The organism is Faecalispora anaeroviscerum, assembly GCF_947568225.1.
Classification (GTDB): Bacteria; Bacillota; Clostridia; order Oscillospirales; family Acutalibacteraceae; genus Faecalispora; species Faecalispora anaeroviscerum.
The window spans coordinates 344,823-575,508 of record NZ_CANOOQ010000001.1 but is presented as its reverse complement, the minus strand read 5'-3'; the positions used below and the strand labels follow the sequence as shown (position 1 = coordinate 575,508).

Below are 230,686 nucleotides of genomic sequence, written 5' to 3'. Positions count from 1 at the left end.
GCTGGCAGAGCGTGCTTTGTACAAAACCTGCCGCCACAGCATTCATTTTTCAGTACACGCATCGGTTGTTATGTTGTCTTATATCTTTTATATGCAGATTGAGCTGATGGACATCATTAACATTGTAGAGGGAATCCGCTATCATCTCCCGCCGGAGGAAATAAAGAAGCTGTTAGCTTTTTCTGATTTTTAACGAAAGGAGTGGTGCTATTTGGCTGTACAAAAAATAAAAATGGCCAGTATTATCGGCCGAATGAATGAACTAGATGAGGTGACCCTTCGCTGCGGCCAATCCGAAGTATTTCATCCTGACAACGTACTTTCGTTCTATGCCGACACAACGCCCTTTGTTCCTATTGGGGAGGATAACCCCTACACAATCCCTTTGCAAAAGCTTTCGGACACTTGCAAAAAGATTCAGCATCCCCTCGTCTTTGAGGGAGCCCCCGACTGCAAGTCGGAAGAAGAAGACCGCGTTTTGCTGGAATATGTAGATCATTTTTCTTCTTACGTCGAAGATTGCCTCAAACAGAAAAATGACGCCGAACAGAAAATTCAGGAGTTGAATGCCGCACTTCAGGACTTGTCCCACTTTACAGGCATGGACCTGAATCTGGAAAAAATTCTGGAATGCAAGTTTGTTCAGGTCCGTTTTGGTGCTTTGTCCAAAGAAAACTACGATAAGCTTTCTCTTTACAATGATAACCCCTATTTGATGTTTTTCCCCAATTCCAGTGATGCAACCCATTATTGGGGTGCTTATTTTGCCCCGGTGGAGCAGATCGATGAAATAGACCGGATTTTCTCCAGCCTGTTTTTCAAGCCGGTCAACCTGACCGGTTACCGCGGAACACCGGAGGAAATGATCAAATCTATTCAGCCTCAGCATGCTGAGGCCGAAGCTTTGGTCAAGGAAATGGATGAAAAGCTGGGGGCCTACTGGCAGCAGGAGCAGAAAAAGTGCCAATTGATCTTCAATCATCTGAGAGAAAAAAGTATTTATTTCGGCATCCGCCACTACGGCGCCCGTTACCATGAGAGTTTCGTCCTCACCGGGTGGATCCCCGCGAAAGACGAGAAAGTATTCAAAGAATCCCTTGAACCGTTGAAGTCGGTTGAGTATTCCTTCGAGAACGCCGAAACACAGCTGGAGCATTCTCCTCCCGTTAAGCTGAGGAACCCCAAGCTGTTCCGTCCGTTTGAATTCTTTATCGAAATGTTCGGCCTCCCCGCCTACAATGAGGTTGACCCCACCATCTTCATCGGAATTACCTATATTATTATGTTCGGCATCATGTTCGCCGATCTCGGGCAGGGCCTGTGCGTTTCTCTGGTTGGCCTTTATATGTGGAAAAAACTCCGCATGCGGCTCGGCAAAATTCTGATGCCCTGTGGCCTTTCCTCTGCGGTATTCGGCTTTATTTTCGGCTCGGTATTTGGCTTTGAGCATGCGCTTGACCCCGTTTACCACGCGCTCTTTGGTTTGACTGACAAGCCCGTGGAGGTGATGCACCCTGCCACAACCAACATTATTATTTACTCAGCTGTTGGCATCGGCTTATCTCTGGTGTTGATCGCTATGCTGATCAACATTTACTCCAGCGTCAAGAAAAAGAAGTACGGCAACGCTTTGTTCGGCCCGAACGGACTGGCTGGGCTGTTGTTTTACGGCTCAATTGTATTTGGTTTCGGCGGACAGATCGTGATGGGCTGGCAGATTGTCACTACGCCGTATGTTCTTTGCTTCATGATCTTCCCCCTGATTTTGATGTTCTTCCAGGAGCTTCTGAGCGACATTTTGGAGGGCCACAAGAACTGGCAGCCGGCAAACTGGGGTGAGTACATCACTCAGAATTTCTTTGAGGTGTTTGAATACCTGCTCAGCTACATGAGCAATACCATGTCTTTCCTTCGTGTCGGCGCGTTTGTTCTGGTTCACGCAGGCATGATGATGGTTGTGTTCACTCTGGCGGAAATGTCCTCCGGAATCGGATATGTTCTGATTGTCATTCTGGGCAATATCTTCATTATGGCGCTGGAAGGCCTGCTCGCGGGCATCCAGGTATTGAGGCTGGAATTCTATGAAATGTTCAGCCGCTTCTTCGACGGCAACGGCCGTCCCTTCCATCCCGTATCCGCTCGCCAGGAGCAGAATCAGGCATAAGTCTGATTCTGCTCTCAGCGGTAAAAATTAAAAATACTTTATATTTTGGAGGCAAATCTTATGAATTACGTATTGTTTATTGTTCCGGTCGCGGCACTGATTGTCACTGTTTTCCTGTCTGTTAAAGCAGTGCGAAACGGTAAAAAAGCCAAATCCGCCCTGATTGCTCAGCTGGCCGCCTTTATGATCGTATGCGCTGTTACCATTGCCGTTCCTATGGTTGCAAGTGCTGCCAGCGACGATTCTGCAAACGCTGCTACTACCACCTCCGCTTCTAACGACGGCGCTAACGCCGGCAAGGAAGGCATGGGCTTCTTGGCTGCTGCGCTTGTAACCGGCCTGGCCGGTATCGGCGGCGGTATTGCTGTTGCGGCTGCTTCCCCTGCTGCAATCGGCGCTACTGCGGAAGACCCGAAATCCTTCGGTAAATCCCTGATCTTCGTTGCGCTTGGCGAAGGTATTGCGCTGTATGGCCTGCTGATTTCCATCCTGATCCTGAACAAGATTTAAGCCGCTCGAAGGATCTTAACAAAGGAAAGCAGGTGCTGACATGCGATTTTACTTAATCAGCGACAATACAGACACGCTGGTAGGAATGCGCCTGGCCGGTATCCCGGGAATTTTGGCGCACGATGTCGGTGAGGTTCGCAAGGCTTTAAACGACGCTATTGAAATGAAGGACGTTGCGGTGATTCTGATGACCGAACGCCTGATTTCTATGTGCCCCGAGCTGGTTTACGATTTAAAGTTGAACCTGAAACGCCCTTTAATCGTTGAAATACCCGACCGTCACGGCAATGGCCGTACCAAGGATTCTATTACCCGCTATGTCCGCGAGGCAATCGGAGTAAAAATTTAAACCGCCAAGGCGGCGGAACGGGGGGTTACTATGGCTTCTAATGATGAAAAATTAAGTAAATTTAGTACTGCAATCAATCATTACGCACACGAACAGCGGGAAAAAATCGAACAGGAAATTGCCGAATATAAGCAAACTCAGCTGGAAGACGCGGAACGGCAGGTACTGCATGAAGCATACCAGCTCATTCAGGGCGAAATGACTTCGATGAGGGACGAAATTGTGCGCGAAATTGCGCACCGTGAAATGGATGCCCGCAAACAGCTTTTGGAGAAGAGAGCGAAGATTGAAAAAGAAGTATTTGAAAAGGCAAAAGATCGCCTTTTGGATTACACAAAGTCTGCTCAATACCCTTCTCTGCTGCAAAAGTATACCAGCAGCCTTTCGGAGCTGTTCCCGGACTCCGGCGCTGTTCTCTGCGTGAAAAAGGATGATCTGCAATATGAGGATCTGCTCCGGCAGGCGTTTGCAAAGGATTGCACCGTTCAGGCGGATCAGGATATTCTGATTGGCGGTGTTCGCGCCTATCATGCCGAAAAGGGCATTATGGCTGACGAAACACTGGACACGATGCTGGAATCACAGCAGGAATGGTTTGAAGAAACCTCTGGAATGTCTGTGGTCTGAGCCGTAATACCAACGATAACGGAGATGATTGAAGATGGAGAACCAAGATGTAATTTATGGTATTAACGGGCCAGTCGTAACAGTTAAAAATTCGCGCAGCTTTTCCATGATGGAAATGGTATTCGTCGGCAACGAACGTCTGGTGGGTGAAATCATCGGCATTACCGATAAGGTGACCACCATTCAGGTCTATGAAGAAACCACCGGACTGCGTCCGGGCGAGCCGGTATTCGGTACCGGCAGCCCCATGAATGTTACGTTAGGCCCAGGGATTCTGGATAATATTTTCGACGGAATTGAGCGCCCTCTGAAAAAAATCGCGGACGATTCCGGTTCCGTATTTATTTCGCGCGGTAGCAACGTTCCCGCGCTAGATCCCGACCAGCTCTGGGAGGTCACCGTCACCGTTCAGGTGGGTGACGAGCTGAAGGGCGGCGATATTTACGCCGAATGCCCGGAAACAAAAATCATACGGCACAAGTGCCTGGTATCACCTTCTCTGAGCGGCACCGTGACAAAGGTGGCTTCTAACGGAAAATACCGTGTAAACGATACCGTTGTTGAACTCACCGACGCAAAGGGAAACAAACATGAGCTTACCCTTTGCCAGAGATGGCCCATCCGTACACCGCGTCCAGTTGCGGAGCGCATGCAGCCCAGAATTCCGCTGGTTACCGGTCAGCGTGTCATCGACACCCTGTTCCCTGTAGCCAAGGGCGGCACCGCGGCCATCCCGGGCGGATTCGGAAGCGGCAAGACCATGACGCAGCATCAGCTGGCTAAGTGGTGCGACGCTGACATTATTATCTATGTCGGCTGCGGCGAGCGCGGAAACGAAATGGCTCAGGTTCTGCAGGAATTCACAGAGCTGATTGACCCGAAATCCGGCCGCCCGATGACTGACCGAACCACCCTGATCGCGAACACCTCTAACATGCCTGTTGCAGCGCGTGAAGCGTCCATCTACACCGGCATCACTCTGGCGGAGTATTACCGCGACATGGGCTACCATGTAGCCATGATGGCCGACTCTACCTCCCGCTGGGCGGAAGCTCTGCGTGAAATTTCCGGCCGTTTGGAAGAGATGCCCGCAGAAGAAGGCTTCCCGGCGTATCTGCCCTCTCGTCTGGCGGAATTCTACGAGCGTGCCAGCTATACGAAAAACCTGAATGGCACCGATGGCTCCATTACGGTTATCGGTGCGGTATCCCCGGCAGGCGCGGATTTCTCCGAGCCTGTTACTCAAAACACCAAGCGTTTTACCCGCTGCTTCTGGGCCTTGGATAAAAACCTTGCCTACGCAAGACATTACCCTGCCATCAACTGGATGACCAGCTACAGTGAATATTCCGGCGACCTGCAGGATTGGTTCAAAGAGAATGTGGGCGAGGATTTCCTCGAGTACCGCAGACAGATCAACAATCTTCTTCAGGAAGAAAGCAAGCTGATGGAAATTGTAAAGCTGATCGGTTCGGACGTTCTGCCCGACGACCAGAAGCTCGTGATCGAAATTGCGCGCCTGATTCGCGTTGGTTTCCTGCAACAGAACGCGTTCCACGCGGAGGATACCTTTGTGCCGCTGGAGAAGCAGAAGCTGATGATGAAAGTCATTTTGCACCTGTACCAGAAATCCAAGCAGCTCACCGCAGCGTCCGTTCCCATTTCCAGCATTATGCAGTCCGGTCTGTTTGACAAGCTGGTGAAGATTAAGTACGATGTACCGAATGACAAGCTGGACTTGTTCGATGACTATATTGCAGAAATTGATAACACCGTGGCGGACATCATCAATAATTGATTGAGCCCCACGGAAAGAAGGCGGTTTTTTTATGATTCTTGATTATATTGGCGTCAAAGAAATAAACGGGTCGCTGATCGTGCTGGACGATGTGGAAAATGCCTCTTTCGAAGAAATCGTTGACATCCGTCTGGATAACGGCACCATGCGCCAGGGCCGAATTGTTCAGATGGACGGCAAACGCGTGGTCATTCAGGTTTTCGACGGAACCCGCGGCATTTCTTTGAATAATACCCGCACTCGTCTGCGCGGCCGCCCTATGGAGATGCCCCTTTCCCCCGAAATTCTGGGCCGTGTGTTTGACGGTTCCGGCCGGCCGATTGACGGCCTGGGCAACATCTTCCCGCAGAAGCGCATGAATATTAACGGCACCCCGATCAACCCGGTGTCGCGCGTATACCCGGTCAACTACATCAATACCGGTATTTCCAGCATCGACACCCTGATGACTTTGATTCGCGGACAAAAGCTGCCGATCTTCTCCGGCTCCGGTATGTCCCACAATGAGCTGGCCGTACAGATCGCGCGCCAGGCGAAGATTACCGGCGCAGATGGCGACAACTTTGCCATCGTGTTTGCCGCCATGGGTGTTAAGAACGACGTTGCGGAATACTTCCGCCGTTCGTTCGATGAATCCGGCGTACTGCAGAAGGTTGTTATGTTCATCAATCTGGCCAACGACCCGATTATCGAGCGTACCCTCACTCCCCGCTGCGCGCTGACCACTGCGGAATACTTGGCATTTGAGCTGAACATGCACATACTGGTCATCATGACCGACATGACCTCCTATGCGGAAGCGCTGCGTGAATTCAGCTCCTCCAAGGGTGAAATCCCCGGCAGAAAGGGCTTCCCCGGATATTTGTATTCGGACTTTGCTTCTCTATATGAGCGCGCCGGTATGGTTGAGGGCAAAACAGGTTCTGTCACGCAGATCCCAATTCTGACCATGCCCAACGATGACGTAACCCACCCCGTGCCTGACCTGACCGGCTACATTACCGAAGGCCAGATCGTTCTGGACCGTACGCTCGACAGCATGGGGACCTACCCGCCCGTCGGCGTTCTGCCCTCCTTGTCCCGTTTGATGAAGGACGGCATCGGCGAAGGCTTTACCCGTGCGGATCACTCCGCGCTTTCGAACCAGCTGTTCGCCTCTTACGCAAAGGTAATGGATGCCCGTTCTTTGGCCTCTGTTATCGGCGAGGAAGAGCTCGCCCCTGTGGACAAACAGTACCTGCACTTTGGCAAGCTGTTTGAGCAGCAGTTCCTGACCCAGCGGCACAACGAAAACAGATCCATCGAACAGAGTCTGGATTTGGGCTGGAGGCTGCTCTCCACCCTGCCCCGTTCCGAGCTGGATCGTGTGGACGACGCAGTGCTCAACCAGTTCTATAAGCCGGAAACTGCAGCGAAGGGCCCGGACGAACTGGGTGAGGAAACAGACGAAACCACCAATAACTAAGGCGAGGTGAGCGGCATTGGCGATTCAAATCGTACCAACCAAGGGCAATCTTCTTGCCACCAAAAAATCGCTTAGTCTGGCCCGCACCGGCTTTGAGCTGATGGACCGTAAGCGCAATATTCTCATCCGCGAAATGATGGCCTTAATCGAACGTGCCAACGAGATTCAGGATAAAATCGACAGTACGTATGAGGAAGCCTACGCGGCTTTGCAGATGGCCAACGTTACGCTGGGTATCTGCGATAAAATCGCGGAGACCGTTCCCTACGACGACAACCTGAATGTGGCGTACCGCAGCGTCATGGGTGTGGAGATCCCCATGGTGTCTCTGGAACGTACGCCCGCTACGCTCAGCTATGGCCTGATGGACACCAACTCCATGATGGATGACGCCTACCTGAAATTCCGGGAGGTAAAGTATCTTACCGCAGAGCTGGCCGAGGTGGAAAACAGCGTTTACCGCTTGGCTGACAACGTGAAAAAGACACAGAAGCGCGCGAACGCGCTGAAGAACATCATGATCCCGCGTTTTGAGGAAACTGTAAAGTTCATTTCTGACGCATTGGAAGAAAAGGACCGAGAGGAATTCTCCCGCCTGAAGGTAATCAAGCGGCAGAAAAACGCAGGCTGATCGAAAACTTTTCCGGATGGATCATTTCCCATAAGGATATCTTCCATATAAGAAAAAGAGCCGTAGGATTTTGAAATCCTACGGCTCTTTTTTACATTTTAATTGCCTTATTTTTTTATGATCGAATTACTTATAAAATCATTTGTATATTCCAGATGCTTTCGCATTGCTGCAGCGGCTTTTGAAGAATCATGGGCTTCAATTGCGCTGACAAGCGCTTCATGCTGCTCCTTAACGATACTTCTGTTCGCCGGACTTTTGAACATATTGGTTATCACATCTTCAATGAACCTGTCTACCAGATTAGAAACCGCATACATCACATTGGTTACAAGATCATTTCCCGATGCCTGTACAATTTTATAATGGATTCTTTTATCGATCTCAGCGATCTTTTCAGAATCATTTTCATTATTAAGTGAGCTCATCAATTCCTTTATTTCCTGAAGCTTGGCATCGCTGATATTCTTTGCCGCTAAGGCAGCTGTTTCAGGTTCGATTATTTTTCTTAATTCTAAAATTTCATTTGTTTTACTTCCATGCAGCATAAATGTGATTGAAATCGGTTCCAACAGACTGTCCTCAAAGGATTCTTTGATAAAATTTCCTTCCCCTTGTCTGCATTCAATGATCCCCAGCATCTCCAAAGACCTCAACGCTTCTCTTATGGATGTTCTGCTGACATTAAGCTGTTCGCATAAATCTCTTTCCGATGGTAATTGATCGCCGCATCTCAATTGCCCATTTTGAATGATTTCTTTTATCTGTTCCATCACCTGTTCAAAAACCTTTGTAGTTTTAATTTCACTAAACATTTTAAAATCCTCTCAGAAATCAGTTTAATTGAGTTCTCTCATTATTTGATGATTTCAATCAGTTTCTCTATGCGGTTTAATTAAAAAGCACAACAAAGATATTCCATATGATTGGAGCTAAAAATACAGTGATAATTCCTGAAATCGCCATCGTCAGACTGCTCATTGCTCCCTCAATTTCTCCAAATTCCATTGCCTTTGCAGTACCGATTGCATGCGAAGACGCTCCTATTGCAATCCCAAACGCAACTCTATCATTTATTTTGAAAAATTTATATAAAATTGGGCCTAAGATCGAACCTATGATACCGGTAAATATAATTGCTGCAACAGTGACTGACTGGATTCCGTCCAGTTGTTTGGAAATAGCAATTCCAATCGGTGTCGTAATGGATTTTGGAATAAGTGACCTGGTCAACACGTCCGACATTCCAAAAAATTTTGAACCTAAGATTACAAAAGCCATTCCGCTGATATGACCGCATAGAACGCTTGTAAGGATTAGCAGAGCATTTTCTTGAAATAAAGAAAATCTTTTATACATCGGTAAGGCCAAAGAAACTGTCGCCGGATATAAAAAGAATGAGATAAATTGGCCTCCCGCATTAAAACTTTCATATTTTATATTCAGCTTCGTGAGTAAAATAATCACGATAGCTATGGCGATCAGCAAAGGATTAAAAATGGAAAACTTCATTTTTTTATTGATGTAAATTCCTATTTCATAAGCAATTAACGAAAGTAACACACCGAATACCGGGGAGTGAGTAATTTCATTCATGGGAGTTTCCCTTTCTGAATAACTTAATAACAGATGCTGTTATGATCCAAACCACTGCTGTTGAAGTAATTAAGATGATGATAAAGGCAATCCAATTCCCTTTTAATGCGGCAAATGAGGTGATCAAGCCCACTCCGGCTGGAATAAAGAAAAAAGACATATTCGACAGCAAAAATTCGCATACATCCTCAATCATTTCTACTTTGATGATTCCTTTACGGAGCGCTAGAAAAAGCAGGATCAAACCGATAACAGAACCCGGAACCGGCAAATGAAACAGAATCTGTAACACTTGTCCTGCAAAATATGTAACTAAGATGATCATCAATTGTTTTAAATACTTCATTTGAATTTGCGCTCCTCTTTGGATAGAATAGATTGGTATTATGGTCATACCAGTAATTTACTATATCATTTTTTACTAAATATTTCAATTGACATAGATAGACAATGTCCACAGAAAATCACCCTGTTTTTTGGAGATTCCAACGCCTTTCTGAATCATTCCCTTATTTCAGTACGGAAGCGCTTCCGCTGAGGAATATGACCGGACTCAATGAGAAATATCCACCCTTTTATTGAAAAACAGCCGCCGACTTAGCAGTCGACGGCTGTTTTGTAAATTGGCTGATATAAAAAGCTTTTTTCCTGTTGATACGAAATTGCTGTGTTTACTTCGCGTTTGCGATCGCCGCATTGGCGTCGCGCGTCATTCTTTCAAAATCCGCTTGCTCCAGAACGAGCTCGCCCGCCTTGGAGTTTTCCTCCACCTGCTCTGTTGTTCTCGCGCCGCCCAACACATTCAGGTATTTGCTGCGGGCTACCATCCAGGCAATCACAAGGTTTCCCAGCGTACAGCCGTATTTTTCCGTCAGATCGGCCCATCCGCTCAACATTTGCAGCGCAAAGCGGCGATGCTCCGGCATCCACCAAAATTTGTTCTCATGTACAGAGCCTGCCGAAATCTCATACTCCATTGTGATTTTACCAGTTAAAAGACCCTGCTCCAGCGGCGAATACGCCTGGAGGGTGATTTTATGCTCCTCGCAATAAGGCAACAGCGAAGCCTCCACGCGGCGGTCGAGCAGGCTGAATTTTTCCTGAATCACATCGACCTTGCCGTATTTGAGGTATTCGTCCAGATGCGCCGTTGTCACGTTCGAAGCTCCGATCACGCGGATTTTTCCCTCCTGCTTCATTTTCAGCAGCTCCGCCATCGTTTCGGCAATCGGCGCGCCGCCTTCCGGTGCCTGCCAATGAGTGTAATAGATATCGATGTAATCCGTCTGCAGGCGGCGCAGGCTGTCCTCCAAGTCCTGCCGGACGGAACGTGCGGAAAGATTCCGGTACACCTCATGGCCATCCCGTTCAAAGCGGTCAGTACCGTTGGCATCGCGCCACTGCAAGCCGCATTTGGTAGAAAGAACCGCGCTTTCTCTGCGGCCCTTCAGCGCACGGCCCACAACCTCTTCGCTATGCCCAAAGCCATACACCGGTGCGGTGTCGATCCAGTTTAGGCCCTGATCCAGCGCGCAGTGAATTGCACGCACGGAAATGGAATCATCATTTTCTCCCCACCAGCTGCCACCGCCAATGGCCCACGCACCCAAAGACAATACCCCGGTAATCAGGCCGGATTCTCCTATTTCTCTAGTTCTCATATATTTTCCTCCGCCGTGTTTTTCTAATTTTATTTTTCTATTGTACAATAAAAGGAAGACGTTATTCAACCTTTTATGGCACACTTTTGCAAATCGAATGTTTTTCTTTTTGGGGATTACACAAATTTACTTAAAACAATACTTCTCCCCCGCCTTTGGCGGAGGAGAAGTATTCCATTTCATATTTTTGCACAATAAAAGGCAGTGATTCCTCTTCTTACTTCGGCGCACTTCTGCAAATCGCATATTTTATTCTTTTTGGATTACACTAAAACAGACAAAAAATTTTAATGAAAGGCGGAAATACAATGCTGGACATGATCGCTCTCATTCTTCTGATTATCGGTGGAATCAACTGGGGCTCAATCGGTATCTTTCAATTTGACATCGTTGCCTGGGTGTTTCAGGGGCAAACAGAGATTATCAGCCGGATTATTTATACACTGGTTGGTCTGGCGGGAGTGTGGTGCATTTCTCTTCTGTTCCGCGACAATGAAATTACAGGAAAAAAATAAATAATGAAAAGCGGCGGAGAAAAAATTCTCCGCCGCAGAACATTTAAAGCAATTTTACAGCTTGCTGATAATCTCTTTGGTATCGCGCGCAATCACCAGCTCTTCGTTGGTGGGGATCACAAAAACCTGCACCTTCGAATCAGGAGTGGAGATTTTGCCGCCCTTGCCGCGGATCATCTGCTCGTTGAGCTCTCTCGACACCTTCACACCCAGATAGGTTAGACCGTCGCAGACATTCTGGCGGTGATCAACCTGATTTTCGCCGAGACCGGCAGTAAATACGATAGCATCGCAGCCATTCATGGCCGCAGCATAGCTGCCGACGAATTTCTTGATCTGGTATACCAGCATCTTGTGAGCCAGAACCGCTCTCGGCACACCCTCTTCCGCAGCCTTGGTAACATCGCGGTCATCGCTGGAAATACCGGAAATTCCCAGCAGACCGGACTTCTTATTCAGAATGTCGCTCATCTGCTCCGCAGTCAGGTTTTCCTTCTCCTCGATGAATGTGACAACGGAGGGATCTAAAGAACCGCAGCGAGTGCCCATCATAAAGCCGTCCAGAGGAGTTAGACCCATGCTGGTATCGATTACCTTACCCTGATCCACAGCTGCGATAGAAGAACCGTTGCCCAGGTGGCAGGTAATAATCTTCAGCTCGGACATCGGCTTGCCCACCAGCTCTGCGCAGCGCTCGCTGACAAAACGATGAGAGGTGCCGTGAAAACCATAGCGGCGAATCTGATATTTCTCAAAATACTCGTAAGGAATCGGGTAAATATAAGCTTCAGGCGGCATGGTGGAATGGAACGCAGTATCGAACACCGCAACCTGCGGAACTTTTTCACCAAAAACCTCCTGGCAGGCACGAATGCCCTGCAGGTTTACGCCGTTGTGCAGCGGAGCAAGCGGGATCAGCTCTTCTACCGTTGCCATCACCTGCTCATCGATCAGAACGGAGTTCATGAATTTCATGCCGCCCTGCACCACGCGGTGGCCTACCGCGGTAACCTCAGACAAATCTTTGATCACGCCAACCTCGGCGTCTACCAAAGCATTCTTCACCTGCATAAATGCCGCAATATGATCGGGCATGTCCACTGTCAGCTTCTTTTCTCTGCCGTCAGCTGTCTTGTGGCCAAAAATACCGTCCCCAAGCCCAATTCTCTCGCAGTTTCCTTTTGCGAGCACTTCTTCATTAGCCATATCAATTAACTGATATTTTAGGGAAGAGCTCCCCGCGTTAATGACCAGAATCTTCATCGGATTCCCTCCTAAACTTTCTAAATATTGTAAAAACAGCTTGAAAGTGCCTTTACAATACTGTACTATAGAACCGTACACTATCATAGTACATTTTCACAATAAATTCAAGGAGTTTTTTACCCAATGACAGAGAAACCCTTGATTTCTGGCATAGTTGCCGAATTCAATCCCCTGCATTTGGGGCATCGTTACTTGATGGAGCAGGCAAAGCGATCTTCCCCCGGTGGAGTGGCCGTTGTAATGAGCGGAAACTTTGTTCAGCGGGGCGAGCCCTCCGCCTTTTACAAATGGCCCCGCGCTCTTGCGGCACTGCGTTGCGGTGCCGATTTAGTGCTGGAGCTGCCGGTCAGCTTTTCTGTTGCCGGTGCCGAACGGTTCGCTTTTGGAGCCGTTTCTGTACTGAATGCTCTGGGCTGTGTCGATCGTCTTGTCTTTGGCAGCGAAAGCGGCGATGTAGAAACCCTTTCTCTGATTGCCGAAGCCCTACTAAGCCGCAGATTTGAAGGTGAGGTGAAAAGCCGCCTAACCTTTGGCGTACCATTCGCCGCAGCGCGGCAGGCTGCGGCGGCGGAGCTTTTGGGCGCACCGGCCACTTTACTGAAAGAACCCAACAATGTTTTAGGAATAGAATACTGCAAGGCACTGCTTCGCACTGGTTCTTCCATGCGCCCACGAACGGTGCAGCGAATCGGCTCCCCTCACGACGCACCGTCTTTTGCTCCGGAAACCCGGATTGCCTCCGCTTCGCAGATTCGGCAGCGTCTGCTGCAAAACGAATCCTTTTCGCCCTATGTGCCGGAAGAGGTTGTTCCCATTTTTCAGCGAGAGCTGGAAGCCGGGCGCGCCCCCGCGTCTCTTCTGCCGGTGGAAACCGCCATTCTGGCGCGGCTTCGTTCCATGAGCCGGGAGGAGCTTTCCCAACTACCAGATATCAGCGAGGGGCTGGAAAATCGAATTTACAGCAGCATCCGCACTTCAATTTCGCTGGAACAGTTGATCTTTTCCATTAAATCAAAGCGATATTCCCATGCAAGAATCCGCAGAATATTGTTATCCGCTTTTTTAGGCCTGAATCAACGAGAGCTTCCAAAAACTCCTGCATACCTTAGAATACTGGCTTTTAATGAAACCGGGCGGGAAATGCTGCGTACAATAAAGCACACGGCTTCTTTGCCCATTGTGACAAATGCGGGCGATTTTGCCCTGCTTGGCAATGACGCCAAGGCAATGTTTGAAACGGAATGCAGAGCCACGGACCTTTATTCCCTCTGCACCCCGGAAAAGGGGCCCAGCGGATTGGAAATGACCTGCGCTTATTGGGAAAGGAAGGATTTTTTTGGCAATTCAAATTAAGGAAACAGAATATTTAAACTATGGCCGGTGCGTACATATCAGCAACGGCATCATCGAAGTAATGGTGACGATTGATGTGGGCCCCCGGCTGATTCACTTTGGGCTTGTCAACGGAGAAAACATGCTCTTTACCGACCAGGACCGCAAGTACCGCGCGTTTGGAGAGGAATTTGACCAAATGTACGGAGAAGGCTCCGTCTTTTACAACTACGGCGGCCACCGGCTCTGGCTTAGCCCCGAAAGCACTCCCGACACCTATTACCCGGACAACGAGCCTGTGGTGTACGGCATTCTCTCCGAGGGTGTCAGCTTTCTGCCGGTCCGGCAGAAGCACAGCGACATGCAGCTGGGCTTTGAAGTGATGATGAACGAAAGCACCTCAGACATCATGGTGGTGCACAGCGCCAAGAACTGCTCAAAAGACCCCAAAACTCTTGCGTTGTGGTCCATTACGATGATGGCCCCCGGCGGATTTGAGATTATCCCCCAGAACCAGGGAGAAGACCCGCTGCAGCCGGATCGTTCGATGATTTTGTGGCCGTATGCCGATCTGCGTGATCCCCGTGTATTCTGGGGCAATCGATTTGCCACTCTGCGGCAAGACCCCGCTGTTGCTTCCGCCTTTAAAATGGGCACGAATAACCGAACCGGCTGGGCCGCATATGTGCGCAAAAATGTTGCCCTAATTAAACGGTATGTTCACAATATTCATGCCGCATATCCCGATCTGGGCGCATCCTACGAAACGTATACAAACGGCGATTTTCTGGAGATGGAATCGCTGAGCCCTCTTTATCACATTGAACCGGGCAATACGGTACGCCATGTGGAGAATCTGACTCTGCAGCGAATTGACCAGCCACCGGAACCAGACGATGAAGCGGCGTTGGACGCATTTGCCGCCGAGTTGGGATAAAAATAAAACCAGAACAGCCCCTTTCCCATCCGGAGCAGTCCGAAGGGCAGGGGGCTTTCCATTGGGAAAAAAGTGCGCTTATTCTGCCGCCGCCTCTGCCTCATCGTCTTCGCTGTCGTTGGTCAGGTGCAGGCGATCAAGAGTGTAGAAAATCAGGCCCATGGCCATACCGACCACACAGGCCAGCACCATTCCCTTGAGCTCAACGCTACCCAGATGCAGAGATACACCGGACAAACCCGTGACAAAAATGACGGAGGTCATGATGATGTTGCGGTTTTTAGCAAAATCTACACGGGAATCCACAAGGATGCGCAGGCCGGAAGCACCGATCATGCCGTAAAGCAAAAACGAAATACCGCCGATTACCGGGCCGGGGATCGTGGCGATCAGCTCAGAAAATTTGCCGATAAAGGAGCTGATAATCGAAAGTACCGCCGCGCCGCCGATCACCCACACGCTGTATACACGGGTCATGGCCATTACGCCGATATTCTCGCCGTAGGTAGTGGTGGGAACCGCACCCAGCATGCCGGAAGCCATGGTGGAAAAGCCGTCGCCCATCAGGGAACGGTGCAGGCCGGGGTCTTTCAGCAGATCCTTGCCGATCACCTTGCCAGTAACGATCTGGTGGCCGATATGTTCAGAGATCAGAACCAGCGCAACCGGCAGCATGGTAATGATCGCATCCAAACGGAACTGCGCCAACTGAAAATGAGGCAGAGAAAACAGGCTCGCCTGCTCCACCGGCGCAAAATTCACCACACCTAAAATGGCCGCCGTAAGATAGCCGCCAATAATGGCAATCAGAATCGGAATGACGGAAAGGAAGTTGCGAAACAGAATCGAACCGAACACCGCAATTCCCAGCGTAACCAGAAAAACGATCGCGTTTTTGGGGTCTACCGTCGTGACAACCTGCTGGAACAACCCTTCAGAGCCTTTGACGGCCACATAATTTGTCTGCGTCAGGATTCCGGCAGTGGAAGCCGCCGTGCCGGAAAGCTCCAGGCCGATCAGCGCGACCACCGGGCCCATTGCGGCCGGCGGGAGGAGCTTGTCGATCCAGTCGGAGCCGAACCGCTTGATCACCAGCGCCAAAACCACCACTGTGAAGCCAACCGCGACAAAACCGCCCTGTGCGTACGAAAATCCGCCGCCGGGCGCGTCTTTATACCGGTTGATAACAATGAGAGCCGGCCCGATAAATGCAAAGCTGGAACCGAGGTACGCCGGGCATTTCCCCTGGGTCATCCAAAAGAAAAACAGAGTGCCGACGCCGTTCATCAAAAGCACGACTGCGGGGTTAATTCCAAACAGGGTTGGAACCAGAACAGACGCGCCGAACATCGCAAACATGTGCTGTATGCTCAGCGGTATTGCGCGCTTCAGCGGCGGCTTCTCATGAGTTTGAATGATGTGTTTTGACATAGCTTGAATCATCCTTTTCTTTTATATGAATATAGTAATTCCACTACCAAAAGAGCCACCGTATTCTTCCCCCTTCAAAGGCTGGAGAAGAAACCCTGTTTTCACTTTTCCATTACAAAATAGAATCATTTTTCAAAAACGGCCCCAAAAAAGTAGGCTTTTGAATGCAGTGATGTCAAAAGCCTACCAAAGCAGCCGTAAACGGCGGTGAATGATGAAAACAAGGCAAAAGAAAAGCCCACCCGGTATGCAAGGCATATCAGATTGAGCTTATCTTGTTTTCTATTTTCGAATAAATGCAGATTTTGGTGCCGCACAAATGGGGCAAAGCCAATCTTCCGGCAACTCTTCGAACGGAACATCGGGATCATTGTAAATATAGCCGCAAACCTTACAAATAAACTTTCCGCCGTCTGAACCGGTATTGCTTTCGGTAACGTGACGGTACGTCGGCGCATTTTTGGGGGCCGAACCCTTGAGTACCTGATGGTAATACGTGTAGCTCATCGGCGTACCGGTCACCTTTTCGCTGCCGGCAATCACCTCGGCCAAAAACACTGTATGGGTGGAGGTTTCAACCCGATTGACCACTTTGCACAAAAACCAACAGCAAACATTCTCTTTAATGACAGGAACACCCTCAACCAAAACACGGTGACGGATATTTTTTAATTTGTTGGAATTTCTTCCGGAATTAAAGCCCAAGGCACCGATCACAGTACCGGGGGTATCCTCCGATAAAACGGAAACAGAAAAAATTCCGGTTTCCCGGATACATTCGTGACTGTAATTATCATGATGCATACTGACAGCGATAACGGGAGGATTCGTATTCGTAACCTGAATCACCGTATTCACAATACACGCCGACGGTTCGTTCTCGCCTTTCACACCAATGGCATACATTCCGTATGACAAGCTCGCTAAAATAGCACTATCCAATCAGTATCCCTCCCCACGGATCAAACCTGAGTCCAAAATTATATATATCATAGCACTGCACAGACAAACATACAAGAGATTATTTTTATTTTTTCTCCATGATTTTCTTCCAATACTGGAGAAACGCCTGCTCGTTTTTGTTCAAACCCGCAGTATAATACTCCGTCCCGCGCAAAACATCGGGCAAATACTGCTGCGCCACCCAATGATCCGGATAATCGTGGGGGTACAGATAAAACTGCCCTTTCTTTGCCTGATCGGCCCCATCAAAGTGCTTGTTCTGCAGCTGACGCGGAATCGGCCCGGATTTTCCCGCGCGAATATCCGCCAGCGCAGCGTTGACTGCCGAATAAGCAGAGTTGGATTTTGGCGCCATACAGACCAGAATCACCGCGTTCGCCAGCGGGATTCTCGCCTCCGGAAGGCCTACCTGCAGCGCGGTATCGACCGCGGCCTTTGTAATGGGAATGATCTGCGGCCAGGCCAGGCCGACGTCCTCATTGGCGCAGACAAGCAGCCGACGGCACACAGACGGCAGATCACCGGCCTCAAGAAGCCTCGCCAGATAGTGTACCGCGGCATTGGAGTCAGAGCCGCGCATGGATTTTTGGAACGCCGAGAGCAGATCGTAATGCTCGTCGCCGTCTTTATCATAGCGCACGGCACTTCTCTGGGTCAGCTCGCGCGCGGCCTCCAGCTCTATCACAAGGCCGTCGGCTTCGCGTCTGGCGGAAAGCGTACACAGCTCCACCGCGTTCATCGCCTTGCGCACATCTCCCCCGCACGACTGAGCAATATGCAGGTCTACCCCATTCGCACGCGTAATCGTCTCCCCTCGCTCCTGCTCGAGCGCAGAAAACGCGCGTTCAACCGCATTCAGAATTTCTTCTGTGTCTACCGCTTTAAACTCAAACACGGTACAGCGGCTTAAAATCGCGTTATAAACATAAAAATACGGGTTCTCCGTTGTGGAGGCAATCAGCGTGATCTGCCCGTTCTCAATGAATTCCAGCAGCGTCTGCTGCTGCTTTTTATTGAAATACTGAATTTCATCCAGATACAGCAGCACTCCGTTCAGCGTTTCCAGTGTGCCGAGCGATTCTACCACAGCACGGATGTCTGCTGTGGACGCAGTGGTGCCGTTCATCTTCACCAGCTTTCGCTGCGTCTTACGGGCAATGATCGAAGCGACGGTGGTCTTTCCAACGCCGGACGGCCCATAGAAGATCATATTCGGGATTTCGCCGGAATCGATGATGCGGCGCAGGGCTTTGTCCGGGTTCAGCAGATGGCGCTGCCCTACCACCTCATCAAGCGACTGCGGTCGAAGGCGTTCCGCTAAAGGCACTGACAATGGAAACCATCCTTTCAAAAAGCGGCGCAGCATTTGGCTGCGCCGCATATGACTTAACTTGGCGGATGAATCAGCGGTACAACGGGTAACGGCTGCAAATGCTCCCCACCTTCGCGCGGATCGCATCCTGATTGCCTTCAAAGCTCTGTGCCGCCATCGCAATGCACTCGGCCACCTCGTCCATATCCTGCGTGTTCAGGCCGCGAGTGGTAACTGCGGGCGTGCCAAGGCGCAGGCCGCTGGTAACAAAGGGGCTTCTCTGCTCATTCGGAACCGTATTTTTGTTCGCGGTAATATACACTTCGTCGAGGCGATGCTCCAGCTCTTTGCCGGTCAGCTCCTCGCCGCTCAGGTCCACCAGCATCAGGTGGTTATCTGTTCCGCCGGAGACCAGCTTAATCCCGCGTTTCGTCAGGCCGTTCGCCAAAGCCTGCGCGTTGTCGATAATCTGCTGCTGGTAGGCTTTGAATTCGGGCTGGAGCGCTTCCCCAAAGCAAACGGCCTTCGCCGCGATAATGTGCATCAGAGGGCCGCCCTGGGTTCCCGGGAAAATTGCCTTGTCGATTGCCTTGGCATATTTCTCCTTGCACAGGATCATACCGCCGCGCGGGCCGCGCAGCGTTTTATGTGTGGTGGTGGTGACAACGTCGGCCCACTCGATGGGGCTTGCATGCAGCCCGGCGGCAACCAGACCGGCAATATGCGCCATATCAACCATCAGGTAAGCGCCACATGCGTCGCAAATCTCACGAAAGCGCTTGAAATCGAGCGCGCGGGGATACGCCGAAGCACCCGCCACGATCATTTTCGGCTTGATCTGCATGGCCTGCTCGTACAGCTTGTCGTAATCGATACGATGGGTCTGAGCGTCCACACCGTAAGCAACAAAATGATAATAGCTGCCGGACATATTCACGGGAGAGCCGTGAGTCAAATGCCCGCCCTCGGCCAGATTCATGCCCATAACGGTATCGCCGGGCTGAAGCAGAGCAAAATACACTGCCAGGTTCGCCTGTGCGCCAGAATGGGGCTGCACATTTGCATGCTCCGCGCCAAACAGACGGCACGCACGATCCCGCGCGATGTCTTCTACTACGTCCACATACTGGCATCCACCGTAGTACCGCTTGCCCGGGTAACCCTCGGCGTACTTATTGGTCAGGATGCTCCCCATTGCGGCCAGAACCGCCGGAGAAACCATGTTTTCAGAAGCAATCAGTTCCAGATTTCTTTGTTGGCGTCCCAGCTCCTGCTCCATAGCAGCTCCAACCTCGCTGTCGAAGCGGGAAACAAACCCTATGGTATCCATCATTTCACTGAACATTGGCAACCCTCTCTCGTGTTTTCTTAAAGATTATTATACACGCGATTTCGGCAAAAGGCAATCCGGTCATTTCCATAAAATGACCTTTCCTTTTGTCGGGTTTTGTATTAGAATGAAGAAAACTGCCACAAAAGGATGAGTTGAAAATGACAAAAAAGCAGCTGGCCAATCTGGCCGTGGAAGCGCTGAAAAAAGAATATCCGGAAGCCATCTGTTCGCTGGAATACAGTGAACCCCTCCAGCTTTTGATTGCAACCCGCCTTTCAGCTCAATGTACCGACGCGCGTGTCAATCAGGTAACCCCGGCCCTTTTTGCCCGCTTCCCCACATTGGAAGCTTTTACGAAGGCCAAGGTAGAGGAAATTGAGGAGCTGATTCATTCCTGCGGGCTTTATAAAACCAAGGCGCGCGATATTCTGGCTCTGTGCCAAAAGCTAGCGGAAGAATACGGCGGTGTGATTCCCGATACCGTTGAAGAGCTGACCAAACTGCCGGGCGTGGGGCGAAAAACCGCAAACCTGGTCGTTGGGGATGTATATCACAAGCCCGCCGTTGTAACCGACACGCACTGCATTCGGATTGCCGGGCGCCTGGGCCTGACGAAAAGCAAGGTTCCCCTGCAGGTGGAGAAGGATTTGCGCGCGGTGCTGCCGCCGGAGGAATCGAACGACTTCTGCCACCGGCTGGTGCTGCATGGCAGAGCTGTGTGTCAGGCGAGAACCGCTCACTGTGAGGTTTGCAATATGAATCACTTTTGTAAAACGGGGATCGCGGAGCAGAAGGCGAAAAACAATTGACATTTTTTGAAAAAACTTCTTGAAAAAATGGAAACCCCATGATATAATAAACAGCGTTGAAATTCTTCGGCAGTTTTCGCCGTGATATTACAACGCATGGGGTTCGTAGTTCTACTGGGAAAGCGTCGTGTTCATTTAATATATTCGATGAACAACAACGTTTCAATTCATTTGTTCGGGGAATTAGCTCAGCTGGGAGAGCGCGTGGTTCGCAATCACGAGGTCAGGGGTTCGATCCCCCTATTCTCCACCAAACAAAAACAGACCGGAGTCATTATGATTCCGGTCTGTTTCTGTATTTCCACAACTCTTTCACAGGAAGAGATTTTATAAATTGACTATTGCCCTCGAGCAGCTCTCCAAATTACTGGAGAGCTGCTGTTTTGCTCTGTTGAGGGCTTTTGCTTGTGCTAAAAAAAGGGCGATTCCCACTGTGGGGTAAGCGCACTCAATTGTGGGAGTCCTTCCCCCAAAAATGCTACCAAGGAGCTCAGAAGCAGCAAACAATTTTTATCGGCGGTTACCAGCCAGCACCGATGCCGCCCGCTCCAGCGCGATGTCGATATTGGGGCAAAAATTATCCGATCCAATGGCGTCGTGGAAACCGGCTTTTTGCATCATCTCCATTGGCTGTGGTTGAACATGGGATAAAATGAGAGTGATGTTGTTCTTTACACATCGGTCTCGCACTTTTTGCAGCGATTCCAATGCCGTAATATCCATAGCGGGAACGCTGCGCATGCGCAAAATAATGGTGCTGAGCTTCGGTTCGGTAGAGATGGTCATAAATTGTTCAGCGGCGGCAAAGAACAAAGGCCCGTTGATCTCATAAACCGTCGTATGCTTTGGAACTGCCTTCAAAGCAATGGCATCCTCGTCGTTTTCGGTTTCTTCGTGTTCCTCGTCGGCGTATTTCCAGCCTTCAATGCGGGTCTCATCCGCCATGCGCTTCATGAACAGCAGTGCGGCCATAACCACGCCAACCTCAATGGCGATAACCAGATTAAAGATCACCGTCAAACTGAACGTAACAAGCAGGACGCTGATGTCGCTCTTAGGCGCGGTTTTAACCATGTGAACAACCTCCCGCCACTCGCTCATATTGTACGCCACGACGAACAGAATGGCCGCAATGGCGGGCATGGGGATGAGGGCGGCGTAAGGCATTAGTACCACCAAAACCAAAAGCAGAACCAACGAATGAACCATGCCTGCAATAGGAGTGCGTCCGCCGTTTTTTACGTTGGCAGCCGTGCGGGCGATGGCACCTGTGGCAGGAATACCGCCGAACAGCGCCGAAGCAACGTTACCCGCGCCCTGCGCCACCAGTTCCATGTTGGAGCGGTGACGGCTGCCGATCATCCCATCGGACACCACACAGGACAGAAGGGATTCCACCCCTGCCAGTATGGCGATGGTAATGGCATCGGGCAAAAGAGAGCCGATGGAGGACAGAGAGAGTGCGGGCAAAGAGAATGTGGGCAGCTGGCTGGAAATATCATAGAGAGAGCCAATGGTGTTGACCTCCATGTCAAAGACCTGTATCATCACACCGCTCGCCAGAACGGCGATGAGAGAACCAGGAATTTTATTCGAAACCTTGGGCCAAAGGATTAAAATTGCCAGACAGATGAAGCCCACCAGCGCCGCCCGCCAATTGAGCGACCCAGCGCTCTCCACACACGCACGGAGCTTCTCCGTGGTCTGCACCGGTGTGGAGTGGAAGGTCAACCCCAAAAAGTCCTTGAACTGACCAATGGCAATGGTAACGGCGATGCCGGCAGTGAAACCGGTGGTAATGGTGCGAGGTATGTAGCGAAGGAGACTTCCAAACTGCAAAAGCCCCATAATCACTAAGATGATTCCTGCCATCAACGTGGCGATTGCCAGCCCTTCCATGCCATTACGGGCAACAATGCCCGCTACGATGGTTGCGAAGGCGGCGGTGGGTCCTGCAATCTGAACCCGACTTCCTCCTAAAAATGAGACGACGAAACCAGCCACTATGGCTGTATAGATGCCGCGCTCTGGGCCAACCCCTGATGCAATCGCCAACGCAATGGACAGAGGCAACGCAATGATTGCCACAATAATCCCTGCGATCACATCTTTAAAAAATTGCTCTTTTGTGTACTGCTTCATTACTGAAAATAGCTTTGGTTCTAGTTTCTTCACGAGGGACTCCTTCTTTATACCTCTTTAATACGGAGATACTGACACTTACATGTTACGATCGTCTTGATGGCCGCTAAACATACGATTATGTACAGTCAAATAGTCAACTGAGAGAAATGTCCACAAGAAAACACATATCGTTTGACCTCCGCCGTTCTTTATCTTACAACATCAGAAGCGAAAAGTGAAGGCTTGATTGGATCGATCCCCACACTTACAGTGGGTTTACGAAGCAGATGAATCCAAATCGCAAAAGGGGTTTTGCTCCCAAATTGCGTTTACTGAGGCGGATTTTCTCTGTTCCCCGCGCTCTGCCACGCTTCTTTCAGCAAGGCCACCGCAGCCGGGATTTCTTCGATTTTCAGGCAGGCAAATCCAAGCAGGAGCATGCTTTCACACGCGTCTTGCGGCGGGACAAAATAGTACTGAGATACCCCGTACACTTTTACTCCCTGCCGCAAAGCTGCCTGAATCAACGCTTGCTCGTCCCAGCCGTTGTTGACGCGCAGAAGAAAATGCAGCCCGGCGGAATCCCCGCGGATTTCAGCCTCCGGCAGCAGCCGGTGCACCGCGGAAACAATTGTTTCTCTCTTCTGCTTATACAGGTTGCGCATTCGGTTCAGGTGGCGTTCAAAATGCCCCTCGTCAATAAAACGGCACAGGGTTTTCTGGTCGATCTTCGGCACCGGGCAAATATAAAAGCTGAGGGTTTTCTGGTATGCGTCCAGCAGGTGACGCGGCAGCACCATGTAACTGACTCGCAGTGCCGGCGACAGCGATTTGGAGAAGGCTCCCATATAGATCACCCGGCTTGTTTCGTCCATCCCCTGCAAAGAAGGAATCGGCTTGCCGGAATAGCGGAATTCGCTGTCGTAATCATCCTCGATCAGGTAACGCCTCGGCTTTTCGTTGGCCCAGTTCAGTAGTTGAATCCGTCGGCTGACCGGCATAATCGTGCCAGTGGGAAATTGATGCGACGGTGTAACACAGGCCACGTTCGCCAGGCTTTCGCGCAGCGCATCCGGCCGCATGCCGCTTTCATCGAGCGGAATCGGGCGGCAGAGCGCACGACTGCTTTTAAAGATCATATTCAGCTTTTCATAGCCCGGATTTTCGATGGCATAAACAAAGTCCGCGTCGAACAACTGCACCAAGAGCTGAAGCAGGAACTCCGTCCCTGAGCTGATGACGATTTGATCCGGACAACAATTCACGCCGCGTGAATAATGCAGATAGTGGGCGATGCTTTCTCGCAGGCCGGGGTCGCCCTTAGGATCGCCCGCTTTTAAGAGATCGCGGTCATATTCGTCGATCACTTCTTTGGTCAGCCTGCGCCAAATGGAAAAGGGAAAGCTGTCGTGGTCAACCCCCTGATGAGAAAAATCGTACCGGAAGCTGACACTCTCCTGTGGCGGGGCAATCTCTTTTTTCGGCTCCTGATTCATGCGCAGGATCCCCCCAAAATCTGCAACATAATACCCGCTTTTCTCCCGCGAAACCAGGTATCCCTCTGCCACCAGCTGATGATAAGCCGCCTGAATCGTGTTCTGACTGCAGTGCAAATAGGCGGAAAGCTGCCGTTTTGACGGCATTTTTTCATTTTTGCTATAATTGCCGCTGATGATTTCATTCTTAAAAAAATCATATAGCTGCTGAAAAAGCGGGGCATCCTCCCTTTTTTCCAGCCGCAGAGAAATTTCATTCAAACCGCTCGCCCCCATCTGGTACCATCAAATTTTCCATATCTGGCACTTTTTATATGATCAATTTCCTTCTATAATAAAGCAAACCTAAAAAACATGCAAGTATAGTCAATGCCCTTCAAACCTAGTTGTTTGATTAAAATTGCATTCTGACATTACTGTAATCAACTGGGAGGCTGATCAAATGAACAACAGATATGACCTGAACAAAAACCTGGCCCAAATGCTCAAGGGCGGCGTCATCATGGACGTAACTACTCCGGAGCAGGCAAAAATCGCCGAAGAGGCCGGGGCCTGCGCCGTTATGGCACTGGAACGAATCCCTGCGGATATTCGCGCAGCTGGAGGCGTTTCCAGAATGAGCGACCCTAAGATGGTTAAGGGCATCCAGCAGGCCGTCAGCATTCCGGTTATGGCCAAGGTGAGAATCGGGCATTTTGCGGAAGCGCAGATTCTGCAGGCCATTGAAATCGACTACATTGATGAAAGCGAAGTGCTGTCCCCTGCAGATGACCTCTACCATATTGACAAAACCAAATTCGATGTGCCATTCGTATGCGGCGCCAAGAATCTGGGAGAGGCCCTGCGCAGAATTGCCGAAGGCGCTTCGATGATTCGCACAAAGGGTGAACCCGGCACCGGAGACGTTGTGCAGGCAGTGCGCCACATGCGGCTGATCAACCGGCAAATCCGCGAGATTCAGAACACACGGGAGGATGAACTGTTCCACACCGCAAAGGAGTTGCAGGTACCCTATGAGCTGGTACGCGGCGTCTTTGAAACCGGTCGGCTTCCGGTAGTCAACTTTGCGGCCGGCGGCGTCGCGACGCCCGCAGACGCAGCCCTAATGATGCAGCTCGGCGCCGAGGGCGTATTTGTGGGCTCCGGTATTTTCAAATCGGGCAACCCGGCCAAAAGAGCTCGGGCGATTGTGCAGGCGGTTACGAACTACAACGACCCTGCTCTTCTGGCAGCACTTTCGGAGGATTTGGGAGAAGCGATGGTTGGAATCAACGAGCAGGAAATCGAACTGCTCATGGCGGAGCGCGGCATATGAAAATCGGAGTTTTGGCGTTACAGGGAGGTTTTGCGGAACATATTGCCGCACTGAATAAGCTGGGAATTCCCTGTGCGGAAATCCGGAAGAAAGCAGATTTTGATGATTCGCTGGACGCGCTGATTCTTCCGGGCGGGGAAAGCACCGTAATGGGCAAGCTGCTGCACGAAACAGAGCTGTTTGAACCGATCCAAAAGCGGATTCAACAGGGAATGCCCGTGTGGGGAACGTGCGCCGGTCTAATTCTTCTGGCCAGCACAATTGTAAACGAACCGAACTTGTATTTAAAGGGCATTGATCTGACTGTGACAAGAAATGCCTATGGGCGACAGCTCGGCAGCTTTCAGACGACAGAGGAATTTCGCGGAATCGGAAAAATCCCGATGACCTTTATCCGTGCGCCTCTGATCGAATCCGTTGGCAGCGGCGTAACCCCTCTTTCTTTCTATAAAGGAAAAATGGTTGCAGCAGAAAATGATACAATTCTGGTAACAACCTTCCATCCTGAGCTGACGGATGACACTCGAGTTCTCGAGTATTTTCTCCGTAAGGTGAAAAAGCAGGCACTTCTTCCATCCGCATAATACGGCCTGCACGCGTCTGGCAGTTCCATTTTAGAAAGAATGAGTGATACCGATTGAATCATGAAAATGAGCCTTGCCGCCACCGTTATTATGTGGGGTACAGCTTTCGGATGCCCAACACATTTTTTCGCAGCGTCCCCTGCGATTTCTGCCATCGCCGCATCAGTCTGACTCTGCCTTGGCGAATCATTTACGTTATGGTGAATCTGGTGGGATTCTTCCTTTCCTTTTCTTTGTCACAATCGGTTTCAGTCCCGGTTTTTGGGACTACTCTCCCGGTTACGCTTCTTGTTTTTTTGTTTCTCATGTGGATGATTCAGCTGATTTGCCGGTTGATCCTGAGATTTGCAAAATGGAAAGAAACCGACCAGGCAGGCCATAACACGCAGCCGAAGTAATCGATTGAATAAAAGCATTTTACCAAAATAATCTGCATCACGCAGAAAGGCTCCGCCCTTTTTTTCAGGGTGGAGCCTTATTTTTATAGGATAAAGCGAAATAAAATCAGAAAGAAACCACAATACCGCCGTCGTCGGCATATACCGTACTCAAACCACTGGCCTGAAATATGACAATCTCTCGGAAGGAGAATATGCCTTTGATTTTCTCACACAGTTCTTCCGCTTTCGCCCGGGCATTCACATGCGTGATCGCAAGAACCGATTCTGTCATATTTACGGCATCGCGTTTGATGATATTCAGAAGCTTCTCCATTGCCTGCGTTTCTCCGCGGGCTTTCTCTTTGAGCTCCAGAACACCGTCTCCGTTTGAGCCGAGAATCGGAATGATATGAAGCACCTTGCTGATAATCACCTGAATCCCGCTGATTCTGCCGTTCTTTTCAAGATTATTCACGGAAACCGGCACAAACAGCGTCTGTAAATTGGCAACATACTGGCTGAGTTTTAGCAGAATCATACTGTTTTCCATCTGCTGCTCCAGCATCCTTTTGAGCTGCAACACAACAAGCGTCTGCCCCGCCGCGGCGGATTTGCTGTCGATCACATACACCTTACTGGTACTGCCGGATTCCTCCAGCATTTGCTTTGCCGCCATGGCACTTTGAAAGGAGCCGCTCAACCGGGAAGAAATCGTAACCACATAATTTACTGCACAGGACTTATATGCCTCCAGATAATTATGCAGAGATGGACACGCCGTAGTGATTTTATGCTTGCTGGCTTTCATTTTCCGAATCAGCTCATCGGAATCCAGGCCTTCATCCGTCAAGGCCTCGTCGTCGATTAACAGCTGAAACGGAATCCGTTTGATCTCATTGGGATCGCCAAACACTTCTTCATTAAAATCCACACAGCTGTCTACGATGATTTGATACTCCACTGGGCTTTCCTCCCTTTCATTGCCTGCGGCATTGGGCATGATCTATTCAATGTAAATCAGTTTACCACTTTTATCCAGAAACCGCAAGATGTAATCTTCAAAATTAAATGATAGAATAACGAACACTAAGTATGTGTTTCAATCATTTTGGCGATAGCCAACCGAATAAATTATTTTCTACTTTTCCCCGTTAAATGATTCGTTGTAATTTTGACCACTTTTACCCTACTGTCCGCATTTTTAATGTAATCGAGCCCTTTTTGCAGGAAATCGGGAGAATATTTGTGAACCAGCAGCTCCAGAGCTCGCTGCTTTTCCTCTGCAAAAACCTCCTGGGCATTCCCAAACAAAACCACACTTTCATAATTTGTGGTAAAGTCCCCCGGCAAAACCTGTGTTTGACCGACAACACAGAAAGAAACCTTCGAATTTCTGACGATATTCTCCAGTTTACTGCCGACTATCGCACAGTGAATATAGACCGCGCCGCTCTCATACACGTAGCTGACCGGGACACCGTACGGATATTCCTCTCCCATAGTGGACAACACGCCATATTCGCCCTTTTGGAGCAGCAGTTCTGTGCTTTCGGGCGAAAGGATACGGTCCTTCCTTCTCATCTCCTGAAACATCTTTCCACATCCTGTCCTTTTAATCTTTTTATTCGGTATGCCAAAGGCACTTTGCAAGATCCACCGTACCGTTTTCACGAAAAGGAACGCCTTCGCTCTCCAGCAAAAGGCGCTGTTCCGGCCACCCCGGCGCTGTACGGCCCAAACGGTTTACCACCCGGTGGCAGGGCAGCGACAAAAAGAACGGGGTATGACTCAAAGCATACCCAACCAGCCTTGCGCTGCGCGGCGTTCCAATAAAGAAGGCGATTTGCCCGTAGGTGGCTACCTTTCCACGCGGAATTCTTGCAACAACCTGATATACCTGATCCGTGAAATTCCCTTGCACCATGGCATTTTTCTTTCTGTATAATATTACTTTTGATTATATCGGAAGCATTTACAGAATACAAGAATTATATTTCTAACTGCTTACTTCTCTGTCAGAAATCATGTTGCATTCTAACGATCGGTCCAAGAATTCTAATAGCATCTTGTGAGAAAAGGTCGGTCGCTCCTCCGCCTTCGGAAAGGAAGTGACCAACCTCATTATTAAGTAGTATTACAAAGTATTTGAGAAGATTCCGAACTGAAAAACGTTCCGTATAACAAACGCGGAACGGTTTTTCAATTACCCCGCCAACGAAGTGACGCGGTAAACAGCCCTGCAAAGAGCATACAGATTTTTTTCCGGCAGATTCTGGTCCGCTACACAGCCCGGTCCGATAATCAGACCCTTGTCTCCAGCAAATTCAATGGCTTCCTGCACATGCCGTTCTACCTCCGCCACAGAACCGGATACCAGAATACTTTCCCGAATTTTTTCTCCTTTTTCATTATAATATGGAGCCTCTTGAATGCCGCCCAGCAAACATTTATCCGTGATTTTCCGGGCTTCTGCAAGAGTAGGACTGCTCCACCGGTCGTGCCAGTTGATGCAGTTCACCGGATAATCCGCAATCAGCCGGAACATTCCGTGATCCCCGTGCAAGTGTGCCACATTGAAAAAGGTTTCATCCTGATACGCGGCAATTACCTGCCGGTCGTAAAATTCTCCAAACTCCCGGTATTGTTCCTCGGTCAGAAAATCATAATTAGCACATTGCGTGGCGAAGAAAAAGCCATCCACGCCCGCTTCTATGTTGGCCTTTACAAAATTAACGGTTGTTTCCGTCAACGCTTGCAACGCCTGCTTGAATCTGCGGGAATCTTCTTTCATATCCAGCAAAATCCTGTCCCCAGCCAGCTTTCTTGCCGTAGTCAGGGGACTAAAAATCGTTTGGATTACCGGGAACTGTTTTTTTGCAAGATGAATTGTATGCCGAGCTGCCTGAAGCTGCTTGCCATAAGAACCATAAATAGCCGGCAAAGGCTCAATCCGATCCCAGTCGCTAATCTGATGGATCCCATAGTCATCCACGATAGGAGGAAAGTTGACCCGGTTAAAAATTTTTACCTTTACACCGTAATCCTGAACGCCATACAGTCCAAAAGGCATCAGCTTGATAAAATCAAAGTCATACTTCTGCGCAAATGCGACCTGAGTTTCCGCCAGGCTTCTGGGGTCCTGATCCACAGCAGAAAAATGCATCCACACATTCAGCGGAATTTTATCCACCTCCTGTCCTTTCAGCGCTGCCTGGATTCGCTCAAACTTATTCATAATACACCTACCATTTCTTAAATACTCGCTCAACTCGGCCAAATACCACATCCAGCAACCCGCACAACGCCCAATAAATCAGCGCTGCAGCGATATACGCTTCCAGGTAATGCGCGTTTTGAGCCGAGGCCAGCTTTGCCTGAGACAGAATATCCGCCACACCAATGGTAAAAGCAAGAGAAAGGCCTTTGGTAATTCCCAAGAAAGTATTAAAAAACACCGGCACCGCCACTGTGACGCCCTGCGGGATTACAATTTTGAACAGTGCCTGAAATCCGTTCATACCACAGGCATAGGCGGCGTCCCACTGCCCGGGATCGATAGAGGAAAACGCACCGCGAATATTCTCCGACTGCCCCACCGAAATATACAGGGAATAAGCCACCACCAGCACTGCCAGGGGCGAAGTCTTGGCCGCTTGCTCCATTCCAAGGATGCGGCAAACCTCTTCTACCGCCATTGGCAGAATAAAATATGCCAAATACAAATGAATCACCAAGGGAATTCCTCTGGTATAATCCATAAACACCCGGGCCAGCTGCTTTGCTACCGGAACCTGACGAATTCGAACTATGGCTACCGCAAAGCCCAACAGAATTCCAAAGCTCAAAACGATCAGTGCGGTCCCCAACGTAAAGGGAACAACGGTGAGGATAAACTGCATATCTTCCAGAATCACTGTTCCGCTCAGCATTACCCCACCCACTTTTCCGTTCGATTGGTAATAATGACTCTCTTTTCAAACAACTGACAGAGCTTGCCGACCGCAAACGTGATGCACCAGTAAATGGCCGCTGCAGCCAGATATACCTCTAGCTTTCTCACGCCGTAATCATTGGAAATCATTTTCTTGGCCATTCCCATGATGTCCGTCAGGCCGATCACGAACAGAACAGAGGTATCCTTGACCAATTCCACAAATGCGTTCTCCAGATTAGGCCACACGATCGGCAGCATCTGGGGCAAAATAATCCTCCGAAACTTGGTAAATCCGTTCATTCCGATGCTGTCTGCCGCATCGTGCTGCCCCTGCTCCACCGCCAAATAAGCTGGGCGCAGGTATTCGGACATATAAGCTCCGTTAAACAGGATCAGCGCCAGAGAAGCGTAGAGAGTCTTGCTCCAGCCGTCCGCATCGATGCCGAATTCCCGCAGGATCAAAGGCAAACCGTAATAGACCAGAAAAATGTGGATCAGGCAGGGCGTGCTGCGAAAAAAAGATACATAAATATCAGCCAGAGGTGAAAGGATTTTCCACTTTTTAATACGAACCGCAGCGACACCCGCCGCCAGCGAAATCCCAAGACTGCCCGAAATCACAATAACCAACAAGGTATACGGGATTGCCGAGCTGATTCGATCCATGGTCTTTAAGATATAAGAAAAAGAAATTTCCATGGCGGCAAATGTCACTCCTTTCCAGTTGTAATTTTGTTATTCAGTAAAGTATTTGATCGTATCTTCTCCATACCAGGTTTCAGACAGCTTTGACAGAGTGCCGTTTTCACGCAAGGTCTTCAGAGCCTGTTCCACCTTTGCGGAAAGATCGGTCTGATCCTTGGAGAGGGCGAAATAAGTGCCGTTGATCTTTACGGGGGGATTGATAGCCTTGACCTTCAGACCCAGCTCCTTCTTGATCTCCGCAAAGCCCAGGTTGTTGGGGAGTACCAGAGCGTCATATTCCTTATCGCTAACAGACTTGAAACGGTCTGCAACTGAAATACCCTCGCCAGTGGTGATGGTGATCGGCTTGTCGGCATGCTCTTTGTTATAGGCAGTCAGCAGATTAAAGATACCGCCGTTGGGGGTAGAAGGCACGAGCTTTTTTCCCACCAGGTCATCGAGACTCTTAATAGAATTGTTGTCTTCATTGACGTAAATGTTAATCAGGCTGACTCCGTTGATCGCGTTGGGGATCAAATATTTCTGCTCCCGTTCAGGAGTCTTATACAGACCGCCGCCGATCAGCGCATATTTGCCGGTTTCCAGGCCAATCTGAGTAGCGTCACTCTCTACCAATTCAATATTGAAATCATAGTCGGTGATCAGCTCATCCACTGCTTTGAGTACATCTACCTCATAGCCAACCTTTTCGCCCTTATCATTTTCAAAGCTTAAGGGCTTTGAACCGGATTCCAGTGCAACATTTACGGTTTTTACCTGAGCTGCGGAAGATTCCCCGATGCTTTGGGCAGCAGACGCATTAGCGCCTGTACTCTGATTGGATGCGCAGCCCGACAGAGCCCCTGCAAACAGCGCCGCCGCCAATACGGAACTTAACAATTTTGTTTTCATAAAATTCTCCTCCTGATTAGTGTGAGTATCACCTGTTTATCTCGTTCTTTTAAAGAACAGGTGATTATATTTGATAAACAAAAGGCTGATAGATGCAATCTAAAAACCGTTTTGTTGCCGCTTCCCTGGGAGAAAGAAAAACCTCTCTGGGCGACCCCTGCTCCACGATGCTTCCGCCGTCCATAAAAATGACTTTATTGGCAATCGTCTGTGCAAAGCTCATTTCATGAGTTACCACTACCATTGTGATTCCCCGGCTTGCTACCTGCTTCATAACCGAAAGAACCTCGCCCACCAGTTCGGGGTCCAGCGACGACGTGGGCTCATCAAACAGAATCACAGAGGGATTGATGGCTAAGGCTCTTGCAATGCCAACTCGCTGCTGCTGACCGCCGGACAGCTGGTGGGGGTAAGAATCTTCCTTTCCTTCCAAACCAACGCTTTTCAGCTGCTGCTTTGCCGTTAAAATCGCATCCGCTTTCGGAATTTTCTGAACGGTAATCAGACCCTCTGTGATGTTTTCAAGAGCTGTTTTGTTTTTAAACAGGTTATAGTGCTGAAACACCATGGCTGTTTTCCTGCGCAGCGCCAGGAGCTGTTTCTTTGAGGACTTTTTATAATCATATTGAACGTGATCAATGGTAATATTTCCTTCATCGGCCTTCTCAAGGCCATTCATACAGCGCAGCAGCGTGGTCTTTCCTGTTCCGCTGGGTCCAATAATCACCGCTACATCCCCCTGCTCCACCGTCAGGTTGATGCCCTTTAAAATTTCCTTAGCAGCAAAGGACTTACGGATATTTTCTATGACAATCATGGCTGCTCCTCCTTCCGTAACTCCAACTCTTCACTTTAGCATCAAGTTAAAACATATTATTCTTATATGTAAAAGGTGTTTTTCGTTTAGTAAAGAATACGTTGCACATGGCAATAAGTCAACACTTTTTACTGAAAAAAATTATTTTTATTCACATTATAAATAAAACATGTATGTTTAATAAAATTTTTCAGCAATAATAACAAGCCTATTTAAAGAAAAAAAGAACAGCATCCCATATTCAAGGATGCTGTTCTTTTGTAACGACGCCACCGGAGTCAGTCTTCACGACCGAGCAGCCAGTCTACAGAAACGTTCAGAATATTCGATAAAGCCACCAGTTCATAATCCGTTACATAACGGATCTGTCCCTCTAATTTAGAAAGACCCGAAGCATTCATATCAATTCCGTTCACCTGCAGCTGAGCCAAAAGCTCTTTTTGCTTCATGCCCAGGTTCTTCCGGGCCAGTTCCACATGGGCACCCACCAAATTACGATTACCCAGGGCTTGCTTGCGTAATCTCATTCTTTCATCTCCCCGTTGCTCAGGCCGTATTTCACCGGCCAGACAAAAATAAAAAGTTTTCCCCTCTTCAACAAAAAAGGTACAAAATTGCTGTCGCTTTTTTGAAAGCAAAGTATCATTATAAGAAATAAAAATACCACTATCCGGAATACATTCCATTATAGTAGATAATATCGAAAAGCGCAACAAAAATCATACAAAAATTTCAGAATCAATCCGTTTAATTTGCTGGTTTCCCGTGGAATGGCTCCTGCTTTGTCGAATACCAAAAAAACATTGTTATTTAATGGGATTCTTGTTATAATATTATTCAACAAAGTGCCCGGCGTATTTTTGGGGCTTGCCCCGATTTCGGGCAAAAACCCGATTCTCGCGCAGTGATTCTTCTTTGCTTTCTGATTTATAATATGCACAAACACCGCAAAGAGATTATGCTGCAATATTTGCTTTATAATGAGGTGTATGGACTTGGAGGAGACAGCACAAACTCCATTCGGTAAGAACCTGACAATGCTCACTGATTTTTATGAAATAACCATGGCTAACGGCTATTTCTCCAACGGATTTCAGAACAAAATCGTTTATTTTGATATGTTTTTCAGAAAAATTCCGGATGGCGGCGGTTTTGCGATTATGGCTGGCGTACAGCAGCTGGTGGAGTATTTGCAAAACCTTTCTTTTACCCCGCAGGATCTGGAATATTTGCGTTCCACCGGAAAATTTAATCAGGACTTCGTCGATTACCTGGCTGATTTCCATTTTGAGTGCGATGTGTGGGCGGTTCCGGAAGGAACCCCCATCTTCCCCGGCGAGCCCATCGTAACTGTACGCGGCCCTGTGATTCAGGCGCAATTTATCGAAACCATGGTGCTTTTATGCATCAATCACCAGACCTTGATCGCGACGAAAGCAAACCGGATCGTGCGCGCTGCGAGCGGCCGCTCGGTCATGGAATTCGGCTCTCGCCGCGCGCAGGGCTTTGACGGCGCGGTATACGGTGCCAGAGCCGCATACATCGGCGGCTGTGCCGGCACGGCCTGCACCATCTGCGAGCGCGATTTCGGCATTCCCGCAATGGGTACTATGGCGCACAGCTGGGTGCAGTTGTTCGACACTGAGCTGGACGCGTTTCGTGCTTATGCCCGCGAATACCCCAACCAGTGCGTTTTGCTGGTAGATACTTATAATGTTTTGCAGTCGGGAATTCCGAATGCCATCCGTATCTTTAATGAAGAGCTGGTTCCAAAGGGCTTTCGCCCTGCGGGAATCCGCATTGACAGCGGCGACATCACCTATCTTTCCCGCAAGGCTCGCGAGATGCTGGACGCTGCCGGCTTTGAGGATTGCGGCATCTGCGCCTCCAACTCTCTGGATGAATACATCATTCGCGACATGCTGATGCAGGGTGCGCAGGTGGACAGCTTCGGTGTCGGCGAGCGCATGATTACCTCGGCATCAGAGCCGGTGTTCGGCGGCGTGTACAAGCTTGTTGGCGCGGAACGCGACGACGGCAGCATCGTGCCCAAAATCAAAATCAGCGAGAATGTTACGAAAATTACCACTCCGGGCTTTAAGCGCCTGTGGCGTTTGTTCGACCGGTACAGCGGCAAGGCGATTGCCGATGTTATCACGCTGCACGATGAGCTGATCGACGACGAAATGCCTTATGTGATCTTTGACCCCGAATATATTTGGAAGCGCAAGCGCGTGGAAAATTTTCGTGCGGTTCCGCTGATGACTCAGATTTTTAAGAACGGGCAGTGCATGATACAGCCGCGTGACCTGCACGAAATCCGTGAATACTGCACCGCGCAGGTAGACACGCTGTGGGAAGAGGTCACTCGCTTTGAAAACCCCCACCGCTATTATGTCGATTTGTCACAGCGGCTGTGGCAAATTAAGGACAGCCTGGTCACGAACCACATCTTTGACAAGTCTGCTGACCGTGCAATGCGAGCCACCGATTCATTTGATGAACGCTTTGAATGAAAGTTCGGTATATTAACTTGACAATAAAATAAAAATTCGTTAAAATAAGCGATGCGAGCAGGCTGAGCAGCTGCGGGTAACGCCCGAAAGGGCCTATCCGAGGAAAGTCCGAGCTCCACAGGGCAAGAATAACGGCTAACGGCCGCCGGGGGTGACCCCAGGGAAAGTGCAACAGAGAGATACCGCCCGTGCCTTTGGCGCGGGTAAGGCTGGAAAGGCGGGGTAAGAGCCCACCAGCGCGCGGGAGACCGCGCGGCTATGTAAACCCTATTCGGAGCAACACCGGAATGGGACAAATGCGTCGGCCCGGCGCGTCCCGAACAGGTGGCATTGAGCCGCGGCGGTAACGTCCGGCCAAGATAGATGGCTGTTCACGACAGAACTCGGCTTACAGGCCTGGTCGCACCAACAAAGGAAATCTTCCTTGAAAACACGCGGACTTTTGTTCCGCGTGTTTTTCTTTGAAAATGGCCCTTCTTTTCCCCTGTCCTACATCCGTCGCCGGACAGCGCGAGAAAGCCTCTGCTCAGCAGGGGGATTTTCTAGAAAAAACGGTACACCCACTATTCTTCGACCGCATATTCCGGAATCCTTGCTTGACAAGAAAATCTTATCAAACTATAATGGGCTCAAATGCAAAATATGTGCATTTAAAACGGATGCTGAAATTTTGATTAAAGGAACCGGAAATAATGAGAAAGCAAAAAAGAAAACCAAAAAAGTGGGTTGCATTGCTACTGGCTGCGGCCGCTTTTCTGACTGCGGGATATGCGCTGCAAAATGGCGATAAAATGCAAGCACAGCAGCCGAATTCAAGTACCGTCGTCCCGGCCCCCTCCCCATCTTCCCAGTCATCCTCAGTGAAGGATTCTTCAAATTCCCCCGAAAAACCAGCGTATCAGGGACAAGCTATGGACAGCTTAAACATTCGGCTTTCTGCCGGACAGGATAAAGCTGTTGTGTTTTCTGTTTCGAAAGGAACCGCGCTCAGCATTCTTGGGGAATCCGACGGGGATTGGGTGAAGGTGAAAGCCCAAGACGGCCGAACCGGCTGGTGTAATAAAAATTATCTGACGATCATGCCTGCGGAGACCGCCGATGTTTCGAATGTAACAGAAGAACAGGCCGCCTTTCCCGCCTTTGCGCAGGTTTCCTTCGCAAAAGCCTCCCAGCCGCTTACCGTGTATGTTTCTTTAAAAGATCAGAACGTAACCGTTGTGGATGCAAAAAATCTTGTAGTTCAGGTTTTTCCCTGTTCCACCGGAATGGAAGGCTATGAAACGCCCTCCGGAACCTATGCGATTACAAATCGCGGGGAGTCATTCTATAATAAAAGCTTAAAGGAAGGCGCATATTACTGGACACAGTTTTATGGAAATTATCTGTTCCACAGCCTCCCTTTCGATGAAAACAGGCAAATGGTCAAGGGGGAAGCCGAAAAATTAGGGCAACCGGCCTCCCATGGATGTGTGCGCCTCTCTATGGAAAACGCAAAATGGTTCTACGACAATATAAAAGAAGATACGAAGGTCGTTATTCAGTAACAGCGCAGATAACCTGTATCAAGTGTTCCCATGAAACCCGAAAGAGAAATTACGAGCAGCACCTCATTAGTAAAACAAAAAAAGCCTTCGGCCGCACAATGGAAACGCAGCCGAAGGCATTTTTATGCAGTAAAAATCCGGCCCGGCAAAAGACCGGACCGGAGCGCGAAAAAGGAGCAGCCTCTGACGGAGTACACCCGGGAATCTACTGTTCGGGCAAAGCATTTGATTCAAAATACTGGGTGAACCGGCTTTCCTTTTTCCAGTCTACAAGGGAACAAACAATCGGGAGGTTACGGATACAAAGAAAAGTTCGATTCATATTGGTATCTGGTATTCCCAATTATGTATTTCGGGGCAAAATCACCTGCAACGGATGAGTTTGCCCCGATCTGAACAATTCTTAGAAAATCATTGCACCCACGATGCCGAAGATCAGCGCGCTCAAAACAAGGGTTATAATCTGCGGTATGCAGCTGTCCTTGATATGGTCGTGCTGCCCGTCGGCGTTAAGGCCAGCTGTTGGCCCCAAAGTGGAGTCGGAAGCAGGAGAACCGCACTCGCCCATCGTTGCCGCACCGACGATCAGAATGACGGTTGCGCCGACGCTGAAGCCGATGGCCTGCGCGAACGGAACATACAGAGCCGCCAGAATCGGCACGGTGCCGAACGAGGAACCAGTACCGATGGTAAGTACAAGACCTACGAGAATCAGCACGATCGCGATAATGAGCTTGTTGGTACCAACCACAGCAATGGTGGATTGAATCAGAGAGTCGATTTGTCCGCTACTGCTCAGCACGTTGCTGAAGCCTGCGGCGGTCAGCATCACAAATGCCATAAAGCCCATGATGCCAATGCCCTGATCAACCACATCGCCCATGTCTTTCATCTTTACCACGCCCAGCAGCAGGAACAGCAGCAGGCCGGTCAAAGCGCCCAGAATCATGGAGTCGAAAGCAAGCTGAACCACAACGATCATAATCACGCTGATCATCGTTGCCCACTGCGTTTTCATAAGGGATTTGCCACCCGCTGTGTCACTATCCTCTGCAGCGATTTCTTCCTGTACAAAGCCGGTGCCTTCCATCGCATACTCTCTGGGCTTTCCATAGAGAAAATATGCAACAATAAAGCCAACAAGCGTGCTCAAACCAAGGAACCAGGTATAGTGCCAAACATCCATTACTGCAATGGGCATGCCGAACTTTGTCATGTTCTGGGATACGATGGTATGGAAAATCAAACCGAATCCGATCGGGAACGTTACCCAGGTTCCCTTCAGACCAAACGCCAGCGCACACGAGGCAAGGCGTCTGTCGAGCTTCATCTGGTTCATGAGTACCAGCATAGCGGGAATAATCATCGGCATAAACGCGATGTGGATCGGAATAAAGGTCTGTGAGAGGAAAGACATGAAAATCAAAATCAGGAGCAGCTTAATTTTGCTGCCTTTGATAATGCCGCCCAACTTCCCGGACAACTTGGTCGTGAGGCCGCACCGTTCAATTGTCACGGCGACAGCACCCAGCAGCACATAGCTGAGCGCCGCTTCACCATTTCCCGCCATGCCCTCCGTAAACAGACTCATTGTATCGGAAACGCTCATTCCGGACAGGAGCCCGCCGACAAGTGAAGAAATAACGAGTGCAAAGACAACGTTGACTTTGACAAAACACAGGACCAACATGACGATAACCGCTATCATAATCGGGTTTGTCAATAATGCGAACATATAAGTACCCTCCTTTTTTCTTTGCTATTTCTCTGGTTTTCTGCCAGTGAGTTTTCTCCCCGGCTGACTTCATCCACGCACCACACTGAATCGCCGGGAAAATGCCGCGATTCCATTTTTAAACGCCTTTTATAACCCCTTCCCCTGCCCTTCGGTTGATGACATCAACCCGAGCAATATCCCCTCCTCTTATCACACTGTCGAATCCAGATTTGACCATATCCGTCATCACGCGTTTCAAGGTCACAGTTTCATTCTTTTATCAAACATCGAGCGAATTAATTAACCAGATCATTCGGCGTTTCGCCGCGCAGCATCTGAATCGCATTCCACGCAGCCCGGTTGCGCAGCTCTTCGAAAGACTCCTGAGAAATGTAAGAAACGTGTGGTGTAACGATACAATTCGGAGCGTTGAAGATTGGCTCCTGCTCTCTTGGCGGCTCATGGGCAATCACATCAACTGCGGCCCCGGCAATCACGTTGTTTTCGAGAGCCTTAATCAGCTCCTCCTCTTTCACAATTGCTCCGCGGGCAGTGTTAATGAAATAAGCAGTAGGCTTCATGAGCGAAAATTCCCGTTCTCCGATCAAGCCGGTTGTGTTTTCATCCAGCTTTACATTGAGGCTGACGTAATCCGCCTGCCGAAGACCTTCTTCCATGGTAACCAGCTCAATATTCTGCTTTCGCAGCTCTTCAGCACTTCGGCTCGGATCATAGGCGAGCACTTTCATACCAAGGCTTTGGCAGCGTTTTGCCACCGTACTGCCAATTCTTCCGCACCCAATTACAAACAATGTAGAATGAGAAATCCGACGGGGAGTCCGTGCCACGGCCTGCGCACCCCATTCCCCATTCTTCAAATTGTTATGGTAAAAGCTCAGACTTTTATAAAAATGGAAAATTGCCGCGAGTACATAGTCTGCCAAATCCTCCGCGCAGTAACCCTGCACATTGGTAACACCGATTCCCTTTGCGCGGGCTGCCTCTGTGTCAATGCGGTCATAGCCACCGCCAAGCACGGCAATTCCTTTGCAGTTTTCCAGCCGCTGTATTACAGATGCGGGAATCTGTGCATATACCTGCGCAATGATTGCATCTGCACGGTAGCCGAATTCCGCTAAATCCTTTTCATAATCATAACTGGAAAACTTCAGTTCACAATTAGGGTACTGCTCCTGCAAAACGGCAGTTTCTATTTCATACTCTTTCCATTCCTCGTCGATAAACCAAAACAATGGACGATCCATTCTATTTCCTCCTTATGCAGTAACGGGAACTCCGCGCCTGTACTTATCTCGACAAAATCTCTACGATTGAGTGGTCTGCGTCAACCCGGACAATATCTCCGTCCTTGACCACATCATAAAACTCAGGGTCCACCTTATCGACCATTGGAACCTCCATAATGATCGCGCTGGATACCAGAACCGTTTCCGGATGCTGGATAATCATCGCCTTCGGCGCATTTCCTTTTGAATTGAGCTGGTAAATACCGTCGGCCTGCACAACCGAGCTGCCCTTGCCGCTTGGGAAAATCAGAATCTTTTTGGCGATGCTCTTCCCTTCCAAATCGTGGCCGGGCTCAATCATGGTTCCCGTTTTAGGATCAATCAGGTAAAACATGATATCATCCTTCGATACCACCGCTTCCCCTTCCACAACACCTTCTGAAATCTTATGGCACTGAAATACTTTTTTCTCCATTTTATTTCACCTCACCTGTTAATGCCGCCTGGATACACGTGTCCAGATCTCTGATGACGAAATGAATTCCTCTGCGCTGAGGATAGTACGCGCATTTCGGGGATTCCGTAATGCCGACCTTGCCGTTCAAATGCCCCCAGCAGGGCTGATCGGGGCAGGTATCGGGAACGATAAATCCGCCGGCCTGTGTGATGATCTCGTCCAACCCCATGCGTACCGCCATCTCTTTTACGTGGCTGGAAGTCAAAATCCACATTTCCTTTTCGAGACGCTTCCCCTCAATCTGTTCCGCGATGTGCTTTACTTCTTCCAGCGTAAAGTGCGGGCACCCGAACATAGCGAAATCGATCTTGCGGTTGCCCTCAAGAGAAATCTTCTCAAGCTCTTCCTGCAAGTCCTCATTGGTGATGACAACTTTTCTCTCCGGTTCTTTGCCGCTGAACGCCGCTTCCAGCGTGGGAGCCTCGGGAGTAAACCCGACAATATGATACATGGCGTATGCGCCGGAAGTATTCAGCTCTGCGCCCAGGTTTCTCAGGGCTTCTTTGCTGATGTGCTTCGGCAGACCTGTGAACACCGGAATTCCATTTCCGATTTTCTTGCCCATCATGCCCAGCATATGGTAATCATAGTCGTTCTTCATGTCGGCCTGTACCTCTACCAGAATGTTGCCTTTTCTGTTTTCATCCAGCAGAAGCCCATACTCCGGAACAAAACCGGTAACTGCGGCACACAGTGCGCTGTTTGCGCCTTCCCGGTTCGTCCTTGCGCCCCACACGGAATTAACATAGGGAGTTGCGCTGGACTCTGAGAATGCGATGACCTCCTGATAATTTGGAACATTCGTATCAATGTAAGGCGTACAATTATAGCTAAGTACCGCGCCCAGACCCTTATAGGCATTGTGGGTTCTCTGCATCAAATCTGCGTACTCTGGGGAAACCATGCTGCGGCTTTTGAAAAACGAAAGACAGAACCCGGGGTTAACCGTTGGGGCCACTCTGCATTTTGCTCCTGCATTCAGCAGCTTTTCAGCAAACCATAGGTCTGCCTCCTGATTGCTCAGCGCTACGTGTGCCCTCGTGATGGGAACCATCCGTTCTGCGCCAAAGGATTCGCCGATTGCAACTTGTATTTTCATTGCATATGCGGTCCCTTTGCCGTATTTACCGTCCAGCATATCCTGCTGTTCTTGTGTCAGCTTCATATTTCTTTCTCCTTTTATCATTCTCAGTCTCCAAATGACTGGATTGGAAGCACACTGTTACTACATGCGGCCAAACACATTTGCATGCGAAAGCAGGCTTTGGTTGGGCCTTTCTAAAAACGGCCGCCTGATCCGGGTGCTGCTTTGTGCTGGATTCGCCGGCAAAGCATCTCTCCTTTTCATTGGTAATAGATAGCGGCACCTTGGCACCGAATGAAATGAAAAGTTAAGATATCAAATTAGCGTGCTAAATCAAAAGATCAGAGTTGACTTCCTGATATCTTTAAGTGGGACATCTTATAAAGACTCTTCTTTTGACTGTTCTTTATTATACACAGCATTTGTCAAATAAACGTCTAAGAAAGAGAGAAAAACGCCCCAAAAAGAATGAATACTTCATGGATTTTTATTGATCCAAATAAGAATTAATACAAAATAATTTTCAAAAAGTCAAATTCTATGGCATTTTCTACCATATAAAATGTATGTTTATTCATAGCTTTATTCAAGTTATTAGATTCAAGAACGGATCGTAATAAAAGAATATTGATTAACTGAACCTTTCTAAAATACATACTTGATTGCGACTTTCTATGCGTTCATATAGTAAGTATTTGACTGTTAATTGTGAGTATAACATTCGATTTAATTGAAATAAAGAAGTGTTTCTTGACTATAACACTGAAAATTTAATCTATTATGCTACTAGAATATTGTATTATCTTAATACAGAAATAAAGTGATTAGCTTCAGCTTTTGATGAACTTTTTCTTGACACTTTATTTAGAAATAATCTTTTCTTTTTCTGTTTTCTAGGTGATAGGATAAACTAACATACGCTGAATCTGCCTTTTATAGTTACAAAATCACTGAATATATTTGACAAAATTAAAATATTCTAAACTTGCTATACAAAAGCCAGATTTACTAATTAAAAAATCCCAAGATTTTTTTTAAAAATCTCAGTGTTAATCAGCTCCTAACAATATTTTCGACCCCTCTTGCAATCATATTTAGTCTATTTTATTCTCTATTCTTTATTATCGTCATTTTTTCACAGTCAAAAAGCTCTTTTGATCGTATGATCTCTCTTAAATTTATGTAGGAACGAGAGAAATCTGCTGAATGGTATGGTCCTTTTCTGATACGGAAAAGCAAAGGCCCCCAAACGCACGATCTTTAATGCGCTTGGGGGCCGCTCTGTCATGTTGTGGGATGAGGTTTATATCAGCTGTTCTGATTCATATTCTGGAACTTCTGCTTTGCCTGGTCTATTTTCTGCTGCTCCGCAGCCGGGGTCGGATACCAGCCGCGCTTATGCATCTCGTCAAAAATCTGCGCCTGGAGCTGGTGCTCTTCATTGAGAATGCTCATAAATTCATTTCGCACTGTGGGGGTTGCGCACTCATTGGTAAAATTGTTGTAGGTGCCGGTAATCGCCTTCTGTGAGGACAGCACGTCAAGCAGAACCTCCTGATTCTGCATGCTCATCTGCGTCTGACTCTGATTCTGATCCATGATTTTCCACTCCTTTTAATTCAAAAATCCGAGAAGCTTGTTGTAATGCTGCTGATGCTTGCAGGCCAAATCTTCATACTGCTGCTTCAGCTGCGTGTCTGTGCAGCCCTGAGAATACGCCTTCAGTTTTGTAATTAAAAGTTTTTCTCCGCTGAGCTGATCCTCAATTGCAGAAAGCTCCTTACTGGTTAATGATGCCATTTTGCATTACCTCCTTTGATTTTGACTTGACTATCCTTATTCTTTGCGGATCAGGAAAGATTATTCTCCATGCTAATAATTCAGGCCTTTCTATGTAGCCTGCCTGACCTCTGCTTCAGGTTCCAAGCCAAAGCTGATAGATAACGCCTGATCAATCAGCGACATCGACCCCTGGTCAAGGCGCCCCATGCGTTCCTTTAATCTGTGTTTATCTATGGTGCGGATCTGTTCCAGAAGAACAATGGAATCTCTGGCCAATCCTGTGGTTTCTGCATCCAGCATAATGTGCGTCGGCAATTTTGCTTTTGCTCTTTGACTTGTGATAGCCGCCGCGATCACGGTGGGGCTGAAACGGTTGCCGACATCGTTTTGAACAATCAGCACCGGCCTTACCCCGCCCTGCTCTGACCCGATTACGGGACTGAGATCGGCATAATAAATATCGCCTCTTCTGACATTCACGTTTTTCACGCTCCGAATAGTTTAATGATTGGGCCCAATCCTATTTTTGCCTCTTCAAAAAACTTTCATACAATTATTTCGATTTTTTCTTTTTTTATTTATCCTATAGGGTCTTGCGCCTCTCTACATAATATTAGCTTACCCGCGGATTGACAGTGGGATTCTGAAAACAGCGGCAGAAAACAAAAATACCTCTAAAAACTCATCGGTTAATTTATAAAACCCGGCTTGTCAAATTCGACAAAAGGTTTATAATGAAAAATATTATTAGTGAAAGGAAGTTATGATATGATAGGAAGAGTCAAAAAAACTCTTGCTTTTTTAGTATCCTGTACAATGCTTACAACGTCCACAGCCGTTTATGCGGCAGATACAGACGCCGTTGTAGGCAAACTGAGTATGGATACCAGCAGCTACACCATGGCTCCCGGAGGCATCTACGATTTTAAGGCCTCTGTCAGCAGCTCCGTTTTAAAGCAGGAGGATGTAAAGGTCTGGTCCTCGCGCGATGGAATCGCCAAGGTTGCCCGCGTGGCGGGAACGGGGAAATACCGCATTACGGGCCTGAAGGCCGGCATAACATACATTACCTCTGAAATTAAGGGCGTTCATGCGTCGATCAAGGTTACCGTGGAAAGCGGTGCAAAGCCGCATGGCGTGACCAGCTGGACCACCTCATTGATTCACCAGTCAGACCTTTCGTCGACCGTTAACGTCACTTTCCCGGAAGGGACAAACCTGATGGGGATTGCAGCGCTTTTGGAGAAAAACCATGTATGCAGCGCCAGTGATGTGCTTGCGGCAGCGAAAAGTACCCAGTTTGACAGTTACAGCTTTATTGCCTCTCTTTCGAACGCTTCTTCCCGCTATTATAAACTCGAGGGCTATCTCTTCCCCGATACCTATAATTTTTATAAGGGTGACAGCGCCGCCAATGCACTGAAACGCATGCTGAACAACATGCAGAATAAGCTGACCAGCATTCAGACGCAGGCTGCGGCACAGGGAATGACGGTGGATCAGGTGCTGACAATGGCTTCCCTGATTCAGGCAGAAGCCTCAAGCACCAGCGATATGTACCTGGTATCCTCCGTTTTGCACAATCGCCTGACAAACGGCGCGGCTCACGACACGCCGAAGCTGCAGTTCGATTCTACCGTGTACTATCCGTACCGAGTGAAATCGGAAGCACCTGCTGGCTTTACCAGCACTTACGACACCTATAATTTCTCCGGCCTGCCAGCCGGGCCGATCTGCAGCCCCGGGGCCAGCGCCATTGACGCCGCGCTTCACCCAACCAGCACAGACTACTACTACTTCTGCCACTCTGCATCCGGCACGGCGTATTACGCCGCAACACTTGACGAGCATAACCAGAATCTGATCATTGCCGGCCTGCGGTAAACAGCTGCAAACAATTATCTTAACAAAGCAGCGAGGTTTTCTTTTCTGAAAACCTCGCTGCTTTTTATTGTTTTGTAATATCATCCCAGCAGTTCTCCAACCGGCTGGCCGTTCCGGCTTCATAGCATTCAGAAACTCCTTTTGCGCCATTGGAAGCAGATACCTTTCTCCCTCAGCCGAAAAAACCGCTTTGCAGAGCAGCTTTCCCGTGATAAAATAATTTTACAAATTGTATGTGCGAATCTCATCCCCGCAACAAGAGGGAGGAAATCACTTGAAAAGCAACCGGGAGCAGCTACGAAACAGAGGATATGCCACTCAGGAGGAAATCTGCCAATTTGAGGAGAAAAACCAGGACGAACTGCTGGAGCTTCTGAACCACGAGGACGCCGTGCCGCGTACCGCGGCCGCCAGCCTGCTGCGCATGACGCCGGATAACGAAAGCCGGATTTCCTCCGCGCTTTTAAAGCGGCTTTCGGTAGAGAAATGCCTGTATACCCGGCTGGCCATCTGTGAAGCTCTGGAAAAAGGCGGTAAAGAAACCGCTCTGCAAATGATTCCTTTTCTCGGAAGGATTGGAAGCAATCAGCATAAAAGTCTGCCTGACCGGGTTTCGCAAAAGAAGTCGTATCCACTGCCGCGGGATATCATTGCCCGCTCACTTGCAAAAATGCCGCCGGAGGTATTTCCCGTTCTGCTGCAGATTTTACAGGGGGAGGATGCGGAAAAAATCTGCGAAATTCTGGACGCTGTCGGATTTATGGCATTTTATCACCCAGAGCTGTCAACGCCGGAGCATGCCGAAGTAGTGTTTGCTGTGATGGAGCGGTATCCAAGCCATGAGCTGCTTCTCTGGAAGGCAATCCAGTGCCTGTGCGCCTTCCCTTCGCAAAAGGCGGAACGGCTCCTTCAGGAGTTTGCCGCACAGAATAATCTTTTGGGGGAAGAGGCCAAAAGCTCCCTCAAGCGGCTGCATTCTAAGCACTAAAGCACATAAAAAAGGCCCTGGAGCAAATTGCTCCGGGGCCTTTCTTATGTGTTATCCGCTAAATGGTACGTTTCTATATTTTCAAAATCCAAAGTAACAATGGCTGTATCAAAGGTCACTTCAAAAAGAATCAAATATTCTCCGGCCTGTTCCAGTGTGTCTTTGTAATCGGGAATATTATTGATGAAGTGCTCCGCCACATCAAAAACAGTTCGGCTGCTTTTTCGCACCAAGCCTTTCGCTTTGACATGTTCATTTCCCTGATGCGGAATGGTTGTAAAAGCCACCCTGTTATTTCTAGCAAACTCTTTGACCTTTTCATTATCCGCAAAGGTAGAAAAGAGCACCGCCTTCGTGTCTTCATCAAAATAAAAATTAACAATCCTTACATTCGGCTGATCATCCGTACAAGTTGCCAGAGCCAATTCCGTTTGTGTATTCATCAGCCGCACAAACTCCTGTTTTGTATTCATATTTCATTTCCCCTGTCTTTCTTACTTTATTTGTAGTATAATATAGAATGGTATCAGTTAACGAAACCATTCTACGGAAAGGGAACATAAGATGAAAAAATCTGAACGTCTGAATGATATGCTGATCTATCTGAATGATAAAAAATCCTTTCATTTAAAAAGCATCATGGAGCGTTATTCCATATCAAAAAGCACCGCACTTCGGGATATTCAGTCATTGGAAGAAATCGGCATGCCGATTTACTCAAGGCCCGGACGCAACGGATATTATGGAATCCTTCCCAATCGTTTATTGTCCCCTATTGTTTTTACAATTGACGAGGTTTATGCCCTGTACTTTTCCATGCAAACACTCTCCGCCTATCAATCGACCCCCTTTCACTTGAGTATCGAAAAACTAAAGCAAAAATTTGAAGCGTGTATATCAGAAGAACGGATCAAAGCCCTACGGAAAATGGAGCTCATTTTCAACTTAGGGAGTTACCAGAGCAAGAATGAATGCAATTGCTTAAAAGACATTCTGCAAATGGCTGTTGAGGAAAGCGTATGCAGCATCCGCTACCGAAAGGGAGATTCGGAGAAACAATATGATGTTCAGTTTTTTCGTGTTGCTTCTGCCTATGGGCAATGGTACGCAACCGCATATCATTTCGAAACAGAAAGGCCAAAAGTATTCCGATGTGACAGAATCCGGTCCGTGCAGCGCTGTGAAAAATACGCACCCAAACCGATCTCTGAATTTCTCGTCCCTTCAAAAGAGCTGTTTCGCGATAAGGATGCTGTGGATTTTGAGGTTGGCGTTTCCATTCAGGGAGCGGATCTGTTTCATAAAGAACACTATCCTTCCATGAAGCTGCACCGGGAAAACGGGAAATACTACGTAAGGGGATTTTACAATCAAGGGGAAGAAAATTTTATTGCCAATTATTTTAACCGCTATGGGGAAACGATTTTTTCGATTCAGCCTGCCGCTTTGAAAAATTTGATGCTTGAACAATGGAACACGGTGAAAGACCACCTGAATTCCATATCGTAACGGCCAAAACAAAAAAGAGAACGCACGCTGCGTTCTCTTTTTTGCTTATGGAATCTTCTTTCTGTTCGGCTGCTATTTGCTATTTTTTTTTACTTAGATTCTTCGGAGGAATCTGTAATCGGTTCAAAAAGCACCAGCATATCTTCCTCCGGAACAGCCAACTGCTTGATCTGCCCGCTGCGGCGATCCGCAGTCAGGGTGAAATTATGTCCGTCTCCACTGCCGAAAAACAGCCCGTCGCCAGAGGTAGTCAGCGCCCCTTCCACAGAGGCCGCGTCCAGCGACGCCAGAAGCAGGGGAATCATTCCGGTTTGCGGCAGCACGATATTATCCTGCGAAACCGTAAGACCCTCATAGCTGACCGAGAGAATTTTTTGATCCCACACCCACGTCATATCTTGCAGCTCCTGCGGCTCCAGCAGCGTCAGCTGCGCGCCCTGCCCGGCCGAATACTGCAACCGGCACACATACCGGCTTTTCCCCATTGAAACATCGGCCTTGGCCTGAAATGTCAGAACGGGGTTTACCACCGGCCGTGTCAGCGAGTGTGAACACCCCGCGCAAACAGCCATACAAACAAGACAAAGCAGGATTACAAGGAAACGGGTCGGCTTGCGCATGAAATCACCCTTATTGTTCAAATTCTGAAAACAGTAAGGGCAGCTCCTCAATCAAATCGGATGGCAGCATCCCGCGCTGAGAGAGCCTTTTTGCACAGCGGTCACCCGTGAGCCCGTGCAAAAACACACCGAAGACCGCCGCCCAGTAGGGCGTAATCCCCTGCGCCGCGAGAGAGGCGATCATCCCGGCCAGCACATCTCCGCTGCCGCCTTTCGCCATCCCCGGGTTCCCTGTGGTGTTTACAAACACGCGTCCATCCGGAGCAGCCACAATGGTTCCTGAGCCCTTCAGCACCAGGGTCACCCCATGCTCCCGTGCAAAGTACTTGGCATAATCCAGCCGCCGCGCCTGTACCTGCTCGGTTGTGGTATGAAGAAGGCGCGCCATTTCTCCCGGATGGGGGGTAAGCACCACCGGCACTCGAACTGTTTTCAATATATCTATATTCTCAGCCAGGAGATTTATTCCATCCGCGTCGATGACAAGGGGAACGGAGCTACAGGCCGCCACACGCCGAAGCAGAGAACGGGCAAACGCCGAGGTACCGAGGCCGCAGCCGAGCAAGACGGCTGACGCACTCAGCATCTTCTGATTGAGCAGGGTAGCACTGCCCTCACTGAGAGTTTCGCCGTACTGAGAAGGCTCCAGGAGCGTATATACGGGCTCCGGCAAAGTGCCTGCCACCACCGGATACAGCTCTTTTGGCAGTGCCATATTCACAAGGCCCACCCCGGTGCGCAAAGACGCGCGGGCCGCAAGCATTGCCGCACCTGCCATTCCCGTGCTGCCGCAGACAGAAAGCAGCGTACCGTAGCTTCCTTTATTCGAGTTCTGCTCCCGCTCCTGAAACAGCAGGGAAAGATCTTTTTCTTCGATACCAAACAACGGAGTTTCCGCTTCTTCCATCAGCGATTCCGAAATACCGACTGGAACGACCGTTACCTTACCACAAAAGCCACGGCCCGGCTGAATGAGATGCGCGGGTTTAAGTGCCGTAAAGCTGACCGTTTCGGCCGCGCGCACGCAGCGCCCGGGCACCTCCCCCGTATCACACGAAACGCCGCTCGGCAAATCCAGCGCCAGAAGAAATGCTCCGGAGGTTTCCGCGGCGTCCAGCAGAGGGATCAGCGTATCGGGCAAGCTGCCGCGAAACCCGATACCGTACATTGCGTCCAACACAAAATCCGCACTGTATACCTGTGCTTTTACCGTTTCGGGTTCTTTGGCCCAATCCAGAACCTGAATCTTTTGCAAATCCATCTGCCGGAACATCTGCCCCGCCAGCTCTGTTTCCGGCTCACCCTGAACAAGGATAACACAGACCTTTGCTTCCCAGGCCGCCAGATGCCGCGCAGCGACAAAGCCATCGCCGCCGTTATTGCCCTTTCCGCACAGAATGACAATATGCGCACCGGGAGCCTTTTCCCGCAGCAGCTGCGCCGCGGCCTCCCCCGCGCTCTCCATCAGAACGGAATACGCGGTTCCCGCCTGCACGGCTCTTTCTTCCAGCGCCCGCATGGCGCCGCTTTCGAATAGTTTCATTGGAAGGATGCTCCTTTCTCAACGAGGCAATCATCGTAACACTAGAAAGCAGTTTGCGCTGCATCTCTGCACCGAGCATATCCGCGGGGTCTGTCAAGATGGCGGCGTTTCCCCCGTGCGCACTCTTGCCACACCGCTTTTGAACTGTAATTTTGGAACAGCTCTTCTCCCCGATCACCGTGACGGAAGCGTAACATGCGGTATGCGTAGCGCCGACCGAAAATGCCAAACCGGCTTGCCTTGCAGCCTCCAGAGCCGCTCCCTCCAGATGCAGATAAGGCTTCCCTAATTCATCGCGCAGAAGCTGCACCTCCTTCAGAAGAAAGCCGCGCACCCCTGTGCCAAGCGCCTTGGAAAACGCCTCCTTGGCGCAAAAGCTGACCGCCACGCTGGCTGCCGGAAACCCGCGCTGAGCAAGCTGGTCATACTCCTTGTCCCCTAGAATCCGCCGGCAAAAACGCGGATTCTTCATCGCGCGTTCTATCCGGGGAATCTCTAGGAGATCAACGCCCACGGAAAGCATTCACAGATACCTGCCGCGGTAAAAACGGTTTGATCGCCGCCAGCATTCTTTCGTCGGGATTAAACACGAGCAGTGTGTTTCCCGAATCCTTTAAATGTACGATCAGATACCACGCATCGGTGCCTGCGTCGTCCGCGCCAACCATGAGCTGCCTTGCGAAGGTTCTGTTTTGAAACGCCGAGGCATTGTACTGGCCCATTTCTTCCACCGATTTTAAATCGAAATTGCAAATCCGTTTACGACTGCGGCGATTCGTGATCTGATCCACGGTGAAATCTCCATTGGTCGTACTGTATTCATATTCCAGATTTCTGGACGCGCTTACATAATAAATACCAACGAACACACCTGCAACAACGATCAGCTGAAAAGGCCCCAAAAACGCAATCAGCGTGGTGATCGCCAGAATCACAATGCCGAGTATGCCCGCCCCGGCTACAATCGCGTAATCCTTACGCCCCTTTTTCTTTTGGATCAGCTGCTCAACAAAAACATCCATTCCATCATCTCCCATTTCCAATAGACAGCATCATATTTCTTTTTATGATACCATAATTTACCCCTCATTACAATTCCCTTGCTTTGGGATTGAACCTGCGAGCAATGATTTTGCTGATTTGGTCAAATTATGATAAAATGAAGTTAAACCAAGTATTACAGAAAGGAATCTGTCGAAATGATGATCACCACACTTCAGCGAAGAGGCTCTACTATGGAAGGGAACCCTAATTCTTTTGCGCACGGGCTGAACCGATACAAACTTTTCTGGATATTTCTTTCTGCAAGCGTGATCGGCTTTGTCGTAGAAACCCTTTGGTGCTATGTTCGCCTTGGGTATTTTGAAAACCGGCAGGGCCTGCTTTACGGACCGTTTACGCCGGTATACGGGCTCGGCGCAGTGCTGTTTACCGTTGCTCTTTACCGTTTTCGCCACCGCAACAGCATGATCATTTTCTTTTCGAGCATGATTTTGGGCGGCACACTGGAATATATCTGCTCGTTTCTACAAGAAAAGCTTCTCGGCACGGTGTCGTGGGAATACAGCAATTCCGCTTTAAACCTGCACGGACGAACCAACCTGACGTATTCCGTATTCTGGGGTGTTCTGGGGCTCATTTTCATCAAGCATTCCCTGCCCTCACTGACCCGGTGGATCGAGCAGATTCCAAACCGGTTCGGGGTTATCCTGACTCGTGTGCTTCTGGTATTCATGGCAGCGAACATCGCTCTTTCCGGTATGGCAGTGAAGCGCCAAAGCCTGCGGCAGGAAGGAATCCCCGCAGCAGACCCGGTCAGCCAGTGGCTCGACAAGCACTACACAGACGCGTACTTAAAGCAGGTATACCCCAATATGCAGCATGCACAATCTTTACGGAGAAATCAACCAGAATCTTAGCGGGCGAATCCGGGCCACTCAGAAAGTTTACCCTTGCAATTTTGGCATGCAATGCGTATAATAAACTTTAAGCTGATTCAAAGGGGAAAGGCGCTCAGTTATGAAACTGTGCGCTTTTTTCATAGATTATTTTCATTTTTACCTTTTCAATTTAACTTTGATAGTGTATAATTGTATAATATAACCAAGGTTCCCCCTTTCTATCATCAAACCGCTCCCGGGTTTTCAGGGAAACATGGCAGAAGAAATTGAAGATTGGAGTAATACTTATGATCAGAGAGTTCCATAAAGACGAATTAGATGCCGTGATGCAGCTGTGGATGAACGCCATTACGAAAGCACATCCGTTCATTCCGAGAGAGCATTGGCTGAACCAATATAGAATCGTTCGCAACGAACACCTCTCTATGGCCAGCACCTTTGTTTACGGTGAGCATGGCCGTTTGAAGGGCTTTGTCAGCATTCTGGAGGGCAGCTTTATCGCTGCTCTGTTTGTGGACGCAGAAAACTGGAACCAAGGCATCGGTACAAAGCTGCTCCATTGGTGCCAGGAGAAGTATTCTCATTTGGAAGTCAATGTTTACAAAAAGAGTGAGAATACCGTTCACTTCTACACCAAGCATGGCTTTACGGTTGAGCGCGAGCAGGTCAATCGGGAGACTGGCGAACAGGAGCTGTTCATGACTTGGAAAAAGGCTTGATCGTGCGTTAAACCAGATTCCATCAAACTGAAAGAGAGGCCAAATCCCATTTATGGGATTTGGCCTCTCTTTTTAGCTGTGTATACTCATAACAACTCTCTATTTATATTGTTGACGAAAAACAGGATGCGCTCCCTCCGGCCAACGTAGAGGAAGCGCATATGTTACTTTTCTACGTACGACTGGTGATCTAAAAACTTGCGCACACGAAAGGTTGCTCCCGTTTCACGGCACAGCTTTTCGCAGGCGGAAATTTCTTCGCGCGGCATGTTATCCACGACCGTCATGTAAACCTTCGGTACATACATCCCCACGGTTTTCGTAAACTTTAAAATTGCAGGAAGCGCCTCCAAGCCAAACTTGGAATGACAGATCTCCTGATATTTTTCTGGGGTGGAGGCATTCAGGCTGATGGAAACGCTATCCAGAAGGCCATCCAGCTCCGGCGCGGTGGAGCGCCCGTTGATCAGATCGGAAAGGCCGTTTGTATTCAGCCGGATATTCACACAGCTGATTTGCCGCACCTGCTGACACAGCCAGACCAGATCGTCAAAGCGGCAGGTTGGCTCGCCGTAACCGCAGAATACCAATTCTCGGTAGCTGTCTAAATCCTTGCTTTTGAGATGCTCGAGGATTTCTTCACGCGTAGGCTCGCGATCCAGCCAAAGATCGGCTTCCCCCTCTTTTCGTTCATTCAGTGACCTCACGCAAAAACCGCAGGCATTGGGACAGCGGTTTGTCATGTTTACGTATAAGTGATCTTCTTCTACAACATAGGTGATTGTCAAATTATATTACCCCTCAGCGATGATATTAAAAAGCGATTCTGCATTGCGCCGCCCGGCCGCAAGCACTTCGTCAGCGGTAATTTCGCGAATTTCCGCGATGCGCTGCGCGACATAACGGATCATGGAAGAATCGCACCGCTTGCCGCGAAATGGCTCTGGCGCCAGATAGGGCGCGTCGGTCTCCGTTAGAAGGCGGTCGAGCGGAAGCTCGCGGGCTACCTCTACGGCGACCCGGGCATTTTTAAAGGTAACAACGCCGCCAAGACCGATATACATGCCAAGGCGCACCACTTCACGCATCATTTCCACACTGCCGGAAAAGCAGTGAACCACTCCTCTTGGTCGGTGCCGGTGCAGAATCTCCATTGTGTCGCCGTGCGCTTCGCGGTCATGAACCACAATCGGCAGGTTTCGGCGCTTTGCAAGCAGAATCTGATCTTCGAATACCTTTCGCTGTACCTCACGGGGGGCCATATCCTCATAATGGTAATCCAGGCCAATCTCCCCGATTGCCACCACCTTGGGAGCGTTTGCCCACTCCTCAATCTGGCTGAGATAATTCTCGGGAAGACCTACCACATTTTCCGGGTGGATTCCCACTGCCGCGTAAATATAGGAATACCGGGAAGCAAGCTCAAGCGCTCCCCTGCATCCGTCGTAATCGGCCCCCATGCTCACCACATTGCACACGCCCTGCTCTGGCAGGCGCTGCAGCAGTTCCTCTCTGTCCGGGGCAAACGATTCGTCATCGTAATGAGCATGGGAATCAAATATCAATCGTTTCACTATTAAACCGCCCTTTAATGAATCCTGGAACCTGCCGGGATGCCGTCCATCAGCAGAACGCGAACCGTGTCCTCGCCGCAGTCCGCAGAAAGGATCATTCCCTGGCTTTCCACGCCGCACAGCACTACAGGCTTCAGATTTTTGACCAGCACGATGCTATGACCGATCAGATCCTCCGGCTGATACCATTTGGCAATGCCGGACACGACCGTGCGCTCACCAGTTCCATCATCCAGAGTGAATTTGAGCAGCTTCTTCGCGCGCTTGATATGCTCACAGTTCAGCACCTTTGCGACCACCAGCTCAACCTTCATAAAGTCGTCGATGGTGATCTGCGCGATTCCCTCGGGAGCCTGCGCCGGTGTCTCCTCGGTCTTTTTCTCTTCCTGCGCCGGGATCGTGGAGGGAATAAGCTTATTCAGCTCTTCAATCTCCTTTTCCACGTCGATACGCGGGAACAGCGTTTCGCCCTTTGTAATGACGGCATCTGCAGGCAGAAGACCCCATGTGGCCGCGTTCTCATAACCCAGAACCTCCGGCCCGACGCCAAGCTGCTCCTGAATTTTTGGGGCGGTATTCGGCACAAATGGAGTAACCAGGATGGAGATGACGCGCAGGGCCTCACACAGATGATACATCACACAAGCGAGCCTTGCTTTTTTGTTCTCATCCTTATCCAGCACCCAGGGAGTTGTTTCATCGATATATTTATTGGTGCGTGCGATGACCTTCCAGATTTCCGTCAGCGCATTCGAGAACTGATAAGAATCGATCGCCTTATCGCATTTCTCACGCAAAGAGGTAACCGCCTGCTCCAGCTCGTCGTCGATGGGGGCCTTCTCCTGCTCGGCGGGAATCACACCGCCGAAATATTTGCCTACCATGGCGGTGGTGCGGGAAACAAGGTTGCCCAAATCGTTGGCCAGATCGGAATTGATACGGCCGATCAAGGCTTCGTTGGTAAAGTTGCCGTCAGCGCCGAACGGGATTTCGCGCAGCAGGAAGTAGCGTATGGCATCTACGCCGTAGCGGTCGCACAGAACCACAGGATCAACAACGTTGCCCTTGCTCTTGCTCATCTTGCTGCCATCGCCGAACAGCAGCCAGCCGTGACCATACACCTGCTTCGGCAAGGGGAGATCCAGCGCCATCAGAATAGCGGGCCAGATGATGGTATGAAAACGCACAATCTCTTTTCCTACAAAATGAACATCTGCGGGCCAGTACTTGCGATAATCCGATTCGTCGTCGGAACCGTAACCCATGGCAGTAATATAGTTGGTCAGTGCGTCCAGCCACACATACACGACATGCTTGGGGTCAAAATCCACAGGGATACCCCAGGAAAAGCTGGTGCGGGAAACGCACAGATCATTCAAGCCATTCTTAATGAACTGAATCATCTCGTTTTTTCGGCTTTCAGGCTGAATAAAGTCCGGCTGGTCCTCGTACAGCTTGAGGAGCCTGTCCGCATAGTTCGACAGACGGAAGAAATAGGCTTCTTCTTCCTCCCACTTAACCTCGCGACCGCAGTCGGGGCATTTGCCGTCCTTCAGCTGTGTTTCGGTCCAGAAAGCTTCACAGGGAGTACAGTACCAGCCCTCGTATTTTCCCTTGTAAATCTCGCCCTTATCATAAAGCGCGCGGAAAATCTTCTGCACCGCTTTCTCGTGGTAATCGTCTGTGGTACGAATAAAACGGTCATTGCTGATGTCCAGAAGCTTCCAGAGATTCTGGAAGCCCGCCACCACCTTATCCACATATTTCTTGGGGGTAACGCCCTCTTTTTTCGCGTTGTTCTCAATCTTCTGGCCATGCTCGTCCGTGCCGGTCAGGAACATCACATCATAGCCCTGCAAACGCTTATAGCGGGCAATCGCGTCGCTGGCCACGGTGCAGTAGCTATGCCCAATATGCGGCTGCCCGGAGGGGTAATAAATCGGAGTTGTGATATAAAATGTCTTTTTTTCCATAGAATCCATCCCTTTAACAAATTCAGTACGCTTTTCAGAGAACTCTCCGATCAGCCCTGCCGCCCATGCCGCAGGCGGTTTTGAACATCAGTATGCAGTATCTTTTTCCTATTATACCATTTTACGGGTAGATTTCAAGCAAAGCGGGCGATTCACCCCGTACAGGCCAAGAAAAACCACAGGCCGCCCATTTCGGCAGCCTGTGTTAAAAGTTTTTTATTCTTTTCAGTGTGACACCGGACTGGACGCAGACTGACCAGACGCGGCCGCAGAAGCGGCGGAGGCATCTGCCGAAGCTTTTGAGGTATTTGCCGGCAAAATCGGTGGGTTTTTCAGAATCGTAATTTCAACGCGCCGGTTCTTTGCCCGGCCTTCTTCATTGTTATTGTTTGCGACCGGAGAATAATGAGCATAACCCTCAATCGAAACCTTATCCTGCTCCATCCCGTAACCGATCATCTTCGTCAGAACCGTAACGGCACGTTCCGTAGAAAGGCGCCAAGAGGTCTGATCACCGGAGAGCGTATGCGGCCCAACGTCTGCCGTATGCCCGCTGAAAGTAATATGATCCACCCGGTCGTACACCTTCGAGATGGCGTAGGCAACCTCTTTCAGCACAGGCTCACTTTCCGGCAGCATTCGCGAGCTGTCAGGCACGAACATCATTTTATCCTTCAGGTGAATTTTAACGTAAGTATTGGTATTGACCAGACCGATCTGATCCTCGAGATGATTCTTTTCCACATAAGACTGAAGAATGGAATACACCTCATCCAGGGCATCCATCGTATTCGTCAGATTGCTGGCATTTGTGGTTGTGCTTCCGCTTCCTGTACCGGCACTACCGGTACCACCGCCTGCCGTTGCATTGACACTGCTAACAGCGCCCATCTGCTGACCGGCCTGCTCCGCCATCTTCGCGAATTTTTTCGCGTCAATGGTACTCATGGAATACAGAATCATAAACAAAGCCAAAAGCAGCGTGATCATATCCGAATAGGTTAGAAGCCATCTTTCATTATTTTCCGGGGCTTCTGCTTCGCCCTTCTTTTTTCTTCTTGCCATAGTAATTTAATCTCCAAGCAATTAGTTATTGATTCCCGCTTTATACTTCTTCTGGCCGTTTTTGAATACATGATAATAAAGAGACAGCTGGTTCTCTACGTCGCGTGCCGATTTACCGCTTGCAATCAAACACATGCCTTCAATCATCATTTCGCGGTACACCTTCTGACGTTTCAGGTCTGTTTTCATTCGGTTGGCCATAGGAAAATACAAGAGGTTAGCGAACAGAATACCATACAGGGTAGCCAGAAAGGCTACTGCAATCGAAGCCATCAGCGCCGCCGCGTCTGTCATGTTGGAAAGCACCTGTACCAGACCCATAACGGTACCGATAATACCTAGCGTAGGTGAAAAGCCGCCTGCTGCCTGAAAAACCTCAATTTCCATATTCTTTTTTACTAGATACGTCTCCAGATCCGCCAACATGGTAGATTCGATTTCTTCAGCCGGCTTCATGTCCAGGGTCAGGATCATGCCTTCTTTCAGCGGCAGAAAGCTGTCGTCGCTGATGTCGGAATCATCCAGCATGGTCTGCAGCTTCAAAAGACCTTCCTTTCGGCAGGCGTCCGCCATCTCCCCCATTTTCTGAATCAGCTTTTCAGGGTTCGGCGAATGCTTGGTAAACACGGTATTGAGAAAGAACTTGAACGCAGCTCCGATTTCCCCTAATCCAAAGGAAAGAATAATCGCCCCCCACGTACCCCCAACCACGATAATAAAGGGAGATGGCATGGCCAAAGAACTCAACACGCCGTGCTCTAACAAATAGCCCCCGATAATAGAGCCAAATGCGACAACTACTCCAATGATTGTTGAAATATCCACTCTGTATCCTCCTTGAGTTTGACGATTGCTGAAGAATCAGAAACTCTTATTTATGTATATCGGCAGAAATCTGCAATATCTTGATAAAAAAGTTTAAATTTATAAAATTTTCTTTTTTTCTGCATATTTTTTAAAAATCTAACCAGAAAAGTAAAAAAAGATTTGTTTTAGGGGTTGATTTCCGATAAAAAATAAGATATAATAACCAAGCATTGAAAAAGCACTTAAAGTAAATGGACGATTAGCTCAGCTGGCTAGAGCATTCGCTTGACGTGCGAAGGGTCACAGGTTCAAGTCCTGTATCGTCCACCACAAGAAACACATCCTGTTTTACAGGATGTGTTTCTTTGCGTCCATACGCTTTCTCTCTGGCTTAAATATGTATTTACAGCTGTAATGAGATCCGAATCAAAGCAACCTATGCATACTTTTTCTATACACTGACAGTGGAGAAACAGCTTGTTTTAAACTGCTGTCGAGCAAAAATTGTATCCCCCAAAAAAGAAATACGGTTACCACAAAGGAGATGTTCAGCCACACTTTACCTATCAATACAGGAATCATCCGATAAAAAACATCCTGTAAAATGCTCAAAAAAACGTCCGGTCTTCTAAAGACCGGACATTTTTTTAATGAATTTTATTGCAGATAAATGTAACACAGCTCAGGACACGGTAACCGTCGCAACCAAAACCGGAGCACGGTTGCCTACCTGCGCATAAATAGGTGTGGTTCCGCTGCTGGCAGCGGTAATGGGATAATACCAGCCGCCTGTAGTAGACTGAACTGTTCCGCCAGTTAAAACAGACGGGTTACCAACGAGGAACTTAATGCTGCCGGTAAGCACCGTGGGCATCACACGCAGAGAACGGGTCTGACCCTTCTGAAGGGTAAAGGCAGAACCCAGATCTGTAAAATACACAACCTTCGGCAAGGCATTTCCCGTTACCGTGAAGGATGTGGAGGTGCCTGTTACCGCAGAGGTAGTAGTAATGGTTGCATGGCCCTCACCTTTATGGATTACATGGAAAATGTATCCGTCAGACGACTGCTGAGAGAAGCGCACCTCCGCAACGTTCGGATCAGAGGAAACCGCTGTGGGCGCTACGGCATCTGCCGTAGTGATGCGGTAGAAGTAATCCGAACTCAGATCGGTAAACGTGTACGTACTCGGCGCACTGCTGGCGAAGAAGCTCGGGTCTGTGGGTTTAGTTGGCTGCTGAGAGGCCGTTCCGGCGTAATCATAGTAGCTGTAATTCATGTCGCAAAGGCCATTGACACCGGGAACACTCTGCGCAGCATACTGCCACATGGTGTACGGACGGCTGAAATTCGGCTGGCTGACGCCCCAGTGGGCGATCCAGGTATCATACTGCGTCACGAGCGGGCTGGTCAGACGCGCGTTGTAGAAGTTCACATAGCTGTAAACCGCCGTCTTATAGCCGGCCTGCTTAATCCTGCTGCAAAACGCGTTCACAATTTGACCCATCTGATCCGCGGAAAGAGAATTATGTGCTTTATCCTCCACATCGAATACAACGGGATACTGAAGCGTACGGCCATTGAGGATACTCAGGCACATTTCCGCTTCCTGCGCCGCCATGGTTGCGTTCGTCGCGTAGCTGTAATGATAAGCGCCTACTGCGATGCCGTTTGCAGTTGCGCCCTTGTAATTTGCTTCAAACTGAGTATCCTTCTGCTGGGCCCAGTTTTCGTTACCGTAACCGGTGCGAATCATGGCAAACTGAATGCCGGCAGCTTTCACCTTCTGCCAGTCAATAGCCCCACGATGCTGGGAAACGTCAATTCCGGGAATACCGACATTTACTAAGCAACTGACGGAGCAGCTTACAGTAGCTCCTGAGGCCGAGGTTGCCGTAACGGTCGCCTGGCCGATGGTAAGCGCAGTCACCGTTCCCGTGCTGTCTACCTGAACAACAGTGGGATTACTGGAAGCCCAGGTCACCTGCGTCGCTTCTGAAGTTCCGCTGTACACCCTAAGTTGTATGGTATCTCCCTTTTTCATCTGGGCAAAGGTGGAGCTGATCATAAAATCGGTTGTGTATGTATCTGCATACGCCGGCAAAAACAGCGTCGTCAACATCGCCAAAACCAGAAAAAATGACCCCAATCTTCTTCTCAATCCGATTCCTCCCACAAAATAATTTTTGCCGGCAATTTCCATCCTATAACGACACAGAAAACACAGCAATTTAGTTTATTATATTTCTCTTACCAGATTATGTCAAGTAATAACCCGGTGTTTTCATCAAAATACAATAATTACCAATAAAGAAGGGATGCGATAACGCATCCCTTCTTTTACCTTAACGAACGACTTATACGTCAATTCAACAAGGATTATCCAGTTTTTTCCGTAACGCTCACATTCGCCTTATATTCCCCATATGCCCAAACACTGGTCTGACTTTTTGCCACCAGTGTTACGGGAAATTCGGAATGCCCGGTAAAGCTGTCTTTTCCTGTCATATCAATCTGTGCATAAGCGTCAGCAGACGTAATCGCGTCAATTTGCTTGGCCGGGCCGATCAGCGTCATTTCCAGATTCTTTGTAAACACCTGCGCCGATTTGCTTGCCGCAAGATTTTTGACCTGGAAATTTGTTACATTAATCTTTTTACTTTTAAAGCCGCTAAAATTCAGCGTCACAGAGGCCGTATAAACATTGCTCAGATTCTTGCATCCCGGCGGGAGCGTAATATCTACCTGAAGATTCTGATTGTTGATGGAAAGCTTTGAAAAATCAATTGCCTCCAGGCTCAGCTCATTTACATTGGCCAGAACATCCTCCGGGCCGGCCACCTCAACGGTTTCAGGATTCACCTTCTGCTCCGCGGAGGAAAGGGCAAGTCCCACAGGCTTGCCGGTGAAGGTCGGACTCAGCTTCATAACCTTTCTGGCCAGCACCGTAATATTCACATCCACAGATTTGATACTCATGGTCAGCTTATCGGTAGAAATCTTTTCATTATATGCGTTATACAGTACCAAATCGGTAGTAAAGTTTTTACTTTGCGTCAGGGTTTCCTTCACATTGTATTCTGCCGAAACCTTTTTGATCTTCGCAATCTCGGTTTCCGGGCCGGAGATCATGACCGTATCCGCAGAAAAGGACGGAGCGCTGACAAAATAGTTCGGGTCGGCTTTATAGGTGATGTTGTCCTGAATTGGGAAAGTGACTTCCTTGTAGACATCCACATTGGCAATAATGGAGCTTGGTTCAATAGACACAATCTCGTAATCAGCCAGTGAGCCCACCTTCTGCGCCGTTAAGGGCAGCGTATAATTATTCGGCTGGGTAATCGACGACGCCAGCTGCGCCACCACCTGAATATTTTCGGGCTTGATGCGGTTAACAACGATGCTGTTGCCTCGAATGGACACCTTTGCCGTTTTTACGCTTTGCTCAAACACCTTGAGGCCCTGCTCCTGGCTTGCCTCAGAAAGCTTGATGGTAACCGGCACATCATAAATAATGCGCGGCCTCTCCTGCGTATTAACTGTTGCCATGATAAACCATAAAACAATCGCCGCTAACACGGAGAACGCCATGACAAAGCGGTCGTTATAAAACAGCACAGAAAGATCCAGTTTTTTATTCTTCATCTTTTTTTGCCCTCCTGATGGAAGGAATCTTGCGGGACCGCTTTTCACTGGATTCCTGCTCCGGGATAATCAGACTTTCCAATTCACTTCTCAGAGTTTCTCTCGTATAGTTGCGGGTTAAAACACCATTTACAGCAATAGAAACCTGGGCGGTTTCTTCCGACACCACCACGACAACCGCATCAGAGTTTTCGCTGATACCGATTGCGGCACGGTGGCGCGTTCCCAAATCCAGACTGACTTTATCACTTTTGGTCAGCGGGAGAATACAGCCCGCCGCATACACCATGCCGTCGCGAATAATCATCGCGCCATCGTGCAGAGGAGCCTTATTAAAAAACACGTTGCCGATCAGCTGAGCCGAAGGGTCTGCGTTGATCACGGTGCCGGTGTCTGCGATGTCACCCAGCTTTGTCTGGCGCTCAAACACAATCAGAGCGCCCATTTTCTGCTTTTGCAACACCACCACGGCTTCTACCGCCGCGTTGATTCCACGGGTGAGCTTCTGGCGCAGGTCGGCGTCTTCCTTAACGCCGGTAAACAGCCAGCCCTTCGCATTGCTGCCAAGCCCGCTTCGGCCAATCTGCTCCAAAGCGCGACGCATTTCGGGCTGAAACACTACCAGCAACGCAAACACACTGAACTGGAAAAAATAGTTCAGCAGAGCGCCGACCATGTGCAGGTTCAAGTAATAGGACACACCCCAGACAAGCAGCAGAATCAATAAGCCCTTGACCAGCTGCTCGGCCCGTGTTTCCCGAACCAGCTTGATCCCGTTATATATGATGAAGGATATGACCATGACATCCAGGCCATCTGTCAGCTGAAATGATTTAATTAAGCCGACAATATTACCCCAACCGTTCACGAGAAGCTCCATGTTTTTCCTCTCCGTAGCAGACCCGCAGCAAACCTGACCGCAACTCTTGCCTCTTTTTATTTATTTTACCATATAAACAGCGATATGCAACATTTTATTCAAGAATCCGCGTTGATTTTACGGATTATCATGAAAAATCGCTCTATTTCATTTCTATTATTGAAAGCAGACGGTGATACCCGAACCGCGCCCTGCTCCAAAGTTCCCATAAACTGATGCGCGGCCGGCGCACAGTGCAAGCCGGGGCGCACGGCGATTCCGGCGGCATCCAGCCGCCCGGCTACCTGCTCGCTTGACATTCCCTCTATATTAAAGGAAAGGACGGGAGCAAAATACATTTCCTCCGGCCGCTGTGTGTAAAGCCGCACACCTCGAATCTGAGTTAGCCCGTCGTAAAGCTGCTGTACCAGGCGCATTTCATGAGAAAAAATGGTTTGTTCCGTCTTTGTGCGTACAAATTCCATCCCGGCACGCAGGCCGGCGATTCCGGGCAGATTCGGCGTTCCGCTTTCCGCCTGCTCTGGCATCTGATCCGGCTGCAGGAACGAAAAAGAAGAGGTACCGGTTCCGCCTTCCAAAATTGTTTTGGGAAGTGAAGCGCTTTTGGCAATCAGCATTCCCGTCCCCATCGGGCCGTAAAGCCCTTTATGCCCAGCCATACAAAGGTAGTCGATGCCGTTGTCTTCCAAATTAATCGGCAGCACTCCCGCGCTTTGCGCACAGTCTACTGCGGTCGGGATCTGATATTCGCGGCCGAGCGCGGCGATACGCTCCACCGGCAAACGAATTCCCCACACATTGGAGGCATGCATACATACGATCAGCGCCGTATTGGGGCGCAGGGCCTGGCGAAAGTGATCCACCGTCGCGTTATTGTTGCCGGGAACCACCTGCGCCTGCGTAAACGTAATATCCTGATCTGCCAGAGCCTGGAGCGGACGCATGACTGCGTTATGCTCCAGGTTCGACGTCACCACATGATCACCGGGCTTTAATACTCCCTTGATAACCATATTCAGTGCCATGGTGCAGTTCAGAGTAAATGCGACACACTCCGGCCCGGGGGCAGAAAACAGCTCTGCCGCCGTCTGCCGGCAATTATAAACCTCCTGCGCGGCAAGGAGGGACAGCTTATGCCCGCTGCGCCCCGGGTTCGCGCCCTTCGTCCGCTGGGCCTCCGCCATGACGGAGATCACTCTGGGCGGCTTCGGGTACGTGGTGGCCGCATTGTCAAAATAAATCATACAGCACCCGCTCTCTCGGATCTTCCCAACACACGGATGCCAGCGTGTTTCAAAATATCTTCTGCTTGATCGGTACGATCCGGTACGTAAATTCCATATCCGCACCCGAGCCGATCCTTCGTGCGCGGTGTTCTCTCCACATACGATTTAATTCCGTAACGGAACAGAACGTCCCGGCTTTTCATCGCATAAGTGATGGAACCAAGCAAAATTACAGGCTTGCCCACAAACATCACCTCTCTGTTTTTATTAACAGAATATGCGGTGGGAAGACGGGTTGATCACCTGTTTTTCTACTTTAGCAGACAAACTGCGTGAACGGCAATTCCTTGTCCCGCTCCGGTAAAGCCAAGATGCTCTTCTGTTGTGGCCTTTACACTTACGGCATCTGTTTCAATACCGCAGGCACAGGCAAGGCATTCTCTCATTTGAGCAATATAGGGGCGAAGTTTCGGGGCCTGTGCCACCACTGTGGCATCAATATTCTCAATCTGATACCCACGCTCCCCCACCAGCTCACAAACACGGTGCAATAGCTTGAGGCTGTCCGCACCGGCCCACTCGGGGTCAGTATCGGGGAACCAGGCGCCCAAATCACCCAAAGCGGCGGCCCCCAGCAAGGCATCCGCCACTGCGTGGGACAGCACATCGGCATCGGAATGACCCAAAAGGCCGAGTTCATACGGAATGTGGATCCCACCAATAATCAGAGGACGATCCGGTACCAGACGATGCACATCATACCCGTGCCCAATTCTCATTTGAAATCACCCTCTCTGCTGCGAAGCACCGCCTCAGCAAACAATATGTCCTCGGGAGTGGTCAGCTTGATGTTGTCTGGCGAGCCCTCGCACAAATGAACTTGGCCGCCTGCCCGCTCGATCAACTGGCAATCGTCAGTGTATTCGCCCTGCACGGCTTTCATGGCCGATTCGTACAGCTCCCTTCGGAACACTTGTGGCGTTTGCACGCTCCAAAGCTGCTCGCGTGGCGGGGTTTCCACTACAAAGCCATCGGGGTCTGCCCTTTTAATGGTATCGTGTACCGGAATCGCCAGCGCGGCCGAACCGTGCCTCTGACCATCCAACACCACACGGTCGATCAACTCCGGCTGAATCAGAGGCCGGGCGCCATCGTGAATGACGAAGTACCCGCAATCTTTCGGCACGGCGGCCACACCGCACGCCACGGATTCCTGGCGGGTATTGGCCCCCGCCACCACCCGATACCGCTTGTTCAGCGAGTATTCCGTTTTCAGCCGTTCCATCGCCTCTCTGTCGCATGCACGGCAGACAATCACCACATCGTCCACGGTTTGAGCCTGTTCAAAAGCAAAAAGCGTTCGGACAATCGCCGGAACGCCTGAAAGCGGAATCCATATTTTCGAATCAGCACATTTCATTCGGCTGGAATGACCAGCCGCAACCACAATGGCGCAGCAGTGGTTGCTTTCTCTCAATCGCTTCACCGTCTTTCATCACAAAACAAAGGGACCGCGCGGCTCCCTTTTGTTTTATTATAGTATGGATTCTGCGGCATGGCAATTACAAAGCTGTTACTTCGATTAGAATTTAGAGTAAATTCATATTTTACACCAAGTTTGTTTACAAAGATTTTGATTGCAATTTTAGTCGAAATAGGGTAAGATGAAATCGTCAAAACAGACAAAAAAAGGAGTGAAGTTCTGTGAATGAATTAACACCAAAGCGAGTAGCCGACTCCCGTGTGGAACAGATTCAGGTCGTACTAAACAGCCATATTAACGGAGCAGGACGACTGTTCGGCGGACAACTGATGGAATGGATCGACATCGTGGCCGGAGTCGTCGCCCGCAGACACTCCAATCGCATCCCCACAACTGCCTCCATAGATAATCTGCAGTTTAAAGAGCCCGTATATGTAAACAATACGATTGTTCTGTTCGGCAAGGTCACTTATGTGGGCAGAACCTCAATGGAAGTACAGGTTGACACTTTTGTGGAACACCTGGACGGCGAGCGCAAGCTGGTAAACACCGCCTATCTTGTAATGGTGGCGCTCGATGAAAACGACCACCCCACTCCGGTGCCTTCGCTGATTCTGGAATCGGACGAGGAAGAAGCTGACTGGAATGCCGGCGAACGCCGTGACAATCTGCGTCGTCAGCGCCGTATTGAGAAATATTGATTGGTGCATACTCGTAAATTTTGTGGCATAACGGTTCAGATTTTCACCGTTAAATTACTTCCCCCGCCAAAGGCGAGGGAAGTAATTTTTATGTTTAGGAGTACAATCTTTGCTTTTGATTTTTTATAAAATCAGGTATACTGTTCTGGGTGAAAAAAATGAACGCAAAAGAACTGCTACGCCTGATTCCGAAAAAACATTCCGACCTGCAAATAGAAGCCAGCCTGATCCGGGTATTTCTGGAGCAGTACGGCCTTTCTTCCGCCGCTCCTACCATGCTGAATGAACTTCAGGAAAAAGCTGTGCCGGAGGTTTGCCGGCTTCTGCATAAAGAAGTTTCTCTGACGCTCCCCTTGATGAAATCTGTTCTGGAAGAGATGGTAGACTTACAGGAACGAGGGAAAAACGGCGTTGTTTTTACACCGCACTATATCGCAGATTACATACTGAAGCATGCCACTCCATTCCCTTTTCCCGAACACTGCCGGGTGATTGACCCGGCGTGCGGCAGCGGCTCTTTTCTACTGCCGGCGGCGGAAGTTCTGCACCGTATCAGCGGCAAGCCGATGCGAGAAATCATTTCGGAACACCTGTACGGAATCGACATCAGTGAAGATCAGACCCGGCGCAGCAGGGTTCTCTTGACCCTGCTGGCCCTGCTAACCGACGGTACCGCAGATGGGCTGTCCTTTCACATCGCGACCGCAGACTCCCTTTCCTGCGACTGGACGGATTTGTTCGGCTGCGCGGATTTTGATGCGATTGTAGGCAACCCACCTTACCTAAACACACATACCATTCCCCAAAAGGATGCCGAACGGCTGAAAAAGAGTTTTCTCACCACACGCAAGGGAACCTTTAACCTGTTTTACGCTTTTATTGAGCAGAGCCTTCGCTTTCTTTCAAAACGAGGTACGCTCGGTTTTATTGTTCCAAATAACTATCTCTCCATTTCTTCCGCTGAAGAACTGAGGCGTCTGCTAGGGGAAAATCGTGCCGTATCCAGAGTGATCGATTTCGGCGAAAACCTGGTATTCGAGCCGATTCACACTTACAGCTCTCTGCTGTTTTTAAACCGGCGTGAAAACCACACCGTCGCTTATGCCGCGCTGGAAAAAAGCGAGAATCTTCCGGAAGCATTGAGCCGGGCCATCCTCCGCCAGACAGATTGGGATGGCCTGAACCCCGCCGGGTGGAAGTTTTTATCTGAAACAGAGCGGCAGAATATCGAACGGATCGAACAGGCCGGTCAACCCATCCGCAATCAAATCAAAATCGGTATTGCTACGCTGCGCGACAGCATTTATTTTTTGGACGGCTTCGATGCGAATACCGGTCTTTTCTATCAGGAGCGAGGCGGAGTGCGCTATTGGATCGAGCCGGGCGCGGTGCGGGCCATTGATAAAATATCCGAACTCTCGAACGAAGCGGCTATGCCAGGCGAGCGGAAGCATATTCTTTTCCCGTATACCGGCACTCCAGACGACGGAACACCATACCGGATACTGGAAGAAGAACAGCTGGCGGCTCATTTTCCATTGTGCTACCAATATCTGCTCGACTGCCGCCCTGTGCTGGCCGCGCGGGATAAGGGAAAGCCGAACCCGGTCGCCTGGTATGCATATGGCAGAAGCCAGGGACTCAATTGCCGCGGCCCGAAGCTGCTGTTCCCCATGTTCAGCCGAAAACCGAAATTTTTGCCGGAACCGGACGGAGAAATTCTGTTCTGCAACGGCTATGCCATTACACAGGGAGGCCGGTACCCTTTGGAGGTGCTGGCGAAAATTCTCAACTCCGATGTGATGGAATACTATATCTCCCGTGTCAGCTACTGCCTGAAGGGTGACTACAAATGCTACCAGAAAAAATATCTGCGCAACTTTTCGATTCCGGAGTTCAGCGAAGCAGAAATTCGATTTCTGTTGTCGGAGTCTTCCCCCGAAGAGATTGATTCCTATTTATTTGAAAAATATCGGCTTCTCACGGAATAAATTTATTACTGCAAAAACCGGCTGCCCGCACCTTACGGGCAGCCGGTTTTTGCGATGAATCTCCAGTGAACAGAAGCCGCTTCCTACTGAAAAAAAAACAATTTCTTCCCCCGCCGAAAGCGGAGGAAGAAATCAAGGTCCTATTCCAAAGCTTTTTTGATTCAAATTATTTCGCGGCAATCCAGCCTTTGATCAGATCCGGATGCTCCTTAGCCCATGCTCTCGCAACATCCAAAGGCTCGCCACCCTTTTCTTCAATCGCTCCCATCAGATCACCCAGCTCCTGCTCACTCATTTTAAAATTACTGAGGAACTTCGCTACCTCCGGCATATCCTTGGACAAATCCTTGCGCGCAACAATATGGATGTTTTCCGCAGTTCCATAAATACCCTTGGGGTCCTCCAGAACCTTTAAATCCCAGCGGGCAAACATCCAGTGAGGCTTCCACGCCGTTACCACGATCGGCTTTTTTGCGTCGATCGCCTTTTTCAGCGCCGCAGTCATGGTGGGGCCGCTGCCGGGCAGAAGCGTATAATTTAGGCCATAATCTTTGATCGCCTGATCCGTAGCTTTCATAAGACCCGCGCCGGAATCGATGCCAATGATCTCGCCGCCAAACTGATCTTTATTGGCGTTCAGCTCTTCAATGCTATTGATCGAAACGTAGCTGGGAACCGCAAGGCCAATCAGTGCATTTTCATAGCTGACACCCAAATCCTCCAGCTTATCGCCGTATTTGTTCATGTAATCCTCATGAGTTTTCGGGAGCCAAACATCCATAAAAGCGTCTGTATTCCCACTTGCTACTGAGGTAAAAACCGGAGCAACATCCGCCATAGTCAGCTCTACCTGATAGCCCATTTCATCCTCCAGCACTGCTGCGGCAAGATTGGTCATCGCGATTCCCTCAGACCAGTTGACATACCCTAACTTTACCGTCTTTTTTTCCGATGTGCCCGAGCTGCTGCCCGACGAGCCGCAGCCCGCCATCGCACCCAGAAGCATTACGACGCTCATTCCGATTGCTACTGCTTTTTTCATTGTCATCCTCCTTTGTTCCTTTTCTAAATAATATTGCCACTCTAAAAGAGTCTGCTAATTTTTTCCCTGCCTGAGGCCGGGGAAAAATTGCTGTACCTGTACCCTATTTATTTTGAAAGGCGTGTCAGCTTTTCTTCTTTGTTTTGCCGAGGCTCTGGGTGATCCGGTCGATTACCATAGCCAGAATCACAACCGCAAGACCGCCCTCAAAGCCCTGGCCCATCTTCATCTGTGTAATGCCCTGAAGTACCACATTACCCAATCCGCCGGCACCGATCATCGCCGAAATAACGACCATGGAAAGCGAAAGCAGAATCGTCTGGTTTAAACCAGCCAGAATGGTCGGCATCGCCATGGGAATCTGCACCTTCCACAGCAGCTGGCCAGAGGTGGCGCCAAACGCCTTCGAGGCTTCTACTACATCCGTTGGCACCTGACGAATGCCAAGACTGGTTAGGCGAACCACCGGGGGCATTGCAAAAATAACGGTTGCCACCGCGCCGGGCACCTCCCCCAAATCAAAGAAATACACAGCGGGGATTAAGTACACAAACGCAGGCATGGTCTGCATAAAATCCAGAATTGGGCGAATTGCATTGTTTGCTTTATCACTGCGGGACATCCAAATGCCAAGCGGAAGCCCAAGCACCAGCGCAATCAAAGTTGCGGTAACAACCAGCGCCAGCGTTTCCATCGTCTGCTTCCACAGATTCATCGAAACAATCAGCAATAGGCCCACCACCGTAAAAACTCCTGTTCCGCGCCCGGCCAGCCGCCAGGCAATCACTGCAAAAATCGCGATCATAACAAAAAATGGAATCCCGTTGAAGATAAAATCAAAGCCGTTGATCACACCGGAAAGCCCGTCTTTGATTCCGGTAAAAAACGGAGCCAGATTGACCGTAAGCCAATCAATTATTTTCTCTACGGTATCTCCGATCGGTAATCTAATCATTCCCATTTACCTCCCCTACGATTCCAGCCAGGGCCGAAACCTTAAAAATCAGACCCAGCAGCCGATTTTCGTCGTCAACTACCGCTACCGGATACCTTGTCTTCAAAAACAAGGGCAGAATATCTTCCACAAGAACGTCCGGTCCAACGGTGCAGAACTCTTTTTCTAAAATACCGGAAAGGTCTTCTTTCCCTTCCCGGATTAAGCGGGTAACGTCGTCAATTGTGACGAGGCCGAGCAGCCGTCCCAATCGATCGGTAACATAAACGCTTGAGATTTCCGCCTCGCGCATTTGGTGCAGCGCCACACGGGCGCCGCCGGTCACCGTCGTCACCGTATCTGCCTCGCTCATAATTGACGACGCGGTCAGAACCTTAGAGCGGTTGACCCCCTGCACAAACTCGCGCACGTAAGCATCTGCCGGATGGCTTAGGATTTCTTCCGGAATACCGATCTGTACGATCACGCCGTCTTTCATGATGGCAATTCGGTCGCCCAGCTTCAGAGCCTCATCCAGATCATGCGTGATAAAGATGATCGTTTTTTTCAGCCGACGCTGCAGACTTAGCAGCTCGTTCTGCATTCCCTTGCGAATCAGAGGGTCCAGCGCACTGAACGCTTCGTCCATCAGCAGAATATCCGGCGAGGTAGCCAGCGCACGGGCCAGTCCCACTCTCTGCTGCATTCCGCCAGAAAGCTGAGACGGATAGGAGTTTTCATAGCCCTTCAGCCCGACGACCTCTAACATTTCCACAGCCTTTTGACGGCGAACCGCTTCGTCCTCTTTCTGAATTTCAAGGCCAAATGCCACGTTTTCCGCCACAGTACGGTGCGGCAAAAGCGCAAAATTCTGAAAAACCATCGCGATCTTTTTTCTGCGAACCTCTCGCAGATGCTCTGCATCAAATTCCACTATATTCTGACCATCGATCATTACCTGACCGGAGGTGGGTTCGATCAGTCGGTTCAGGCACCGGATCAATGTTGATTTTCCGCTGCCGGAAAGGCCCATAACCACAAAAATTTCTCCCTCTTCCACTGCAAAAGAAGCATTGTTCACACCAACACTGTGCTTTAACTTCTTTAAAACCGATTCCTTGGTTTCTCCCTCCTGCAGGAGTGGGATCATTTTCTTCGGGGTGGCGCCGAATATTTTGTACAAATTTTTAATTTCAACCTTTGTCATTTCTGCTCATCCCCCAATTCGTATTTCATCAAGCTTTTATTCTGCTGATCTAAAACAGCTGCATAGTAACAACCTTAATCAAAGTGATAAGTTGTTAGTATAATTATATTCAACCATGAAATTCTTGTCAAATTAAAATTCTGTCATTTTATTTCTCTTTTATTTAATTTATCCAATTTAGGCTGAAAAAATAAGGGGAAAAAGAGGCAAAGATTCACTTTTTTATAGACTGTTTACAAACATCATATTCTAATTTTATTATTTATGCAGAAATTCAAACCCTTCTAATATCATTCTTATTTTTCTTTTTTGCATCATCTATCCAGAGATTATTCATTTCTAAGAAAGCCTGCAAAAAAGAGTCCGAATGCAATCTGAACTGAACCAGTAAAACGGACATTGCAAGAAAAAAACCTCCTATCGTAGAATAAAAATACGATAGGAGGTCTTACTTTCTATGCCAAGAAATTATGTTCACGTAAAATTAATAGAAAAAGAAATCCACGAAAAGGCAGCTTACTGCTATTCTACCGGTTCGATTCACAAGCAAAAGCTTTGCTTGCAGAAATTTTCAGAAAAGCCTATAGAAAAAGCAGTTCTCACTAAGCCAGCTTGCATAATCAAGCCGTTCAAAAATCATCAATTTAATCCGGCCTCTTTATAAAAGCGCTCCGCGCCAGGATGAAGCGGAACCGGAAGATCTTTGGTAACAAAATCAGTGTTTTTCATGCTTTCCATGGAATAATGGAGCTCATCCAAATCTTCCACAGACTGACGCAAGCTTTTGGTAATCTCATAGACCAGTTCTTCATCCATATCCTCATTGACGCACAGTACGCATTTAACGCCAAATGTGGGTACATCTTCCTTCTGCCCGGAATAGGTACCGGCCGGGATCACTGCTCGTCGATACTGATCATTGTCATTCAGAATCTCAGTCAGTTCCTCATCCGTGTAGCGCAGCAGACGGCAGGGAACGCTGTTGGCTAGATCCTGCATCGCTTTAACGGGAACTCCGGCCATCCCATGCACGGCATCGAGCTTTCCTTCCCCCAGCGCTTGGCTGCCGGAGCCAAGGCCGTAGTTTTCCAGCTTTGTGTTGCCCGAATTGATCCCGACAACCTGCAGAGCAATTCTCGCGGAAAGATCAGTGGTAGAGTTCTCCGGTCCTATAGCCACCCGTTTTCCCAGCAGATCATGCACATAAACTGCGTTGAGCGAATCCTTTGCAATCCAGTTGGAGTAGCTGAAATACACCGCACCAATCGCGCGCAGATTCTTCATCGGCTTTCCTGAAAACTCTTCTTCACCCCAGTAAGCGCAATACGCCACATCTGCGCTGACCAGGCCAAGATCAATCTGCCCGCCCCGCAGACCCTCCACATTGGAAAAAGAACCGTTTGACGCGCCAATGTTAATCTTCATTTGGGGTATGTTCTCGTTAACAACCTGCGCAATGGCTCGGCCCACTGGGTACATGGTACCGCCGCTGTCTGCGGTGCCGATCGTTAATACCTGAATGGGCTGTTCCTTCTGTGTGCCGGTAGCCGACGAGCCGCTGTCTATTGCCTGACACCCCGAAGCCATGAAACCAAGAAGACACAATACTGCAGCCAATTTTTTATAATAGCTGCCTGCAATCATCGAAATCGCCCTCCCCTGTTATAAAATAGCCTGAAACAAACGCCGCAAGTTTGTTTCCATTTATTATACATGAATTTTTCTGTATTTCCAAGTAAATTTCTGACGGGAAAAAAAGGGCATTCTGCTGAATCCCCGTTGCTCGTGTATTAATCAAATAAAAATGTAGAAGGCAGGTTCCCAAAGAACCTGCCTTCTACAAACCAAATACTATTGTTTGATTGCGGACTCAGTAAAGAATCGAATCAAATGGTAATGAACCCGTAGTTAAATGAGGAGGAAGCGGTTACTCACAGAGTTGCAACCCAAGGTGCAATCATGCTGCAGAAAAGCGGATTGACAATATCCAGCACAATCAGCGCAAAGGGAGTAAACACAACCCAAGCAACGTTCGCGGGGCCGTATTCCGAAATAACAGAACGCATATTCGCCATGGCGTTCGGGCCGGAACCCAGACCGATCCCAACATGGGCAGCCGCCATAACAGAAGCCTCGTAATCTTTGCCGCACAGCATGAAGGTGACAAGCCATACCCACAAGAACATCAACACGATCTGGCAGGCCAGAATGATGAGGAACGGGCCGGCAACATCGGCCAGCTTGGTTACATCAATGGTCATCATCGTCATCGCGATAAACAGGTCGAGGGTAACGGAATTGATAACATCAACCTCAGCCTCGTTGACTTCGTAGCTGGTGTTATCCAGAATATTGCGGATAATAACACCGCCGAGCATGCAACCTACAAAGTAAGGGAACTCGATGCCGGGGACATTGCCCGCAGCAATAGCGATGTAAGAACCGATACCAGCAGAGATAATTACCAGGCAGGTGCTGCCCATCAGGCTCTTAGCGCTCAGCGGAACGACTTCATTATCGCTCTGCTTACTGGCATCAACTGCGCTCTTGTTCGCACTGAGCTTATAGCGCTTAATCAGGAAACGGGAAGCGGGGCCGCCAATCAGGCTGGCAAAAATCATGCCGAAGGTAGCGCCCATAACGCTGATAACAGTCGCGTTGGCAGCGCCGAGCTGCTCATACAGAGGAGCGATCGCACCGGAGGTACCTACGCCGCCCATCAGGGACAGCGAACCGAGACCGAGGCCGAGCAGCGGGTGCAGTCCCAAGGGCTTTGTCAGAAGAACGCCCAGAACATTCTGAGCAAGGATAGAACCAATTGTTGTAATTGTGATACCGATCAGAAGCTTACCGCCCGCGTTTTTAATAAGCCTAGCAGAAGCAGTCAGACCGATGGCTGTAAAGAAGATGTCCATGAAGAATTCTTTGAGAACCTTCACATCGAAATTGACAGTCAGTACGCCGCCATTCTTCAGTAAGGACAGCACGATGCTGACGATCAGTCCACAAACGATAACACCCGGAATACAATAGGTGCGTAAAAACTTGACTCGTTTGACGAGTCCGCGACCAAGCAGTACAACCAAGGCCGCAATTGCACAGCTTTGCATTACGTCGAAAGAAATTGCCACAATATCCTCTCCCTTATGTAGATACTCTTAAACTTGAACAGGACCGCCGTCCCATTCTCTAACAGTGTGTGTGGGTTTTTAATAACCGGGATCTTTGTTAAAAAAGCTCACCCGCCTTTCTTTTTTTCTTGGGGGCTTCCCCGGCCACCTTTGAGTACACTTTGAGTATAAAGAGAAGAAAGAATAATTTCAATTTAAGTAACTAACGTAATTCTTTTGTAGCTAAAGTAGTTGTGCGACTTGAACACAATGCAACAATATCATACGTATTTTTATTTATTTTGACTGTAAGAATACTTGATTGCCGGTCTTCCCCCCGTTTGATAATCGATTGTGCTCGTGATTTCATTCGTCTCTACCATGAAGCTCATATAGCGGCGCACGGTAATTCGGGAGAGGTGTACCCTCTCGGCAATTTCTTCACTGGTAAACATGGAAGAGCTGTTTTCCATTAAAAAATGACGAATCATATTCATGGTGCTGTCATTCAAGCCTTTGGCCAGAATTTGTGCAGTCGCCGTTTTTCCCGTATTGGGAGAAAGCATTTGATCGATTTCTTCCTGCCGGAGGGTACCGTCAACGGTGTTCCAGCGCTCATGAGACTGGCGGAACCGATCCAAAGCCTCACGAAAGCGCTGGTATTCAAACGGCTTAACCAGATAATCCACAATACCACGCGAAACCATTTGGCAAACAATCTGCGCATCGCTGGCCGATGTAACCATAATAATTTCGGGAGCCTTTCCCATTCCGTGCAGACGATCCACAAATTCCATTCCATTCATTACGGGCGTATAATAATCCAGAATAATCAAAGGCACATCGTGTCCTTTCAAATATTCCAACGCCTGCGCGCCGTTCTGGAACACCGCCTGCACCGCAAAACCGGGAGTGTTTTCAATATATCTGGAGTTAATATCCGCCACCATGGAATCATCCTCAATAATGATTACCTGATACATCCTTTTGCTCCTCTCTGGTAAAAGTAATGGTAAAGACGGTGCCTTCTCCCCCTTCCGTCTCTATGTCGATCCGACCGCCGTATTGCCGAACGATACGGCGCACCAGATACAGACCGGTTCCCCGATACTGCCCCTTGGTGGAAAAGCCTTTTTCAAACATATGCTCCATGACCTCATGGGAAATGCCGCGGCCAGTATCCTCGCACACAAGAATATTGCAGTCCGGCCGGCAAAACAGGCCGAACTTGATCTCCTGCAGCTCAGATTTATGGATGTTCAGATCTTCGATCGCATTTTCCAGCAGATTTCCGACGATGGTCGTCATATCGTCCACCGGGATCAGAAGATCCTGCTCAATGCAGCAGCTGTCCCCCATCAATTTGAGCTGGATTCCCTGCTCAGCCGCATGCATTATTTTGCCCACAACGAGCGCGCACAGCTCAGAAACGCGGATTTGATCTGCCGTTTGGCAAATAACCTGACCGGAGATTAGGTTGCTGTTTACAATAAACCCAATCGCCTTTTCATACTGCCTGGTTTCAAGATACCCCAAAATGACATGGAGGCGATTCGAAAACTCATGATTATAAGAACGCAGTGCATCAATCATGCTGCGGGCGCCGAACAGTTCGTCCGACATATGCAGCATTTCGGTACGGTCGTACAGAACAGTCAGAACACCCTCTGCCGGAGATTTGCTGTCCTTTAAAATAGGCACCTCATTGGCGAGCACCGAATGCCCCCCGACAATCCAGGAGCGGCGCTCCTCCGGCTGGCCGGTGCGCAAAACCACCTCCTGCCGGGTATCAGGCAGCAGCTCTATAATGGGCCGCCCCTCCAGCACCTGATCTTCCCCGATCAGACTGCGCGCCGCCGAATTGACGAACAGCACCGTCCCCGCTGTATCGGAGGCCACAAGTCCTTCCGCTACTGCGCTGAGGACAACATCCTGCCGCAGATAGCGGCGCAGCAGCTCTTCTGGTTGAAAGCCCATCAGAGTTTTTCGCATAAAGCGAAGAATGGCATGGCTCAGGAAAAAGCTGATGATCAACATCACACCCAGAATCATCAGGTGCACCAGCATGATGCTTTGCACGCGGGCGGAAATGACCCCAATAAACACCGAAACCATGACAAAACCAATGATTTCACCTTTGGCATTTCGAACGGCATGAAACGCACGCCGCTGAGCGCCCTTCGTGTTGTACCCGATGGTGATATACGGCTTGCTGCCTTGAAGAATGGGGATTTCTTCCCCGTCTACATATGATTCACCCGTACTCTGCCGGTCGGTATGGTAAAACCGTACCCCGTCCTTGTTGCATACCTCCGCAATGCTGACGTTAGGAATTGTCGCGTACAGCGCATCCAAAGACTGTTTAACATAAGGCGAGGGATAGCCGCTTTCCAGCATCTTTACGACATCTGTTCCCTCCGAAATATAAGCTGCGATACCACTGATCATGGTATCTACCTCTTTTCGCTGACGGAGGATGTCAAAATACAGTGTTCCGCCCAGGGAAAGCAGAATCACCAAAGTGGAAATCAGCATAAATCCCCGGTATAGCTTGCGTTCCAATTCACTTTTTTTCTTTTTATGATACATAGTCTCTCCCAATTACCGGCGGATTCTTTTTGCCTAAGCAGGAAAAAACGCCCCTTCATCCACAAGCTTGAACCTTGTGTTTCTTCATTACGCTATTATCCCACAGGCCACAGCCGCCGTCAAGCAGGTCTGTTGTGCCTCAAGTTACGGTTGTTAACAGGAGATTCTCTTTCACTGCCTGAAATAAATTATTTCCGAAGAGAATTTTAAATAAACTAGGAGAATTTCATGATTTCATCCCTACAATACACAAGGAAGAAGCACCGCCGTACGGCAAATGCTTCTTCCTTGTGTATTGTCAGCTTAAGGAGCGGCTCCGCCGCTTCTTCATTAAGCTATCTGTGATTTTTGCCTCGTTACACCGTTGCAGCCGGTACCGTTTCTCCCACGTGCTCCAAAAGGCCCCGGACGATCTCGTCTGTTTTCATGCCACGGGAGCCCTTTACAACCACAACATCTCCCGGGCGCAGATATTCCAGCAGCTTATGCAGCGCCTGCTCATTCGAGAGATAAGAAAACACGGGCAGCTGGCACTCTGCCGAAATAGCGCCCCATCGAATCTCCTGCGCCTGCTCACCGATCACAAACAGCGCGTCTATCCCACGGGTCGCGGCATAAACGCCAGCATCAAAATGCGCCTGACGGGAATAATCGCCGAGCTCGAGCATATCGGCAAACACGCCGATGGCTCGGCCGGAGCCTTTTAAATCCATCAGAATGTTGACACTGCTGCGCATGGAGTCGGGACTTGCGTTATAGGAATCATCAATAATTGTAATGCCGCCAACCTTGTGAAGCTGCTGGCGCATGGCCGGGGGGGAGTAGGTTTGCAGCCGCTCCGCCGCACGCTGCGGGGAAACACCCAAATACTGCGACACTGCCAGAGCGGCCAGTGCATTTAATACGTTATGCCCACCGGGAACCGGCAAGGTCACCGGAATCCGGAACTCATCCGACACAGCTATAAACTTGGTTGTACCGCCGAAAGAAACAGTCTGCTCGGCGTGTACCTCACACCACGGCTGCATACCGAAAGTAATAATCCGGAAGGGCAGCGTTCCGCGCAGCTGCGCGAGCAGCGGGTCATCTCCATTGAGGAACAGAACCGAATCCGTGGTAAATGCATCTGTAATATGTAGCTTTTCCGCACGGATATTCTCCTGTGTATTCAGGTTTTCAATATGAGAAATTCCAATATTTGTCATAACCGCGCAGGTCGGCTTTACCACCTGCGCCAGGCGGGCCATTTCGCCGAACTGACTCATTCCCATCTCGATCACCGCGGCCTCGTGCTCCGGCAGCAAGCGGAACACCGTGAGCGGCACACCAAGCTGGCTGTTGAAATTCCCCTCGGTTTTCATCACGTTCCGTTCTGCTGAAAGCGCAAGCGCAAGCATTTCTTTTGTTGTGGTCTTCCCCACACTGCCGGTAACACCAACCACCGGAATCGAAAAGCGAGCACGGTACGCCCCCGCAATCTGCTGCAATGCGGTTCGGGTATCTTCCACAGCAATCCATGCACAGATGCCTTCGGGACACCCGGCCTCCGGCTGCTGAGTTAGAACAGCCGCCGCTCCGTCCTTTACCGCGCCTGGAAGAAAGCGGTGCGCGTCCACCCGCTCGCCAACAATTGGCACGAACAGGGCACCCGGCCCAACCGCTCGGCTGTCTGTCGTTACAAAGGTCACTTCCCGCTCCGGGTCGCCCCGGAGGATTCTGCCGCCGCACGCCTGAGCGATCTCTCTGGCCAGCATTTTCATGATTCCACTCACGCTTTCTCTATTTCTTTCAGCAGCTCCGCAACTACAACTCGTTCATCGAACGGGTGCTTGACGCCGCGGATTTCCTGATAATCTTCATGTCCTTTGCCCGCCAGCACAATCACATCTCCCTTTTGTGCGTTCGTGAGGCAATAACGGATCGCCTCGCGCCGATCGGGAATCACCACATACTTTCCGTCGGTTTTGGCCATGCCGATTTTAATATCGGCAATGATGTCCATCACATCCTCAAACCGGGAATTATCCGCAGTGATGACGGAAAGATCGGCCAAACGGCCGCAAACCTCACCCATCTCGTACCGTCTGGATTTTGCGCGGTTTCCTCCCGCGCCGAACAGGCACACCAAACGCTGCGGCTGGTATTCGCGCAGGGTTTCGAGAATGTTCTCCATACTGACGGCATTATGCGCGTAATCGATCAAGAGTGTATATTCGCCGGGTACCGTCACCGGCTCTACGCGGCCTTTTACCTTCACAGTGCTCAGGCCCCGCTGAATCTGCTCCTCGGTTACATTAAAATGACGGCACACCGCAATCGCGGCCAGAGCGTTATAGGCACTGAATTTTCCGGGAATATCCACCGATACGGGGAAATTCATTAAACCGCGCAGATCGAACCGCGCACCCAAATAGCCGGGGCGGGACACAAGGCCCTCGTTTTCTGCCCGGAGCTGCGCTTCGGGAGAAAAGCCGTAGGTTTCCAGTTCGCAGGTGCGGCCTTTCAGCACACCCTGCCAGTTTTCGTCATCCATATTTGCGATCCCAACACGGCACTGGCGGAAGAGCATGCTTTTGCACTCCATGTACTCCTCCAAAGAAGCGTGCTCATCACCGCCGATATGGTCGGGAGAAAAGTTCGTGAACAGGCCAATATCAAAGGTAAAACCTGCGGTACGGTTGGCCTTCAGGCCGATGGAGGAGGCCTCCATCACAACGCACTGGCAACCTTCGTCCGCCATTTGCTTGAGAAAGGACTGAATCTCATAGGATTCCGGAGTCGTGTTGTCTGTGGGGATCACCCGGTCACCGATCACCGCACCAATGGTGCCGATCAGCCCCGCCTTGATACCCGCCTGCTCCAGAATTGCACGAATCATATAGGTGGTTGTGGTTTTTCCCTTGGTGCCGGTCACCCCAACGGTTTTCATCCGCTCTGCGGGGTGACCGAAGAGCGCCGCCGACATTACTGCCAGGGCCAGACGTGTATCCGGCACAACAACGACCGGAACCTCTGCCGTAAGCTCCAGCGCATGATCTGCAATAATTGCGCAGGCGCCGCTGTTAGCGGCTTGCTCCGCATACTGATGGCCGTCTGCGTGAGCGCCCCGCAGGCACACAAACGCGCAGCCCGATTTGATCTTTCTGGAATCATAAATTAAATCTTCCACCGAAACCTGTAGGTTACCGGCAGCGGAATACTGCATACCCTGCAGCAAATCAATTAAACGCATGATACAACCCCCTGATTTTACCTTTTCAAAAGCACCGACGCTCCGGACGCACTTCATCAAAAACAGCGCACTTGCCCTGTTGTATTAGTATTGATTCCCTTGTGCTAATATTACGCGGACAACCAAATTATTTGCCGCTTTCCAAAATTCGGAACATGTATCCATCATAGGCGATTCTGCCCCTGCTGTCAACAAAAAAAGCCCTTCGCCGTCCTCAGAAAAACACCTGTAAATCCCGCAAAAATCGCACAAAAAAAGGTACGGCTGGTTTCAGCCGTACCCAGGTGGTTTACGTCAGGCTTCCTGTGCGATAAAATCTGTCAGAGAATCTAGAATTGCCTTGTCGTCGGAGTGAATCCGAAGCTCTACGGGTGCGGATAGATCAATGCTGAAAATACCCATAATGGATTTTGCGTCGATAATATAAATGCCTTCTACAATTTCACATTCCACATTCTGTTTAGAAACAATGGATGAAAATTGTTTCACCTTTTCCACACTATTAATCAGGATTTTTGTTGTAAGCATCATTTGTTCCCCCTGCGTGCTTATTTTTGAAGCAAATTTTGATCATTGACTCGATCAATCACCGACTGTTTGAAATTGATCACCTTATGCTGATAATCCTGATTCATATATTCGGAACGAATCAAAAAATCGGCGGTGGCGCGATTGTTTGCAATCGGGATATCGTAGACCTGTGCGATTCGCAGCAGGGCCTTTACATCTGGGTCGTGGGGCTGCGCTTCCAGCGGATCAGAAAAAAAGACAACAAAATTGACGCTGCCTTCTACAATCTTAGCGCCGATCTGCTGATCGCCACCCAGCGGGCCGCTGTTATACCCTTTTACCGGCAGACCTGTCTTTTCGGCAACCAGCTTTGCTGTGGTTCCGGTTCCGCATAAAAAATGGCCTTTCAGGATTTCCTGATTTTCGGCGCACCAGTCGATCATCTCCCGTTTTTTGCCGTCGTGGGCAATCAGCGCGATGGTTTTCTGCTTACCGATGGTAAAAGTAATAAATTCTTCATTCACACTCTTCACCTGTCTTTCTGTTTCGGTGGATGCTTTTGACCGGACCGTGAAAGAGAAACGTATCTCAGTGTGTGTATGTGTGCCTGTTAAAGCATGGCGAAACTAAGTTTTATTATACCAAAGTTTGAAAAAAATTCAAGATGTCCTTTTTTAAGACAAAGTTCTTCTTTCCGCTGATCTGCAATACATGCCAACCCCGGATGACTACTGCACAGAAAGCAAAAATCCGGGCTTTTCTACTCTTCAGCCATTGTTTTCAAACGGGTTCTTTTCACCACTGTAACATAAACCAACGTCTGGTAGGCTGTAACTACCATCCAGCCGATCCCGGTGGCATAGGCTACCGCCGACAAACCCAGCTTCTGCACGAATAAATAAGAAAGCACCACGCGCAGGGAAATATGGAGGGTTGTGCCGATCACAGGGACATAGATCATCCCTACACCACGGTAATACCCGACAAAGGTATTCCCGATATAGCAAAGCGTATAGAAAACAGAAATAACCTGCATATACTGCACTGCGTACTCAAACGCCTTGCCTTCCGCGCTCCCAAGCATCCAACCAACGGTAGTGCCGGCTGTCCCGGCCATCAGAAGCGACAGCACAACGCCAAGAATGACCATCATAAACAGCGAAACGCGCGCTCCCTCCTGCACTCTCTTTTCCTCCCCCGCACCTTTGTTTTGAGCGATCAATATGGAAATGGCCGCCGCACCGCTGTCCCCAAACGAGTTGATGAAGCCTTCGATTCTGGTGGTCGCCGTATAGGCCGAAATCATATCAATTCCCATCGAATTGACCGCGCCCTGTACCAGCAGCTTGCCAATATAAAGGCTGGACTGATGAAATGCGGACGCCGAACCAAAATTGACTGTTTTTTTCATGAGCTGCTCATCATACTTCATGTCGGCGCGCCGGAACATGAGATCGGGAAGCTCAAAGCGAATATAGAGAAAGCTGAGAACGACAGAAATCAACTGCGAAATCACAGTGGCCAGCGCTGCTCCGACCACGCCGGTATGCAGTTGGCCCACAAACAGCAAGGCCAAAGCCAAATTGACCACAATAGAAACTGCGAGAATGACAAGGGCCGCTCTGGTATTTCCCACCGATCTCAGAACGGCCGAACACAGATTATATAAATAGCTTGCAAACAGACCCGCAAAAATAACCACCAGGTATTGATAGCTGTACTCGGCAACTTTGGAAGGAGTTTGAATGAGAAGCAGCAGGGGCTTTGCAAACACGATGCCGCATATGCTGATCAGCACGGTAAAACCCACGCCAAAAACAGCAGAAAGAAAAAATTCGGTGCGAAAGGTTTTCATATCTTCTTTCCCAAACAGCTGACCCAAAATAACTGAAATCCCTGCGCAAAAGCCGCTTAGTACAAAAATAAACAGGTTCATAACAGTTCCGGCTACCCCGATTGCCGCGAAGGCGATGTTACCCACATACCGGCCGATCACAATTGCATCAATCGTATTATAAAACTGCTGCAATATATTGCCCACAATCAGCGGGATCGTGATCGCAACCAATTCTTTTTTGATGTCTCCCCTAGTTAAGTCCATGCTGTGTGTCATTATGACCCCTCCGCAAATTTCAAAATGCCTTTACGGTAAGGGTATCACAGGTAAACACATTTGAAAAATGCTTGTTTTACTGCTAAAATATAACTTAATAGTTATATTTTAGGGGCGATTAAATGACAGAATTAGAAATCCAGGCATTTCTCATGGTAGTCAAAGCAGGGAGCATTACCGCTGCTGCCCAGCAGCTCTATGTAACACAGCCGGCACTCAGCAGGCGTATTCATGCTTTGGAGGCGGAACTGGGGTACAGTCTGATGGAACGAAAAAAGGGAATGCGATCCGTTGAGCTGACCCTGCGCGGCAAGGCGTTTGTTACGGTTGCCGAAAAGATGCTGGCCGTATGGTCCGAGGCAAAAGAGCTGGCGCAGTTTGACAGCAGTAAAATATTTCACATCTCTTCGGTAGGCAGTGTCAGCACGTATATTCTTCCTCCCGTTTTTCTTCGCTTTATGAAAAACAACCCCGACTGCCGTCTGGTATTCCACAATCATCACTCCAGAGAAGCGTATGAATATATTGAAAACAGGCAGACCGATATGGCCTTTATTTCAGATACTCAATTTTCACGAGCGGTGGAAACCGTTCCGGCTTTCCGCGAAAAGATGCTGCTCATATCCAACGAAGTCCCCGGTTTATGGAGTGAGGTTCATCCGTCCACCTTAAACGTAAATCAGGAAATTCGCCTGCCTTGGAACCCGGAGTATGATTTATGGCACGATTACTGGTTCGGCGCAAACGCAGTCTCCAAAGTAATTCTGGATCAAATGTCTTTACTGGAAGACTTATTAAACGAAAAAAACACATGGGCAGTGGTGCCTGCAAGCGTAGCCGACAAGCTGACGCAGAACGAACAAATAACCCTGCATCAATTGCTCGATGCCCCCTCCGACAGAATTATTTATTATGTGGTGCCAAAAAACCAGAAAAACGAATACGTGCAAAAATTGTTAAGCGACTTAGACTCCGCCCTGCAAAAAAACACAACGGTAGAATCATTTTTATAAAAACAAATTTTTTGCAGAGAACGCCTTTGATGGAAGAGAACGGGTAACGCATTGTAGCGAGAAAACACAAAAAGGGTCAAATATAAAATTTGACCCTTTTTGTTATGTGTTTTTAAAGTTGCTTACTTTCATGCAACCGGAAAACTTCTCTTTTCAGCGTTAAATCAGCACCATGTAAATCGGGATGACGATCATGCTCGCAATGGTAGTGACAACCGTCCCGATCGTGGCAAACTCGTAATCCGCGCCATACTGCTTGGCGATTACTCCCGTACTGGTAACTGCGGGCATCGCGGCCTGAATGACGAACACCTTGGCCATCAGGGACGGAATCGGTATGAACAGCTCCAGCACGATCACGACGACCGGGCAAAGCAGGAAACGCGCCAGCAGCAAAACCACCAGATCGCGGTCAAACCTCAGCTTTTTCAGCGGCGTGGAGTGAAGCACGATTCCGATAAAGAACATCGCGAGAGGAGTTGTCAGTTCACCGATATATTTGCAGCTGTCCATGATAAAGCTTGGTAGCTGAATGTTCAGAAGAATCAGGATAATGGCAATCACAAACCCCGCCATGGCCGGGTTAAAAATTCGTTTCAGCGTACTGAAGGAAAAGCGTTTTGTTTCTCCCCCCACATCGCCGTCCTTACTGATTTCATAGTTGCCCAGAGTCCAGAAAAAGCAGGTGTTCGCAATATAATAAATCAGAACATACGGGGTGCTTTCCGCACCAAATAAGGACAAATTGACGGGCAGCCCGATAAAAATCGTGTTGGAGGTAAAAAAGATGCAGCGAAAAACGCCTCTGCGCTTGGGGTCCACCTTCAGCAGATTACTGACAAGAACGCTGAGAAAATACGACAGCAAAATGGACGCGATGGGGATCACCAGTCCACCCGAAAGCTCCTGCAGCTTGGCCTTATCGAAGTTGGACATCAGATTCCACAGCATATAGCAGGGAAACGAAACATTCACTATGATTTTCGAAAAGACAATGCTGGTTTTTTCATCCAACCAACCAACGTGGGTCAGAATCCAGCCCGTCATGAACATAATGATGATCGTCAGAATACTTTCGATTGCGTGTAAAAATGTCAATATCATGTTGCACAAACTTCCCGTATCGCAAATTTCAGATGACCGCCCTGCTATGCACCATTTTTTCCAGCATTTGATGGTTACCCGTAACCAAATTACAACACTGATTTTGATAAGTGCAAGTATTTGCCAACCGCTGACCGCCCTCAGAACCTCCATTCTCAGTCCTTAAAACGGGCATAACGGCAGGCAAATTGTGTGTTGCGTTACAGTAGAATGATTTTTTCGTTTGCTTGCATTCCCAAAGAGACTCTATCCCCTTTTTCTGGCTTTTTGGAGCATCTGCATTTTTCCAGTTAGAAGAATGAGCCTATTTAATGGAAAAAATTCCCTTTAGTAACTATTGTAATTGGATTTCTGTTTCGATAGGCCGAAATTACTATTAGATAATTTTCTTCGAAGAAAAGAACACTCAGAAAAAGCAGAAAAAATTCAGGTAAAGGAAGTTTGGAATGCGAAAACTAGCAATGACACGCAAAATTAAATCTCTTAAAGTAAAACTGATCTTAAATACAGTCCCCGTTGTTGTTCTGACAGCCCTTTTAAGCCTTGGCGTAGGTGTTTATTCCAGTTACCAGGGATTAACCCAAAATGTAAACAGTGATTTGACCTCTATGGGGAACGTATTGACGGAATCCATTACCCATGGCATGAACAACATGAAAACTTCATTCCAATCTGCCGCATCTTCAAACACCCTTGGAGCCACCGGACTGACAGAGCCTCTAATGGTAAGCCTGTTGGATCAGCAGAAGAGCTCTTATGGCTACCAATCGCTGAGCCTTGTTTCGAAAGACGGAAAAATCGCGAGCAAGGACGCTGACTTAAACGGCAAAAGCGTTGCGGATCAGGACTATTTTAAACAGGCTCTGGCCGGAGAAACCTATTTTTCTGAACCAATGAAAGATATCAACGGGAACTTTTGCGTGATTGCCTGTACTCCGATTTCTAACAGCAATTTCAAAGGCGTACTGATGGCAACAATGGACGCTCATGTTTACAGTCCCTTCATTCAGAACGTTGTCGTCGGAAAAACAGGAAGTGCGTTTATAATCAACAAAGACGGCGTTTTGATCGGCAACATTGCGCCGGAAAAGATTGACCAGCGAAAAACCGCTGAAGTTTATAAATACGCTGATCTAACAAAAAGCGGAATTACCATTTATTCTTACAGCACGGGAGATCGCATCTGCTACCATGCCCCTTTGCCCGGAACAAACGGCTGGTCTTTCGGCATCGTGGCCCCGATTAAGGAGATGACCTCATCCATTAATTTTACGATTATGGGTCTGCTTATTTCGTCAATTGTCTGTATTCTGCTGGGTGTCCTGTTCGCCCGGTCGACGGCAAAATCCATCGCGAACCCACTCTCTCTTGTCTGCCGCAGACTGGAGCAATTGGCCGAAGGCGACCTGCATTCGGATACGGTAGAAGTGAACGCACAGGACGAAACCGGTATTCTGGCCGACTCGCTGAAGAAAACGGTTTTGACTCTGCGCAGCTATATTACAGAGATCACGCATGTTCTGCACGAAGTATCGGCGGGTAATATGCTGGTGAAAACCGAACTGGAATACAGCGGCGACTTTGTGCCTATTCAGGAATCGCTGGAGAATATCACCCGTTCGCTGCACGAGTCGCTAACCTCCATCAATCACGCCTCCGACCAGATTGCCAGCGGCTCCGAACAGCTTGCCATCGGCGCACAGTCTCTGGCGTTGGGGTCTACGGAACAGGCCAGTTCCATTGAGGAGCTTTCTACCGCAATCTCAGAAATTGCGGAACATGTGAAAGTCAATGCACAGCACGCGGGTGACGCAAGCGAAAGAGTAACGGATGTCCGTTCGAAAATCGAAGTCAGCAACCAGTATATGAAGGATATGGTTGCTGCGATGTCAAAGATCAACGATTCTTCCAACCAAATAGAAAAAATCGTGAAAACCATTGAAGATATTTCGTTCCAGACCAATATTCTTGCACTGAACGCCTCTGTGGAAGCGGCTCGGGCTGGCACGGCCGGAAAGGGTTTTTCGGTGGTCGCAGACGAGGTAAGAAACCTTGCAACCAAGAGCGCTGACGCGGTAAAGGACACGGCGCTTTTGATCAACCATTCCAGAGAGCAAGTTGAAAAGGGAACTGTAATTGCCGACAGTACCAAACAGGCACTGGTTGAGGTTGTGCAGAGCATTCAGGTAGTTGCCGATAATGTGGAGCAGATCTCCCAGGCTTCTTCACATCAATCGGAAAGGGTTGATCAGGTAACGCAAAGTGTGAACCAGATCTCCGGCGTAATACAGACAAACTCGGCTACTGCGGAAGAAAGCGCCGCGGCCAGCGAAGAGCTATCCGGACAGTCTCAGCTCCTAAAGGAACTGGTAGACAAGTTTCAGTTATAATTCATTTCATTTAAAAAGACGGATGGCTTTGCCATCCGTCTTTTTAAATTAGAAGCCTAGCAAAACTTTGACCTCTTGAGGCTATTTGTAACACGCGTTCATTTCATCAAAAACGCGAAGTATTTCCGCTTCATGATCCAGAAACAGGTCCACCAGCGCAGGATCAAATTGCCGTCCGGCTCCGCTTTCCAGTTCACCGCACGCATAATCGTGGGAGTATGCAGGCCGGTAGGCCCGGTCACTTACCATTGCATCATAGGAATCGCAAATTGCGGTCGCCCTTGCAATAAAGGGAATATTCTGATCCCTTAATCCAAACGGATAGCCTTTTCCGTTCCACCATTCATGATGGTAGACCGCAGCGTCATAGATTAAGGGAATCAGCGTCTTCGGTATCCCTCTCGTTTTCCTTTTGCGGGCAAGATCAAATAACTCCCGCGCAAATATGGTGTGCTGCTGAATCATACAGTATTCCTCTGGGGTAAGCACTCCCGGTTTTATAAGAAGATCCGGGGGAACGCACACTTTGCCAATATCGTGGTAATGGGCAGCCAGACCAAAATACGGATACCATTCACAATCGGCATAGATTGGGGATACCGACAGCCATTTCGAGAATTGCTCCATGAGCTTTCCCACATTTTCGCTGTGCCGGATTTGTTCTTCGGGGAGCATATGCAAAATTTCATCTGCGGTTAAATTCTCATTTATTTTTTTCAGCGGTACCCCCTCCTCAAAAGCATTTGCAGCGCCATATAACTGATGCTTATCCTGCGCTTACTGACCCATAAGATTGATTCCGTTTGGGCTTTTATCCTTGAGCCGCCTAAGCCGGTACTGGAAATCCATTTTCACCAAGAATTTTCGCCGCGTGAATCAGAAGAACGATTCTGTCCTTTTGAGCACTGCCCGTCAACTGGGCAATCCCGGTGAGGTAAGTATTCACTTGATCCGTATTCACCTTTGGAGGAAGCGCTATCTTCTCCGGTGAAATGTCTGTTACCTCATCCACTTCATCAACGATCAGTCCAAAAATATTGTCCCGCACGTTAATAATGATGATACAGGTGCGGTCGTTGTATGGAACCTCGGGTTTTCCAAAGCGAAGGCGTACGTCGATGATGGGGATAATTTGCCCCCGCAGGCTGATGACGCCCTTGGCATAACTGGGGTAATCTGGAAGCTCTGTAATCTCCTGCATCCCGACAATCTGAACAATGTCCGTAATGGGAACTCCAAATAGTTGGCTGTCTGTCCAGAAGGTCAGATATCGATCCTTCTCCTCATCTTCCTGCTTTGTATCCCATCCAACTTGTTGTCTCATCTGTGAAGCCTCCTTTTTTCCTCTCATACTCCTCCACTGGATACATCAATATTTATCTGCCCCATTCTGGAGAGCAAGCCAGGATTCCGTATCGATCGCCTCAGAGCGGCGGCGTTTCTGGGGATCGGAAGAAGGATAGCCCTGTAGGCCCGCCAGCTTGAATTTCGACACCTCTCCCTGCAGAGTCTGTGCTTGAGCCGCGAGTTCCTCACTGGAGGCGGAGCTTTCTTCCGCGGTAGCAGCATTGTTCTGCACCACGGCGGACACCTGCGACAGGCCCTGATTAATCTGTTCAATTGCAGCAGCCTGCTCTGTGGAAGCGGACTCTATCTCAATGATGGCTTGATTGACCATCTGTGATTTTTCAGATACTTCGCTCAGGGCGCTCAAGGTTTCAGTGGCCAGCCGTTTTCCTTCTGATACAGTTACTACCGATTTTGCAATCAGGTCAGCCGTCTGCTTGGCTGCCTCTGCGGATTTTGCGGCAAGATTACGCACTTCATCCGCAACCACAGCAAATCCCTTTCCGGCGTTGCCGGCACGGGCAGCCTCTACAGCAGCATTCAACGCAAGGATATTCGTCTGGAAAGCGATATCCTCAACCAATTTTGTGATTTTAGAAATTTCCTGCGAGGATTCTCCGATTTCGTGCATGGCTGCATCCAGGCGCTGCATGTATTCGTTGCTGTCTGATAAGCCCTTGCCCGCCTGTTCCACATAATTGGTGGCATCACTCACACTAGTGGCATTACGCGTAGCCTGCTGAGCGACACTCACAATCGAGGCATTCAGCTCTTCCACAGAGGCCGCCTGCTCCGTAGCACCGGAAGACAGCGCCTGCGCCGCAGAGGATACCTGCTCTGAACCGGTATTGACCTGATCCGCCGCCATGCTGATGAGCTGCAACGTATCGTTAAGATCTGTTTTAATCTTTTCCAGTGCAAGACCCAGAGCATCCTCGTTGGAACGAAGCGGAACCGCTTGTGTAAAGTCACCTCTGCTGATTACTTCAGCGGCAAGCACCTGCTTTTGAATTCCCTCCAGCATTTTCGTAAACGCTGCGGCAAGCTCACCGGTTTCATCTTTTGAATTCACATCGCTCAAATCAACATCCATACGGCCCAGCGCAATTTGACCGGCCGCGTCCACAACTCGTCCAATCGGCTTTGTAATGATACGTGAAATACGCATTCCCAGGAGCATTGCCGAGAAAGCGCCTAAAACGATAAAAACGCAAAGAACAATGATCAACATCACTGCCGTATCATTATTGGAATCACTCGAACTTTTTGCAGAGCTCATCCGATTGTCAACCATTTGTCCCATTTTTTCAAAAAGAAGATTTGTGCTATCTGAAATCGCGTTAATGGTTGAAGCGGCCTCTTGTGGTTTATTTTGCCCCGCCACCTTAAATGTCTGCTCAACGGCCGGCACGTAAGTCTCATTATATATTTTTTTCACTTCATCCAATAGAGCAAGCGTAGAGGCGTTGTTGATAGAAGGACGATAGAGCTCTATATTCTTTAAAAAAGTCTCCGAACCTTTCTGGTAGCTGTTTTTATGCTCCTCGACCTTTGCAGGGTCATTAGAGTAAATAATTGCATCTCGCACATCTACACGAACCTGATATAATGCTTCATATGCCCCGATTAAGTTACTAATGGGAGCGGTCTGTTTTTCGTACAGATAGGTATCCATACTGTTGATACGAATCATCCCGAAGGTTCCCACGCCGCCTACCACAACCATAAGCACAATCATGGCCAGAAAGCCAGTGTACAATTTGCGGGATATGCTGAAATCCCTGAATTTTTTCATAAATAACGCCTTCCTTATTTTGATTTGAATGCTTTTTCAAAATTAACCCCTTATTTTTTAGCCGCACTTGTCCTTCACTCAGAATAATCTTATCTTTGTAAAGGATATAATAAAATTAACTGACTGTTATGTAGTGTCGCAGTTTATCTAAGACAGTACGCCACTTACTAATTTATTGGCTTATACTGCGGGTATCGCAGATATGACGGCAGAATTGACGGCGAATGCAGCCACCTCCATATGTGTGACGTGCATTTCGTTTAATTTCTCAATTGCCTTTTTCTTTTGCTCCATGAGGGAATGCGCATAGACATTCAGCGTTATGCTGACATTGGAATGGCCAAGAATCTCACTGAGAGTTTTGATGTCAACTCCCAGCTCCAGTGCCCTCGTCGCAAAGGTATGACGAATTGCATGAAATTTGCGTGCTCTGATTCCCGCCTTTTTCAGCAGCTTTTTATAGAGCCTTTGATATACGCGGGGATCAAAGGGGTCTGTTTTTCCAGAAAGCACATAGCAGTTCTCCATCATGGGGCCAAGATAGTTATTCTCGGCCAGCTTTAACAAGAATGCCGGAAGAGGTATTTTTCTGCAGGAGCTTCTGCTTTTCGGAGTACCTACATAGAGCATTGTTTTACTGCCGCCCGATTCAAAATTCCGGATGCGTGATACGGACCGGCAGATGGACATCGTGCCGGCTTCAAAATCAATATCACCCCACTTTAAGGCACAAAGCTCGCCAAGACGGATACCGGTGTAAAAACAGAGAATAATCCCCAGTACCCTTTTATCTTCTGAGGACTGAACCGCATATTCAATGAGCCGCTGTTCTTTCATAGAAAAAACCGATACTTCTGTACCAGGTTTTCCTCTGGGAAGCGTAACCGCTTCCATAAAAGACCCATACTCTGGCGACTTTTTGGAGATTTCGCGTAAGGCTGTTTTAAAAATAGATAAGATTTTTTTTTGATACAATTCTGAGATGGACTCATTCATATGAATCGTCTTTACAAACCTGGCGATGGATTGTTCCGACAATTGGGCATTTTCTGGCAGTTTAAAATGAGGAATGACATAGCCCGAAATACAGTAGTAATAGCTTTCATAGGTGGACGGTTTCAAATGACTAATCCGATCCCCTGTAAGCCATGACCCAAACAAATCTGCGGCGTTTGCTTGCCCGCGTGCCTTCTTTTCATTGACAGTTTTGTTTTGCTGTTGAATATCCTTCATCTTTGCGCGGACATCCCGGTAGGTTTTGGCGTAAAAGTATTGATACTTTCCCTGCGAATTGATTACTCTCCCTTCCCATCGTCCGTCTTTCCGTTTGTATATATTTTCTCCCTTTCGTGCCATGTTGTGACAGCTCCTTTCAGATGTGACGCTTGTTCTGACGGCGGATTATTTCGGACAAACGAAAAAATCCGTATTTTTCACCAAAATTAATTTGAATATTGTCCTCAATTCTTTGTTTCTTAACCAAGATTGACAAACAAAATCAGATAATATATAATGAAATTGTCGTAGTATGTCGAGCTGAGGGGTCTCGGTTTTAGATAAACTGCGACTTTTTTGGTTCGATTTGTGTGTTTTTTGGGGCAACCGGGAGTTAAAAAGCTGCGTCTGCGACGCTATCCGCAACAAAAATACAGATCATGAAACGCACCCTTTCCAATCTACTAAATGGAAGGGTGCATTTCATGATCTGTATTTCTACCGTCAGAAAGCTTTTCCACTGATACGTTTCAGAAATGATATCTTTTTGATCTGCCGACCCTGCCCGTTTGAAAGAAAAAGCAGCTCTGCACTCCGAGCGAAGCACCTTTGCTTCATTCTTTCAATCCTGATAGTAATCATCATTCTTCGAGATTGATTTACCTTATATATCTATATAAATTTACTTTTTCTACCATAGCTATAATATTAATATTATGTTTTTTATACAACTGACCGTTCGCTTAAAAACGTATCGCTGTTTTGAACATTTTGCTGCTTTTCTGTATCTTTCAAATATCTAATAAAAAAAGTCAGACCCGCAGGGTTACCTGCGGGTCTGACTTTTTTTGAGATTGCTTATTCTGTTTTGTCGTGCTGTTTCCACCTATTTCATAGTCGTCGATCTGAACAATCAGAGTTCCAGCACCTTTTTCCCTTTGATGTCATCCGCGCTCCATGAAATCACTGCAAAGCTGCCATTGGTATGGTTCTCCACTTGATTGATCCACGGAATTTCATGGCTTGCTTTTGCCGCCAGCAGCGGATTAGTGGTATTGGTTTGAAGCATAGAAGCGTTGATCACCCACCACTTGGTTGTGATACCAGCGCGTTTTAAATCTTCCTCTAAACGCATCGCCTCATAGACCGGGGTGGTTTCCGCCAGGGTTACAAGGATAACCGCCGTTTCCTCCGCATTGCGCAAACGCGGAAGCAGCTTCTTCACCGATTCCGGAACAGCCCCCTGCGTTCGCTTAACCTCGCGGTGATAGCTTTGTGTTGCATCTAAAAGAAGCAGCGTGTGTCCGGTTGGCGCGGTGTCAATCACCACTGTACTTTCCTCCGCCTGATCCACAATTTCGGCAAAAGCACGGAAAACCGCGATTTCCTGCGTACAAGGGGAACGCAAATCTTCTTCAATATAGGCAATGTCCTCACCGGACATGGTTTCTCTCGCTTTAGAAAGAATTTCTTGCTGATACCGCCGAAGTTCCGCTTGTTCATCAATATGGCTCATAGCAATACCGCTGTGTTCCTCTAAGACGAATTTTAGGTGTGCCGCAGGATCGGTGGTCGCAAGATGAACCTTCTGCCCTTTGGCCGCCAGGCCTAAGGCAATCGCCGCGGCGACAGTCGTTTTACCCACACCACCTTTGCCCATGGTAAAGATGACTTTTTTACCAGTGCGGTGTAAGTCCTCAATGACATCCTGCAGCCGGAGCAGCGATTCGGCATGAAGTTTTTCCTTGCTGAGCACCACATGATCCTTCGTGAGCAGATCCCGCACACCCGAAAGGCCTGTGATATTGTAAGCTCGTAAAGGAATGAAATAGGCGGCCATCGCCCGCAGGTGTTCCGGCATTCCTTCCAACGCTCTTTGCTGCTTGCGGTACAGCCCCGCAGAAACACTGTCATCATAGGAAGGCAGTATTCCATTGATCACCAGCATTTGGTTTTGGATACCAAGCTCGAAAAGCTCCTTTGACGACCGCTCGGCTTCCTTTATGGGGGTTTCCTCCGGACGGGTGACAAGGATCAGGGTCGTGCGCGTTCCATCAGATAAGGTGGACATAGCATTTTTATAAATCTCTTTTTTACTTTCCAAGCCGGAAAGCTGCCCCAAACAAGAAGCCCCATGGGTGCTTTGACTGATAAAATTGCTCCACGCAGAGGGAAGCTGAAGCATACGAAGCGTATGCCCCGTTGGGGCGGTATCGAAGATAATGGTATCAAATTCTTCTTCTACCGTTTGGTCGGTGATATAGCCAGAAAACTCATTGAACGCCGCTATCTCAACCGTGCAGGAGCCGGAAAGCTGCTCTTCCATACTGGCGATTACGGCATCCGGCAGCTTGCCCCGATAGGGCGCAATCACACTTTCGCGATAATCGGCCGCGGCCTGAACCGGATCCAGATTGGCCACCACAAGATTTGGGACACCCTCAATCGGTACCCGTCCGTTTGTCAGATTGACCTCAAATACATCCTGCAAATTGGACGCAGGGTCAGTGCTGACAAGCAGAACCTTTTTCCCGCTGTCTGCAAGCGTTACAGCAGTGGCACAGGCAGAGGACGTTTTACCAACCCCTCCCTTTCCAGTAAAAAACAGGTATTTGGTCAACGGGATTGAGAAAGGATGAAAAAGCTCCATTAACAGCAGCCCCCCTTACAATCGCAGCCACCGGATTTTTTTCGAACCACCTTTACTTTTGCCGACTTAGACTGTTCTTCCAGTATGCCATTGGGCAGGCCAAGCAGCTGTGTGAATTCTTCATTAGTGGGATACCTGCCTGTGACAGCCATCTCATCGTTCACAGTTACAACAGGAAGGCCCTCTGGGCCGTGAGCATTGATAAACGCATTCACTGCTTTGTTGTTCACAAACTCCATCGGCGCGCTGGTAAGATTGTAACGTTCAACGGCAATTCCGCTGTTTTTCAATGTATTAAGCACCGTAGAAATGCGGAGCAGCTCGGGATCGACTCCCACCCCGCAAAGTCCGGTAGAGCAGCACATGGCCGGTTCAAATATCTTCATTTTCTTCATAACAGACAACTCCATTCTATATTCATTTTTTTAGATTTTGGTTTGTGGAGCCACTGGTGGCCTGGTTTATACAACCCATCAGCAAAAGCATAACGACGCTTTTTCTTTACTCACTTTCATTACAGCCTTTGCAGCAGTTCGCATTATCTTTGCAGATACAGTTTTCCTTATCCGAAGTGATGGCACAGAAAAACCGCTTTGTCTTGCTGATGGTATCTGCATCCAGTGAATAATATATCCATTTCCCTTCATTTCTACCCTTGACAAGCCCACACTCACACAGGAGCTTCATGTGGTGGGACAGCGTAGATTGGGACATTTCAAATTTCTCTAAAATCATGCAGGCACAAAGCTCTCCACAAGAAAGCATATCTACAATCATCGCTCTTTTTGGGTCGCCCAACGCCTTAAACACTTTTGTGTTATCCAAATAATTTTCCATATGATTACCTCACATCGATAAGCTTCGATATGATCATTATATGCTTCAAATCGAATAACGTCAATATAAAATCTATTTTTATTTTTAAAAGCACCCGCTCCATGCGGCATGTAACAAATTTTCCCATTAATTAGTCCCTACCGGCTGCATTGCATTATGATTCACACAGCATTCCATTGGATATTACACGCTAATTATGATATAATTTAATTATCTGTAGCTAAGTTCACAAGTAATGTGTATGAAGCGAATTGCCCGCACGCTTTTAAAACTGGCAACGATTCAGCGTATTTCCGTAACGGAAGTACGCTGCGGAAAGATCGCACTGCATCATGGTGCCTCTCTTTCATAAAGAAAAGGAGATGTGGGATACTTGGCTATTAACAAGGTAATGCGCGCGGCACTCAAAGCAATTACCTCTTTAGAACCGGATGTAAAAAAATCATATAAAATGGAACGGCAGATTCAAATACTTACCTCACGCTTGCGGGGAAAACCGAAGGACTATCAAATGTGGGATCATGTAATTCTCTACGGTAAACATGTCATTCCCGTACGCCTGTTTGCACCCGAAGGAAAGGGGCCTTTTCCTTTCCTCCTCTTTTTTCACGGCGGAGGTTGGGTAACCGGTGGAATAGAAAACTACACGGGCGTCTGTGCTGATCTTGCTAAAGCGACGCGCTGTACCATAGCATCTGTGGATTACCGGCTGGCGCCGGAGCACAAGTTCCCCGCCGCCGTGGAAGATTGCTATGCCGTTACGCGGGAGTTCTTTCTGGGTCAAATACCGGGGATTAACCCGGACAACATCACCCTGATTGGCGATAGTGCCGGAGGAAATCTGGCTGCTGCAGTTTCGCTGATGGCCCGGGATCGGGGGGAGTTTCTGCCCAAGCGGCAGATTCTTCTGTATCCATCCACATATAACGACCACAGCGAGCAATCCCCATTTCCGTCAATCCGGGAGAATGGAACGGACTATCTTCTCACCTCCAGGCGAATTCAAAGCTTCCTCGAGCTTTATCGAAGCTCCGACAGCGACCTGAGCAATCCTTATTTTGCTCCGCTTCTGGCATCGGATTTTTCACAGCAACCCAAAACCCTGCTGATTACTGCGGAATATTGCCCGCTCCGGGACGAAGGAGAAACCTATGGGGAAAAATTGCGCGCTGCGGGGAACGAAGTGGAAATCGTTCGTCTGCCGGACGCACTTCACGCTTATCTGATGCTTCCGCCGCAGTTTGAACACGTGCAGCAGACCTACCAGATGATTAACGCTTTTTTACAAAGGGGTAATCTCCATGACAGAACGTAAACAATGGAGTCGGCTCGACAACGCCGCAAAGATATTTCCGCCTACCAGTACAAATCGAGATACCAAGGTGTTCCGATTCGTGTGTGAGTTAACCGAGCCGGTAAACAGCGGCATTCTGCAAGAGGCCTTGGAGGAGACCATTCAGGAGTTTCCTTTGTACCGTTCCATCCTGAAAAAGGGACTGTTTTGGTACTACCTGGAAGAAAGCAACATACGTCCTCAAGTTGCCGAGGAAGCCCTTCCCGTTTGCAGTCCCATTTATAACGAGGACAAGCCCGACTTGCTGTTTCGAGTCTTATATTATAAAAACAGAATCAATTTGGAAGTATTTCACGTTTTGGCAGACGGTACCGGTGCGATGCAGTTTTTGCGCATCCTGGTCTTTTCTTATTTAATGAAGAAGGATGCGATTTCAGGACAAATGCCCGATTATGACGCTTCCCGTGACCAAAAAAATCAGGATGCCTTTTACAAATATTATGATAAAAGCGAAGTCATCCCTAAAACGAAGCGTTTTCATGCCTACCGGATTCGCGGCGAACGACTGCCTGACAATCGGGCCGGGATCACGGAAGGTTTTTTATCCACCAAAGCGGTTCTCCAAAAAGCCCATGAGAATGATGCCACACTGAGTGAGTTTCTGGTAACACTGCTGATCCGCTCCATTTACGACGGAATGGCGGTACGGGAAAGGAACCGTCCCGTGGTCATAACCGTCCCGGTGGATCTTCGCCGCTTTTTTCCGGCACAGACCGCCCGAAACTTTTTTGGTGTCATTCAGGTTTCGCACCGCTTTCAAAAAGGCGGACAGGAATTTGCGCAGATTCTGGCAAATGTGCGCGAGTCCTTTCGCCGGCAGTTGACCCATGAAAACCTGTATGGAATCATCAGCCGGTATTCGGCGCTCGAAAATAATCCGTTAATTAAAGCAATTCCCCTGCCGCTCAAAATCCCTATTCTGCAGATCAATGGGCATTGGGCAGACAGTGAAGATACCGCTGCCTTTTCCAATATTGGTCAGATCGTGATGCCGGCCGAGGCAACGAGATACATTCGATTGTTTGATGTGTTCGTCAGCACAAAGAGGCCGCAGCTCTGCGTTTGTTCCTTTGGTGATACCCTGGCCATCAGCGTATCCTCCCCATTTGCGGATACGGGGATTCAGCGGTGTTTTTTTCGTCAGCTTACGGAGATGGGGATTTCCGTACAGGTGATTTCCAATCTGGAACAGTGTGATGGAGAGGAGAAGTCCTATGCTGCGGTGTGAACATTGTAAAGTAGATTTGCCCGGAGAGCAAAAGCGTTGTCCTCTCTGCCAGAACAAGCCACTCGGAACTCCTGACAAATCCGGCAGTCGGTTCCCGAAGCTGCCGAAATCCCGGCAGACCATCAGCCGAATTTTAACGGCATGGATTGCGTTTGGCAGCGTATGCGCGGCGGCACTTTGCGTGATTGTAAATGTGATTATGCCTGCGGGCGGATGGTGGTCTCTGTTTGTAATTGCCGGGATTACAAGCTTATGGATTGATTATGCCATTATGATGAAAAAAAGAAAAAACCTGCCTAAAAGCATCCTTTGGCAGGTAATCAGTGTTTCGCTGATTGCTTTGTTTTGGGACCTTTTCACAGGGTTCAGCGGCTGGTCTGTCGACTACGTGTTTCCCATCCTTTGTTCCTGCGCGATGATAACAATGTCCATTGTGGCAAAAGTCCGCAGGCTGGATACGCAAAACTACATTTTGTACCTGATGATAGACTGTATTCTGGGAATCGTCTGTTTTATCCTTCTTCTGACAGGCGCAGTTCAGGTCGTCATTCCATCAGCCGTCAGCTTTGGGGCATCCATTGTTTTTTTGGCATTCTTACTGTTTTTTGAAGGAAAAGCGCTTTGGGCCGAAATCCAACGCAGACTCCATATATAAAATGAAAAAGACCCGCAACACCAGCGAGCATTCGCGGTGATGCGGGTCTTTCTATACTTGGAACAGAGACTCAGGCTTTCATTGATTGCCGATAGGAAGGCCGTCTGCTCTTCCAGGGCTTCTTGTCCGATCTTTGTTTGTCCGGATTCTCTTTTTTATGCTGCTGGTGAAGAATCGGAAAATCAGGGAAGGTTGCTTTTGCATCCAGCACCATGGGCGTAATCGACGCTTTGGTAGCTCGAATAATCCCCTGCAGTTTGCCCCGCTCCCTGGGATAGATCAGCGTATATGCAACACCGCTTTGGTTTGCACGGCCGGTTCTCCCGATACGATGGACATAGCTGTCCGGATCACCGGGAATATCGTAATTCACAACAGCGTCAATTCCCCCAACGTCAATGCCTCGGGCAGCGACATCGGTTGCCACCAGAATCTTCACCTTGCCTTCACGATAACGCCGCATCACTTGATCGCGCTGCCTTTGGCGCAGGTCGCCATGAATGGCGTCTGCCGGGTGGCCGGCTTCCGTCAGCTGAGCAGCCAGGGTGTCCGCCATCACCTTTGTTGCAACAAAAATCAAAGAGAGTTCAAATTGCTTGTTTTGCAGCAGCTGCACAACAGAAGGGAATTTCGCGTTGCCGCGAACTTCGCAATAGAATTGCTCTACTTTTTCTACGTTGGTGGTAGTCGGCTTAATGCAAATTTGCTGGGGATTGCTTTGATACTGCTCCGCAATTTTTTTAATCTCGCTGGAAAGCGTGGCAGAAAACAGCACCGTTTGCCTTTCAGTAGGAACATGCTGCAAAATGGCATGAATATCCTCTCGAAATCCCATATCCAGCATCTGATCCGCCTCATCCAGCACGATGCAGTTGACACCGTTCAGCCGAGTAGTTCTCCTGCGAATATGGTCCATCAACCGACCGGGAGTGGCTACCACGATTTGCGGGCCACGTTTCAGTGCCATAATCTGATGCTGAATGGGTTCGCCTCCATACAGCGCAAGGGTTCGAACCCCTTGTTTGTATGCGGCCATCTTCTTCAGAACATCCGTTGTTTGCAGCGCCAATTCTCGTGTGGGGCAAAGAACGACCGTTTGAATCTGACGGTTGGCAGGATCCACATTTTCTAAAACCGGCAGGCCAAACGCAGCTGTTTTTCCGGTTCCGGTAGGTGCCTGTACCAATAAATCCTTTTTATCCAGCATGGGTTCTATGGCAGCCTCCTGTACAGGTGACGGATCCTGGAACCCCATTTTTACAATTCCACGCAATAGTTCGGGCGAAAAGCCAAATTTTTCAAAGTTAGTAATAATCATATTCTCCATTCATCTCATATTTCATCCTGTTAAGAAAAGCCGCCAACCCCGATTGGAATTGGTGGCTTTTCCCATCCATTTGTTTTATGCGAGTTTAACGTTCACCGCACGCATTTTTTTGCTGTTCTTGGGGTCCTGTTCCGTATCAAAAGTAACCTTGTCACCTTCGTTGAGGCTCTTGTAGCCTTCCGAAACAATGGAAGAGAAGTGAACAAACACATCGTCGCCGCCATTGTCGTTGCTGATAAAACCAAAGCCCTTTTCGGAATTAAACCATTTTACTGTACCATTATTCATATAACTGGTACCTCCATTCATATATTTGCACCCATAGCTGCACAAAAAATCACATACTTTTATAACTCATTAAACGAATCCAATGACTTACAAAAATATGTGAGACAATGTAACATTTGTAGAATACTTTTTTAGTTTAACACGCATTCCGTAAAAAGTCAACCTCTAAAATAAAAAAACTTTACCGGCTGCGGATTTTCTGAACGACTCCTGAACTAATCATAAAATGGGGTTCCGCCAAAGGAAGCCGAAACCCCATTTTTATGAACCTTTATTACAGCAAGCCCATTACATTAAACGAAAGGATTAAACCAGAGAACACGATGGAAACCGTGGAGCACAGCTTAATCAGAATATTTAAGGAAGGTCCGGATGTATCCTTAAAAGGATCTCCCACCGTGTCGCCTACAACGGCGGCCTTATGGCAATCAGATCCCTTTCCGCCATGGTGCCCGGCTTCAATGTACTTTTTGGCGTTATCCCATGCGCCGCCGGCATTCGACATAAACACAGCCATTGCAAAGCCGGTAACGGACACACCGCCCAACAGACCCACAACGCCTTCCGCGCCTAAAATCAACCCGGTGGCAATCGGAACGATGATAGCCAGAAGCGCGGGAGCAACCATTTCGTGCAACGCACCCTTCGTACAAAGGCTGACACAGGCAGCATAGTCGGGCTCTGTCTCGCCTTCCATAATACCGGCGATTTCTTTAAACTGACGGCGAACCTCCATAACAATGGATTCAGCCGCAACCTGGACCGCGCTCATGGTAAAGGCAGAGAATACAAAGGTCAACATAGCTCCTAGAAACAATCCCACAAGAACCGTTGGATTGGTCAGAGAGAGATTCATTGTGAATCCTTTTTCAGTTACAATGTTAACATAGGATACCAGCAAAGCCAGCGCTGTGAGCGAAGCGGAACCAATCGCAAAGCCTTTGCCGGTAGCGGCGGTGGTATTGCCTAAGGAATCCAGAGCATCAGTCCGTTCACGAACTTCCTCAGGGAGACCGGCCATCTCGGCAATTCCGCCCGCGTTGTCGGCTACAGGGCCATAAGCGTCGGTCGCCAGTGTAATACCCAGAGTAGAGAGCATTCCCACGGCAGCAATGCCAATGCCATACAAGCCCATATTATAATTACCTGCGCCTCCAGCAGCAAAGAAGCTGATGATAACAGCGGCAACTACGATAAGAATAGAGGCAGCGGTTGACCTCATTCCCAGAGACAAGCCACCGATGATAACCGTCGCAGAACCGGTCTCAGAGGAAGCAGCCAGCTCTTGAGTGGGCTTATATGTATCAGAAGTATAGTATTCTGTGAAATAACCAATGGCACAGCCGCCGATCAGTCCGCACAGAATCGCAACATATACGCCCCAATTTCCAACGGTATAATAAGTGAGCGGAGCCGCCGCAACAGCGGACAAACCTGCAGCCAGATAAGTACCGGTACGCAGTGAGGTTAACAGAGACTTTTGCGTGGCATCCTCTTTTGTTTTTACAAAGAAAGAGCCAATAATGGAGCATACAATACCGCATACCGCCAGCAGCATGGGTAAGAGCATCCCCTCAAAGCCATAGCCGGCTGCGGCAGCCAGTGCAAAGGTCGCCAAAATAGATCCCACATAAGATTCGTATAGATCAGCTCCCATTCCGGCTACGTCACCAACATTATCACCCACGTTATCGGCAATCGTAGCAGGATTGCGAGGGTCATCTTCCGGAATACCTGCTTCTACCTTCCCCACCAGATCAGCGCCCACATCGGCAGCCTTGGTATAGATACCGCCTCCTACACGAGCAAACAGCGCCATAAAGGAAGCGCCCATACCATTCATTACCATAATGTTGCCTAATTGGGTCGCATCCGTGATGCCGAACCCATAATGCAGCAAATGGAACCAAACAGAAACATCCAGAATGCCCAATCCAACAACAGTAAAGCCCATGACCGACCCGGAGGAAAATGCAACACGCAGACCCTTGTTCAGGCTTTCAGATGCAGCCTGAGCGGTACGGGCATTTGCGTTGGTAGCTATTTTCATTCCGATAAACCCTGCCAGCATCGACCAAATACCGCCCGTTAAAAAAGCGAAGGGGGTAAATTTTGAAAGCATTTGCCCATTCGTGCCAAAAGCCATCGCCATTAACACGAGAAACACTACAACAAACACCTTTGCAACAGTAGAATACTGCTGCTTTAGATAGGCATTCGCGCCAGCCCGAATAGAGGCAGCGATTTTTTGCATTTTTTCAGTTCCCTCTGAATAACTCATAACCTGTTTTTTCTGAGAGTAAGCAAAAAAAATGGCTAAAACAAACCCGACAAAACCGACCCAAAACATATTTTGCATTGGGATTCACTCCTTTTCATTTTTCATTCCTAATGATCAATATTCAGAACAGATTCATCCCCAGCCCAACAATGAAGTAAAAACCAGGTAGTAATGGAGCCTCCTTTCTTGTTGATCCGGAGATACCCGTTCACGACAAAAAAAGATGGAAGCTTCTTGCGAAGCCTCCACCCTAAGCTACAAATCTTGAAAACAGATATCAACAAACGATACGAATATCTGCCCAACCGGAAAGTATCATATTTATTTGTGCTAATTTTACAGCTTTAAACTGGATTTGTCAACACTTATCAACAAAACCGCAAAGATAATTTTCGCGTTTCATCTGAAATAAAATCGCAGCAAGTAATTGAACTAAGCCTTTATCGCCCATCTCAATTTTGCGGAGCGGGCGCGACTATTCCTATTGCATTCTTCTATTGAGGGCCGAATGACCTCGGTTGAAATCTCACTGTAAACCCCTTCCCGCAACAAAGCCTTAAAAGACTTTTTGACCAATCTATCTTCACCTGAATGGAAAGACAGTATGGCAACGCGACCGCCTTTTGCAAGGGCATTCGGAAGTTTTTCTAAAAATTCGTATAATACCTCAAATTCACTATTCACATCGATACGCAACGCCTGGAAGGTTCTTTGACAGGACTTTCGAACCGCTTCTTTGCGCTGATCTGCCGGAATAAACTGAAGAGCATCTTCAATAATTTGTCGGAGCTGCGTAGTCGTAGAAATATCAACACCTTTTTTCATTTTAGAAACAATTGCACTAGAGATCCGTGCGGCATATGGTTCATCCGCATTTTCAATCAGCATTCCTTCCAACTCTTCTTGCGTCATATTGCGCAAACGCTCAGCGCCGGAGATTCCTTTTTCCGGATTCAATCGTAAATCCAACGGCCCCTCTTTTTTATAGGAAAACCCTCGGTCAGGATTATCTATCTGCATGGAAGACAGGCCTAAATCTGCTAACACAAAATTAAACGGGCCTGCCTCAGCGGCAACTTGATCGATATTGGCAAAGTTCAGCTCCCTTGTAGTGAACACATCCGAACCATACCCTAAATGCTGTAAGCGCTCTCTGGTTTTCGATAATTCAATGGGATCTACATCAAGGGCATACAAATGGCCCTTGGATTCTAAACATTTTAGCATTTCTAATGTATGACCGCCGTATCCCAGGGTTGCATCCAAACCAGTTTGTCCTGGTTTAATCTGCAAAAATTCTAATATTTCTTTGACACATATCGAGATATGCATACCGGCAGGCGTATTGCCCTTTTGAATGATCTTCGCTACCGTATCCGCATATTTTTCCGGTTGAAGTTCCTTGTATTTTTCTCGAAAGTTCCTTGGGTGTGTCCCCTTGTATCGAACACGCCGTTGGTGTTTCTGCTCTGTATTATCCATTGGATACCCATCTCCCTTTTCTTATGTAATCATAAATTAGGATTATCTGCAAAGCCGATCGCCGCGTAATTTTCGGTTATTGCTAAACTGCGAAGTTGAATTAGTTTGATTATATCTTTTTAACCCCAATAATACAACTAAATATCCTGTATGAAGCTCTGAGGTTTAGAAGATAAAAAGAGAAAATAAAATGAAATAGACCTTTCGATACTTCAAGTCAAAAGAATAGAATAGTTGATGATATTTTGGTTTCTCTTTATTAGTTTAGCAAAAAAAGGAGGCAGAAAATCCGCCTTCTTTTTTTGCTGCTTTTAATTTGAGAAACTATAATATAATATGCTGCCGATAATCAAAACCCAACTGTTTGAATTCGGAACATAAAAAATCCATGCGAGTGGGGATAATTTTAATCAGATAGAGTGTGGATGGTAATTTTTTTAGCTTTTCAGAAGAAATTTTTTTGTATGTCAGCCAGTTCATATATTCTGCCGACCATGGTTCTATCACTTCTGCTGTACCGGTAACTTGTAATCCTCCCAAATGATTAAAACCAGTAAAGCTGTCAAAAATGGCAAGACTTACATTTTGATTCCCCTTTAGAGCATGAAATTTAAGTCCACCCTCAGACAAAATCCAAAAGTTTTTGTCTTTATAGCAATATTCAATTGGTGTGCAGCGGACAAAAGCTCCGCAACCAGTAGCCAAGGCACAGGTATTATGCTCAACGATGAATTTTTCTATTGCTTCCAGTAGTTCAGTTGGTTCCATTCGTATGGTTTCTGTTTCTCTTTCATCCCAATAGGCAGCCGCTTCATCATAATTCATATAATCCCCCCAGCTGAATTATTTTACGTTTGATCCAATATAGAATACACTTAAAAACTTCTAAATATAACGCCTTACTTTTTTCATATAACTTATGTACTCTTCCCCAAACTCTTTTTTACACCATCTTTCTTCCGACAGGATAATCCAATGTGCTGATAATTGAAAGACGATTAGTAACGCAAGCAATATCAACGACCGTGTAAGTAATACACAACCTAAAAAATAAATAAAGTATGCCACATACATCGGATTGCGGGAAACCCGGTAGAGCCCTTTAACATTAATACCATTCTCAGCGGGCCTTGCAAAATTCGATACGGACCCAAGACACAACAACACTCCTAAGCCATATATCACCAAGCCTGTATAAAGCCAGTTCGGATCAGTTGTAATCTTGAGGAAGCACAGGTATACAAAAAACAGAACGTTTGAAATTTGATAAAACCAGTACGCCGCTTTTTCTTTTCCAATCAGCGGAGCAAAGAAGGCAGCACGTGTTAACGCTTCTTTATTTAACATGCTTAAAAGCCCGAACCTAATAAGTATGAGCGGTATTACGGTTAGAAATCCATTCATTGTATCCACACTTTCTGAAACGATCAACAAATATAAATCATCAGATTATACTCCCATTGAATGTCATAATCATTAAGCGAAGTTCACAAGCTCTTAGTGGTCTAATGCAATTTTGCCTTTTAAACCAAAAAAACATTCCCTCTTGTAACAAATGAGCTTCCATATTACATTCACACTAGTAAAGAGGTACCGCTCAATGGAAGATTGTCAAGAAACCCCTTCATCACATTCGACAAAGGATATGAGTAAAAAACGAAAAAGCCCAACTATTGCTGGACTTTTTCGACAGGTTAAAGGTTTTGGCTGCTCCAGCCTCCAGAGTATTTAATATTACTTTTTCCCCTTGCCGTTATTATCATTCTTCGGTTTCTGCTGTGCCTGCGCAGATTTACCGTTCTGCTGAGAAGAAACATCGCTAGATTCTGATGCGGAACTTTCGGGAGCAGAGGAAGAGATTACGGAAGAAGTTGAGGTTTTTGCCTGACCATTATTTTTTGATGCTGCTTTCGCTTGTGCCTTGGCTGCCTTTGCTGAGCTTTCCGAAGAAGCTTTACTGGAGGTAACAGAGGGTGCGGAAGATTCGCTGCTTTGCGAAGAAGCTTCTCCGGAGGTAACAGAAGGTGTGGAAGATTCGCTGCTTTGCGAAGAAGCTTCACTGGAAGAAGAACTGTCGGAAGGTTCAGAGGACACGTTACCCGCGTCTTTTCGATTTTGCTTAATCGCTTTCATAATTTCTTTTACAGGCCTGTTCAGCCATTCCTGCACATCAATGCTGTCTGGCGTTGAGGAACTGGCCTGAAGCTTTTCTACCAGATTCAGCTTACCGGGCGTTGTACCTAATGTGCGGGCCTGCTGTACACGGGCCGCCCCAACGCTGACTGCCTCCACTTCAACGGGAACAGCTGCATCTTTTGTCTCTGTTTCCGCTGTAGTTTTCAACTCATCCGCCATTTGCTGAGCATCCTGTTCATTATCACTGGAGGTTGAAATCATAATTGCACCGGGGTCTGTCCCCTCAAAGTAACCATTTTTTGAAATTTCATCTACGGTTTCTTTTACCGCTGTATCAATCGGCTGATTGGTAAGTTCTAAATCCTTCAAAATATTTTCAGCGTCCGTATTCACCGCTGTTGCACTTAATACGCGATCAAAACGGTTGACGGTATATTCAATAGAAGGATTCACATCAAGGCTTACATAAGTATAAGGAGTATAATAAGCCCACGCGCCTGTACCAAATACTCCAACAGCAGCGGCTGCCGTTGCCGCCCATATTACGAAGCGGGTAGAAATTCTTTTTTTGTTTTCCAACTCGATCACCTGTCCAATCACATATTTTTTGTTTTTCACTTTCAATATGCAACCATCATCGGACAGAGCTGCAGCTTCATTTCCTTTTATTTCTAAAATAACCGCTTTCACCGCTCCAGCTCCTTTCTGATGTAAAGCATATAGTCCGCTAAACAGGGGTAATCACCGGTAATTATCTCTGCGGCGGCTATTATATATTTTCGGTGACGTTCGAGTATTTTTCGGGGTACCCCGCTTTCGTTGCTAACTTGCTTAATCGGTAATAATTTGCTTTCGCGCATATTGTTCAGCAGAATCGGATTTTTCACAAGATATGCTACTGCTTTAGCACAGGCCGTTTTTGTCTTGTCCGCTTTTGGTGAATTCCCAGTAAGATCAAAAAAGGAAAAACCATATTCGGTAAGAGTTTTGGAAACAGCGTCAATTTCGAGACGAATAGAATCATCGGTTATGACCGCAATTTTTTGAGAAACTTCCGTACGCAGTACAACATCATCTTCTTCCTCTTCCGGTGGGGAATCAAAAACAGTTGGGCTAACAGATATTTCCTCATGATATTTGGATTGAGTCCGCAGGTAATCAATCATCTTGCGCCGAATAACCATTTCACAAAATGAGAGAAAACGTCCCCTTTCCGGCGTATAATCTTTGACAGCCAGTGAAAAAGCATGCAGTGCAATTGCCCATTCATCGTCACTTTTTGTAATATAGCGATGTACAGAGGAGGAAGCGCACTTTAAAATGAAAAATTCGTTTCGTTTCACCAGCAGCTCCAGATAAGCCACATCAGCCGCCGCTTTTACGGCAAGTTGATCAGTTTCATTCATAGCCTTACTCCTTTCATCATAAGAGAAATCATCTTCTCGCAAATACGCTCTCAATGGGAAGCAATTTATCTGTGACGATATGCGAGACGCAGAGTCTCTTTCGGGGCACCGGCTGCCACAAAAGAACACGTGAATTCATATCCAGAGCTTGCAGCAGATTTCTGCTAACATTCCTTCAAGAGTATAGTATAAATGATATATGAAAAAAGGCAAGTATATCCTAAAACACACAGCAGATCACCGGCCGGTAGTGGCCAAGCAATGTCTCGATCATTTGCCCTGCTGATTTCAGTAACTGCGTGGGGCGTTTTGTAATCAGATCCCCGCTTTGCAAAGATTTTGTCATACGATACATTGACGCTTACTCCCTTTCCAATCCGCAAGAACTATGGTACAATTAAAAAAATACAGCCGCGCCCGATGGACGTATATTTTCAGTTCATCCGCGCGTTTTCATCCTTCCTTAGGGTAAGAGAAAGGTGGGTCACTCCATGCATGACAAACTGATTCGCCAGGTAAACCTCGAGATTACCGAGGCCCTAGCCTCTCTTCGGCTGGCCGTCCTTCCTAACCGAAAAACCACTCTGGATCAATTTAAAAATCCGGTCTGGATCGAGGGGCTGGCCGCTCTGTTTCCCCTTCGGGAACGGCTCCGTTGCACCCAGGTGCTGGATTTATGTGCGCCGGTGCTCAATCAGTTGTGCCCAGACGCACCGGAGGAAGGATGGCTCCGGTTTTGTTATCAATATATCTGTAGTCTGATGTTCCCTGAAAACGGGTTTGCGCCAAGGGCCGGCCAATATGCTCAAGGGGCCCGTATCTACCTGACCATTCTTCAAATTCTTCTGAATTATGAGCGTGCCGCACTCCCCTTCAACTCAATGCTGGATTTTCAGTTTCTCTCTGAAGAGGAGTACAGCCGCTGCAACAATGCCAAAGAATACCGCCGCCTGATGAATGCCTGGCGGGAAGAATATCTTTACGAGCTGATGCGCCTCGGGATGGAGGTCACGCCCTATCAAACCTTAAGCCATATCTCCGGCGTCCACTACATCGCTATGATCGCCGCCCGTGGACTGAAGGATGCGGGAGTGGAGGTGGACTTGTCCTTGATTTCCGGAGCTGCCGCAGCCCACGACTTTGGAAAATTCGGCTGCCGCCCCGGCGAGCGGGTTCCCTATCTGCACTACTACTACACCGACCAGTGGCTTCTTGCCCGAAAGATGGATGGAATCAGTCACATCGCCTCCAACCACTCCACCTGGGATCTGGAGCTGGAGTCCCTGTCTGTGGAATCCTTGCTTTTAATCTATGCTGATTTCCGCTCCAAGCAAACCTTGGACGCGAACGGTAATGAACTCATTGTTCTTTACCCGCTGGACAAGTCGTTTCAGGTGATATTATCTAAATTGGACAATGTGGACCAGAAAAAACGCAGGCGGTATGAATTCGTCTATGGAAAGCTCCGCGACTTTGAGGACTATATGCGCAGCCTTGGAGTGGATGTGGATCTGACAGGAAATCCGCAGCCTCCCGTTCCTCACAAAGACCCTGCCCTGATGAGCCCGGAGGAGACACTGAACAGCCTGATTCTTTTGTCGGTGGACCACAACCTGCAGCTAATGCATATGCTATCCGACGAGCAAAAGTTCGGCAATATCATCGAGGAAGCCCGTTCTGCCAAAAGCTGGCAGCAGCTGCGGGCTTACCTCAATGTTTTTGAGGAATATTTCACCTATCTGTCCGTGCGGCAGAAGACTCAGGCGCTGTCCTTTCTGTATGAACTGCTGGTTCACCGCGAGGGCGATATCCGACGCCAGGCCGGCAGCCTGATCGGTCAGCTGATCGCCCGGTTTTATCTGGTCTACCGCAAAGAGATTCCCGCCGACGCTCAGAATGACCCCGCAGAAGAAGTCCCTTTCACTCTGTGGGCTCAATATTTGGACAGGATTATTTTTCCGGACCATAAGACCACTCCACAGGAGCGTTCCCATATCAGCTACGCCCTGAAGCTGGTGGTTGGTGCCATGCTGGATTACGCCCGGCCCGGAGATGTGCCCCGCTTTTTAGGCGCTCTGCTGAACTACTATGATAAGCCGGAGGAAATCGTCCCCGATACCGCCTTCACTCTGCTGGACGCCATCCGGTCTTTGCCCCCCCAATATTATGGGGAGGAAACGCGGGGCAAGCTGATTGATTTTGCCTCTTATTTTGCCGCTTCCGAAGAATTGCGGCTAATCATCGCCGCTCTGGAGTTTCTGCGGGAAGTCGAACGTTCCCTTCCCCGCAGCCATCCACAGATGGCTCGTATTGTTCAGGTCACCCGAAATTTGGAATCGAACCAGCTGACTACCGTCTTCCTTCAGTGCAAGATTCTCCGCCGTGCCGGAGAGGATGTTACCGCCCTTGAGCACACCTTGTACCAAACGGATATTACCAGCGAGGTCTTTTTGGACAACTTGAAAATCGCCACCCCCTGGGTAGTCAAGGTGGCCGGTGTTGAGCTTTTGCGGGACCAGGTGGAACACGGTCTGAAAACGCATACCCTTCACATTGCCACCCACTTCTCTAATCTGGTAAAGGTATCTGAACGGGTGGGAGTTCGTCACGCCGCCGGCTCCGCCCTTGTGCGTACTCTGCCAATGCTGCGCCGGGATCAACGCAACGAGGTGGTTGTAGAGCTGGGCAAGGGACTGGAAATGGGTCAGTATGAAATTTCCAAATATATTCCTGAATATTTGGGAAAGACTGCCCTATACCTTCACCCGGACGAACTGGATGAGCAGGTGCTATGGCTGAAGGGGCTGCTTGGTTCCCCCAGCAACTCCGCCGTTTCCGGTGCGCTGAACACCATCGGGGTGCTGCTTCAGTACTATCCCGCCTATCGGGAACGGTTCCCCGAGTCGGAATCTGCCTATGAGGCCCGGCGGCAGGAGTTGCTTGGCCTGTTGCTTCAAGGGCTGGCCCATTATCGGGAGGAGGTGCATCAGGAAGCGTTGCTGGTCATTGGTAAGCTACTGTTCGAATCTCCCGTGTTGGACATGGAAGAAAAAGGGTGGCTGTTTTCCCTGTGTTACCGCAAACTGCTCTTCCTCATTCAGGAGGCACCGGGCCACAATAGCCTGACTTTCTTCTACCGGGCTGCCGCCCTCGCCCATATCAACCGCTTTATTGCTGTGCGGCGGCTGGACCATGGTCCCTTCTCCTTTGACACGCCCCGGAATATTGCTTTTTTCCCCGGTACCTTCGATCCTTTTACCCTGTCTCATAAGGGCATCGTTCACGCGATCCGCGATATGGGGTTTGAAGTCTATCTGGCGGTGGACGAGTTCTCCTGGTCTAAAAAGGCCCAGCCGCATCTGATCCGCCGGCAGATTGTCAACCTGTCAGTGGCGGGGGATTTTCATGTTCACCTGTTCCCGGACGACATTCCGGTCAACATTGCCAACCCTGCCAACCTGCAGCGATTGGTGGAGCTGTTTCCAAAGCAGCAGGTTTATGTAGTAGTGGGAAGCGACGTAGTGCTCAACGCCTCCTCCTACCGGGCTCAGCCGGTTCCTTATTCCATCCACCAGATGAACCATATTATTTTCCGCAGAGCGGGGGAAGACGAGCTGCCCCGCAGTTTGCCTATTACCGGCAAGGTTATCCAGCTTCAGCTGCCTCCTCATCTGGAGGACATCAGCTCAACCCGCATCCGGGAAAACGTGGATCTAAACCGGGATATCTCTACCTTCACTGACCCGGTCATTCAGGACTTTATCTATCAAAACGGCCTATATCTCCGAGACTTTCAGGACAAGCCCCTCCTTTATGCGGGGGATCTGGAATTCCAGTGGATCGATACCCCCTCCCCGGCCCTTCTGTGCAGCCTGACCGCCGGCTATCCAAACGGAGAAGAGGTTTGTGCCGCAATCCTCCGCCGGCAGGACCGCATTCTGCTGCTGCGCCGCACCGGACACCAGCGTCATCTGGGCTTTGTCAGTTATCGCCTGCTGACGACCTCTCAGCTGTTCGCCGCACTGGAGGACCACGAGCTGGCTAACCGGATTCGTCTTCGTTCAGCCGGCAACGTGCTTTTCATCACCGCCCTGAGCGCCGACACCTCTGAACGGCACAAGGATTATGGTCAGCTTCTTCTCAGCGAGCTACTTGCCCGGGCGCTGGAGGAAGAGTGTGTCTACGCTGTTTTTCGTCCCCATGACGGCCACATGCCTCTCACTTTGGAAGACACGCTGTCCCGACAGGGCTTTGTCTCCCGAGAGGAAGACGCCCCGATCCGGGAGGTAGATATGCATGCCCCTACGGTGCTCATTCAAAACCTGGAAACCACGATTCAGGAGCCGTTGTGCCGCAATTCCCGGGTGCTGTCCTCCATTCGCCGGGGTCACGAGCAGCTTCAACGCGCCCTGACCGGGCTGTATCCGGGGTCTTTGGTTCTAACGCTGTCTGCCGACATCATTCACCACCGGCTGCTGGAGAAGATTACCGCCTACAACAACGTGCCTTCCACGTCCACCCATCCGCGAACACTTGGCGAAAATATGTGTGTTCCTTTCGGCAAGCTGCTCCGGGGCAAAAGCGTTCCGAATACAGTGACCAAAACCGTCCACACCGACAGGGTCTTTTCCCCGGACCTGACCGAAACCACCATCGAGGCTTTCCCTTATTACGCCTCCATACCCTGCCAGATTCGCACCATCAAATCCTTTAACCGTCCGGTGATTCTGGTGGACGACCTGATGCACCCCGGCCTCCGTATGGGGGCGCTGGATCCCATTCTTCGAGAGGAGGAGGTTCCCATCCGCATGGTGCTGGTGGGGGTACTGTCGGGCTATGGCAAGGATCTAATGCATTCCTGGGATCGGCCGATAGACAGCGTATACTTCCTGCCCCGGCTGCGGCAGTGGTTTGTGGAATCCACTTTGTATCCCTTCATCGGCGGCAACACCGTCCGGAGGTCCGGCTTCCCGGTTCCCGGCCTGCTGCCCGGTATCAACCACATTCTGCCCTACGCATTCCCCTCCTACCTGTCCGAATGCGGTCGAGATGCGGTGTTCCGTCTGTCCCATACCTGTCTGGAGGCCGCCCACGACGTCATCTCCACCTTAGAGCAGGAATACCGTATTCTCTATGGCCGAAATTTGACTCTGTCCCGACTACCCGAAGCGGTCATCTTACCCCTGTGCCCCGACAAGGGCACTTGCCTGAGCTACGACCCCAACCTGTCCGCCTCCGTGTACTTGGAAAACGATCTGGAGCAGCTGCTGCGTGAATCCCAGTAAATTACGCGGCATGCAGGGGGGTGGCTCTTCCTCTTCTCTGTGTTTGCTTGTCCACAATTTATTATTATGGAAGGTGATGCTATGTATTACTATAGTTACAAAGGCGCTAATCTGGTGTCTCTCACCCCTCTGGAGGGCTTCGGCCCACCCACCGCTCCGGTGACGGAGGGAATGCTCTTTGCTCCGGTTCCCGGGGATGCGGTTTTGGGCCGAGGGTCTTTTCGTGTAGGCCACCCGGGGCAGTTGCTGGCCCCCCATGGGCTGGAGGTACTGGACGCTTCCCGTCTGGCCGGGGCAGAAGTGGATGACCTCACCCAGGCCGCCATCTCCGAAGGCCGGCTCACCGCTGTCAACACGGGCCACCCCGGATGGGAAGAATTGCTCACCGCCTCCCCTAAGCCCGGTAAAAAGCGGGTCAATCTGCTGGCTATCGGGGACGTTGGCTCCACTCTGCTCACCGGGTTAAAGCTGCTTGGCGGGGACGTCATCTCCTCCATCGGCATCTGCGATCTGTCGGATCAGATCACTGCCCGCTGGGAATTTGAGATGGGTCAGGTCGCATTACCCTGGGATTACGATGCCCTGCCCGAGGTGGAGATCGTCTCCCCTGACCACATCTTCGACTGTGATGTGTTTGTCTTTGTGGCTTCGAAAGGCATTCCTCCGGTGGGTTCTCAGGTCAAAGATGTACGCATGGCACAATTTGAGATGAACGCTTCCATCGTGAAGCATTATGCCAAGATGGCCCGGAACGCCCATTTTCAGGGCTTGTGGTGCGCCGTGTCCGACCCGGTGGACCCCCTTGCCAAAACCGCCTATTTGGAGAGCAACCGGGACGAGTCTGGCGTTTGGGACGGAAAGGGCCTTCGCCCCGAACAGATTCAGGGCTTTGGTCTTGGAGTGATGAACGCCCGAGCCGCCTATTATGCCAAGCGGGACACACGGTTCTCCTCCTTTCTGTCTGAGGGACGTTCCTTCGGCCCTCACGGCACTGGCCTTTTCATTGCCAACTCCATTCCAAACTATGACGAAGCGCTGTCTAAGGAGCTGACTCATCTCACCGTTACGGCTAATTTAAAAATGCGTGAGCTGGGCTTTAAACCCTATGTGGCCCCCGCCCTGTCTTCCGGCGCTCTGTCCCTGCTTCTTACCCTGCGGGGGGAGTGGCATTGCGGCTCTGTTTTTCTGGATGGCATTTATATGGGTGTGAAGAACCGCTATACCCCCGCCGGCATTGAAACCGAATTGCTGCCCCATATTCCGGATGCCCTGTTCGGCCATATCCGTGAGGCGGCGCAGCATCTGAAAGAGATTTTATAACTGTTTGAGAAGAAGGTGACCGGAATGTCCCTGATAGTAATCTATCCCCATCCAGACGTCCAGGGGGCAGACATGCGTCTGGACGGAATTTTGCGCCACGCTCTGGAGGGGCGGCAGACCCGTACTGTGCGCCGGGCGGAGGAGTTAACCGATCTAGCCGGTCGGCGTCTCCTCTTTGCCCTTCCCCTTGGGGATACCGGCACAAATACAGAGTCTGTTAAACTGCTGGCTCGCCTGCGCCGAGAGCCCGGACTGCTGGAGGGCTGCACGGCCGGACTGATCGTAGACGGGACCTCCCCTTTATATACCAAGTCGGCGGCGACAGAACTGACTCTGACGGCCAATCTGGCTGGCTGTGCGTTTTTGGGCCGCCCGTTGGTAGAGGGCACCGGTTCCCTTGTTAACTTTAAGGTTCAGGCCAAGCAGCTGAATACCGATTTTCTGGGAGCCTACCGCGCAGCCGCCCGGGAACTGGCCGACCGGTTGGAGCGGGAAACCATCCCCAAGGCAGAGAAACCGGAGCTTTTGGTGCTCCATGCCTCCAGCCACCACACCTCCAACACTCTGGCGCTGTGGGAGGAGGTCAAGTCCCGCCTTGGCAACGCGTTCACTGTGAACGAAATTGGGCTGCGCAACGGCACCCTGTCTGACTGCTCGGGCTGTCCCTATACCATGTGCCTCCACTTTGGCGAGCGGGGAGGCTGCTTCTACGGCGGTGTGATGCAGGATGAGGTCTACCCCGCCGTTCGCCGGTGTGCCGGGGTGGTGATGCTCTGTCCCAATTACAATGACGCGCTGTCCGCTAACCTGACCGCCTTCATCAACCGTCTTACCGCCTTGTTTCGCCAGACACGCTTTTATGACAAGGCGCTTTTCTCTATTGTGGTGTCTGGTTACTCTGGGGGCGATATCGTAGCCCGGCAGTTAATTGCCGGACTGAATATGAATAAGTCGTTCTTTCTCCCCGGCCGGTTTTCCGTGCTGGAGACGGCCAACGATCCCGGCGAGGCTTTGGCCCTACCGGGAATTGGAGAGCGGCTGGACGAATTTGCATCTCAGATTCGTAGCACCCTGCTAAATTAATTCATTACAAAGGGAACAGGGAACCTCCGTTTTTTACAGAGGTTCCCTGTTCCCTTTTCGATTAGGGCAGATATTCCATAGATCATCCACTCATCGTTAAACCATTATGCAAATGGCGGTGTCACTCGTCCGAATCAACTACGCCAAAAGAATTAGAGCTCTGTTTCGAAACATCTCCAGCCACTTCTGATTTTTGTAGCTTTTTGAAACAATACATTTGTTGATCGGCCTCCTTAAGAATCTTCTGAAAATTTAGACTACCTCCCCGGAAAATGCTATACCCATAAGCGATCGTTGGTAAATCGCTGTTGTTTTCGCGTTCTTCTTCAAGAACATTTGTCATACTCCTTAGTTGATTTTCAATCCGTTCCTGTTTTGCATCCTTGCAGATAATATAAAACTCATCTCCGCCGACACGATAGCAGGTATAATGGTTATCTAAAGATTTTCGTATAATTGCCGCCATTGCCTTTAGCACAATATCTCCGTAATCATGCCCGTAAGTATCATTAATGCTTTTAAAATCATTGACATCAAGGACAATAACGGAAAATGCCTTTCGGCCCGTCATCTGTTTTGCCGCTTTCTCAAAAGCCGCTCGATTATAAAGCCCAGTCAGTGTGTCAAAGCTGCTGTCAAATTCAGACAACAAGAGAAAATACAGAAGAAGAGCTAATGTTACACAATGCCATGAGGAATAAACCGCAGGAAACACAAGTTGAATACTTGTGCCGGCAACAGCAAAAAGCGATAAAGCAATCATTTGCCCTTTGATTGGATAATTATGAATTTTACCTGTATGGAGAGTCCTGATAACAAGGAATATTAAATTGATAATATAAACCACAACAAAAATAAAAAAAGAATTACCCCGTTCGTAATGATTGTTTATGTCAACATAAAAAATCAATTTGAAAAAGGGTGATAATACGGTGGCAACAATATTGATCAATGTCGGAAGCAATAAAAGTTTGTGTGCTTGAAGAATCGTAATGTCAGAAATAGCGATTAAAGCAAAAGGAATGATAGGAGTAAGGGCGAAACCAACCACATTGCAGCAAATATTTAAGTAGCGCAGTCCAGCGTTTTCATTCCCAGCCAGTATCGTCCCGGTTTCAGACAGAATAATAATTACAGTAAGCACGATTCCGAATAAAAATGGCTTTTTACGATAGTTATTCAGCATATTGCTTCTATGTATTAATACACAGAGAAAAAAGAGAGCAATGATGTCTATGCAACATGTAGCAATATAAACTTTTATCATATTTATCATCAAAATTTCCTATTTCACAACTAACTAATTGATAAAATACATGTTGTTCGTTTCGAACTCAAATATAGTATTAAATATCCGTTGGTTTTGAGCTTCGCATTATATGTATCCTCATATGAAATCATAACAGAAAAGTAGAAAACAGTGGCCATAAATTGAAGTCCTAAAACTTTAATTTGCGAGTTTTCAATAAATTCATTTACGTCTTTTTCTAATCTTTTTTCATTCATTGCTTGCTAAATTTTAACTTTCATTTTTTACACTCCTTCGTCAAATATAAATAATCAGATCGTGGTCTCAATGTAAGTCATAAACAAACTGCTAAGCTCTCTGGTTTAGCAGAATATCACCGTGTTGCTCATAATTAGCACTTCAGCTACATTCTTGCGAGGTACTACTTATGGTATCTGATCAGGTTTCAACTTGTTTACATCAGTAAATTCTCTTAAGTAATAGTCATTGTTGAATGCTACTGGCTCGGTGTAACATGTTTTGAAGACAAGCGTCTGCTCATCATATGAGTTACTATTTATTTTTATTATATCTTTGTTGAAGTCACAATTCAAACAAATTATATCTTTTTCAAAATATAAAAAATAGTCGGACATAATAACCGACTAAACCATAAACTCTATCAAGCAGTTCAATTTTATAGGTTATAATAAATGTTGGGGTGAAACAATAGAGCTTTGAAGAAAAGGCAAAAAAGCAGTGCAAATTCATTTGCTGTGGCAACACATAAAAAAGAGCAGCTTGACGCTACTCCTTCTTCTTTCCATTTCGGGTTTCCCCAACTATTAACATAGAGCCAGAAAAAAACCAGCATCCGCATGGATACTGGTTTTGTTTGGTTGCGGAGGCCAGATTTGAACTGACGACCTTCGGGTTATGAGCTTTTATGTTTTAAAAATAAGTATAAAAATAAAAGCAAAGCTTCTTTGCATAAAAAATATTATATCATAACAAAATCAATATTCCAATTAGGGCAGCACATTTCGATGTGCTGTTTTTTATACCCCATTTACTCGGACATTTTGTCCGACTTATGAAAGGAGTAATTCAATGACCAAAAAGAGTTCTTTTCTTGTGACAATTCATCGTCCGCATTGCAATTCACATTAGTAAAGGAGTATAAGCTATGGAAAAAACGTATTACTTAATTCATATCTACTTTGGCAAGAAAAGCGAAGGTGAGGAAAATCACTTTACTGTATATTCGTATCAAAAAAGCAGAAGGTTTACAGCTAGACAAGCTTGTATTATATCTTGCATGAGCAAAATAAAAATTTGTTTGCCACAAGTAAACTTCCGGTGAATGCAACCATAGATAATTACTGGAACATTATTGAAAGCCTTGGCCTTAACACAAAGGTATGTGATCGATATTGCACGCTGGGGTTTATCTCATGATTAAAATAAGAATAACCGGTTTGCCGGGTGAAGTGGAAAGCTTTCTGAAGAAACTCAGAAAGCTGTTTTTAATTTCAGATGAATCTAAGCCCTATAAAAATTCCAACAGCAGATATGTACGTCGATACATTGATATTGAGGAAAGAGGTAGTGAAAATGAGTAATATTATTGCGATCGCTATTGAAAAAGGCGGCTCTGGAAAGACAACTACCGCATTTAATATCGGAGCTGGTTTACGGCAAGTCGGACAAAACGTCTTACTTATTGATCTGGATCAGCAGAGCCATTTATCCAGATGCTTAGATTTTCAGCCGGATGGCAAACCTACGATCAGTGAACTGATCTACCAAGAAGTATCTCATATTTATTCCAATAATTATGTCGATTTTATCAGGCACAATGTAAAAGAAAATCTGGATTATATTCCGGCAAACAAGATGCTGGGCGGTATTTATGCTATTCTCGGAGCCGACGGCGAAAGCAACACCGTCTTTTCCCGGATATTCCGCAACGACTTTTTCCAGTTCTATGATTATATTATCTTTGACTGCCCGCCAGCTATTGATAATTTGCTAGTATCCAATGCCTTGCAGGCGAGTAACAAGCTCCTTCTTCCAGTTCAGGCAGAAGTGCCAGCCTATGAAAGTGTACCGGCAATGTTGCAGCGTATGATGGCTATAAAACAGGATTCAAACATTGAAAAATATATTCAAGGAATCTTGGTGACAATGTTTGATGGCCGCACTACAATCAGCAATGAAGTATACCAATCTCTTTCTGAAAGCTATGGAAATATGCTGATAAAAGAGCCTATACCCATGCTTCAGGAGGCAAAAAAAATATTTAAAACTAGAGCAAGTTTGGTCGGTAAATTGAGCAGCAGGACGGGTCAGGCGTACATGGCTGCTGTGCATGAGATTATCCGGAGGAATGCGTAATGCTGCCTAAACAAAATATACCAACCTTGGCGCAAGCGTTAAGCGGTACGCTTTTTGGAAGTGCCGGTGTAGCTCCAAAAGATTCCAAGGAAGTTGTAAAGATCGATCCTGAAGTATTAATTGAAATTGAGGATCAGCCGTTTCGACTCTATTCACCGGAAAAATTACAGGAGTTGGCCGATGACATCAGACTTAACGGCCAAATAAGCCCTTGTGTTGTGAGAAAAACAGATGATCAGTATGTCGTGCTGGCAGGAAGAAACCGTAAAAGGGCTTGTGCGCTTGCGGGCCTAAAGGTCGATTGTATTATCATTGAATGTGACGATGCATCAGCAAACTTGATAGTTGTAAATAGTAATATGCTTCAGCGTTTGGAACTGCTACCAAGCGAAAAAGCCTTTGGCTACAAGTTGCAGAAACAGAGCTATGAGGCTAAAGGCCAAAGAAAAAGCACAGCTGCGGTAGCAGAACAAAATTCCGAAAACATCAAAATGGTTCAAAGATATATTAAGCTGACAGACCTTAACAAAGAATTACTTGATATGGTCGATGAAGGGCGGCTTCCGGTTACAGTTGGTTATGAGCTATCTTATCTCTCTCCTGCTAACATGGACACTCTTTCTTCTTATTTGTTAACCATCCCCGATAAAAAAATATCTGTTGAACAGGCACAAATATTACACGACAGAAATGCAACGTATAATTTTACTGTAGATTGGCTTGATTCTTTTTTCCGGCATCCAGAAATGCTTCGGCGGGAGCAAAAACAAACAGATAAAGTTTCACCGGTGGAGCCGCAGCCAGTAGTGCCGCAGCCAGTAGTGCCGCAGCCAGTAGTGCCGCAGCCAGTGGAGTCGCAGCCAGTGGAGCCGCTGCCGGTGGAGCCGCAACCAATGGAGCCGCTGCCGGTGGAGCCGCTGCCGGTGGAGCCGCTATTAAATGGGAATCAACAGATCACTAAAGAAAAGATACTATCCATTACAAACAATTTAAAGCGTGATGAATTTCTTGACGGCTGGACTGAGTGGCCTATTTTAGTAGAAGTGCCTAAACTGAAACTTACCGTGAGACAGGTAATACTTCCGGACAAAAAAAGAATCGTGAGTTTGGAATATGGAAGACACTTCAACACGTCATATCGAAACTGTTATTTTCAGCTGCTTGGCGAAAATGTGGGAATTAGTCCTTTCAATGATGTTAGTCGAGCAAATATTATTGATCATTTAAAATCTCTTCGAATGAAACTAAATCAACAGTAGTTATAAGGTAATAACAAGTCGGACATTTTGTCCGACTTACTGCTTTATTTATTAAAAAGAAGGAAGGCGCTTTATGAAAGCAACAGGCGTGGTACGACGTGTGGATGATCTTGGCCGGATAGTAATACCTAAAGAGCTTCGCCGGTCTTTAGGTATACAGGATGGCGATCCGCTTGAAATCTTTACTGACGATGAAGGCGGTGTGATTTTTCGCAAATATGATTATACGGAAAGCGTTGAGGATTCCGTTCAGAGATTGCGAGAAGCCGTGCTGAAAAATCAAGACTTAAAAAATTCACAGGCTCTGATCGAGAAAATCACAGAAATGAAAAGCTTGTTGAATGCTGAAAAGAAGGCTGTTTATGAACCGTAGAATTCTAAACGCCTGGGGCAAATTCAGATACAAGCAAGTGGAGATGGAGCCATACAGAAACTTATTCCTTATCACAACACTTATCTTCTTTATATTTGTTCATTTGATAGACAATTTTATTATATTTGTGCTTAGTGTCGGTATATATATCATCACGCTTGAAGTGATAGCTCAATTGCACCAAATGAACACAGTTCGAATAAACGATTTCCTAAGAATCCAGAAGCATCCGACAAGAAAAAAAGATTACTACATTTACCAAAAGGTTGACTACAGTCAGCTGTTCAAGTATAGCTGTCACAATTTGCGAGAGCTATATTTTTCGGAAATGCCCCAGGTCTTGAGTTTATTAAGGCCAGGTACATACAGGATGGTCACGCAACCTTTATTCACGAAAGAACTATTCAGAGCAAAAAACGTAGAGGTTGTTTATAAGAAAAAGGCATATAAGAAAAAAATGGATAAGTTGCAACAGGAAGTCTTCTTAAATCGATGCAAGTCGTGTTCAAATACTGATTGCCCATATCGAACGAGCAAAACCAAGAAGCAATTCTACTATGTAGAATTTAAAGTTCTGGAAAGATGTGAAACTTTAGAAGTTAAATTGTTTGACAAAGGACTTATATAAACCGGCCAAAAAAATTTTGTAATCGACCAGGATACCTTGAAACCGGAATATCCACATGATATACTTTAACAACACAGGGAGGTATTAAAATGTTAGATCAAAATGACCTTCAAGCGATTGCGGGATTAATTACGGAGTCGTTAAAGCCGATTCACACCAGACTGGATTCCGTGGACAATCGGCTGGATCAACTACAAGGGGATGTTACTACCCTAAAAAATGATGTATCCACCCTAAAAGAAGATGTCACTACCTTAAAGGACGATGTTTCCACCCTAAAAGAAGACATCACTGTATTAAAGGCTGATACTACCGCATTGAAAGAAGATTCGGTCATTCTTAGAGAGGATACCTCTATTACCCGCCATTCCGTAAACCAGCTCCTTGATTGGGCCGACGATGCGAGTATTCAGGTAATTCCCCTTTTCAAAAAAGTAAAATAAGTATATGAGTGCATTCAGTGAAATTCACTGAATGCACTTTTAAGTTTTATGGTCAAGAAACGATGGTTAATTTCCATTTTTCTTGGCCTTTCTCTTTTAATTTATGAGAATCGTGTTAGAATGGAGGTAAGATATGGAAATAGATTGGGGTTATTATATGGACTTGGCTCAAATAATTACTTTGATACTTGGTGTGCTGGCTATTTTGGCAGCAATCATAAAAGATTACTATGCTTCAAAAGGTGACACAAAGCTTCTGCTAAAGGATCATGGAACTATCATTGACAAAGCAAACAGCATTTCATCAGATGTGAAATCACAGACTTCTGAGTTGCGCAATACTGTTATACGTTCAACAGATCAGATTACTCACAAAACAGACAATATTCAGAATTCTATTAACGCTATTGATAAACATGTGGCTGTAGAAGCTGTACGCCGAGATAATATGGAGAAAAATTTGACGAAAGAACAGCTTGACGCTACACATCAGATTCAGGCAATAAATTATATAAATGAACAGATGCTGCTGCTGCAAGCCAGAGTTATACAACTTACGAATGAAAATCAGGTGCTGAAGGAAGAAAATCAGCATCTTCAGGAGCAGATCAGTAATCTGCAACATGAACAAAAACGCGAGCACAGGCATTCCCATGATTATGATATGGAAATGTGAGTAAGGGAGAGTATATGAGAAGAGAAAGCCTTGAACACATCATACTTAACAGAAAACGCCGATGCAGCAAGTGTAAAAAAACTATGCAGCTTGGGGAACTATGTATTAAATACACGATTGATGTAAAAGGTGTTATCCCTCGTTATGATACCAAATACTTTTGTATAACCTGTGGTGGAGAAAATTAGAAACGAATGGAGGAAACGAACATGAAAAAGAAATATATGATCGCGATTGCGGCAGTCGTTGTTTTTGCGGGTGTCGCCACAGCCTTTGCCGTGCAGGCCGGAGGGAAAGATGATCCTCTTACTCCGGTAGAGAGCATAACATCATCCAGCGTTTCCCTGACAATCGGGGAAATCAATTCTGCTGGCGTGGCAGGTGGAACTGCCGGTTCCACCACAGGCAGCGGATCGGACGCAACCGCAGCCGGTGCAGGAGACAAGAACACAACAGAACTAACCAGCATTGCGCCTAAATCAGCCTCTATGCCCCCTGCCCCGGTCATTGACGGAGCTGGGAGTGAAACAAGTAGTGGAGGGTACGTCAAAGCCACAAACCCCGCCTTGACTGATCCGGATAAGCAGCCCTCTTACAAGGAAACGCCGGTGATTGATAACGGCAAAAAGACTTCGAGTAGCAGTTCAAGCAGTAAAAGCAATTCGAGTAGTTCCAGCAAATCAAGCTCCAGTTCCAGTAAGTCTTCTTCGAGCAAACCAGCTAATGGTACTAAAAAAGATGGGATGATTTGGGTCGATGGCTTCGGTTGGACAAAAGATGAAGGCGGCGGGGGCGAACAGACAAACCCTAATGAATCCAGTTGGGAACTTTCCGGAGAAAAAGTGGGAATTATGGAATAGAACTTAATATAGACAATTAAAAGAGCGTGGCGGATGCCATGCTCTTTTGTTTTGCAAGAGGAGGAAGTATGAAACGGATTATAGCAGTTCTACTTTGCTTATTCATTCTCTTCTCTGCGTTTTCCTCTGTCGTCTTTGCAGACGACGACGGTGGAAACATTGATAACGGCGGAGGCGGAATGGGCGAAGGCGAAGCTGGCCAAAATTTTTGGAATCCCGGACAAGACGGTGTACGGGTTACCGTTGTTCGTGTCAGCGATAATAAGCCAGTGACAACACCGATAGACCTTACAAATAAAAACGAAAGTAATATATATTTTCATTTCAATAAAAAGAGTAAGCTTCATTACAAGAACGGGGCAACACTTGCTGTCAGTACATCAAAATACAATTACACAGTTCCAAAAAAGGGGTTGCCAAAAATTATTGAGGACAATGGTATCGCAGACATTGACGCTATTCGGTCCTATTTTACAGATAAAGCTGCAATTGAACATATTGCCGAGTATGTAGGTGCATCGTATGAAACGCTGACTAACGGCAACTACAAGCTTCTTGTTGAACCAATCGCCTACATCACCTTCGGTGGTCAGCGCTACGCCATGACGGCCACCGAAGCAGCCTTATATGACCAAAAGTTAAGCGGAGGGTTACGGGCAAAAATGAAAGACCTTTCCCACAAGAACCTACCGCTGGCGATGTTTCTCAGAAAAGCCGATCTTGGGTATCCGGCATACACCGGGAGCCGAACATCTGCTCAATCCAATAGCACGATTATTTCTTCCCTTGGGCTTGGTGTTATAAAGTTTCGCGAAGATGAAGGAGAAGAGCCGGACGATCCAGTCATCACGGCCAACTATACTTACCGTGTGGATACGGATGTTGTTACGTCGGTGGAGCTGAGTACCAGTTCAGAGATCGATCCGGATGATCCAGCAAAGGTAACCTTTCGGATCGGCGGCAGCACGTATAATGTGACCAACATTGTAATACCGGAAGATGAAAGTCAACTGGTATGGGTAAAATGGCATACCCCCTCTACCCCACAGACGGTCAATATCTCCGTCAGCACCAACGACGGAAGTTTAAGCGCGTCCAATATAGCGGCCAAGGTTGAGAACCTTGATACCCACGAACCACCAAATCCTACCGCCAGAGATCGGCTTGATGGTTTTTTGGCTGCTACATTGCCGGACAAACCAGAGTATCTTTCCCGGTCATGGGGCATTTGGAGCGCTCGTTGGCATGAATACCTTGTATGGCATGAGCATTGGGTACAGCGCCATCACGCAGACGGCAGCGTCGACTGGGTGGATAAGGGCAAATGGGTTGATGAGGGATGGTGGGATTGGACGTTTAACCGTTATGTTGCTTCCCTGACCGCCAACATGAGTCTGCTTCCGGATGAAAAAGCCCCGACAGCCAGCGGCAAAACCATGCGTTCTGGATATGGTGTAAAAGTATCTGTCACCGGCGACGTAGACGGCTCTGCTCCCAATTCCCACATTACCGGACTTCAAACCGCCGTGGCTTACTTTCCTGAGTGGCATTATAAGAGCTATTGGCGGCTGCTTGACCTGACGCGATCCGGCAACCCATCGACGCTGCAATTCAAGACCAATAAATACTCCACCTACAACCGTAGGGTTCATTTCACTCCGCTATGGTATCCTGATGGAAAATATGAAGTATCAGTTTACGCTTTTGATGCCTGGACTCCTGCCGGAATGCTGGTGGCCAATCTGAGCGACTATGTAACCATCAAGGGCAATGTTTATGATGATTGGCACGTTGGCCCGCAGCTGGTGGAGTAAAATAAAGAAGTGGCAGGTTATTAATCAACCTGCCACTTAAGTTTTTTGTGACTTCAAAGAAAGGTAAATATCCATGAATTATTTTTTGAAAATAGAGAAGCAACATGAATGGGAAGCAATTCGAAAAATCCCCTTACAATACTTTCATGAGACTATTGCTTTGTATTTAGACAATGATTTAGATAGGTTTCTTATTGATTATGAATTCATCAGAAGTATTGCTCAATCCACCAAACATCACGGTTTCTGCGATCTGCATATCAAGGATGTTAATCGCGGGATGAATGATTTAAATTTTCTAAAGGATATACCTGTAGCCCAAATATACATTGATTCACCTGATGTATCACTTGTCGGTGCTGAACACATTAAAGAGTTTTCATCATTTGTCTTTCTTTCAAAACAAGGCTTAGATTTATCTTATCTAAAACCACATCAGGATCGATCAATGTTCAGTTTGGCTATTAGTGGGAAATCCCTCATTAATATTGAATCTTTAAGTTGTTTTCCTGATTTTGAATATTTGTGTTTGGTCGGGTCAATCAGTGATTGTAATGTTTTTAAGCAGTTTTCTTCTTTCAAAAACAAATGCCGCACAGAACTATGTCTCGATGATAACCTTATAGAGAATTTGGGCTGCTTTGAGGAAATCTTTTTATCTGGACTAAGCTTAAATCAGAATAAAGTCAAAGATATTTCAAACCTCCCTACAATAATTAAGCACAACCTGAAAAAATGCGATCACTTTTCCCTATCATTACAAAACAATCCTATCGGAGCTAAAGAGCGTCTTGAGTTGATGGAACGGGATAATATTCAGCGATTAATAAAAGATTGTTCTCTCATTTTAAGGATTTAAGGAATAAAATACAGTCGCTTTTTTGGCACGAAACCTGTATACAGTGTTTTGTAAGCTTTACCCTGTGCGTATTCATATTTTTCTTCTTTGGATTCCAGTTTGCACATAACACAAAGTTCTTGATTTGTAACGTTGGTATTTTCTATCCTCACGCAAATATCATCATATATATCTTTACAGATATTATCAGTAAATTTTATTTTAAATCGAAGGTGATATGCCCTTTCACCTTTCGTGCAGACATGAAGAATAATGTAATCACCATTAAATTTTACCGTTTTTATTTTTCCGATGATTAAATGCCAGCCTTTGATTTTATCAGGGTTATTTTCGTAATAGTATGCGGTTCGAGGCGATATACAAAAATCCAACACGCTTTGAGTATTCTCTTCATCGAGATATTCATCCAGTTCTTTTGACCTCTGATAAACATACATTGCTCTTGCTGTATGTGACAGTTTCCCTACTGCTTTATGAACACCTGCTGAAGAATTTATTTTATCCTGTTGATGCTCTTTGGGTAAATCCGGTTTAGTTAACACCTCTTCTAACCAATCCAAAAAACTTTTAGGAGGTTTTAAATCAGCTTTTGAATAGCTTGCAAAAGGGCAATTTTTTCTGTGGTGCGTATGACGCGAACTATAAAAATTAGGTGTAATACCCCTCCGAACATACATTATTGCCTGGCACTCTTCATCTGCACAAACGTAACTAAAGTTGCTTCCGTTTGCTTTCCCAGCGAGAGCCTGAGTTATTGACTCTTCCTGCTGAAGAGTCATGTTATAGGCTCGATCGGCCATTTCATCACCCTTTCCTATTATTATTTTATCTTTAATATCGGTCTACAAAACCAGTATTTAACTCAAATCTCAATATGTTTATATAAAATTCATACAACCGGTCATTTTTTTGAGAAAGAGAGGCCAATATGTTATCCGACAAAATACGTACCAAGTATATTTGTGGAGGGAGGTATCTGTACATTGCTATTTTATATTTCTTTGGCTTGCTTTGCTTTTTATGCTATATGGAACAAGTTTTTTGATAAAGATCAAGAAAATCCAAGTTTTATATCAATAATCGCACCTTTATCTTTGTTGGGCGGTATGATCGGGGTATTGATCTCTGGACTTTCTACAATTGTGCTTATGACGAGCAATGAGCCTAAGGATTGGCTTGATTCGAAGTCTTCAGTCATTTCAACTGAACAAGTATATTCTGTTGAAGGATCTGGAACTGGTTATGGCTACTGGATGCTGAGAGAAGGAGAAAACGAAGAATATCATGGTTTCTATATTTCTCCAAGTGAGATTACAGTGATAAGAAAGAAAAATATAACCCCACATCTTGAAACAATTAAATATACCGGAATAGTTAAAAGCCCGATTTTAACACCTTATCAAAAAAATATGGAGAGCTTAAAATATCGACTTTATTATCCCGTTGAAAAAGATATTCCATAAAAAATATAAAAAAGAGGAGATCCTTTTACATGTGTTTTGGAGAAGCAGGTGGAGTTGTTTATAAAATCTCGATGAAAAAATTCCTTGAGGAAAATGACATTGATCCCCAAAACGTCTCAATTATAGATGGGACAAAGGAATTCGATGTCATTGCAAAAATGCAGAATACCGAAAGGAAAGTTAATATGATATCCGACAAAATACGTGAGGTAAGGCAAAAGAAAGGTCTGTCACAATCCGAGCTGGCCCGACGCTCCGGCCATGCGGTTTCGACCATCCACGGAATTGAAAACGGGGATAACCGCAGTCCTAGCTTTCGGCTGGTTTGTGACATTGCAAAGGTACTGAGCATCCCGTTGGATGAGCTGTACCAAGATATTTTGAACGAAAGATAGCACTCCTAAATTTACAACTCAGAAGTGCTATTATTTTACGATGAGCGGCCACGTTGGCCCGCAACTGGTGGAGTAATTTCTTCGCAAAAAATGACCGGTCATGTAAGAGGTTAATGACCGGTCATACCTAATTTATAAGTGGTACGATAATGAAACATTCACTAGTTCGAGACATTTTTTTATTTATTGTTTTCATTACTATATTGGCGTTTATGATTAAAGTTTTGATTGGTTACATGCAAATTCCAATATCCGCTTTTATTTCGGCAGCCATAGTAATGTTAGTGTTGTTAGCTTTCTTTCTTTTTTTGACGCTTTTTATTAAATAAGAATTTTACAAGCATAAGATTATGATGATTGTTAGCCCACGCTGGTAGGTGATTAAAGGAATTGTCTATGAAGAAAAAGTTATTAATTGCATTAATTATTTTAGCTATAAGTGGCATGTTTTTATTTCTAATGGGATACCTGATCGACTCTATTTATTTTAAGAATATCTAAGTGTAATTTCAGTAAATCAATAATGAAGTCGGACAAAATGTCCGACTTAAAATTAAATAGCCAATCAAAACTCTTTGATACTCTCACGGAGTTTTTTTATTTTTAATTATAGGAGGAAAATTAAATGAAAAAATCAGTAAAGAAGTATTTTGAAAGAGCCGCAAAGAAGGTAAATGAAACGGCCTGCTTTGTCTGCACGGAAGCAAATGCTCTGAAAGAGGATATGCGAGGTGAATCCCAAAACACGTCTATGGCAGGTGGCGTAATCGGAGCATTGCTCATTGCCGCAATTGTAATTGGTTGGTCAACCGGATGGATTCCTAATACTTTTATTCCAAAAGTTGAAGAATCCTTTAACAACTTATGGAACTAAAACAAAACCAGCTCTCAGATTACAGCCGCATTATAGTTGCTGCCCTTTGGCTTATCTGCACTTTGATTTTGTTTTTTACAGCTCAAAGTACAGCTTTATTTTTGAAAGGCAGCCTATTTTCCCTAGTTCTTGCCGGTATTGGGGTTTACGATGCGACAACGCATATAATCCCCAATCGCTATTTGTGGCCCGTTATGCTGATCGGATTGATCGATTTCAAACCGATTCCAGCCATAACGGGATTTTTTGTTGCATCGTTTATCTTCTATCTTAATAACAAGATCACAAAGGAAGAAGTAATCGGCTGCGGTGATATAAAATTTATTGCCGCCGCTGGCTTTGTCCTTGGCACACCAGCTGTAATCTATGCAGCGCTTATGGGAATCATTTTTTTACAAATTGCGTCCAGGCTGTTTTTTCAGGGACAGCGCAAGAAGTACTACTACGCAATGGCTCCCTGGTTAGGGATTGGTTGTTTTCTGGCATTCATCATTTTTAATTAAGGAGAAGAACATGAAAAAGCTTTTGAAAAACAGATATTTTTTGAGTGGGCTGTCAATTTTGGCAGCCCTTCTGATTTGCCTGGTAATTACTCCGGCCTTCAACACCGCAGCAGGAAAGCAGGTTGAGATTGTCCGGGTAAGCAAAACAGTACCGGAGGGAACAAAGATCACGTCAGATATGATACAGAACGTCAAAGTAGGCGGTTACAACCTTCCGGACAACGTAATGAAAAATTCTGAAGATATTGTCGGACAATATGCCCTTGCTAAATTTCAGCCCGGCGATTATATTCTGTCGACCAAAGTATCGACACAATCACCGGATGCTTACTTATCTAATCTGGACGGTAAAAAACAAGCCGTATCAATCACTATAAAAAACTTTGCAAATGGCCTGTCTGGAAAGCTGAAATCCGGTGACATTATTTCGCTCTATGTTTCGGAATATGGTGATATGAAGCAAACCATGTATCCCGGTGAGCTGCAATATGTACAACTTCTTGCAGCAACTACTTCTGAAGGATATGACAGTACCGGTGAGCAGACCGAAGCTGATAAAAAATCGAAAAGTAATACAGATAACATTCCAAGCACCTTAACAGTTCTTGCAACACCTGAACAGGTGTTGAAGATTGTGGATTATGAGGCCAATGGCTCTATACATGCCGCATTAAGCTATCGTGGTAGCAGCGAAACGGCAAAGAAATTTCTTGAACTTGAAGATAAATTTCTAAAGGAGAATGCACAATGACAAATCAAGTGATTGCTTTTTGGGGCAGCCCAAACAGCGGCAAGACCACTCTGGCAATTAAGACCGCAAAAATACTAGCGGCTAGAAAGCAAAACACCATTGTTGTCGGCTGTGATTCTGAAACACCTTTCCTTCCGTTGGTTTTTCCTTCAGGCAAGGATTTTGAATCTCTCGGCAATTTACTGGCCCTGCCGAAGATGACTGAAACCACAATATTGCAACATTGTACACCATTCAAATCTAAGTATTTATCTCTTATGGGATATCGAAAAAAGGATAACCCACTAACATATGCAGGTTACAATTCCTTTCAGGCGCGGGAGTTAATCTCCCTGCTCCGAAAAGTGGCTGACTATATCATCATCGACTGCACGCCACATGTGGTAGGAGATAAATTGACATCAGCGGCCTTGGAAGCCGCCGATCTCACATTTAAAGTAGTGACACCGAATCCCCGCAGTCTTATCTACATCGAATCACAAAAGGGGCTTCTTCAGCAAAAGACGCAGTACCAGTATGGTGAACAAATCAACATCATTAATAATGCATTGCCTGGTCAAGATGTGGATTTGATGTCTGAGCTGATTGGCGGCGCTCATTATGTTTTCCCTAACGTTCCGGAGCTGCCGATCCAATACGATCAAGGGGAAATTTTTGACACGGTATTTGGAAAAGGTGCTAAAGAATTTGAAATGGGACTGGAAGTCATGGTAAGGGAGGTTGTCCAGACTAATGAAGTCAATTGAGTTTCCACGTTTGCTGGAAGATGTACAGGGCTATATGGCAGAAAAATATTCGGCACTTTTGAAAACCCCAAAAAACAACAGACAGCAATTGTTATCTTACATTAAGCAATACATTCAGGAAAAAGACCTTTCGACAGAAGAGACAGAGATTGATAGTTTGGCTTCCAAACTATATCAGGAAATGGCCGAGTATTCTTTTTTGACACCCTATCTCAACGGAACAAATGATGATTGGGAAGAAATCAATATCAACCGTTGGGATGACACTAAAATCACTTTTTCAGACGGAAGTATAAAGGTATCGCCACAGCAGTTTTTCTCCCCCGCTCACGCCAACGACATAATTACAAAGCTGCTGCGGGAATCCGGAACAATCCTAAATCCTTCAAAACCATTAGTGAGAGGGCATTTAAACAATAAGATTAGAATTACCGTCATTGGAACCGGTGTGATTGACAAGGATGCCGGTATCAGCGTTTCAATACGTTATATTAATCCTAAAAAGCTTGGGAAGCAGGATTTCATATCTGGCGGCATGGCTACAGAAGAAATGTTAGACTTTCTGAGCGCTCTCTATCAATATGGTATTTCAATGAGCCTTGCTGGGGCCACGGGAACCGGCAAAACAACGGTCATGAGCTGGCTGCTCTCAACAATGCCCTATGATTCTCGTATTTTTACAATTGAGAATACGACCCGCGAATTTGATCTTGTTGTTCGGGATGAAAAGACCGATATTGTACTTAACAATGTAATTCACACAGTAACAAAGGACAGCGACGATCCCAGTCAGAGGATTACAGAACAGATGCTTTTAGAGCAAGCTCTTACTTTTGACCCAGATCACATTTGCCTCGCTGAGATGAAAGGCTCAGAGGCATATGAAACGCAGGAGGCAGCCAGAACCGGGCATTCTGTCATTTGCACTGTCCATGCCAAAAGTTGTGCGAAAATTTATGATCGCATTCTTGATCTGTGCAGCTTAAAGGGGAATTTGAGTGCCTCCATCCTTTCTGCATTTATTGTGGACGCTTTTCCTATCTGCTTTTACATCCGTAAAGGCAAGGATCATGTGCGTCGCATTACAGAAATCTGCGAATGTGAACTTACCGGAGATGGAAAAAGAAATCTCAGAACTCTGTATCGCTGGCACACGGTAAAGAACCGCATAGATAAAGAGAGCGGTAAAACTATTGTAGAGGGCTTTTTTGAAAAAGTATCAACTTTGTCGGAAACATTGCAGCAAGAATTAAGGGATAACGGTATGCCGGAAGATTTATTACAGAGATTTTTGAAGAGAGAGGTTGAGGTTGCCGCATGATCTTATATATCATAGCTTTCTTTGTTATGGCTTGGGGCCTTTTGGCCATCTTTGGCATCACGGTTAAGAATAAAGATGATGTTCTTCAGGCTTATAGTGATATTTCTCAATTGCTGCCAAGAAAGAAAGAATCATTATCCGAAAAGATAAAACACTGCAAAAATCCTGTTCAGCCGCGCGGTATGCGAAAAATGATTTTGGATGCAAAAAGCACTCTGATAGAGATGAATAGGAGTGGTCACTTTCCTACTATCTGCATCACATCTGGATTCTTTGCTGTCATCGGCGTACTGGTTGCAGGATCACTGAACAATGCATTCTTAGTACCTGTTCTGGCAATTGGGCTAGCTATGCTCCCTTTTATCTTTGTTCTGCTAAGTTCCTTCAGCTACAAGAAGCGTTTGATTGTAGAGCTGGGAACAAGTTTATCAATCGTAACGGCTGAGTATACGCGATCCGGGGACATTATACAGGCGGTGAAAGAAAACGTAGAATATTTTGAATCGCCGGTTAAAGAGGTATTTGAACGCTTTGTGGTGCAGGTGACGATGGTAAATCCGAATGTTCCTCTTGCCTTGCGAAATATGAAAAAAGCATTGAATCAAGAGGTTTTTCATGAGTGGATCGATGCTGTTATTTTAAGCGAAGAAGATCCTTCTCAGCGTACGACTTTGGGGCCAATCATACGGAAGTTTTCGGAAATTAGGATTGTAGACGGAGAAGTGAATTACAATTTGTACGAACCTTTAAGAGATCACACTATTATAAGCCCATTGTTACTTATCGAACCCTTCCTCATTTGGATGATGAATCCGGAATGGATCGAAATCGCAATGAGCTTTGTGGTTGGACAGATTATGTATGCAGGTAGCTTGGTTATCTTTTTCTATACGCTGTTTCGAGTGATTCAAATGACCCGGCCAGCGGAATTCAGAAGATAGGAGGAAAAAAATTGAATACAACAATTTTCATATATATCTTTTTGACTGTAGGCTTCTATCTGCTTTTATGTGCAGCTGCAAAGTTGCCGCTTATGGCTTATCGAAAAACGATGCTGCAAGTGGTCAGCGACAATCAGAGTAAAGGGAATCTACTCAAGATCACGGAAATGAATCTGGCTTTGCGTTTGTCAAAACTGATTAAGTTGAGCGAATATAGAAAGAAAACTATGTCCGACTCACTTCGGTCCGCAGGAATTCCCTTCACACCGGAATTGCATTTGGCTCAAATCATTGCCAGATTTTTAATGCGAAGTTTGCTTGCTCTCCCAGCGGCATCTATTAACCCTATCGTTTCCATCATGGTAATTGTTTGGGCGGTATATACCATGTTTGGAGAATTTAAAAGCACCGATAAAATTATAAGACAAAAGCGAGATCGGATTGAAAGCGATTTACCCCGTTTGACAGCGATGATTTCCCAAAAGATTAAAGCATCTAAAGATGTGATTGGTATTTTGGATTCTTTTTTACCGAGTGCCGGTGTCGAACTACGGGAGCAACTGCAAATTACCCTTGCGGAAATGCGTACAGGCTCCCCGGACAGAGCGCTCTCAAAACTGGAATTGCGTGTAGGAAGTACAATGATGCGAGAGGTCGTGCTTGGGCTGCAATCTGTGCTTCACGGCGATGACATTAACGCCTATTTTGAGAGATTAGAACATGATCTCAGTCAAGCGGAAATTCAAAAATTGAAACTGAACAATATGCAGCGGCCAGGAAAAGTGAGGTTGTATACCACACTTGCTCTTGGCTGGTTTATTTTGACCGCCTTTGGTATTTTAGGCATCTACGCCTATGTCAAAGCCAAGGCATTGATATAACGGGGTGAGTTACATGAAAAAAATATTGCGATCTGAGCGTGGTGAATTTGTAATTGACTCCACCGTGAAGCTGTTTATAGGCCTTTTAGTCATCGCCATATTTGCACATCTTGCGCCGGTTATTGTGGCTGCACAACAACTCAATACGTACTCTACCGAGCTGGTTAGGACAGCTGCCATTTCAGGCCGGGTAGGCGAGGAAACGGAACAAAGGGAAGAAGTTTTAAACAGAACGATTGGCTTAAAACCTGAGGTTACCTGGTCTTCAACAGGTAAGATACAGTTGAATGATGAAATCACGGTAACATGCTCTGTAACAAAAAAATTGGGTGGCTGGGGCGGTTATGCCGATTTTCCGATTCATTTATCCAAAAAAGCTACTTCCAGATCAGAGGTGTATTGGAAATGAAACTATTGAAAAACGATCGTGGAAGCGTAGCAATACCAGCAATAACTTTGGCAGTTACAATTCTAGTTTTGTCTGCGGGAATCTTTGAGGTGTTCCGAATTAATACGGCCATTCAGACGGTGCGCGATACCCTTCAAACCGCAGTAGTTGATACCTGCCAAGAAAACTACGCGGATATTTACAATGGCCTTCGGGAGGGCTACAGCGGGGGCTATCAGCTGTCTGGTAATGAATGGGTCGAAGAAATCTCCGCAGGTGATATCTATGACAAAATGGATAAAGCTTTGGGAATGCAAAACCATGTGAGATACGCTGGAAATTCCGTTGATTACAAGATATCCAATTTATCGGCCCGAATAACAAATTCTCCGTTTGCTCCCGACGATCCGGATCGGGAAGATAAACTCACATGCTTAGCCGAGATCAATCTTGAAATTCCCTTGGTATTTGATTGGGGTGGTATAGCCCCTATGAATTTCACCTTAGAGGTAAAGGCGGGCTACAGGCCAATATTTTAATAACCTCATGGGAACCTGTGAGCTGAAGCCTACAGGTCTTTTTAATTAAGGAGGGACAAAATGAAAAAGGATAAAAAAACTACCGTTATACTGACAGCAATTCTTCTCTTTATGTTTGCTGCCTTTGGCGGTGGAACCATTCTTAATGCATTGGGGATTCAATTGCCATTCTTATCATCCTCCGGAACTGCTTCAAGCAGTTCCGGAAATACGTCGAGCCAGGTAATAACAACATCAGACAGCGTTTTCCCTTCTGATATACAAATTGGTCAGATAGCAGAAGAATCAAAACCCGATTCTTCTGATTTGAATGAAGCGGAGGAACAAAGTAGTCAGGCACCCTCAACAGATAGAGATAAATCGTATGTTGTGGAGCTGACCGACAGTCCCGGCGCTGCCGTGAATTCTCAGGGTAGTACATCTTATGCACCTGTACCCGGACAGAACGAAGGCCCTTCGAGCAGCTCGGTTCCAGCTCCGTCTGATCCCGGCACAAGCAGCGGAAGTGCTTCCGAAAATTCCAGTTCAAGTTCTGGCGGAACGGCCATTCCCAGCACCCGCCCCAAACCCTCCGAAGGGGGCGGCTCTCTTTCAGTATCTGTTCAATCTGTTGCTCTTGATCAGAGTGATGTAACGATAAATAGGCAAAACACGTTGCAACTAACGGCAACTGTAGCACCGCAAAATGCTACAAAGAAGTCTGTGACTTGGACATCCAGTAACCCGGATGTAGCCACGATAGACGACACCGGCAAAGTAACCGCTATTGGAGCTGGAGCCGTCACGATTACGGCCACAGCTGATCAAAAGTTAGCTACATGCAAAGTTACCGTAGTTGTGCTGATGGATGGAATCACGCTCAACCATACGGATTTGTCCCTTGACAAGGGAAATATAGAGCAGCTGACAGCTAAGATCATCCCGGAGGACACAACAGAGGATAAAACAATCACCTGGACATCTTCTGACCCTGATATCGTCAGCGTAGACGGCGATGGAAAGGTAACTGCCCATAAGGTCGGCAAAGTGACCGTGAAAGCCTCCGCGGTCGGAGCATCGGCCAGCTGTGAAGTCACGGTTTTATCACCCATGACCGGCATCGAGCTGGATAAATCCACTCTCACCCTTAACCGCAACACCAAAGAACAACTCACCGTCAGTTTCCTGCCGGTAGATACCACAGACGGGCGTACAGTGACATGGAGCAGCAGTGCTCCGGAAATTGCTGATGTTGACCAGCAGGGCAATGTTATTGCCTATTGCATCGGGATGGCGACAATCACGGCCCGCTGCGGTGAGTATACGGCCACATGCGATGTAACTGTGATCGCACTGATCGAGGGTATTTTTCTTGATCAGACGGAAATAACGCTGGATCGCGGCACAGAAGGCCAGCTCACAGCTTCAATCATTCCTTTGGACACAACCGAAGATAAAACGATTACTTGGGTTTCGAGCAATCCCGACATTGCCACGGTGGATGTTACCGGCAAGGTGAACGGCGTAAAGACCGGTACGACCACCATCACAGCCAAGGTCAGGGAGCATACCGCATCATGCAATATTAATGTTGTTGCGCTGATTCATGGCATCACATTAGACAAATCTGAGCTTATTACCCTTGACCGCAGTACCACCGGGCAGCTTGCGGTATCTTATGATCCACCGGATACCACCGAGGATAAGACAGTTACCTGGTCTTCCAGTGATCCGGCTGTTGCCACAGTTGATGAAGCAGGTAATGTGACTGCCGTTCAAATTGGTACAGCTACCATTACCGCCCAAGTGGGAACACATACCGCGACTTGCAACATTACGGTTGTGGCACTAATTCACGGCATCACGCTCGCTAAATCGGAGCTTACCCTTGACCGCAGTACCACCGGGCAGCTTGCAGTATCTTATGATCCACCGGATACCACTGAGGATAAGATAGCTACCTGGTCTTCCAACAACCCGACCGTTGCCACGGTTGATGTGTCCGGTAATGTGACTGCTGTTCAAATCGGCGTTACAACAATTACGGCCAAAGTCGGAGAGCATACCGCATCTTGCACAGTCAATGTTGTGGCTTTGATTCACAGTATCACTCTAGATCAGACATCATTTAAGATCAATAAAGGTGATGGGCATCAGTTTACAGTGATTATTGATCCTCCGGACACCACCGACGACAAAACGGTAGTCTGGTCGTCAAGTAATCCTGCTGTAGCAACAATAGGCAATGATGGTAAACTTCTGGCCCTGACACCCGGCAATACAACCATTACTGCAAAAACAGGTCTACACACAGCTACCTGCGATGTCAGAGTACGCGATTCATATGCCATTACGACAGCCGCTATTGGTAACGGATCGGTATCACCTGTGGCGACAGTAATAGAGGATAATTCTATTACTTTGACCGCTACGTCGGCAGTTGGCCATCATTTTGTCAGCTGGACAAGCAGCGATGGTACTGTGATTGATTCCGCCACATTTACTTATGTGCCGGATAAGAATATCACTTGGACAGCGCTGTTTAAAATCGATACTTACGATAATACACAGGTAACGATTCCTACCGACACTACAGGCGGATCAGCAACTGTTTCTCCCGCTGCTCCGTACACCTATGGTCAAACCGTAACCTATTCAGCCACACCGGCCAAAGGATACCATTTTGTGAACTGGACGAGTGACAAAGGGAACGTTGAAACTCGTCAGACGTTTGAATGGACATTGACCGGCCCGATCATCTGGACGCCTCATTTTGAGGGTAATATCTATACTGTGCAGGCTACCAGTAAATCACCAGAAAAAGACGCTGGTGGAACAATTACAGGTACCGGAACATATCATTATGGCGATACGGTTACGCTTAATGCCGTGCCAGATTCTCAGTTCAAATTTGTTAAATGGACAAACAGTGCTGGCGATGAAGTCGAAACGTCTACTCTTAGTTTTAAGCTTGATGATAAGTATGTCGATTCTTCAACTATTACTTGGACTGCCAATTTTATACTGAATGCTTTTGTTCGGGCTGACTATACAGCAACCAATGAATTTGATTCATTGGCTTGGCGCTCCGGCAGAGCTGGCCTTTATATTGATTTTTACGGAGACAGTTATGAATCAAGCAAAGGCAGCCTAACCCTAACATTAGACAATCCTATATCAGTTAATACTGGAGAACAATTATTATTAATAACCTATGAGGGACGTTATTACGGCTATACAAAAAATCGGAGTACCTCTTATTCGGTTTATGATGAAAATAATCAAGTGATTACATCAGGGTCTTTCAGCCTTTACAAAGATACTGAGAAAGAGCGGGATTCATCAACACTAAAACTAACCGCCGGCAAAACTTCTAAAGTTGCAAAAATAGTATTTAGTATGTCAGGTTCAGGAAAATATCACGAAACCAGTAAAGATGATCAGCCCAGCATGATGTGGCTTGATTTCGATGACATTACTATTGCTGGGCAGTATGTATATGCAATCAAAGGTTATAATCGTCCAAAATAATGATCGTGCGGCCACCTGGTTTTCCGGATGGCCGCACAACTATAAGGAGGTAAATAGAGAGTGCTTTCAGATTATCAACGCAAAGGCATTCCTGAGGACTATATTCAAATTCTTCAACAGTTAAAAGAAAAGCAAGGTAAGATTTTTTGGCAGACAGAAAGAAAAGAAGCTAAGATTACGGCCATCAAACAATATCTGCAAGACGAGAATTTGAGTTTTTCGAGCTGGTCATTAGATGAAATATCAGAAAAACTTTATAATGATATTTTTGAAAAATCCATTCTTACCGCGCCGCTGGATGATATTTGGGTCAAAAGGATTTTAATAACCTCTTGGAATAAGGTAACTGTAGTATTCATCAATGATCAAAAAATCGAGATCGACGAATTTTATTCTTCAGAACATGCAAGAGAAACACTTCTATCCCTTAATCACAATATTTCTCCCCCCTGCTTTTCGGGAAATCTCGGCGGTAATCTGAGGATTACCGCCTTTTTCCCGCCTTTTGTCAGTGAAAAGCTAGGTGTTGTCTGCTCAATTGACAAATTAGGGCAGCGTAATTTCACTATGAAAATGTATCAATCATCGGAATTTGCCACAAGGGAAGAATTAGAGTTTCTTTCTCTGGCTTTGCGGTACGGTATTTCAGTCTTAATTGTAGGAAAATGGTTAAGCGGAAAATCATCTTTGATGAATTATTTACTTTCCACTCTACAAGAGCTAACGACAGTAACTTTTGAGCAATATCGGGAAATGCTCAATACTATTTCACTACTAGACAGCAGAATGGAGTCCGCAGAAGCTGCTTTAAAACTTGATCCCGATGTAATAGCGTTAAACCTTGATGATGCTATCCCACAGGAAATTAGCCTAAGAGGGTACACAACTCTGGCTTCTGTGATTGCACAAGGCCCCATTGAGGGACTTTATCAATTAACGGAACAATGGAGGCGGCAAATGGTAAACCCTCTGGACTATCAAAGTGCGTTTCGCCTAACCTGTACGGCAATGCCGATTGTCGTTACCGTTAAGGCGATTGAGAGCAAATACAGGATTGTTAATATTTCTGAGTGTGATCAATCCAATATATCCACCCTATGGGAGTGTACAGGTAATCGTCATGATCATGTTTCAGATCCCTCAGAAAAAACATTCCGGACGATGCAGCAAAACGGCTGCTCCATCGAGCAGCTCAATCAAATAAGAAAGAAGGTAAAAGAAGTATGCTGAAAGGTAGAGGAATTGGAAGACTCGTTGCTGATCCTAAACAGCGTGTTATTAGAAAAAATGATACTGATTACGCAGTCTGTGAATTTACATTGGCTTGCCAACAAGGGAAAGGCAAGGCTGACTTCATTAAAATCAAGGCTTGGCGAGGATTGGGAAATTTTCTTTATAACAACGTGAAAAAAGGTCAAAAAATCTACATTGAAGGAACCTTAAAAATTCCTCCTTATGATAAAGAAAGAGGAAGTGCTTACGAACCGTATATAGTAGCCTATGATTTCGAGTTCTGCGGCAGCGGAATAAAAGAAGTGAAAGAACAACCGGTTCCGGATGCTGGATCGCCCAGCGATGATGAACTTTATGAAACTCTGACTGATGATGATTTGATTGGGCCGTAAATGGCGCCATTAAAATTTAAAAGAGAAGGGATTAAGACCATGATTAAAGAAAACTTTGAAATTTATGCGGATGGAAAGGCAACTGACGAAAAGGAAGTTGCAACGGTTGTCGCCTATTGTAAGGGCTTGGTAATTTTTCAGGATGACGAAGATCGTATTTTCTTCTTATCTGCGGAACCTGAAGCTTTTGAAATTGGCACTGTAAGTCCCATTGGATTTCTTACCCCGCTTACAGAGTCACATCCTTTATATGAAAAAGTACATGAGGCTATTAAAGGGGGAAAATAAAATGGCACAGGCCGGTGTTCAGACTTCAAAATCAAAAGAGATTAAAAACACATTGGATGGGCTGATCGATAATTATCGCGAGAATCCGGAGAATATAGCTGAGCTGCTTGCGTTCAAGAGTAGATTCTATCAATATTCGATGAACAATGCGGCTCTGATTCTAAATCAAAACCCATATGCCACCTTTGTAGCGAACTACGCCTTTTGGGAAAAAGAAGGATATAAAGTAAAGCCACCTGGAATTAAGGTCATATTCCCAATTCGTACAGAAATTTTTGAAGTCGGTGAAAAGGATGGAAAAAAGCAATACCGCCGGGTTTCAAATGCCACGTCGGAAGAAAAAGAAATGATTGAGAAGGGTCTAATAAAGCCTTTCACAACAACGCGGTTCGGTGTGGGTAATGTATTCGATATATCACAAACTGATTGCCCTCCTGAAGATTACCCTAAATTCTATCACATGGGGTATTCTTCCGACCGGCACGCGCAACTTTATGACATTGTAAAGCAACACGCTATTCAAAAAGGAATCTACGTCGAAGAAGCTGATTTGCAATCCATCGCACTTCGGGGCCAGTTCTCCCCTATGGAAAACAGTATCCGGATCAGCGATAAGCTGAACGACACTGAAAAGCTATCAACGCTAACCCATGAGCTAGGTCACGCATTGCTGCATGGTGATCCTGCATCTCGAAACAAAAACAGCTCCATCAAAGAGTTGGAAGCAGACTGCATTTCTATCATGCTTCAGCAGGAGTTTGGTATCGAGCTGACTGATGGCAGAAAAAAACACTTTGTCCAGCACTATAATATTTGCAAGAATTTTGATGGATTCAAACTGGAAGATGTTCTGAAGAATGTCAACTAAGCTTATTTCAATCTGCGCAATGAGCTTGATCCGATCATCGAAGCGGCGTTTACAGATTTGCCAAAGAATACCGAGAAAGAGCATCAAAGGCCCAGCCAGTCACCGGAAAGATACACCGTTGTTGTAAATGGTTTTGGAGGCCCCGGAGCAGGTAAAACAACATCTTGCTTCGATATTGTGAGTGAATTCAAGAAGCGCGGTTTTGTTGCGGAATATGTACCGGAGTTTGCTACAGAATTGGTTTGGGACAATAATCTTCAGATGCTTGATGGTACAGAAAAAAATCAAACTTTTCTTTTTGAAGAGCAAAAGCGCAGAATTGATCGCCTTATTGGTAAGGTAGATTTCGTAGTGACGGACTCTCCCCTTCTCCTGAACAATATCTATATCAAGGAACTTACTCCTGATTTTGAAAACAAGGTTAAAGAGGCGTATGCTGAGTACAATAACTTCAACTTTGTGATCGAGCGTGATGAAAGCCAGTTTACATCAAAAGGGCGTATTCACAATCTGCAAGAAAGCAAAGAAAAAGATCAGGAAATTTTAAATATGCTTTCCAACTACGGCCTGTATCATGGCGTATATAATCACAAAACGGTCGGAAAGATTATTGATAATGCAGTGACGACTTACAAAAGGGTCAACCAAAACAGAGAAACCAAGAACTCCAAATATGGAGAGATTGACATTACGCAATTGCAATTCAGCTTCGATGTCACAAACTACCTAACTTGGGAAAAAGCTCTATATTTGCTTCATATGGGGGTTCCTGTAGGATCAATCTCGCAATTTGATAGCCAAGGAAACCGAGTTGAAAAATATGACGAGCCAGCCGGTGAAGTGCATACTGTATACTTACCTCTCAAAACAGAAGAAGACCTTTTGAAGCACAACACTGAGCATTTTGAGGCCATGACTATTCATCCGGATTTTATGAGTCCTGAACAGATGCAGCGTTACATGTACGTGATGCAAATGCTGACGGATAAACGCCTGTTCACACTCGAACAAATCAATTCTTTTGAAATAACTTTTCTTGATGATAAACCTTTTGAATATCAAAAAATGATGGACATGCGGGATAAATTTATTACCGAAGAGAAAATTCAACAATGGATCAATCTCGGCGGTGGTGGCTCGGAATTGAGTAAACTAGTACATGGTTTTATTGGTTTTGACCAGCCAGCGGATAAAAAAGAAAAGGAAGAAAAACAGCCGATTACTGCTGAGCCTTCTGAGAGTGAAAAGGTATTGCAAACTTTCAAAGAAACCTATCCCGGCGCAAAAAGTCATGACGGGTATGTCATTTTGGATGAAGTACACGGGGCCGCTCTTGGATTCAACCCAACGGAACAGAATCCCTTTGTTTTATGGGAGGTTGAAAACGGAGCTTACCTCAACGGGGAATACAGACGCACTCTGGAGGGCTATAATCCCCGTGATCTGATTGATTTGGGCCTGCGTATGGAAGATATTCCAGAAATGCTGAATGAGTGTGGATACGAGATAGACCGAGAAACCTCCCACCATCTTGAAATTTCCACTCGGATAAAAGAACAGGATGTTCACTTTCAGTCTTATGTTGGGCATGTTCTTCACAATCCGGCGGCAGATTTAGAATTTCATTCATATAATTCTGAAAATGGAACTTTTACAGTCCGGCATTGGGGCGGGCCAGAGAGCTATATCGAAGAAATTTTCACACCTGAAAAGCTGGCCGACAGCTACAATTTCTCGGATGATTTACGCAATCAGTTTTTTGATATCAGCTATATATGGTCAACTTCGGCAAACGAAAAAGAAGAATATCAGCCGCAGGATCAAAGCCTCTTTGAAAAACCAGGATCAGCAGAAAACCCATTTCAAGAGTTCTACAAAACTTTTTACGACGAGAAAGCAGCAAACAGTTTTCAAAAAGAAACAGGCTGGACAATGGTATGGGGATCAGATAACGATGGGCTGAATGGTGATACCTGGCTTGTATATCGTAATATTTCTGATTTACCGAAACCATTACAAAACATAGCGAAGACACTTGAAGTACAGCAGCTGTCGCCGGTACCAAATACAGAAAGGAGTACACCGGAAATGGCAGAAAACAAAAATAAAAATATACTGCAAAAACTCTATGAAACGCATCCCGATAGAGATCACGACGGTACAATTTTTGTTTTAGATAAAGCAAACGGTTTCGAACTTGGCTTTAATGCTTGGAGGGAAGAAACACCCTTTTATCTGGAGGAAAAAGAGATTATCGGCTATGATCCCGTAACAGACCAATTTGAGACGAATATAAAATCGGTACGGTGGGCAAAAGCGTTGGAAGACTTTGACCGCAAGGAACTGATCGATAGGGGCCTACAGATAGATGAAGTTCTACGCATGATGAAGGAATGCGGGTATGAGGAAGATCGTGAGATGTTCCAAGAGCTTTCTTCTTCCCCCGAACCTGTACCGAATAAGGCCTCCGTAGCCAAACAAAACCATCAAAAACAGTCGCAGCGCGATTATAAAGAACAGGATGCCGCCGTACTTGATTACATCAAGCGCGGCGTTTCTATTTTGCAAGTCGCGGAGGATATGGGCTTCACCCCCCAGCGAATCGGCGGCTACTACACCTTAAAAGAGCATGATAGCGTTCGTTTCTATACTGACACAAATAGCTTTCATCGTTTCTCGGTAGGAGTGGGCGGCAGCACAATTGATTTTGCGATGCACTTCGGCGGTATGAATGAAAAAGAAGCTATCAGATCGCTGAAAGAAAAATATGTAGGTGATAGACTGGACAGCCTTCCACAGTACACCCCTCCCGAACCAAAACCGGCCGAACCGAAAAAGTTCGAGCTGCCCTCAAAAGCGGAAGGTAAGTTCGCGCGGGTATATGCCTACCTCACAAAAACCCGCTGCCTGGATTCAGAAGTCGTACAGAGCTGCATGAAGGACGGTCTAATATACGAAGACAATAAGCATAACGTCGTTTTCGTGGGCAAAGATGCAGAAGGCCAAGTGGCGTATGCTGCAATGCATACAACACTAACAAATTCACATTGGAAAGGCGATGTTGCAGGTAGCCGTCAGGGAATTGGTTTTATGGTAGATCATAATGCGTCCCGACTTTATGTTTCGGAAGCTCCTATTGATGCTTTGTCTATTATCTGCCTTAGAAAGCAGCAAGGTCATAACATAAAAGATTCTAACTACATGGCTACATGTAGCACCAACAAATACGAAGCTCTGTACTATCGGCTGAGAACAAACCCTCATATCAAAGATGTAATATTAGCCTACGATAATGACGAGGCTGGTCAAAAAGCAAGCCGAAAAATATTCCAAACTCTGAAAAAAGAGTTTCCAGAAATAAAAATCAGCTGCCTGAAGATCAATGGAAAAGATCCAAATGAGCATCTTTGCCAAAAAAACTGCCCCAAAAACCCTAAGAAAAAAATCGCCCAGGAGGTGGAGAGATAATGGCAGATAAAAAGACAAAAGAAATTAAGAGTCTGGTTGAAGCTATCCTAAAGAAAAAGGGTATCAACTATGATGAATGGCTTTACCAGCGACATCTTGAATGCCTGGCTGAAAATTCTGAAACCGTTTTGGCGGCGCTGGCAGAAAAAGCCTGACATAATCCAAAATTGAAGGAGAGTAACATATGATGATTCCAATGGTTTTAGCAGTAAACCTGCCCGCTGGATTATCCGAAACCATCAGCAACTTTACAACTGCTGGGCAGGTTATCGGTGGATTACTGGCAGGAATTTTTCTTTTAATCGCTGCTGTCCAGTTTATGACTGGAGGGCGGCAAGCGGTAGAAATGAGTAAAAATAGAGTGGTGTGCGTTATCGTGGGTATGGTTTTGGTTGCCGGTTGTACAGTTATTAAAACCTTTATCGATGGACTCATTGCATTCTAAATACAGTACAGGAGAAAAAGGGAAGTCGGACAAAATGTCCGACTTCCCTTTTATAGGTGGTGAAAATATGAATCAATCTGAAAACTTGCGTCTGAAGATACAGCGTATTTTATCCAATCCTAAAGTCGTCGTATGCGTTTCTATATTTGCCTCTTGTTTTCTGATGGTAACAATCAATTTTCTTGCAGGCACAATAACAGACTACTGGCATTTTATTATTTCAGCATTAAAGTCTGGAAAGATGAATGGAAGCAGCCCCTTCCTCTTCCCCAATCCTTTTTCATTCCGATCAGAAATGATTTGGGTTTATCTCGTAGGAGGTATATTCTCTGTCGCTTTTTCCGTCAGACTTGGGTATTTGATGTTAGTCAATTTTTCTCCCTTGTCTGAAGATAACCAAAAGGGAAGCCGAAGATTTACAACCGTCTACGAGTTGAAACAGGAATATCGAAGTGTGCCGGAAAGCAAGATTGAATATGAAGGGAAAGGTGGCTTCCCTATCTCACGATATAAAAATAAAATTTTCATTGATGACTCCCCGGTTAATAACCTGATTATTGGTACAACTCGAAGCGGTAAAGGTGAGCTTTTTGTTGTTCCGGCCATTGATATTTATAGCCGGGCGAAACTTATGAAAGACAAAGCCAGCTTAATAGTAGCTGACCCAAAGGGAGAACTTGCAGCTGCATCTAAAGAAGAGTTGGAAAAACGAGGATATAATGTCCTTATTTTCGATTTGCTCCATTTTATGGGCCTGTCATATAATCCCCTTCAGTTGATCAAAGAGGCTTATCTTCGCGGCGATAAAGCAGAAGCGCAGCTGTTAGCTAATACCCTATCTAACATTATGTTTAATGATCCAACCGCGAAAGACAAAACTTGGAATAACTGGAGCATGGCATTAACTAACGCGCTTATTTTGGCAGTAACCATAGACTGTTGCGAAACAGCAGAGCAATACACAGATAAAAAAGAAAAAGAAGCATGGTACGACAAAATCAACTTGTACTCTGTCACACGCCTTCTGGTTGATTTGGGCGAACCGGGTGAAGGTGAAGAAGGAGAGGATCAGAAAAGCCAACTGGACAGATTTTTTTCTGCACGCGACTTGAATGATATTGCTCGGATACAGTATGCTTCCGTAGCGTCCGCAACAGGAAAAACAAAAGGAAATATTTACGCCAATACCCTTGCAATCCTGATTAAATTCACGATGGATAACATCGCCAAGATGACAGCAAAAAACACTGTTAATCTGATTGATGTGGGTTTCAATCAAGATTATCCTACTGCCGTGTTTCTGGTAATGCCGGATTACGATACCTCAAACCACTTTCTTGTTACCATGTTTATCAGCCAACTATATTACATTTTATCTAAAACAAGTTCCCTGTCTGATGGTGGGAAATGCTTTAGAGAGGTCATTTTTCTTTTAGATGAATTCGGTAACATCACGCCAATACCAGATATGTCCCATATTGTTACTGTTTGTCTTGGCCGTAACATTCGATTTGATCTAATCGTTCAGGCTTATTCCCAAATTTATAAGCTTTACGGAGAGCAGGACGGTAAAACGATTATCGGAAATTGTGGTAATCAGATTTACCTTCTTACCATTGAACAGGATACCGCAGAGCGCTATTCCCGATTGGTAGGTAATAAAACCATTACGGTAACTTCACGAAGTGGTTCTGCCAACACCAGCCTATCTTTAGATAAGAATATGACTGAGCATATAGATTCTCAGCCGCTGCTGAATTCTAATGAACTGATGGAGTTTATCCCGGGTGAAAATGTTGTGGTGCGTGTTACAAAACGTGAGGATTTAAAGCACAACAAAATTCGGCCTAACCCCATTTTCAACCACAACGAAACGATCATGAAATATCGCTATGAATATCTGGCCAATGTATTTGATACGCAGAAGTCATTTGAAACATTAAATCTGTCAGACAGTTGCATCCATAAAGACCTTCTTTTGACAGAAATAATGTATTCTCCTTCCCTACCATCTGCTCAGGAGTTAGAGGAAAGTCCGGTGGATCAGCCGCTATATGCAATCCTATCTGATATGCAAAGGGCCATCATTTTGAATTTCTTGTCCAACTGTGATATTGATGTTGATATGGGCATGACCCTTTCTTCGTTCGACTTGTATCTTCAGGAGCTATTGGATACAGAACAAATTAATCAGCAGACCTACGACGATATTTACAACGTTCTTTCCCCTGAGCCATCTTACGGAAGGAGTGAAAAAATTGAATATGAAACATAAAAGGGTAATGGTTACTGGACTAACCACTATCCTTTTTACTTTTTTCAGTATCAAAGTTTTTGCAGGTACAAAAGCCACAATAGCTATCCTGAATCAATTTCACTTTGATATTAACGATCCTGTATCAAACACAATGAGGAAAATTGCTTGGGGTATGGTCAAAGGCCTACACTGGCTGGTGAAAGGACTGGAAGACGTTGTATACAACATCAATAATGCTTTAGGAGGATTCTTCACCAGCGAACAAATTCAAGCTTTACAAAGTAAGATCATATTGATTGCTCTGGCGCTTATTGTTCTACTCATTCTTTTTATAGGCATCATGAACATGATAAAGCCACAGCAAGTGACAACGATTATTTCCAATTTGATTATAGGGGTTGTAGTAGCTATCGCAATTCCCACGTTACTTTCTGAAGCTTATAATTTTTCGACACAGGCAATTGCGTACATCAATAGTGATGCAAATGGATCTCTCCAAAAAATGTCAGATCGGATTTTAATCGATAATATCACAGATGTGACCCGATATGAAACGGAAGGATTTAAAAGTACCACTTTGAAATACAAAAACAATTTTCTCTTATCTGGTAATCCAGACAAGATTTCTGAGATTGACGCTACGGAGCTTGTCGATCCCGAAAATATGAAAAAGCCTGAAGTGTGGAGCAACAAAATCGTTGAAAAGAATGGGAAACAAGAGCTGAAGGAATTGAGTTCCGGAAAAATCGGATTTGTTGATGCTCCTATTCTATCTGGTTATTATTATCGCTGGAAATTCGATTGGTTAAATATTTTTTCTACTCTTTTAGTGACCGGCACCGCATTGATACTGAGTAGTATCAAAATAGCTCGTCTTTTATATGAGTTGGCCATTCATCAAGTTATGACGCAAATTGTCGCGCTGCTGGATGTAATGACGGCGCAACGATTAAAAAAATGTATTCAAATGCTTGTCGCAACTTTTGTAACATTAATCGCGGTATTTTTTATGCTACAGGTCTTCATCATTGGCATGACTTATATTTCAAACGTCACAAATCCGATACTGCGCTTAATCCTCATGGTTGCACTTGCCTGGTCAGTTATTGATGGGCCGAATCTCTTTGAGCAGATTCTTGGTGTCGATGCAGGTATTAATGGCGCGCTGAAAACTGTCTATGGTTTAAAAGCTGCTGGCGGTATCATGACCGGGGCAATGGCCGTGATGGGCGGCAGGGGCGCTCTGGAAGCAATTAAAGCACAAGGCATTATTGGTTCTGCTAAATCGGTTGTGAGCAAAACTGGAGGCGTTATGGGTACATTAGGTGGCGTTGCAGCTGGCGCGGTAGCAGGAGCAAGGGAAAACTCGCAACGAGTGAGTGATATAAAGTCCGGATTTGCTGGCCAGACCGCTGAAAAAGCAAGCACCATAAAATCGACACCAGACATATCATCAGTCGCAAACACAGAAATGAATGTAAAGACAAGCTCTTCCCCCTCTTCCCCTCTCACTTCTGGTTTGGCATCTTTTATGGATAAGTCAGAATCACCGATTACCACCACAGCGCATGTAGAGGATATAAATCCCGAAAAATCCATTCCTATTGCAAAAACACCCTCTGGTATATCGCAAAATTCTTTTGTGCCTCCTGAAGCCTCCGGTGTCAACGAGACCCCCGCAGCACCAGAGCCTACAATTGTCTCGGCTGTTGCTGCACCACCTCATGTCACAACAAATAAGAAAAAAGATGAACTACCAGGGACAATAGGCGCTTACATCGGATCGGCAATTAGTGCCAGAGTAAAGCAAAGTCCCCCTGTCACTTCTGCGCGCCGGGCATACGCTTTGACAAAAGGCAGCACTCAGCAGCGCGGTAATAAAATTGTCGCCACAGAAGAAAAGGCGCAAAGGATCATGAGTGAAGGAGAGGGTATTCCCCACCGCGAGGCTATAAAGCAGGCAAAAAGAGAAATGCGAGAGGAAAAGAAAGATGCTGGCGAAGGCATACCTTGGGTGCAGCAAGAACAAGACGCAGAGCGGAGCCAGCAGTTGCATAAGGAGAGTGAGAATAAAAAATGATATACGATATTCCAAAGAAATTAAAAGAAGAATATAAAATTTTTCATAAGCCCGACATCTATTTGAAAGATGTCGAGGCCGGTTGTGTTTTTCTTGGAATGTTTTATTTTTTCAAAGGATGGGTGCATTCCTGGTTGTTGCTGCCGTATTGGATCATAGCTGCAGCAATGATCTTTTTTTTGATTCAGCCATCCAGAAGTAATCCTGGGAAAAGAAATTGGGAAGCCATTCTTCTGTTCCTTGGCAGGGATCAAACAACCTATCGTTCGATCAATCACGACCAGGAAGGAGCTGAGCCGGATGATGAACAAAGATGATCGGAAGTCTTTGAAAGAGCAAGAAAAAATTTATAAGCAGAAGGCCAGAGAACGACATGAAGAATTGAAACAGTTAAATGCTGAGCAAAAAAAGGCAGCCAAACAAAGGCGAAAGGAAAAAAAGCTTGAAAAGAAACCGGCGAAACCAAAGAGTATTAAAATCAAAAGGATGCTACTCGATGTTTTTCCAATTAGAGATAGTCAATATGATTATTTCTTATCCGAGAACTATCAAATCATAGATATATTTCAGATTCGTGGCAAGTCGTATTACAACGCATCTGTTGCTGAAATAGAGGCAATGGTAGATCGCCTGGCATATTTTTTTCGCCGGTATAAAAATGATTTAAAGCTCATTGGAATGAACTATCCGACCAACACGCAAAATCAACAGGCCTTTCTTACTTATAAGCTTCAGCAGCCGGAGCTTCAAAAATATGAAGCAATGCTCAATGAAAAAATCGCGATATTACAATATTTGGAGAAAAACACTACTGACAGGGAGGCCTTCATAATGATTTTTGCAAAGAATGAGAACCACTATAATGAGCTATGCGATCTGCTGGCTCGCTCGGAATTATACGTTGATCAAATTTCGCAAGAGAAAAAGGAAAATATTATTTTCCAGCTCAACAACATGAACAAGAAAGTTAAAATATAGGAGGAATCAGTTTGAAGCTGTTTCAAAAAAATGTAAAGGCTGTGGAAAAGGCTCCGCGGCCTTTTAATTCGAAATTGATTGCCAAGCTACAGCCGCAAGGAAATTTAAAACTGAATGATGAAAGATATATCAAAACAGGCGACGGGTACTGCTCCTGTATTACAATCTATGAATACCCTTCAGAAGCATATGATTTTTGGCTGTCTCGACTCATGAATATTGATGGCGTTTACACAGTTCTCGACGTTGCAACAGAGGAAAAAGAAGATGCCCAGGACGCAATTATTGCATCGTTAAATGAACTCGATGTACGCTATTCTCACGCAAAAGACGAAGGGACAAGTATTGAGGCCGAGCAAAACTATCAACTGCTGAAGGATATGTTGAAAAAAGTCAAGACCCAGGGTGAAGTAATCAAATTGATCCAGTGCCGTCTGTATGTAAGTGGTCGGACAAAAGAAGAAGTTGACCGGCGTGCAGCAGATGTAATTAAAGACCTGGAAGGAGAGGCTTTCCGGGCCGCAATCTTCCTTGACGAAACAGAATTCAGTTATAAAGCATTGTGGCAGCCATATCATGAACAGATTAAGGAAAGAAATAAGCGCGTTGGCAATCCTTTACCGGCTCGTTCGTTGGCCGGAGGCTATCCATGGAATTATGAGCAGATGGATGACCCATACGGGATTGCAATCGGCAGTTCGGCCACACGGGGTAATATCATATTTGATCAATTTAGAAAGACAAGAACACGCCTTTCCTTCGATGCTGTTATTGCTGGTAAAAAAGGTAGCGGTAAATCAACGCTGCTGAAATTGCTGACAGAAAACAATGCGATCATCGGAAATTATATTCGTCTTATTGATCAAACCGGTGAGTTTACCGATCTGATTAAATCCCTTGGCGGTAAGATTATTACGCTCAATGGCAGCGATGGAATTATTAATTATCTTGAAGTTTTCCGTACAGATGAAGATGAAGCCATCAGTTTTGCAAACCATCTTTCTAAGTTGAATACTTTCTATAAATTTATAGCGCCATCTGCCGGAGAGGATGATCGAAACGAATTCGAAGAATATGTCAGAAGACTTTACGAAGAAAAGGGCTTATGGCTCAGTAGCACCACCGCTCCACAAAAAATCACAGGTCTTCCCCCACAGGTCTATCCCACATTTTCCGATCTGTTGGCGCTGATCCGTAGCGACTTATATGAAGACATTGAAGCTCGCCACATCAACTCCAATCTATCCCCCAGCAAGTGGCATAGATTGGAAAGTATCGAATTGACCCTAAGTAATATAGTGCATAGCTATGGCAAAATGTTTGACGGTCATACATCGATTCCTAATCTGACTACAGAACAAATTGTCGCGTACAATGTACAAGGTATAAGTAATTTCAAATCTGAGATTTTCAATGCATTGCTGTTTAATATTTTAGCTTTGATGCAAGATGATATGATCCGGATTGGTGTGCCAAGCAAACTAAAATATGAAAATGGAAATCCGATTTATCAAATTCCAAAACTGCTTTTGCTAGTCGATGAATCCCACAAATTCATCAACACCCGGAACCCCCTTGTACTGGATTATGTGATTAATATTGAGCGTGAGAGTAGAAAGTATTTCACCGCTCTTGTTTTAGCAAGCCAATCAATACGCGACTTTGCGCCGCAAAGCAATGACAGCGAAGCAGTGGAAAAACTGAAGCTACTCTTTGAGTTAACTCAGTATAAATTCATTATGCAGCAAGAAGCTAATTGCCTTCCTGTTATGCGTACAGTATTTGAAGATCAGTTGACCGAAAGCCAGCTCAAGCAGATTCCTAAATTTGGACAAGGGGAATGCTTCCTGATGACCGGTGAGGACAGTTTGCACACCTTTATTCAGATTACAGAGCAGGAAGAAAAACTTTTCAAAGGTGGTGCGTGATATGAGTATCGAACGATATTTCAGGTCTCTTCAGATCAGAATGAAAGAAAGCAGTACTATGAAATATAAAGTTTTTCTATGTGCAGCTTTTGTTTTTTTATTCGTGTTCGGTACAAGCAAACTTTGGTTGCCAAGTGATGCAAAAGTGATGAACACACCTATAGGTACTCAGCTTAGTACCTCCACCAATACATCTCTGAAGTTGCGGAGCTGGGAATACAGTAAATTAAATCAGTACATGGAAATCACATTTGATGTTCAGAACAATGAAGATATTCAAAATCTGAATTTCGTCCCGACAGCACATACCAACATCGAAAAAAATAAAGACATGTATGCCAGTACAGCTCTTAGCGTCGACGGTACACTGATTGTTCAGATCAAAGACGTTCCTCCGAAATGGGATGCCATTTCCTTGTTTCTTCAAGATAATCTATCCCCTTCTGATAATATGCAACTCTCCAATGGTGCGAAGTTTTACTGTGACATACGAAAAGTTACGATAAACAATTCGCTGAAACCTAAAACTGAGTTGGCATATCAGATCGAATCCGTAGAGAATGATATTTCAGATACAGAATATGATATTGAAAATTTTGAAAAACAGATTCAGCAGGAAAACGCAGATATTGATCAATTGAATTTTGACATTACGGCCCTCAAAGAAAATCAGAAATACCAGACCGATGTTGAAATTAGTAAATCCAATTCGGTAATTGCCAGCAAGCTTTCAGAAATCGATAACCACAAAAATACAATTCTTGAATTGCAAAAGGAAATTGAGGAATCCAAGATCAAGCTGCAAAAGTTAAATCAAAAGTTGGCAGACACCAAGAGCGGGAAACTCTCCGTTTCGGAAGCTCCCTCCCCCACGGCCAGCACGACGAGCCAAACAAACGGCTCGCAGGAAGAGTCAGTAGACTGACGCTTTTTTCTTAGATGCCCGTCCGGCTAGGACGAAAAGTTTAACCTGAAAAGGATCAGCGTGGAACGCGACTTTTTAGGTTAAGAGCATAAGGGGATTCTGTCCCCACAGTATGTGGGGAGTTAGGCAAAGCCTAACGAATCAGTGGGTACAGTGCAATATTGAAATCCGTATGTTTTTACACACGGAATCCGGGTGGATTCCGTATTTTCTAAAACGATTGGAGTTGATAAAGAATGGAAATCAAAGTGCGTGGTGTTGATCCTGCCGCTGTCAAAAAAATTGATGAACTTGCGACGAAGCAAGATGTTTCTCGAAATACTTTTCTCGTAAACATGATTCAAAATTTTACCGCACTGGAAGAGTTTAAAAGCTTTGAAGATCGGTATCAGTCTATGGTTGATAAATGCTTGCGGGTAATCTATCACAATACAGATGCGCTTCAAAAAATTATGGAAGTGGTGGATGATGAAGAATGAAAAAGCGAAAAGAATTTTTGCTGGATGAATCCACTTTAGAATACTTGCAGCGGTATAGAGACGAAAAGCACCTACCTTCTTTAGCAGCTGCTTTGGCCGGAGTGGTGGACGATCACAAACACAAAAACGATGTTCCCGCTACCAGAGTATTAGTGGAATCTCTGGCGAAGCAAGTAGCCGAAGAACTGAAAGACCCTTTAACCAGAATTCGTCTTGGTTCGAATAACGCAGATCGAAACAGTGAGGTAATTTTGTTGCTGCTCAATTCTCTTCTTTCTTATTCGGGATTCAAAACGCTGATTGATAAGGAGACTCCGCAGCTGACACAGGCTCGACAAACTGTGAAAGACCGAATTGCTAACTTCCGTCAGAAGAAATTGGATAAGGCGGTAGAAAAAAACAGAGTACAGGTTGAACCAAGTCTGGAAGCGGCGACTCTTTCAGAAGACGAATTTTTGTTGTGAGGGAAAAACATGAATGTTATCATTAGCGTAAATCCCCCTTATTCTAAGATGATTTTTACGAAGTATAAACCATTTGATTTCAGAAAAAAAGTTTTAAAAGGCATGGACACAGGATACCCATTAGAAGATATTCTGGCTTATATTTATGAAACAAAAAATAAAGGTGGTTCCGGTAAAGTGATTGGGGAAGTTACCGTGTCTGGGGCTTATTGTCTTCACTATTGGAATAAAATGTATCCCGATTCTGCACTTATTAAACAACGGTTTTTCTTTATGAAAGAAACATATTTGCATTGGTGCAGCTTAAAAGGGATCACCCCAAATTTGAACGAAGGATGGTTCAAGTCAAAAAAATTTAATGCTTACTTAAAAGAGATTGGCTTTTTCGATAATAACGACTCTCTCAATTGTAACTATGCACTAATCTTGGATGATCCGATTTTATACGATGAAGCAAAACCATTGACAGCCTTTCGCACATTAAAAGGAATTCCAATTACCCGGCCACCTCAAAACATGTATCGCGTTCAGTGAAGGGATGATGCACTATTCCTGGCGTAATTCTTGCTTCAAGATTTGTTTTTTCAAAGGATAAGTTTTCTTCTTACATCAATTACATTGATCGCAGCGAAGCCATTCGAAATTCAGCTTTTGATTCGTATTCCGCTTACGTTGATGATTATATGGATAACCCTAAAAAGCAGAAGCCTCAGTTTAATTCAAAGTCAGAAAGGACTTCTGCTTTGTTCACGGAAACCAAGGATAGACTTAGCCCGGAAGAGAAAAAGAATTTGAAAAAACAGTTTGAAAGAGCGCAAGCAGCGGATAGCCCTATGTGGCAGAATGTTCTGAGCTTTGATAATCAATTTTTAGAGCAGCACGGAATATATGATAGCAAAACCGGAATGGTGGATGAAGCGAAGATGCGGAGCATCACGCGCTTGGCCATGAAGGAAATGCTTAAAAATGAAGGAATGGAAGCCTCCGCTGTTTGGAGTGCTTCCATTCATTTTAATACGGATAATATTCATGTCCATATCGCTGTTGTCGAACCATCCCCCACCAGAAAAAAGAAAGACTTTTTTGTCAAAGAGGAAGACGGCACTGGTGAAATCAAAACACAATTCAAAGGAGGTTTGAAAAAAGGAACATTCACAAAGATGAAATCAAAAGTAGTAAACAACATTGTGGATCGTTCCGATCAGTTGAAAGAGATCAACGAGATTATTCGAAAAAATATCCTTTCACAGAAGAAAGAAAATTTGTCTTATGAGGATGCTCAGATGAAGGGAGCCTTCCTCAACATATATAACAAATTGCCGAGCGATAAAAGAATGTGGTTTTATAACATGAATGCTCTGCACGATGTCCGGCCAGACATTGACACTTTTACTAAACAGTACATCGAGCGTTACCACAAAGAGGATTTTGAAAAGCTGAAGGCACGGTTAAAAGAAGAACAAAATTTTTTGAAGGGTGTTTATGGTGCTGGTAAAACAAAGCTGTATGAAAACTATACGGACAATAAAATTTCTGATCTCTATACCCGTATGGGAAATGCGTTGCTGACCGAAATGCGGCAGTATGACAAACTGATAAAGCCTGATCTAACCAAAGGTAAGCATTCTGCTCAGGCAATACAAAGGTTGAGAGAAAAGAAGCACCTCTACCGAAGCAGGTCAGACAGCTTGCATGAGTTAAAAAAGGCTCTTAAAAAAAATTATACCAGCGCGAGGAATCAGATGGAATTCAGAAAACTGCAACAGGCAATTGAACAGGCCGGGCAGGATTATGAAGATAGGTGATGAAATAAGTGATAAACATAAAACGGATTTTCATATTGTTCGGAATAGGTTCTTTATGTTTTTTGCTGCTGTTCCCTCTTATTATTCTTATTGTTACACTGACAACTATCGGCGCGGCGCTTGGCCAGTCAAACACATCGTTCGGCGGTTATTCAGAAGGCGTTCTTTCCTACCAGGCAAGCATAGAAAAATATTGCAAACAGTTTGATATATCCGACTATGCCGCCTTGGTAATGGCCGTCATGCAGCAAGAAAGTGGTGGAGCCGGAAACGATCCAATGCAGTGTTCCGAGAGTCCTTATAATTTAGATTACCCACAACAGCCCGGAGGGATTACTGATCCGGATTATTCAATTAAAATTGGTACTCAATATTTGGCCAGTTGCATTAGGGCGGCGAAAGTAAAATCGCCTGATGATATTTCAGGGATCAGCTTAGCGTTGCAAGGATACAATTTCGGAGGCGGTTATATATCATGGGCAGCTGCTCAAGGAGGCTACAGTAAACAAAATGCTGTAGCCTTTTCTGAACTCAAAGCCACTCAATTAGGATGGACTGGCTACGGCGATTCTGATTATGTTAGTCATGTGTTGCGGTACTATTCCCTTTTATATCCTTCGGGTAACGGAACCTTTCATTACCCTCTGGCTACTGGAACCTATAGCATAACGAGCGGCTATGGGTATCGATGGGGAGAGCTTCATAAGGGAATCGACTTTGCAGCACCAGAAGGAACGAAAATATATGCTTCAGCAAGTGGCACAGTAGTCTTTTCTGGATTTGGCAGCGCTGACAATGGATTTAATCGTTATGGGAATGTGATATTGATTAAACACGATGAAACCTACAGCACTTTGTATGCTCATTGCAGTCAGCTGTTGGTTCCAGCTGGTTCAACGGTTAAACAAGGGACAGTAATAGCGTTGGTTGGAAGTACAGGGGAGTCAACCGGCAACCACTGTCATTTCGAGGTAAGAAAAAACGGGAGTGCAGTTGATCCAAAAGGTTATCTAAAATAATTGCACATGCAATGAATTGAGATTGGAGATGAACACATTGCAACAGCTAAGAACGGTTATAAAATACCCAGGTGCAAAATGGCGCATTGCTGACTGGATTATTGGACATATGCCAGAACATCACAGCTATCTTGAGCCTTATTTTGGCAGTGGAGGAGTGTTCTTTCGCAAACCTGCATCACATATTGAAACGATCAATGATATTGATGGAGACGTGGTGAACTTGTTCCGGTGCATTCGTGAGGATGCTGAAAAATTAGCCATGTTGATCGAAGTAACGCCGTACGCTAGAGAAGAATATTACACTGCTTTCAATTCACTTTCGGAAGATCCGTTTGAACGCGCACGACTTTTTTTAATGAAAACGTGGATGGGTCACGGATTTCGAACTTACTGTAAAAGTGGTTGGAAAAATGATATTGCTGGCCGTGAAAACAGTTATGCAGTGGAATACTGGAATCGCTTGCCAAAATGGGTTATGGAAATTGTAAGTCGCTTGAAAGAAGTACAAATAGAAAATAAACCCGCTCTCGAATTAATCCAGCGGTTTAACCGACCCAATGTGTTAATCTACGCAGATCCGCCATATCTGCTCAGCACCAGGAAGATGAAAAAGCAGTATGCCTATGAAATGACAGATGCAGATCATGAAGAAATGCTGGAAGCTCTTAGAGATCATCAAGGCCCTGTGCTGCTGTCCGGGTATGACAATGATATGTATAACGATATACTGCAGGGCTGGACTAAAGACCAGACTGTCACTACTGCAGAAAAAGGTAAGCACAGAACGGAAACTCTGTGGATTAAATCTATACCAAATGAAAATTTGTGCTTTTTTAAATTAGGATAACAATTTATGTTCTACTTTGAAAAACAGAGGGTGATGAAATGAAAGCAAAAATCCAAATCAATTTATTTGATGAAATTACAATTGATGGTTTCTGCGGCGGTGGTGGATGGTCGACAGGCTTCGAGTTTGCGATTGGAGAGCCAGTATCGATTGGTATTAACCATGATGCTACGGCAATCGCCATGCACAAAAAGAATCATCCATATACAAAACATTACAATGAAAATATTTTTAATGTTGACCCGCGCAAGGCCTGCGCCGGTCGCCCGGTGGGATGGGCGCACTTTTCCCCGGATTGCACCCACTTTTCCCGCGCAAAAGGTGGAAAGCCGGTAAAAAAGCATATTCGTGGCCTTGCGTGGGTTATTGTAAAGTGGGCCGGAACAGTGCATCCCCGAATCGTTAGCATGGAAAATGTAAAAGAATTTATGACGTGGGGTCCATTGGTTGCCGCACGGGATAAAAAGTCAGGGCGAGTATTAAAGCGTGTCGAAGGAATTGATGAGAAAACAGGAGAGGTTATAGAGGTGACGGAAATTGCCGCGCCGGGAGAAGTAGTGCCGATTTTCCAACAATATCTCATACCTGATAAAAAACGAGCCGGTGAAACATTCCGGGCTTTTTGTCGAGCTATGAAAGAACTTGGGTACGAATATGAATTCAAGATTTTAAAGGCCTGTGATTACGGAGCGCCTACATCACGGGAACAATTATTTGGGCTGTTCCGAAACGACGGAAAGCCGGTTGTGTGGCCAGAGCCGACTCATGGTGATCCAAACAGTAAAGCGGTCAAAAGTGGAAAGTTAAAACCTTGGCGTACCGCAGCGGAAATTATTGATTGGTCACAAGAATGCCCCTCAATATTTGAGCGCAAAAGACCGCTTGCGGAAAACACATTAAAGCGGATAGCGCGTGGAATTGAAAAATTTGTAATAGAGAATCCGGAACCGTTCATAGTTCAGGTGAATCACGGCGGCGAAAATTTCCGAGGGCAATCAGTAAATTTCCCTATGCCTACAATGACCTCAAAAAATGGACATGGTGTTGTAATGCCGGTAATGACGGCGATTGGGCATACCGGGTTTTCGGATGATCGATCATACCAAGTTACGGAGCCGGTGAAAACCATTGTCAGTAAAGCAGAACAATGTATTATCACCCCAACGCTTATCCAGTATCACAGCGAAAAAAGCGCAAAAGAAGTGCGTGGGCAAACCCTCAGTCAACCAATTCAGACGATTGATACTACTCCGCGCTACGGGCTTGCAGCGGCTACGCTGATTCAGACCGGATACGGGGAGCGGAAAGGACAAGCCCCGCGTGTTCCGGGCTTGAATAAGCCGCTGGGAACCGTCGTAAGCACTGAAAAACACGCTGCTGTTACCGCCTTCCTTTCAAAATATTCTAACGGAGGGCTTAGAAAAGACAGTAGAGTGGAAAGCATGCCATTACTTACCTCTAATAAGACAGGACATAACTCGCTAATCTCGTCAAACATCATTCAGCTAAATAATAACTGTGTCGGTCAACCGGTAACAGAGCCGCTGCGAACAATCACATCTGGTGCTGGCCACTTTGCAGAGGTACAGGCACTTTTGATTAAATTCTATGGCCAAGGAACCGGACAAGCCGTAGATAAACCCCTTGACACTGTAACGGCGAAAGATCGGTTCGGACTTGTGACGATTCACGGCATAGATTACATGATCGTTGACATTGGGCTACGAATGCTCTCTCCAAGGGAGCTATACGCAGCACAGGGCTTCCCATCAGATTATAAGATCGAAACGGATTGTAACGGTAGACACATTCCAAAGACGGAACAGACACATAAATGCGGGAATTCAGTTCCCCCTCCCTTTGCTACGGCTCTGGCCCGTGCTAACTGGCCGGAAAAATGTCGAAAGAAAATTGCAACCATGTCTGAATTGAATAACACTGTTGCGGTTTAAAAGGAAAAGGCTCATGCTTTTGTAGCAAGAGCCTTTTCCTTACCTAGTTAAAAAGGCCGATATGACAGCCTTATGGTGGACAATTCAAGAAGACATCAAAGCTGGAAAAGCTTCAGCTGAAGATATGGCTGGGTCTGTGATTGAAAGCTTTAAAAAGCACCTCAAGACAGACTATTCAGGTGCTTCTATTGCTCGACAAGCCAATCATGAAGAAATTGGCCATTGCCCGATATATGGGTAAGCCTGTTTATGAAAATAAGATGGCATTCTCATGCAGCGGATATAAAGAAGGCTGCAAATTTTCTCTCTGGAAAGAAAACAAGTTCTTCTCAGCGTTCGGAAAGAAACTCACAAAGTCGAATGCAAAGGGTTTGCTTTCGATTAAGCACAGATGTTTGGTAACTGGTATCAAAAAGAAAAACGGAACCGGCACATATGACGCTTATTTTGTTATGAGTATGAAAAACGGTTACCCCAGCTTCGAGTTGGAGTTTGCAAGTAAAAGAAAATAAAATAATTAATTTTAGAAAAAGGCTATTATTGGGCGTTATATTGATTGCCAAATAATAGCCTTTCTCTTGAAAGGATGCAACATGAGCTTCATTAAGGTTCCTAATATTCTGTTTGACTACTATGAAGTAGAATGTGAAAACACCCCCAAACTGAAAAAGGCCAACCAAAAAATCAAATATTTTAGCCTTGAACCGGTGGACATTTGCGTCTTTACATATTTTCTGTCTTGTGGGGGATTTATCAATCAGAAGAGAATTGTGCGGAAATGCAAGACAATAGCAGCTCACTGTGGCATTAAAGACCCTAAAACAATTCGTGCCTCGGTAGAACGATTGGCCATGATAGGACTCATTACAAAATGCCATAGATTTAATCAATGGGGCCATTTTGCTGCAAATGGATACCAGACAGCCCAGCTTACGGATGGCGGATTTTTCATGTTCGACACGGATTATTTTAGGCATGAACTGAGTGTACCGGAAATGTGCATTTTACTGTATCTCAACCGATGCCGGAATTCTGAAAATTCTTCATTGGCCTGCCCATCAATATCTAAAATGTGTTTTGCAATCAACATATCTAAAAATACTGCATGCAAATTCATCCAGCAGTTGGTGCAGAAGCTTTTTATCAAAAAGGAACACTACGTATCTGAGCAAGGGGATTTTGGGAATAATCGCTATCATTTGTATTCCTCTCACGAACGCAATAAACTATTGCGCCCCTTCAGAAGATTCAAAACAAAAGTATCTTCCATGCTAAAAAAGTTCTTCCATCCTTTAGAAAATATTACAAAGATCGTTCGGGTAATTCGTTTTCACATAGTTGGATACACCCAGCACTTCTCCTGCCCTTCCTTTCTGTCAAAGAGGGTAGGTCAAAAATCCCCTAATACCTCCTAGACCCACCCAGGTTACGTACAATTAAGAAAGAATAGTTTATACTCTAAGTTATCTTACTGCTTACTAATAGCTAAAGTGAAAAACCTGAGTAATCTCATTGCGATCATGATTGATCGGTCAGCCTCCTTTTTTCTTAATCGTTGACATATTTCTATCGTCTGAGTATAATAATATTATAGGACAGATAAGGTTCTGTGCCACTTTCAAGCAAGAATACGCTTACCGCTGGCGTGATAAATGGGCGGTTTGATTGAATACGCTAACCATCAGCGTGACAAGTAGATGGTTCGATTTGAATACGCCAACCGTCCGGCGTGATAAATAGGCGGTTTGATGAATGGGAAATCCCTTTGCTTCGTGCGAAGGGATTTCTTCTTTTTTGAAAGGAAAAATAAAATGATAGAAAATGGATTTTATAAAATTAGCGAAGAATTTATTGATTTGATCCATCAGCTGGGAGGAAAGTATTCTGATCGGAAAGAACGCCCGGTTTTTTGCTGCATAGAGGATTCAAAAATCAAAAACTTGTATTGGGCGATTCCTACCAGCGATTTAGCTCACCGGCCACCGGCTCAAATAGAAAAAATAAGGCTTTGGAATGAGGAAAAGAGCATCCGCAGCGCTTATTATCACATTGGCCACACCAACCGGCCTGCGCTCTATCGCATCAGCAGCTGCTTCCCCATTACAGACAAATACATCAGCGGTGAATATGTTTCACAGGGCAGGCATTTGATTTTGAGAAACCCCAGGGAAATTGAGATCATTCAGAAAAAACTGCATCGAATTCTCTTCGACGAATCGCTTCACCCCAACAAGTATGAGCAGCATATTACGCAGCTGCGTGAATACTTGGTTGCTGAGATGGAGTGCCAGCAATCCGTTACAATAGAGCCAGAAAAGACACCGTTTAACGATCTACTTGTCCAGAGAAATAAAGAGATACATAAAAAAAAAGAAATAGAACCGGAACGCTAAGTCGGACATTTTGTCTGACTTTTTTAATATCTCGACGCATGTGCCGATAAGTAAAGAATGTAGTAATGACTAACATTATTTTTTACTGAGGACGCAAAATGAGATTTAACCAACCTAGAGAACCGCCGAGATTCACAAATGCTTACTTCATCATTTTATCATTGGAGGGGAACATATTGAGCTTGTATGTATGGTTAATTACTTGGCTGGATAAATACGAAAAAAATACAATTAAGCGAACTACTTACGTAAATTATGAAGGACATATTCATAATCATTTCAATGCATTTGATAAAGTGGAAATTTCTGATGTCACAACTCCCATATTGCAAGATTTCTTTAACGATAAATTTGATTCCGGACTTTCCTCGAAGACGATTCGCAACATGGCAATTATCTTAAAAAAAGCAATGAAACAGGCAGTTGCGGACGGTCTAATACAACAGAATTGTGCTTTGTATGTAAACTTACCTAAAATTGTACGAAAGGAAATTCAAGTATTAACCCATAGCCAGAAAAGAGATTTAATCAAAGTCTCTTATTTTTATCGCTACGGTATTTTTGTAAGATTAACCTTATGCACAGGTTTAAGGCTTGGGGAGTTGTTGGGGCTAAAATGGATAGACGTTGACTTTCAGAAAAACGAACTTAAAATTCGCAGAATTCTTCATAGATGCAAAAATTATGATCCCAACGTCAAAACTTCCACTTCCATTTATTTTGATGAACCTAAAACAGCAAAGTCCAAAAGGACTATCCCCCTTCCCCCAAATGCAATTGACGATTTGAAAAAGTGGAAAGATCGGCAACAAAAAGAAATTGGTCAGGTAGAATTTGTTGTTACTGACCAGCGCGGAAAATATATTGAACATACCACTTTTAAAAAATATTATAACCGTATGTTAGACAAATGCGGAATAAAGGGCATCACCTTTCATGCGTTACGTCATACCTTTGCCACACATGCACTGGAAAAAGGAATTGACAAAAAGGTTTTATCAGAAATACTTGGTCACTCATCCGTTTCTTTTACGCTGGATACCTATGCCCATGTGTTGAATTCCTTTAAGAGAGAAAACATGGAGTTGATGAATGACATCTATGACTCAGATAGTCAGCCACAAAAACTAGTCTTGTCCTTCAAACCTTTTAAAGATCAGTATATTGTATCCATTCCGGATCATAACGCCTATACATTTATAGCCAGCAGCATTCAAGAAGGAATTGATTACGTGGAAGAAAAAAGAGATGAAATTAGAATTTGCAAGCCTCTTAACTTACCTAAAATACTTGAAGATAAATCAGCTTCAGATATTTTAGTGTTTTTAAAATAATCTTCAAGTCGGACAAAATGTCCGAGTATAAAAACAATCTTGACAATATAGGATAAATCCCATATAATAAGTATAGGATTTATCCTATAAGAAGGGCGGACAATAGTGCAAGAATTTGAAGTAATATTCTATGATAAAGAAGATGGAACAGTTCCGGCACAGGAGTTTATATTGAGTCTGGATAAAAAAATGCGCGCGAAAATGTTGAGAACAATTTCAATACTTGCCGATAATGGAACTGAACTCAGGGAACCTTATTCTAAGACTTTGGGAGATGGCATCTTTGAACTACGAGCAAAGGTAGGTTCGGATATTTCCCGTGTTTTATATTTCTTTTTTGTTGGACAGCAGGTGATTATTACGAACGGATTCGTTAAAAAGACGCAGAAAACACCTGCTGCTGAAATCGAGCGAGCAAAACAGTACCGTGCCGAATACCTGAAAAGAAAGGGGCTTAAAGCATGAACACCAATTTTAATGAGTTTTTAAAGGAACAGCTGAGCGATCCGGAGATAAAAGCTGAATATGATGCGCTGGAGCCGGAATTTGCGATTATTCAGGCAATGATTGACGCGCGGAAAAGCACTGGCATTACTCAAAAACAGCTTGCCGAAATAACCGGCATCGCACAGGGCGACATCAGTAAACTTGAAAACGGGAGCGCAAACCCGTCATTAAGGACACTCCAACGACTTGCAGCTGGAATGGGTAAGAAATTAAAGATAGAGTTTGTACCAACCACAAATAGATAAAGAAAAATCAAGGGCGGTCACTTTAAATGGGTGACCTCCTTTTTTATGTCTTGAATTTACAATGTAAGTGCAACAGGTAAAAAAGAATGACTCAGAGGTTGAAATCCGATATCATAGTGTTTGCGACGACAACTATGAAAGGATTTTCAAACAATGAGCCATTATCATCATCTTAGCATGAATTAGCGTGAAAAGATACTTATTCTGTATACGGAGAAGAAAAGCATACACGCAATATCAAAAGCAATCGGTCGATCCGTTTCGACCGTGTCTCGGGAACTCAAACGAAACCACAGTCAAGACCAAGCCTACTCAGCAATAGAGGCCCAGAAAGAATATCAGAAACGCCGTAAAAAGTGTAGGCGTCCAAGGCTTTTGAATAACACCAAATTGAGAAATATCGTGGCGCGTTTGTTTCTGGAGTATCAGTGGTCACCGGAGCAAATTGCGAATCGCTTTGTCAGGACGCTCCTGAATCCGGTTGCTAATAACAATCTTTCCTCGGGTTTCAACGCTGCCTTTGCGCCGCCTAGTCTTTCCCCGATGACGCAGCTTTCTGATAACACCCCGATTTCCATGCGAAAGTCGCCCGGCATCCAACATTCCAGCGTAAATAGCCCGATAAATGGTTGAATAACTAATTCTGAAGGCACTCTCTTCATAATCGGCAAGTTATTGGACACTGGGAAGCAGACACCGTGGCGGGGAAAACAGGTTCCGCCTGCCTTGTAACTATCACAGATCGGTGCAGTCGCTATTTGTTGGCCGGAAAAGTTGCCAAAAAATATTCGGCGCTTGTGGCAGATAAAATGATTGCGTTATTATCCATCTTGCCGAAAAAAAAGCGTAAAACGATTACACCTGATCGCGGTAAAGAGTTTTCCAATCACACACGGGTAACAGAGTCATTGAACCTGCCATTTTATTTTCCAGACCCTCATGCGCCTTGACAGAGAGGTACGAATGAAAATACAAATGTGAATCACTGACCAGATCGGATATACTAATGCTCAGGCTGCGAATGGGGCACTGCCAATAATAATGTCGCGCAAATAAATCCATGCCTGCCTGCGCGATCTCTGCGGTAATATTGGTGTAGCTGCTCAAAGTATGTTGCCGTGTAAAACTCATGAGCTGGTTGTCCCTGACACTTATGCTGATGGTGCGCCCCTTACAACCATGCTCACGCAGACGGCGGGCGACGCTGTCGGCCAGCACATATAGGATGATTTTAACGTCCTCGTTGTCGACTAAATCACGTGGCGTGGTGGTGCTGTTGCCGATGCTCTTCACTTCTTGATGATCTTCATAACGTGAGACCGGTGTAATATCATAGCCATTTGCAAAGGCATACAGTACGCTTCCCCATTTGCCAAACCAGCCTTTTGAGAGTTTGTTCGGACGTGTTGGCCAGGTCACCTATTGTGTGCCGGGCATAGGACTCTAATTTACGCCGGGTAGCGTTGCCCACATATAATAAGAGCCTATCCATAAATTAAGATATCAAACGTGCACGCGAATCAATTTGCGCCAAACGATAATTGCACAGGCGAAATGTAAAAGTCCCAGATAATTCGCGGCTTTCTTTTCAAAACGAACCAATAGCTTGCGAAAACGATTGAAGAACGAATGGGTGACCCCTACGACTCAACGGCGAGCTTTAAATAGCGGTGGATACTGCTCGCGCACCCATACTCTCTGGGAACAGCTTCCCACTGGCAGCCTGTGCGTAGAACATAAAAAATACCTTCAAGCACTTTACGAGGTGGGATTGGCCGACGGCCCTGTCCTGGCGCGTTCTTATACTCTTTTTGCGGATTACGCTTTTTTACCGGAATCTGATCTTTGACCGCTTCCCAAAACTCGTCCGATATTGTCCACGACTGATAAGATTTCTTTTCATTCATTCTTTCTCACCGGTCTCTATTTTACACCTCTTCGTAATTTATGGATAGGCTCTTAAAAACCAGCTTCAACGGGTATGCCTTTCGGCGGCTTTCGCTTCCATAGGAACCCACATAGTCAAAGTAAACGGCATGTCTTCTCAGAATTGCCGTTTTGAGCAGTTCAAAGCGCCGATTGTCCTGTGCGCCCTGCCCCCATCGGGAAAAATCCACCTCAAGCCAATCCGTATCGTTCTTTTGAAACAATGCGCCCAGCTTTGAGAGCGTACGGTTTGCATCCGTGTTGCCTGTGGCAGCCAGACTTAGCGGCGGCAAATCATAGCCAGTGTCGTCATACCGTTTGCATCCGTGTTGCCTGTGGCAGCCAGACTTTGCAGAGCGATCAGAATCTGCTTTTGCTCCTCTTCGCTCAGCGCAGCCTTATTGAGCACATAGCCGTCAAGGATCGAGATGCCTCCGCCCTTGCCCTGAGTGGTATAAACCGGAATATTTGCCGATGAAAGGGTATCGATATCCCGCAAAATGGTTCGTACCGAAACCTCAAAATGTGCGGCAAGCTCTTTTGCCGTCATGGTTTTTCTGTCAAGCAGCAGGTATACAATTTGAAAAAGTCGATCAATCTGCATTCCATCACCCATCAGCAGTATACCACAAAAAAGCAGAAAACGACCACCTATTAAAAATGGTCGTTTCCTGCTTTTATGATTTTGACTGCAGCATTTCCCGGTACTTGAAAAGCTGCATTGCGGCATAATCTGGATAATAGGACGAAACTCCACAGAAATCACACTGACCCAAAGCCATGTCGTTGCGGTACACAGACCAGCAATCCTTTGGCAATTTGAAATCAGAAGGGGCCGTAGTTCGTCATGGTGGCAAAGATCAGGAAAGCGAAGCCGACCAGGCACCACAAACAAAACATCGGGAAGAGCCACTTAACCCATTTGGTATAGGGCACTTTGCACATTGCCAAGGCAACCAGAATTTCGCCGCTGGTAGGACCGATGATGTCAGTAAACGTGGAGCCCAATTGGAACGCCAGAACGGTGGTCTGGCGGGTTACACCGACCATGTCGGCCAGCGGCGCCATCAACGGCATCGTAATGGCGGCCTGCCCGGAACCGGAGGGAACCAACAGGTTGAACAAACTTTGTATTACAAACATTCCGCAGGCCAGCAGAGCGCCAGGCAGATTCCCCAAGAGGCTGGCCAGAGTATTAATAATGGTGTCAATAATATTAGAGTCGGTCAGCAAAATGACGACCGCATTGGCCAAGCCGATCATCATACAAGGGGCCAGCATATTCGCGGCACCCTTCAGAAAGTCATCGCAAATCTTGCTGGGGTGACTTCCGCCGATCAAACCGCCTATAACGCCGGTTGTCAGAAATACGGCGGAAAGCTCATCAATATAGTAGTCATGAACGAGAACGCCATACACAGTCCACGCGATACCGCCCACCAGAGTCAGCAAAACCAACTTCTGACGCGTGGTCAGTCTGGCGATACTGTCAACATCGATCATATTGGTCTTGACGGTTTCTAAGTCAATCTCGTAAACAGGGCTTAACGTGGGGCTTTTCTTAACACGGTTGGCATGCCACATCACATAGGCCATGCTGACAAAAAGCAAAACGACGAACAGAACCAGCCTTAATGTCATTCCGGAAAACATTGGCAGACCGGAAATACTTTGCGCCACACCAACCGTGAAAGCGTTGGTGGCGGCACCACCGTAACCGGCGGCGACAGAGCCAAATATGATTCCCATCGCGGTCATAGAGTCAAACCCCATAGACAGGCAGACAGTCAGCATCAAAGGAACAAAAGCCAGGAATTCCTCGAAGTTGGCGCAGAAGCAGGAGCCGAGACCGAAGACAGTCATACAAATGGGGATCATGATCAGCTCTTTACCGCGGGTAGCACGAACCACATTGGCCAAACCGGACTCAATGGCGCCGGTTCCCTCCAAAATTGCGAACATACCGCCGATAATCAGCAGAAAAGCAATGATGTAAGCGGCGTTCTGAATCCCCAGCGTTAACGCTGTCATCAGAGCGAAAGGACCAATCGGGCTCTGATCCACATACTTGAAGGTGTTGGGATCGACGATATTGCGATCCAATTCCTCCACATAAACTCGGTCATAGGTTCCGGCGGGTACAATGTAAGAGGCAACAACGCAAAGCAGCATGATGGCAACTAGGAAGAGCATGGGGTTCACGGACTGTAGTGGTTTTTTTTCTTTCTTGACTTTAACCATGTTGGATGACTCCCTTTCTCAATATTGCTATATATCCCTCGTAAAATTGCCGGTGACCTGCTTCAGCGAATTTTGGCCAGAACCTTGCAAAGGTATTCAAATACCTTTTTTACAGATGAAATTCGAACAGTCTCACTGGGGGAGTGAAAATCCCAACAATCCGCACCAATAGATACCGCATCAATGTTCGGACGGGTAGCGGAAAGGCAGCCAACTTCCAGGCCGGCATGGACAGTTAGAAACGCGGGTTTTTCGTGGTAGTTTTCTTCATAAATTCTGCCGCAGAGCTCCCGAAGTTCTGATTTCGGATGAAATTCCCAACTGGGATAAGCATTGCTGCCGTGGCATGTGCCCCCAAGCAGAGATGCCAACCGTTCCATGCGCTGGAAGAGATAAGTACGCAGACTGTTCCGGGCGGAACGAATCTCTATTACAAAATGCAATTCCTGCTCGGACAAATAAACTTCGCCCAGATTGTCAGAGGTATCTACCAGACCAGTGAGCATTTCGTTCATCTGATAAATACCGTCCGGAACCAGCACCAGGGCATTGATAGCACAAGCCGGCTCGATTCCCCAAGGATCGGCTTTTACGGGGGAAATGGAGACTTTCACATTTTGAGAGGTGACTGCCAGCTCAGCGCGAATATCCGTTTCAAGCTCTGACAATTTGAGCCGAACGCTCTCTGAATTGGCGGGATCCAGCCAGACGACAGCTTCCGCCTCGCGGGGGATAGCAAGCCGGAAGGAACCGCCTTGAATGTACCCCAAGCGAAAATCGCAGCAGCTTTCAATCGCCATCAGCATACGGGCAAGAAGAATATTGGCATTTCCGTGGCCTCGGTGGATATCCTCACCGGAATGGCCTCCCTTTAGCCCGGAAACAGAGATACGGTAGGAACGCCAGTCCTCTGATACAGTGCCGAAGGTAACGGGAATACGAATGTCTGCCTGCATACCGCCGCAGCTGCCGCAGAGAATCTCCCGGTCATTTACATGATCCAAATTGAACAGATAGACAGAATTCATTTGGGATGTGTCAAAGTTTTCGGCTCCCGAAAGGTCTTCCTCCTCCATCGTAGTGAACAAAACCTCCAGAGGGGGATGCTGCAGAGCATTGTCTTCCAGAATGGCCATAGCCAGTGCGACGCCAATTCCGTCATCGGCGCCAAGGGTCGTTTTGCCCCCGCTGGATAAGGTGTCGCCCTCAATGACCCAATCGATCGGATCTTTTGTAAAGTCGTGATCTACCTCCGTATCCTTTTCGCAGACCATGTCCATGTGGGCCTGCAGCATAATTCCGGGTGCGTTTTCCAAGCCGCGGGAGGCTTTTTTTCGGATCAGCAGGTTATTGTACGTGTCCTGCTCCGCCTCCAGACCCAAATTTCTTGACCAGCCCAGAATAAAATCGCTGATTGCTTTTTCATTGCCGCTTCCATGTGGAATCTGGCTAATTTGATAAAAATGATAAAAGACCCGATGCTCGCAAAGTTTTTCTATTCTTTTAATCATAAGAACCCCTACCTTTACTGATAAATTTTTTCAGCAATTCGTTATAAATTAGGGTTGCATTGTGCAAATGATAACCGCGGTTTTTTTATAATCATGATTATACAATGCTATCCCCATAGTGTCAATACATATCCTTCCTAATCACGTTATTTTTAGCGTTTTGCATTGTGTAAGGGCTTTTGCCTTTTGCATTATGACGAATTTTGTAAAAATAAGGCAGGCTAGGAAGACAAAAATCTGCTGAAACAGACAGTATCATGGGCTCAAAAGCTTCGGGTACGGTATCAGGAAGAAATGCGGCCGGACAGAATTAAATTCGGGCTGAAGAATCAACCGACTGCTCCAGAACAATTGATAAGAAGAAAGTCCGCTTAGAGTCTTCCGGCAAAGACGAAAGCGCATGGAAAAGTATCAAAAGACTTCGGGGAGCGATGGATAGTTCTGATCGTACCAACGATTGGCATCGACCTTGAACGGATTTCGAATGTCTTTGCTATTAACGCTTCCCCTCCCTAGCAGCTCACGGATTTTTGGACGGTATCCATTTTCTTCTCGGGTTTCGATTTTTTCTTGATAGAAAACAAACCTCCGTTATGATGTCTCCACTCGACACCGTAACGGAGGTTTGTACTAAATTAGGAAAGGCTTTATTTCTATAATAGATATAGAGAACGATTTTTTTAAAACATTTATTTGGCCGCATCCAGCAGATATTCAAACAGCTGCATAAATTTTTGTTTGTGTGTCTGAATGTCCAGACGGTCTCCCTGAAGACAGGCCTCGTAAATAAACGTCTGATGTGTCGCAATAATCAGATCCAGAGTGATATCCGCTTTCTCAGGAGCAACAAACCCCTCCTGTACCATAGCCTGCATGGTAACATAATCTCGCTCCCGCATACTTCCGGAAATCATCATCTGCCGCATTGTGCTGCTAATACCTGACAGCTCTTCGGGAAAAAGATCGTAATAGTAGGTATGCAAAACATCACCTAACATTTCGCTGCGCCGCCCGAAAAATAAATTATGAAAAATATCCGGATTGCGAAACGCAATGTCATTGAAGCAGCGATAAATCATACGGAATCGTTCCAATGAGTTCATTTCGGGCGTTAAGGATTTTGCCAGGGATGCCACATAATCACGCAAATAGCAAACTGATCCAAACAAAGTCAAATGCTCCAGATCTTGAAAATAGTTGTAAATGGTTGCGCTGTTATAGCCGGCTTTTGTGGCGATCTTACGGATAGACAACCCATCAACACCCTCTGTTAAAAGCAGTTCCCGGGTTGCCTCGATAAAAAAGATCATCATCCGTTTACGCTTTACCGTTAATACCGTTGCATCATTGTGATCATTTTCCATCATAATGGTATCCTCATCCTCCAATATTCCAGTTATGTTATTGAACATGTCCAGTTTACGCTGAAGTTTCTAAAAAAGCAAGAGAAGCGGGATTGACAAAATATATCTTAGCAAGTATGATAGATATGATTTAATCGTGATTATAATTAAATCATGATTACATTTGGAAAGAGGGAATTAAATATGAAAAAAATATATGCTTCAGGTGGTACTTTAGTCTTTTTAGGGGCTTTATTTTGGAGCCTGAACGCCCCACTTGTCACTTTTTTAACCATCGATCCCATGTTGATTTGTGGATTGCGTTCCGCGATTGCGGCCGTTGTTCTATCAGGATTCATCAGGTTCAAGCAATTGTGCTGGAACGGATGGATGCTGATGTATATGTGCTCTTATGCATCATTGTGTTTGAGCATTATTCTGGCTTTGACGATGACCTCTGCCCCGGTGGCCATCGGCATGCAGTATACGGCGACGATCTGGTTGTTTATCGTCGGCGTAATCAAAACCAGACGTTTTTTTATCAAAAGCTTTATCCCTGTATGCATTATCTTTGTCGGAGTAATCTTCTTTATGTGTTCCAGCACCAATTCCACCAACAGCACCGGAAATCTGACCGCACTGAGCGAGGGTGTATTCTTTGCCTGTATGACCGTCAGCGCAAAGAAAGCGGCCGGCACGAATCCGCTGGGGCTCACCGCGATAGCTAATATTTTTACCGCAGTACTGGTCTTTGTTCTGTTTCCCAATTCCTTAGGTGGCGCCTTCACAATGACATCCCTGGATTGGGCAATTATGATAGTGATGGGTGTTGTTCAGGTGGCTGGCGGCTACGCTTTTTATAATTTAGGGGTGCAGAAACTCGACCCAAAGAAAGCATCTATCATCGCGCTGTGGGAAATGATTTTGGGCCCGATCTGGGTTGCTCTCTTTCTAAAAAAATATCCGTCTTCCCTTGTTATCATTGGATTTATTATTATTCTGACAGGAATGTTTTTGGATGCTAAGCTGTCTTCCGGATCGAATCAGGGAAAAAGTGCAGAACTACACTGCACAAAACAGGAAGAAGCGGAAATGTGGTAAAAATGCGGCCAGCAACGGCGAAAAACTTTTGTTATTCCGCCGTTGCTGGCGTTTTCCCTATCAAATTCTTCTCAATATCATCCTCAGCATTCAACTAATCGCCAACCGGCAACGGCCAAGCTATATCCTTAAAATTTACCCGACTGATCTCTGTAACAGCGTTAGGCTTTTTGTAATCCGATCCCAGCTTAGCAAAAATTTTATTGTTGGACACGCCTATGCTCACGGTGATCCCTAGCTCATACTTAATACGCTCACGGATTTCGTGGGCTAATTTCACGCCATCAACATTTTTACCCGTGACATCGAGCCAACATTCATCGAGGCCATATGGCTCTACTTGATCAGTATAGTCAAGGTAGATACTATGGCAAAGCCTTGAAAACCTCTGGTATAGTTCAAATCGTGGCGGCACAATAACCAGATCAGGACACTTTTGCTTTGCCTGCCAGAGGGCCTCTCCTGTTTTGATGCCGTATTTCTTTGCAAACTCATTTTTGGCCAATATTATTCCGTGTCGCTGCTCCACATCACCACCCACGGCTACCGGTCTATTTCGAATTTCAGGCCTGTGCAGGCATTCAACACTGGCATAAAAGCTGTTACAATCTGAATGCAATATTATACGATCCACGTTTCCACCTCCGAACACTTGTTCTAGCATGTGCAAGTTCATATTAGAACGTGCGTTCGCAAGAGTCAATGGAAATGGTGACCAGTAAATAATGAGATGGAGAAAAAAAGAAAGGACAGAAACTCTCACATAAGTGAGAACCCCCTGCCTCCCGCACAAGTCGGACAAAATGTCCGACTTAGATTATCGTTGTAAAGGTAGTATTCTACATATATCTTTTACGTAAGGTATGCTTTTCCAAAGATCATAATCACCAATAACACCTAAACGGTATTTGGCACGCGAAACAGCTACGTTAATAATATTAGGTTTCATTCCGACCCAATGTGCTGCACCTTTACCGCTTTGTTTATCACAGCCAAGAACAAGCAAAATCTCATTTGCTTCTTTACCCTGAAAAGTATGAATAGTGCCGCAATTTTTCTTCAGCCAGTCTTTGATGATCAATTCATCTAATTCAGGTAATTCTTTTTGAATAAGCGGAAGTAGCGTCCTTTGTATTGCATATGCCACGGATGTAAAAGGAGTGATAATGTATAGTTCAGGTAAGCCTTGATAAATATGAATTGCTTTTACAAATAAGTTCACCAGCTTATCTGTCTGTTCTTTAACAGAATGATTTTTATGTCCCTTTTCAGCGCCTTTCACATCAAACCAAATAGATTCAGATAAAAGAAATCGTAATGAAGAATCCGGTTGAGGAGTTTTAAGAAACATCCTACCGCCATAGGCTATTTCGTTAGAGATTTGAAACATAGGATTAAGGCATCGGCGATGGACAACGAGCGGGCATCCTAGCCATAACTCTTTCTCTTCTAATTTACGAACACCACCATATACGTTTAGCCGATCTGCTAATGTTTGTACTGAAATTTCTGGTGAACGATAAACAGAGGAGATACCATTTTCATCGGCAAGCCGCTGCTTTAATTCTTTTGGTATGGTTACAATGGGTTCTACTTGTAAAGGGTCACCCACAATAATGGCTTTTTTAGATCGCCAAAGTGCCCCCAAGGCACTTTGAGGGGTTGCTTGTCCCGCTTCATCGATAACAAGAACTCCGATTTCTTCAGGGTTAATTCCACCCAAAAATGTTTGAACAGAAGCAAATGTAGTTGATATAACAGGTATGACGAGCAGCAAGGTGTTTAGCAAACTACCGTAAGCTTTATTTCTGTCGCTTACTGAAATATTTCCATTCCACAATGCAAATAGATGTTCCAAATTTGTTTTGGTATGCTTGCTAGATAATACAAATGCTTTGTTAAGCATAAGAGCTTGATAAAACAGTTCCTCTCGTAACATATTATATTCTTCATGTGTCCATGGGCACGCCGTCTGAGACTCTTGATTGTTACAAATATTTTCCCAAAACTCATCATCTGCCCAATTGCCCTTAAATTGTAGCTTGAGAGAATCAATTTTTTTCTTCATTGCATTCAGAGTCAGTTCAGCATTTTGCAAAAGATTTTCATGTGAATCAAGTTTTCGCTTTGCTTCGTTACACAATGCATCGAGAGATGGAGTGGCCATATTGCGTTCTGCAATTGCAATAACTGTTTTACCAATATCTATCTCTGTCTGTTTCCACTGATAAATAACAGGGTCTTTTTTAAACAATTTCCAAAAGTATAGTTTAAAAAAATTAAGTTGAGATTTGAACATATCGATATTTTCTTGCTGTAGTTTTTTAGTTTGCTTTAAACGATTTAATTCGTCAGCGTTCGCTTGTTTTAACCTATTCTGATATTCAAAATTGATTTTAAAATGATCTAATTCATCCGATAGAATTTGAAATTTTATCTTTGCTTGTTTTTCTTGAGTTAAAAGTTCCTGTGCCTGTGCAATGTTTTTTTGCATTTGCATTACAGCTTGCAGAGCTTTATTAAAATTTTGACGGGCTACATTCCAATCTGGTGCAATTTCTTCATTATAATAACGTCGTAGTGTTACACCGTCTTTTGCCCACCACAAGCGATCTTGTAATGCTTTTAAATTGCTGTTCTTGCCCAGCTTAGCTGAGATTAATCCCCACGCTGATTCGCCTGAAAGCTTGGTGGCAATATCAGAAAAGTATGTATCCTCTATTTTCATATCAATACCGGAAAAGCGCATTGTCCTGTCCCTAGAAATTGCCAGCGGTAGTTCTACTGATATATTTTCAACAGCGGCATTATTGTTTGAAGCCACAATCATTCCATAAGCTGTTAATTTATCGTCGATTCTATAATAGGATAGATTAGATAGATCGAGCGGATTTTGAAATATACTTTCGGAAAAGGCTTGGTCAGGATAATCGTAACTTGCCATTTGGAAGGCTCTTTGAATGATATTTGATGTTATAATTTCCTTTAGCAAGGTAGTCTTCCCTGTTCCTGGTGGACCGTTAATAGAAAAAACATCTTGTTCGTTAGAAACGGCAATGTTAATTCCTAATTGCTGCATAAGGCTTGGACTATAAGAAGAAGGCCATGCCCCAAGAGGAAATTTATCAGCCTGTAACCATTTTTTCATTTCTTCAATATCTGTATCAATTTGAATCCGATGGATATGACTATCAGGCTGAAGCAGAGCATGAATATATTCTTGCACTTTAGGCGTAGGGTTCTTTCTAACTTTTTCCATATCTTTCAGATAAAAGCTTGAAAATAGTTCAGTTGATGAATCTAAGGGGGGAAATTCCCCTATTTTATTTATGTAGTCTGTTTTTACTTTTGCCCAGAAAGATTGCGTAAATAATTCCTTTTTTAGATGCATAGAGTCACAAACAAATGAGTACATGGATTTTAAATCATCTAAAGAAATAATGGGAGTAGTTGGATTAACTTTTTGATATAATAATTTCTGTTCAACTTTTTGTTGGAAGTCTTCAAAATCTGAAATATTTAGTTTTGTATGAAAGGAAGACGAAGAAACAAGCTTGCAAATAGCCCACACAAAAGTGCTTATTGAGAAAGAGTTTTCAACATACATTCCATGCTCATCAACTTTCAATGCACATAAACACACCGATGAACGGCTTGGCTCTATCTCTTCAGTAAGAGGCATATTTAATTCATTCAGCATCCAGATAATCAAATCGCTTGAAAAGGTATTTCCAAAGTATATATCATAGCTTACTCTAATTCTGGGGTTGGTTTGAGGTGTTAACCAAGGCAATAGATTTTCTTTCAGATATATATCTTTATGAGTTTCTACTGGCCAGCAAGGATTAAAGAACTCTTGCTCATACCAATATTTCAGTATTTGTTCCAAATATCATAGCCTCCATAAAAAAATCATATAAGCAATCCAGCAAGACAAATATTACCAAATTGTGAGATTATCTATTGAATTTCAAACCAGTAAATGGTATAATTTAGAAAAGGGCATAATTTAACCCCATTAACAACACATTAGCTGTAAGAAATCTGGACAATTTCTCACACTAATCAAAACGTAAAATCAGTACGTTCTGAAGACTAAAAGTCATTAACAGGGTTGGTTTTCTGTGTTACCTCATGGTAGCATGGTTATCATATACTTGTCAAGAGTCTTAGACGTACAGTTTACCGGCTGCGTCTAGGCTCTTGTTTTTTTGCTATCAGAAATGAAAAAACAAGATCGTGGATGTAACGAATCCACTTAAAATTGAATGTCAAAATCGGTATAGGGTAACGTAATACTCTTATGATAGATAGTGTAGCCACGACCTTAACAGTCGGAACCTGTTAAGCGAGCGCGCCTGACCTGCATAGCAGGAAAGAGCAAATACGTACTTGGTGAGAGTAGCCAGGTATAGGACTAACCAGACCCGATTATTAATGACACTCTTATTTGTATATAAGGGCGATTTCAATTCCAGTTGCCATCGCCCTTTATATATCATTTTGTCTTAATACTGCAACAAGCTCATATTTCTATGAGCTTGCCGGAGCATTAAGAAGTTTGGTTGCGGAGGCAGGATTTGAACCTACGACCTTCGGGTTATGAGCCCGACGAGCTACCGGACTGCTCCACTCCGCGATATTTTTCTGCTCTTCAAGAGCGCTTAACTATAATACCATTGGTATTTCGAAAAGTCAACACTTTTTTAAATTTATTGTAAATTAATATGATAAGGGCAAGCTGCTTTCTTGTCAGTGCAGTCGCTTTGTGCTATACTTCTCTCAAAATACAGCGCGAAACCGCAGACAGGAAGTGTAGGATGGCGAGTATCAGAGAATACCAGAAACAGGATGTTCCCGCATTGACGGAGATTTGGAACACGATAATTGAAGAAGGAAACTCGTTCCCGCAGACAGATCTTCTGACACCGGAGCAAGCGGAAGATTTTTTTGCGCAGCAAAGTTTCACGGCGGTCGCAGAAGAAAACGGAGAGATTGTAGGCCTGTATATTCTTCACCCTAATAATGTAGGACGGTGCGGACACCAGGCCAATGCGGGATATATGATTCGTCCGTCGGCCAGAGGAACAGGAATTGGAGAGCTTCTGGTAAGACACTCACTGGAAAAGAGCAAGGCCCTCGGTTTTCAGCTTTTGCAGTTTAATGCTGTGGTAAAAAGCAATGTACATGCGATTCATTTATACCGCAAGCTGGGATTTATCGAAATTGGAACAGTCCCCCGCGGTTTTTTAATGAAGGATCATACTTATCAAGACATTCTCTTATTTTATCATACTCTATAAAACAAATATCCGTCTTGCCTCCTCAGTTCTTCCGTGAATCATCAGAAAACTGAGGAGGATTTTTATTGCGAAATTGTCTTTTGAGAGAACATCCACAAACAGTTCAAGTTCTAATTTTCCAAACTCAAGAAGAATTGCAACTTCTTTTCGTTATAATTTAGCAAGCAGATATTTTCTAAAAAAGTCATCTTATTTTGAAAAATTAGATTGACTAAAAAATAACAACGTGATAAAATTTATGTAGAATATTGAAACATTTACAAAAACGCAATTGCACATAATCTTTTTACATTCCAGAAATAAGCTGTTTTAACGAATTCTTAACCTGATTTATTAGAGTTTGGCAGCACTGCGGAACAAATTTCTCCCTTTGCGGCCCAATGCGCCAGCAGATATTGTGCTGGGTGCAAGCGGCCTTTACCGATGCTTACGCCACACTTTTCCCATATACTATGTAATGAACCCCCAAAAGGGCCCGTCTGCACAAAGACGGGCCCTTTTGGGTGATTAGGATATTAACCATACGCAACCACATATTCGGGATGGATGAATCATTTTTAATCATCATGATGTTCTAATTGATTCAAATCAGGCCGTTTTGATCCCTTCCTGATTAAAATAAGCATCGATCGATTCCAAATCATAATATTGTCCATTATGTATGAAACCGAGATGCAAAAATGCGGGATTGTACTGTGTCCCATCTTTTTGCGCCGGTACAATGCATAACTCAACGAAATCATTATTGCCGGCTTGAGTCAGTTTATGTTCCAACTCTTGTTTTGTAACCATTATTTTCATCAGTATTATACATCCTTTCTATTTATCACTCATTTTCTGTTTCTAATTATAGCGCATAGCTATGGTGAATCTTGTCAAAATATACGCTTATTTCCTTAATTGATTAAAAATGGAGGTTTTATGAATAATCAGGCGCTTATTTGTAATCCTTTCGGTAAGAATGCCGAAATTGCCAGAATGTGCCATGAATTGATAACGAAAATTCTCCTCAAAACAGAAATTATAGTTCCTATTTTTTCTTTTTAAAATCTACCCCAGCCGCATGCTCATTGAATTTCTTTCGTATGAATGTCGAATTAGGGAATCAAAAAGAAAAAATTGTGGAATTATTTTTAAAAACATTGTTGACAAACAAATTTCACCATGCTATAATACTCAAGCAGTCAAGCGATCGCAAAAAAATGCGAGAGTGGCGGAATTGGCAGACGCGCTAGATTCAGGTTCTAGTGAACGCAAGTTCATAGGAGTTCAAGTCTCCTCCCTCGCACCAAATACAAACACAAGGATAAAGGCAAATGCCTTTATCCTTGTGTTTGTATTTAGAAGTATATTCATCGCAGAATGATGTTCTCAATAAATGTTTAAGAATATCATTCTACGATGAGTCCTCTACTTCACAGCAGTGGATCTCGTAGAATGCTTACCTTATAGGAACCCGTTGCTGTGGAACATCAGCTTTGTACGAATGTGTTACTCCACGTATTTCAAAAACCAGAGGTAGGCTAAGGCCATACTGATATAGTTTTTGTATCCATTCCCGCAAGCTATTTCAATAAGTTGACACGAGCAATTGAAGTAGAAGTTCAAATGTTGGTCTTGACTTATTAATATTGTCAAGGTGCTCTGAGAACGAACTGTAATTCCGATTGGTCCCTATCCGTAGCAGACCTAAATCGGCAGCCTCCGCAGGCTTCTACAGCTTTACATCTCAGGGAGTGCGAAACTTAACCTCTAGTTCATTTTTGTCGGAAGCGGAAGCGCTTCCGCTTTTTTTATTCTGTGATGGCTTCATCTAGTAGTTGTGCGTAGGTTGAGAAAACCGATTCGCTTATAATCTTCTCTTGATGCAAGGCCGCAAGGTTATCATAAGCTTCTTTCCAAAGAGCCACTGCAGTTTCATAATCATTTGCCGCTTGAATATCGTCTATACTTACCCTTATTTCACTGCGAAAGTCATGCAAAAGATTTAGATTTTCCATATGCATCCCCTCCCCTATGTTGCGTGTTCTATGCTTTGGGTTTCATCAACTCTAGTCTTCTTTTTGAGATTCAAGCGAACTCTTTTCATCCTTTGCTCATCTCTGAGTAAAGACTGCCAAAGAAACCTAATACAGTAGAAGAATGTCAAAGTAAGTATTCCGAATATTACTGGTTGATCTGGAGCAGCTTTGACACTTTCCACGAAGATAATTGCTAAAACTACGATGAAATATAACTTGATCTTATAAAATAGTCTGAGCCTTTTCACATCCTATCCCTCCTTGTTAGACTTGGAGTTGAGGTGATTTAATATGGAAACGTCAGCCACAAAAGCCAAAAACAAGTACAACGATAAAGCCTATGATGCAATTCCGTTAAGAGTAAAAAAGAGGTACAAGGAAGTAATTCAAAGCAAAGCCCACTCTATGGGATTAAGTGTTAATTCGTATATCAACAGATTAATTGAAATGGATATTGAAACAGATAATAACTATCCACCAGCGTAGCCGGTGGATTGTCCTATGCGGGTATGACCCGCTATTATTGTCAGCCTTTTATTTTCTTCCAGTATGAGTCAAACGTATTAGGAAAACTGCAAAAATAAAATATTGGAGCTATCACATTACACAAAGCACCGCCCACACGGACTATATGGGCGGTGCTTTTGTATAGTATCGATCACTTCGAACTTGGCCCGAAGTGATGCGAAGGAGGATTTTATTATGAACGACAAAGACAATTACCTGAAAAACGCGGAGCTTTCCACCGAACAGAATTACGACATGATCGACAGCATCCCTAACAACATAGCTATGCCGCTTTCCCTGTCCGTCCCCGTGCCGCAGGAAAAACCACTGGACAGGGTAAAGGAACCGCCCCGGCGCAGGCGCAACCGGGAATTGGAACGGTGAGCACCCATGAGCGCAAGCGCACGCGAACACCTACGGCGTGTATCCATCCGAAATCGCGGCTCTACAAAAAGATTACACAGATTTGTGGGGCCGAGTATCCAATGTTCTCAAACAGCTTACAGCAGTAACGGGACTATAGCAAAAGGAGCGGCAGCATAATGCTTCCACTCCCTTTTGCCCTTTTTAACACAAAGTCATGCTAAAATAGTCCGATGTGCCGAATTCATTGCCTTATCCGCTATATATGTGACAGCTTCTTCCCAGCGATAGTCCCCCTATGTGGTATTTACATCCAAAACGCCTTCGTCTAGGGGGCATTATTTTTTGCTGCCACAGTTATGGAAATTTCTATTTCATGGCGCACTGTATTCGATTTTATACTGCTTATACCCGCCTGAAAGGTTATACACATTTCTAAATCCATTGTTGATAAGAATGTTCTGTGCCGCATTGCCTGAAACGCCTTTGTTGCAATGCACGACGATCAGATCGTCCTTGCTGAAACTGACAAGAGCGGAACGTATCTTTTGCAGCGGAACATGAAGCGATCCCTCGATAAACCCTTTGTCCCTGTCATTCTTGCCCCTGACGTCAATGACCGTGATCTTTTCCCCGGACTTTGTTCTTTCGATCAGTTCATGCGCGGTCATAATCCTGCGCCCGCGGTTGAGCGCGTTATCGAGTATCATGCCGGTGTAAAGCACCGGGTCTTTGGTGGTCGCAAACGGAGGCGCATAAGCAAGGTCAAGATGAAAGAGGTCGCCCGCCTTTGCTCCATAGGTGATAGCCGTTACGAAAACGTCGATGCGCTTGTCAACACCTTCACCGCCTACGATCTGAACACCCAGCAGCTTTTCGGTCTTTCGGTCGGCAATTGCTTTGACAGTCATTTCCGTGGAACCGGGATAGTATTCTGGCACGTTCGGTTTTATATTGTGGATAACCTCAATGTCATAGCCGAGTTTCCGGGCCTCTTTTTCCGTCAGGCCAGTCATGGCAACGGAAAGGTCAAACACTTTGAAAATGCCAGTTCCGAGCACGCCCCTGAATTTAAGGCTGCCACCGGTGATTGCATCTCCGGCGATTCGGCCCATTTTGTTAGCTGTGGAACCCATCGGACGGTACAGGGGAATGCCTGTTACTAAGGAATATGCCTGCGCACAGTCGCCTACGGCGTAGACGTCTGGAAGATTGGTCTGCATACGGTTGTCAACTTGGATGGCTCCGGTATCGCCCAGCTTTACACCCATCGCCTTTGCAAGCTCTACTTCGGGTTTGATTCCCGCAGACCATATAAATAAATCTGCCTGGACAGGCTCCAGCCCTTCAACCATTACCTTTTGTGCAACTCCGCTGTTTTGCTCAAAGCCAGTGATTTTGGCCGATGTCAGGATGTTGATTTCCTTGCCGGTTATATATTTTTGAAGGATCGCGGCCATTTCGTCATCCATCGGCGGCATGATATGATTGCTCAATTCAAGGATGGTTACATCCATCTGCCGCTCTTTTAAAGCTACCGCCATTTCAAGGCCGATATATCCGCCGCCTATGATAACAGCTTTTTTCGCCTGACGTTCGGCAATATAGGTGTCCACATCAACCGCGTTCTGTGGGTTCTTGATTGTAAATAAATTTTTGCTAGTGATGCCGTCAAGCTGCGGTTTGAAGGGCTTTGACCCTGTTGCAAAAACCAATTTATCATAAGTATCCGTAAATTCTTTACCTGTTACGAGATTCTTCACTTTCAGCGTTTTATGGTCGGGGTCAACCGTCAACACCTCACAGCCCGTCTTTATCTCGACGTTATACCGTTCCTTGAACCAAAGCGCATCCCTCGGCGTCAGCTTACCAACGTCGGAAGTTTCCCCTCCCACAAAATACGGCAGCCCGCATCCCGAATAGGATATGTAGCTGTCTTTTTCATAGATGGTGATTTGCGCTTCCTCGGTGTTCCTTCTGGCTTTGGCCGCTGCCGATGTTCCCGCCGCGACGGAACCGATCATTATAATTTTCATTTTGAAACCTCAGCTTTTTTCGGCAGTCCGTCTTCATTAAAATACTTGCCTTTCAGATAGAGCGCGAGCCGCACAAGCAGAATCATGACCGGCACCTCGATCAGAGGGCCGATAACGGCGGCAAACGCCTGACCGGAGCTTATGCCGAAAACCGCAACCGATACGGCAATGGCAAGCTCGAAGTTGTTGCTTGCCGCCGTAAAGGACAGCGTCGTAGTCTGTTCATAATTGAATCCGTGTTTATACGAGATGAAGAAGCTGATGGAAAACATCAGGACGAAGTAGAGCAGCAGAGGGATGGCTATCCGCACCACGTCAAGCGGAAGCTCGACGATCATTCGCCCTTTGAGCATAAACATGATGACGATGGTATAAAGCAACGCAATCAGAGCAAGCGGCGAGATTTTCGGAATAAAGGTCTTGTTCAGCCATTCCTTCCCCTTTACTCGTATCACAGAAAAACGGGTGGCGATACCAGCTACAAACGGGATGCCGAGATAAACAAGAACACTGCGGGCGACTTCCCAAATGGAAACATGCACCGCTTTATCACCCCACGAAAGATGCAGGGCTCCCGGCAGCACTGTGACAAACAGCCAGATGTAAACTGAGTAAAGCAGAATTTGAAAAATTGCGTTAAGCGCCACCAACGCGGCGCAATACTCGTTGTCACCCTTTGCAAGTGTGTTCCAGATAATCACCATTGCAATACAGCGGGCAAGCCCAATGACGATAATGCCAACGGCATACTCCGGCTTATCCGGCAGAAAAATCAGAGCCAGAACAAACATCAGAATCGGCCCAATAATCCAGTTTTGTAAAAGGGAGAAACTGAAAACCTTTTTGTTGTTTGCCACTTTTCCTATTTCCTCATATTTGACCCGGATAAGAGGCGGGTACATCATCAGAATCAGCCCCACCGCAATAGGCCATGAAGTCGTACCGGTGCTTAATTGATTGATGGCGTTTGCCGCGCCGGGAAAAAAGTTGCCCGCCGCCACTCCAACCGCCATAGCTAAGAATATCCACAGTGTTAAAAAACGATCTAAAAAAGAAAGTCTTCCGCCCACCTTTTCCATGAACACTACCTCCGTATCTATAAAAGCTCTATTAGTTTTTTACCTTTGACCTCAAACGGTTTCCACGGAACGATCGCATAATTGCCGGTTGAAATTTCTCGAACCCTGTTAATCCATTGGATTTCACTTGATGCCTTTGCTCTCAAAAATTCGCTTTTTGTTTCTGTGAAGGACAGGCTTTGATTTACAATCCACCACTTTGCCGAAATACCCGCACGCTTTAAATCCTCTGTCAGTCTTTGCGCTTCAAAAAACGGCGTTGTTTCGGGAAGCGTGACGATCACCACTTCCGTGTAGTCCGGGTTTTTCAGTCTCGGCAGCAAGGATTTCGCCGCTTCGGAAACGTCGCCACCCGAATTTTCAATCTGTTGGTTATAGCTTTGGGTGGATTCGAGCAGCAGGAGCGTATGACCGGTCGGCGCTGTGTCGATAATCACCGTTTCGTCCTGACTCTTTGCCACAATCTCGGCAAAGGCCCGGAACACGGCAATCTCCTGTGTGCAGGGAGAACGCAAATCTTCCTCCACATAAGCAAGATCGTTCTCGCTCATAGTCTGCCGAGCTTTGGTCAGCACTTCATCTCTGTATTTTTCAAGTTCAAGCTGCTCGTCGATATGGCTGACAGAGATTCCAGCTTCGCCGGTCATCACGAAATTCAGGTGATCGGCGGGGTCTGTGGTGGCGAGGCGTACCTTCTGGCCCTTGCTGTGCAGTCCCAGCGCAATTGCGGCGGCAACCGTTGTCTTGCCGACACCGCCCTTGCCCATCGTGAAGATGACCTTTTTGCCGGAATTGTAAATATCCTCTACCACGTCGGCCAGCGTGAACGCACTTATTTTCGCCGAACTGTTCCCGTCGCTCGCACTTCCCGAATAGGACAGCATGTGCCGGACATTTTCAATGCCGGTTATATTGTAGGCCCGCAGTGGAACCATAGAGGCCGGACGCCTCAAAAGCCCTGCGGGAATACTTTCAATCGCCGCCTTTTGTTTTTCAACCAAAGCGGTTTCTACCGCGTCATTTGGATCACTACTTTCAAGCAGCCCGTTGACCACAAGCAACTGATTGTCGATACCGAGAGATCCCAGTTCTTCGGAGGCTCTCTTAGCCTCCATGATCGGCGTAGTTTCCGGCCTTGTGACAAGCACAAGTGTTGTCAGTCTGCCGTCAGCGAGGGTTTGGACGGCCTTCCGATAGATTTCTTTTTTGCTTTCCAGCCCGGAAAGCTGGCCGAGGCAGGATGCCCCGTGTGTGCTCTCGCTGATAAACCCTGTCCATGCGGAGGGAAGTTGGAGCATCCGCAGGGTGTGGCCCGTGGGGGCTGTGTCAAACAGGATTTGGTCGAACCGCTTCGCCTTATCTTCGTCGGTCAGAAAGGTTGAAAATTCATTGAACGCCGCAATCTCGACGGTGCAGGAACCGGAAAGCTGTTCTTCCATATTACGGATGACGGAATCCGGGAATTTCCCGCGATAAGGCCCAATGACCGATTCGCGGTATTCTGCGGCCGCGGCAAGCGGGTCGAGGTTTGCGACCACCAGCCCCGGCGCTTCTTTGATTTTCGTGCCCTTGTTGTTAAGCGGGATGCCGAAAACGTCCTGTAGATTGGATGCCGGGTCAGTGCTGACGAGCAGCACTTTTTTCCCGGAATCCGCGAGGGCGACCGCCGTGGCGCAGGCAATTGAAGTTTTGCCCACGCCTCCTTTGCCGGTAAAAAAGAGATATTGCGTCATGGATACTTTCGCAGGATTATATAGCTCCATATTCTTATCCTTTCAGCAGCAGCCTTTGGGGCCGCAGCCACATTTGTTCACCTTTGTTTTGGTAGCCGGTTTTATTGCATCCAGAGAAACGCCCAGCAGATGGGTGAATTCTTCATTAGTGGGATAACTACCGGATTTGACAATATTCCCGTCAACCATTGTTATCGGCAAAACCTCCACGCCTTTTTTATTCAGTGCGCTGCTGACCGCCTCGCTGCGCATAAATGCCTGTGGTTCGGCAGAAAGATTGTGCCGAGCAACTTCAATACCAGCTTTTTTCAGGTTTTCAAGCACTGCGGCTACCCTTAAAAGCTCTGGATCGACGGAAGGCCCGCAGACACCTGTGGAACAACACATGGCGGGATCGAAGATAACCATTTTACTCATAGCAAAACAACTCCTTTGTGATTTGGAGGGATCAAATATGATAGACAAGTATCTATATCCCGAATACAGGTAAAGGCTTCAACTGTTATCGGCAGCACCTATGATGCCGTTTAGCAGCAACTACACCCGCCGTCGCAGCAACAACCGGAACTTTCAGATGTATCGCTGCTGTCCTCTTTGATATTCAAAGCCTTGTACGCAGCCTGCCGTATGGCTTTAGCGGGAATATCCTCATATTCATTGCCATCGAACTTGACTGCCCTGCAATAAGTCTTTGTTCCCAAAAGCTCAGAACAGGAAGCGCAGTAGCTCTGTGATACCTCGATGTCGAGAATATCTTCGATTGGAACACCGTAAAGAGCAGCGTATTGGAATCGGGAACGTGAGCGCCGTCCAGCTTTGTGTCGATAAACTCGATCTCGATATTCTGAGGATTTAAGGTTCTGTACAGCCGTTTGATTTCTGCCGCCAGATTTTCGCCGGTGTCATAACAACGGTTGCAGGTTTCGCCTTCGACATCAAGATGCTGCCATTCGATGGTCAGCTTTGTCTTAACCGGTTTGGTATTCCACAAAGGGATACCGAGCAGACTGGCAAATTCTTCATCGGTTGGATAGCTACCGGATTTTGCGATCTTTCCGTCAAGCGTTGTAATCGGCAAAGCAGCTACGCCAATTCCATTGAGAGCGTTAGAAACATCCTTGCTGCGCACAAATGCCTGCGGATCGGAAGAAAGGTTGTATCGTGCCACTTCGATACCGGCTTTTTTCAGATTCTCGATCACGGCAGCCACCCGTAAAAGCTCCGGATCGACGGAAGGCCGGCAGACACCTGTGGAACAGCACATGGCAGGATCGAAGATAGCCATTTCACTCATTATAAAACAACTTCTTATAATCTTAGTTTAACTGAAACTGAATGAAACTTATCTACCCAACACATTCTTCGGTAAATTTATTACTTATTGTCAGTCTCTGATTTGCAACTATTTTCCTGCCGTTCACAATAACTGTGACAAATACAATCCGCCTTACTTTTGGAGAGCAATTGCCAAAACTCTGAAATGCTTTTTGTGGTAACTTCATTTAAAGTATAGCGCATCCATGCACCCTGCCGGTCGGCATTGACAATGCCGCATTCAGAAAGCATCTTCATGTGATAAGACAGCGTCGGCTGCGTAATATTGAGATGCTTCAAAATGTCGCAGGCACAGAGCTCCCCACAGGATAACATGTCGATGATTTTCAGCCGGGTTTCATCCGACAGAGCTTTGAAAAGCAGAGCGAAATCTGCATATTTGTTTTCCATTTTGACCTCCCGAATATATAGACAATCATAAATGATATTTAACATCATCTATATAATATGCGTAATCATTTTATTTGTCAATCACAATTTAAAATTTTGTTCAAAATTCTTCGGGCTAATTTGGCCCGAAGGGCCGGGACAATATTCGTAAAGCCACGACAACATTGTTGTCCCTTTTCACAGATACTCAATGGGAAAACACACGGAAGACTAGATTATGTTTAAGTATCTACTTGATGATGATTTTGTTGTCTTAGGGTATTATGAAAAAGAAACAATATAGTTAGACTTATCTCCGGCATACTTTTGGAACCGATCTAAGGCGATCTGGCAAAGATATTTATACTATCCAAAGAATGATGGGCCATAAAGATAAAACATAACATCAGAAATTTACGTTCATAACGAATTTGATGAACTAAAGAAAGTGATGGGATATTAAAAATGATTCAGGTTCTAGTGAACGCAAGTTCATAGGAGTTCAAGTCTCCTCCCTCGCACCAACAGAGTGATTGGCAGCTTACCTCCGCCTTTTGGCTTGTAATCGACCACATCGCCCTATTTTATATCATTTATTTAAAATGGATAAACCGAATGATTGATTCGTCCCGTTTATGCTATAATAGAAGCAGAATCCATACAGCAGATTGATTTCTTTTGGAAGAGCGGGACGTAGATCAATCGATCAAACAAAAACGAATCTATTGAACGGAGGTAGCGTCATGTCGGAAATCTATTTAGCAGGCGGCTGCTTTTGGGGTAGTGAAAAATACCTTTCTTCTATCGCCGGAGTATTGTCAACACAAGTCGGCTATGCGAACGGAACGACAGACTCCCCGACTTACGAAGAAGTTTGCGCCCAAAACACCGGGCATGCCGAAACGGTGCGGGTAGTCTATGATCCCCAAAAGCTGCCTTTGGCATTTTTACTCGAGCTCTTTTATAGCTCTATCAACCCGCTCTCGTTCAACCGGCAGGGCGGCGATGTCGGCCGACAGTACCGCACGGGGATCTATTATACCAACGCAGACGATCTGCCGGTAATTGAACAGTCTCTGGCCCAACTTCAAAAGCGGTATGACCGCCGTATTGCAATTGAGGTAAAGCCGCTTTCCAACTATTTTCCCGCAGAGGAATACCACCAGAAATATCTGGACAAGAATCCGGGCGGCTACTGCCATATCGCACCGGCCCAATTCGAAAAGGCTCAGCAGGCGGTGGTAAACCCCACGGACTACCGGCTGCCCGACAAAGAAACCCTGCACGGCAGCTTAACGCCTCTGCAGTACAAGGTCACGCAGCAGCAAGCGACAGAGCCACCGTTTCAGAATGAATTTGATCACCTGTTTCAATCCGGAATCTATGTAGACATCACAACAGGAGAGCCGCTGTTTTCCTCCAGCGACAAATTCGATTCCGGCTGCGGATGGCCCAGCTTCGCAAAGCCGATTGACCCCAATGTGGTACGCGAGCAAACAGATTCATCCCACGGGATGCTTCGCACAGAAGTTAAAAGCCGTGTTGGCAGTGCCCACTTGGGCCATGTGTTTCCAGATGGCCCGAAAGAACTGGGCGGCCAGCGATACTGCATTAATAGTGCTGCCCTGCGGTTTATTCCAAAAGAAGAAATGGAGCGCGAGGGATACGGATATCTTGTGCCGCTCGTCCGATGAACAACCCGAAGTTTATCCACTCTGCCAAGGCATTTTTTAAAGATGAATACGATTAAGAAAACACGCCCCGAAATGGCCTGAAAACCAAGTCGGGGCGTATTATTTTGCACTCGCACAGGGTTTCTTACTTTGCTCTTACCAGTTTGACTATAAAAAAAGAAGGGAACCGAACAGAAGAATGAGGAAACCCGGCAAAAACCAAATCGGCAAATGTTCAGACGACGCGGAGTTCAGCCCTAAATAATCAAACACGATTACCATAATCAGTTTTGTAGTCCCAATCATATCTTTCAGGATTCGGTAAATCCTTGTTTTATTTTCTTCCGTAATGGTGACACCCGTGTTCCAGACCTGCGGAAAACGCTCCAAAACAGTGATACCGATATACATAATCCACCCATTTCTCTGTACTTTCTATTTTTCTGCCCGCATTCTGCTTTAATTAAAATTCAACCATAACTTCATGTTCTCATTTCAACATTTTCTCTCTGAATAAAAGCAGATCGAATGGTGGAACGCTTCCATACGGCTTTGCTCTCGTCAGATCAGCCAGCCTAATAAATTAATGATAGCGATCAGAATAAAGCCAAGCCCGCCTGCTGAAGTAAAATAGGCCTTATATTTGCTTTTATCTGATTTCATCTGTGTCCAGAATGTTCTCATACTTGCTTTTATCGAAACGTTTCGCAGGCTAATCTGCTGACGCGCCGCATAAAGGAGAAAGCATACAGCACATAGCACAGCGAACAGGACCCAAAGGGAATAAAAGCGGAGGGATGGAATGCCTTCATAAAATGGAAAAAGATGGGGCATGACGAAATTAAAGCCGTTATGCACCATATGCAGAAGAATTGGCCATAAAATGCTGCCGGTTTTGGCGCAGAGGATTCCGGCACACAGCCCAAGCAACAAAGCATAAAAGACTTGAAAACGGACGCCGTGTGCGAATGCGAACATGATGGAAGAAGTAATTACAGCAAACATTGTCCCATGTTTTTGCGCATACTGAAACCCGATTCTGCGGAATAGAATTTCTTCATTCACAGGGACTAGAATGCAGAAGCCTATAATCGCTATCATCAAAAAATAGGAAAGGGGATCCGGATTAAATTCGTCAGGTGAAAATCTCTTCATAAAAGGAAGACTTAAAAAAACAATTCCCCATTCAAAGAAGAAAAGAGATAATGTTAAAAGGATACTGTCCATAGCCGGTAGCTTAGGAGCCGTCCGTTCCCCAAAGGCAATTCTTTTTGGAGTCGTATGAAACAGGCGGCTACCGAGAACAAGCACAAGGATCAAAACAACGCACAGAAGTAAAATTCGGCTTAAATCATCCTCCAATGCTCTTTTCATGCTTCTTTTTACAATCCGTACCACAATCGAGGACAAACCGTAAGAAGCGAGGAAAAGAAGCAGAAGGCGGTTTGCGAAGGACGCAATCTCTTCCAAATCCTTTTTACTCTCACAGGGTTCTATTGCACTGCCTACAATGGGTTCCTTTTTTTCCACGCCAATTCCTCCTACCAAGCTTCCATTCAAACGATAAGCTGCAAAGGATGAGGAGCTGTTCTGCAAAATCAGGCTACAAGTACACTATGATAGTGCTCCTACCGAGTAGCGGCTCAGCAGCGCAGCAGGCTTTCTTAAAAGTATATCACAGAAACAAAGGCCCGTTGTGTTTTGTTGGTAAATGGACAAGACTGGTATATTCAGTTTTTTCTTCTACATCATAAAGCAGCGCCCCCGCAAAAGCGAAGGCGCTGCATAAAAGGGAATCGATATAAGCGAATTAAAGTGTTACACCGTCTTTGAAGATCGGCAGGTCGCGCTTGTCCAAGGCTTCGGATTTCGCGTGGGCTTTGCCCGAAGCAACCTCCACAACAAAGTCAAAAAACTCCGCAGCGACATCGCGCATGGAACGGCCCTCCAGAAGCTGACCGGCGTTAAAGTCGATCCATCCGGCCTTTTTCTGGCTGAGCGCCGTATTGCTGGAAATCTTGATCGTAGGTACCGGACAGGCAAACGGAGTGCCGCGCCCCGTAGTAAACAGAACAATATGCGCCCCGGAGATTGCCAGCGCTGTGGAGGCTACCAGATCGTTGCCCGGTGCCTGCAACAGGTTCAGCCCCTTCTGGGAGACGGGCTGCGCGTAGCTCAGAACATCCACCACCTTGGCGGTGCCGCCCTTCTGAATACAGCCGAGGGACTTATCCTCCAGCGTGGTAATTCCGCCGGCCTTGTTGCCGGGCGACGGGTTGGAGTCAATCTCCTCCCCATAGCGCATAAAATACTTTTTAAAGTTATTGATTAAATCGACTGTCTTATCAAAGGTCTGGCGGTCTTTTCCGCGGTTCATGAGGAGTGTTTCCGCACCAAACATTTCGGGCACCTCTGTTAAAATACTCGTGCCGCCCTGTGCAACCAACAGATCGGAAAACGCACCGACAAGCGGATTCGCGGTAATACCGGAGAAGCCGTCGGAGCCTCCGCATTTTAGGCCGATTACCAGTTCGGAGACGCTGCACTCCTCCCGATGGAACTGCGACGCAAACCGGCACAGCTCTTCCATCAGGTGGACGCCCTCCTCCACCTCGTCGTCAAATTCCTGACAGATCATAAATTTGACGCGCTCGGGGTCGTAATCCCCCAGCACCTTCTTCATCTGCTCCATGGTGTTGTTTTCACAGCCAAGGCCGACAACCAGAACCGCTCCAGCATTTGGGTGATGCACCATCCCCGCCAAGGCGAGTTGGGTGTTCACATGGTCGGTGGAAAGCTGCGAGCAGCCATAAGGGTGGGTATAGCAGAAGATTCCGTCCAGCTCAGGCGTTAAATACTGCTGGGACTGCAGTTCAATCTGCTTTACGATGGAATTGACGCACCCCACGGTCGGGATAATCCAGACCTCATTGCGGATTCCCACCTTGCCGTCTTTTCTGCGGTACCCCTGAAAGGTTTTAGGCGCAATCTGCTCCAGCTCGTGAAAATCGGGGGTATAGGTGTAGTCCAACAATTCGCCGAGCGTTGTTTTTACATTATGGGTATGCACCCACTCCCCGCGCTGAATCGGGCGGGCCGCGGTGCCGATGGGAAAGCCGTATTTGATGATCGGCTCCCCCTGCTCCATCTGTTTCAGTGAAATCTTATGGCCCGGCGGCACGTCGTTCACTGCCGTCAGCTCTTGTCCGTGCACTTCGAGCACCGTCCCTGCCGGGATTGGCTGCAATGCCACGATGACCGTATCTTTTGGATTAATTTGATAAAACTGCTTCATAGAAGCCCTCCATTTATTTTCCCAGCAGCTTCTGAACAGCGGCTGTCATGCCGTTTGCACGGATATCCTTGAGTTCGGCGGTTACTACTTCCGCAAAATCGCCGTACTTCGTCAGGTCTTCTCCCCAGAATTCCTCATGAGACGCGGCCGCGCGCACATACTCTGCCACAGGTAGCTTACTGTGCTTCAGGAAGAATTCCATTACCGGTTCGTCATCCTTAAAGCGATACGGCTCTCCGTCGCGCAGGCAAACCATCACGCCGTCTTCCATCTTTTCAATGGTATAGAACGCAAGCAGGGCTGCAAAGGAGAAGGTAAGAAATTTGGGAGCTTTGCCGCTTGCCGCATACTGATCCTTAAAGGTGGGCAAAATGCGGGACTTCCATTTGGAAACAGAGTTCAGCGCGATGGAAAGAATCTCGTGGTCTACAAAAGGATTATCAAAGCGCTCCAGCACGGAGTTGGCAAAAGCCTCCGCCTGCTCGCGGGGCAGCTTGACGGTGGGAACAATCTCATCGAACACGGTACGCTCCATCAGCTCACGGCACAGGGAATCCTGCATGGCATCGCGTACAATATTTTTACCTGTCAGATACGCGGCCAGAACGCAGGAGGTATGCGCACCGTTGAGGATACGCACCTTTCTTTCGCGGTACGGCTTCTGATTATCAGTAAAGATTACATCCATCCCGGCTTTCCCAAGATGCTCGATCGGCAGCTCGCCGGAAATATCCTTGTCGCTTTCGATGACCCACAGAGCAAACGGCTCGCCGGCATCCAGCAGGTCATCCTGATAACCAAGCTCCTTCTCCCAAATCGCTTCGGCTTCCCCTCTGGGGTAACCGCTGACAATGCGGTCTACCAAAGTGCTGCAGAACACACAGCTTTCCGCCACCCAGTTTTTAAATTCATCGCCGAGCTTCCACAGGTCAATCAAGCGATTCACACAGTCGCGCAGCTTGCCGCCATTATTTTCAATCAGCTCTACCGGCAGAATGATCAGGCCCTTGTCTTTTGCGCCGGAGAACGCCTCAAAGCGCTCATGCAAAAATTTAGTCAGCTTTCCGGGGTAGGTATTGGGTGGAGTCAGCTCAAAGCGGTCGGTTTCATCATATACAATGCCCGCTTCCGTTGTATTCGACACAGCAAAGCGCAAACCGGGGAGCTTCGCCAGAGCGGCATATTCCTCATATTCGCCGTAGGCATCCACCACCTGATTGATGCAGGTGACCACGCGGTTTTCTACATAAGGCTCGCCGTTTCTGCGGCCGCGCAGAGAAACCGTATACAGGTTATTCTGCTTGTGAAAACGCTCCAGGGTTCCGAACGAAATCGGCTTTACCACGGCTACATCACCGTTAAATGCGCCCTGCTCGTTGGCAACATCAATAAAATAGTCCACAAAGGCTCTTAAAAAATTCCCTTCGCCGAATTGTACGACCTTTATCTCGCGGGGTGTGCGCGAATGAAGCTCCTGAATTTGTTTCATAACAAAAATAACTCCTTTTCATACTGTTCTACAATAAAACAACAAACTCCCCTTCTTCTTTTCCCCCGCTGTTTTTGGGGGCGAGAAACGGTTCTCCCAATTTCATTAAAGAATGGGTTTGCAATAATGTAAGTGCTTACATTTTTCATTTTAGCATTTAGGGAACAAATGTCAATAGATTTTTCAAAAGCTTTTATATTATTCTTTTCGGATCCATAAAAACTAAATTTTCAGGAAAATACCCTTGATTTTTTAGCTAGTAAAGGATATACTCAATTGTAAGCACTTACAAAAGAGGTGGTGCCCAGTTTTATGAACATTTATGATATTGCGCAGCGCAGCGGTGTTTCGATTGCTACGGTTTCGCGCGTGATGAACGGCAGCCCCAACGTGAGCGCCGCCACACGGGAAAAGGTTCTGACCGTGATTCAGGAGGAAGAATATATTCCGAACGCGTTCGCGCGGGGCCTGAACCTGAACTCCATGAAAATCATCGGGATTTTATGCACAGATATTGCCGACACCTTCTACGCGAAGGCCGTTTCTCTGGTTGAGGGGCTGCTGCGGCAGAACGGGTTCGACGCGCTTTTGTGTTGCACCGGAAATGACCTGGAGGACAAGAAAAAATACCTGGAACTGCTTTTGGCCAAGCGGGTGGACGCCGTGATTCTGATCGGCTCCGCCTTTAAGGAAGACGTGGACAATAGTCATATTGAAAACGCCGCAAAGCAGGTTCCTGTTATCATTATTAACGGGCTGGTAGAGCTGCCCGGCACCTACTGCGTCACCTGCGATGAACAGTCTGCCGTGACTCAGAATGTCGCTTTGCTAAGCCGCCAAGGGCACCGGGATATTCTCTACCTCTACGATACATTAACGTACAGCGGCTGCTCCAAGCTCAGCGGCTACCGAGCTGGGATGAAGCAGTGCGGACTGCCGATTAATGAAGCCCTGATTTTGCAGGTACCCAAATCGGTGGAAGAGGTCAAACGCCGCGTGCTTTCGCTTCTTGCCTCTGGCATATCTTTCAACGCCGTGATGGCATCGGAAGACCTGCTGGCGATCGGCGCAATGAAAGCGCTGCAGGAATCCGGCCTCTCTATGCCGGTGATCGGCTTTAATAATTCCATTTTGTCTGAGTGCTGCTCCCCCTCCCTCACGACTGTGGACAATATGCTCGACACGCTGTGCCCCGCGGCCATCTCGATGCTGACCGGAATTCTGGAGGGGAAAAACGTATCGCAGAAAATGGTGATCTCCGCTACACTGGTGCAGCGAGACACCTTTGATGCTAATCTGTAATGAAACAGTGGAAAACAAGGCACTTCTCCCCCGCCGATGGCGAGAGAAAAACAGCCGTCGCAACTCCATTTTTTCTGAGAGATTGGTATAAAATGTTGATGAAACAAAGAACTGGAGGATCAGATTATGAAAAAGTTTTTGGATGACGATTTCCTGCTGACCAATGAAACGGCGAGAACGTTGTTTCACGACTACGCGAGCAAAATGCCCGTGATCGACTATCACTGCCACATCATTCCGCAGGAGATTGCCGAGAACCGCAAGTTCGACAACATTACGCAGGTATGGCTGGGCGGCGACCATTACAAGTGGCGCGTCATCCGATCCTGCGGCGTAGACGAGGATTTGATTACCGGAAACAAGAGCAGCGACCGTGAAAAGTTCCAGAAATTTGCCGAGTGCCTGCCGAAAGCGATCGGCAACCCGCTCTACCACTGGACGCACCTGGAGCTGCGCCGTTACTTTGGATACGATGGTGTTCTAAACGCAGATACCGCTGAAGAAGTATGGAATTTGTGCAACCAAAAGCTGCAGGAAGACAGCATGAGCGTTCGCGGGCTGATCAAGCAGTCGAACGTGAAGGCAATTGCAACCACCGATGATCCGATTGATTCTTTGGAATGGCACCAGAAGATTAAAGACGACCCCACCTTTGACGTGAAGGTAGTACCTGCCTGGCGCCCGGATAAGGCAATGAATATTAACAAGCCCGGCTTTGCGGAGTATATTCAGAAGCTTGCAGAGGTGAGCGGTGTTTCGATTCAGACCGTTGACGACGTGCGTGGCGCGTTGGCTAAGAGAATGGAATTCTTCGACAGCATGGGCTGCCGCGCTTCCGACCACGGCGTGGATTATATTATGTATAATCCTGCTTCAGAGCAGGAGCTTAACGCGATCCTGAAAAAGGGCATGAACGGCGAAACCCTGACACAGGACGAAATTGAGAAATATAAATACGCGATTCTTTTGTTTGTCGGACGCAAATATGCCAAGCTTGGCTGGGTGATGGAGCTGCACTACGGAGCGCTGCGCAGCGTAAACGACCGTATGCTCGAGCGCGTTGGCCCGGACAGCGGCTTTGACTGCATCGCAACCTACTGCTGCGCGGATACCGCTGCAAAATTCCTGAATGAGCTGAACAACACCGGCGAGCTGCCGAAAACCATTATATACCCCCTGAACCCCACGGATAACGCGATGGTTGGCGCCTTAATCGGCTGCTTCCAGGGAACCGAAGCCGCAGGCAAGCTGCAGCAGGGCTCCGCGTGGTGGTTTAATGACACTAAAACCGGCATGATTGAGCAGATGACGAGCCTCGCAAACCTTGGGGTACTCGGCACCTTTGCCGGCATGCTGACCGACTCCAGAAGCTTTTTGTCCTACACCCGCCACGAGTATTTCCGCCGCATCCTGTGCAACCTGATCGGCACATGGGTGGAAAACGGAGAATACCCGGATGACATTGAGTACCTCGGCAAAATGGTGCAGGATATTTCTTTCAACAACACCAACCAATATTTTGGGTTTAACGTATAATCCTTTTTCATCTTCCCCCCTAATGCCAAAAGGCCTCCGCAATTTGCGGAGGCCTTTTGGCGCAGATACCGGGATTCCTGAAAAGCTTTTTTCAACAAACAGTATCCATGCAAAATGCTTCTCCGGCCTTTTTCTGATCCCTGAAATCATAGAGACTGACCGTCTTACTGATCGCCATGGATCATATAAATTTAAATTTATTACAGCTTCAGCAAAGAGAGCAGCTCCTGCTTTCTTTGAAAAAAGAGAGCTTGCTCTTCCTTGCTTTGAAGCAGAATTTCGTATGAAAGCGATTCAGAAAACGGCATTGCCCATGCCCCTAAGGAAACATCTTCCTGTACCGGAGTTTGATAGGTTTCTGCCGTAACCGTAGAATCGGGAAGCAGTTTTGCGTACGGGCTGTCGATCAGAGTGTACAAGGGCGGGCTTGCGTTCCAGCCCTCCGGCAGAAAATGCCGTAAAAACAGCACATAGGTTTTCCCCTGCACAATTTTGGTTCGGCTAAACGCCCCTTTGATACCAAAGCCATTGGTAGACCCGGCATGTACCGAATAAAGAACTATACCGCTCCCTTGGGCTTGCTTATCCGCAATTGCAATCGGCTCGCATACCGTAAAACGGTCACCGTTCAGGGTACCGTCGTTTTTCAGTATTTTTTGCACTGTCATCTCTGTTAAAAAGCTTTTCCCTTCGTAGGTGCTTTCCTGCTCGGCGCGGGCCAAAACCACAACCTCCGCGCTGTCCAAAATTTTCTGCGCCGAAGCATTCAGCGACAGTGGATTATTGATCTGATCTCTTCTGAAGACGTGTTCCACTTCTCCCTCAGGCTGCGCGTGTACCGCTGCCCAAAGATCCACATAGGTGCTTTTTACTGTGATCCCGATCCCCGCGCAAACCAAATAGAGAAACAGGCTCAGAAAAACCCAGTAATATTTTTTCATACTGTCTCCTTTCTCAATGCGCTTCCGGTACCGCTTCCGACATTTTCCCTTCGTTCATGCGAAATTGCCTATGGCACAGCAGATTCAGGTCGGATTTATTATGGCTTGCGATCAAAACTGTGCAGCCTCGTTGATTTTCCTCTTTGATAATCTGGTGAATGGCTGCAATCCCGTCTTCGTCCAGTGCGTTGGTTGGCTCGTCCAAAACCAGAAGCTCGGGCTGCTCCATAATCGCCTGTGCAATGGCAAGACGCTGCTTCATGCCCAGACTATACTTTTTATAGCTTCTGGTGTCCTTCGGGTCAAGACCGACGCGTTCCAGCGTTTGGCGAATTTCACCGTCACCGATTTTGTTTCGGATCGCCGCGAGGAATTTCAGATTTTCAAACCCCGTAAACTCGTTCCAAAAGCCGATGGATTCAATCATCAGCCCCAGATTTTTCGGGAATACCTTGTTGCCTACTGGCTGTCCAAATACAGAAACCGAGCCGAAATCCAGAGAAATCAAGCCGCAGATCGCGCGGAACAGCATGGTTTTACCCGAACCGTTCGGCCCGAAAAAGCCGTAAATACCGCCTTGCTCCAACTGTGCTTCTACATGGTCAAGCACAAGCCTGTGCTTTAATGTTTTTGTCGCCTGTGTAATCGTAATTGATTCCATAGAGTAACTTCCTTTCTTGTGCCGATTTGTATCCGGTTATGCCTTCCGCTCATTTTCCTGCACACCAATCAAATTTTTGCGGAGCACCGCAATCAGGCAAAGCGCTAAAAATAACAGGAAAATTCCCAACAATAGGAAGAACGAAAACCAGTTGGACATTTCGGTTTCCGGTGTGACCAGCAGATCAAGCTGAGTTCTTCCCCATGAAATGAACAGTTCAAAAGTTTTCATTGAATGTTGCTGACGATTGGGAAGATCCAGCAAACCGTAAAACGCGTCCCATGCACCATACAGCATCATTGCCAGAAAAGCGGCCACCGGTTGATCCGTAAGCACATAGACCAGAAAATACACAAGAGAAAAGGTCATCAAAACCAGAAATTGCAACAAAACGCAAAACAAATAATAAGGCAAAAGCTCCCGCAGTCCTCCCACAACGGCACTGCCGCCAACAATTGCCCAAAGATTTAGAATCACTAAAAAAGTAAGCGCCAGCGGAACCGACAAACGAAGATAATATGCAAGCCAGCGAACCCGCGAACCGCAGCGTGTGATAAATTTTACGTCCATTGCGCGGCGGGGCACACCAAAAATCCATAAGGCATAAATCGGAGTATAGAAGATAGCGGCCAGTTTAAAATAAAAAAAACAGGTGTAAATAAAATACGCATCTTCTACCGGAGCTGCAAAAGCTTGGTCCACAATATAGTTCTTATAGAGAAACAAATAAGATTCCGCCGCCAAAACCAGAAGAGTTACCGCAAACAGAATCCACGTCATTTTTTGCTTCCAAAAGGAACGATAAAAATACATTACAATTCATCCGTCTTTCTTTTACGAAATAACGGGAGCATTACAGCGACAAAAAACAACAGGGGAATCACCAGATAAGCGAAAAAGGCAAACACATATCTCGGGTCGCTTTGCCAAATTGGGTTTACATATGCGTCAAAAGAAAGACCCCCCTGAAAATAATCAAGAGCTTCCCCCACTAAAATAACAAAAACTGTCGGGATGACCACCACCAGCAGCCGGCTGACGCGCACAAGGTACCCGAGCGCATACGAAGCCAGCGCCCAGCACGCGGCCAGCAGGCTGTCATAGCAAATGTAAACCAGATTCGTTAAATACGGCTGCCAAAAAATAGAGGAGCAAATAAAATACGCCCCGGCTTTATTTTTTGCACCATGAAAAGAGACAAACTGGAATCCAGCGGATGTATGGTACTTTCTGTGGGAAACATCAAAAAGGACAAACAAAAGGAAATCAGCAAGGGAATAAAAATAACCGCAAAGCCTCCCACAAAGGCCAGAAGCGCTCCGGAAAGGCGGTATGCACTCGAAGAGCTTCGGGTAAGAATTGCCAGGTACGGCCCCTCCTTCAGGTCAGTCAGGTAGCTGTCTGCAAACATCAGCGCACCGACCGGCAGCATCAGATACCTGGAAAAGGAAATAAAAAGATAGACATTGAATAAGGAAAATCCTCCCTTGGGGACCCGCCCAATCCACCCGCCCGCGGCGGAAGGCACAGAGCTTAGCTCCGCCCCGTAGTAGCGCAGCCCGCTTTCTGCTACCGCTAACGTAACAATCACAGCCATCAGCACAAACAGCAGGCCGGTACGCCGCCTGCACAGCAAATAGCGAAGCTGCATGCGAAAGACAGAAGAAAATTGCTTCATAAAAATCCTCATTCCTAAAAAAGATATTTCATCCGCACGGAAAAAATCCGTGCGGATATATGTGAAGTTTTCTTGAAATCGAAAGGTGAAACAAAATAAGTTAGGGAATCCCAATAATATGTGATTTATCGGTTTGCATCTTTCTTAACTCATTGGCATCACCCCCAATTTTTTCTTCTATTAATAGAACGTTTGAGGGACCTGTTTTGTTACATAATTTTCCAAAAAATTTAATTTTCTTTCTAAAAGTCTTGTTTTTATGATTTTCTAGCAAAAAAAGAGCTTGCTGCCTGTAATTCACAGGCAACAAGCTCTTCTTATTTTCACTTTGCATTTTTGAGAAATAGCGGTTTACACCGCTTATCCTCTCTGGCTTTGACCAACGGAGGTTCAAACTGACCTCACCGAAAAAAAATCCCTTTTACGTCCTGATTCAGTACGGGCAAAGTCCCGCAGAGGATCAGCTCCTCCACTGCGGCAAGCGTAGCAAACAGGCAAACTGCCGCCCCGACGGAAATCCCCCAAAAGGGAAACCCGTAGGGCAGGCAGAACAGTAAAAGCCCCGCTGCTTTATTGGCATAGGTGTGCAGAAAAGCGGCCTGCTTGTGCCGGGCATACCCAATCGCGAGAGAAAAAAGCTTCATGAGCGCGATACCGGCAACCCACCCAAAAAGCCACACTGGCAAATTCATAGCCGGAAGCAGACGGAACAGCAACACTGCGGCAAAAGTGAAATCTGCCACACTGTCAAGCCGGGCGCCCGCCGGTCCGGCACAGCCGAGTCTTCGGGCAAGGTACCCGTCGAGCATATCGCTGAGCCCGCAGAGGGTGTACAGCACAAAGAACCACGCAGAAAAGGGTTCAACAAACAGTAACGGAACAGACAGCACGATCCGCAGCAGCGTCAGCACATTCGGCAGGTATTTCATATAAAATTATCCCTCTGCGGGCTATTCCCTCCAGCCCTTGCAGACATCGACCCAACCCAGAGCACGGGAGCATTCGAGCAGATCATCGCAGGTAAGCTCAATGGCGGAATTCGAGGTTCCGCAGGCCGGGAACACTGTGGTAAAGCGGCGCAAGGACTCATCGAGATACACCTTTGCCCCGTCTGGGTTATCGAACGGGCAAATGCCCCCCACGCGGTAACCCGTCAGTTCTTCCGTCTCCTCCGGCACAAGCATCTTGGCTTTCATACCAAAGTGATGCTTATACGCAGAATTGTCGATCTTCCCGTCGCCGGCGGCAACAATCAGAATACAGCCGTTCTCATCTTTTAAAGAGATAGTTTTGGCAATTCTGGCGGGCTCTACCCCCAGAGCTTGCGCGGCCAGCTCCACGGTTGCACTGGATGCGTCAAACTCCTGTACCCCGTTTTCCTTGCCAAACTGCTTTAAATAATTACGTACCCGCTCCGTACTCATTCGTAGCTCCTCCGTTTCAGCGCATTAGCTGCGCTGCGCTTTCATTTCCAGATAATCTTCATACGTTGTCATGCGGTCTACAACGCCCTCGGGCAGGATTTCAATGATCCGGTTCGCGACCGTCTGCACAAACTGATGATCGTGAGAGGTGAACAAAATCACGCCCTTGAACTCGATCATGCCGTTGTTGACCGCCGTGATGGATTCCAGATCCAGATGGTTGGTGGGCTGGTCGAGCAGGAGGACATTCGAGCCGAACATCATCATGCGCGAGAGCATGCAGCGCACCTTTTCGCCGCCGGAGAGTACATTCACCGACTTTAACACATCCTCGCCGGAAAAGAGCATCTTGCCTAAAAAGCCGCGCAGGTAGGTTTCTGTGGTATCTTTCGAATACTGCTCGAGCCATTTGATAATACTCAAATCGCATTCATTAAAATATTCCGTATTATCCTGGGGGAAATACGACTGTGTGGTGCTTACTCCCCACTTGAATGTTCCCTCGTCCGGCTCAAGCTCTTCCATCAAGATTTTAAACAGGGTCGTAACAGCCAGCTTGTTTTCCGCAAGAAACGCAATTTTGTCGCCCTTATTCACGCGGAACGAAACGTTGTCGAGCAGCTTCACGCCGTCTACCGTTTTGCTCAGGTTCTCCACCGTCAGAATTTCCTTGCCGGGCTCACGGTCCATCGTAAAGCCCACATAAGGGTACCGGCGGGACGAAGCCGGCATTTCTTCCACGGTGATTTTATCGAGGAGCTTTTTACGCGATGTTGCCTGCTTGGATTTCGATTTGTTTGCGGAAAAACGCTGAATAAACGCCTGCAGCTCTTTAATCTTGTCTTCGTTTTTGCGGTTCTGGTCGCGCATCACGCGCTGAATCAGCTGGCTGGATTCATACCAGAAATCGTAGTTACCCACATACATGCGAATTTTGGTATAATCAATGTCCACAATGTGTGTGCAGATGTCGTTCAGGAAGTGACGGTCATGCGACACCACAATCACGGTGCCCATATAATCCATCAAAAAATCCTCCAGCCAGTGAATGGAATCGACATCCAGACCGTTGGTGGGCTCGTCCAGCAGAATGATATCCGGCTGGCCAAACAACGCCTGCGCCAGTAGGATTTTTACCTTCTCCGCTTCGGAAAGCGCGCCCATCTGCGAATACAGCAGATCAACCGAAAGGCCAAGGCCCTGCAAAAGCTTGCCCGCCTCGGTTTCGGCATCCCAGCCGTTCATTTCGGCGAATTCCGCCTCCAGATCTGCTGCCAGATTACCGTCTTCTTCCGAAAAATCCTCTTTTGCGTACAGGGCGTCCTTTTGCTTCGACACCTCATAAAGGCGCGGGTTGCCCTGCAAAACCGTATCAAGCACCGTAAAGGCGTCAAACGCATAGTGATCCTGCTTGAGCACCGACATACGCAGCTTCTTGTCAATGATGACATCGCCCTTAGTCGGTTCCAGCTCGCCGGACAGGATTTTTAAAAAGGTGGATTTTCCCGCGCCGTTCGCGCCGATCACGCCGTAGCAGTTGCCCGGGGTGAAGAGCAGGTTCACGTTGGAAAATAAATTCTGCCCGTTAAAGCCCAATCCCAAATCGGATACTGTTATCATGTTCTTGTTTCCTCCGTTACTTCTAGGGAGCGGGAATCCCCCGCCCGTTCTGTACAAATACCGTTCTATTTTAACACAAATCGCCTTAATTTCAAAATTTTATTTCTATCTTCGTTACAGCCGCCGAAGCGGCATCACTTTTCTGTGGCGGACTTGTGCAAAACAGCGGGCTTTTGCCCCTTGAAAAAATGTTCCCGGCGTGATATATTGAATAAAGATGAACGCGAGGAAAAAGGAAAGTACCCTGTTTTTCCCCGACCAGAGAGAGCATGCCAAGGGCTGAAAGCGTGCTTGCGGGCGAATACAGGAGAAGTTCCCTTTGGAGCGGCGCTGCTGAACCAGAAGTAAGCGGCGACGGCTGGCACCGTTAAAGGCCGCAAAAGTGTTTGATGATTCAAAAATCAGGGTGGTACCGCGGAGGAGTTTTGCCTTCGTCCCTTTTTTCAGGGGACGAGGGCTTTTTTATACTTTGACGCTGTTCTCACAGCGAACAAATTTAATGACACGCGGTATCACACGAAAACAATATCGAAAGGAAGAATATTCATGAAGCAACAGCTGGAAGCCATCCGCGACAGTGCGGTAAAAGAGTTGTCCCAGGCCAAAGGGCAGCAAGTGCTGGAAACGCTTCGGGTCAAATACCTGGGCAAAAAGGGTGAGCTGACCTCTATTTTAAAACAGATGGGCGGTCTTTCCGCCGACGAGCGTCCGGTCATCGGCCAGCTGGCCAACCAGGTGCGCACCATGATCGAGGACGAGCTGACACAGCGCGCCGCCGAGCTGAAGGATCAGGTAGTGCAAGCCCGCCTGGAGCATGAAAAACTGGACGTCACTCTTCCCGGCAAGCACCACGAGTTGGGCGCGAAGCACCCACTTTCCATCGTACTCGATGAAATCAAGGAAATTTTTGTCGGCATGGGCTTTGAAATTGTAGACGGCCCCGAGGTAGAATACGACTACTACAACTTTGAGGCTCTGAATATTCCCAAAAACCATCCCGCGCGCGATACACAGGATACCTTCTATATTAACGACAACATTGTTCTGCGCACACAGACCTCTCCTGTACAGGTTCGCGTAATGGAGAAAACGCAGCCGCCCATTCGCATCATCTCTCCCGGCCGCGTGTACCGCTCCGATGCGGTGGATGCCACCCACTCCCCTTTGTTCCAACAGATCGAGGGGCTTGTTGTGGATAAAGGCATCACCTTTGCGAACCTGAAGGATACGCTCGAAACCTTCGTCAAACGTCTGTACGGCGAGGATTCCATCGTGCGCTTCCGCCCGCATCACTTCCCGTTTACCGAGCCATCCGCCGAGGTGGATGTGCAGTGCTTCAACTGCCACGGCGAGGGCTGCCGCCTGTGTAAAGGCGAGGGCTGGATTGAAATTCTGGGCTGCGGCATGGTACACCCGAAGGTGCTGTCGAATTGCGGCATCGACCCTGAGGTGTACAGCGGCTTTGCGCTCGGCATGGGTCTGGAGCGCGTCGTCATGCGCCGCTACAACATTGACGACTTGCGATTGTTCTATGAAAACGACATTCGATTCTTGAAGCAGTTTTAGGAGGTGAGCCCAGAATGAATCTTTCGATGAAATGGTTAAAAGAATTTGTTACGCCGGACCCGATGCCGATGCGTGATTTCACGGAGGCAGTTACGATTTCCGGCTCTAAGGTAGAGGAATACCATACAGAGGGAACCGACATTGACAAGGTCGTCGTCGGCCGCATCCTCTCAATTACACCGCACCCGGATTCAGATCACCTGTTGATTTGCTCAGTCGATATTGGCGAAGCCGAGCCGATTCAGATTGTGACCGGCGCGCAGAACCTGAAGGAAAATGATCTGGTTCCTGCGGCGCTGCACGGCTCTACCCTGCCGAACGGTGTGAAAATCAAAAAAGGCAAGCTACGCGGTGTGGAGAGCTTCGGTATGATGTGCTCTCTGAGCGAGCTGAATCTTACGATCAACGACTTCCCCTACGCGATTGAAAATGGAATTTTTGTATTGCAGGAGGACTGCAAGCCCGGCGACCCAATTCAGGAAGCAATCGGCCTGAACGACACCCAGGTGGGGTTTGAAATTACCTCGAACCGCCCCGACTGCTTCTCTGTCATCGGTCTGGCGCGCGAGGTAGCCGCCACCTTCCAGAAGCCACTGGCACTGCATACCCCGGTGGTGAAAGCCGGCCACGGCAGCGGTAAGGAGCTTTTAGACGTTGCGATTGAAGCACCCGACCTCTGCGCGGCCTACTGCGCCCGCATTGTGAAAAATGTGCGGGTGAAGCCCTCTCCCCGCTGGTTGCGCGAGCGTCTACGTGTGATGGGTGTTCGCCCCATCAATAACATTGTGGATATTACCAACTATGTGATGCTCGAATACGGCCAGCCCATGCACGCCTTTGACCTGCGCTTTGTAGAGCAGGGGAAAATCTGTGTGCGCCGCGCGAAAGCCGGAGAAAGCATTACAACGCTCGACGGTGTGGAACGGAAGCTGAATGAAAGCAATCTGGTAATTGCTGATGCAGCCAAGCCGGTCGCCGTTGCAGGCGTGATGGGCGGAGAATTCAGCGGTATTATGGATGACACCACGACGATTGTGTTCGAATCCGCGTGCTTCGACGCGGTATCCGTCCGCCTGACCGCGAAGGCGCTGGGCATGCGTACCGATGCTTCTTCCCGCTTTGAAAAAGGGCTTGACCCCAACAACTGCCTGCCCGCGCTGGAACGTGCCTGCGAGCTCATTGAGCTTCTCGATGCCGGCGACGTGCTGGACGACGTACTGATGGACGGCGCAATTGAAACACAGCCGCTTCGCATTCCGCTCGAGGCTGACTGGATCAACCGCTTCCTCGGGTGCAAGCTTTCTGTGGCGCAGATGGAAGAAATCCTCAGCCGCATCGGCTGCCGCCTGGACGGCGATACCGTAATCGTACCGACATTCCGCCCCGACCTGCAGCACAAGGCAGACATTGCCGAGGAAGTCGCGCGTTTTTATGGGTATAATAACATTCCGAGCCAGAGTTTGCCCGGCGGCGCACAGGGTAAATTCAGCGCCCGCCAGAGATTCGATTCTGCGGTGAGCAATGCTATGCTAGCACTGGGTCTGAGCGAAATCACTACGTATTCGTTCATTAGCCCCAAGTATTACGACAAAATTCGCATGCCGGCGGATTCTCCTCTGCGCCGCTCGGTTGTAATCTCAAACCCGCTGGGCGAGGACACTAGCATCATGCGTACGGTAGCGCTGCCTTCCATGCTGGAGATTCTGGCGAAGAACTACAACAACCGCAATGGGGCGGCCGCCTTGTTTGAGCCGGCCAGAGAATACCTGCCCACAGAGCCCGACAAGCTGCCCGTGGAACACAAGGTGCTCATCGGCGGCCTGTACGGAAATGGCGCGGATTTCTTCACCCTGAAGGGAATTGTGGAGGATTTGCTCGACCGCGTTTCCGTTACAGGCTGGGATATTGTTGCCGCTGCGGATGAATTCAGCTACCATCCCGGCCGCTGCGCAGTGCTCACGATCGGCGGCGAACGCCTGGGCGTTCTGGGAGAGATTCATCCCCAGGTGCAGGAGAATTACGGCATCGGCGAGCGGGTTTACAGCTTCACGCTGGATCTGGATTTAATGTTCCGCTATGCGCAGACCGAAAAGCAGTACGCTCCCCTGCCGAAGTTCCCGGCGGTCACCCGCGACTTAGCGCTGATCTGCAGTGACGAGATTCCTGTGCGCGACCTGCAGCAGGCCATTGTGCGCGGTGCCGGCAAGCTGCTGGAAAATATTCGCCTGTTCGACGTTTACAAAGGTGAGCAGATCGAAGCCGGCAAAAAAAGCGTGGCATTCAGCCTGATACTGCGTTCCGGTGAAGGCACGCTCAACGAAGAGGCCACCGGCTCCGTAATGAAAAAGGTGTTTCAGGAGCTGGAGAAAATTGGCGCGCTGCTGCGTTCCTGAATTTTCAAAACGGAAAGAATCTGTTTCGATTTTCGTCACAAAATCCTCTTGTTTTCCACCGTGAAATATTGTATGATTACCATACTGGAGGTGTATCCATGTTCGATAAAACGATGACTTTTTCCTTTCCCGGCGACCGTGAAGAGGATATTAAGAACATCCTGACCACCGTATATGACGCTTTGAAGGAAAAAGGATATAACCCAATCAATCAAATTGTAGGGTACATCCTCTCCGAGGATCCTACGTATATCACGGCGCATAACAACGCCCGCAGCCTGATTCGCCGCATTGACCGTGACGAACTATTGCAGGTGCTGCTGAAATCGTATTTAGGGGAATAAAATATTACGATTAAAAAGCCGGTGAACCGCGGTATGGTTCACCGGCTTTTTCTTAAATTGACAAATGCCTGTTGTCCGTTTGCTCCGCCTCTTTGAGGCCGAAAACAGCTCTTGCACTTTCTGCATTTGGATCATGCTTCACATGTTTGGATGGGAATTTCTTTTCCTGATTTTTTCCGTTCTTTGAACTTTTCTTTTGATTGCTCATAACAACCTCCTATTCATACTCAATTTGGAAACCCGTGTTTTCAATACAGTCTTTCAGCTCAATTTCAGTTGCGGGTTCATTATATTTCACTTCAATAGAACCTGTGACAAGATTTACTCCAACCTGATTGACTCCCTTGATCTTGTTCAATGCGTTTTTAATCTGAGTTTTGCCTTCTTTATTCTGAAGTCCTGAAACATTGCAAAGCATGGTATTCATCTTATGCCCTCCTTTGTTTTTTCAAATCCGGCGTCATGCTGTCCTGTTTTTCTGCCATTTATCATACCGATATCTGAATTTTCCCGGGGCTTCATTTTTCGAAGCTCAGGGTTGCTTTTGGGTCTGTCCTTCATCCTGTTCTTATTGTTGTCCATAAGCTGCCTTTCATTATTCATTCTCAATTGATCGATTCCTCCGGTTTTATTATTTCCTGCCGTAATACTCGAATATGCAGCTTCTTTTGAGGCAGTTTTTTGCAAAACAATAATATAAAATAAAATCGAAACATATGTGACAAATTTTTTGAACACACAGAAAACACCCGCGGGGTATTCCGATCCCGCGGGTGTTTTCTCCACCTTTCGGTGGAAGGAGTACAGTTTTTCTATCATTATGAGTCTTGTAAGCAAAAGGATTTAAAACCGCAGATGCGGTGGCCAGAAACAGAAGCGATGTTCCGGACTTACCTGAGCCCTGCTCTACCGCAAGAAACCAGTTGTTTCTTCAGGCACCTGCACGCTGTGCGCGTTTTCAAAGCCATTCGTCAACCGGAGAAACCGGCGCTTTTTGCTTCCGCTACATGGTGCGTTTTTTCAGAGTATACCCGCTCGGTTTCGGTAAGAGCAAAGCCTGCGTCCGGAGAATCCACTCCGTCAAAGGCCGGGTATGCGGGCTCGCCGTGCTCGACAAGATCTAGACCAAGCTCTTCCTCTTCGGGGGTTACGCGAATTCTTCTCAAAACCAACTGTGTGATACCAAGCGCAACTCCTGTTCCAATAATAGACACCACCAGCGTAATACCAATCGCGATGAGCTGACGTATAAACAGCTCGCTCTCGCCAAAGAAGAGGCCGTTCCACTGTACCGCATCCAGACTGGGGTCGGGATTGAAGCCCTTCACCGCAAAGATACCAGTTGCAATCGCGCCCCAGACTCCGCCGATACCATGGCATCCAAAGGCATCTAGAGAATCGTCGTAGCCAAACTTGGGTTTGACTACGTAGATGAAGAAATAACAGATGGGACTGACCATAGCGCCAATGACCAGAGAGGCCCAGATTGGAACAAAGCCCGCGCCGGGAGTAATGGCGACCAAACCGATAACGATTCCGGTAGAAACACCCGCAAGGGTCATTTTGCCGGTGCGAAGCTTCTCAATCAGCATCCAGGAGAGCATTGCCGCCGCGCAGGCGGTGTTGGTGGTCATGAAAGCGTGAACCGCCAGAGTGTTGGCCGCACCCGCGCTACCTGCGTTAAAGCCGAACCAGCCGAACCACAGAAGCGCCGCACCGAGAAACACAAGCGGCATATTGTGCGGGCGTGGTGCCTCGCTGCCAGTCTTTTTGCGGGCGCCCAGCCAAACGGCAACCATGAGAGCGCTGACGCCGGAACTGATATGAACCACCGTGCCGCCTGCAAAGTCGATTGCACCAAGCTTCATCAGGTAACCGCCGCCCCACACCATGTGGGCAAGAGGATAATACACGATCACCGACCATAGGGCAACGAAAACAAACAGAGCAGAAAAACGCATTCTGCCGATCAGTGCGCCGGTAATCAGAGCGGGAGTGATAATGGCAAACATCATCTGAAATACAGCAAAACAGACCGTTGTCGGCGCATAGGCGGTTGCCGCCGAATCCTCCGTAAAGTTCATGCCAAACCAGCTGAAATCACCGATGATCCCTCCAACCCCACCGCTGAAGGACAGAGAAAATCCGAACAGAACCCAAAGGATGGAAGCCAGGCCCATGATAAAAGCGGACGACATGACAGTATTGACTGTATTTTTACGTCCGGCCATTCCTCCGTAAAAAAGAGCAAGGCCAGGGGTCATAATTAAAACGAGAGCAGAAGAGGTTAGCATCCAAGAGATGTCCCCCGAGTTGACAGCATTCATTCGTTTTCCTCCTCAAATATGATTGGACTGTGTTGCTTAGCAACACCATTGCAAAACACAAACAATTCCTTTTGATTTCTTTTCGAGCCTTTGGTGAGAAAAGAAACGACCAGTGATAAAGTAACTCTATCGCAGCAATTCTATTTTGGATGATCGCCGGCCAACCACCTAAAAAGGCCTCACTCACGGTGCTGGTTGCACCATGAATGAGGCCTCATTGCCGAATTACTGATTGGATTACAAAAAGCATACCATACAAATTTACTAAAATCAATCCAAAATATTTTACTATCCTTTTTTCACTAAGTACTTGAAATTTGTTCAGAATAGAAATTTTTCTGCTTGATTTTGAACAGAAGAATGATTGCTCCTCAAAATCAGCCGAACTTTGGCAGATGGCAGAATAACCCCCTCTCTCTTTCTATTGGGGTTAGAAAAGGGAAAACAGAGCTTTAAATTAAAAAGCTTTCAGAGTTAAAATTGGCATAATATCGCCCTGCCTCTGCCGTGAATTTCAAAACACAATAATCAGGGTCGGTAACGCTTTTCGGGTAATATTTTGTATCGCCCTCTTGCCAAACCATTTCTTTACTTGCGGCGTCCTCCAGCACTTCAGCCGTACCGGTAAGCATCACTCCGCGAAAAAACCTTTTATCACAAAAATAAATACATGCTTTTGGATTAGAACGGTACTGCGATACTCTCATAGAAGAAGTATTTGTCGTAAAGTAAAAAGTTCGTATTCCCTCTCTTATTCTTGGAGGAAGCATGGCCTTTGTGTTGGGGAATCCGTTTTCATCGATTGAACTGATAAAGGAAATATTCTGCTTATCAATCAAGTTTCCGATTGTTTTTTCAGCATCTCTTAACATTTCATAGTCTCCTATTAAAAAGTATCGCACTACATAGCAAAAACCAAATTACCTCTTTTTTGTTGTCTGCATTCAATGAACAGATCTTCTTTTATAGGGTTATCACTGCTCCCTATCCCCTTAGGCACGGCTGATTTTACGGTACTCTCCCGGGGCGTAGCCGGTAATTCGTTTAAAAACCACACTGAAATACTGTGGGTTGCCGTAGCCAACCTTTTCAGAAATTTCATACGTTTTAAATTCCGTTTCCGCCAGTAGGCTCATCGCCTTCTTCACACGGAGATCCATCAAATAATCGCTGAGATTGACCCCCTGGTATTTTTTAAATAGAGTGCTGATGTAGCTGGGCGTCAGATGAACCTCTTCGGCGATCCGGTTGAGAGAAAGATCCTCCTGATGATAATTGGAGTCCACAAACGCCAGCACCTGCCTGAGAACGGCGGCATGAGAAACACTGCTGTTTTTCAGTTCCTCAAACCGAATGAGATTCTTCCCTTCCTGCAGGCAGGACTCCATCATGCTTTTCATTTCTAAGGCCTGCGTCGCTTCCGTATAGGATTTCAAAATATTGTGATATCCATTGTACAGCGAGCCCGCCCCGGCAGACAGCGTTACGCTCTGGGTTTCCTTCACCAGATAAAACGCCTGCTCAAGCTGAACGAAGAATTCCTCCTGCTCCCGTTCAGACAGCCGCTCCGCAAAGTTTACAACCAGATTCAGGTAAATATCGCCCACAAAATAATACACGTATCCATTCGGGAGGCTGAGCCGACTTTGCAGCAGCTCTCCGATTTTATCGCAAAGTTGTTTTTTCTGCCACAGCAGAATTTCTGCCTCGCGTTCGCTTCTTTTGCCAATGTCGATGCACACCACGCAGAAAGCCGGGCCTACAAAATGAATGTTCAAACGATCTGCGCGTTCGTTCAGCTCATTTTCATCTTGAAAATTGACCACCAGATCATAAAAAAATTTATTTTCCAAAAGCTTCTTGCTGCGTTTGATAATCTCCACATTATCCTTCTGGGCATCGGATTCCCTGGCGGCCTTTAATACGGCTCCCAGCACCTCGGAATTATGCTCGTATTTCATCACGTACTGGCAAACCTTATAATTCAGCGCCATCTGCGCGTATTTAAAATCGCCGTACGCAGTCAGCAGAACCACCTTGATATGGGGATACAGCCGGTATACCGCCTCCATCAGCTCCACTCCGTCCATAAACGGCATTTTAATATCGGTCAGGATAATGTCGGGCAGGCAGCTGGGGATCATCTCAAGGCACTCTTTCCCATTGCTGGCGGTTCCGATAACCTCAATGCCGTTTTCTTCCCAATTGATATTCTGCTTCATCCCGGCCCGGATGATCTGGTCGTCGTCAACAATCAAAAGCTTATGCACGAAATGTTTTCTCCTCCCCCGAATCGGTAAGCGGAATCACTAAGCTCACCTGTGTATAAACGCCCTGAACACTTTCAATTTCTATTCCTGACTGCTGACTAAAGTAAAGCTTCAGCCGGGTGTTAACATTCCGAAGTCCAAAATATTTGGTATGATTTACCTCAGGCGGCAGCTTTAATGTGCTGCGCAGATCTTCAAGCTGACGGCTGTCCATTCCCACACCATCATCGTAAACTGTCAGAACAACCCTGCCCTCCTGCTTTTCTCCGCTGACCAGAATCATACCAATGCCGTCCTTCGTTTTGATCCCGTGGTAAATGGCGTTTTCTACGAGGGGCTGAAGACTCAGCTTGAGGATCTGGATGGACTGAAGCTCTTCCTTTACGTCGATTTCATATTCAAAGTCGTCGCCGTAGCGCATTTTCTGAATTTCCAGATAGCTCGCCACATGTTCCAGCTCTTCTTTGAGGGTAACGATGTCTTTGCCGCCGCTGATGCCCAGCCGGTAAAAACGCGCCAGCTCCACGCACATATCGCTCGCCATCCGGTTGTTTCTCATATTGACCAGCTGGCGGATGGAACCGATCGTGTTATACAGAAAATGGGGCTTGATCTGCTCCTGCAGGGCCAGAAGCTGCATTTTTGTTTTCTGCTCCTGCTCGCGGCGCACCTGCGCCAAAAGCTCTGTAACGGCAATTTTTAAATAGGAAAGACCATGCGCTAAAACGCCGATCTCGTTGCCGGCGTCCACCTGAAAGCTGACGTTCATATCTCCGTTATCAAATTTAATTACCTGATCAGAAAGATATTCGATTGGCTTTGAAATGCTCTTGGCCAGCACGTTCGAAAGCCAGATTACAATCAGAATGAGAGCCAGAACAAGCACCAGCAAGATGTATTTGAATTCCCCCGCGCTGCTTAACAGGTCACTCTCCGGCATCACCGCCGCCACAATCCAGCCGTTTGCCTCCACATTCTGATATGTAACGATCATCCGCTGATTCGTTACGCTTCGCAGCACCATGCTGCCGCTGGAGTCGAAATGATCTTTTAGCTTTTCCACAGCCGAAAGCGTCAGGCAGTACTGGTTCTGCATGGAAGCGGACTGCAGTGTACCGTCCTTGCTGATGAGCATCATGTATCCGTTTTCAGATACATGGACGTTGTCGAGAATGCCCGAAAAATAGCTGCTGTTTAAATTGAACAACATAATCCCGCTGGAAGCGGACTGCGCGGAACCGATGATTCGGAAGACCGAGATCACCTTATGCGGCGTCGTTGTCTGAAACACATCATCCCGGTGATCGTTCAGCCAATACACACCTTGCGAAGAATCATTGTGTTTTTTCATCCACTGATTCAGTGAAAGGCCAATATGCTTCGGCACATCGCTGACAAAATACTTTACCTCTACCCCGCGGTTATTGCAGAAATACAGCGAATCGATCATCTGATCGTAATTGCGGTAAATCTCTTCCATACTGTTGTAACAGGTCATCAGGCTGTTAAAATCCTCCTCCGCAGAGCTTTCGCTGAGCAAAAGGGTACTGACTGCCGGACTGCCCGAAAGATTGATCATCTGCGTCAGTACGGTCATCATTTTATCATTTAGCAAAATCGAAATCTGGCTTACCATGCTCTGCGTGAGAAAGGACGCATTCTTTTTAATATTGTTAGTTTCAAAGAAATACGCGAATAATCCGATGATCAGCACAGCGGCCATTACCACCGGAAGAAAAAGGAGCATGATCTGCTTTTTAATCGGCTTTTGAAATACTTTTTTCAAGACCTTGCGCCCCTTAACGAAAATCGTAGAATACCATTATCCCTGCGAGCTGTCGAACTTTTTTTTCGCGTTTTCCAGTAGCTTTGCCCACTGATTCAGCATGTCCTTGGGCGACATGCCGCCTGTCATTACCTTTTGAATCATTGGCTCGACCTCAGACTGAATCTCGGTGTACTGCGGCAAATAAACCGGAACCTGAATTTGCGAGGAACCGTCTTTCCCCGAAACAATCTGCTCCGCCAGTTTCAGGTAGGAGTGGTTGAGATCATCCGAACTTGACGCCGCTCCCACACATACCGGAACCTCACCCTGTGTTTTGCAGCGCGGTACCTGCACCGCTTCACTGCAATAGACCGTCATTGCCTGAAAAGCTGCCTCTTTTACATCGGATTTGGAATTCATACTGACAGACCGCATCGATACAAACCGCATTTGATCTCCGTCAACCGCCCGGGGAAACTGTGCCGCCTGATACCGGGACTGATCGCCATAAAAAGCGGAGGTAATCGACGTGCCCGAGCCGAAATTGTGAAAGATGATACCCGCTTTTCCCGCCTGGAAGGAAGCCGTCAGCTGCGTCCAGCCCTTCACCAGATCGTCCTGTGCCGAATACCGGTTATAAAGACCTAGATACCGCTCCACAAATTCCACATGCTTGGGGGAGTTGATGGTGCATTTGCCGTTTTTGTCGAAATAGTCGGTCATCCCCGAGTAAGCGTACATCAGAGCTTCGAGCGTATTGCTGCTGCCTGGGCCACCGCGCAGTGCAATGCCGTATTGATCGTTTTCCCGGTTTGTCAGCTTCTGCACCGCAGTAAAAAATTCATCCCAAGTCTGCGGAACCCCCAGCCCCACCGACTGCAGCAGATCGGTGCGCACCCACATACCCCACGGCTGCATTGAAAACGGAAGCGTATACAGCAGGTGCTGCTTCGGGTCGTATTCCCGCGCCTGAAGAACAGCGTCGGCATTCAGCGAAGCCTTCTCACTCCATCGGTCATAAAAAGCGTCGAGCGGTTCGTAAAAACCGCTCTTTATGTATTTGGAATCATAAAAGTCTGTAAAATCCGGCGCGGTATCTGACGCAACCGCAACATCGAGCTTTTGCATAAAGGTCGGGATATCCCCCGGAATTCCCAGGTAATCCAAGGTGATTTCGGGATGCTTCTCCTTCAGGATCTGCTGAAAGCGAATAAAATCCTGATCGCGCTCCGGTGTAGTACAGTATGTCCAGAACTTTACGGTCGTTTCAGGAGGGCCGCTCGCCGTACTCTCATTCAGTGGAGCAGCGGCCGGTCCGGCGCAGCCCGCGAGCAGGAACAAAACCGTCGAAAGGAGCAAGCATGCCGCTTTATCTGCCGTTTTTCTCACACCGACATCCCCCTGACTCAAAACTTTGCACAACTTAATTATAAAAACTTTAATATGATTTGTCAAATAAATATAAAATTTTCACTTAGGTCTGCAATGATCGAGGAAATGCCATTCGCATTTCTCAGGTTGCAAACAAAATAACAAACCGCCGAAAGTCTCAGGCGGCAAGTGCTGCAAAGGGAGTCACAGACTTTTAGTATGTGACTGATATTTGCAGGGTGCGGCCGGCGCAGTCAGCAAAATAATGAAATAATTTTACTGTTGCGCGACGCTTCGGCGGTCCGGGAAATGCTATTCACATTTCTTTTTGATTGCAACCTCTTTTTCCTGGTACTTATACGGAACGAAATACTCCTTATGGCCGAGGCGCTCGGCGTTGGTCGGCTCACCGGAACAGATTCGAATTACCTCGTCGCACAAAGTTTCACACAGCTGCTCCAAAGTAGCTTCGCCACTCAGCGCTGGCCCGGCGTTAAAATCCATGTCTCCGCTCATGCGGTGGAACGTGGTGCTGTTCCCAGTGATTTTATAAACCGGAGCCACCGCACTGCCGACGATGTTCCCGCGGCCGGTCACCAGAAACACCAGCTGACAGCCGCATGAAATCAAATCCATAAGTCCCTCGTTATCGTTGGGGTTCGTGTAACCAAACCCCATCCAGTACGGGTCTGGCGTGCTGTCGAGCAGCCAAAGGCCATTCCTCGGCGGAGACTGGGAGACCTTGATTACGCCGCTGATAGGACGGCTGCCGCTTTTAATCACGGCACCCATGCTCTTCTCTTCAATGGAGGAAAGTCCACCGGCGAAATTCCCGGGAGAAACGGAATATTGACGCACCGATTTACAGTATTCCAGTGCCTTATCATAGGTAAAGGCCAGCTGCTCCCGAGCGCAGTCGTCTGCGGCACGCTGCACCAGAAGATCTTTCAGCCCTACCGCTTCCACAATTTCTTCGAAAATAGCGGTACCGCCCAGATCAACCAGCTTATCGTAAAAGCGCCCGACCACCACATTTCCAGCCAAGCCGGAGGTATAATCGGAACCGCCGCATTCCGCGCCGACAATCAGGTCGGAAAAGCCCATTGGAGCAACAGGCGTTTGTTTCAGCTCTTCGAGCAAAAGTCGCGCCTGCTGCAAACCATATTCGATAGAGGGCTCAGTGCCGCCATGCTCCTGCACAAAAAACCACTGCGCCGGCTTCCCGGCTTCCTGTGCTTTTTCTGCCAGGTACTTCGGCTGCACATACTCGCAGCCAAGGCCGACGGCCAGCACGCCCCCCACGTTCGGGTGGCGGATCAGTGCCAGCAACAGCCGCACTGCGTATTCGTTGTCGCAGCAGCCGTCAAAGCCGACGACATCCACATCGCTGTTGTCGATTCGGCGGGCGATCTCTTTCGCAACATGCGACGAGCATTCCACTGTGTAAACGACCAGCAGCTTATTGCGAATGCCCTTCCTGCCGTCCTGGCGAAGATAGCCTTGCCAACATACATTCTGAAACTCTTTCATCTCTGCTTCTCCACGTTAATCATAGTGCGTATCCGTCGGCGCACCGGTTACAACGTCCAGGCTCGACGATCTTGCGTCATACAGACTCTTCATATTGTGCAGGTGTACCCACTGCCCCGTTTTGATCTCCTTAGTGGCACACCCGATCACTACACCGTATTTTACGATGTTCTCGCCCGGTGCAATATTGCGAAGCGCAAGCTTGTGCCCGGCCGGTATCTCCTCGGCAACGACAACGCTCTGCTGGGACGGGTCGCCGTGGGCGGCAGCATTGCCCGGAACAAGAGCCTCAAGTGCAGTGGCCACATTATCTGCTTTCTCGATCTGGAAAACGGCCTGCTCGGTCATACCCTCGGCCCCCTTTACAAGATGCCGAATTTGGCAAAGGCCGCGGTCGCGGTCATGCCGCCCTCAATCGCTTTTCTGACCAGCTTTTCCCCCGCCGCTTTTTCCAGTGCTTTTTCGAATACTTCCGTTTCGTATTTCTTTGGAATGATCAGCACGCCGTCGATGTCGCCGAACACGATGTCACCGGGGTTAACCCATACGTCGCCGAATTCGATCGGACAGCGGAAATCCACCACCTGCGTTCTTACGGAGGAATCCTGCGCGTAGCAGCCACAGCTGAACACCGGCCAGTTCTGTTCAAGCACCTGCGGGGTGTCGCGATGCCAGCCGTTCACGACAGCGCCTGCCGCCTTTCTGGTTCTGGCGGTGGCTGTAAGCAGCTCGCCCCAATAAGCACAGCGCTTTGTGCCGCCGGTGGCAAGATAAATCTCGCCCTCCTCCAGCTGGTCGAGGGCTTCTGTCAAAAGGCCGAACGGCTTTTTCTGCGGACCGTACACATCGATCATCAGAACCGGCATTGCCCGGCCCACCAGCTTCATGTCGTCGCGCAGGGGACGAACATTCTGCGGAAGAAACTGATGGTAGCAGCCGAGGCCGTCCAGAATATCTCCCACAACAGGGGTATACAAGCGCTCCTTGACGAGCGCAAACAGTTCTTTATCATTATTCCATTGTGCCATGATGAAATCCTCCCAACTGTTCTTTGTTAGAAACCGATCAGAGCGCCGCCGTCCACCGGGAGCGCAACGCCGTTGACAAATTTTGCGGCGGGAGAGCAAAGGTACACAACCGCCCAGCCGATATCCTCCGGGTCACCGAACCGGTTCATCGGCGTTCTGCCGAGAATCTTCTGCTGGCGGGGCGGATCGTTGTCAACCGCCTTGTGGAACATGGGCGTGTCGATCCAGCCGGGTGCGACTGCGTTGACACGGATGCCATCTGCGGAAACCTCGGCGGCCAGCGACCGAACCATCCCAAGGAAGGCGGATTTCGCGGCGGCATAGCCCATAACATAGGGCATTCCGATAAAGGAGGTCATGGACGCCGTAAAGACGATGCTACCCTTTTGGTTTTTTCTCATATGCGGAACGAACGCGCGGGTAAACGCATAGGAACCAACCACGTGAACATTGAGCACATCGGTAAAATCCTTCACAGACATTTCTTCAATGGGCTTTTTGCAGTGATTGCCCGCATTGTTGCACAGGATGGTCACTTCACCGTGTTCCTTGACGATGCGGTCTGCCATTTCCTGCGCGCGGTCGGTATCGGTTACATCATAGGCATAATAGCTTGCGCTGCTGCCCAGCTCTTCGCAGGCTTTTTGAAGTTTTTCGGTATCTCTGGCCAGAAGAACAACTTCCGCCCCCGCGGCTACCATACACTTGGCCATTGCAAACCCAAGGCCGGTCGCTCCGCCGGTAATAACGGCACGTTCCCCCTTGAGAGAAAACATATTCTTAAATTCTTCGCTCATTTTTATCTCCCTTTCCCCATTTTGGTTAAAACAAAAATACCCGGAAAAACAGCTGTCTTCTCCCCCGCCTTCGGCAGAGGAGAAGCAGATACTGTTTTTTACAAGGTCAGTACTTTATAAGACACGCAGTTCTTTTCGATCAGCTCCCAGTCCAGCTCCGCGCCGATGCCCGGTGTTTTGGGCACAGTGATGATGCCGTGCTCGTCGATCGGGAGCTTGCCCTTCATCGGGAACTGGAAGCTCTCTTCCGGCACAAAATACTCAAAGAAGCGGCAGTTGCGAATCGCGCAGGAAACATGCAGATTGACGATGTCCATATAGGTCATGGTTGTGGTATGAACTTCACAGCGCAAGCCGAAGCTGTCTGCCAAGTGGGCGATCTTCAAGGTGCCGGTAATGCCGCATTTCCAGGAAACGTCGGCACGCACAATATCTGCCGCGCGCTGGCTGATCACCTGCGCCACGCCCCAGTGAGCGCCACGCGTGGTTTCCGTTGCGGCAATCGGAATATCCAGCTTTTCGCAGAGGACTTTATATTTGTAAAGCTCAAAATCACGGAACGGCTCTTCAAACCACAGGTAATTCAGCTTCTCCAGCTGGCGGCCTACTGTGATCGCTTCATCCAAACTGTATTCGCCGACAGGATCGCTCATCAGGCCCATATCGGGGCCTACGGCCTCACGGAGCTTCTGGTGGATTTCCATATCAAACTCATAGGGGCCGGGTGGATGCGCCTTATAAAACGGAATGCCCTTGTCACGATAATACAGAGCTTCATCCACATAGGCATCAACCGTATCATAAAAGAGACTGCTCGCGTAAACCGGCAGACTTTCACGGTAGGCGCCTATGTATTGGTACAGAGGAAGACCAGCCGCCTTAGCGCAGATGTCCCAAAGAGCTACATCAACAGAGCCCGGAAGAAAGACCGGGAAAAACGCCTCGTGACGGTCCAGATTCCAGAAATCATAGAAGATTTTCTCTCTTTCATACGGGGAACGGCCCATAACCATTGGAGCAACCGTATCACAAAGGTACGACTCCGTCACCTGCCCGGAACGAGCCGCCATAGCGGTGGCGATTCCTTCAATCCCGGTATCGGTCGTGAGCTTAATTACAACAACGTCCCAGGGCATTTTCCCGCCGCCCCTTCTCTTTTCGTCAAACAGGCATTGATCCCGTTTCACCCACCACGATTCAAACTTAACGATTTTCATTTTTGCTCCGCCTTTCTCTTTGGGCTGTAAAGAAAAAACGTTTTCTCTATTCTCGCCCCTATTTTAGCATTATAACTAATCGAAGTCAACAATATTGAAATCTGATTTCTATAATATACAATTATAATTTTTAGAAATCAGGATCAATCGAAATGATATTAGAAAAACGTTTCTTTAAATACAGACAATTTTCTTTCTTTCTTTTTGTATTCATGTTATATTTAAGGATAAGCAATCTTACTTGAACAGGATGGTTTTTCCCTTACCGAAGGCGAAGAAAAAACAAATCCATTTTTATAATCTGTAATATTTTAAAATTCAATTCTGCGAAAGGAATCGGTATGAAAGACAAAAAAGCAACCTTAAAGGATATTGCGGCGGAGGCAGAGGTTTCTCTTTCCACTGTACACAAAGCGCTTTACAATAAACCCGGCATCAGTGAAAGAGTAAGGAAAGAGATTGTTACCATAGCCGACAGCATGGGCTATAAAACCAACTATGTTGCTTCTTCCCTGAAACGCAAGCTGCTGAAAATCGCTTTTGTGATGCCTCTGCCGAACTCCGGCACGAACCGCTATTATTACCGGGACATCTGGAAGGGAATGCGCGCCTTACAGGCCGAAGCAGCCGAGTTCAATATTGAAATTCTCGATTTTGGTTTTTCCGGGCCGCTCTCTAACCTACCGAAGCGCCTGGAGGAAGTATACGAGAACCATTCTGATGAAATCTCCGGTCTGGTCACACTCGCGGTAGATAGCCCAGCGTTTACTTATTTTATCGATCAATTTGCAAAAAAAAACATTCCCTCTGTTTTCATTGTGTCGGATCTGCCGCAGGCCAAACGCCTTTGCTGCGTGCGCGCACAGGATTTGATGGCCGGCAGTCTGGCCGCCGAGCTGATCTCCGGCTTTACCGGGAACCAAGGCAAGGCCCTGGTGGTTTCGGGAGACATGATGGTTTCGACCCATTACATGAACGTTACCGGCTTTGAGCAGTATTTCAAAAATACAGACAACCGGATGGAAGTCATCAAAATCTACAACCGCAGCGATACGGAACATTTATACCGTGAGCTTTTGGGGCTGCTGAAAGTCGACCCGGAGATCAGCGCGATCTACTCCTGCACAGCTACCAATACACTGCCCGTCTGCAAAGCGGTTTTAGATGCGGGCCGGGCGGGAACGGTGAAGGTGATTGGGAGCGATCTCTTTCAGGAAAGCCGAGAGATGCTTTTGCAGAACGTGCTGCAGGCAATCATCTACAAAAAGCCGTTTCAGCTTGGCTACCTCGGCTGCAAGGCTCTGTTTGACTTTCTGGCAAAAAACGAGTTCCCGGCAAACGACAGCATCTTTATCGAGCCGATCATTGTGGTAAAAAGCAACCTCGCCTTTTATGAAGGCGACATTACCGCGGACAATGCCTATGAAAACGCCTGACTATTAAACTTGATAACCGCTCCATTTTTGCGGCGATTTTAAAACCGAAAACGGTGACTGCGGATGTGTTCCGTCAATCACCGTTTTTCTGTTGTCAGAGATCCAAGTCGTTCCCATCTGAAACGTTGTTCCAAAACACCGCTGAAAACAAGCTAATTTGGCAAAATCTGAAGACATCATCCCTTGAGAGCGCCTTCCATAATCCCGCTGATAAAGTACTTCTGCATGCTCAGGAAGATAATCAGCAACGGAATCAGGGACAATATGATGGTTGCCGTCAGCGTGCCGTACTGCCAAGAGGCCGCCTCGTCACGCAGGAAGGTAATACCGACCGGCAGCGTCTGCGCCCGTGCAGTTGCGGTAAGGGTTCTGCCGTAAGTAAATTCACCCCATACATTAATAAAGGTGAAGATGATAACAGTGGCAATACCGGGCTTGACAACCGGGAGCATAATTTTGGAAAAAACCTGCCAGTTGTTGCACCCATCGATCGTTGCAGCCTCACCCAACGTATTTGGAACATTGTTGAACTGGCCGCGCATGATAAACACAGACATGGGAAGATTGGTCGCGATATACGGCAGAATCAGGCCCCATGCGGTATCGATCAAGTCCATTTTGGACTCCATAATATAAATCGGAATCAGATAAATGACATAGGGAAGCGTCAGAATAAACAGGACAAATCCCAAGTAAATATTTTTAAACTTGAAGTCCATTTTTGAGAACGCGTACCCCATCGACGCGCTGAAAATAACCGTGGCCAGCACGCTCCACAGGGAAACGACCACCGAGTTTCTGAAATACTTTAGGAAATCGCCCATTTGCGTGACCACCTTAACATAATGCTCAAAGGTAATCTTGCTGGGGAGAATCGTTAACGTGGCCGCATAGATTTCGTCGTTGGTTTTCAGTGAGGTGAGAAACGTCCACAGGAATGGAATAATAAAAACAAAGGCAGTTAACAGCAAAAAAACAAAAAGGATGAAACTGACCGCCAGATTTTTTTCTTTCATACCTTCACCTTCTTTATCTTTGCGTCGTCCCCTCTGTTGAGGAACATGTTAATCACAGAGAGCAATAGAATTACAACTCCCATGAAATATGCGATGGAAGAGGCATACCCCATTTCAAAATATTTAAATGCATTGATCCATGTATACTGATACAGCACCAGAGTAGAGGTTCCGGGGCCGCCCTGCGTCATGATGAAGGGCTGCTCAAAGACCTTAACCGCCTGAATGATTGCCCAAATACCACAGATCACATAGCTTTCTTTCAAATTTGGAAGCGTAATATGTACGATGCGCTGGTACGCGTTGGCGCCGTCTACACGGGCAGCCTCCATAATATCGTTTGAGATTGCCTGAAGCCCTGCCATAAAGAGGATGACCAGCATACCGATGTTTTTCCACAAGCTGACCACGATAATACTGACCATGGCCCAATGACCGTCACCCAGCCAGTTCTGAGCCCAGGCGTTCTGGTGCAGCACATCTACCAGGAACCAGTTCAGCAAACCGTACTGCTCATTCAAAATCCACTGAAAAATGATACCTGTCAGGGACAGCGGCACGACCACCGGCAGAAAGATGCAGGTTCGGAAGAAGCCCGATCCCTTAATCCCTTTATCCAGCATCATCGCCAGAATCAGAGAGATGATCATAACACCCGGCAAAAACGCAATCGTGAATATAAATGTATTCCAGAGTGCATCCATAAAATAAGAATCGGAAAACATTTTAACGTAGTTGTTAAAGCCAATAAAGATCGGCTTTGGATCAAAGCTGAAATTATACTGAGTAAAACTTAAATAGAGAGACCGAAATAACGGATACCCCATGTACAATGCCACAAAAAGAAAACCCGGAAGCATAAATGCATAGCCTGGAACTTGTTTTTTGAGGCTGAGTGAAAGCTTGTTTTTCATTTTCATTCCTCCGCCGATTTCATCAGAAGCCTAAACACGATCAGCCACTCCCTCGCTCAGGGAACGCGTACAGGGGTGCCTCCCCTGTACGAACGTCCTGAACGAAACGATTTCTTACTTCTTACTGAGGCCGGTTGTCAAATCTAACGTGCCAATCAGCTTCTTGAGGTTGCTCTGTGTATCCTCTACACTCTGGTCTCCCTTGATGCATTTTTGCAGTTCAACCTGAACGCCGGTATCCAACTTGGAGAAATCTTTGTACAAAGGTGTTGTAACTGCGGATTTGGTCGCCTCAACAACGGTAGGCCAGTCTGCATTTTCAAGACCCTGGTAGTGTGCGAGCAGCGGAGACATTTTGCCGTAGGTGTTCAGCGCCTGAACGTGGAATTCTGTCTTGAGCAGCTCTTCTTTAATGAAGAGTTTCGCAAGCTCGATCTTCGGAGAAGCCTTCGGAATCACCGCGCCGTGGATGTAAACCAGAGAGCCGTGCGTATCGGTGCCGGGAATCGGCATAACGGTTGTGTTGTCTTTTCCCACGTTTTTCTGGCACTCAATCCAACGGGAAGCCGCGGTCATCAGCATGGCAACCTTACCGGCCTTAAAATTGGTACGTCCGGCATCCATGTCCGCGAAAGTATCGATTGGAGTGTAGCCGTCCTTTACCAGCTTGTTCCAGCTGGTCAGCAGGCCCTTGGATTCGGCACTGGTAAAATCAATGGTTTTGCCGTCGGACTCATAGAAGTTGCCCTTGATTCCCTGCAGAGCGGAGAGATAAGAGTACGTCATAAAGTTGCTGCCCCAGTCGATGGAAAGACCGGTCTGAACGGTTTTGCCGTCCTTCACAACAGTCGCTTTTTTCGCATACTCGTAAAGCTCATCCCAGCTCTTGACGGGAGTAATTTTGCCGTTTGCATCGGCAAGGCCGGCTTTCTTCATCAGGTCTTTGTTGGCAACGATGAACATCACCTCGCCGGTGATCGGGATCATGTACTGCTTGCCTTCCACATTACCCAGCTCAAGGAACGCAGGGAAGAATTTATCCTTCGCGAGATCGCCGGTAAAGAAATCGTCACCGAAATCGACGATGTAATCCTTTGCGGCATACTGAACTGCGTGTTCACGGCTGCCGCCGATCGCAATATCGCAATTTGTTTTGCCCTGAGACCATTGCAGCATGTTGGTCGTAACGTCGGCATTATCGACCTTGTTGTAAGTAACGGTTACGCCGGGGTGCTTTTTCTCAAAGTCAGCCTTAATCCCCTCGAAATCGTACTTACCCATCATCCATGCCTGCGTTGTAACGCGAAGCTCGCCGGTCAGCTCATCGCTAGCCGCTCCCGAAGATGTGGAACCTCCCTGTGCAGCAGAGCTACCGCTTGATCCGGAATTACCCGCGCATGCCGTTGTAGAAAGCATCAGCGCCGAGGCCAGTGTTAAAGCCAAACCTTTTTTGAACCCTTTTTTCATAACAAATCTCCTTCCTCAAAAAACATATCATAACTTGCAGGCTTTCCCAGATAAAACCTGCGAGCTATTGCTGAGTAATAGTTGGTTTTCGGACAGCCAAGTCAACTAAAATCACAATTCTATGTATGGAATTTATATGCAAATTATTTCATGCTTTTATTATATAATAATAAACCAAAAATAATATAGAATATTTTTAGCTATTTTGTTTGATATCTTTCAAATTTAATGGTATGGATCTTAATGAAAAAAGAAAAGCCGCATGAATTCTAACATTCATGCGGCTTACGGAAAAAAACTTGTATTTTTGGCGTCCTGCCATAGGCGCCGAGGATTATTATAGATTGATTATAGAGATATCTTCATTCCACACAAGAGTATGGTTTTTGCCGCTGCGCTTCGCGGCATACAGCGCTTCATCGGCTGCGGAAAAAAATTCACGCCGGGCTCCAAACCGCTTTGCATCGTAACGGGCAATCCCGATACTGACCGTGGCTGGAGTTTGATGGCCGGTCGCCCGAGCGGCCTCCTCAAAGCTCTGCCGAATCGATTCGGCCAGCGCAACATCCTGATCGGGAATTCTGTTGGTGATCACGGTAAACTCCTCACCCCCGTATCGATACGCAATTTCATCCCCCTGGAGATTGGCTTTCATACAGTCTACCAGAAGCATAATAATTTCGTCCCCGGCATCGTGTCCATTTTGGTCGTTCACCTGTTTAAAGTCATCGATGTCCATAATAATCAATGAAAACGGTTCATAATTCTGATGATGATCCTGAATCCGCATGCTCAGCCTTTCATAAAAGGTCGCATGATTATACAGCCCGGTGAGCGAATCCAGCTTGGTGCGCTCATGTGCGCACATAATGCTGTTCACCAAACTATTTTGACGGCGCAAGCTCATTTTTGCGGACATATAGCAGGCAAGAATGATGGCCGCAGCGGTAAGAACATTCCTAAAATCCGGCCTGTCAATATAAGAAACAGAGTCGTATGTACGATACAAAAGTACAATATACAGTATATACAGAGCAAAATTCAGGCAAAAGGCGCCACGCAGCAGGTTGTCGTCAATATAAAAAAGCGCCAACAATACAGGGAACGCAAAAATCATATAGATGACCTGCACGGCATTATGTGTCCAGGCAAGCATAAAGCAAAGCAACGATAGACAAAAAAGATATAGGTAAGCCTGTATACTGTATTTGCCCTTAGCCAACAGCCTTCGAGATACCATATGAGTAACCGCAAGAATTGAAACATTGATGAGCGTTGGAGCAACGATATAAATCAGAAGATATTCTTCCGTATTCGCTGCTCCGCCACTCAATTTTTTGAGTGCGAAAATCGCCAGCTCTACGATTATCACCATGGCTACAAAAGTCCACGTTAGATGCAGCATGCGATTGCCCCATACCTGATATTCCAACTCTTTTTCAAAGCGTAACTTTACTATATTGGGAGGAGATTTTTGAAACTTCACCAGTACGCACCCTTCAAACCAATTGATAACTAAGTTTTCAGACAACACACCGCCATGACTAAAAAAACAAAAATTGCCACTAATAAAGAAATTTATTCTTATTTTAAGGATAACACTCTTGATGAAATAAATCAATCATTTTTCCAAAGCGAATCAAGAGATGCAGAATTTTCCATTTTATTGGGTTTTCTGAACTTTTGCTCTCAAAATAGCGCTCGCTCCTGTGGCAAGAATATTGCTGTTCCGCTGCCGGCCGCAATCCTTTTCACTGATTTTTGCACACCTCTAGTGGGGTGTGCGTTTTTTGTTATAAGATGTGCAAAGTCCTTTTTATGGTACCAGTCAGGTAATATAATTAGATAGTGGAAGCAGTATAAAAAATAGGATGAAACACCCAATTTTGAGTGATTCACCCTAAGTATTAATTGTTGCGTTGACAAGCAATTTTTTCTTCCCACCATCCAAATGCTATTCGTCCTGATGCTGCAATATTGGGATTTTCCGTTATAGATAAAAATACCAGAAATGAACCCCCGGGAGGGAATATTAATTTTCCATTCTCCACTTCGACCAAGGTCGTTCCCGGCTCGCCTCTTCTGACAAATGCTTTTACTCCTCCAGTTGGTTCACCAATAACATTTGATGCTAACTCTAACTTTACCCTAGGTCTTGGAATAGGCCGGATGGCTGTATTTGAAGGGGTTACAAGATCGGATTCAGAAGACTTGCCCGGAGCGGTTGAATTAAACCAGAATTGAGCGCGAAAGGGTGATTCTGATATATCTGTTACAGTCCATACATTAACATGTAAATTTACACCAGACCCGCGTGGATTGTATAATCTTGCCCATGCACTGGTACCATTTCCTAGGCTTAAGTTATCAGCATAGCCAATAAAGTATTCCCCTTTAAGAGACTCATATAGCTCAATTGGAATATTTACACATTTATTATAATTGTATTGATAATCGCAACCACTTCTTAAATCCAGCATAAGTTCACCTTTTCGATAGGAATTTTTAATAATTGCACTACTTGTATATTATGTTGGATATGTAGTAGCAGTGAATGATAATAATTTTTAGAACTCAGCACTCGAAAGGGTGTTGCGCGTAATTTCTATATTTTGGCAATGTTTAAAAGAAAGGATTTGTTTTCATATTAAGCGATAGCGATTACATACCAAACGTTGAAAACATTTTAGAAGCCTGTCGAAAAGCTAAAGCCACTTTCATAATCTTCACAAACGTCCGCGGCACTTTCGCGTAATACTTTGCAATTTGAGTTGTGACAATCTGTGAATCATCCTTGTAAGCCAGCTCATTCAGAGCGTCGCAAATAATTTTCACAGTGTTGTCGCAGTCCGGCTTTTTGGTGGGACGAATCTTGCCGGAGATCACCTCTGCCTGGATCGGTCTGCTTTTGCTCTTAGGTACCGGCAGCACGCGGTAATCTGTACGCCCAGCCGCGCATCGTCTGGAAAGCGGCGTGCTACAGCTTTGAAGCGAAGCCGCACCAGCTCTTCATAGGCTACAGATATACACCCTGCTGGCTCTCTTCGGCACAGGCGCAGACACTACGCAGCAAATCAGCGGCGTGATTATGCCGTTGGGCGCTGTTGTGCCTACATCGTGGGTGAGGGGTCGATTCGGCCAGCGCTGGAACTGCGACTATTACCAATAATTATTCCGGTGCCGCTTCCGTGATCGGGACCGTTGGCACGGATGCAGCGGGCACAGCAAGCACCGGCGCGGAGCAGGCGGCAGAGGTTAAAGCAAACACTGTGGATGCCGAATAAGCCAATAATAGCAGTGTAATGTTTTTGCGAAATTAAATCGGTTTTGTCAACCACATAGATATGACGATCCCCTCAGCTGGATAATTCCGGTTGAGGGGATTTTTTATTTTCTGTAAAATCTCTTCACATATCCATATATTTCCAAACGTTTTGTGCTACCCTAAAAGAAAAGGGGTAGTCACCATGGGCGACAAATTACAGCGAGAGCTGGAGCTTATCAACCAAAACCTGAACACCATCATTAAAAACCAAGCGCTGATATACGAAAAGCTGGAGAGTATGGAACAGTACTTAAAAGCACCATCATCTCCCGGCCAAGGATAAAATGAAATCCCCCAGCTATCACAGCCGGGGGATTTTTGCGTTCAGAATTACAAACAAATCATAAATCTGTACGTTTATGAGTGGTGCTGGTGACCGGACTTGAACCGGTACGGTGTTGCCACCGAGGGATTTTAAGTCCCTTGCGTCTGCCGATTTCGCCACACCAGCGGGTGGAACGGAGTTTATTATAGCACAAACGGCAGACAAAATCAATCGCAAATTTGCGGCTTACAGCGGCATCTCCTTTGCGGGAAACTATCTCTTGAGCACTGCCAAAACGGTCTGAATCATGATTTTGAAATCGTGCCAGACAGAAATGTGGTCGAGGTACTCGAGATTGTAGCGCATCTTCTCGGGCAGGATCTGATGAATATAGATTTCTTCCGGGTCGCCGCCGGAATTAAGCAGCTCATCTTCATCCTTAAAGCGGATGCTCGCCGTTGCGGTTACACCCGGGCGCACCAAAAGTGTTGCCAAATATTCCGGCTCGTAGGCATCCACATATTTACGCACCTCGGGCCGGGGGCCGACAAGGCTCATCGTACCCTGAAGAACATTTAACACCTGCGAAAATTCATCCAAGCGGCACTTGCGGATCAGCTTCCCTACCCTGGTGATACGGGAATCTCCTTCCGTTGTTAAGGACAGACCTTTTTTGTCTGCATCCTGCACCATGGAACGAAACTTGAAAATACGAAAATCCTGCCCGTACTGACCGACTCTCACCTGCCGGTAAAATACCGGACCTTTGGAATCAATCTTAATTGCGGCAGCCAGCAGCAGAAATATTGGTGAAAGCACCAGCAGGATCAACGCCGACACGACAATGTCGAACACCCGCTTAAAAAACGATGAGACTTTCTGCCGGTTTAACAGCTCAATATATGGTCTGATTTCTTCCTTCTGCATCCACTGGGGTAACTCCTGATACTGCACGTTTTTCACCATTTTCCTTTATAACTTTGCCTGGAAGCTTCTACCTATCATTATGGCAGAATTTTCTCCTTTTAAACTGTACCCAAAGAAAGAACATTTGTCAAATTTTTTTCTTTTTGTCGACAGAATCAACGAAACAATTTACGAAACCGCCGCGTGATGCTATAATATTCTTACATAGAAAGCACGGACGCGCCTTGCGCCGTAATTCAGCAGAAACGGGGTATTCCCATGTATTTTCTTGGCATCGATCTGGGCGGTACCAATATAGCGACCGGAGTCATTGACAAAAACGGCGGACTTCTTTCAAAACAGTCTATGCCGACTGGTGTTTCCTGCACACCGCAGGAGCTGTGCGACCGGATCGCCGAGGCCGCTCAGAAAACCATTTCAGCGACCGGAACAGCGGTGGATGCCGTTGGAATCGGCTGCCCCGGCTCTGTGAACCGCAATACCGGAACGGTTGAGCTGACGCCGAACCTTCCGCTGCGCCATTTCCCGATTAAGGAGGAGCTGGAAAGTCGACTGAAGCTGCCGGTGGGTGTGGACAACGATGCTAACGCCGCGGCTTGGGGAGAATTTAAGGCGGGAGCGCTGCGGGGCGCGCTGAATGCCGTTGCCATTACCCTTGGCACAGGGGTAGGCAGCGGACTGATTCTGGACGGAAAAATTTACGCAGGACAAAATGGTGCCGCCGGAGAAATGGGCCACATGGTGATTGAGCGCAACGGCCGGGCCTGCAACTGCGGCAGACGCGGCTGCTGGGAGCGGTATGCCTCCGCCACCGGGCTGATTCTGACAACCCGTGAGCTGTTGGAGCAGGACACGGCCCACGAAAGCCTGCTGTGGGAAATGCTTAACGGAAATTTAAACCAGATTTCCGGCAGAAGCGCCTTTGATGCCATGCGGCAGGGTGATGCTCTAGGACAAAAAATTGTGGAAGTCTATATTGAAGACCTCAGTTGCGGCCTGGTTAACATCATCAACAGCCTACAGCCGGATGTGATCTGCATCGGCGGCGGCATCAGCCACGAGGGAGAATCCTTACTCGCGCCGGTAAGAGAGATCGTGAACCGGGAACAGTTTGTAACTAATTCTGAGCTGAAAACAAAGCTGGTCACCGCCCAACTGGGCAACGATGCCGGAATTATCGGGGCCGCGCTATCCGGTGCTGAGCTTTGCGGCTTTCCATTATAATCATTAAAAACAGAGATAAAAGGGCGATACCGCAGATACGGTATCGCCCTTTTATTAAAGGACACGCAAGCTGCCGAAAAAACAGAGTGACGGGGTTGCTTGCCGCCTGACAGCGAAAGGCTAACTAGCGGCAAACTGACTGTTATAAAGCTCCGCATAAAATCCGTTTTTCTCCAACAGCTGACGATGCGTTCCCTGCTCAACAATCTGACCGGCCCGCATCACAAGAATCAGATTCGCGCCCTGAATCGTGGAAAGGCGGTGCGCTACTACAAAGCTGGTACGGCCTTCCATCATGCGCTGGAACGCCTTCTGCACCAAGAGCTCGGTTCGGGTATCGATACTGCTGGTCGCTTCATCCAAAATCAGCATGGGTGGGTCAACCAGCATCACCCGGGCAATACAGAGCAGCTGCCGCTGCCCTTGGGAAAGATTTCCCCCATCCTCCGAAATCACGGTATCATAGCCATTCGGCAGGCGGGTAATGAAAGAATGTGCCAGCGCTGCCTTTGCGGCTGCGCTCACTTCTTCTGTGGTGGCATTCGGCTTGCCATAGGCAATATTCTCCCGGATAGTGCCGGAAAACAACCAGGTATCCTGTAGAACCATTCCGAACAAAGAACGCAGGCTACCGCGCGTAATCTGCCGCACATCCGTTCCGTCCACGCAGATGCTGCCGCTGTCGACATCATAAAAACGCATCAGCAGGTTGATAATCGTTGTTTTACCACAGCCGGTTGGCCCTACAATAGCAATCCTTTGCCCAAGGCGGGCAGTCAGGTCAATATTTTGTAACAGCTTTGTCTCAGGCCGGTACGAAAAGGCAACATCGCGAAACTCTACCTGATGGCCGCCGTCGTGTACCTCTTGTGCATCAACCGGCTCCGCCGGCTCCTCTTCTTCATCGAGTACCTCAAACAGGCGGCGGGCCGAGGCAAACGCGGTCTGAATCTGCGTCAGCACAGCGGTCACTTCATTAAACGGCTTCGTATATTGATTGGCATAAGCCAAAAAGCTGGTGATCTGCCCAACGCTTAGCTGGGCCGGAACGCCGGTAATGGCACAGATTGCACCGATCACCGCAACAGAGGTATACACAATGCTGTTGACAAACCGGGTAGAGGGATTCGAAAGCGAAGAATTGAACTGGGCTTTCTCCCCTGCCTCGTACAATCTGGAATTAATTTCGTCAAACGTGCTCTCCGCACGATTTTCATAGTGGAACGCGCGCACCGTTTTGATCCCGCCGATCATTTCCTCAACCAATCCGCTCAGCTCACCCTGGCACGCCTGCTGATCAAAAAAACGTTTGCGCGATGTCTTGGCAATAAAAGCAGCCACAAACAAGGAAAGCGGTGTTACGCAAACTACCACAAGCGTAATGACCGGGCTGATCGTCAGCATAAACAACAATGTACCCACAATTGTAACCACACCGGTAAACAACTGGGTAATTCCTTG

The 230,686-nt window shown here is 46.9% G+C and carries 219 protein-coding genes, 5 tRNA genes, 1 other RNA gene, 7 pseudogenes and 1 other annotated feature (2 of these 233 only partly in view); of the genes and pseudogenes, 101 read left to right on the top strand and 131 right to left on the bottom strand.

The genetic code is table 11. The annotated features are described in order from the left end of the window. The 8 genes in view from QOS46_RS02850 to QOS46_RS02815 are tightly spaced (at most 60 nt apart) and all read left to right on the top strand, a layout consistent with a single transcriptional unit that may run on beyond the window. Positions 1 to 193: the 3' end of a V0D/AC39 family V-type ATPase subunit gene (locus QOS46_RS02850; protein ID WP_283607150.1), read on the top strand. 854 nt of this gene lie to the left of the window's left edge; the window shows 193 of its 1,047 coding nt (coding positions 855-1,047); its start codon lies beyond the left edge, outside the window; its stop codon occupies positions 191 to 193. 18 nt (positions 194 to 211) lie between these two features. Then, entirely contained in the window at positions 212 to 2,164 is a 1,953-nt protein-coding gene (locus QOS46_RS02845; protein WP_283607149.1) for a V-type ATP synthase subunit I, read from the top strand. A 60-nt stretch (positions 2,165 to 2,224) separates the two neighbouring features. Beyond that, a complete protein-coding gene (locus tag QOS46_RS02840; RefSeq protein ID WP_283607148.1) occupies positions 2,225 to 2,674 on the top strand; it encodes an ATP synthase subunit C in 450 nt (149 codons plus the stop codon). Positions 2,675 to 2,714: 40 nt separating this feature from the next. Further along, positions 2,715 to 3,023, top strand: coding sequence for a V-type ATP synthase subunit F (locus QOS46_RS02835; RefSeq protein WP_009064315.1), 309 nt, complete (start codon positions 2,715 to 2,717; stop codon positions 3,021 to 3,023). Between the two features lie 30 nt (positions 3,024 to 3,053). Next, positions 3,054 to 3,650 (top strand): V-type ATP synthase subunit E, encoded by a 597-nt coding sequence (locus tag QOS46_RS02830; protein ID WP_283607147.1) that lies wholly within the window; start codon positions 3,054 to 3,056, stop codon positions 3,648 to 3,650. Positions 3,651 to 3,684: 34 nt separating this feature from the next. Further along, positions 3,685 to 5,448, top strand: a complete 1,764-nt coding sequence (locus tag QOS46_RS02825) for a V-type ATP synthase subunit A (RefSeq protein WP_283607145.1) — start codon at positions 3,685 to 3,687, stop codon at positions 5,446 to 5,448. A 31-nt stretch (positions 5,449 to 5,479) separates the two neighbouring features. Continuing rightward, a complete protein-coding gene (locus QOS46_RS02820; RefSeq protein WP_283607143.1) occupies positions 5,480 to 6,913 on the top strand; it encodes a V-type ATP synthase subunit B in 1,434 nt (477 codons plus the stop codon). A gap of 16 nt (positions 6,914 to 6,929) precedes the next feature. After that, positions 6,930 to 7,544, top strand: coding sequence for a V-type ATP synthase subunit D (locus QOS46_RS02815; RefSeq protein ID WP_283607141.1), 615 nt, complete (start codon positions 6,930 to 6,932; stop codon positions 7,542 to 7,544). Positions 7,545 to 7,651: 107 nt separating this feature from the next. On the opposite strand, the gene QOS46_RS02810 is transcribed toward QOS46_RS02815, so the two are convergent. From QOS46_RS02810 to QOS46_RS02795, 4 genes are all read right to left on the bottom strand, one after another. Beyond that, entirely contained in the window at positions 7,652 to 8,359 is a 708-nt protein-coding gene (locus tag QOS46_RS02810) for a FadR/GntR family transcriptional regulator (protein ID WP_283607138.1), read from the bottom strand. 76 nt (positions 8,360 to 8,435) lie between these two features. Beyond that, positions 8,436 to 9,140, bottom strand: coding sequence for an LrgB family protein (locus QOS46_RS02805; RefSeq protein ID WP_283607136.1), 705 nt, complete (start codon positions 9,138 to 9,140; stop codon positions 8,436 to 8,438). Beyond that, on the bottom strand, positions 9,133 to 9,486 hold the full coding sequence (locus tag QOS46_RS02800) for a CidA/LrgA family protein (RefSeq protein ID WP_283607133.1): 354 nt from the start codon (positions 9,484 to 9,486) through the stop codon (positions 9,133 to 9,135). Before QOS46_RS02800 ends, QOS46_RS02805 begins: the two co-directional genes overlap by 8 nt. 325 nt (positions 9,487 to 9,811) lie before the next feature. After that, complete coding sequence (locus QOS46_RS02795; RefSeq protein WP_283607132.1) at positions 9,812 to 10,801, bottom strand: aldo/keto reductase; 990 nt, start codon at positions 10,799 to 10,801, stop codon at positions 9,812 to 9,814. Positions 10,802 to 11,109: 308 nt separating this feature from the next. Between QOS46_RS02795 and QOS46_RS02790 the strand changes: the two genes are divergently transcribed. Beyond that, a complete protein-coding gene (locus QOS46_RS02790; RefSeq protein WP_283607131.1) occupies positions 11,110 to 11,316 on the top strand; it encodes a DUF378 domain-containing protein in 207 nt (68 codons plus the stop codon). A gap of 54 nt (positions 11,317 to 11,370) precedes the next feature. Here QOS46_RS02790 and QOS46_RS02785 read toward each other — a convergent pair whose 3' ends face one another. Next, positions 11,371 to 12,579 carry an acetate/propionate family kinase gene (locus QOS46_RS02785; protein ID WP_283607130.1) on the bottom strand — a complete coding sequence of 403 codons (1,209 nt, stop codon included), beginning with the start codon at positions 12,577 to 12,579 and terminating at the stop codon, positions 11,371 to 11,373. Between the two features lie 126 nt (positions 12,580 to 12,705). On the opposite strand from QOS46_RS02785, the gene QOS46_RS02780 reads away from it, so the two are divergent. Together QOS46_RS02780 and QOS46_RS02775 are read left to right on the top strand one after the other, a co-directional pair. Then, on the top strand, positions 12,706 to 13,935 hold the full coding sequence (locus tag QOS46_RS02780) for a tRNA(Met) cytidine acetate ligase (protein WP_283607129.1): 1,230 nt from the start codon (positions 12,706 to 12,708) through the stop codon (positions 13,933 to 13,935). Then, a complete protein-coding gene (locus QOS46_RS02775) occupies positions 13,919 to 14,851 on the top strand; it encodes a hypothetical protein (protein ID WP_283607128.1) in 933 nt (310 codons plus the stop codon). The genes QOS46_RS02780 and QOS46_RS02775 overlap by 17 nt, the downstream gene beginning before the upstream one ends. Positions 14,852 to 14,929: 78 nt before the next feature. Here QOS46_RS02775 and uraA read toward each other — a convergent pair whose 3' ends face one another. The 4 genes from uraA to QOS46_RS02755 form a co-directional block, all read right to left on the bottom strand. After that, the gene (uraA, locus tag QOS46_RS02770; RefSeq protein WP_283607127.1) at positions 14,930 to 16,282 is read right to left on the bottom strand and encodes a uracil permease; all 1,353 of its coding nucleotides are present in this window, start codon (positions 16,280 to 16,282) and stop codon (positions 14,930 to 14,932) included. 282 nt (positions 16,283 to 16,564) lie between these two features. Then, the gene (locus QOS46_RS02765; RefSeq protein ID WP_283607126.1) at positions 16,565 to 17,224 is read right to left on the bottom strand and encodes a flavin reductase; all 660 of its coding nucleotides are present in this window, start codon (positions 17,222 to 17,224) and stop codon (positions 16,565 to 16,567) included. 85 nt (positions 17,225 to 17,309) lie between these two features. Further along, positions 17,310 to 18,578 (bottom strand): replication-associated recombination protein A, encoded by a 1,269-nt coding sequence (locus QOS46_RS02760; protein WP_283607125.1) that lies wholly within the window; start codon positions 18,576 to 18,578, stop codon positions 17,310 to 17,312. 70 nt (positions 18,579 to 18,648) lie between these two features. Next, positions 18,649 to 19,902 carry a serine hydroxymethyltransferase gene (locus QOS46_RS02755; protein ID WP_283607123.1) on the bottom strand — a complete coding sequence of 418 codons (1,254 nt, stop codon included), beginning with the start codon at positions 19,900 to 19,902 and terminating at the stop codon, positions 18,649 to 18,651. Between the two features lie 146 nt (positions 19,903 to 20,048). On the opposite strand from QOS46_RS02755, the gene nth reads away from it, so the two are divergent. After that, positions 20,049 to 20,699 (top strand): endonuclease III, encoded by a 651-nt coding sequence (gene nth, locus QOS46_RS02750; RefSeq protein ID WP_283607122.1) that lies wholly within the window; start codon positions 20,049 to 20,051, stop codon positions 20,697 to 20,699. Positions 20,700 to 20,876: 177 nt separating this feature from the next. Beyond that, positions 20,877 to 20,952 (top strand) — tRNA-Ala (locus tag QOS46_RS02745). Positions 20,953 to 21,209: 257 nt separating this feature from the next. On the opposite strand, the gene QOS46_RS02740 is transcribed toward QOS46_RS02745, so the two are convergent. Both QOS46_RS02740 and pdxR read right to left on the bottom strand, forming a co-directional pair. After that, entirely contained in the window at positions 21,210 to 22,841 is a 1,632-nt protein-coding gene (locus QOS46_RS02740) for a SulP family inorganic anion transporter (RefSeq protein WP_333782983.1), read from the bottom strand. 311 nt (positions 22,842 to 23,152) lie between these two features. After that, the gene (gene pdxR, locus QOS46_RS02735) at positions 23,153 to 24,580 is read right to left on the bottom strand and encodes a MocR-like pyridoxine biosynthesis transcription factor PdxR (protein WP_283607120.1); all 1,428 of its coding nucleotides are present in this window, start codon (positions 24,578 to 24,580) and stop codon (positions 23,153 to 23,155) included. 181 nt (positions 24,581 to 24,761) lie between these two features. On the opposite strand from pdxR, the gene pdxS reads away from it, so the two are divergent. Both pdxS and pdxT read left to right on the top strand, forming a co-directional pair. Next, a complete protein-coding gene (gene pdxS, locus QOS46_RS02730; protein ID WP_283607117.1) occupies positions 24,762 to 25,634 on the top strand; it encodes a pyridoxal 5'-phosphate synthase lyase subunit PdxS in 873 nt (290 codons plus the stop codon). Continuing rightward, positions 25,631 to 26,218 (top strand): pyridoxal 5'-phosphate synthase glutaminase subunit PdxT, encoded by a 588-nt coding sequence (gene pdxT / locus QOS46_RS02725; RefSeq protein ID WP_283607116.1) that lies wholly within the window; start codon positions 25,631 to 25,633, stop codon positions 26,216 to 26,218. The genes pdxS and pdxT overlap by 4 nt, the downstream gene beginning before the upstream one ends. A 248-nt stretch (positions 26,219 to 26,466) precedes the next feature. Here the strand turns inward: pdxT and QOS46_RS02720 are convergent, their stop codons facing one another. From QOS46_RS02720 to QOS46_RS02675, 10 genes are all read right to left on the bottom strand, one after another. After that, positions 26,467 to 26,757, bottom strand: coding sequence for a hypothetical protein (locus tag QOS46_RS02720; protein ID WP_283607114.1), 291 nt, complete (start codon positions 26,755 to 26,757; stop codon positions 26,467 to 26,469). Further along, positions 26,723 to 27,559: a DegV family protein gene (locus QOS46_RS02715; RefSeq protein WP_283607112.1), complete on the bottom strand. Its 837-nt coding sequence runs from the start codon at positions 27,557 to 27,559 to the stop codon at positions 26,723 to 26,725. The genes QOS46_RS02720 and QOS46_RS02715 overlap by 35 nt, the downstream gene beginning before the upstream one ends. Before the next feature lie 170 nt (positions 27,560 to 27,729). After that, complete coding sequence (locus tag QOS46_RS02710; RefSeq protein ID WP_283607110.1) at positions 27,730 to 28,191, bottom strand: pyridoxamine 5'-phosphate oxidase family protein; 462 nt, start codon at positions 28,189 to 28,191, stop codon at positions 27,730 to 27,732. 28 nt (positions 28,192 to 28,219) lie between these two features. Beyond that, complete coding sequence (locus QOS46_RS02705; RefSeq protein WP_283607108.1) at positions 28,220 to 28,522, bottom strand: MGMT family protein; 303 nt, start codon at positions 28,520 to 28,522, stop codon at positions 28,220 to 28,222. A 279-nt stretch (positions 28,523 to 28,801) separates the two neighbouring features. Continuing rightward, positions 28,802 to 29,833 carry a uroporphyrinogen decarboxylase family protein gene (locus tag QOS46_RS02700; RefSeq protein ID WP_283607106.1) on the bottom strand — a complete coding sequence of 344 codons (1,032 nt, stop codon included), beginning with the start codon at positions 29,831 to 29,833 and terminating at the stop codon, positions 28,802 to 28,804. A gap of 7 nt (positions 29,834 to 29,840) precedes the next feature. Further along, positions 29,841 to 30,527: an amino acid ABC transporter permease gene (locus QOS46_RS02695; RefSeq protein WP_283607104.1), complete on the bottom strand. Its 687-nt coding sequence runs from the start codon at positions 30,525 to 30,527 to the stop codon at positions 29,841 to 29,843. Continuing rightward, positions 30,527 to 31,231: an amino acid ABC transporter permease gene (locus QOS46_RS02690; RefSeq protein ID WP_283607102.1), complete on the bottom strand. Its 705-nt coding sequence runs from the start codon at positions 31,229 to 31,231 to the stop codon at positions 30,527 to 30,529. The genes QOS46_RS02695 and QOS46_RS02690 overlap by 1 nt, the downstream gene beginning before the upstream one ends. Before the next feature lie 36 nt (positions 31,232 to 31,267). Then, positions 31,268 to 32,128, bottom strand: a complete 861-nt coding sequence (locus QOS46_RS02685) for a transporter substrate-binding domain-containing protein (RefSeq protein WP_283607100.1) — start codon at positions 32,126 to 32,128, stop codon at positions 31,268 to 31,270. Between the two features lie 64 nt (positions 32,129 to 32,192). Continuing rightward, complete coding sequence (locus QOS46_RS02680; RefSeq protein WP_283607099.1) at positions 32,193 to 32,945, bottom strand: amino acid ABC transporter ATP-binding protein; 753 nt, start codon at positions 32,943 to 32,945, stop codon at positions 32,193 to 32,195. Between the two features lie 278 nt (positions 32,946 to 33,223). Next, on the bottom strand, positions 33,224 to 33,472 hold the full coding sequence (locus QOS46_RS02675) for a helix-turn-helix domain-containing protein (RefSeq protein ID WP_283607097.1): 249 nt from the start codon (positions 33,470 to 33,472) through the stop codon (positions 33,224 to 33,226). 462 nt (positions 33,473 to 33,934) lie between these two features. Between QOS46_RS02675 and QOS46_RS02670 the strand changes: the two genes are divergently transcribed. From QOS46_RS02670 to QOS46_RS02655, 4 genes are all read left to right on the top strand, one after another. After that, entirely contained in the window at positions 33,935 to 35,461 is a 1,527-nt protein-coding gene (locus QOS46_RS02670) for a nicotinate phosphoribosyltransferase (protein WP_408611435.1), read from the top strand. A gap of 54 nt (positions 35,462 to 35,515) precedes the next feature. After that, an RNA gene (rnpB, locus tag QOS46_RS02665) (RNase P RNA component class A) lies at positions 35,516 to 35,868 on the top strand. Between the two features lie 17 nt (positions 35,869 to 35,885). Next, positions 35,886 to 36,251: a hypothetical protein gene (locus QOS46_RS02660; RefSeq protein WP_283607093.1), complete on the top strand. Its 366-nt coding sequence runs from the start codon at positions 35,886 to 35,888 to the stop codon at positions 36,249 to 36,251. 121 nt (positions 36,252 to 36,372) lie between these two features. Next, positions 36,373 to 37,005 carry a L,D-transpeptidase family protein gene (locus tag QOS46_RS02655; RefSeq protein ID WP_283607092.1) on the top strand — a complete coding sequence of 211 codons (633 nt, stop codon included), beginning with the start codon at positions 36,373 to 36,375 and terminating at the stop codon, positions 37,003 to 37,005. Between the two features lie 403 nt (positions 37,006 to 37,408). Here the strand turns inward: QOS46_RS02655 and QOS46_RS02650 are convergent, their stop codons facing one another. From QOS46_RS02650 to QOS46_RS02620, 7 genes are all read right to left on the bottom strand, one after another. Then, positions 37,409 to 38,740, bottom strand: coding sequence for a Na+/H+ antiporter NhaC family protein (locus QOS46_RS02650; RefSeq protein ID WP_283607090.1), 1,332 nt, complete (start codon positions 38,738 to 38,740; stop codon positions 37,409 to 37,411). A 278-nt stretch (positions 38,741 to 39,018) separates the two neighbouring features. Beyond that, positions 39,019 to 39,987 carry a C-terminal binding protein gene (locus tag QOS46_RS02645; protein ID WP_283607088.1) on the bottom strand — a complete coding sequence of 323 codons (969 nt, stop codon included), beginning with the start codon at positions 39,985 to 39,987 and terminating at the stop codon, positions 39,019 to 39,021. A 43-nt stretch (positions 39,988 to 40,030) separates the two neighbouring features. Next, the gene (locus tag QOS46_RS02640; protein ID WP_283607085.1) at positions 40,031 to 40,444 is read right to left on the bottom strand and encodes an aconitase X swivel domain-containing protein; all 414 of its coding nucleotides are present in this window, start codon (positions 40,442 to 40,444) and stop codon (positions 40,031 to 40,033) included. Position 40,445: 1 nt separating this feature from the next. After that, complete coding sequence (locus QOS46_RS02635; protein WP_283607083.1) at positions 40,446 to 41,651, bottom strand: aconitase X catalytic domain-containing protein; 1,206 nt, start codon at positions 41,649 to 41,651, stop codon at positions 40,446 to 40,448. A gap of 1,227 nt (positions 41,652 to 42,878) precedes the next feature. Further along, positions 42,879 to 43,169 carry a spore coat protein gene (locus QOS46_RS02630; RefSeq protein WP_283607082.1) on the bottom strand — a complete coding sequence of 97 codons (291 nt, stop codon included), beginning with the start codon at positions 43,167 to 43,169 and terminating at the stop codon, positions 42,879 to 42,881. A gap of 15 nt (positions 43,170 to 43,184) precedes the next feature. Continuing rightward, positions 43,185 to 43,370, bottom strand: coding sequence for a spore coat protein (locus tag QOS46_RS02625; RefSeq protein ID WP_283607080.1), 186 nt, complete (start codon positions 43,368 to 43,370; stop codon positions 43,185 to 43,187). Between the two features lie 90 nt (positions 43,371 to 43,460). Continuing rightward, positions 43,461 to 43,832: a type II toxin-antitoxin system PemK/MazF family toxin gene (locus QOS46_RS02620; protein WP_283607079.1), complete on the bottom strand. Its 372-nt coding sequence runs from the start codon at positions 43,830 to 43,832 to the stop codon at positions 43,461 to 43,463. 288 nt (positions 43,833 to 44,120) lie between these two features. Between QOS46_RS02620 and mltG the strand changes: the two genes are divergently transcribed. Then, positions 44,121 to 45,236, top strand: a complete 1,116-nt coding sequence (mltG, locus tag QOS46_RS02615) for an endolytic transglycosylase MltG (protein WP_283607077.1) — start codon at positions 44,121 to 44,123, stop codon at positions 45,234 to 45,236. Positions 45,237 to 45,510: 274 nt separating this feature from the next. Next, positions 45,511 to 46,224 carry a HEAT repeat domain-containing protein gene (locus QOS46_RS02610; RefSeq protein WP_283607075.1) on the top strand — a complete coding sequence of 238 codons (714 nt, stop codon included), beginning with the start codon at positions 45,511 to 45,513 and terminating at the stop codon, positions 46,222 to 46,224. 44 nt (positions 46,225 to 46,268) lie between these two features. On the opposite strand, the gene QOS46_RS02605 is transcribed toward QOS46_RS02610, so the two are convergent. Then, positions 46,269 to 46,697 carry a pyridoxamine 5'-phosphate oxidase family protein gene (locus QOS46_RS02605; RefSeq protein WP_283607073.1) on the bottom strand — a complete coding sequence of 143 codons (429 nt, stop codon included), beginning with the start codon at positions 46,695 to 46,697 and terminating at the stop codon, positions 46,269 to 46,271. 91 nt (positions 46,698 to 46,788) lie between these two features. On the opposite strand from QOS46_RS02605, the gene QOS46_RS02600 reads away from it, so the two are divergent. Continuing rightward, positions 46,789 to 47,733: a helix-turn-helix transcriptional regulator gene (locus QOS46_RS02600; RefSeq protein WP_283607071.1), complete on the top strand. Its 945-nt coding sequence runs from the start codon at positions 46,789 to 46,791 to the stop codon at positions 47,731 to 47,733. A gap of 89 nt (positions 47,734 to 47,822) precedes the next feature. On the opposite strand, the gene QOS46_RS02595 is transcribed toward QOS46_RS02600, so the two are convergent. From QOS46_RS02595 to QOS46_RS02580, 4 genes are read right to left on the bottom strand one after another with little or no spacing between them, the layout of a single operon-like run. Beyond that, positions 47,823 to 48,353: a hypothetical protein gene (locus QOS46_RS02595; RefSeq protein WP_283607070.1), complete on the bottom strand. Its 531-nt coding sequence runs from the start codon at positions 48,351 to 48,353 to the stop codon at positions 47,823 to 47,825. Between the two features lie 10 nt (positions 48,354 to 48,363). Then, positions 48,364 to 49,818 (bottom strand): NAD(P)H-hydrate dehydratase, encoded by a 1,455-nt coding sequence (locus QOS46_RS02590; protein WP_283610756.1) that lies wholly within the window; start codon positions 49,816 to 49,818, stop codon positions 48,364 to 48,366. Next, a complete protein-coding gene (gene acpS / locus QOS46_RS02585) occupies positions 49,730 to 50,419 on the bottom strand; it encodes a holo-ACP synthase (RefSeq protein WP_283607068.1) in 690 nt (229 codons plus the stop codon). Before acpS ends, QOS46_RS02590 begins: the two co-directional genes overlap by 89 nt. Next, the gene (locus QOS46_RS02580) at positions 50,400 to 50,918 is read right to left on the bottom strand and encodes a DUF6106 family protein (RefSeq protein WP_283607066.1); all 519 of its coding nucleotides are present in this window, start codon (positions 50,916 to 50,918) and stop codon (positions 50,400 to 50,402) included. Before QOS46_RS02580 ends, acpS begins: the two co-directional genes overlap by 20 nt. Before the next feature lie 213 nt (positions 50,919 to 51,131). Here QOS46_RS02580 and QOS46_RS02575 point away from each other — a divergent pair, with 213 nt between their 5' ends. Continuing rightward, complete coding sequence (locus QOS46_RS02575) at positions 51,132 to 51,815, top strand: putative ABC transporter permease (RefSeq protein ID WP_283607064.1); 684 nt, start codon at positions 51,132 to 51,134, stop codon at positions 51,813 to 51,815. A gap of 269 nt (positions 51,816 to 52,084) precedes the next feature. Beyond that, positions 52,085 to 52,516, top strand: coding sequence for an N-acetyltransferase (locus QOS46_RS02570; RefSeq protein ID WP_283607063.1), 432 nt, complete (start codon positions 52,085 to 52,087; stop codon positions 52,514 to 52,516). 164 nt (positions 52,517 to 52,680) lie between these two features. Here QOS46_RS02570 and QOS46_RS02565 read toward each other — a convergent pair whose 3' ends face one another. The 5 genes from QOS46_RS02565 to QOS46_RS02545 all read right to left on the bottom strand — a co-directional run bounded on the left by QOS46_RS02565 (position 52,681) and on the right by QOS46_RS02545 (position 57,953). Continuing rightward, a complete protein-coding gene (locus QOS46_RS02565) occupies positions 52,681 to 53,304 on the bottom strand; it encodes a TatD family nuclease-associated radical SAM protein (protein ID WP_283607061.1) in 624 nt (207 codons plus the stop codon). A 6-nt stretch (positions 53,305 to 53,310) separates the two neighbouring features. After that, complete coding sequence (locus tag QOS46_RS02560; protein WP_283607058.1) at positions 53,311 to 54,090, bottom strand: TatD family hydrolase; 780 nt, start codon at positions 54,088 to 54,090, stop codon at positions 53,311 to 53,313. Between the two features lie 14 nt (positions 54,091 to 54,104). After that, positions 54,105 to 56,063, bottom strand: a complete 1,959-nt coding sequence (metG, locus tag QOS46_RS02555; protein WP_283607057.1) for a methionine--tRNA ligase — start codon at positions 56,061 to 56,063, stop codon at positions 54,105 to 54,107. A gap of 225 nt (positions 56,064 to 56,288) precedes the next feature. Beyond that, positions 56,289 to 57,128, bottom strand: coding sequence for an OmpA/MotB family protein (locus QOS46_RS02550; protein WP_283607055.1), 840 nt, complete (start codon positions 57,126 to 57,128; stop codon positions 56,289 to 56,291). Positions 57,129 to 57,149: 21 nt separating this feature from the next. After that, the gene (locus QOS46_RS02545) at positions 57,150 to 57,953 is read right to left on the bottom strand and encodes a motility protein A (protein ID WP_283607053.1); all 804 of its coding nucleotides are present in this window, start codon (positions 57,951 to 57,953) and stop codon (positions 57,150 to 57,152) included. Between the two features lie 235 nt (positions 57,954 to 58,188). Here QOS46_RS02545 and QOS46_RS02540 point away from each other — a divergent pair. Beyond that, positions 58,189 to 58,265: transfer RNA gene (locus QOS46_RS02540), tRNA-Val, on the top strand. Between the two features lie 352 nt (positions 58,266 to 58,617). Here the strand turns inward: QOS46_RS02540 and QOS46_RS02535 are convergent. The 7 genes from QOS46_RS02535 to ispD form a co-directional block, all read right to left on the bottom strand. Beyond that, the gene (locus QOS46_RS02535) at positions 58,618 to 60,096 is read right to left on the bottom strand and encodes a GH25 family lysozyme (RefSeq protein WP_283607051.1); all 1,479 of its coding nucleotides are present in this window, start codon (positions 60,094 to 60,096) and stop codon (positions 58,618 to 58,620) included. A gap of 218 nt (positions 60,097 to 60,314) precedes the next feature. Next, on the bottom strand, positions 60,315 to 61,580 hold the full coding sequence (locus tag QOS46_RS02530; RefSeq protein ID WP_283607049.1) for a CdaR family protein: 1,266 nt from the start codon (positions 61,578 to 61,580) through the stop codon (positions 60,315 to 60,317). Further along, positions 61,570 to 62,460 carry a diadenylate cyclase CdaA gene (gene cdaA, locus QOS46_RS02525; protein WP_283607048.1) on the bottom strand — a complete coding sequence of 297 codons (891 nt, stop codon included), beginning with the start codon at positions 62,458 to 62,460 and terminating at the stop codon, positions 61,570 to 61,572. Before cdaA ends, QOS46_RS02530 begins: the two co-directional genes overlap by 11 nt. Positions 62,461 to 62,558: 98 nt before the next feature. Beyond that, positions 62,559 to 63,704 (bottom strand): aminotransferase class V-fold PLP-dependent enzyme, encoded by a 1,146-nt coding sequence (locus tag QOS46_RS02520; protein ID WP_283607047.1) that lies wholly within the window; start codon positions 63,702 to 63,704, stop codon positions 62,559 to 62,561. Further along, positions 63,701 to 63,937, bottom strand: a complete 237-nt coding sequence (locus tag QOS46_RS02515) for a DUF3343 domain-containing protein (RefSeq protein ID WP_283607046.1) — start codon at positions 63,935 to 63,937, stop codon at positions 63,701 to 63,703. Before QOS46_RS02515 ends, QOS46_RS02520 begins: the two co-directional genes overlap by 4 nt. A gap of 60 nt (positions 63,938 to 63,997) precedes the next feature. After that, entirely contained in the window at positions 63,998 to 64,465 is a 468-nt protein-coding gene (ispF, locus tag QOS46_RS02510; protein ID WP_283607044.1) for a 2-C-methyl-D-erythritol 2,4-cyclodiphosphate synthase, read from the bottom strand. Beyond that, entirely contained in the window at positions 64,462 to 65,172 is a 711-nt protein-coding gene (ispD, locus tag QOS46_RS02505) for a 2-C-methyl-D-erythritol 4-phosphate cytidylyltransferase (protein WP_283607042.1), read from the bottom strand. Before ispD ends, ispF begins: the two co-directional genes overlap by 4 nt. Before the next feature lie 218 nt (positions 65,173 to 65,390). Here ispD and QOS46_RS02500 point away from each other — a divergent pair, with 218 nt between their 5' ends. Next, positions 65,391 to 65,870, top strand: coding sequence for an acyl-CoA thioesterase (locus QOS46_RS02500; RefSeq protein WP_283607039.1), 480 nt, complete (start codon positions 65,391 to 65,393; stop codon positions 65,868 to 65,870). A 158-nt stretch (positions 65,871 to 66,028) separates the two neighbouring features. Next, entirely contained in the window at positions 66,029 to 67,861 is a 1,833-nt protein-coding gene (locus QOS46_RS02495) for an HsdM family class I SAM-dependent methyltransferase (RefSeq protein WP_283607037.1), read from the top strand. A gap of 166 nt (positions 67,862 to 68,027) precedes the next feature. Here QOS46_RS02495 and QOS46_RS02490 read toward each other — a convergent pair whose 3' ends face one another. From QOS46_RS02490 to QOS46_RS02480, 3 genes are all read right to left on the bottom strand, one after another. Continuing rightward, on the bottom strand, positions 68,028 to 68,903 hold the full coding sequence (locus QOS46_RS02490; RefSeq protein ID WP_283607035.1) for a glycine betaine ABC transporter substrate-binding protein: 876 nt from the start codon (positions 68,901 to 68,903) through the stop codon (positions 68,028 to 68,030). Between the two features lie 124 nt (positions 68,904 to 69,027). Further along, positions 69,028 to 69,858, bottom strand: a complete 831-nt coding sequence (locus tag QOS46_RS02485) for an ABC transporter permease (RefSeq protein WP_283607034.1) — start codon at positions 69,856 to 69,858, stop codon at positions 69,028 to 69,030. Next, positions 69,851 to 71,044, bottom strand: a complete 1,194-nt coding sequence (locus tag QOS46_RS02480) for a quaternary amine ABC transporter ATP-binding protein (protein ID WP_283607032.1) — start codon at positions 71,042 to 71,044, stop codon at positions 69,851 to 69,853. Before QOS46_RS02480 ends, QOS46_RS02485 begins: the two co-directional genes overlap by 8 nt. Positions 71,045 to 71,501: 457 nt before the next feature. Here QOS46_RS02480 and QOS46_RS02475 point away from each other — a divergent pair, with 457 nt between their 5' ends. Continuing rightward, the gene (locus QOS46_RS02475; protein WP_283607030.1) at positions 71,502 to 71,708 is read left to right on the top strand and encodes a hypothetical protein; all 207 of its coding nucleotides are present in this window, start codon (positions 71,502 to 71,504) and stop codon (positions 71,706 to 71,708) included. Here the strand turns inward: QOS46_RS02475 and QOS46_RS02470 are convergent. From QOS46_RS02470 to QOS46_RS02430, 9 genes are all read right to left on the bottom strand, one after another. Continuing rightward, entirely contained in the window at positions 71,684 to 72,688 is a 1,005-nt protein-coding gene (locus QOS46_RS02470; RefSeq protein ID WP_283607028.1) for a TAXI family TRAP transporter solute-binding subunit, read from the bottom strand. The genes QOS46_RS02475 and QOS46_RS02470 overlap by 25 nt on opposite strands. A gap of 287 nt (positions 72,689 to 72,975) precedes the next feature. Then, positions 72,976 to 74,175, bottom strand: a complete 1,200-nt coding sequence (locus QOS46_RS02465; protein ID WP_283607027.1) for a sodium/glutamate symporter — start codon at positions 74,173 to 74,175, stop codon at positions 72,976 to 72,978. A 272-nt stretch (positions 74,176 to 74,447) separates the two neighbouring features. After that, positions 74,448 to 75,137 carry a response regulator gene (locus QOS46_RS02460; protein WP_283607025.1) on the bottom strand — a complete coding sequence of 230 codons (690 nt, stop codon included), beginning with the start codon at positions 75,135 to 75,137 and terminating at the stop codon, positions 74,448 to 74,450. Then, the gene (locus QOS46_RS02455) at positions 75,115 to 76,743 is read right to left on the bottom strand and encodes a sensor histidine kinase (protein WP_283607023.1); all 1,629 of its coding nucleotides are present in this window, start codon (positions 76,741 to 76,743) and stop codon (positions 75,115 to 75,117) included. The genes QOS46_RS02460 and QOS46_RS02455 overlap by 23 nt, the downstream gene beginning before the upstream one ends. Before the next feature lie 356 nt (positions 76,744 to 77,099). Then, positions 77,100 to 78,515 (bottom strand): UDP-N-acetylmuramoyl-tripeptide--D-alanyl-D-alanine ligase, encoded by a 1,416-nt coding sequence (locus tag QOS46_RS02450; protein ID WP_283607021.1) that lies wholly within the window; start codon positions 78,513 to 78,515, stop codon positions 77,100 to 77,102. Continuing rightward, positions 78,512 to 79,975 (bottom strand): UDP-N-acetylmuramoyl-L-alanyl-D-glutamate--2,6-diaminopimelate ligase, encoded by a 1,464-nt coding sequence (locus QOS46_RS02445; protein ID WP_283607019.1) that lies wholly within the window; start codon positions 79,973 to 79,975, stop codon positions 78,512 to 78,514. Before QOS46_RS02445 ends, QOS46_RS02450 begins: the two co-directional genes overlap by 4 nt. A 294-nt stretch (positions 79,976 to 80,269) precedes the next feature. Continuing rightward, entirely contained in the window at positions 80,270 to 80,506 is a 237-nt protein-coding gene (locus tag QOS46_RS02440; RefSeq protein ID WP_283607018.1) for an HPr family phosphocarrier protein, read from the bottom strand. Positions 80,507 to 80,523: 17 nt separating this feature from the next. Then, positions 80,524 to 81,009: a methylglyoxal synthase gene (locus QOS46_RS02435; protein WP_283607017.1), complete on the bottom strand. Its 486-nt coding sequence runs from the start codon at positions 81,007 to 81,009 to the stop codon at positions 80,524 to 80,526. Positions 81,010 to 81,245: 236 nt separating this feature from the next. Next, positions 81,246 to 82,598 carry an MATE family efflux transporter gene (locus QOS46_RS02430; protein ID WP_283607016.1) on the bottom strand — a complete coding sequence of 451 codons (1,353 nt, stop codon included), beginning with the start codon at positions 82,596 to 82,598 and terminating at the stop codon, positions 81,246 to 81,248. Positions 82,599 to 82,720: 122 nt separating this feature from the next. Between QOS46_RS02430 and QOS46_RS02425 the strand changes: the two genes are divergently transcribed. Next, positions 82,721 to 83,611, top strand: a complete 891-nt coding sequence (locus QOS46_RS02425; RefSeq protein ID WP_283607015.1) for a LysR family transcriptional regulator — start codon at positions 82,721 to 82,723, stop codon at positions 83,609 to 83,611. Positions 83,612 to 83,770: 159 nt separating this feature from the next. On the opposite strand, the gene QOS46_RS02420 is transcribed toward QOS46_RS02425, so the two are convergent. Continuing rightward, the gene (locus tag QOS46_RS02420; RefSeq protein WP_283607013.1) at positions 83,771 to 84,715 is read right to left on the bottom strand and encodes an AEC family transporter; all 945 of its coding nucleotides are present in this window, start codon (positions 84,713 to 84,715) and stop codon (positions 83,771 to 83,773) included. 446 nt (positions 84,716 to 85,161) lie between these two features. Between QOS46_RS02420 and QOS46_RS02415 the strand changes: the two genes are divergently transcribed. Then, a complete protein-coding gene (locus QOS46_RS02415; RefSeq protein ID WP_283607012.1) occupies positions 85,162 to 87,105 on the top strand; it encodes a methyl-accepting chemotaxis protein in 1,944 nt (647 codons plus the stop codon). An 81-nt stretch (positions 87,106 to 87,186) separates the two neighbouring features. On the opposite strand, the gene QOS46_RS02410 is transcribed toward QOS46_RS02415, so the two are convergent. The 7 genes from QOS46_RS02410 to QOS46_RS02380 form a co-directional block, all read right to left on the bottom strand. Next, positions 87,187 to 87,780 (bottom strand): HD-GYP domain-containing protein, encoded by a 594-nt coding sequence (locus QOS46_RS02410; RefSeq protein WP_326521339.1) that lies wholly within the window; start codon positions 87,778 to 87,780, stop codon positions 87,187 to 87,189. A gap of 151 nt (positions 87,781 to 87,931) precedes the next feature. Next, positions 87,932 to 88,429: a chemotaxis protein CheW gene (locus QOS46_RS02405; protein ID WP_283607008.1), complete on the bottom strand. Its 498-nt coding sequence runs from the start codon at positions 88,427 to 88,429 to the stop codon at positions 87,932 to 87,934. Positions 88,430 to 88,474: 45 nt separating this feature from the next. Continuing rightward, positions 88,475 to 90,247, bottom strand: coding sequence for a methyl-accepting chemotaxis protein (locus QOS46_RS02400; RefSeq protein ID WP_283607007.1), 1,773 nt, complete (start codon positions 90,245 to 90,247; stop codon positions 88,475 to 88,477). Between the two features lie 180 nt (positions 90,248 to 90,427). Beyond that, positions 90,428 to 91,603, bottom strand: coding sequence for a site-specific integrase (locus tag QOS46_RS02395; protein WP_283607005.1), 1,176 nt, complete (start codon positions 91,601 to 91,603; stop codon positions 90,428 to 90,430). 772 nt (positions 91,604 to 92,375) lie between these two features. Further along, positions 92,376 to 94,112: an arsenical pump-driving ATPase gene (arsA, locus tag QOS46_RS02390; protein WP_283607004.1), complete on the bottom strand. Its 1,737-nt coding sequence runs from the start codon at positions 94,110 to 94,112 to the stop codon at positions 92,376 to 92,378. Continuing rightward, positions 94,112 to 94,507, bottom strand: coding sequence for an arsenite efflux transporter metallochaperone ArsD (arsD, locus tag QOS46_RS02385; protein WP_283607002.1), 396 nt, complete (start codon positions 94,505 to 94,507; stop codon positions 94,112 to 94,114). Before arsD (QOS46_RS02385) ends, arsA (QOS46_RS02390) begins: the two co-directional genes overlap by 1 nt. Positions 94,508 to 94,613: 106 nt before the next feature. Beyond that, on the bottom strand, positions 94,614 to 94,949 hold the full coding sequence (locus QOS46_RS02380) for an ArsR/SmtB family transcription factor (protein WP_283607000.1): 336 nt from the start codon (positions 94,947 to 94,949) through the stop codon (positions 94,614 to 94,616). A 373-nt stretch (positions 94,950 to 95,322) separates the two neighbouring features. Here QOS46_RS02380 and QOS46_RS02375 point away from each other — a divergent pair, with 373 nt between their 5' ends. Genes QOS46_RS02375 through QOS46_RS02365 form a run of 3 tightly spaced genes read left to right on the top strand, consistent with a single transcriptional unit; the run spans position 95,323 to position 98,186 of the window. After that, positions 95,323 to 96,264 carry an alpha/beta hydrolase gene (locus QOS46_RS02375; protein ID WP_283606998.1) on the top strand — a complete coding sequence of 314 codons (942 nt, stop codon included), beginning with the start codon at positions 95,323 to 95,325 and terminating at the stop codon, positions 96,262 to 96,264. Continuing rightward, on the top strand, positions 96,251 to 97,531 hold the full coding sequence (locus QOS46_RS02370) for a hypothetical protein (protein WP_283606996.1): 1,281 nt from the start codon (positions 96,251 to 96,253) through the stop codon (positions 97,529 to 97,531). The genes QOS46_RS02375 and QOS46_RS02370 overlap by 14 nt, the downstream gene beginning before the upstream one ends. Next, positions 97,518 to 98,186, top strand: coding sequence for a DUF6320 domain-containing protein (locus tag QOS46_RS02365; protein WP_283606995.1), 669 nt, complete (start codon positions 97,518 to 97,520; stop codon positions 98,184 to 98,186). The genes QOS46_RS02370 and QOS46_RS02365 overlap by 14 nt, the downstream gene beginning before the upstream one ends. Before the next feature lie 70 nt (positions 98,187 to 98,256). Here the strand turns inward: QOS46_RS02365 and QOS46_RS02360 are convergent, their stop codons facing one another. The 9 genes from QOS46_RS02360 to QOS46_RS02320 all read right to left on the bottom strand — a co-directional run bounded on the left by QOS46_RS02360 (position 98,257) and on the right by QOS46_RS02320 (position 107,461). Further along, positions 98,257 to 99,513, bottom strand: coding sequence for a DEAD/DEAH box helicase (locus QOS46_RS02360; protein ID WP_283606994.1), 1,257 nt, complete (start codon positions 99,511 to 99,513; stop codon positions 98,257 to 98,259). A 75-nt stretch (positions 99,514 to 99,588) separates the two neighbouring features. Beyond that, on the bottom strand, positions 99,589 to 99,801 hold the full coding sequence (locus QOS46_RS02355) for a cold-shock protein (RefSeq protein ID WP_283606993.1): 213 nt from the start codon (positions 99,799 to 99,801) through the stop codon (positions 99,589 to 99,591). Between the two features lie 274 nt (positions 99,802 to 100,075). Further along, positions 100,076 to 102,160, bottom strand: coding sequence for a sodium-translocating pyrophosphatase (locus QOS46_RS02350; RefSeq protein ID WP_283606991.1), 2,085 nt, complete (start codon positions 102,158 to 102,160; stop codon positions 100,076 to 100,078). A gap of 354 nt (positions 102,161 to 102,514) precedes the next feature. Beyond that, positions 102,515 to 103,564, bottom strand: a complete 1,050-nt coding sequence (rsmH, locus tag QOS46_RS02345; protein ID WP_283606989.1) for a 16S rRNA (cytosine(1402)-N(4))-methyltransferase RsmH — start codon at positions 103,562 to 103,564, stop codon at positions 102,515 to 102,517. A gap of 324 nt (positions 103,565 to 103,888) precedes the next feature. Next, positions 103,889 to 104,389 (bottom strand): pyridoxamine 5'-phosphate oxidase family protein, encoded by a 501-nt coding sequence (locus QOS46_RS02340; RefSeq protein WP_283606986.1) that lies wholly within the window; start codon positions 104,387 to 104,389, stop codon positions 103,889 to 103,891. Positions 104,390 to 104,449: 60 nt separating this feature from the next. Next, entirely contained in the window at positions 104,450 to 104,968 is a 519-nt protein-coding gene (locus QOS46_RS02335) for a methyltransferase family protein (protein WP_283606985.1), read from the bottom strand. Between the two features lie 330 nt (positions 104,969 to 105,298). Further along, entirely contained in the window at positions 105,299 to 106,390 is a 1,092-nt protein-coding gene (locus QOS46_RS02330; protein ID WP_283606983.1) for an anti-sigma factor domain-containing protein, read from the bottom strand. Then, entirely contained in the window at positions 106,387 to 107,106 is a 720-nt protein-coding gene (locus QOS46_RS02325; RefSeq protein ID WP_283606981.1) for a sigma factor, read from the bottom strand. The genes QOS46_RS02330 and QOS46_RS02325 overlap by 4 nt, the downstream gene beginning before the upstream one ends. A gap of 220 nt (positions 107,107 to 107,326) precedes the next feature. Beyond that, complete coding sequence (locus tag QOS46_RS02320) at positions 107,327 to 107,461, bottom strand: hypothetical protein (RefSeq protein ID WP_326521338.1); 135 nt, start codon at positions 107,459 to 107,461, stop codon at positions 107,327 to 107,329. 136 nt (positions 107,462 to 107,597) lie between these two features. On the opposite strand from QOS46_RS02320, the gene QOS46_RS02315 reads away from it, so the two are divergent. The 3 genes from QOS46_RS02315 to QOS46_RS02305 all read left to right on the top strand — a co-directional run bounded on the left by QOS46_RS02315 (position 107,598) and on the right by QOS46_RS02305 (position 114,794). Beyond that, entirely contained in the window at positions 107,598 to 112,391 is a 4,794-nt protein-coding gene (locus QOS46_RS02315) for a cytidyltransferase-related domain protein (protein WP_283606979.1), read from the top strand. An 81-nt stretch (positions 112,392 to 112,472) separates the two neighbouring features. Beyond that, the gene (locus QOS46_RS02310; RefSeq protein ID WP_283606977.1) at positions 112,473 to 113,711 is read left to right on the top strand and encodes a lactate dehydrogenase; all 1,239 of its coding nucleotides are present in this window, start codon (positions 112,473 to 112,475) and stop codon (positions 113,709 to 113,711) included. A gap of 24 nt (positions 113,712 to 113,735) precedes the next feature. Beyond that, positions 113,736 to 114,794, top strand: a complete 1,059-nt coding sequence (locus tag QOS46_RS02305) for a flavodoxin family protein (RefSeq protein WP_283606976.1) — start codon at positions 113,736 to 113,738, stop codon at positions 114,792 to 114,794. A gap of 121 nt (positions 114,795 to 114,915) precedes the next feature. On the opposite strand, the gene QOS46_RS02300 is transcribed toward QOS46_RS02305, so the two are convergent. Next, positions 114,916 to 116,070 carry a GGDEF domain-containing protein gene (locus QOS46_RS02300; protein ID WP_283606975.1) on the bottom strand — a complete coding sequence of 385 codons (1,155 nt, stop codon included), beginning with the start codon at positions 116,068 to 116,070 and terminating at the stop codon, positions 114,916 to 114,918. 1,406 nt (positions 116,071 to 117,476) lie between these two features. Here QOS46_RS02300 and QOS46_RS02295 point away from each other — a divergent pair. The 9 genes and pseudogenes from QOS46_RS02295 to QOS46_RS02255 all read left to right on the top strand — a co-directional run bounded on the left by QOS46_RS02295 (position 117,477) and on the right by QOS46_RS02255 (position 125,331). Next, the gene (locus QOS46_RS02295) at positions 117,477 to 117,644 is read left to right on the top strand and encodes a DUF3970 family protein (protein WP_283606974.1); all 168 of its coding nucleotides are present in this window, start codon (positions 117,477 to 117,479) and stop codon (positions 117,642 to 117,644) included. Continuing rightward, a complete protein-coding gene (locus QOS46_RS02290; protein ID WP_283606973.1) occupies positions 117,637 to 118,419 on the top strand; it encodes a ParA family protein in 783 nt (260 codons plus the stop codon). Before QOS46_RS02295 ends, QOS46_RS02290 begins: the two co-directional genes overlap by 8 nt. Beyond that, positions 118,419 to 119,678 carry a ParB/RepB/Spo0J family partition protein gene (locus tag QOS46_RS02285; protein ID WP_283606972.1) on the top strand — a complete coding sequence of 420 codons (1,260 nt, stop codon included), beginning with the start codon at positions 118,419 to 118,421 and terminating at the stop codon, positions 119,676 to 119,678. The genes QOS46_RS02290 and QOS46_RS02285 overlap by 1 nt, the downstream gene beginning before the upstream one ends. A gap of 73 nt (positions 119,679 to 119,751) precedes the next feature. Further along, positions 119,752 to 119,898: pseudogene (locus QOS46_RS02280) on the top strand (AbrB/MazE/SpoVT family DNA-binding domain-containing protein); the annotation flags it as partial. Between the two features lie 870 nt (positions 119,899 to 120,768). Continuing rightward, positions 120,769 to 121,122: a hypothetical protein gene (locus tag QOS46_RS02275; RefSeq protein WP_283606971.1), complete on the top strand. Its 354-nt coding sequence runs from the start codon at positions 120,769 to 120,771 to the stop codon at positions 121,120 to 121,122. A 133-nt stretch (positions 121,123 to 121,255) separates the two neighbouring features. Then, positions 121,256 to 121,798 (top strand): hypothetical protein, encoded by a 543-nt coding sequence (locus QOS46_RS02270; RefSeq protein WP_283606969.1) that lies wholly within the window; start codon positions 121,256 to 121,258, stop codon positions 121,796 to 121,798. A gap of 209 nt (positions 121,799 to 122,007) precedes the next feature. Further along, positions 122,008 to 122,658: a DUF6550 family protein gene (locus QOS46_RS02265; RefSeq protein WP_283606967.1), complete on the top strand. Its 651-nt coding sequence runs from the start codon at positions 122,008 to 122,010 to the stop codon at positions 122,656 to 122,658. A gap of 68 nt (positions 122,659 to 122,726) precedes the next feature. Beyond that, positions 122,727 to 124,472 (top strand): hypothetical protein, encoded by a 1,746-nt coding sequence (locus QOS46_RS02260; protein WP_283606966.1) that lies wholly within the window; start codon positions 122,727 to 122,729, stop codon positions 124,470 to 124,472. Positions 124,473 to 124,545: 73 nt separating this feature from the next. After that, positions 124,546 to 125,331, top strand: a complete 786-nt coding sequence (locus tag QOS46_RS02255; RefSeq protein WP_283606965.1) for a hypothetical protein — start codon at positions 124,546 to 124,548, stop codon at positions 125,329 to 125,331. Here the strand turns inward: QOS46_RS02255 and QOS46_RS02250 are convergent. Then, positions 125,328 to 126,131, bottom strand: coding sequence for a hypothetical protein (locus QOS46_RS02250; protein WP_283606963.1), 804 nt, complete (start codon positions 126,129 to 126,131; stop codon positions 125,328 to 125,330). The genes QOS46_RS02255 and QOS46_RS02250 overlap by 4 nt on opposite strands. A gap of 183 nt (positions 126,132 to 126,314) precedes the next feature. Here QOS46_RS02250 and QOS46_RS02245 point away from each other — a divergent pair, with 183 nt between their 5' ends. The 41 genes and pseudogenes from QOS46_RS02245 (at position 126,315) to QOS46_RS14270 (ending at position 164,503) form a co-directional block, all read left to right on the top strand. Next, the gene (locus tag QOS46_RS02245; protein ID WP_283606961.1) at positions 126,315 to 126,794 is read left to right on the top strand and encodes a hypothetical protein; all 480 of its coding nucleotides are present in this window, start codon (positions 126,315 to 126,317) and stop codon (positions 126,792 to 126,794) included. Between the two features lie 29 nt (positions 126,795 to 126,823). After that, on the top strand, positions 126,824 to 127,189 hold the full coding sequence (locus QOS46_RS02240) for a helix-turn-helix domain-containing protein (protein WP_283606959.1): 366 nt from the start codon (positions 126,824 to 126,826) through the stop codon (positions 127,187 to 127,189). 625 nt (positions 127,190 to 127,814) lie between these two features. Further along, the gene (locus QOS46_RS02235; protein ID WP_283606958.1) at positions 127,815 to 128,063 is read left to right on the top strand and encodes a hypothetical protein; all 249 of its coding nucleotides are present in this window, start codon (positions 127,815 to 127,817) and stop codon (positions 128,061 to 128,063) included. Further along, entirely contained in the window at positions 128,054 to 128,566 is a 513-nt protein-coding gene (locus tag QOS46_RS02230) for a prepilin peptidase (RefSeq protein ID WP_283606957.1), read from the top strand. Before QOS46_RS02235 ends, QOS46_RS02230 begins: the two co-directional genes overlap by 10 nt. Positions 128,567 to 128,576: 10 nt before the next feature. Beyond that, positions 128,577 to 129,317: a Flp pilus assembly protein CpaB gene (cpaB, locus tag QOS46_RS02225; protein WP_283606955.1), complete on the top strand. Its 741-nt coding sequence runs from the start codon at positions 128,577 to 128,579 to the stop codon at positions 129,315 to 129,317. After that, entirely contained in the window at positions 129,314 to 130,063 is a 750-nt protein-coding gene (locus QOS46_RS02220) for a hypothetical protein (RefSeq protein ID WP_283606953.1), read from the top strand. The genes cpaB and QOS46_RS02220 overlap by 4 nt, the downstream gene beginning before the upstream one ends. After that, on the top strand, positions 130,050 to 131,384 hold the full coding sequence (locus QOS46_RS02215) for an ATPase, T2SS/T4P/T4SS family (RefSeq protein ID WP_283606952.1): 1,335 nt from the start codon (positions 130,050 to 130,052) through the stop codon (positions 131,382 to 131,384). The genes QOS46_RS02220 and QOS46_RS02215 overlap by 14 nt, the downstream gene beginning before the upstream one ends. Next, positions 131,381 to 132,325 carry a type II secretion system F family protein gene (locus QOS46_RS02210; RefSeq protein ID WP_283606950.1) on the top strand — a complete coding sequence of 315 codons (945 nt, stop codon included), beginning with the start codon at positions 131,381 to 131,383 and terminating at the stop codon, positions 132,323 to 132,325. Before QOS46_RS02215 ends, QOS46_RS02210 begins: the two co-directional genes overlap by 4 nt. Positions 132,326 to 132,336: 11 nt before the next feature. Further along, positions 132,337 to 133,206 (top strand): secretion protein F, encoded by an 870-nt coding sequence (locus tag QOS46_RS02205; RefSeq protein WP_283606948.1) that lies wholly within the window; start codon positions 132,337 to 132,339, stop codon positions 133,204 to 133,206. A gap of 13 nt (positions 133,207 to 133,219) precedes the next feature. After that, a complete protein-coding gene (locus tag QOS46_RS02200) occupies positions 133,220 to 133,615 on the top strand; it encodes a DUF4320 family protein (protein ID WP_283606947.1) in 396 nt (131 codons plus the stop codon). Then, positions 133,612 to 134,133, top strand: a complete 522-nt coding sequence (locus QOS46_RS02195) for a hypothetical protein (RefSeq protein ID WP_283606945.1) — start codon at positions 133,612 to 133,614, stop codon at positions 134,131 to 134,133. Before QOS46_RS02200 ends, QOS46_RS02195 begins: the two co-directional genes overlap by 4 nt. Before the next feature lie 60 nt (positions 134,134 to 134,193). Beyond that, complete coding sequence (locus tag QOS46_RS02190) at positions 134,194 to 137,643, top strand: Ig-like domain-containing protein (RefSeq protein WP_283606943.1); 3,450 nt, start codon at positions 134,194 to 134,196, stop codon at positions 137,641 to 137,643. A 60-nt stretch (positions 137,644 to 137,703) separates the two neighbouring features. After that, the gene (locus QOS46_RS02185) at positions 137,704 to 138,873 is read left to right on the top strand and encodes a hypothetical protein (protein WP_283606941.1); all 1,170 of its coding nucleotides are present in this window, start codon (positions 137,704 to 137,706) and stop codon (positions 138,871 to 138,873) included. Further along, the gene (locus QOS46_RS02180) at positions 138,867 to 139,268 is read left to right on the top strand and encodes a single-stranded DNA-binding protein (RefSeq protein ID WP_283606940.1); all 402 of its coding nucleotides are present in this window, start codon (positions 138,867 to 138,869) and stop codon (positions 139,266 to 139,268) included. The genes QOS46_RS02185 and QOS46_RS02180 overlap by 7 nt, the downstream gene beginning before the upstream one ends. 39 nt (positions 139,269 to 139,307) lie before the next feature. Further along, positions 139,308 to 139,556 (top strand): hypothetical protein, encoded by a 249-nt coding sequence (locus QOS46_RS02175; RefSeq protein WP_283606939.1) that lies wholly within the window; start codon positions 139,308 to 139,310, stop codon positions 139,554 to 139,556. Between the two features lies 1 nt (position 139,557). Next, on the top strand, positions 139,558 to 140,424 hold the full coding sequence (locus QOS46_RS02170) for an ImmA/IrrE family metallo-endopeptidase (RefSeq protein ID WP_283606937.1): 867 nt from the start codon (positions 139,558 to 139,560) through the stop codon (positions 140,422 to 140,424). A gap of 57 nt (positions 140,425 to 140,481) precedes the next feature. After that, positions 140,482 to 143,892: a DUF3991 and toprim domain-containing protein gene (locus QOS46_RS02165; protein ID WP_283606935.1), complete on the top strand. Its 3,411-nt coding sequence runs from the start codon at positions 140,482 to 140,484 to the stop codon at positions 143,890 to 143,892. Continuing rightward, on the top strand, positions 143,892 to 144,047 hold the full coding sequence (locus QOS46_RS02160) for a hypothetical protein (protein ID WP_283606933.1): 156 nt from the start codon (positions 143,892 to 143,894) through the stop codon (positions 144,045 to 144,047). Before QOS46_RS02165 ends, QOS46_RS02160 begins: the two co-directional genes overlap by 1 nt. 29 nt (positions 144,048 to 144,076) lie before the next feature. Continuing rightward, positions 144,077 to 144,337, top strand: a complete 261-nt coding sequence (locus QOS46_RS02155; protein WP_283606931.1) for a hypothetical protein — start codon at positions 144,077 to 144,079, stop codon at positions 144,335 to 144,337. A 67-nt stretch (positions 144,338 to 144,404) separates the two neighbouring features. After that, entirely contained in the window at positions 144,405 to 146,612 is a 2,208-nt protein-coding gene (locus tag QOS46_RS02150) for a VirD4-like conjugal transfer protein, CD1115 family (protein ID WP_283606929.1), read from the top strand. Continuing rightward, positions 146,602 to 148,674, top strand: coding sequence for a pLS20_p028 family conjugation system transmembrane protein (locus QOS46_RS02145; RefSeq protein WP_408611469.1), 2,073 nt, complete (start codon positions 146,602 to 146,604; stop codon positions 148,672 to 148,674). Before QOS46_RS02150 ends, QOS46_RS02145 begins: the two co-directional genes overlap by 11 nt. Continuing rightward, positions 148,671 to 148,991, top strand: a complete 321-nt coding sequence (locus QOS46_RS02140) for a DUF5592 family protein (RefSeq protein WP_283606925.1) — start codon at positions 148,671 to 148,673, stop codon at positions 148,989 to 148,991. Before QOS46_RS02145 ends, QOS46_RS02140 begins: the two co-directional genes overlap by 4 nt. Continuing rightward, complete coding sequence (locus tag QOS46_RS02135) at positions 148,975 to 149,652, top strand: hypothetical protein (protein ID WP_283606923.1); 678 nt, start codon at positions 148,975 to 148,977, stop codon at positions 149,650 to 149,652. The genes QOS46_RS02140 and QOS46_RS02135 overlap by 17 nt, the downstream gene beginning before the upstream one ends. 11 nt (positions 149,653 to 149,663) lie before the next feature. After that, a complete protein-coding gene (locus QOS46_RS02130) occupies positions 149,664 to 151,580 on the top strand; it encodes a VirB4 family type IV secretion system protein (protein ID WP_283606922.1) in 1,917 nt (638 codons plus the stop codon). A gap of 1 nt (position 151,581) precedes the next feature. Beyond that, entirely contained in the window at positions 151,582 to 152,505 is a 924-nt protein-coding gene (locus QOS46_RS02125; protein WP_283606920.1) for a hypothetical protein, read from the top strand. A gap of 236 nt (positions 152,506 to 152,741) precedes the next feature. Further along, complete coding sequence (locus tag QOS46_RS02120; protein WP_283606919.1) at positions 152,742 to 152,984, top strand: hypothetical protein; 243 nt, start codon at positions 152,742 to 152,744, stop codon at positions 152,982 to 152,984. Further along, complete coding sequence (locus tag QOS46_RS02115) at positions 152,981 to 153,448, top strand: hypothetical protein (RefSeq protein ID WP_283606918.1); 468 nt, start codon at positions 152,981 to 152,983, stop codon at positions 153,446 to 153,448. The genes QOS46_RS02120 and QOS46_RS02115 overlap by 4 nt, the downstream gene beginning before the upstream one ends. Positions 153,449 to 153,457: 9 nt before the next feature. After that, the gene (locus QOS46_RS02110; protein ID WP_283606917.1) at positions 153,458 to 153,982 is read left to right on the top strand and encodes a hypothetical protein; all 525 of its coding nucleotides are present in this window, start codon (positions 153,458 to 153,460) and stop codon (positions 153,980 to 153,982) included. Positions 153,983 to 153,996: 14 nt separating this feature from the next. Then, the gene (gene mobP2 / locus QOS46_RS02105) at positions 153,997 to 155,253 is read left to right on the top strand and encodes a MobP2 family relaxase (protein WP_326521351.1); all 1,257 of its coding nucleotides are present in this window, start codon (positions 153,997 to 153,999) and stop codon (positions 155,251 to 155,253) included. Positions 155,254 to 155,261: 8 nt separating this feature from the next. Next, positions 155,262 to 156,272, top strand: coding sequence for a peptidoglycan DD-metalloendopeptidase family protein (locus QOS46_RS02100; protein WP_283606915.1), 1,011 nt, complete (start codon positions 155,262 to 155,264; stop codon positions 156,270 to 156,272). 37 nt (positions 156,273 to 156,309) lie between these two features. Then, positions 156,310 to 157,122, top strand: a complete 813-nt coding sequence (locus QOS46_RS02095) for a DNA adenine methylase (RefSeq protein WP_283606913.1) — start codon at positions 156,310 to 156,312, stop codon at positions 157,120 to 157,122. Between the two features lie 38 nt (positions 157,123 to 157,160). Next, positions 157,161 to 159,074 (top strand): DNA cytosine methyltransferase, encoded by a 1,914-nt coding sequence (locus tag QOS46_RS02090; protein WP_283606912.1) that lies wholly within the window; start codon positions 157,161 to 157,163, stop codon positions 159,072 to 159,074. Between the two features lie 140 nt (positions 159,075 to 159,214). Next, positions 159,215 to 159,586 (top strand): hypothetical protein, encoded by a 372-nt coding sequence (locus QOS46_RS02085; RefSeq protein WP_283606910.1) that lies wholly within the window; start codon positions 159,215 to 159,217, stop codon positions 159,584 to 159,586. 81 nt (positions 159,587 to 159,667) lie between these two features. Continuing rightward, on the top strand, positions 159,668 to 160,489 hold the full coding sequence (locus tag QOS46_RS02080; protein ID WP_283606909.1) for a hypothetical protein: 822 nt from the start codon (positions 159,668 to 159,670) through the stop codon (positions 160,487 to 160,489). Positions 160,490 to 160,885: 396 nt separating this feature from the next. Further along, the gene (locus tag QOS46_RS02075; protein ID WP_283606908.1) at positions 160,886 to 161,467 is read left to right on the top strand and encodes a hypothetical protein; all 582 of its coding nucleotides are present in this window, start codon (positions 160,886 to 160,888) and stop codon (positions 161,465 to 161,467) included. Positions 161,468 to 161,643: 176 nt separating this feature from the next. Next, positions 161,644 to 162,801, top strand: coding sequence for a tyrosine-type recombinase/integrase (locus tag QOS46_RS02070; RefSeq protein ID WP_283606907.1), 1,158 nt, complete (start codon positions 161,644 to 161,646; stop codon positions 162,799 to 162,801). A 105-nt stretch (positions 162,802 to 162,906) separates the two neighbouring features. Then, positions 162,907 to 163,266: a type II toxin-antitoxin system RelE/ParE family toxin gene (locus tag QOS46_RS02065; protein WP_283606905.1), complete on the top strand. Its 360-nt coding sequence runs from the start codon at positions 162,907 to 162,909 to the stop codon at positions 163,264 to 163,266. Next, positions 163,263 to 163,553, top strand: coding sequence for a helix-turn-helix domain-containing protein (locus QOS46_RS02060; protein WP_283606904.1), 291 nt, complete (start codon positions 163,263 to 163,265; stop codon positions 163,551 to 163,553). Before QOS46_RS02065 ends, QOS46_RS02060 begins: the two co-directional genes overlap by 4 nt. Positions 163,554 to 163,748: 195 nt before the next feature. Then, a pseudogene (locus tag QOS46_RS14275) lies at positions 163,749 to 163,832 on the top strand (helix-turn-helix domain-containing protein); the annotation flags it as partial. 96 nt (positions 163,833 to 163,928) lie between these two features. After that, the gene (locus tag QOS46_RS02055; RefSeq protein ID WP_283606903.1) at positions 163,929 to 164,186 is read left to right on the top strand and encodes a hypothetical protein; all 258 of its coding nucleotides are present in this window, start codon (positions 163,929 to 163,931) and stop codon (positions 164,184 to 164,186) included. Between the two features lie 65 nt (positions 164,187 to 164,251). Further along, positions 164,252 to 164,503: a transposase gene (locus QOS46_RS14270; protein WP_408611433.1), complete on the top strand. Its 252-nt coding sequence runs from the start codon at positions 164,252 to 164,254 to the stop codon at positions 164,501 to 164,503. On the opposite strand, the gene QOS46_RS02050 is transcribed toward QOS46_RS14270, so the two are convergent. From QOS46_RS02050 to QOS46_RS02015, 8 genes and pseudogenes are all read right to left on the bottom strand, one after another. Further along, complete coding sequence (locus tag QOS46_RS02050; protein ID WP_283606902.1) at positions 164,409 to 164,972, bottom strand: DinB/UmuC family translesion DNA polymerase; 564 nt, start codon at positions 164,970 to 164,972, stop codon at positions 164,409 to 164,411. The two genes, QOS46_RS14270 and QOS46_RS02050, sit on opposite strands and share 95 nt — an antisense overlap. An 84-nt stretch (positions 164,973 to 165,056) precedes the next feature. Next, positions 165,057 to 165,200 (bottom strand): annotated as a pseudogene (locus QOS46_RS02045) (IS5/IS1182 family transposase); the annotation flags it as partial. Next, positions 165,194 to 165,460 carry a transposase gene (locus tag QOS46_RS02040; RefSeq protein ID WP_408611432.1) on the bottom strand — a complete coding sequence of 89 codons (267 nt, stop codon included), beginning with the start codon at positions 165,458 to 165,460 and terminating at the stop codon, positions 165,194 to 165,196. The gene QOS46_RS02040 and the pseudogene QOS46_RS02045, both read right to left, overlap by 7 nt. Before the next feature lie 21 nt (positions 165,461 to 165,481). Beyond that, entirely contained in the window at positions 165,482 to 165,772 is a 291-nt protein-coding gene (locus tag QOS46_RS02035; protein ID WP_283606901.1) for a WYL domain-containing protein, read from the bottom strand. Continuing rightward, positions 165,760 to 166,083 carry a helix-turn-helix transcriptional regulator gene (locus tag QOS46_RS02030; RefSeq protein ID WP_283606900.1) on the bottom strand — a complete coding sequence of 108 codons (324 nt, stop codon included), beginning with the start codon at positions 166,081 to 166,083 and terminating at the stop codon, positions 165,760 to 165,762. Before QOS46_RS02030 ends, QOS46_RS02035 begins: the two co-directional genes overlap by 13 nt. A gap of 221 nt (positions 166,084 to 166,304) precedes the next feature. Then, positions 166,305 to 167,720 (bottom strand): YfcC family protein, encoded by a 1,416-nt coding sequence (locus QOS46_RS02025; protein ID WP_283606898.1) that lies wholly within the window; start codon positions 167,718 to 167,720, stop codon positions 166,305 to 166,307. 62 nt (positions 167,721 to 167,782) lie between these two features. Continuing rightward, positions 167,783 to 169,231: a beta-Ala-His dipeptidase gene (pepD, locus tag QOS46_RS02020; RefSeq protein ID WP_283606897.1), complete on the bottom strand. Its 1,449-nt coding sequence runs from the start codon at positions 169,229 to 169,231 to the stop codon at positions 167,783 to 167,785. Positions 169,232 to 169,920: 689 nt separating this feature from the next. Then, positions 169,921 to 170,598 (bottom strand): TetR/AcrR family transcriptional regulator, encoded by a 678-nt coding sequence (locus tag QOS46_RS02015; RefSeq protein WP_283606896.1) that lies wholly within the window; start codon positions 170,596 to 170,598, stop codon positions 169,921 to 169,923. Positions 170,599 to 170,778: 180 nt separating this feature from the next. Between QOS46_RS02015 and QOS46_RS02010 the strand changes: the two genes are divergently transcribed. Then, positions 170,779 to 171,675 carry a DMT family transporter gene (locus QOS46_RS02010; RefSeq protein ID WP_283606895.1) on the top strand — a complete coding sequence of 299 codons (897 nt, stop codon included), beginning with the start codon at positions 170,779 to 170,781 and terminating at the stop codon, positions 171,673 to 171,675. A gap of 97 nt (positions 171,676 to 171,772) precedes the next feature. On the opposite strand, the pseudogene QOS46_RS02005 reads toward QOS46_RS02010, so the two are convergent. The 3 genes and pseudogenes from QOS46_RS02005 to QOS46_RS01995 all read right to left on the bottom strand — a co-directional run. Beyond that, positions 171,773 to 172,309: pseudogene (locus QOS46_RS02005) on the bottom strand (DNA polymerase Y family protein); the annotation flags it as partial. 183 nt (positions 172,310 to 172,492) lie between these two features. Beyond that, a complete protein-coding gene (locus tag QOS46_RS02000) occupies positions 172,493 to 175,564 on the bottom strand; it encodes a DEAD/DEAH box helicase (protein WP_283606893.1) in 3,072 nt (1,023 codons plus the stop codon). Between the two features lie 673 nt (positions 175,565 to 176,237). After that, positions 176,238 to 176,314 (bottom strand) — tRNA-Met (locus QOS46_RS01995). A gap of 181 nt (positions 176,315 to 176,495) precedes the next feature. Here QOS46_RS01995 and QOS46_RS01990 point away from each other — a divergent pair. Then, positions 176,496 to 176,978, top strand: a complete 483-nt coding sequence (locus QOS46_RS01990) for a GNAT family N-acetyltransferase (RefSeq protein WP_283606890.1) — start codon at positions 176,496 to 176,498, stop codon at positions 176,976 to 176,978. A gap of 588 nt (positions 176,979 to 177,566) precedes the next feature. Here the strand turns inward: QOS46_RS01990 and QOS46_RS01985 are convergent. Next, the gene (locus tag QOS46_RS01985) at positions 177,567 to 177,779 is read right to left on the bottom strand and encodes a hypothetical protein (protein WP_283606888.1); all 213 of its coding nucleotides are present in this window, start codon (positions 177,777 to 177,779) and stop codon (positions 177,567 to 177,569) included. A gap of 403 nt (positions 177,780 to 178,182) precedes the next feature. On the opposite strand from QOS46_RS01985, the gene QOS46_RS01980 reads away from it, so the two are divergent. Continuing rightward, a tRNA-Leu gene (locus QOS46_RS01980) sits at positions 178,183 to 178,269 on the top strand. Positions 178,270 to 178,771: 502 nt separating this feature from the next. On the opposite strand, the gene QOS46_RS01975 is transcribed toward QOS46_RS01980, so the two are convergent. Continuing rightward, positions 178,772 to 178,978 (bottom strand): hypothetical protein, encoded by a 207-nt coding sequence (locus QOS46_RS01975; RefSeq protein ID WP_283606886.1) that lies wholly within the window; start codon positions 178,976 to 178,978, stop codon positions 178,772 to 178,774. A gap of 312 nt (positions 178,979 to 179,290) precedes the next feature. Here QOS46_RS01975 and QOS46_RS01970 point away from each other — a divergent pair, with 312 nt between their 5' ends. After that, positions 179,291 to 179,485, top strand: coding sequence for an antitoxin (locus QOS46_RS01970; protein WP_283606885.1), 195 nt, complete (start codon positions 179,291 to 179,293; stop codon positions 179,483 to 179,485). A 216-nt stretch (positions 179,486 to 179,701) separates the two neighbouring features. Continuing rightward, positions 179,702 to 179,890, top strand: a complete 189-nt coding sequence (locus QOS46_RS01965) for a DUF4316 domain-containing protein (protein ID WP_283606882.1) — start codon at positions 179,702 to 179,704, stop codon at positions 179,888 to 179,890. Positions 179,891 to 180,243: 353 nt separating this feature from the next. On the opposite strand, the gene QOS46_RS01955 is transcribed toward QOS46_RS01965, so the two are convergent. The 8 genes and pseudogenes from QOS46_RS01955 to QOS46_RS01920 form a co-directional block, all read right to left on the bottom strand. After that, positions 180,244 to 181,905: an FAD-dependent oxidoreductase gene (locus QOS46_RS01955; protein WP_283606880.1), complete on the bottom strand. Its 1,662-nt coding sequence runs from the start codon at positions 181,903 to 181,905 to the stop codon at positions 180,244 to 180,246. Then, positions 181,902 to 182,984, bottom strand: coding sequence for an ACR3 family arsenite efflux transporter (gene arsB / locus QOS46_RS01950; protein ID WP_283606877.1), 1,083 nt, complete (start codon positions 182,982 to 182,984; stop codon positions 181,902 to 181,904). Before arsB ends, QOS46_RS01955 begins: the two co-directional genes overlap by 4 nt. A 17-nt stretch (positions 182,985 to 183,001) precedes the next feature. Next, a complete protein-coding gene (arsA, locus tag QOS46_RS01945) occupies positions 183,002 to 184,747 on the bottom strand; it encodes an arsenical pump-driving ATPase (RefSeq protein ID WP_283606875.1) in 1,746 nt (581 codons plus the stop codon). Between the two features lie 12 nt (positions 184,748 to 184,759). Next, complete coding sequence (gene arsD / locus QOS46_RS01940; RefSeq protein ID WP_283606873.1) at positions 184,760 to 185,134, bottom strand: arsenite efflux transporter metallochaperone ArsD; 375 nt, start codon at positions 185,132 to 185,134, stop codon at positions 184,760 to 184,762. 110 nt (positions 185,135 to 185,244) lie between these two features. Then, positions 185,245 to 185,460, bottom strand: coding sequence for a DUF2703 domain-containing protein (locus QOS46_RS01935; protein ID WP_283610752.1), 216 nt, complete (start codon positions 185,458 to 185,460; stop codon positions 185,245 to 185,247). Between the two features lie 98 nt (positions 185,461 to 185,558). Beyond that, positions 185,559 to 185,672 (bottom strand): annotated as a pseudogene (locus tag QOS46_RS14265) (DUF2703 domain-containing protein); the annotation flags it as partial. Continuing rightward, positions 185,673 to 186,011 (bottom strand): annotated as a pseudogene (gene arsD / locus QOS46_RS01925) (arsenite efflux transporter metallochaperone ArsD); the annotation flags it as partial. It lies immediately after the preceding pseudogene. An 80-nt stretch (positions 186,012 to 186,091) separates the two neighbouring features. Beyond that, the gene (locus tag QOS46_RS01920; protein ID WP_283606871.1) at positions 186,092 to 186,442 is read right to left on the bottom strand and encodes an ArsR/SmtB family transcription factor; all 351 of its coding nucleotides are present in this window, start codon (positions 186,440 to 186,442) and stop codon (positions 186,092 to 186,094) included. A gap of 305 nt (positions 186,443 to 186,747) precedes the next feature. Between QOS46_RS01920 and QOS46_RS14260 the strand changes: the two are divergent. Together QOS46_RS14260 and msrB are read left to right on the top strand one after the other, a co-directional pair. Next, positions 186,748 to 186,825 (top strand): annotated as a pseudogene (locus tag QOS46_RS14260) (hypothetical protein); the annotation flags it as partial. Between the two features lie 339 nt (positions 186,826 to 187,164). Next, complete coding sequence (gene msrB / locus QOS46_RS01915; RefSeq protein WP_283606869.1) at positions 187,165 to 188,115, top strand: peptide-methionine (R)-S-oxide reductase MsrB; 951 nt, start codon at positions 187,165 to 187,167, stop codon at positions 188,113 to 188,115. A gap of 147 nt (positions 188,116 to 188,262) precedes the next feature. Here msrB and QOS46_RS01910 read toward each other — a convergent pair whose 3' ends face one another. From QOS46_RS01910 to QOS46_RS01895, 4 genes are all read right to left on the bottom strand, one after another. Then, the gene (locus QOS46_RS01910; protein ID WP_283606867.1) at positions 188,263 to 188,505 is read right to left on the bottom strand and encodes a hypothetical protein; all 243 of its coding nucleotides are present in this window, start codon (positions 188,503 to 188,505) and stop codon (positions 188,263 to 188,265) included. 150 nt (positions 188,506 to 188,655) lie between these two features. Next, the gene (locus QOS46_RS01905; RefSeq protein WP_283606864.1) at positions 188,656 to 189,624 is read right to left on the bottom strand and encodes a CPBP family intramembrane glutamic endopeptidase; all 969 of its coding nucleotides are present in this window, start codon (positions 189,622 to 189,624) and stop codon (positions 188,656 to 188,658) included. Positions 189,625 to 189,904: 280 nt separating this feature from the next. After that, complete coding sequence (locus QOS46_RS01900; RefSeq protein WP_283606863.1) at positions 189,905 to 191,389, bottom strand: UxaA family hydrolase; 1,485 nt, start codon at positions 191,387 to 191,389, stop codon at positions 189,905 to 189,907. A 13-nt stretch (positions 191,390 to 191,402) separates the two neighbouring features. Beyond that, positions 191,403 to 192,878 carry a tagaturonate reductase gene (locus QOS46_RS01895; protein WP_283606861.1) on the bottom strand — a complete coding sequence of 492 codons (1,476 nt, stop codon included), beginning with the start codon at positions 192,876 to 192,878 and terminating at the stop codon, positions 191,403 to 191,405. A gap of 312 nt (positions 192,879 to 193,190) precedes the next feature. On the opposite strand from QOS46_RS01895, the gene QOS46_RS01890 reads away from it, so the two are divergent. Continuing rightward, entirely contained in the window at positions 193,191 to 194,180 is a 990-nt protein-coding gene (locus tag QOS46_RS01890; protein ID WP_283606860.1) for a LacI family DNA-binding transcriptional regulator, read from the top strand. Positions 194,181 to 194,306: 126 nt separating this feature from the next. After that, positions 194,307 to 195,716, top strand: a complete 1,410-nt coding sequence (gene uxaC / locus QOS46_RS01885) for a glucuronate isomerase (RefSeq protein ID WP_283606858.1) — start codon at positions 194,307 to 194,309, stop codon at positions 195,714 to 195,716. Between the two features lie 200 nt (positions 195,717 to 195,916). Here uxaC and QOS46_RS01880 read toward each other — a convergent pair whose 3' ends face one another. The 8 genes from QOS46_RS01880 to QOS46_RS01845 all read right to left on the bottom strand — a co-directional run bounded on the left by QOS46_RS01880 (position 195,917) and on the right by QOS46_RS01845 (position 202,040). Further along, positions 195,917 to 196,657 (bottom strand): hypothetical protein, encoded by a 741-nt coding sequence (locus QOS46_RS01880; RefSeq protein ID WP_283606856.1) that lies wholly within the window; start codon positions 196,655 to 196,657, stop codon positions 195,917 to 195,919. Positions 196,658 to 196,670: 13 nt separating this feature from the next. Further along, the gene (locus QOS46_RS01875) at positions 196,671 to 197,318 is read right to left on the bottom strand and encodes an ATP-binding cassette domain-containing protein (RefSeq protein ID WP_283606854.1); all 648 of its coding nucleotides are present in this window, start codon (positions 197,316 to 197,318) and stop codon (positions 196,671 to 196,673) included. A gap of 36 nt (positions 197,319 to 197,354) precedes the next feature. Beyond that, positions 197,355 to 198,098 carry a hypothetical protein gene (locus tag QOS46_RS01870; protein WP_283606853.1) on the bottom strand — a complete coding sequence of 248 codons (744 nt, stop codon included), beginning with the start codon at positions 198,096 to 198,098 and terminating at the stop codon, positions 197,355 to 197,357. A 343-nt stretch (positions 198,099 to 198,441) separates the two neighbouring features. Beyond that, the gene (locus tag QOS46_RS01865) at positions 198,442 to 198,996 is read right to left on the bottom strand and encodes a hypothetical protein (RefSeq protein WP_283606851.1); all 555 of its coding nucleotides are present in this window, start codon (positions 198,994 to 198,996) and stop codon (positions 198,442 to 198,444) included. A 100-nt stretch (positions 198,997 to 199,096) separates the two neighbouring features. Continuing rightward, positions 199,097 to 199,390 carry a hypothetical protein gene (locus QOS46_RS01860; RefSeq protein WP_283606849.1) on the bottom strand — a complete coding sequence of 98 codons (294 nt, stop codon included), beginning with the start codon at positions 199,388 to 199,390 and terminating at the stop codon, positions 199,097 to 199,099. Between the two features lie 7 nt (positions 199,391 to 199,397). Beyond that, positions 199,398 to 199,925, bottom strand: a complete 528-nt coding sequence (locus QOS46_RS01855; RefSeq protein ID WP_283606847.1) for a CDP-alcohol phosphatidyltransferase family protein — start codon at positions 199,923 to 199,925, stop codon at positions 199,398 to 199,400. Positions 199,926 to 199,946: 21 nt separating this feature from the next. Continuing rightward, on the bottom strand, positions 199,947 to 200,420 hold the full coding sequence (locus tag QOS46_RS01850) for a YbaK/EbsC family protein (protein WP_283606846.1): 474 nt from the start codon (positions 200,418 to 200,420) through the stop codon (positions 199,947 to 199,949). A 24-nt stretch (positions 200,421 to 200,444) separates the two neighbouring features. Beyond that, positions 200,445 to 202,040, bottom strand: a complete 1,596-nt coding sequence (locus QOS46_RS01845) for an ABC-F family ATP-binding cassette domain-containing protein (RefSeq protein ID WP_283606844.1) — start codon at positions 202,038 to 202,040, stop codon at positions 200,445 to 200,447. Between the two features lie 217 nt (positions 202,041 to 202,257). Beyond that, positions 202,258 to 202,482, top strand: a binding site (T-box leader). Between the two features lie 104 nt (positions 202,483 to 202,586). Here QOS46_RS01845 and pheS point away from each other — a divergent pair. The 3 genes from pheS to QOS46_RS01830 all read left to right on the top strand — a co-directional run bounded on the left by pheS (position 202,587) and on the right by QOS46_RS01830 (position 206,343). Beyond that, on the top strand, positions 202,587 to 203,606 hold the full coding sequence (gene pheS / locus QOS46_RS01840; RefSeq protein WP_283606842.1) for a phenylalanine--tRNA ligase subunit alpha: 1,020 nt from the start codon (positions 202,587 to 202,589) through the stop codon (positions 203,604 to 203,606). A 14-nt stretch (positions 203,607 to 203,620) separates the two neighbouring features. Beyond that, on the top strand, positions 203,621 to 205,999 hold the full coding sequence (gene pheT, locus QOS46_RS01835) for a phenylalanine--tRNA ligase subunit beta (protein ID WP_283606840.1): 2,379 nt from the start codon (positions 203,621 to 203,623) through the stop codon (positions 205,997 to 205,999). 98 nt (positions 206,000 to 206,097) lie between these two features. Then, positions 206,098 to 206,343 carry an IreB family regulatory phosphoprotein gene (locus QOS46_RS01830; RefSeq protein WP_009066768.1) on the top strand — a complete coding sequence of 82 codons (246 nt, stop codon included), beginning with the start codon at positions 206,098 to 206,100 and terminating at the stop codon, positions 206,341 to 206,343. Between the two features lie 52 nt (positions 206,344 to 206,395). Here the strand turns inward: QOS46_RS01830 and QOS46_RS01825 are convergent, their stop codons facing one another. The 13 genes from QOS46_RS01825 to QOS46_RS01765 all read right to left on the bottom strand — a co-directional run bounded on the left by QOS46_RS01825 (position 206,396) and on the right by QOS46_RS01765 (position 218,651). After that, the gene (locus QOS46_RS01825) at positions 206,396 to 206,551 is read right to left on the bottom strand and encodes a CPC_1213 family protein (RefSeq protein ID WP_283606836.1); all 156 of its coding nucleotides are present in this window, start codon (positions 206,549 to 206,551) and stop codon (positions 206,396 to 206,398) included. Between the two features lie 9 nt (positions 206,552 to 206,560). Beyond that, a complete protein-coding gene (locus QOS46_RS01820) occupies positions 206,561 to 206,770 on the bottom strand; it encodes a heavy-metal-associated domain-containing protein (RefSeq protein WP_283606833.1) in 210 nt (69 codons plus the stop codon). Beyond that, entirely contained in the window at positions 206,767 to 207,162 is a 396-nt protein-coding gene (locus QOS46_RS01815; protein WP_283610858.1) for a hypothetical protein, read from the bottom strand. Before QOS46_RS01815 ends, QOS46_RS01820 begins: the two co-directional genes overlap by 4 nt. A 152-nt stretch (positions 207,163 to 207,314) precedes the next feature. Further along, a complete protein-coding gene (locus QOS46_RS01810; protein ID WP_283606831.1) occupies positions 207,315 to 208,670 on the bottom strand; it encodes an ammonium transporter in 1,356 nt (451 codons plus the stop codon). A gap of 452 nt (positions 208,671 to 209,122) precedes the next feature. Then, complete coding sequence (locus QOS46_RS01805; protein WP_283606829.1) at positions 209,123 to 209,542, bottom strand: pyridoxamine 5'-phosphate oxidase family protein; 420 nt, start codon at positions 209,540 to 209,542, stop codon at positions 209,123 to 209,125. 120 nt (positions 209,543 to 209,662) lie between these two features. After that, a complete protein-coding gene (locus QOS46_RS01800; protein WP_283606828.1) occupies positions 209,663 to 210,940 on the bottom strand; it encodes a response regulator in 1,278 nt (425 codons plus the stop codon). Then, the gene (locus QOS46_RS01795; RefSeq protein WP_283606827.1) at positions 210,933 to 212,726 is read right to left on the bottom strand and encodes a sensor histidine kinase; all 1,794 of its coding nucleotides are present in this window, start codon (positions 212,724 to 212,726) and stop codon (positions 210,933 to 210,935) included. The genes QOS46_RS01800 and QOS46_RS01795 overlap by 8 nt, the downstream gene beginning before the upstream one ends. Positions 212,727 to 212,762: 36 nt before the next feature. Beyond that, a complete protein-coding gene (locus QOS46_RS01790; protein ID WP_283606826.1) occupies positions 212,763 to 214,097 on the bottom strand; it encodes an ABC transporter substrate-binding protein in 1,335 nt (444 codons plus the stop codon). A gap of 294 nt (positions 214,098 to 214,391) precedes the next feature. Then, the gene (locus tag QOS46_RS01785; protein ID WP_283606825.1) at positions 214,392 to 215,609 is read right to left on the bottom strand and encodes a UxaA family hydrolase; all 1,218 of its coding nucleotides are present in this window, start codon (positions 215,607 to 215,609) and stop codon (positions 214,392 to 214,394) included. Positions 215,610 to 215,624: 15 nt separating this feature from the next. Beyond that, positions 215,625 to 215,957, bottom strand: a complete 333-nt coding sequence (locus tag QOS46_RS01780) for a UxaA family hydrolase (RefSeq protein ID WP_283606824.1) — start codon at positions 215,955 to 215,957, stop codon at positions 215,625 to 215,627. A gap of 14 nt (positions 215,958 to 215,971) precedes the next feature. After that, positions 215,972 to 216,637 (bottom strand): RraA family protein, encoded by a 666-nt coding sequence (locus QOS46_RS01775; protein WP_283606823.1) that lies wholly within the window; start codon positions 216,635 to 216,637, stop codon positions 215,972 to 215,974. Between the two features lie 26 nt (positions 216,638 to 216,663). Beyond that, positions 216,664 to 217,434, bottom strand: coding sequence for an SDR family NAD(P)-dependent oxidoreductase (locus tag QOS46_RS01770; RefSeq protein ID WP_283606822.1), 771 nt, complete (start codon positions 217,432 to 217,434; stop codon positions 216,664 to 216,666). A gap of 98 nt (positions 217,435 to 217,532) precedes the next feature. Next, the gene (locus QOS46_RS01765; protein ID WP_283606821.1) at positions 217,533 to 218,651 is read right to left on the bottom strand and encodes an enolase C-terminal domain-like protein; all 1,119 of its coding nucleotides are present in this window, start codon (positions 218,649 to 218,651) and stop codon (positions 217,533 to 217,535) included. 341 nt (positions 218,652 to 218,992) lie between these two features. Between QOS46_RS01765 and QOS46_RS01760 the strand changes: the two genes are divergently transcribed. Next, entirely contained in the window at positions 218,993 to 220,087 is a 1,095-nt protein-coding gene (locus QOS46_RS01760; protein ID WP_283606820.1) for a LacI family DNA-binding transcriptional regulator, read from the top strand. A gap of 176 nt (positions 220,088 to 220,263) precedes the next feature. Here QOS46_RS01760 and QOS46_RS01755 read toward each other — a convergent pair whose 3' ends face one another. The 6 genes from QOS46_RS01755 to QOS46_RS01730 form a co-directional block, all read right to left on the bottom strand. Beyond that, complete coding sequence (locus QOS46_RS01755) at positions 220,264 to 221,103, bottom strand: carbohydrate ABC transporter permease (RefSeq protein WP_283606819.1); 840 nt, start codon at positions 221,101 to 221,103, stop codon at positions 220,264 to 220,266. Then, the gene (locus QOS46_RS01750; RefSeq protein ID WP_283606818.1) at positions 221,100 to 222,017 is read right to left on the bottom strand and encodes a carbohydrate ABC transporter permease; all 918 of its coding nucleotides are present in this window, start codon (positions 222,015 to 222,017) and stop codon (positions 221,100 to 221,102) included. The genes QOS46_RS01755 and QOS46_RS01750 overlap by 4 nt, the downstream gene beginning before the upstream one ends. Before the next feature lie 114 nt (positions 222,018 to 222,131). After that, positions 222,132 to 223,484 (bottom strand): ABC transporter substrate-binding protein, encoded by a 1,353-nt coding sequence (locus tag QOS46_RS01745; RefSeq protein WP_283606817.1) that lies wholly within the window; start codon positions 223,482 to 223,484, stop codon positions 222,132 to 222,134. A 337-nt stretch (positions 223,485 to 223,821) separates the two neighbouring features. Further along, a complete protein-coding gene (locus QOS46_RS01740; protein WP_283606816.1) occupies positions 223,822 to 225,105 on the bottom strand; it encodes a GGDEF domain-containing protein in 1,284 nt (427 codons plus the stop codon). A 286-nt stretch (positions 225,106 to 225,391) separates the two neighbouring features. Then, positions 225,392 to 225,964 (bottom strand): DUF6143 family protein, encoded by a 573-nt coding sequence (locus QOS46_RS01735; protein WP_283606815.1) that lies wholly within the window; start codon positions 225,962 to 225,964, stop codon positions 225,392 to 225,394. A gap of 181 nt (positions 225,965 to 226,145) precedes the next feature. Further along, positions 226,146 to 226,415, bottom strand: coding sequence for a RusA family crossover junction endodeoxyribonuclease (locus tag QOS46_RS01730; RefSeq protein ID WP_283606814.1), 270 nt, complete (start codon positions 226,413 to 226,415; stop codon positions 226,146 to 226,148). Positions 226,416 to 226,951: 536 nt separating this feature from the next. Here QOS46_RS01730 and QOS46_RS01725 point away from each other — a divergent pair. Next, complete coding sequence (locus tag QOS46_RS01725) at positions 226,952 to 227,092, top strand: hypothetical protein (protein WP_283606813.1); 141 nt, start codon at positions 226,952 to 226,954, stop codon at positions 227,090 to 227,092. An 81-nt stretch (positions 227,093 to 227,173) separates the two neighbouring features. On the opposite strand, the gene QOS46_RS01720 is transcribed toward QOS46_RS01725, so the two are convergent. Continuing rightward, positions 227,174 to 227,260: transfer RNA gene (locus QOS46_RS01720), tRNA-Leu, on the bottom strand. An 87-nt stretch (positions 227,261 to 227,347) separates the two neighbouring features. After that, entirely contained in the window at positions 227,348 to 228,040 is a 693-nt protein-coding gene (locus QOS46_RS01715) for a sugar transferase (RefSeq protein WP_283606812.1), read from the bottom strand. Between the two features lie 219 nt (positions 228,041 to 228,259). Between QOS46_RS01715 and QOS46_RS01710 the strand changes: the two genes are divergently transcribed. After that, entirely contained in the window at positions 228,260 to 229,225 is a 966-nt protein-coding gene (locus QOS46_RS01710; RefSeq protein ID WP_283606811.1) for an ROK family protein, read from the top strand. Between the two features lie 120 nt (positions 229,226 to 229,345). Here QOS46_RS01710 and QOS46_RS01705 read toward each other — a convergent pair whose 3' ends face one another. Beyond that, positions 229,346 to 230,686, bottom strand: the 3' portion of a protein-coding gene (locus QOS46_RS01705) for an ABC transporter ATP-binding protein (protein WP_283606810.1). It continues 405 nt past the right edge of the window; the window shows 1,341 of its 1,746 coding nt (coding positions 406-1,746); its start codon lies off the right edge, out of view; it ends in the stop codon at positions 229,346 to 229,348.

Coding starts and splice junctions, on each gene's coding strand:
- QOS46_RS02840 (WP_283607148.1), top strand. CDS start 2,225: ATGAATTACGTATTGTTTATTGTTCCGGTCGCGGCACTGATTGTCACT.
- QOS46_RS02835 (WP_009064315.1), top strand. CDS start 2,715: ATGCGATTTTACTTAATCAGCGACAATACAGACACGCTGGTAGGAATG.
- QOS46_RS02830 (WP_283607147.1), top strand. CDS start 3,054: ATGGCTTCTAATGATGAAAAATTAAGTAAATTTAGTACTGCAATCAAT.
- QOS46_RS02825 (WP_283607145.1), top strand. CDS start 3,685: ATGGAGAACCAAGATGTAATTTATGGTATTAACGGGCCAGTCGTAACA.
- QOS46_RS02820 (WP_283607143.1), top strand. CDS start 5,480: ATGATTCTTGATTATATTGGCGTCAAAGAAATAAACGGGTCGCTGATC.
- QOS46_RS02810 (WP_283607138.1), bottom strand. CDS start 8,359: ATGTTTAGTGAAATTAAAACTACAAAGGTTTTTGAACAGGTGATGGAA.
- QOS46_RS02805 (WP_283607136.1), bottom strand. CDS start 9,140: ATGAATGAAATTACTCACTCCCCGGTATTCGGTGTGTTACTTTCGTTA.
- QOS46_RS02800 (WP_283607133.1), bottom strand. CDS start 9,486: ATGAAGTATTTAAAACAATTGATGATCATCTTAGTTACATATTTTGCA.
- QOS46_RS02795 (WP_283607132.1), bottom strand. CDS start 10,801: ATGAGAACTAGAGAAATAGGAGAATCCGGCCTGATTACCGGGGTATTG.
- QOS46_RS02790 (WP_283607131.1), top strand. CDS start 11,110: ATGCTGGACATGATCGCTCTCATTCTTCTGATTATCGGTGGAATCAAC.
- QOS46_RS02785 (WP_283607130.1), bottom strand. CDS start 12,579: ATGAAGATTCTGGTCATTAACGCGGGGAGCTCTTCCCTAAAATATCAG.
- QOS46_RS02780 (WP_283607129.1), top strand. CDS start 12,706: ATGACAGAGAAACCCTTGATTTCTGGCATAGTTGCCGAATTCAATCCC.
- uraA (WP_283607127.1), bottom strand. CDS start 16,282: ATGTCAAAACACATCATTCAAACTCATGAGAAGCCGCCGCTGAAGCGC.
- QOS46_RS02755 (WP_283607123.1), bottom strand. CDS start 19,902: ATGTTCAGTGAAATGATGGATACCATAGGGTTTGTTTCCCGCTTCGAC.
- nth (WP_283607122.1), top strand. CDS start 20,049: ATGACAAAAAAGCAGCTGGCCAATCTGGCCGTGGAAGCGCTGAAAAAA.
- QOS46_RS02740 (WP_333782983.1), bottom strand. CDS start 22,841: ATGAAGCAGTACACAAAAGAGCAATTTTTTAAAGATGTGATCGCAGGG.
- pdxS (WP_283607117.1), top strand. CDS start 24,762: ATGAACAACAGATATGACCTGAACAAAAACCTGGCCCAAATGCTCAAG.
- pdxT (WP_283607116.1), top strand. CDS start 25,631: ATGAAAATCGGAGTTTTGGCGTTACAGGGAGGTTTTGCGGAACATATT.
- QOS46_RS02720 (WP_283607114.1), bottom strand. CDS start 26,757: ATGCCGACGACGGCGGTATTGTGGTTTCTTTCTGATTTTATTTCGCTT.
- QOS46_RS02710 (WP_283607110.1), bottom strand. CDS start 28,191: ATGTTTCAGGAGATGAGAAGGAAGGACCGTATCCTTTCGCCCGAAAGC.
- QOS46_RS02705 (WP_283607108.1), bottom strand. CDS start 28,522: ATGGTGCAAGGGAATTTCACGGATCAGGTATATCAGGTTGTTGCAAGA.
- QOS46_RS02700 (WP_283607106.1), bottom strand. CDS start 29,833: ATGAATAAGTTTGAGCGAATCCAGGCAGCGCTGAAAGGACAGGAGGTG.
- QOS46_RS02695 (WP_283607104.1), bottom strand. CDS start 30,527: ATGCTGAGCGGAACAGTGATTCTGGAAGATATGCAGTTTATCCTCACC.
- QOS46_RS02690 (WP_283607102.1), bottom strand. CDS start 31,231: ATGGAAATTTCTTTTTCTTATATCTTAAAGACCATGGATCGAATCAGC.
- QOS46_RS02685 (WP_283607100.1), bottom strand. CDS start 32,128: ATGAAAACAAAATTGTTAAGTTCCGTATTGGCGGCGGCGCTGTTTGCA.
- QOS46_RS02680 (WP_283607099.1), bottom strand. CDS start 32,945: ATGATTGTCATAGAAAATATCCGTAAGTCCTTTGCTGCTAAGGAAATT.
- QOS46_RS02675 (WP_283607097.1), bottom strand. CDS start 33,472: ATGAGATTACGCAAGCAAGCCCTGGGTAATCGTAATTTGGTGGGTGCC.
- QOS46_RS02670 (WP_408611435.1), top strand. CDS start 33,935: ATGGACTTGGAGGAGACAGCACAAACTCCATTCGGTAAGAACCTGACA.
- QOS46_RS02655 (WP_283607092.1), top strand. CDS start 36,373: ATGGACAGCTTAAACATTCGGCTTTCTGCCGGACAGGATAAAGCTGTT.
- QOS46_RS02650 (WP_283607090.1), bottom strand. CDS start 38,740: ATGTTCGCATTATTGACAAACCCGATTATGATAGCGGTTATCGTCATG.
- QOS46_RS02645 (WP_283607088.1), bottom strand. CDS start 39,987: ATGGATCGTCCATTGTTTTGGTTTATCGACGAGGAATGGAAAGAGTAT.
- QOS46_RS02640 (WP_283607085.1), bottom strand. CDS start 40,444: ATGGAGAAAAAAGTATTTCAGTGCCATAAGATTTCAGAAGGTGTTGTG.
- QOS46_RS02635 (WP_283607083.1), bottom strand. CDS start 41,651: ATGAAGCTGACACAAGAACAGCAGGATATGCTGGACGGTAAATACGGC.
- QOS46_RS02630 (WP_283607082.1), bottom strand. CDS start 43,169: ATGGATCAGAATCAGAGTCAGACGCAGATGAGCATGCAGAATCAGGAG.
- QOS46_RS02625 (WP_283607080.1), bottom strand. CDS start 43,370: ATGGCATCATTAACCAGTAAGGAGCTTTCTGCAATTGAGGATCAGCTC.
- mltG (WP_283607077.1), top strand. CDS start 44,121: ATGATAGGAAGAGTCAAAAAAACTCTTGCTTTTTTAGTATCCTGTACA.
- QOS46_RS02605 (WP_283607073.1), bottom strand. CDS start 46,697: ATGAATACAAAACAGGAGTTTGTGCGGCTGATGAATACACAAACGGAA.
- QOS46_RS02600 (WP_283607071.1), top strand. CDS start 46,789: ATGAAAAAATCTGAACGTCTGAATGATATGCTGATCTATCTGAATGAT.
- QOS46_RS02595 (WP_283607070.1), bottom strand. CDS start 48,353: ATGCGCAAGCCGACCCGTTTCCTTGTAATCCTGCTTTGTCTTGTTTGT.
- QOS46_RS02590 (WP_283610756.1), bottom strand. CDS start 49,818: ATGGAGAGCGCGGGGGAGGCCGCGGCGCAGCTGCTGCGGGAAAAGGCT.
- acpS (WP_283607068.1), bottom strand. CDS start 50,419: ATGCTTTCCGTGGGCGTTGATCTCCTAGAGATTCCCCGGATAGAACGC.
- QOS46_RS02580 (WP_283607066.1), bottom strand. CDS start 50,918: ATGGATGTTTTTGTTGAGCAGCTGATCCAAAAGAAAAAGGGGCGTAAG.
- QOS46_RS02575 (WP_283607064.1), top strand. CDS start 51,132: ATGGAAGGGAACCCTAATTCTTTTGCGCACGGGCTGAACCGATACAAA.
- QOS46_RS02570 (WP_283607063.1), top strand. CDS start 52,085: ATGATCAGAGAGTTCCATAAAGACGAATTAGATGCCGTGATGCAGCTG.
- metG (WP_283607057.1), bottom strand. CDS start 56,063: ATGGAAAAAAAGACATTTTATATCACAACTCCGATTTATTACCCCTCC.
- QOS46_RS02550 (WP_283607055.1), bottom strand. CDS start 57,128: ATGGCAAGAAGAAAAAAGAAGGGCGAAGCAGAAGCCCCGGAAAATAAT.
- QOS46_RS02530 (WP_283607049.1), bottom strand. CDS start 61,580: ATGAAGAATAAAAAACTGGATCTTTCTGTGCTGTTTTATAACGACCGC.
- cdaA (WP_283607048.1), bottom strand. CDS start 62,460: ATGGAGCTTCTCGTGAACGGTTGGGGTAATATTGTCGGCTTAATTAAA.
- QOS46_RS02520 (WP_283607047.1), bottom strand. CDS start 63,704: ATGATTTATTTTGACAATGCGGCCACCACGTACCCGAAGCCGCCCAGA.
- QOS46_RS02515 (WP_283607046.1), bottom strand. CDS start 63,937: ATGTTTGTGGGCAAGCCTGTAATTTTGCTTGGTTCCATCACTTATGCG.
- ispF (WP_283607044.1), bottom strand. CDS start 64,465: ATGAGAATTGGGCACGGGTATGATGTGCATCGTCTGGTACCGGATCGT.
- QOS46_RS02495 (WP_283607037.1), top strand. CDS start 66,029: ATGAACGCAAAAGAACTGCTACGCCTGATTCCGAAAAAACATTCCGAC.
- QOS46_RS02490 (WP_283607035.1), bottom strand. CDS start 68,903: ATGAAAAAAGCAGTAGCAATCGGAATGAGCGTCGTAATGCTTCTGGGT.
- QOS46_RS02485 (WP_283607034.1), bottom strand. CDS start 69,858: ATGATTAGATTACCGATCGGAGATACCGTAGAGAAAATAATTGATTGG.
- QOS46_RS02480 (WP_283607032.1), bottom strand. CDS start 71,044: ATGACAAAGGTTGAAATTAAAAATTTGTACAAAATATTCGGCGCCACC.
- QOS46_RS02475 (WP_283607030.1), top strand. CDS start 71,502: ATGCCAAGAAATTATGTTCACGTAAAATTAATAGAAAAAGAAATCCAC.
- QOS46_RS02470 (WP_283607028.1), bottom strand. CDS start 72,688: ATGATTGCAGGCAGCTATTATAAAAAATTGGCTGCAGTATTGTGTCTT.
- QOS46_RS02460 (WP_283607025.1), bottom strand. CDS start 75,137: ATGTATCAGGTAATCATTATTGAGGATGATTCCATGGTGGCGGATATT.
- QOS46_RS02455 (WP_283607023.1), bottom strand. CDS start 76,743: ATGTATCATAAAAAGAAAAAAAGTGAATTGGAACGCAAGCTATACCGG.
- QOS46_RS02445 (WP_283607019.1), bottom strand. CDS start 79,975: ATGCGTTTAATTGATTTGCTGCAGGGTATGCAGTATTCCGCTGCCGGT.
- QOS46_RS02440 (WP_283607018.1), bottom strand. CDS start 80,506: ATGATGCTTACAACAAAAATCCTGATTAATAGTGTGGAAAAGGTGAAA.
- QOS46_RS02430 (WP_283607016.1), bottom strand. CDS start 82,598: ATGACACACAGCATGGACTTAACTAGGGGAGACATCAAAAAAGAATTG.
- QOS46_RS02425 (WP_283607015.1), top strand. CDS start 82,721: ATGACAGAATTAGAAATCCAGGCATTTCTCATGGTAGTCAAAGCAGGG.
- QOS46_RS02420 (WP_283607013.1), bottom strand. CDS start 84,715: ATGATATTGACATTTTTACACGCAATCGAAAGTATTCTGACGATCATC.
- QOS46_RS02415 (WP_283607012.1), top strand. CDS start 85,162: ATGCGAAAACTAGCAATGACACGCAAAATTAAATCTCTTAAAGTAAAA.
- QOS46_RS02410 (WP_326521339.1), bottom strand. CDS start 87,780: ATGCTCCCCGAAGAACAAATCCGGCACAGCGAAAATGTGGGAAAGCTC.
- QOS46_RS02405 (WP_283607008.1), bottom strand. CDS start 88,429: ATGAGACAACAAGTTGGATGGGATACAAAGCAGGAAGATGAGGAGAAG.
- QOS46_RS02400 (WP_283607007.1), bottom strand. CDS start 90,247: ATGAAAAAATTCAGGGATTTCAGCATATCCCGCAAATTGTACACTGGC.
- QOS46_RS02395 (WP_283607005.1), bottom strand. CDS start 91,603: ATGGCACGAAAGGGAGAAAATATATACAAACGGAAAGACGGACGATGG.
- arsA (WP_283607004.1), bottom strand. CDS start 94,112: ATGGAGCTTTTTCATCCTTTCTCAATCCCGTTGACCAAATACCTGTTT.
- arsD (WP_283607002.1), bottom strand. CDS start 94,507: ATGAAGAAAATGAAGATATTTGAACCGGCCATGTGCTGCTCTACCGGA.
- QOS46_RS02380 (WP_283607000.1), bottom strand. CDS start 94,949: ATGGAAAATTATTTGGATAACACAAAAGTGTTTAAGGCGTTGGGCGAC.
- QOS46_RS02370 (WP_283606996.1), top strand. CDS start 96,251: ATGACAGAACGTAAACAATGGAGTCGGCTCGACAACGCCGCAAAGATA.
- QOS46_RS02365 (WP_283606995.1), top strand. CDS start 97,518: ATGCTGCGGTGTGAACATTGTAAAGTAGATTTGCCCGGAGAGCAAAAG.
- QOS46_RS02360 (WP_283606994.1), bottom strand. CDS start 99,513: ATGGAGAATATGATTATTACTAACTTTGAAAAATTTGGCTTTTCGCCC.
- QOS46_RS02355 (WP_283606993.1), bottom strand. CDS start 99,801: ATGAATAATGGTACAGTAAAATGGTTTAATTCCGAAAAGGGCTTTGGT.
- QOS46_RS02350 (WP_283606991.1), bottom strand. CDS start 102,160: ATGCAAAATATGTTTTGGGTCGGTTTTGTCGGGTTTGTTTTAGCCATT.
- rsmH (WP_283606989.1), bottom strand. CDS start 103,564: ATGGATAATACAGAGCAGAAACACCAACGGCGTGTTCGATACAAGGGG.
- QOS46_RS02340 (WP_283606986.1), bottom strand. CDS start 104,389: ATGAATTATGATGAAGCGGCTGCCTATTGGGATGAAAGAGAAACAGAA.
- QOS46_RS02335 (WP_283606985.1), bottom strand. CDS start 104,968: ATGAATGGATTTCTAACCGTAATACCGCTCATACTTATTAGGTTCGGG.
- QOS46_RS02325 (WP_283606981.1), bottom strand. CDS start 107,106: ATGAATGAAACTGATCAACTTGCCGTAAAAGCGGCGGCTGATGTGGCT.
- QOS46_RS02320 (WP_326521338.1), bottom strand. CDS start 107,461: ATGTATCGTATGACAAAATCTTTGCAAAGCGGGGATCTGATTACAAAA.
- QOS46_RS02315 (WP_283606979.1), top strand. CDS start 107,598: ATGCATGACAAACTGATTCGCCAGGTAAACCTCGAGATTACCGAGGCC.
- QOS46_RS02310 (WP_283606977.1), top strand. CDS start 112,473: ATGTATTACTATAGTTACAAAGGCGCTAATCTGGTGTCTCTCACCCCT.
- QOS46_RS02305 (WP_283606976.1), top strand. CDS start 113,736: ATGTCCCTGATAGTAATCTATCCCCATCCAGACGTCCAGGGGGCAGAC.
- QOS46_RS02300 (WP_283606975.1), bottom strand. CDS start 116,070: ATGATAAATATGATAAAAGTTTATATTGCTACATGTTGCATAGACATC.
- QOS46_RS02295 (WP_283606974.1), top strand. CDS start 117,477: ATGATTAAAATAAGAATAACCGGTTTGCCGGGTGAAGTGGAAAGCTTT.
- QOS46_RS02290 (WP_283606973.1), top strand. CDS start 117,637: ATGAGTAATATTATTGCGATCGCTATTGAAAAAGGCGGCTCTGGAAAG.
- QOS46_RS02285 (WP_283606972.1), top strand. CDS start 118,419: ATGCTGCCTAAACAAAATATACCAACCTTGGCGCAAGCGTTAAGCGGT.
- QOS46_RS02275 (WP_283606971.1), top strand. CDS start 120,769: ATGTTAGATCAAAATGACCTTCAAGCGATTGCGGGATTAATTACGGAG.
- QOS46_RS02270 (WP_283606969.1), top strand. CDS start 121,256: ATGGAAATAGATTGGGGTTATTATATGGACTTGGCTCAAATAATTACT.
- QOS46_RS02265 (WP_283606967.1), top strand. CDS start 122,008: ATGAAAAAGAAATATATGATCGCGATTGCGGCAGTCGTTGTTTTTGCG.
- QOS46_RS02260 (WP_283606966.1), top strand. CDS start 122,727: ATGAAACGGATTATAGCAGTTCTACTTTGCTTATTCATTCTCTTCTCT.
- QOS46_RS02255 (WP_283606965.1), top strand. CDS start 124,546: ATGAATTATTTTTTGAAAATAGAGAAGCAACATGAATGGGAAGCAATT.
- QOS46_RS02250 (WP_283606963.1), bottom strand. CDS start 126,131: ATGGCCGATCGAGCCTATAACATGACTCTTCAGCAGGAAGAGTCAATA.
- QOS46_RS02240 (WP_283606959.1), top strand. CDS start 126,824: ATGTGTTTTGGAGAAGCAGGTGGAGTTGTTTATAAAATCTCGATGAAA.
- QOS46_RS02235 (WP_283606958.1), top strand. CDS start 127,815: ATGAAAAAATCAGTAAAGAAGTATTTTGAAAGAGCCGCAAAGAAGGTA.
- QOS46_RS02230 (WP_283606957.1), top strand. CDS start 128,054: ATGGAACTAAAACAAAACCAGCTCTCAGATTACAGCCGCATTATAGTT.
- cpaB (WP_283606955.1), top strand. CDS start 128,577: ATGAAAAAGCTTTTGAAAAACAGATATTTTTTGAGTGGGCTGTCAATT.
- QOS46_RS02220 (WP_283606953.1), top strand. CDS start 129,314: ATGACAAATCAAGTGATTGCTTTTTGGGGCAGCCCAAACAGCGGCAAG.
- QOS46_RS02215 (WP_283606952.1), top strand. CDS start 130,050: ATGAAGTCAATTGAGTTTCCACGTTTGCTGGAAGATGTACAGGGCTAT.
- QOS46_RS02210 (WP_283606950.1), top strand. CDS start 131,381: ATGATCTTATATATCATAGCTTTCTTTGTTATGGCTTGGGGCCTTTTG.
- QOS46_RS02200 (WP_283606947.1), top strand. CDS start 133,220: ATGAAAAAAATATTGCGATCTGAGCGTGGTGAATTTGTAATTGACTCC.
- QOS46_RS02195 (WP_283606945.1), top strand. CDS start 133,612: ATGAAACTATTGAAAAACGATCGTGGAAGCGTAGCAATACCAGCAATA.
- QOS46_RS02190 (WP_283606943.1), top strand. CDS start 134,194: ATGAAAAAGGATAAAAAAACTACCGTTATACTGACAGCAATTCTTCTC.
- QOS46_RS02180 (WP_283606940.1), top strand. CDS start 138,867: ATGCTGAAAGGTAGAGGAATTGGAAGACTCGTTGCTGATCCTAAACAG.
- QOS46_RS02175 (WP_283606939.1), top strand. CDS start 139,308: ATGATTAAAGAAAACTTTGAAATTTATGCGGATGGAAAGGCAACTGAC.
- QOS46_RS02170 (WP_283606937.1), top strand. CDS start 139,558: ATGGCACAGGCCGGTGTTCAGACTTCAAAATCAAAAGAGATTAAAAAC.
- QOS46_RS02160 (WP_283606933.1), top strand. CDS start 143,892: ATGGCAGATAAAAAGACAAAAGAAATTAAGAGTCTGGTTGAAGCTATC.
- QOS46_RS02155 (WP_283606931.1), top strand. CDS start 144,077: ATGATGATTCCAATGGTTTTAGCAGTAAACCTGCCCGCTGGATTATCC.
- QOS46_RS02150 (WP_283606929.1), top strand. CDS start 144,405: ATGAATCAATCTGAAAACTTGCGTCTGAAGATACAGCGTATTTTATCC.
- QOS46_RS02145 (WP_408611469.1), top strand. CDS start 146,602: ATGAAACATAAAAGGGTAATGGTTACTGGACTAACCACTATCCTTTTT.
- QOS46_RS02140 (WP_283606925.1), top strand. CDS start 148,671: ATGATATACGATATTCCAAAGAAATTAAAAGAAGAATATAAAATTTTT.
- QOS46_RS02135 (WP_283606923.1), top strand. CDS start 148,975: ATGATGAACAAAGATGATCGGAAGTCTTTGAAAGAGCAAGAAAAAATT.
- QOS46_RS02125 (WP_283606920.1), top strand. CDS start 151,582: ATGAGTATCGAACGATATTTCAGGTCTCTTCAGATCAGAATGAAAGAA.
- QOS46_RS02120 (WP_283606919.1), top strand. CDS start 152,742: ATGGAAATCAAAGTGCGTGGTGTTGATCCTGCCGCTGTCAAAAAAATT.
- QOS46_RS02115 (WP_283606918.1), top strand. CDS start 152,981: ATGAAAAAGCGAAAAGAATTTTTGCTGGATGAATCCACTTTAGAATAC.
- QOS46_RS02110 (WP_283606917.1), top strand. CDS start 153,458: ATGAATGTTATCATTAGCGTAAATCCCCCTTATTCTAAGATGATTTTT.
- QOS46_RS02090 (WP_283606912.1), top strand. CDS start 157,161: ATGAAAGCAAAAATCCAAATCAATTTATTTGATGAAATTACAATTGAT.
- QOS46_RS02080 (WP_283606909.1), top strand. CDS start 159,668: ATGAGCTTCATTAAGGTTCCTAATATTCTGTTTGACTACTATGAAGTA.
- QOS46_RS02075 (WP_283606908.1), top strand. CDS start 160,886: ATGATAGAAAATGGATTTTATAAAATTAGCGAAGAATTTATTGATTTG.
- QOS46_RS02060 (WP_283606904.1), top strand. CDS start 163,263: ATGAACACCAATTTTAATGAGTTTTTAAAGGAACAGCTGAGCGATCCG.
- QOS46_RS02040 (WP_408611432.1), bottom strand. CDS start 165,460: ATGAATGAAAAGAAATCTTATCAGTCGTGGACAATATCGGACGAGTTT.
- QOS46_RS02030 (WP_283606900.1), bottom strand. CDS start 166,083: ATGCAGATTGATCGACTTTTTCAAATTGTATACCTGCTGCTTGACAGA.
- QOS46_RS02025 (WP_283606898.1), bottom strand. CDS start 167,720: ATGGTTAAAGTCAAGAAAGAAAAAAAACCACTACAGTCCGTGAACCCC.
- pepD (WP_283606897.1), bottom strand. CDS start 169,231: ATGATTAAAAGAATAGAAAAACTTTGCGAGCATCGGGTCTTTTATCAT.
- QOS46_RS02015 (WP_283606896.1), bottom strand. CDS start 170,598: ATGATGGAAAATGATCACAATGATGCAACGGTATTAACGGTAAAGCGT.
- QOS46_RS02010 (WP_283606895.1), top strand. CDS start 170,779: ATGAAAAAAATATATGCTTCAGGTGGTACTTTAGTCTTTTTAGGGGCT.
- QOS46_RS01990 (WP_283606890.1), top strand. CDS start 176,496: ATGGCGAGTATCAGAGAATACCAGAAACAGGATGTTCCCGCATTGACG.
- QOS46_RS01985 (WP_283606888.1), bottom strand. CDS start 177,779: ATGAAAATAATGGTTACAAAACAAGAGTTGGAACATAAACTGACTCAA.
- QOS46_RS01975 (WP_283606886.1), bottom strand. CDS start 178,978: ATGGAAAATCTAAATCTTTTGCATGACTTTCGCAGTGAAATAAGGGTA.
- QOS46_RS01970 (WP_283606885.1), top strand. CDS start 179,291: ATGGAAACGTCAGCCACAAAAGCCAAAAACAAGTACAACGATAAAGCC.
- QOS46_RS01965 (WP_283606882.1), top strand. CDS start 179,702: ATGAACGACAAAGACAATTACCTGAAAAACGCGGAGCTTTCCACCGAA.
- QOS46_RS01955 (WP_283606880.1), bottom strand. CDS start 181,905: ATGAAAATTATAATGATCGGTTCCGTCGCGGCGGGAACATCGGCAGCG.
- arsB (WP_283606877.1), bottom strand. CDS start 182,984: ATGGAAAAGGTGGGCGGAAGACTTTCTTTTTTAGATCGTTTTTTAACA.
- arsA (WP_283606875.1), bottom strand. CDS start 184,747: ATGGAGCTATATAATCCTGCGAAAGTATCCATGACGCAATATCTCTTT.
- arsD (WP_283606873.1), bottom strand. CDS start 185,134: ATGAGTAAAATGGTTATCTTCGATCCCGCCATGTGTTGTTCCACAGGT.
- QOS46_RS01920 (WP_283606871.1), bottom strand. CDS start 186,442: ATGGAAAACAAATATGCAGATTTCGCTCTGCTTTTCAAAGCTCTGTCG.
- msrB (WP_283606869.1), top strand. CDS start 187,165: ATGTCGGAAATCTATTTAGCAGGCGGCTGCTTTTGGGGTAGTGAAAAA.
- QOS46_RS01910 (WP_283606867.1), bottom strand. CDS start 188,505: ATGTATATCGGTATCACTGTTTTGGAGCGTTTTCCGCAGGTCTGGAAC.
- QOS46_RS01900 (WP_283606863.1), bottom strand. CDS start 191,389: ATGAAGCAGTTTTATCAAATTAATCCAAAAGATACGGTCATCGTGGCA.
- QOS46_RS01895 (WP_283606861.1), bottom strand. CDS start 192,878: ATGAAACAAATTCAGGAGCTTCATTCGCGCACACCCCGCGAGATAAAG.
- QOS46_RS01890 (WP_283606860.1), top strand. CDS start 193,191: ATGAACATTTATGATATTGCGCAGCGCAGCGGTGTTTCGATTGCTACG.
- uxaC (WP_283606858.1), top strand. CDS start 194,307: ATGAAAAAGTTTTTGGATGACGATTTCCTGCTGACCAATGAAACGGCG.
- QOS46_RS01880 (WP_283606856.1), bottom strand. CDS start 196,657: ATGAAAAAATATTACTGGGTTTTTCTGAGCCTGTTTCTCTATTTGGTT.
- QOS46_RS01875 (WP_283606854.1), bottom strand. CDS start 197,318: ATGGAATCAATTACGATTACACAGGCGACAAAAACATTAAAGCACAGG.
- QOS46_RS01870 (WP_283606853.1), bottom strand. CDS start 198,098: ATGACGTGGATTCTGTTTGCGGTAACTCTTCTGGTTTTGGCGGCGGAA.
- QOS46_RS01865 (WP_283606851.1), bottom strand. CDS start 198,996: ATGAAGCAATTTTCTTCTGTCTTTCGCATGCAGCTTCGCTATTTGCTG.
- QOS46_RS01855 (WP_283606847.1), bottom strand. CDS start 199,925: ATGAAATACCTGCCGAATGTGCTGACGCTGCTGCGGATCGTGCTGTCT.
- QOS46_RS01850 (WP_283606846.1), bottom strand. CDS start 200,420: ATGAGTACGGAGCGGGTACGTAATTATTTAAAGCAGTTTGGCAAGGAA.
- QOS46_RS01845 (WP_283606844.1), bottom strand. CDS start 202,040: ATGATAACAGTATCCGATTTGGGATTGGGCTTTAACGGGCAGAATTTA.
- pheS (WP_283606842.1), top strand. CDS start 202,587: ATGAAGCAACAGCTGGAAGCCATCCGCGACAGTGCGGTAAAAGAGTTG.
- pheT (WP_283606840.1), top strand. CDS start 203,621: ATGAATCTTTCGATGAAATGGTTAAAAGAATTTGTTACGCCGGACCCG.
- QOS46_RS01830 (WP_009066768.1), top strand. CDS start 206,098: ATGTTCGATAAAACGATGACTTTTTCCTTTCCCGGCGACCGTGAAGAG.
- QOS46_RS01825 (WP_283606836.1), bottom strand. CDS start 206,551: ATGAGCAATCAAAAGAAAAGTTCAAAGAACGGAAAAAATCAGGAAAAG.
- QOS46_RS01820 (WP_283606833.1), bottom strand. CDS start 206,770: ATGAATACCATGCTTTGCAATGTTTCAGGACTTCAGAATAAAGAAGGC.
- QOS46_RS01815 (WP_283610858.1), bottom strand. CDS start 207,162: ATGATAGAAAAACTGTACTCCTTCCACCGAAAGGTGGAGAAAACACCC.
- QOS46_RS01810 (WP_283606831.1), bottom strand. CDS start 208,670: ATGAATGCTGTCAACTCGGGGGACATCTCTTGGATGCTAACCTCTTCT.
- QOS46_RS01805 (WP_283606829.1), bottom strand. CDS start 209,542: ATGTTAAGAGATGCTGAAAAAACAATCGGAAACTTGATTGATAAGCAG.
- QOS46_RS01785 (WP_283606825.1), bottom strand. CDS start 215,609: ATGAAAGAGTTTCAGAATGTATGTTGGCAAGGCTATCTTCGCCAGGAC.
- QOS46_RS01780 (WP_283606824.1), bottom strand. CDS start 215,957: ATGACCGAGCAGGCCGTTTTCCAGATCGAGAAAGCAGATAATGTGGCC.
- QOS46_RS01775 (WP_283606823.1), bottom strand. CDS start 216,637: ATGGCACAATGGAATAATGATAAAGAACTGTTTGCGCTCGTCAAGGAG.
- QOS46_RS01770 (WP_283606822.1), bottom strand. CDS start 217,434: ATGAGCGAAGAATTTAAGAATATGTTTTCTCTCAAGGGGGAACGTGCC.
- QOS46_RS01765 (WP_283606821.1), bottom strand. CDS start 218,651: ATGAAAATCGTTAAGTTTGAATCGTGGTGGGTGAAACGGGATCAATGC.
- QOS46_RS01760 (WP_283606820.1), top strand. CDS start 218,993: ATGAAAGACAAAAAAGCAACCTTAAAGGATATTGCGGCGGAGGCAGAG.
- QOS46_RS01755 (WP_283606819.1), bottom strand. CDS start 221,103: ATGAAAGAAAAAAATCTGGCGGTCAGTTTCATCCTTTTTGTTTTTTTG.
- QOS46_RS01750 (WP_283606818.1), bottom strand. CDS start 222,017: ATGAAAAACAAGCTTTCACTCAGCCTCAAAAAACAAGTTCCAGGCTAT.
- QOS46_RS01745 (WP_283606817.1), bottom strand. CDS start 223,484: ATGAAAAAAGGGTTCAAAAAAGGTTTGGCTTTAACACTGGCCTCGGCG.
- QOS46_RS01735 (WP_283606815.1), bottom strand. CDS start 225,964: ATGCTGGATTTAAGAAGTGGTTGCGATTATCAATACAATTATAATAAA.
- QOS46_RS01725 (WP_283606813.1), top strand. CDS start 226,952: ATGGGCGACAAATTACAGCGAGAGCTGGAGCTTATCAACCAAAACCTG.
- QOS46_RS01715 (WP_283606812.1), bottom strand. CDS start 228,040: ATGGTGAAAAACGTGCAGTATCAGGAGTTACCCCAGTGGATGCAGAAG.
- QOS46_RS01710 (WP_283606811.1), top strand. CDS start 228,260: ATGTATTTTCTTGGCATCGATCTGGGCGGTACCAATATAGCGACCGGA.